Genomic DNA, 230,686 nt, shown 5'->3' with positions numbered 1-230,686 from the left:
CGGCCAAGATGGCCGCATCGAGATCGTCGATCGCCTCAAGCTCGCTCAGCTCGATCCCATAGGCCCGAAAAGTCGCCTCTTTTTCGGCGAGAGGATCGTGGACGAAGGGCGTGATGCCATAGTCCCGCAGCTCCTCGACGATATCGGGCACGCGGCTGTTGCGGAGATCGGAAACGTTTTCCTTGAAGGTGAGCCCAAAGATGCCGACGCGGCTGCCCTTCACAAGCAGTCCCTGCCCGATCATCAGCTTGACGGTCTTGCGCGCAATGAAGGCGCCCATCCCGTCATTGGTGCGGCGCCCGGCCAGGATGACCTCCGGATGGTGGCCCGTCTCCTCGGCCTTGGCCGTCAGATAATAGGGATCGACGCCGATGCAGTGACCGCCGACGAGGCCCGGCGTGAAATCGACGAAATTCCACTTGGTGCGCGCGGCCGCCAGCACGTCGGCGGTGCGCAGACCGAGACGGTCGAAGATGAGGGCAAGCTCGTTCATCAGCGCGATGTTAAGGTCGCGCTGCGTGTTCTCGATCACTTTCGCGGCCTCCGCCACGCGGATCGAGGGCGCGCGATGCACTTCCGCCTTAAGCACCGAGCCATAGAGCTCGGCGAGACGATCGAGCGTCTTTTCATCGGAGCCTGAAACCACCTTCGCGATGGTCTCGAAACGATGGCGGTCGTCTCCGGGATTGATGCGCTCCGGCGAATAGCCGACGGCAAAGTCCTGCCCGAACCTCAAGCCGCTCTCGGCTTCGAGGATCGGCACGCAGACCTCCTCCGTCGCGCCTGGATAGACCGTCGATTCGTACACGACGATATCGCCCGCCTTCAGCACGCGCCCCACAGTCACCGAAGCGCTCTGAAGCGGCCGGAGGTCCGGCCTTCGGGCGGGCGTGATCGGCGTCGGCACCGTGACGATGTGAATATCGGCCCGCGACAGCTCTTGCGTGTCGGAGGTGATGTGAAGCCTCGGACAGGCGAGATCCTGCGGCGTCACCTCGGCGTTGCGATCGCGCCCGGCGCGCAATTCATGCACGCGGGCCGTATCGATGTCGAAGGCGACCACCTCATAGCCCCCGCGCGCAAAAGCTGCGGCGACCGGGAGCCCGACATATCCGAGCCCCAGGACGGAGAGACGATGTGGGTCCAAAGATCCCCTCATGCGATGGTCACGATCAGGCAGGGGGGCGATGTCTCGGCAACCGTCCTCCAAATGCTATGCGACACGCCTACAAGCGGCGGGTTTTCCGGTCAACGGCAGGGCATGCTCCCGGTTGTGGCCTCCCCAGTTCCGGATAACGTTTCCGGCTGGCGCAGAGGACAAAATCGAGCGCCGCGAAGGCTTCCTCAAAAACTCAGAACGCGGGTGTTCTCCGCCAGGAGACGTTCCGCCATCTGCGGCGGCTCGGCCACGCCGACCCCGTCGATGAGCGCATCCTCGCTCAGCCCCTTGTTGGGCAGATAGAGGGCGCAGACATCGACGGAGGTGTCGGTCTTCTTCAGGATCGTCTGCATCAGCCCCTTCGGGCTCATGCCTTTCGGCTTCTGCAACGCCATTGCGCTCGCCGGCGCATTCTTGAGGGCGATATCGGCCGCCGGTCCGCATAGAAGCACATGCGCCTTCGCCCCCTGCTGCACCGATTGCATGGTGAGCACCATCGCCATCAGCTGCGTCTGCGGTTCGGGCGATGTCACGACGGTCACGAGCGCGGGCTTTTCCTGCGCCATGGCAGGCGTGGCCAAAACCAAAACGAGGCTCGCGAGGGCAAGGATCTTGCGCATCAGGGTTCTCCGCAAATCATCACATTCACCTTCAAGAATATGATTGTGATGAGGTCTGTAAAGCCCGAATGCCGCGCCCCTTCGCCGCGCCCACAACGAGACCGGCCGCCACGCTGTCGCGCGGCGGCCGGCATCGTCAAAGATCATTTGGCAGAGATCGTGCGGTCAGTCCTGCCGGGTCAGCGTCCGGCGCACGGCATCGCGCCAGCCGGCGAGCTTTTCGGTCCGCACGTCTTCGGAGATCTGCGGCGTGAAGCGGCGCTCGGGGCGCCAGGCCTTGGCGAATTCCTCTTCATGCGGCCACACGCCCGCCTGCCGGCCGGCGAGCCACGCCGCGCCAAGAGCGGTCGTTTCCAGAACCACCGGCCGATCAACCGGCGCATCGAGAAGATCGGCAAGACGCTGCATCGTCCAATCGCTCGCCACCATGCCGCCGTCGACGCGCAGAACCGGATCGTCGGCCCCCTGCCAGTCGCGCTGCATGGCGGAGATGAGGTCGGCCGTCTGGAAGCACACCGATTCAAGGGCCGCCCGGGCCAGCTCGGCCGGACCCGTCGCCCGCGTCAGACCGAACAACGCGCCGCGCGCATCGGAATCCCACCAGGGCGCGCCGAGCCCGGTGAAGGCCGGAACGAGGTAGACGTCCTGACCGGCATCGGCGCGGCCCGCGAGTTCACCCGATTCTTCGGCGCGGTCGATCATTTTGAGCCCGTCGCGCAGCCATTGCACGGCGGCGCCGGCCACGAAAATCGAGCCCTCGATCGCGTAGGTGGTGCGCCCGTCGAGACGATAGGCGATCGTGGTCAGAAGCTTGTTCTTGGAGCGGACGAATTCGTCACCCGTATTGAGGACGGCGAAACAGCCGGTTCCGTAGGTCGATTTCACCATGCCAGGCGTGAAACAGGCCTGGCCGAGGGTTGCCGCGTGCTGATCGCCGGCGACGCCGCGGATCGGGATCGCCGTGCCGAAGATCGCCGGATCCGTCTCGCCGAATTCCGCGGCGCTGTCCTTCACCTCCGGCAGCATGGACCGGGGCACGCCGAGCATGGCGAGAAGATCGTCGTCCCATTCGTTGCGGCGAATGTCGAACATCAGCGTCCGCGCCGCATTGGTCGCGTCGGTCGCGTGCACGCGACCGCCCGTCAGCTTCCAGATGAGCCAGGTGTCGACCGTGCCGAAGAGAAGGTCACCCGCTTCCGCGCGCGCTCTCGCCCCTTCGACATTGTCGAGAAGCCAGTTCACCTTGGTGCCGGAGAAATAGCTGTCGATCAGAAGACCGGTCTTCTCGGCAACCGGCTCGGCATTGCCCTCCTTGATGAGACGCTCGCAAAGCCGCGCCGTCCGGCGATCCTGCCAGACGATGGCGTTGTGGATCGGCTCGCCCGTGTGGCGGTCCCAGACGAGTGCCGTCTCGCGCTGATTGGTGATGCCGATGCCGGCGAGATCCGTCGCGGAGAGCCGGGCTTCGGCCAAGGCGCGGCGCACGGTTTCCACCGTGGTGCGCCACAGATCTTCCGGATTGTGCTCTACCCAGCCTGAACGCGGGAAATGCTGCTGGAATTCCAGCTGCCCGACGCCCATGACGTGGGCGCGATCGTCAAAGACGATCGCGCGTGACGATGTCGTGCCCTGATCGATGGCGAGGACGTAACCGCCCATATCCTACCCTTCCCTATTTTTTTCGTCTCGCCCCTTATTGGACGAGCGCCAGCCATGCTCAAGGGCGAAGGCAGGATACGGGGAAGGAAATCGACACGCGGCCCGGGTGCTGCGGACAAACACCCAAAAATCCGCATCTTCTGAATGCAACACGCCGGCCCGACAACCCGGGTCCGGCGTATTGCGAGGCCAGTCAGTGACGAAAAGCGGTCAGTGGCGCGCGGCCGTTTTCTTGTTGCCGCACAGGCGGTCGAACGCGTCGGCCGGGGCGTGCCCGGTCGCTTCCGCTTCGGCCGCAAGATCGCAGGCGGTGGCAAAGGTCGACATCATCTGAGCGAACGAACGGCCCTGACGTGCCAGCGCGTCGTGCCAGTGCGCTCCAGCGAGATGGGGTTGGGGGGTTGAGGGGGATGTGCGCATGGGATCACTCCTGCTTTGACCCTTCTATTCTTGCCGCTGCCCTACGCCCGCCTGCCGCACTGCACAACGCACCTTAGTCGATAGCTGCCATCGCGAATTCGGGAGGCTGAGACGCGAGATAGCGGAAATTCCGTTAATCCCTTTGAAGTCCGCCAGAGCCGGCCTACGCGGGCCGCGGGGGAAGGCCGCACAGTCAGGCACGGCGTGGAACCCACCTCCCCCTCCGCCGTTCGGCGATCATGGAATCGCATCCTCGCAACACGACCGAAGTCGTCGATCGCCTCGCCGAAACGGCCCGCCGGCATAAGCGCGTTTCGATCGGGCAGATGATGGATACGTTCGGCCATCGCAGCTATGGCCCCTTCCTCCTGGTCCCCGCCTTGATCGAGCTTTCACCGATCGGCGGGATCCCGGGGGTTCCAACCTTCCTCGCCGCCATCATCGCGCTCTTCGCAGGTCAGATGCTGTTCGGCCGCGACCATTTCTGGATCCCCGAATTCGTGTCGCGCCAGAGCGTCTCCGCCAGGAAACTCGGTGCGGCGACGCAATCCATGCGCTCCTTCGCGCGCCGCCTCGACCGCTGGTTCCACGGCCGCCTCACCCGCTACGCCAGGGGCCCCTTCGTGCGGATTGCGGCCTTCATCTGCATCCTGATGACGCTGACGGTGCCACCTTTGGAGCTTATCCCGTTTGCAAGCAGCGCGCCGATGGGCGCCGTCGCGCTCTTCGGGCTCGCGCTCCTCGTCTGCGACGGCGCCTTGATGATCGCCGCCACTGGCCTTGCAGCCGTCGCTTTGGTGGTGACGGCAAGCATCTTCGCGCCGGCCCTGTAGCAGGCAAGGTCACGCACGAGCGCCTGCCGGCGACCCGTTCTTCTGATCCCGCTGTTCAATTAGCAACCACACATCCACGCGACCGAAACCGACGCCAATCAACATCTCCGGCCCGGCGCCCGCTTTGTATAAAAATGTAAATATTGAATTATTGTACGTTCATTTCCAATAAGAGCGGAGATCTATTCTTTGCAGGTATTTATTATTGAGTATTTCAACTTGACTCTGCTTCTAATTTAGAACGTTATTCTCGTGTTGCGTCACGCACACGAGGAGGAAGTCATTATGGCAACTGAAGCCGGACATCTGCATCAGCCTGACTATTTGCGTGGCCTCGCCAAGCAGTTGCGCGAGGAAGCGGACCGGGCGGAGGCCCGCGCCAAGAACCTGGAGACTGGAAAGGAAGCCGTCGGCTGCGATCCCGGCTGCTGGAACGTCCTTTCCACCTGCATTCAGGTGCAACCGCTTTGACATGAAGCGTCCGGCGTCCGTTCCCCGGGCGCCGGATCTTTCTCCGCCTAACGCCGCCTTTCGAGCGGCGAAGACGGGCCCAATTCACACGCCGGGAGGAGGCCACAATGGGCGTTGAAGCGAAGCACTCCGTTCCTGTCCTGAAGGACAATGTGCGGCTGAAACCTATGCAAGGCTACGCGCTGGCACATGGCTATCATCCTTCGCTCATTCGGATGATCCATCCCTCACACGCGTTCTTTCTGTCGCTCTGCCACGGCCAGATGACTTCCGCCGAGATCGCCTTTCTGTACGGAGAGACATTCGGGCTTTCCCCTGCGAACGCGCGATCGCAGGTGCTCCGGCTCATCGAGCAGAACCGGATGTTCCTGACGGAGGACGACCTGCCTGTCAGAGGGGCGCGGCCTGATCTGCATGTCAAACCGCGCTTCGAACCGAAGAGCTTTCTCTATCCAGGAAACGACGCGGTCATCGCGAGCGCCATGCATGGGCAATGGCCGGTGCCCGCAGGCATCAACATCACGCTGACCTTCAAATGCAATTTCGACTGCACCTATTGCTATCAGGATCTCCGGCAAAAGGGAGACCCGCGCTGGGACCTGACGAAGTGTATGGAGGTGGTCGACGAGGCGGCGGATTGGGGTGTCGTATTCCTCGGCCTCACCGGCGGCGAACCCACTCTCTTCAAGGGCTGGCTGGAGGTCATCGAGCACGGCCTCAGCCGCGGCATGATCCCGACGATCACCAGCAATGGCACGGTGATCGGCTCGGATCAGAGGATCGCGCAACGCCTCGCCCAAGCGGGGATGGAGGAGATCACGATTTCCTTCGACGCGCCGACGGCAGAGCTCCACGACGCGGTGACGCGCTCGCGCGGGCAGTTCCAGCGCGTGCTCAACGCCATCCACTATCTGACCGACGCCGGCATCAAGGTCATCGTGAAGAGCGTGCTGACCCCCAAGACACAACACGGCGTCGAGACGATGATCGACCTTCTCGTCACGCTCGGCGTTGCGGAGATCGGCATCTCCTACATGGAAACCGGCGCCATCCATTCCGGCGCCAATTCAGAAACGAACGTCACGGACGAAGAGCTCGCGCAAGTGCGCCAGAAGGTGGCGAAGAAACGCGACGATTACGCCGCTCTCTGCCGCATTCATCCCCCCAAGGACACGAGCCGCAAATGGAGCGAGGACGACTGGTATCCTTGCGGCGGCATCAATATGGGTATGTCGATCTTTCCGACCGGCGATGTGTCCGTCTGCGACAAGATGCATGGCGTGAAGGACTTCACCTACGGCAACGTCTTCGAGGCCGGGCTGAAAGCGATCTGGAACGGGGACGCGTTCGCGGCGCTGCGTGAGCGCACGGTGGCACCCGCGCTGATCGATCCGGAATGCGCGCGCTGCTCCAAGCTCTATGCCTGCCGCACCTCTTGCTTCGTGGATTCGTTCAACGCCACCGGCAGCTACTACGCCAAGGACCCACATTGCGGCGGGCCTTTTTTCGCCTGAGCACGCTCCAGGACCACCGCCCGCGGAAAGGCCAAACCCATGACCGTGAAATTCGACATCAACTATCATGCTCAACTGACCGAAGAGGCCAATGACGGCGTCCTCGATCAACAGCAACTCGGCTATGTGGTTCTCGCCAATATGGCGCAAGATCTGCTGCAGACGAAAAGCTACGTGCATTTCGACAATTGCGATTTTCCCGGCGGCATCCAGCATATCGGCGAGGAATGGAACCTCATCGACACGATCGGTGACAAGTACGGAGATCCCGCACTCGCCGCGTTCGGCGCCCTCCTCCATACGACGCAGGACTTCTACGCGCATTCGAACTGGATCGAATTGCATGTGGATGAGGCGCCGATCCCCGTCTGGGACCAGACGCTTGCGACCTTGCCCGCAGATATCGTCAGCGGCACCTGGGCGCTCGGCTCGCCAAAACTGTGCGGACCGAACGCACCGAGCCACAGCGAGCTTAACAAGGACAGCCCGAGCTCGAAGGAAGGAAGCAAGGTCGTCGACAGCGGCCCCAACAAGGGCAAGAGCCTGTTCGAGCTTGCCTATGCGACCGCGCTGTCGGCCACCAAAGTGCAGTACGCCCGCTTCAAGACGGTCGACCTGGCAGCCGGCCATCTGCGTGCCGTGCGCACGGAAGGCGAGACCTTGATGTACATGATAAAGGCGAACGCCGAATTGCGCCGCGTCTTCTGACGTTCGCCCAACTCCCCCGATTTCTTACTCTCGAAGCGCTTCGATATCCCGGAAGAGATCGAGCGCTTCGGGATTGGCGAGCGCCTCGAGATTCTTCACGTCGCGGCCGTGGACGATGTCGCGCACGGCAAGCTCGGTGATCTTTCCCGACTTCGTGCGCGGAATATCGGCGACCTGGACGATCTTCTGCGGCACGTGGCGGGGCGAGGCCCCCTCGCGGATCTGCTGCTTGATGCGCTTCGTCATCTCCGCATCGAGCTCGACACCCTCCGCGAGCCTGACGAAGAGAACGATGCGCACATCGTCGTCATAGGTCTGGCCGATGGCGAGCGCCTCCAGGATCTCCGGCAGCTTTTCGACCTGGTTGTAGATTTCCGCTGTCCCGATCCTGACCCCGCCCGGATTGAGCGTCGCATCGGAGCGGCCATGGATGATGATGCCGCCATGTTCGGTCCATTCGGCAAAGTCGCCATGGCACCACACGCCCGGAAAGCGATCGAAATAGGCAGACTGGTATTTGATCCCGTCGGGATCGTTCCAGAACATCACCGGCATCGACGGAAAGGGCTTCGTGCAGACGAGTTCGCCCTTGGCTCCCTTCACGGGCTGGCCGTCCTCGTCCCACACATCGACCGCCATGCCGAGACCCGGCCCCTGGATCTCGCCACGCCAGACGGGCTCGGTCGGAATGCCGAGGACGAAGCAGGAGACGATGTCGGTGCCGCCAGAAATCGAGGCGAGATGCATATCCTTCTTGATCGCCTCGTAGACGAAGTCGAAATTCTCCGGCGCGAGCGGCGAGCCGGTCGAGGTCATCATGCGCAGAGCCGAAAGGTCGTGCGACGTCGCCGGCTTAAGCCCCGCCTTGCGCACCGCATCGATGAACTTCGCCGAGGTGCCGAAGATCGCCATCTTCTCTTCGGCGGCATAATCGAACAGAACGTTGCCGTCGGGATAGAAGGGCGAGCCGTCGTAAAGCAGGAGCGTCGCATCGCAGGCGAGCCCCGAGACGAGCCAGTTCCACATCATCCAGCCGCAGGTGGTGAAGTAGAAAAGCTTCTCGCCCGGCCTAATCGAGCAATGCAGCCGGTGCTCCTTCAGATGCTGCAGCAGCGTGCCGCCCGCCCCATGCACGATGCATTTCGGAATGCCCGTCGTGCCGGAGGAAAAGAGCACATAGAGCGGATGGTTGAAGGGCAGGCGCTCGAAGGTCGGCTCCTTCGCCTCGAAAGCGGCGATGAAATCATCGAGGGCGACGCCCCGTTTCACGCGCTTCGCCACCTCCTCGGCCTGGTCGAGATAGGGCACGATGACGACCTTTGCGGCCGTCGGAAGCTTCTCGGCGATCTTGCCGAGCTTGTCGGCCACCTCGATCTTCTTGCCGTTGTACCAATAGCCGTCGCAGGCGATGAGGAGCTTCGGCTCGATCTGGCCGAACCGGTCGAGAACGCCGCCCTCGCCGAAATCCGGCGAGCAGGACGACCAGATCGCGCCGAGCGAGCTTGCCGCCAGCATCGCGGCGATCGTTTCCGGCATGTTCGGCATCATCGCCGCCACCGGGTCGCCCTTGCCGATGCCGGCGTCGCGCATTGCCTGCTGCAGGCGCGAGACGAGACCGCGGAGATCGTCCCAGGAGAGCCGCCGCCTCACCTTGTCTTCGCCGCGGAAGACGAGGGCATCCTCGGCGCCTTTGCGCTTCAAGAGGTTCTCGGCGAAATTCAGCCGCGCATCCGGAAAGAAGGCCGCCCCCGGCATCGCCTCGGCGCTTTCCAGGATCCGCTCGCCCTTTTCGCCGACGACGCCGCAATGATCCCAGATCGCGTTCCAGAAAGCGGCAGGATCACGCACCGACCACGCGTGCAAAGCGTGATAGTCGGAGAGCTCTTCACCCGCCGCCGCCTCGGCTGCGGTTTTGCGGAAGCGCGCCATGGGCGTCGCCTCGGCCTTGGCCGGATCGGGTTTCCACAAAGGCGTATCGTTCATCAGCGTTTCCTCGGCTCGTGTTCTGTAAGGGCGGTCTTGCCTCACGCAGGAAGGCGTGCAGAAAGCCCCAAGCGCCTTGCCTTCGGGCGGCAAAGCCCCTATCGCGATGACAACGGAGATAGGTTCCCATGATGCGGCGGCTGCTTATCGCCCTCGGCCTCCTGGTCATAATCGTGGGCGGGCTGGCATTCCTCGCTAGCCAACTCGTCTCGCCCGAAGACGTCAAGCGTCGGGTCGCCGAGCAGATATCGGCCTGGACCGGGCGGGAAGTCTCGCTCGAAGGCGAAGCCGTCATCACGCTCCTGCCGCGCCTCAGCGTCAAGCTCAAGGACGTGGAAATCGCCGGACCTCCTGGCGACGACACGCCTTTCGTCCAGATGGCCTTCCTCAAAGCCTCGGTGCGCCTCCTGCCGCTTCTCATCGGCGAGGTCGAAATCGAGGATTTCACCATCGTCTCTCCCGTGATTTCGCTGCGACGCGCCGCCGATGGGGCGGAGAGCTGGGATTTCGACACGAGTGCCGCCGCACTGCAACTGGCCTTTGCCGGCGATGTGCGCCTCGGCTCCTTCGTCATCCAGAACGGTCGCATCGTCTACAGCGACGAGCAGACCGGACGCCGCGAGGTCTTCTCCAAGGTCAACCTCAATCTGCAATGGGACAGCGTCAGAAAACCCATCGAGGTTTCCGGCCGCTTCGTGCGGCACGGCGAAGAGATGCGTATCACCGCCTCCGCCCAGCAGCCCTACCGCTTCATTCGGGCCGGCGAAACGACGCTCAATCTCGATGTGCAGGCAAAAAGCCTCAACGCCTCCTTCAGCGGGACCGTGCGCGACCCGCGCGATCCGCATCTCCTCGGCCGGCTCGCCCTCAACCTCGAAGACGCGCCCAACGTCCTCTCCTGGTTCAGCAGCCATTATGCCGAAGCCTCGCCCTTCCAGACCATTCGCCTCGACAGCGACGCCGACATCGCCGGCAATATGGCGACGTTTTCCGACGCCACCCTCAATCTGAACGGCGTTTCGGGAAAGGGCGCCTTGCGGCTCGATTTCACCGGCACGCCGTCCGTGTCCGGAACGCTCGCCTTCCCCTCCTTCGATACGACGCCGGTCCTGCATCATCTCTTCCGCGTCGACGACGGCGCGGCGCCGGAGATCCTCAAAACCCGCCTCACCACCGGCTGGCTCGACGATTTCAAGGCCGATCTTCGCGTCTCGGCCGGCGAGGTTCGGGTCGATGCGGCCCGCCTGCAGCGGGTCGGGGCCTCCCTTCTCGTCCAGAACGGCCATGCCCTTCTGACGATCGGCGAGGCGGAGCTTTATGGCGGGCATCTCAGCGGCAACATCACCCTCGATGTGGATGAAGGCCTGCCGCGTCTGCAGACCGCCTTGCGCGCGCACGAGCTCAAGACCGCCGGCCTCACCTCCATGCTCGGCACCGCGCCGATCGAGGGGACGGCGGATATCATGGTCGAACTGGCCGGCTCCGGCGAAGATGTCGGCGCCATGCTGCAGGCCGCGACCGGGCGTCTCACCGTCGACGCCAAGAACGGCCGCCTGCCCTATGTCGATCTGGACGCGGCCGCCAAGGCGCCTGAAGGCGGGGCGCAGCCGCTTCTCAACGCGACCGCAAGCACGCCTTTCACGCTGCTCAAAGCGGGCCTCACCTTCGCCGACGGGCAGGGTGAACTCACCGATGGCCTCGTCGAGACATCCCGCTACACCGCAGCGCTTACCGGTGAGATCGGCCTTCATGACCGCCGCCTCGATCTGTCCGGGACGCTCACGCCGAAGACGGATCAGCCGGCGATGCCGATCGAAATCATCGGCACTTTGGCAAGCCCCGAACTGACATCGCGTGCGCCCGCCTCGAATTGAGGAGCGTCACTGACCGTGGCTTAAGGTGTCCGCGCCGGTGAGCGGGCCTTGCCGAGGATCGAAGCCGTCAGCACCCCCAGCGTCACCAGCGCCACGAGGATGGTGCAGACCGCGTTGATTTCGGGCGTCACGCCGCGCCGAACCTGGCTGTAGATCTTCATCGGCAAGGTGGTTGCGCCCGGGCCCGTCGTGAAACTCGCAATGACGAGATCGTCGAGCGAGAGCGAGAAGGCGAGCATCCAGCCGGCAATGACGGCCGGCGCGATCAAAGGCAGCGTGACGGCAAAGAAGGTCTTCACCGGCGTCGCCCCGAGATCGAGCGCCGCCTCTTCCAGGGAGCGGTCGAAGGAGAGGAGCCGCGACTGCACGACGACGGCGACGAAGCACATCGAAAAGGTGATGTGCGCGATCGTCACCGTCCAGAAGCCGCGATCGAAATTGATCGCCACGAAGAGCAGCAGGAGCGACAGACCGGTGATCACCTCCGGCATGACGAGGGGCGCGAAGACCATGCCGGAAAAGAGCGTGCGCCCCCAAAACCGCCCACCGCGCACGAGCGCGAGGGCTGCAAGCGTGCCGAGAACGGTCGCCACTGAGGCCGACAGGAGCCCGACACGCAACGTCACCCAGGCCGCATCGAGAATGCTCTCATTGTGCATGAGCTCGACATACCAGCGCGTGGAAAAACCGCCCCAGACGGTGACGATGCGCGAGGCGTTGAAGGAATAGATGATCAGAATGAGGATCGGCAGATAGAGGAAGGCGAGGCCGAAGACGAGCGCGACCAGATTGAAGGAGGTGAAGCGGCGCATCAGCTCGACGCCCTCTGCTGCATCTTCTGGAAAATGACGATCGGCACGACGAGGAGGAGCAGGAGCACGATCGCGACCGCGCTCGCGACCGGCCAGTCGCGGTTGTAGAAGAACTCGACCCAGAGGGTGCGCCCGATCATCAAGGTGTCGGAGCCACCGAGAAGATCCGGGATGACGAATTCCCCCACGGCCGGAATGAAGACGAGCAGCGATCCCGCCAGAATGCCGGGCACCGACAAAGGCACGGTGATCTTCCAAAAAGCCCCGAGCGGCGTCGCACCGAGATCGTTCGCGGCCTCGATCAGCCGGTAATCCATCTTCTCCAGGGTGGCGTAGAGCGGCAGCACCATGAAGGGCAGGTAGGAATAGACGATGCCGATATAGACCGCCCAATTGGTGTTGATGATGGTGAGGGGCTGGTCGATGACGCCGAGCGACAGAAGCAGCTGGTTCAATAGCCCCTCGGGCTTCAGGATGCCGATCCAGGCATAGACGCGGATCAGAAACGACGTCCAAAACGGCAGGATGATCGCCATCAAGAGGAGCGGACGAATGCGGTCCGGCGCGCGCGCCATCGCAAGCGCCAGAGGATAGCCGATGAGGAGCGTGATCACGGTCGAAATGAGCGCGATCTTGACCGAGGAAAGATAGGCTTTGATGTAAAGCGCATCCTCCGTCAGCCAGACGTAATTGTCGAAGGAGAGGTCCTGCACCCTCTCCCACAGGTTCGCCAGCCCGTCGAAGACCGGTGCGTAGGGCGGCATGGCGATCGCGGTCGCTGAAAACGAGATCTTCAGGACGATCAGAAACGGCGCCAGAAAGAAGACGGCGAGCCACAGATAGGGAATGGCGATGACGACGCGGCGGGCGAAAAAGCTGCGCAAAGCGTGCACGCCGACCCCCTATCGTACCAGAACGGTGCCGGCGTCCGGCCGCCAGGAGAGGAAGACGCGATCCTCCCAGGTGAGCGGACGCTCCACTTCGCGCGAGGCGTTGAGCCGCGTCGCACGCACCACGTCGCCGGAATCGAGCTTGATGTTGTAGATCGAGACATCGCCGAGATAACCGATATCCCAGACTTCGCCTTCGATGACATTGGTGGTGGCGTTTGGCGGCCGCTCATGGCTGATCACCATCTTTTCGGGGCGGATGGCGAACCAGATCGTCTCGCCGGCCTGCGGGCGGGCCACGCCTTGCGGCATCTCCGCCACCTCGACGGTGAAACCGGCGGCCGTCGTCATGGTCAGGCCGCCATTTTCCAGATGCGCGATGCGGCCTTCGAAAATGTTCACGTCGCCGACGAAATCGGCGATGTAGCGGGAGGCCGGCGCCTCATAGATGACGGCGGGCGTCGCCACCTGGATGACGCGGCCATGGTCCATGACGGCGATGCGGTCGGCCATGGTCATCGCCTCCTCCTGATCGTGCGTGACGATGAGGAAGGTGAGACCCAGGCTCTCCTGCAAATCGGTCAGCTCGAACTGCGTCTCCTCGCGCAGCTTCTTGTCGAGCGCGCCGAGCGGCTCGTCGAGAAGCAGCACCTTCGGGCGCTTGGCGAGCGCACGGGCAAGCGCCACACGCTGCTGCTGGCCGCCGGACAATTGCGCCGGCTTGCGGCGGGCGAAATCCTGCAATTTGACGAGGCGCAGCATCTCTTCGACGCGCACCGCGATATCGGCCTTCGCCATCCCCTCCTGCTTCAAGCCGAAGGCGATGTTGTCGGCGACGTTCATATGCGGGAAGAGCGCGTAGGACTGGAACATCATGTTGACGGGGCGCTTGTGCGGCGGCACCCCGGTCAAAGGCCGGCCATCCAGAAAAATCTCGCCCTCGCTCGGTTCTTCGAAGCCGGCCAGCATCCGCAACAAGGTGGTCTTGCCGCAACCGGACGGCCCGAGCAGGGCGTAGAATTCGCGCTCGTAGACGGTGATCGACTGATTGTCGACGGCGGTGAAATCGCCGAAGCGTTTGGTGACGTTCCTGAATTCGATGAAGGGTGGCTGACTCGGATCGTTCCACGGCTGAAAAGCGCGCCTCACGGGCCCGAGCATTTTGGCCATACGTAACCCTTCCCTCGTTAAAGGCCGGGCAGAATGCCTGCCCGGCCAATTTGCGGCCTCTTACTGCCCGGTCTTGACGCTCGTCCAGGCCCGCGTGATGAGCCGCTGCGCCTTCGGATTGTACGGGTCGACCGTGTAGAGCTTGTCCATCACGTCCTTCGGCGGATAGATCGCCGGATCGCCGATGATCTCTTCATCGAGATATTGCTGCGAATCCTTGTTGCCGTTGGCATAGAAGACATAGTTCGACGCCTTGGCGATGACATCGGGACGCAGGATGTAATTGATGAAGGCATGGGCGTTGTCGGGATGCGGCGCGTCGGCCGGGATCGACATCTGATCGAACCACATCTGCGCGCCCTCCTTCGGGATCACGTATTTGACGTTGATCCCTTCGGCCTCCGCATCGATCGCCTGGAAGACATCGCCCGACCAGCCGACGGCCATGCAGATGTCGCCGTTGGCGAGAGAATCGATATAGGCGGAGGAGTGGAACTTCTGAATGTAGGGGCGCACGGACTTCAACAACTCTTCCGCCTTGTCGATGTCGTCCGGCTTCGTCGAATTCGGGTCGAGACCGAGATAGTTGAGGGCGGCCGGGATCATCTCCGTCGGCGCGTCGAGCATATAGACGCCGCAATCCTGAAACTTCGAGATGACGTCGGGATCGAAGATCATATCCCAGGAGTTGACCGGCGCGTCGGGCATGCGCTCGTTGATCATATCGACATTGTAGCCGATGCCGGTCGTGCCCCACATGTAATTGACCGAATATTCGTTGTCGGGATCGTATTTCGATACCCGCTCGGCGATCGTGTCCCAGACATGGCTGAGATTGGGGAGCTTCGACTTGTCGAGCTTCTGCATGGCGCCGGCCTGGATCTCGCGGGCGAGAAACGGCGAGGCGGACGGCAGGACGACATCATAGCCGGTGCCGCCGGAGAGAAGCTTGGTTTCCAGGATCTCGTTGGAATCGTAGACGTCGTAGACGACCTTGATGCCGGTTTCCTTGGTGAAGTCTTCGAGGATGGATTCGTCGATATAGTCCGACCAATTGTAGACGTTGACGACCTTCTCCTCGTCCTGCGCGAAGGCCGGACTGCCGGAGGCAGCGACGATCGCCAGGGTGGAGACGAGACAAAGAGCTCTGAACAAGAGCACCTCCCCTGTTGGTGGGCTTTCACTGCACGCATAGCGGCCATTCGCAGGCAACATAGGGGCAAGCCGCGGCAGGCTTCAATCGCCGCGGGGCCAAAAACGCCCCGTTTCGGCATAACGAAAGTCGCAGGCGCGCGCGGATTTTCCTCTCACGGGATTTCCCGGTCGGATTTGCCGATGCGGTAATCGTGCAGGCTCGCCGGCCGCGTCGCTGGCGGCTGGGCGCGATGGGCGCAGCCTTCCCGCTCGCACAGCCGGCACGTTACGCCGACAGGGCGCGCCGGTGCCGAGCGCACGAAATCATAGACGGTCGCCTCGGCAAAACGCTCGGGGAAGACGAGAAGCGTCGCCCGCAAAGGCGGCGGCAGCGTCTTGTCGGCAAGCGCTTCGGATTCCCGCATGGCGAGCGCGAAGAAGGTCGCCCCGTCGGGAAAAGACAGGCGCGCCGCGAGCACGCCGCTTTCCGTCCGCCGGTCGAAAATCGGCAGGCGCCCGCAGGCGGCTCCGAAACGGGCAAACGGAAAACCCGCGCCTCGGATGCGGGTGATCACGGTGCCGGCGCCGTCAAGCACGACGAGGGCGGCCTCGTCGACATCGCTCTCTGGATCGCCGGCAAGGGCTGCAAGGCGCGCCATGATGCGGGCATTGCGGGTCTGGAAGCGCTGGCTGAGCCCGGCGAGATCGAAGCGGAATTCGCGCGCCGCCGCGGCAAGGCGCGGGGCCGGGATCAGAATCGCGTCGGCGAGACGACGCGCGAAGCCCGCCCGCAGGAGACGCTGCGATTCCGTATCCTTGGGCGCGGCCTGGGCGGCGAGCTTGTTCAAAAGCGGCGTATGGCCGGAATAGGCGACCTGCAGCGCGACGAGCCAGGCGCGATCGACGAGCGGCACGGATTCGGCGATGAAGAAGCGCATCGAATGGCGATCGAAGCGGGCGCGCTCGTCCGGCAGGGCATGGGCGGGCAGGATCCTGAGATCGATGCCGTGGCGCTCGCGCAGATGCGCCTTCAACGCGGCGAAGGGATCGTCGCGCGGGGTGAGCTCTTCGGCGAGCGCCGCAGCGGTCTCTTCAAGTTCGGGAAACCACGGCCCCGCCTCTTCGAACCAGGTCGCGACCCGGTCGAAGGGCAGCCGCGCGCCCATTTCGGTGCGGATCTCGCCGCCTTCGGCCAGAAGCTGCGATAATTCGGAGAGGCGGTCCGCGCCTTCCATATAGGCCTCATAGAGACGCGAGATGCCGCGCACCACATTGGGGGCCGCCTCCGCCACCTCTTCGAGCTCCGAGGGGCTCGGCACTTCCGCGGCCAGAAGCGGATCGGCGAACACCGCCTTGATGGCGTCGAGATCCGCCCCCTCCTCGTCGAGCTTGAGCTCGGCGGCGTTGATCTTGAACGCCGCCTGCAACTTCAACAGCACCTGCACGGTCAGGGGGCGCTGGTTGCGTTCGATGAGGTTCAGGTAGCTTGAAGAGATGCCGAGCGCTTCGGCCATGTCGGCCTGGGTCAGGCCGAGACCGTTTCTGACGCGCCTGATGCGCGGACCTGCGAATATCTTGCGTTCCGCCACGATCGCCTCCCCCCATCGCGCCGCTGCAGCGACGGCAAACTTAGCGCGCGCCGTTTCCGTTGTAAATATTTTACAAACTCAACAAAATCTCGAGTGCAGTCCTTACAATTTCACCCGTTTGGCGCGACTTTCCGGCTTTTTGCCCTGGCATTTTGTGCGCCGCATTGTAAATGAGGCTCACAAAGACGGGAACAGACACAAGAAGTCTAGTAAGGAGATTGACATGACCGATTTTCAGAGCCTTCTTCCGAACGCTCCGGCCGATCGCTACGAGGGGATCGAGCGGCCCTATACCGCAGAGGATGTGAAGCGGCTGCGCGGATCTCTGAAGATTGAGTATTCGGTGGCCGAGCACGGCGCCAACCGGTTGTGGAAGCTTCTCCATGAAGACGACTTCGTCAACGCTCTCGGCGCGCTCTCCGGCAACCAGGCCATGCAGATGGTGCGTGCAGGCCTGAAAGCCATCTACCTCTCCGGCTGGCAGGTCGCGGCCGACGCCAACGTCGCCGGCGCCATGTATCCCGACCAGTCGCTCTACCCCGCCAATTCAGGCCCGGAGCTCGCCCGCAAGATCAACCGCACCTTCCAGCGCGCCGACCAGATCGAGACGTCGGAAGGCAAGCATTCGGTCGACACCTGGTACGCCCCGATCGTCGCCGACGCGGAAGCCGGTTTCGGCGGCCCGCTCAACGCCTTCGAGATCATGAAGGCCTATATCGAGGCCGGCGCGGCTGGCGTGCATTTCGAAGATCAGCTCGCCTCTGAAAAGAAGTGCGGCCATCTCGGCGGCAAGGTCTTGATCCCGACGGCGGCCCATATCCGCAACCTGACGGCGGCGCGTCTTGCGGCCGATGTCTGCGGCGTGCCGAGCCTCGTCATCGCCCGCACAGATGCGGAAGCGGCGAAGCTTCTCACCTCCGACATCGACGAGCGCGACCGGCCCTTCGTCGATTACGACGCCGGACGCACGGCGGAAGGCTTCTACCGGGTGCAGAACGGGCTCGAGCCCTGCATCGCCCGCGCCATCGCCTACGCGCCTTACTGCGACCTCATCTGGTGCGAGACGTCGAAGCCCGACCTCGAACAGGCGAAGCGCTTCGCCGAGGGCGTGCGCAAGGCGCATCCGGATAAGATGCTGGCCTACAATTGCTCGCCCTCGTTCAACTGGGAGAAGAATCTCGACAAAGAGACCATCGCCAAGTTCCAGCGCGAGCTCGGTGCGATGGGCTACAAATTCCAGTTCATCACGCTCGCCGGCTTCCACCAGCTGAACTTCGGCATGTTCGAGCTCGCCCGCGGCTACAAGGATCGCCAGATGGCGGCCTATTCGGAGCTGCAGCAGGCCGAATTTGCGGCGGAATCCGTCGGCTACACGGCGACCCGCCACCAGCGCGAAGTCGGCACCGGCTATTTCGACGCCGTGTCGATGGCGATCACGGGCGGCCTGTCGTCAACCACGGCCATGGGCGAATCAACGGAATCCGCTCAGTTCCACTCCGGGGAGGAGAAGGCCCAAACGCGCGCGGCGTGACCGGGTTGATTTTCCGGTCAGAAGACGCGCAACCTAAGGGCCGCGGGAGAGTTCTGCTCTCCCGCGGTCGCAATTGAGCCCGGCGACCGAACTGGGCGCGCAAAGAAAGTGGAGACGATGTTGACCAAACCGCCGGTGAAGGAGCGCGCCGAAGCGCTTTCGTCCGAAATGACTGACGCGCAGCAGGCAGCGATCCGCGTGCTCGCCAACGAATTGCACCGGCTGAACCAGGCCGTCATCGGCTGCGTCGATGCCGGCCTTTCGGTCGAATTGCAGCGCACCGCCCGCCACCATTCCGAAGACGGTTTCTGGGGCGACCTCCTGGTACCGATCGTGGTGAAGCAGCGCTAGGCAGCCTCTTCGGGCAACGCCCATCGCGCGCGGGCTGAAGCTTGTGGAGATGCGCTTCCGGGCTCCTCGCGGGACGGACGCACAATGCCTCTCCTGGCCCTCTGCCTCACCCATCTCTTTTCGACGGCCGTCGCGGCAGACCGCGGCGGCCGTTTCATTTGGTGAGCTCGGCTCCCAGCCGCCGCATTCTTCCTCCCAAAAACCGCCAGGAACACGATACCCAAGCACCACGAGGGCACGTCATCAGCGTTTCTTATTAGAGCGATTATAAAAAGAAGGCTTCACCTATCGCTCGGCGGCGGATAATTTCAGCCCAGAATAGAAACGTCCAAGGAGGCACTCATGGATGCGAAAGTAGACGACGGTTCCGGCGGATGCCCGTTCAGTGGCGGAAAACGCGGTGCCCGCAATAGCGAGTGGTGGCCCGAGCAGCTCGACATCTCGACGCTGCACCGCAACTCCGACTTGTCCGACCCGATGGACAAGGATTTCGACTACGCCAAGGAATTCCAGAGCCTCGACCTCAACGCCGTCATTGCGGACCTCAAGCAGGTCATGACGGATTCGCAGGATTGGTGGCCGGCCGATTTCGGCCATTACGGCGGCCTGATGATCCGCATGGCCTGGCACTCGGCCGGTACCTACCGCATCACCGACGGGCGCGGCGGCGCCGGGGCCGGCCAGCAGCGCTTCGCGCCTTTGAATTCCTGGCCCGACAACGCCAATCTCGACAAGGCGCGCCGGCTCCTGTGGCCGGTGAAGCAGAAATACGGCCGCAAGATCTCCTGGGCCGATCTGATGGTTCTCGCCGGCAACGTCGCGCTTGAGACCATGGGCTTCAAAACCTTCGGCTTTGCGGGCGGCCGCGTCGATGTGTGGGAACCGGAAGAGCTCTATTGGGGTCCTGAAGGCACCTGGCTCGGTGATGAGCGCTATTCCGGCGAGCGCCAGCTCGAAGAGCCGCTCGCGGCCGTGCAGATGGGCCTCATCTACGTCAATCCGGAAGGTCCGAACGGCAAGCCCGACCCCGTCGCGGCGGCGAAGGACATCCGCGAAACCTTCTACCGGATGGCGATGAACGACGAAGAGACCGTGGCGCTCATCGCCGGCGGCCATTCCTTCGGCAAGACGCACGGCGCCGGCGATCCCTCGCTTCTCGGCCCGGACCCGGAAGGCTCGGCGGTCGAGGATCAGGGCCTCGGCTGGAAGAGCGGCCACGGCACGGGCTTCGGCGACGATGCCATCACCGGCGGCCCGGAGGTCACCTGGACACAGACGCCGACCAAGTGGAGCAACTACTTCTTCGACAATCTCTTCGGCTTCGAATGGGAGCTCGAAAAGAGCCCGGCCGGTGCTTATCAGTGGGTGGCGAAGGATGCGCCGGCGGAAATCCCGTATGCGCATGACCCGAGCCGCTTCCGCAAGCCGACGATGCTGACGACCGATCTCGCGCTCCGCTTCGACCCGGACTACGAGAAGATCTCGCGGCGCTTCCACGAGGATTTCGACGCATTCGCCGATGCTTTCGCGCGCGCCTGGTTCAAGCTCACCCACCGCGATATGGGCCCGAAAGTCCGCTATCTCGGCCCGCTCGTGCCGCAGGAAACGCTGCTCTGGCAGGACCCGATCCCGGCGGTCGACCACGAGCTGGTGAATGCTGCGGACATCACCGATCTCAAGGCCAGAATCCTCGCCTCCGGCCTGTCGGTGTCCGAGCTCGTCTCGACGGCCTGGGCCTCGGCGTCGACCTTCCGCGGCTCCGACAAGCGCGGCGGTGCCAATGGCGCACGCGTGCGTCTCGCCCCGCAGAAGGATTGGGAGGCGAACGAGCCCGAAAAACTCGCCAAGGCGCTGCAGGCACTCGAAAAGATCCAGGCGGACTTCAACGCCGCCCAGACCGGCGGCAAGAAGGTGTCGCTCGCCGATCTCATCGTGCTCGGCGGCACCGCAGCCGTGGAAAAGGCGGCGAAGGATGCGGGCGTCGATGTCGCCGTGCCGTTCACGCCGGGTCGCATGGATGCGAGCCAGGAGGAGACGGACGTCGATTCCTTCCGCGCCCTCGAGCCGCGCGCCGATGCCTTCCGCAATTACCTGAGCGGTCGGCAGTTCATGCGGCCGGAGGAAGCGATGGTCGACCGGGCGGAGCTCTTGACGCTCACCGCCCCGGAGATGACGGCGCTTCTCGGCGGCATGCGTGTCCTCGGCGCGAACTATCAGAACGCGCCGCACGGCGTCTTCACCCACCGGCCGGGCACGTTGACGAACGATTTCTTCGTCAACCTCCTCACCATGTCGACGCAATGGCAGCCCGTTGCCGACGGCACCTATGAGGGGCGCGACCGCAAGACCGGCGAGGTCAAATGGCAGGCGACGCGCGTCGACCTCATGTTCGGCTCGCACTCGCAGCTGCGTGCGCTTGCCGAGGTCTACGCCTGCGCCGACAGCCAGGAGAAGTTCATCAAGGACTTCGTCGCCGCCTGGACGAAGGTGATGGAGGCCGACCGCTTCGAGGTGGCCGGCAATGTCGAGGGGCCACGGAACTAACGCCAGGTCCGATTTTCGGCTTCGCAGCCTTGCGAGCGGAGCCGCAAAGTTCTCGAGGAGGGCACGATCGGCAGCGATCGTGCCCTTTTCTCTCGGTGCCTTCAGCGAGGCCCGGCCTTCAGACGGGCCGCAAACGTCACGTGTCCTCCTGGTCGAGGCCCAGTTCCTTTTGCTTTTTCTTCGAAAGTGCCTTCGCCGCCAGGCGGTGCGAGGCGCGGAGATAGGCGCGCGGGTCTTCGTCGGAGAGGCCTTGCGCAAAATCCTGGATCCAGGTGAGGCCGCGCGAGGCAAGATAGGGCGCCGGGCGCAGCCCCGGCTCGTCCTTCAACATCTCAAACGAGATCTCGGTCGTCTTGAAGGTGAAGGCCGGCCTGTCCTCGTGCCAGCCGCCGATCGCAAACACCTTGCCGCCGACCTTCCAGACATCTGCCCCGCCCCATTGCACGACATGCGTCGTCGCCGGCAGCGCGCAGCAGAAGGCGTTGAATTCCTCGTAGGTCACATCCGGCCTCCTCTGATGGCGGCAACCGACGTCTCTGCTCCCGGGCGCCACTGCCGTCCGGCTCCCCGGTGAGAGCGACCGCCCTTCCGCGTCCCGGCTAGCATGTTCCGGGGGCCGGCGCAGCCACGCCATTACGCAATCAAACGAACGTTTGCCTTAAACGATCGTTTGAGCCATGATCGTATCCAGATCAAAGGCCGGAAAGTCCTATCCATGAGCAGAAACCCCGTGTCGCAGCCCCCCATGCTGCAGCCCCCCATGCTGCAGCCCCCCATGCTGCAGCCCAAGGAAGGGGCTCGCCGGCCGAAATCCTCGGAGGATGCCACCGGCGCGTCCAGGGCGCCGGCGCAGGGACCCGCAACGTCCCGCCGTTCTCCGGCTAGCCCGGCCAATGTCCCGGGCGATACGACGCGCGAGCGCATTCTCGATGCCGCTTTGGAGCTTTTCGGCGAGCGCGGCCTGCACGCCGCCTCCGTGCGCGATGTCGCCAAGCTCGCCAAGGCCAATGTGGCCGCGATCTCCTATCATTTCGGCGGCAAGGAGGAGCTCTATCTCGCCGTCGCCGGCCATGTCGCCGAGATCATGGGAAGCCGGATCGCGGAACGCGCCCCGCAGATCGTCGACGCCGCCCCGCCCGCGAACCCGCAGGAGGCGCTTGCTCATCTGGAGCTCGCCTTCGACACGATCGTCGACGTCATCGTCGGCCATGAGGACATGCGCCGCGTCGCCCGTTTCATTCTGCGCGAACAGATGAGCCCGACGGCGGCCTTCGACATCATCTACGCGCAGGTGATGGAGCGCATGCACCGCACGGTGTGCCTCAACTTCGCCGTCGCGACCGGCCTCGATCCCGACAGCGAGACCGTGCGCCTCAGAACCTTTCTCCTCATCGGCCAGGGTATCTTTCTGCGCGTCGCCGAGGCCGTGGTTCTGCGCCGGCTGGAGGCCGACCGGTATACCCCGGCGCTGCTCGCCGAGATCAAAGCGATGCTCAAGACACATCTCAACCTCGTCGTGACGGAGCTGCGCGGCCGGAAGGCGGAGGCATGAGATGCGTGTCGCCAGTGCCCTTTTCGTCGTCCTTGCGGCCGTCGCGACCCTGTCCGCCTGCGGGCGTGCCGGCGAAGCCGATGCACCATCCCTGCAAGGCTATGTCGAAGGCGACTTCGTCTATGCGGCGCCGGAAATTGCCGGGCGTCTTGCCGAGATAAAGGTTCAGGAAGGGGCGCAGATTGAGGCTGGCGCCCTCCTCTTCACACTCGACCGCCAGACGATCGAAGCCGAGTTGCGCCAGTCGGAGGCGGAACTGGCCGCTGCCGAGGCCGAGCTCGCCGACCGGCGCGAGGGACAGAGGCCCGTCGAACTCTCCGTCATCGAGGCGCAGATCGACAAGGCGCGCGCCTCCCGCGATCAGGCGGAAAAGGAGTTTCAGCGCCAGCAGGATCTCTTCGAGCGCGGCGTCATCGCCAAGGCGCGCCTCGATCAGGCGAGCGAGGCGCTGTCCGTCGCCGAGGCGCAACTTGCCGAGGCGCGACGCCAGAAGGATGTCGCCACGCTGCCGGCCCGCAAAGACCAGATCGAGGCGGCGGAGCGCCAGGTCGAGGCGGCGCGCGCCGGTGTGGCACAGGCGAAGACGAAGCTTGCGAAGACCCATGTGCGCGCGCCGGAAGCGGGCCTCATCGACGATGTCTATTATCGCCCGGGCGAAGTCGTCGCAGCCGGCGAGCCCGTGCTCTCGCTTCTGCCGGAGAGCGAACGCAAGATCGTCTTCTTCGTGCCGGAACCGAAGCTCGCACAGTTGCCGCACAATGCCGAAATCGCCATCTCCTGCGACAGTTGCCCGGCCGGTCTCACCGCAAAAGTGACCCGCGTTTCGGCGGAAGCGGAATTCACCCCGCCGGTGATTTTTTCCGAAAAACGCCGCGACAAGCTTCTCTTCCGCGCCGAGGCGCGTCCCGTCGGCGACACGGCGCGTCTGCGCGTCGGGCAGCCGGTCGATGTGCGCCTCCTCGCTTCGGAGCCGGCCTCATGAACGAGCGCTTGAACGGCACCGGGGTCGGAGACGGGGTCGAGGGCGGAAACGAGCCCACACAGGCGCGCGCTCCCGTCATCGAGGTCGAAAATCTCACCAAGCGCTTCGGCGGCAAGGCGGTCGTCAAGGACATCGACCTTGAGATCGCGCGCGGCGAGATCGTCGGCTTCCTGGGTCCGAACGGCTCCGGCAAGACCACGACCATCCGCATGATCTGCGGGCTTCTCAAGCCCGACGGCGGCTGCGGCACCTGCCTTGGCTACGACATCCTGACCCAAGCCGAAGAGATCAAGCGGCGCGTCGGCTATATGACGCAGCGCTTCTCGCTCTACGAGGACCTGACGATCGAGGAAAATCTCGTCTTCGTCGCCCGCCTCTACGGCATGAAGAATGTGCGCAAGGCAGCCAAAGACACGCTCGACCGTCTCGGCCTCGCCTCGAGGCGCTGCCAGCTCGCAGGCAATTTGTCCGGCGGCTGGAAGCAGCGCCTGGCGCTCGCCGCCTGCACCATGCACACGCCCGAGCTCCTTCTCCTCGACGAGCCGACGGCGGGCGTCGACCCGAAAGCGCGGCGCGAATTCTGGGACGAGATCCACGAACTCGCCGAAGCGGGCCTCACCGTCCTCGTCTCCACCCATTACATGGACGAGGCGGAGCGCTGCCACCGCATCGTCTATATCGCCTACGGCACGATCGTGGCGCGCGGCACGGTCTCAGAGATCATCGACCAGTCGCAGCTCACGACCTTCATCTTGAGCGGCAAAGGCGCACCGGCGGCGGCCAAGGCGCTTGCGGGCGCAAAAGGCGTCGAACAGGTGGCGCCCTTCGGCAGCGAGGTGCATGTCGTCGGCTCCGATGCACAAGCGCTCAAAACCGCGATCGATTCCGTCAAAAACGACCACGACATCACCGTGCGCCAGGGCGAGACGACGCTCGAAGACGTCTTCATCCGCCTGATGAGCCAGGCGCAGGCTCTGGAGGGTTGAGATGGGCCTGATCTCGCTCTCCCGCATCAAGGCGGTGCTCCTCAAAGAGGTCATCCAGATGCGCCGCGACCGGCTCACCTTCGCGATGATCATCGGCATCCCGATCCTGCAGCTCATCCTTTTCGGCTACGCCATCAACACCGATCCGAAGATGCTGCCGACGGGCGTCCTCGTCCTCGACGGCGGGCCGGTGTCGCGTGCCATCGTCGCCGGCATGGAAACCTCGGGCTATTTCGATATCGCCGCGCCGCTCGCCCGCGAGGCGGAGGCCCGCGAAGCGCTCGAAGACGGCTCGCTTTCCTTCGTCCTCACCATTCCGCAGAACTTCGAGCGCGATCTCGTGCGCGGCCTTGACCCCAAGGTCGTCGTGGAGGCCGATGCGACGGACCCCGCCGCCTCCGCCAATGCGCTCGCCGCCATGCCGGAGATCGTCAGCCGCGCCATCGCCCATGTCTTAAGCGGCCCGCTCGGCGCCAAGGCCGCACAGGCGCGCAGCGCCGACGTCATCATCCACCGGCTCTACAATCCGGAAGGCATCAGCCAGTACAACATCGTGCCGGGCCTTCTCGGCACCATCCTCACCATGACCACGACCTTGATGACGGCGCTCGCCCTCACCCGCGAGATCGAACGCGGCACGATGGAAAACCTCCTCTCCATGCCGGTCAAACCGGTGGAGATCATGATCGGCAAGATCGTGCCCTATATCGGCCTCGGCCTCATCCAGGTCGTCGTCATCCTCGCCGCCGCGCTCATGCTCTTCAACGTGCCGATGCTCGGCAATTATCTCGCCCTTCTCGTCGCCGTCACCATCTTCCTGGCCGCCAATGTGACGCTCGGCTACACCTTCTCCACGCTCGCCCGCACGCAACTCCAGGCGATGCAGATGACCTTCTTCTTCTTTCTGCCGTCGATCCTTCTCTCGGGGTTCATGTTCCCCTTCCGCGGCATGCCGGAATGGGCGCAGATTCTGGGCAATGCCCTGCCACTCACGCATTTCCTGCGCGTCGTGCGCGGCATCATGCTGAAGGGCAGCGACCTCTCCTTCGTCTGGCCGGAAATCTGGCCGATCCTCGTCTTTCTCGGCGTCATCGCCGCGCTTGCCCTCATCCGCTTCCGCAACACGCTCGACTGACCTTGGGCGCGACCAGCCTCTGCGGCACGAGGCGTGGCCACACCGCCACGGTTTCCGAAAAAGCTCCTGGTCGGACGATTCGTTTCTTTGCTGTGCATCGTGGAGCCGGTAGCGATTGTTCCATGCAAGAGCTTGGCACCACCTACGAGACATCGGCCGACAGATCGGCCACCGCCAGAGGGACGAAGACGCGGCGGGTTCACCCGCGCGCCGTCATCCGCGCATGCGCAGGCGGTGTCCTGGCGGCGTTCATCGCCGTCTCGTCCGCCGTCTCGCCCGTTGCCGCGCAGGACACACCGGCTCCCGCAGGCAAAAGCAGCCACGATCTCATTCTGGAGCTCGGCGCCGGCGCCTCGGTTCAGCCGGCCTATGAGGGCGCGGACGATTACACCGTTCAGCCGCAGCCCTTCGTTGCCCTGCATTATCTCAGCCTGCCGGTGTTCGGCGAGTTCGGCGGCAAGCCGGAACAGGGGCTTTCGATCAGCCCCTCCTTCCGCGTCGTGCGCGAGCGCGATGACAACGATTATTCCAAGCTGCGCGGCATCGGCGACGTCGACACGGCGGTCGAACTCGGTGGCGCCGTCAAATATCGCTGGAACAACCTTGAGGCCTATCTCGCGCTGCGCCGCGGCGTGACCGGCCATGACGGCTTCGTCGGCGAAACGGGCGTCAACCTCGTCACCTATCCGACCAACAAGCTCGAAATCACGGCCGGCCCCAGGCTCTCCTTCGCCGATGCGGAATATCTGCAGACCTATCTCGGCATCACGCCGGCGCAGGCGGCAGCCTCGGGCCTTGCGATCTTCGATCCCGACGGCGGCATCAAGGGTGTCGGCGCCTCGCTCGAAGCGCGCTACGCCTTCACCGAGAACTGGTCGGTCGTCGGCCAGGCCGGCTACGAACATCTCGTGGGCGATGCCGCGGATTCGCCAATCACTGATGCCGGCAGCGAGAACCAGTTCACGGCGGCTCTCGGCCTCACCTACAAATTCGGTCTCGACCTCTTCGACTGAACCGCTCCCGCGGTTCGTTTGACTGCCCATTCGTCGAGCTTCGCCTTCGCCTCATCATCGGTTATGAAGAGGGCGAGGTGATCATGACCGAATCGCACAAAGTAACGGCCACGCCGATGGACCCGGAGACATCTCTCCGGCGCGGCGTCGCCAACAGTGAAGAAGCCCGGCGCTGGTGCCGGGAACGGGCCATCGAAGACATCGAATGCATCGTGCCGGACCAGGCCGGTGTCGCCCGCGGCAAGCTGATGCCGACCGGAAAGTTCTTCGACGACAAGCCGATGACGCTGCCGGCGGCAATCTTCACCCAGACCATCACCGGCGATTATCCGGACCGCGACGAAGAGGAATACGCCGAGTCGATCACGGACGGCGATCTCATCTTCCGCCCGGATTTCTCCACCCTCGCCGTCGTACCCTGGGCATCCGACCCGACCGCGCATGTCATCCACAACGCCTATCATCGCGACGGGCGGCCGGTGGAGGTTTCCCCGCGCCGCGTGCTGCAGCAGGTCATCCAGCTCTACAACGACGCCGGCATCCAGCCGGTGGTCGCGCCCGAGCTCGAATTCTATCTCGTCAAACCCAATCTCGATCCGGATTATCCGCTCGAGCCGCCGGTCGGACGATCCGGCCGCACGGAACGCGCCCGCCAGGCCTATTCGATCTCCGCGGTCAACGAGTTCGAAGCCCTCTTCGACGACATCTACGAGTTCTCCGAAGCGCAGGGGCTCGAGATCGACACGCTCGCCCATGAGGCGGGGACGGCGCAGATGGAGATCAATCTGCGCCACGGCGATCCGGTCGAACTCGCCGACCAGGTGTTTCTGTTCAAGCGCACGATCCGCGAGGCGGCGCTGCGCCACCAGATGTATGCGACCTTCATGGCGAAGCCGATTGCCGCCGAACCGGGCTCGGCCATGCACATCCACCATTCGGTGGTGAGCCTTGAGACGGGCGACAACATCTTCTCCACACCGGACGGCGGCGCCAGCAAGGAATTCCTCTACTATATCGCCGGCCTGCAGACCTACATTCCGCGCGCCATGGCGATGATGGCACCGTTCGTGAATTCCTATCGCCGCATCACGCCGCACACCTCGGCGCCGATCAACATGCGCTGGGGCTATGACAACCGCACCGTCGGGCTGCGCGTGCCTCTCTCCGATCCTGCGGCACGGCGCGTGGAAAACCGCGTTCCCTCCTCCGACGCCAATCCCTATCTCGCGATCGCGGCGTCGCTGGCCTGCGGCTATCTCGGCCTCTTCAACAAGCTCGAGCCGGACGAACCGGCCGCCGGCACCGGCTATGACGCGCCCTTCACCCTGCCGCGCTCCATCCTCGATGCCGTCCAGCTTCTGGAGAACACGCCGGAACTGGTGGAAATCTTCGGCAGCCCCTTCGTCAGCATCTATCGCGGCATCAAGGAAACCGAATACGAAACCTTCATGGGGGTGATCAGCCCCTGGGAGCGTGAATACCTCCTTCTCAGCGTCTGACCTCTCCAACCTTCGAGCGAGCCGTGCCGCGGCCTTTCCCGCCCTCCTGGTACCATCTGACAGCCGGTGAACGCCGCGAAAGGCCGCCCCTCGCCGGCAAGGCCGAGGCGGATATCTGCGTCATCGGCGGCGGCCTCGCCGGCCTCTCCGCAGCCCTGCATCTTGCCGAGGCGGGCACGCGGGTCGTGCTGTTGGAGGCGGACCGGCTCGGCTACGGCGCATCGGGGCGCAATGGCGGCCAGATCCATTCCGGCCAGCGCCGCGACATTCTCTGGCTCGAAAAACATTACGGCTTTGAGCGAGCCAAGGCGCTCTGGCAGGTCGGCGAAGAGGCGAAGACGCTCGTGCGCGGCCTTGCCGCCCGCTTCGGCTGCGAGATCACCAACGGTCTCATCGACGTCTTCCACCGGCCGGCCGACGAAAAGGAAAACGCCCATTTCGTCGAGACGCTGCGGGAGCGCTACGATTATCCCGACATCGAGGTCTTGAGCCGTGAGGCGGCAGCCGAGGCCGTCGGCTCGCCCTCCTATTACGGCGGCTGCCGCGACAAAGGCGCCGGGCATCTCGACCCCTACGCCTTCCTCCTCGGCCTCGCCGATGCGACCGAGGCCGCAGGCGCCAGTCTCTTCGAACAAAGTCCCGCCCTCTCCTACAGGAAAGAGAACGGGCGGTTTCACGTCCAAACGCCCTCCGGCGAGGTGACGGCGGAGCGCCTCATCGTCACCACCAACGGCCGTTCGGGCCCGTTCGAGGCCGTCACCCGCGGGCGCACCGTCGGCGTCAACAGCTTCATGGTGGCGACGGAACCGCTCGGCGATCTCGCCGAAACCGTGCTGCCCGGCGGCGAATGCGCCTCCGACAGCTATTTCGTCATCTGCTACTGGCGCAAATCGGCGGATGGCCGCCTTCTCTTCGGCGGTGGCGAAAGCAGCGCCGGGCGCATCCCCTCCGACATCGGCAGCTTCGTGCGGCCGCATTTTTTGCGCGTCTATCCGCAGCTGAAGGACGTCAAAATCGCCCATGGCTGGGGCGGCGTCGTCTCGATCACGCCGGCGCGCATGCCCTTCATCCGCGAGATCGCGCCGGGCGTCATGGTGGCCGCCGGCTTTTCCGGCCAGGGCGTGGCCCTTGCTCCCTATGTCGGCAAGCTCCTCGCCGAAGAGGCGCTCGGGCGCGCGCCACAAGATCTCGCCCTCTACACCGACCTCAAGGTCGGCCGCGTGCCCGGCATCACCGCGCTCCGCCGCGCCATGGTGAGCCTCGCCATCTGGCACGGCCAGCTCGTCGACCGGTTCTGAGCACGACGCAAAGCGAACACGCTTGCGGGAACACGCAGAACGCGAGCGCGTTACGGCTTCATGGACCGCACAGCTTCATCTCGTTTCGCCACCGGCTTCGACCACGCCTCCTCACGCAACCGGAGCGCGGTTGAGATGGAGCGCGAGCTCAACCGGCTTGAATCGCTGGCGAAGATGATGGATGCGCGCTTCGGCGTGCCGGGTTTCCGCTTCGGCTTCGATTCCGTGATCGGCCTCATCCCCGGCATCGGCGATGCGGCGGGCGGCATCATCTCCGCCTATCTCATCTACCGCGCCCACCAGCTCGGCGCCGACACCGACATCAAGGCGAAGATGGTACGCAATGCCGGCTTCGACTTCGCGCTCGGCCTCGTGCCCCTCGTCGGCGATCTCGGCGACGTCTATTTCAAGGCCAATATGCGCAATGTCCGGCTTCTCACCGAGCATCTTCGGGAAAAGCACGGCATCGGCATGGTCGACGTCACCGGCGATGCACGCATGCGCGACGTGACCCCGAAGAATGCGACGGCGAAGAAGCGCCGCTAAGCGTTGTCGGAACGGTAAGCCGGCGCGCCCATCAGATAGGTCGCCGCAACCGCGCGATCATCGCCCAGCATCATCAGCACGAAGAGCTCTTCAAAGAGCGTCTCCACCGTCTTAATGCGCCAGTGCATGGCGGGCGTCGCCGCGCTGTCGAGGACGACACAATCGGCCTCCATACCCGGCCGGAACGTGCCGATGCGATCATCGAGGCAGAGCGCTTCGGCATTGCCGAGCGTCAGCATGTGAAACGCCTCGAACGGCGTCAGCCGCTGCCCTTTGAGCGCCAGCACCTTGTAGAATTCCGAGACCGTCTGGAGCATCGAATAGGAGGTGCCGCCGCCGATATCGGTCGCGACCCCGACCTTCACCGCCGGTTCGGCCGCGCGCATGGCCGCAAGATCGAAAAGGCCGGAGCCCAGAAAGAGGTTCGAGGTCGGACACGAGATCGCGGAGGCGCCCGCCTGCGAAAGCGCCTTGCGTTCGCGCTCGGAGAGATGGATGCAATGGCCGAAGAGCGCCTTCGGCCGCACCAGCCCGTAGCGCTCGTAGACGGCGGTATAATCCTCAGACCACGGAAAATCGCGGGCGACGGTCTCGATCTCCAGCGTGTTCTCCGAGAGATGCGTCTGGATATGCATCTGAGGATATTCCGCGGCGAGTGCGCCCGCGGCCTGAAGCTGCGCCTCCGAAGAGGTGACGGCAAAGCGCGGCGTGATCGCGTAGGAAAGCCGGCCGCGCCCGTGCCAGCGTTCGATCAGTGCCTTGGACTCCTCATATCCCGTCTCCGGCGTGTCGAGCAGCGCGGCAGGTGCGGCCCGGTCCATCATCACCTTGCCGGCGATGATCCGCATGTTCCGCGACAGCGCTTCCGCAAAGAGCGCCTCGATGGAGCCCGGATGCACCGAGCCGTAAACCGCGCCGGTCGTCGTGCCGGAGCGCAGGAGCTCGTTCAGGAGGAAAGTCGAGGCCGCCGCAGAGATCGCCGGATCGGCGTATTTCTGTTCCTCGACAAACGTGTATTTCTCCAGCCATTCCAGAAGATGCGCGCCGTAGGAGGCGATCACCTGCGTCTGCGGCATATGGAGATGCGGGTCGATGAAGCCCGGCATGACGAGATGCGGGCGATGATCGGCGATGACGGCATTTGCCGGCAGCGTCGTCGCGAGCGCGCCCGCCTCGCCGACGGCCGCAATCCGCCCGTCTTTCAGAACGAGAAGCCCGTCCTCGACATAGCGCACGGCCTCGCCCTCGCCGGCGAGATAGGGATCGGCCTCAAACCACAAAAGCCGGCCGCGGATCGCGTCCACCCGGCCCGGCGCGGGAGATTTCGTACTCACCATGTCGTCCGGCTTCCGATCCAGGCGGCCAATGTCTGCCGCTCCTCGGGGCTGATCACGGCGACCCCCGGCGGCGGCATGGCTTTGGAGCGCACCGCCTGCATCTCGATCCTGTGCCAGTTGCGGGCCACCTCTTCGGGCGTGTCGAGAAGCACGCCCTTCGGCGCCGTGTGCACCCCCTCAAACAGAGGCTCGGCGGCGTGGCACATGGAGCAATGCCCCATGACGATTGCCTGCGCCTCGTCGAAATGCATCGAGGCTATCAGAGCGAGTTCGGGATCCTTGTCGATCCTGACGGCCGCCGCCTCCTGCGGCCCGTAGCCCGGAAAGCGCGACAGCGCCACGATCGCGGCGACGAGCACGGCCACCACGGCCCAGGGCCACCAGATCTTCCGGCCCGTCCGATGCATCGTGTTGAAGAAATGCCGGATGAGCGCGCCCGCCGGCAGCACCAGCACACCGATCAGCCAGTTCCATTCCGTCGCGAAGGCGAGCGGATAATGGTTCGACAGCATGAAGAAGAGGACGGGCAGCGTCAGATAATTGTTGTGCAGCGAGCGCTGCTTCGCCGCCTTGCCGAGATGCGCCGCCGGCTCCCGCCCGGCCTTCAGATCGGCGACCACGATCTTCTGGTTCGGAATGATCACGAAGAAGACGTTTGCCGTCATGATCGTGGCGATGAGCGCGCCGCAATGGATGAAGGCGCCGCGCCCGGAAAAGACGTGGCAGAAGAGAAAGAAGGCCGCGACCAGAAAGACGAAGAGCACAACGAAAAGAAGCGTGTCGTGCCGCCCGAGCGGCGAGCGGCAGAGCCGGTCATAGGCGAGCCAGCCGGAACCGAGACCGGCAAGGCCGATCAGAACCGCACCCCATTCGGGAATGTCGGCGACCGACGGATCGATCAGGAAGAGCTCGGCACCGAAATAATAGACGATGCAGAGGAGCACGAAGCCGGAGAGGAAGGTGAAATAGCTCTCCCATTTGAACCAGGTGAGCTCATCCGGCATGAAATGCGGCGCCACGGCATATTTCTGCATGTGGTAGAAGCCGCCGCCATGCACCTGCCAGGCCTCGCCGGTGACACCGTCCGGCAGGCCGTCACGGCGCCTCAGTCCGAGGTCGAGGGCGATGAAATAGAACGACGAGCCGATCCAGGCGATACCGGTGATCACGTGCACGAAACGCACGGCAAGGCTCAGCCATTCCCAGACAATCGCGCCCATTCGTTCTCCTGATCATGCACGGATGGCGCGATGCAAACATCATCCCCATCCGTCACCGCCTCCCCGCGGGGAGACGCAACGGAGCGCAGGGCAGCGCTCCGTCGTCATGCAAAATATGCAGGCGTCGCCTGCTGGCGAAGGCGGCCGGAAACCGCCTCCGCCCAGGCGATCCCGCTTAGCTCTGAACGCCCTTCACGTACCAGTCGAGCCCCAGAAGCTGCTCGTCCGGGATCGTGTCGCCTTCCGGCACCTTCACTTCGCCCGACTGGTCGGTGATCGGGCCGGCGAAGGGATGGATCTCGCCCGAGGCGATGCCGTTCTTCACCTTGTCGGCGGCTTCCTTCACGTCGGCCGGCATGATGTCGTTGTACGGCGCGATGCCGACGAGACCCTTCTCGATGCCCCACCAGATGTTGCCCGGAGCCCATTCGCCGTCGAGCTGTTTCTGGATCTGGTCGATGTAATAGGGACCCCAATTGTCGGTGATCGCCGTCAGATGCGCCTTCGGCGCGAAGTCGATCATGTTGGAGGCCTGGCCGAAGGCGTAGACGCCGCGCTGCTCGGCGGCCTGCAGCGGCGCCGGGGAATCGGTGTGCTGGGAAATGATATCGCAGCCCTGGTCGATCAGCGCCTTGGCCGCATCGGCTTCCTTGGCCGGGTCGTACCAGGAATTCACCCATACGACCTGCGTGGTGAAGTCCGGATTGACCTTCTGCGCCGCGAGCGTGAAGGCGTTGATGCCGCGCACCACCTCCGGGATCGGCACGGAGCCGACATAGCCCGCCTTGCCGGATTTCGACATCATGCCGGCGATCGTGCCGATGACGGCGCGGCCTTCATAGAAGCGGGCATTGTAGATGCCGACATTGTCGGCCGTCTTGTAGCCGGTGGCGTGCTCGAAATGCACGTCCGGGAACTGCTTTGCGACCTTGATCGTCGGGTTCATGAAGCCGAAGGAGGTCGTGAAGATGAGCTTGTTGCCCTGCTGCGCGAGCTGGCGGATGACGCGCTCCGCATCCGGGCCCTCGGCGACGTTCTCGACGTAGTTCGTCTTGATCTTGTCGCCGAAATGCTCCTGCGCCTTCTTGCGCGCCTCGTCATGGGCGTGGCTCCAGCCGTAATCGCCGATCGGCCCGACATAGACGAAACCGACATTGAGCGGCCCGTCCTGGGCCGCAGCCCGGCCGATCAGAGCGGGAAGCGCAAGGGTCGCGGCGCTGCCGACCAAGATCTGGCGCCTGTTCATTCTACTCATTGACAAAACTCCCTGGTGTTCACGAGGTGCGGGATCAGAAAACCGCGCTCAACCGGTGGCGCGGAAGGGTTTGCCGAGACAGGCCGGAGCTGCGTTGCGGCGGCCGGACGGCGCGATCGAAATCAAGGTCAGGACCACGATGGTCGCAAGATAGGGCAGCATCGCCAGAAATTCCGGCGGCACGATATTGATGCCGGCGGCCTTGGCGTGAAGCTCGAGCGTCATCACAGCGCCGAAGAGATAGGCGCCGCCCAAAAGCCTGAGCGGCCGCCAGGAGGCGAAGACGACGAGTGCGAGCGCGATCCATCCGCGCCCCGCCGTCAGCCGGTCGGCCCACATCGGCGTCATCACCAGCGAGTAATAGGCGCCGCCGAGGCCGGCCATGGCCCCGCCGAAGGCGACCGCGAGATAGCGCACGCGGATGACCGAATAGCCGATCGAATGCGCCGCCTCGTCGCTTTCGCCGATCGCCCGCAGGATGAGGCCGGCGCGCGAGCGCGTGAGGAACCAGGCGACGAACGCCGTCATGACGAGCGAAAGATAGACGAGCGGCGAATAGCCGAAGACGACGCGCCCGATCGGATCGTCGGCGAGCGCGGCGGGAAAGATATGCTCGAGCCCGCTCACCGTGCGGCCGACGAAATTCTGCCCGATGAGGGAAGAAAGGCCGATGCCGAAAATCGTCAGCGCGAGCCCGGTCGCCACCTGATTGGCGGTCAAAGTCAGCGTCAGGAACGCAAAAATCATCGAGGCTGCAGCTCCCGCTGCCATCGCGGCGACGAGCCCGAGCGAGGCGCTGCCGGTCGTAAAGGTCACGCCGAAGGCGGTGACGGCACCGATCAGCATCATGCCTTCGAGGCCGAGATTGAGCACGCCGCTCTTTTCCACGACGAGCTCGCCGAGCGCCGCCAGAAGAATCGGCGTCGCCGCGCCGACGAGCGTCATGATGATCGAAATGAGGATCGCCGTCGTCACGCGCTGAGGCTTTCTCTTTGCTTGTCGATGGGGGTGGATGACACATGGGCGCCTGTCTCCGCCTGCCGGGCGGGCGGATGGCGCGCCTCCACGGGCCGGCTGAGATCGGCGGGCACCACCACGCGCAGGCGGTAGCGCACGAGAATGTCGACCGCGAGCAGGAAGAACAGCATCATCGCCTGAAACATGCCGGTCGCCGCATAGGGAAGGCCGAGCGCCGTCTGGGCGTTCTCGCCGCCGACATAGGACACGGCGAGGACCATGCCGGCAAGCACGATGCCGAGCGGATGCAGGCGTCCGAGAAAGGCGACGATGATCGCCGTGAAGCCGTAATTGACGGAAAATTGCGGCGTCATCTGCTGGAACGGTCCCGCAGCTTCGAAAATGCCGGCAAGACCGGCAAAGGCGCCGGAGGTAAGAAGCGTCAGCCAGACCGTGCCGCGGGCGGAAAAACCGCCATAGCGCGCCGCCTGCGGCGCAAGGCCCACGACCCGCACCTGAAAGCCCGTCACCGTACGCGACAGGACGATCCAGACGGCGATCGCCAGGAAGAAGGCGACGGGGACGCCGAGATGCACGAGCGTGCCCTGCACGACGGTCGGCAGCGTCTGCCATTCGGAGAACAGGCGCGTCTGCGGAAAACCGTAGCCTTCCGGGTCGCGCCAGGGACCGCGCATCAGATAATAGAGAAGCTGCACCGCCACATAGGTCAGCATCAGGCTGGTCAGGATCTCGTTGACGTTGAAGCGCGTCTTCAGAAACGCCGGGATCGCGGCCCAGAGAAGACCGCCCAGAATGCCCGCCGCGACCATCGCCGGCAGGATCCAGTAGCCTTGCATATCCCAGGTGGCAAGGGCGACACCCGTGCCGGCGAGCGCGCCGACGATATACTGGCCCTCCGCGCCGATATTCCAGACATTGGCCCGAAAGCCGATGGCAAGTCCGAGCGCGATGGTGATGAGCGGCGCGGCCTTCACGAAGAGGTCCTGCCAGCGATAGGGATCGGCGATCGGCGCGACGAAGATCTGATAGATCGCCGCCAGCCCGTCATACCCCATGAGCGAAAAGATCAGGATGCCCGCAAGAACGGTCAGCGCGACGGCCAGAACCGGCGTCCCGTAGAGCATCGCCCGGCTCGCCTCGCGGCGCGGCTCCAGCCTAAGCCGCATGAACTTGCTCCTCGAGGGGATCATGGCGCGGCTCGCCGCGGTCGCCGCCATTCCCGGCGGCATCTTCGCCGTGCATGCCGCCCATCAACAGGCCCACTCTTTCGATCGAAATCCCTTCCACATCAAGCATGTCCGACAAGACGCCGCCATTGATGACGGCGATGCGATCGCACAATGCCAGAAGCTCGTCGAGATCCTGACTGATCAGGAGTATTGCCGAACCGGCGGCGGCAAGGTCGACGAGCGCCTGGTGGATCGCGGCCGCCGCGCCCGCATCGACGCCCCAGGTCGGCTGCGAGACGATGAGGACGTCCGGCTTTTGTAGGATCTCGCGGCCCATGATGAATTTCTGCAGATTGCCGCCGGACAGGCTCGCCGCCGGTGCGCGCGGCCCCGTCGCCTTCACGTCGAAGGCCGAAATCACCTGTTCGGCGTATTTCTCGGCCGCCCCGTAGCGGATGAAGCCGTGGCTCGCCAGTTCCATGCGGTGGCGCGCCGTCAACACGGCATTGTCGGTGAGTGAGCAGGCCGGAACGGCGCCGTGGCCGTTGCGCTCTTCCGGCACAGAGCACATGCCGTCGCGCCGCCTGTCGCCGACATGGGCGGCGATGGAGGGCACGCCGTCGAGGAAGATGTTGCCGCTTTCCGCGCCCTCGATTTCGCCGACGAGAGCCGCCAGCAATTCGTTCTGGCCGTTGCCGGCGACGCCCGCGATGCCCACGACCTCGCCGGCACGCACCGAGAGATTGATGTCTTTCAGGGGCACGCCGAAGGGCCCCTCGCCCGGCGCCGAGAGATGCGTGACGCGCAGCCTTTCCGGGCCGAAGTCGGTGCCGGGCTTGCGGCTCACGTCGCGCAGCGAGGCGCCGATCATCATCTCGGCCATGGAGCGCGCCGATTCCTCGCGCGGGTCGCAGGTGGCGACGACCTGCCCGCCCCGCAGGATCGTGGCGGTGTCGCAGAGCGCCTGAATCTCGTTGAGCTTGTGGGAGATATAGAGGATCGAGCAGCCTTCCGCGGCCAGCCGGCGCAAGGTCTCGAAAAGCCGGTCCACCTCCTGCGGCGTCAACACGGAGGTCGGCTCGTCCATGATCAGAAGTTTCGGCGATTGCAGGAGCGAGCGCACGATCTCGATGCGCTGGCGCTCGCCCACCGACAGAGTGTGCACCTCGCGGTTCGGATCGAGCGGCAGATCGTAGGTCTTGAGGATGTCGCCGACGCGCTGCTGCAACTCGCGCCAGCTGAAGGAATGGTCGAGGCCGAGCGCGATGTTTTCCAGAACCGTCATCGCCTCGAACAGCGAGAAATGCTGAAAGACCATGCCGATGCCGAGGCGCCGCGCGGCCTTCGGATTGGCGATCGAAACCGGCTCGCCGTCCCACAGCACCCGGCCTTCGTCGGCCTGCAGGACACCGTAGATGATCTTGACGAGCGTCGATTTGCCCGCCCCGTTCTCGCCGAGAAGCGCGTGGATCTCGCCCGGCGCGACGGAGAAGCTCACATCATCATTGGCGAGAACGCCCGGAAAACGCTTGGTAATACCTTCAAGCGCGAGCCGTGGCGGTTTGCCTTCCGTCGCCATGTCTTTCCCTGCATGTCCGTGTGGCCATCTCATCCGCCTGCACGGAGGGCCGTTTTTCCAACAAGCAAACCGTCACCTCCGCCGCGACGAGCGCGGCAATCACAGGCGGCCTCTTGTCCTTCAAGGTTGCGCTTCCGATCGGCAGGATCAGCCGGTCCACATTGGCGCGCGCGAGCCCTTCCCCGCAAGCCCAGCGCTCGAACTGTGCCCGCTTCGTTTTCGATCCGATCATCCCGGTATAGGCAAAATCGCCCCGTTTCAGTGCGGCATAGGCGACGGCGAAATCAAGCGCATGGCTGTGCGTGGCGATGATCGCAGCCGATCCCGCCGGCGCGTCGGCGATGACGGCCTCCAAAAGTGCCGTCCAGACCGTCTCCACGTCTTCCGGCAAGTCACTGAGCATCTCCTCGCGCGGATCGACGATGGTCGTGCGAAAGGGAAGCAGCGCCAGCGCCGCGGCGAGCGCCCGGCCGACATGGCCCGCACCGAAGACGAAGACGCTCGGGCAGGCCGCGCGTTCGGCCGCCTCACGCGCCTCGATATCTGCAGCAAGCTGCCGGTCGACACGTCGAAAGCTCAGACCGACACGACCGCCGCAGCATTGGCCGAGATCGGGGCCGAGCGGAACGTCGCGCTCTTCGGAGCCTCGCTCGCCCGCCAGCATCCGGCGGGCTTCGGCAAGCGCCTCATATTCCAGAACGCCGCCGCCGATCGTGCCGGCGAAATCCGTCTCCGTCACCAGCATCGCCGCCCCCGCCTCGCGCGGCGTAGAGCCTCTCGCCTCGTCGACTTCGACGAGGATCGCCGGCCGGCCTTCGTCGAGCGCGGCGCGCATCTTGGCGGCGAGCCCGCTCATGCGGCCGTCTTTCCCGCCGCCTGCCGGCGCACGTCTTCCACGGCAAAGAGAATGCGCTCCGGCGTCGCCGGCGCGTCGAGATCGGGGAAGACCTTATAATCCGATGCCGCCGAAACCGCGTCCGCGAGCGCGGAGAAGACGGAAATCGCCAGCATCAAGGGCGGCTCGCCGACGGCCTTGGAGCGATAGATCGTCTCCGCCTGGCTCTCGCCCTTCTCCCAGATCTTGATGCGCATATCGTCCGGGCGATCGTTCGCCGTCGGGATCTTATAGGTCGAGGGCGCATGCGTGGTGAGCTCGCCTTTGCCGTTCCAGCAAAGCTCCTCCGTCGTCAGCCAGCCCATACCCTGGATAAAGCCGCCTTCGATCTGGCCCATATCGACGGCCGGATTGAGCGAGCGGCCGACCTCGTGGAGGATATCGACGCGCAAGACCTTGTTCTCGCCGGTCAACGTGTCGATCGCGACCTCCGAACAGGCGGCGCCATAGGCGAAATAGAGGAAGGGGTGGCCCGTCGCCGTCTCTCGGTCATAGGTGATGCCGGGCGTCGCATAGAAGCCCGTCGCCGAGAGCGAGATGCGGGCGAGATAGGCCTCTTCCACGAGCTCGGCGAAGCTCATCTCCTCGTCACCGATCTGAACCCGGTTCGGCCGAAAGACGATTTTTTCGCGCGACACCCCGTAAGCTTCGGCCGCAAAAGCGATCAGCCGCTCCTTGATTGTGCGGGCGGCCGCCTGCGCCGCCATGCCGTTGATGTCGGAGCCGGAGGAGGCCGCGGTCGCCGAGGTGTTCGGCACCTTGTCGGTGCGCGTTGAAGTGATCTTCACCCTGGCGAGATCGATCTGGAACTCCTCCGCCACCACCTGCGCGACCTTGACGAAGAGCCCCTGCCCCATCTCCGTGCCGCCGTGATTGAGCATGACGGAGCCGTCCTTGTAGACATGGACGAGGGCGCCAGCCTGATTGAGATGCCGGGTCGTGAAGGAAATGCCGAATTTCACCGGCGTCAGAGCGAGCCCCTTCTTCACCACCGGGCTCGCTTGATTGAAGGCGCGAACCGCCTCGCGCCGCGTGCGGTAGTCGGAGCTTTTTTCGAGCTCCTCCACCATCTCGGCGATGACGCTGTCCGTCACCTCCATATGATAGGGCGTCAGCGCACCACCCGCCGCGGGGTAGAAATTCGCCTTGCGGATATCGAGCGGATCCTTGCCGAGCGCGAAGGCGACCTTCTCGATCATACGCTCCGTCGCCACCATGCCCTGCGGCCCGCCGAAGCCGCGAAAGGCAGTGTTCGACACCGTATGCGTCTTCATGCGCCGCGAGCGGATGCGCGCCGCGTTCAACGCATAGGCGTTGTCGGCGTGAAACATCGCCCGATCGGCAATCGCGCCTGAAAGATCCGCGGAATAGCCGCAGCGCATCGCCTGGTCGAAGGCCGCGCCTGCGATGCGCCCCTCGCCGTCGAACCCTACCTCGTAATCGATGAGAAAATCATGCCTTTTGCCGGTCATGACCATGTCATCGTCGCGGTCGAGGCGGCATTTTGCGGGCCTTCCCGTCTTCGCCGCGACAAGGGCTGCAATCGCGGCAAAGAGTGCGGGCTGGCTTTCCTTGCCGCCGAAGCCGCCGCCCATGCGCCGGACCTCGATCGTCACGGCATGGTCGGAGAGGCCCAGCACCTTCGCCACGTTGTGCTGCACTTCGCTCGGATGCTGGGTGGAGGAATGCACAACGATATCGCCGTCTTCACCCGGCAGCGCATAGGCGATTTGGCCTTCCAGATAAAAATGGTCCTGGCCACCGATACGCACCCGGCCTGAAACTTTGTGCGGGGCTTTTGCAAGCGCCCCCTCGCAATCGCCGAGACGCATTTCGTGCGGCGGCAGAAGATCGGAGCCGGCCTTGAGCGCCTCGTCCAGCGTGATCACCGCATCGCAATCCTCGTAGACGATCTCTGCTCTGTCGGCCGCCTGGCGCGCCAGCGCCAGCGTCTCGGCCGCGACCGCAAAAATCGACTGGCCGTGATACTCGACGTTTCTGTCGGCAAACACCGGATCGTCGCCGAAGACCGGGCTTGCATCGTTCTCGCCCGGAATGTCGGAGGCCGTCAGCACGCAGGCGACGCCATGGGCGGCACGGACCTTCTCAAGATCCATCGCCTTGATCTCGGCATGGGCGCGGTCGCTCATCGCCACATAGATGTGCAACGTGCCCGGCAATTCGGCCATGTCGTCGATGTAGCGCGCCTCGCCGGCGACATGCCTTGCGCCGCTGTCATGGGGTTCCGGCCGCGCGACGCCGCCTACAATCGTCTCACGGCTCTCGTGCCGTGCCGCGGAATGCGGCCTTGCCTGCCGCGCCGTGCCGGCAACGCCGCGGTCCTGGATGAGGTTCTCATCCATCAGGCAAGCTCCAGGACGCTGGGCACGCGCTCTCCGTCACCATCTCGATCCATGGAAAACCGGAGCAGCAAATTCTGCGCCACTTTCAACCGGTAGGCGGCGGAAGCGCGCATATCGTCGAGCGGGGTGAAATCTTCCGCAAGCGCTGCGGCTGCCTTCTGAAACGCCGCCTCGCCGAAAATCTCGCCGATGAGAGCCGCCTCGGCCCTCGCCGCGCGTTTGGGCGTTGCCGCCATGCCGCCGAAAGCGAGCCTTGCCGCCACGATCCTGTCGCCGTCGAGGTCGACGCGGAAGGCGCCCATCACGGCGGAAATATCCTGGTCGAAGCGTTTGGAGATCTTGTAGCAGCCGAAGCGTGCATTCTCCGGCAGCTTGTCGATCACCACCTTTTCCACGAATTCACCGCGCCTGCGGTCCTGGCGGCCATAGGCGAGGAAGAAATCTTCAAGCGGCAAGTCGCGCTCTTCGTCACGCCGGCGCAAATGAAGACGGCTCCCGAGCGCCATCAACGCCGGCGGCAGATCGCCGATCGGCGAGCCATTGGCGATGTTGCCGCCGACCGTGCCGGTGTTGCGGATCTGCACGGAGGCGAAGCGGCGCATCAATTCGCCAAGATCCTCGTGGATCGCACCGAGCCGTTCCGACGCCCGGCGATGCGAGACGGCCGCGCCGAACGAGAGCGCATCCTCCGTCTCGGAAATCTCCCGGAGCTCTTCGACGCGAGTGACGTCGATCACCGTCTGCAGAAACCGCCGCTTCTTCGTCACCCAGAGCCCGACATCGGTGGCGCCGGCGACCAGTACGGCATCGGGATAGCCGGAATAGGTGACGGCGAGCTCTTCCAGCGAGCGCGGCGTGAACCAGCGCTGCTCGCGGCCCGTCTCATCGCGATGTGAAATGCGCAGCATGGCGCCATTGTCGAGGCTCTTGAGCTTCGCCGCCGTTTCCGCCACGTCGGGCCGGCCCGCGCCACGGCCATGCCCGCCATCTTTCAGCGCGGCGACGCCCGCATCGATGATCGGGCCATAGCCGGTACAGCGGCAGAGATTACCGGCGATCCAGTCCTTCACCTCCTGGCGGCTCGTCGCCTCGCCCGTGAGCCAGCCCGCATAAAGCTGCATGACGAAACCCGGCGTGCAGAAGCCGCATTGCGAGCCGTGATGCGCGACCATCGCCTGCTGCACGGGATGGAGGCTGCCGTCGTCACCCTTCAGATGTTCCACGGTGAGAAGCTGGCGGCCGTGCAGGGAGGGCAGAAACTGGATGCAGGAATTGACGCTGCGATAGGTGATGCCGCCGTTCTCGTCCGGCTCGCCCAGAACCACGGTGCAGGCGCCGCAATCGCCCTCCGCGCAGCCTTCCTTGGTGCCGGGCAGACGTTCCTCGCGCCGCAGATATTCGAGAATCGTCTCCGTCGGCGGGCGATCCGTGACGCGGCGCGGCTCGTCGCCGAGGAGGAAGCAAATCGCCTTGCCCATCAGCTCCCCCGATAGGTGGAATAGCCATAGGGCGAGACGAGAAGCGGCACATGGTAATGCGCCTCTTCATCGGCGAGGCCGAAGCGCACGGGCACCACGTCGAAAAAGGCCGGATCGGGCAGATCCACGCCGCTCCCGCGAAAATAATCGCCCACATGAAAGAGAAGCTCGTAGTGCCCCGCCTTGAAATCGGAGCCTTCGAGAAGCGGCGCGCCGCAGCGCCCGTCATCGTTCGTGTGCACCTCGCGGAGCTTTTCGCCCGCCGCATCGAACAGCTCGATCCTGAGGCCCGATGCGGGACGGCCGGCGGCCGTATCCAGGACATGCGTGGTCAAACGGCCTTGGCTCATGCACACTCCGCGCGATCTTGTCTGCCCCTCTGCCCAAAGGTGCGCCACAGCCATTCTTTGCACAACCCCTTCGCGCGACAGCCCATGGCTTTGCGGCCGCCAGGCGGAACCAAGCGACCGTCATCAAGCGACCGCGTGGCGGGAAAAACGGACTGAAATCCCCGCGACCGGTCGGCGATCTGACCGCGCCGGCACGCGCCAGCGGATTGACGGGCCAGCGCCCCGGGGTGCAAACGCAAAGGCCGCGCGGCAAGCCTTCCCCCGGCTGCGAGGCACATCAGGCAGAAGCCTACGGATTTGACATCATGACCAGTTCCAACCGTTACCCACGCGATCTCCTCGGTTACGGGCGCACGCCGCCCAAAGCGAACTGGCCCGACAACGCCGCGATCGCCGTTCAATTCGTCGTCAATTACGAAGAGGGCGGCGAGAACGCGCTCCTTCACGGCGACGACGCCTCGGAGGCCTTTCTGTCCGATATCGTCGGGGCGCAGCCCTGGCCCGGCCAGCGCCACATGAACATGGAATCGCATTACGAATACGGCTCGCGCGCCGGCTTCTGGCGGCTGTGGCGGTTGTTCAGCCAGCGCCAGGTGCCCGTCACCGTCTTCGGCGTCGCGACCGCCCTCGCCCGCAATCCGGAGGCCGTCGCCGCCATGCAGGAGGCCGATTGGGAGATCGCCTCGCACGGCTACAAATGGATCGACTACAAGGATTTCTCCGCCGCCGACGAGCGCGCGCATATGGAAAAGGCGATCGCGCTGCATCAAGCGGCGACCGGCGAACGCCCGCTCGGCTGGTATACGGGCCGCTCCTCGGAGCATTCGGCAAACCTCGCGATGGAGGAAGGCGGCTTCGTCTATTCCTCCGATTCTTATGCCGACGACCTGCCCTATTGGGTGGAGGGAGAGAAGGGCCCGCATCTCATCGTTCCCTACACGCTCGAAGCCAACGACATGCGCTTCGTCGCCGTCCAGGGTTTCGGCTCGGGGACCGATTTCTTCACCTATCTCAAGGACGCCTTCGACACCTTGCGTGCGGAGGGGCTCGCGGGACAGCCGAAGATGCTGTCGATCGGGCTTCATTGCCGGCTTGCCGGACGGCCCGGCCGCTTCGCCGCGCTCATGCGCTTCCTCGGCTATATCCAGAGCCTTGAGGATGTGTGGATCGCGCGGCGCATCGACATCGCCCGCCACTGGCATGCCCACCACCCGCCGCATGGTTTCGTGCGGCCGAGCCAGATGGGCCGCGAGGCCTTCATGATGCGCTTCGGCAGCGTCTTCGAATGCTCGCCCTGGGTGGCCAAGCGCACCTATAAGAGCGAGCTCGGACCGGCGCATGACACGGCACGCGGCCTCTTCGGCGCGATGGCGGCCACCTTCCGCGCAGCAAGCGAAGAAAAACGCCTCTCGGTGCTCGAAGCCCATCCCGATCTCGCCGGCAAACTCGCCGAGGCGCATGCCCTCACCGATGCCTCGACCGCCGAACAGGCCTCCGCCGGGCTCGACCAGCTCGATGCGGGAGAACGCGAATATTTCCGCGACCTCAACCGGCGCTACCGGGAAAAATTCGGCTTCCCCTTCATCATGGCCGTCAAGGGGCGCAACAAGGACGAGATCCGCACCGCCTTCGAAAGCCGTCTCGCCCATGACCGGGAGACGGAGTTTGCGACCGCCTGCGGGGAAGTCGAAAAGATCGCTCTCCTGCGCCTTCAGGACATGCTGCCGGAGCGGCAGGCGTGAGCACGGGCGAGGGCCCGGTTGCAAACAAGCGCGAGGGCCCGGGCGCGACCGTCTCATCCACCTTTGTCCACAGCGCCATCAGGCGGCGCGTTTCGTGGAGCCTTTCAAGAATCCGGCCGTTACATCTCTGCCTGGCGGGCGCCCCCGCCATCGCCACGATCTCCCCAGTAATCTCCTCTGCAATCTCCTAAGGACCGATGACGATGTGGGCCAAGGCAGAAGACATGTTGCGGCTTACCGCGCACGAAGGAGCCGACCTCGTCTTCGTGTCGGAATTCGTTTTGCCGGTGCGCATCGGCGCCTATCAGCGCGAGAGGCACGGGCCCCAGAAGGTGCGCTTCGACATGACGGTCGCGACAAGCCCGCGTGCGGCACCTCCTGCCGGTGAACCGGTGAAGCTCGAAGACGTTCTCTCTTATGATGCCCTGACGGATGCGATCGAAACCATCGTCGCCGAAGGGCATTTCGACCTGGTAGAGACCCTGGCGGAGAAAATCGCCGCCCGGATCCTTGAAGAGCCGCTTGCCGAGATCGTCGCGCTTCGGGTGGAAAAGCTCGAACTGGAAAAGGCGCGCGCCGGCACCACGATCATCCGCCGCAAGGGGACGCCTGGCGCATAGGACGCTGAGGGCACCCGCGGCCAGCCGAGGGAGCCTTTTATGGCCGAAACCCGCCACTTCTCAGATCACGACGCCACCGCGGAAGCCAAAACCCGACTGCCGCAATGGCACGTCGAAGACGGCTATCTTTGCCGCAGCTACAAAACCAAGAACTTCGCCAAAAGCCTGCTGGCCGCCAACGCCATCGGCCATTTCGCCGAAGCCGCCGACCACCACCCGGATCTCACCGTCAAATACGGCAAACTCGACGTGGCCCTGCGCACCCACGACGTCGATTCCCTGACGGAGAAAGATTTCGCGCTCGCAGAGAAGATTGAGGGACTGATGGGGTAGTCTGCCTCGACGCCGACATCTTGGCGGACGCGTGTCGGCGGCCCATCGGCCGCTGGCACGAGGCCAAACCGTCATCTCTTTTCGGAAACCCGAAAAATGGTGCCGCAGGGGAGGATTGAACTCCACCCCAACATCTTCAACCACCTGATTTATCAGGCATTTTTGGAGCCGCCGTCTTTGCCTGTGTACCAAGGCTGTGGCCGAGGTCAAGCCAGGCCTTGAACTCATAAATTCGAACAGCGGTATCGGCTAAGGCACTGGCTTGAGATGGTCGCCGTGTCTTCCATATGCCTCGTTCAAATCAAGCAAATGATGGCCCAGCACAGTTCTAAGATGTCGATCCACAACGATGATCAATAGAGTGTTGAAACGTCCGGTGCTGATCAGAACTTGATCGAAGCGTTCGTGAGCATCTCTGTAGACGTAATGCACGTCATTAAGGCTGGGTAAGCCCAGTGCGTTAAGATCAAGGCTATCGACATAGGGCCAGATGTCTAGAACTGGCTCAGCATTCTCCGTCACGTTGCGCATGGGCTGCGCAAAGCAAGCCTCAAATTCTTCGGCGGACAGGAGGCGGCTGGTTTGCATCACTTAAGCATATCAACGTTGAAGGAGGTCCGTAAGCGCGAGCGGTGGCATTCAGCCTTTCATATTCCGCTCGCGTGTGATGCACACTCCACATGAGCCGATATGATCTGACCGACTTCGAATGGCGGGTGATCAAGCCGCTTCTGCCCAACAAACCCGAGGCGTGCCGCGTGTCGATGACCGGCGTGTGCTTAACGGCATCTTCTGGATTTTGCGGTCTGGTGCACTGTGGCGCGACCTACCGGAACGCTACGGCCCGCGCACTACCTATTACAAACGCTTCGTGCGATGGCGGAAGGTGGGCGTGTGGGACCGAATGATGGACGCTATCACCGCCGCCCATGACGGCGATATCAGATGATCGACAGCACGTCCGTTCGCGCCCACCAACAGGCCGCAAAGGCAAAAAGGGGGATCGAGATCATTGTCTCGGTCGTTCCCGAGGCGGGCTCACGACCAAAATCCACGCGGTCGTCGATGCGCAAGGCTTCCCGATCCGGCTTGGCCTGACCGCAGGACAAGCCCATGACGGACAGGCCGCAGATGCACTGCTCAACCATCTCGGTCCGCGCACGATCGTGTTGGCTGACAAGACCTATGACGCCGATCGCATCCGAGAGCTTATCCAGAACCAAGGCGCCACGCAGAACATCCCGTCCAAGAGCAACCGGCGCCGGAAGGCCTGCTTCAGCACGCGGCTCTACCGTGAGCGCAACCTCATCGAGAGCTTCTTCTCCAAGTCGAGGCACTACCGCCGCGTCGCCACCCGCTAGGCTCAGGACTCATTGATTAGAGCCAGAAGGTGACGGCGGCTGCGATGCAGATGGCGGAGAAGAAGGTGTGAGCGCATCGGTCGTAGCGAGTGGCAACGCGGCGCCAGTCTTTCAATCGGCCGAACATGTTCTCGATTTTGTGCCGCTGCTTATAGAGGGTGGTGTCGTCGCTCCATGGCTGCTCACCTCGCCAATAACTGCAACGCCGAAGTGCACCCTGGGGCCTCTCGCCTGCAAACTCGCATACACTGCGTTTCGTTCGTGTCCCCAGATGGGTCGGAATATTTTGGCCCAAAAATCTGAGGCGCCCAATCGACGGGGGGGGTGACGCGAAGCCCCCCTCCCCCCGAGGGTGTTCAGACGATGATGACGAGACCCAAAAACACGAAGGAAGAAAGCCCTAAGGCGCCCCTACCGACGCTTCCCGGGCACAGCTTTTGGCACACATATCGCCGAACTCCAGGAAAGCCGGCGGGTCACAGAGGATACTGGATCTCATGGGGCCGTTGATGCCACCGCGAGGCAGTATCAAAAACATCGACGCATCCACCTTCAACAAACGCCGCAGAGATCCGCGTCGTGGAGCTTGATGGCGCCCCGTGGTTCGTTGCGCGGTAGGTTTGCGACGGGCGTGGGATAGGCGTCTCGCCGGCCGGCCGCGTGGATACGACTAAGACTTTGTGGCTTGCCTACGGACGGACGTTAGCGTGTCTTCCGGTCCACCACCCATCAGATGGGGCGTAGTCTCCCGCACTACCCATCACCGGATGATCGCTAGTCTCGCCGGCCTGTTCAGGTGCAGGCAGCCTTTCTTGACGCTCATCTCGGAAAACGGTCCCTACAAGCTCATCATGCGCTCCGACAAACCAGAGGCTCGTGAGTTTCAGGATTGGATGACCCGCGTGGTGCTGCCAGCGATCCGGAAGGAGGCTGCTTACGTGCGCAGGGAGGAGCAAAGCCAGATGCTGCGGGCTCTCTCCTTGCCTCCTCGCCGCTTCGGCCGGTTTCCACGCCTCCAATACCCGCGCTGTCCCAGCAGGATCACCCTTGATGCGATAGATCGTCTGCCTCGATAGGCCGGTGGCCCTTGCAATCTCGGAGACACCCAGCTGCTTGCCGAGAAGGGCTTGTACGGTACGCATCTGGTCGGCCGTGAAGCTCGGCTTGCGGCCCCTGTAGGCACTGTCTTTCTTGGTAGCCCTTGCATGGGCAATACCTGCCCGCTGAGCCTCTTTTGAGGCTTCTGCCTGGGCTTGTGTGCCATCGCAGCCATAAAGGCCACCAGTGAGTCTCTAATCGCCTCCTGCATGGGGTCTGTTGTCGCACCGTCGAAGGTCATGTTGTTGATGATAGTTCGGATGACGACGCTGCGGTGCATGAAGTCCCGCGTCGTATCGGTTCATGTCCTGGTAGCTGCGGCCTAACGGGTCCACCCAGCGGACGACAAGGATGTCCATTGGACTACGCCCTAGGAGACACGCGGCGAAATATCACCCGCATGAGGCACACTGCGCACCTTCCAACCAATTGAACCTGTCTTCCAGATTGGGGATTCTGCTGCGCTGAACACATGAGCAAGGAGGCGGCAGAGAATGGACGGGGGTCTCACGGACACCGAACAAAAATTGCGGACGCAAGCCAATTCATTCGAGGAGATAATTTCTCACGCTGCGACTGCGCCAATAGACACGATCGAGATTGCAGGCATCAAAGGCGCCGTGAAGCAGTGGCTGGGCGACGGCTATCGAATTGGCGTAACGACAGCAGCTTGGCGTCTAGACGTAGAATACGGGTCAGAAGGATCCCCGCTCGCATCCGCGATAGAAGCTGGCTGGATACCGTTCTTAGCCGCGGATATCGAGGGCAACCTCTTCGAGTGCCGCCTTGTTAAATTCCAGGCCGGACGTTCTCTCTTTGGGTCTCGCAAATACCGATATCGGCTGTACCGCAGCACTGATGCAGGGCATTTCATCTTCCTCAGCGAGCATCGCTCCTCCATGAAAGCCCTGTGGGGCCTAAACAAGATGTTGGCCGGCATCTGATCGAAATAGAGATCACTCCAGCGCGGATGCGACAATCTGTCGAGACAGTCCCCACAAAGGGATAAAAATTGACGTGAATCCGTCCGAAGCGTTAATTCCCAACAGCACAATGTCACTCCGTGGTGACGAAGTCATCCCCATCTAGAGACTATGCAACTCGCGGGTGATAACCGGCCGATTATTCTTCTTTTCATTTGGTCTCTGCGGGCTTCTAGGTGACGTTATGAACTGAACCGAAGGGGTGACCTATGGCACAGAAGAAATCGACAGCGTCTTACTCGACAGTCAAAGGACGCGCTACTGTTCCCGCTCAGTCGAGGGCCGATGCCATCGACACCATGGCGGATGGGATCGGCGGCTTCTCCTGCGCGATCCGCGCGATCGCATACGGCTGGAACTATACGTCGAATATGGTGGCTGAGCCGCTGACTTGGGCGGAAAGCTCAGTGAGCAGCTCGACCGCACAGACAAAGCGATCGAAGAGGCGAAATCCCGAGCCACAGATCAATGATGATTTGCGTAGAACGCCCGGAACGGAAGAGGCCATCGGCGTCCTCACCGACGCAATTGAGACAGCAATCTCGGCGATTCAAGCTTTGACGGCGGGAAACCGGCTCAGCTCAGATGAGGTCATCAAGTGGGCCCTAATGGCCGACAGCAAGATGACAGAGTTTGCTCGCTTGGTGCCAGAAGAAGACTTCAAGGCCGCCATTAAGCGACTTTGGGGGCGGGATGCCGCGCCCGTACGCTTGCGGTGAGAGCCGCACGACGCCGCGGTCATTCGAACGGGCGTCCGTCAGCTCCCTGTGAGGATTACCCGCTCATTTAGGAAATTTCGCACCCGTTTCGGATGTGTCGAGCCTTGCGTCTCGGAACATCTGTTTACAGCGGTGTAGTCCTACAGCTCACCGTCAGCCCTAACAGCAGCCCTCGGAAGCCAGCCTTCCGGGGGCTTTTTCGTATCAACGACCTAGGAGAATCGATGCAACACAAGCCGGCTGCTCCTGACGCAGCCACGACCAGGAAGAACCCGAGGGTTCGCCTTCGTCAGCCCCAGCGGCTCACCGATGAGCATGGGGACGAGATCGTTCGCGTCCCTCTCGATGACCGCGGCAGTACTTTCGCCATAGCTGACGCCTCTGCATACGACCGCCTGCCGGCATTGGTGCACAGATCTTCGAAGAGATGCCGCCAGCCATGATTGGGCGGCACATCTCGGGTGAGAAGCTCCCTGCCAACCCATTTGCGCAGCGCCTCATCCGCGCGGTTGTCGAACAACCGCACGCCCTTTTTCTGCTCCTTGAGAAAGGCGAGGAAGCCTTCCTCGACGATTGCAGGATGAAGGGGCACACGCCGCTCGCTGGTCCTCGTCTTGATGCGGCGCACAGCGTTCGAGCGGATATGGTAGAACGAGTCGCCGTCCCTCTCGAAGAAATCGTCTCGCGTGAGCCCGGCCACCTCGTTGATCCGTGCTCCCGAGTAAGCCATGAGCCAAGGCAGCCAGCGGCGCTCCGGTTCAGTTTCGGCCCGGCATGCCTGCAAGATCGCTCTCGCCTCAACGAGCGTGAACGTTCGCGACCCCTGCGGAATGCTCCTCGCCGTGGGTGGACGAATACCGCTGACGGGATTGCCCTCCGGGAAGAACCCGAAGTCATGCTGTCGACCCCAGCCTAGGACCGCCTTGAGGCTCGCCAGCTTATCGCCCATGGTCTTGTTGCTGAGCTTCTTGCCCTTGTCGGCTTCCTCCCGCATGTGGTCGAGCCAGGCTGCAGCTTTCTGACGGGTGGTGTCAGAGGCCCTCTCGCTGCCGATAAACTTGGCGAATTCCCGTGTATGCCGGGTGAACTTATCGATCGTGTTCTTCGGCAGAGGCTCGCTGTCTTTGCCGCGGCTTCGAATTTCCGCCTCTTTCTTGATGATCTCGGCGAACATAACGCCCGAAGGCGGAACAGCCGCAGGTTTAGGCGCCTCGAATTCCGGATAGCGATTGGTCTCGCCGGTATCAGAGTAATCACCGGTCGCCTTCTGACGGTTCACCCGCGCCACATCATCCATTGACCTCGCGACATGCTCAAGCACACGCCACCGCGAGACCGAGTCGATTTCCAAGCCGCGAAGCGACAGCCATATGTCTGTGATCTTCCCGAATCGCTTCTCGATAGCGAGGTCGCGTTCATGCTCGGTAGGAATGGACAAAGGCGTCCGGCGACCCTCCTGAGCAAGAGCATTTGCACGAATGACGTTCTGCCAGATTGCTTCCGTCGCGGGCTCCTCGTCAAACGCAGCGATCCACTCGGCGCGAACCTCACCGGCCAATGCCAGAGCCTGCTTATGGCTGAGCTTCTGAGGACCGTTGCGGAGCGCCTCCCAGAAACCCTCCAGAGCCACCTCGGCCTCTCTGAACCGCTTCTTCGCCTCCGTCGCTTCCCGCGTGGACAGCGAAACCTTCACCTCCGCGCCAGCTCGGACCCGACGAGGTTCTCCAGCGACGGGAAGTGTGATCATTCGGCCACGCGCTTTTTCGCGCAGATCAGCCGGAACGCGCTTGCGCAGCTCGTAGATGCCGGTCGTAGGATTTCGTCTCGGGGAAGCCATTCGCAGAACCATGTGTACCGCTCCTGTGTACCAAGAGCAGCTCCCCAAGGCCTAGCAAAACCAGATAGTTGAGGATACCCAATGGGTTGGCAATGGTGCCGCAGGGGAGGATTGAACTCCCGACCTCACCCTTACCAAGGGTGCGCTCTACCACTGAGCTACTGCGGCTTTCCGTGATCGTGCCGTCCAAAAGGCGCCCGCAGGGCGTCCCGGACCGGCGCAACCGTTCCTCAGGCGCCCGGTCCATGCCACAAGCGCCCGCGCCATGCAACTGCGAAGGCGCGCAATCTCACGCCTGAGGCAAGCTCGACACAGGCCAGCGCCCCTCCCCCGCGCGATTTTGGCCGGCGCCGGCCTCCTCTGGCCCGGCCTGCGCCGCTGTCTGCAAGCCGTTTCGATGCTTTTTCTCCACAGGTTCGGCGACGCTTTTCGTCTCCCTTCCCATCTCCCGTTCCGTTCTCTCGGCGCGGCGCCTTTTTGCCGCTGCCCGCGGCGTCCTCCTGTTGCTGACATCATTGCGGACTGTGTTGCCCTCAGAACACGCAAGGGCGCGGCCTGCCGTTTCCCCTGCCCGAGCCTCGTTTTCGCCCGATTGCAACTGGACTTCCTTGCTTGCGGCAGCTCGGCTATGAAGGATCGATGCGGGGCGCAAAACCGGACAAGAACGAAGCGCGAGACGCGGCGCGCAAGGCGCGCGAGCAAAGGCTCGCCGAGGCGCTGAGGGCGAATCTGAAACGACGCAAGGAGAAGGCCCGCGCGGCAAGCGACGGGTCTGCGGCGGATCGATCTGCGGACGCGGTTTCCGACAAGACGTAAGCGGCGACACGGGACGAACCCGGGCGAGATGCCGCAAGAGGAGCATTGATGGATTGTATTCGCATTCGTGGCGGCAATCGCCTGAACGGGACGATCCCGATTTCAGGCGCCAAGAACGCCACCCTGCCCTTGATGATCGCGAGCCTCCTCTCCCGGGAGACGCTGACGCTCAAGAACGTGCCGAATCTTGCCGACGTGTCCCTGCTGAAGCGCATTCTCGGCAATCACGGCGTCGATCACACGGTGCGCGGCAAACGCTCCGCGCAAGAGGTCGTGGCCGGTGAGACGGTGGAGCTTTCCGCCCGCGAGATCGTCGACACGACGGCGCCTTATGAACTCGTGTCGCGCATGCGCGCCTCGTTCTGGGTGATCGGCCCGCTCCTGGCCCGCATGGGCGAAGCGCGCGTGTCGCTGCCCGGCGGCTGCGCCATCGGCACGCGCCCGGTCGATTTCTATCTGCATGGGCTTCAGGCGCTCGGCGCGGAGCTGTCCGTCGAAGGCGGCTATGTGGAGGCGCGCGCGCCGAAGGGCCTCGTCGGCGGGCGCGTGATCTTTCCGCGCGTCTCGGTCGGCGCAACGCATACGGTGATGATGGCGGCAGCCCTCGCCAAGGGCGAAACCGTCATCGAAAACGCCGCACGCGAGCCGGAAGTCGTCGATGTCGCCGAATGCCTCATGAAGATGGGCGCCCAGATCGAAGGCGCCGGCAGCCGCGAAATCCACATCGAGGGCGTGCCGTCGCTCTCCGCGGCGGAGCATTCCGTGCTTCCCGACCGTATCGAGACCGGCACCTACGCGATGGCGGTGGCGGCAACCGGCGGCGAGGTGACGTTGACCGGCGCACGGCCCGATCTCCTGCGCGCCGCCCTCGACACGCTCGTCGAGGCCGGCATCGACATCGCGGAGACCAACGAAGGCGTGCGCGTGGCGCGCAACGGCGGGCCGCTCAAGGCCGTCGAAGTCACCACCCAGCCCTTCCCGGGCTTCCCGACCGATCTGCAGGCGCAGCTGATGGCCTTGATGGCGCGGGCGGAAGGCACCTCCCACATCACCGAGACGATCTTCGAAAACCGCTTCATGCATGTGCAGGAATTGTCGCGGCTCGGCGCCGATATCCGCCTCGACGGCCAGACGGCAACCATCCGCGGCGTGGAAAAGCTCACCGGCGCCCAGGTCATGGCAACCGATCTTCGTGCCTCCGTGTCGCTCGTCATCGGCGGCCTTGCGGCGGAAGGCGAGACGACGGTCAACCGCGTCTATCATCTCGACCGCGGCTTTGAGCGTCTCGAAGAGAAGCTCTCCGCCTGCGGCGCCGAGATCGAGCGCGTGCGCGCCTGAGGCATCCTGAGCCGGTTCGCGCCTTGCCCTCATCGCGGTGAGGCCCTAGAGCCTAAGAGGGAGATTTGGGCCGGCATCCCTGTGACGGAACGGCAGGCGCGCGCCTGCGGCTATCAAGGATCGGCGCGGTCACAACTGAAGCGGCCAATAAGGTCAGATCGGGAAGGGGTTCATGGCTTCGAGCGGTCGTCTGCGTCTCATGGCAATGGACGAGGAAGATCTGCAGATCATCTCCGCGCATGTGCAGGATGCGGTGGTGAAGGTCGGCGACATCAAATGGCTGCCGCATGAAAAGCGCATCATCCTCCCGATGAACCGTTTCGCCTGGGAGGCGGCGCCAGAGCGGCGGGCCTTGTCGCGGCTTTTCGAGCGGCGGCGCGCCGTGCTGCATTTCGAACGCGTCGAGGAAGCGAAGAGCTTCGGCATCGACCGCAACGAAGGCGAGCGCGTTCTTTCGCTGCTTGCCGTGCAATTCGCTCCGACCGCGGCTCCGGCCGGCGAGGTGACCCTCGTCTTCGCGGGCGATGCGGCCATCAAGCTCAAGGTCGAATGCTGCGAAGCGCGGCTTGCAGATCTCGGCCCCGCCTGGTCGACGCCGCGCCAGCCGCGCCATATGACATCTTAAAGATTGCGGGCTCGCTCCATGGCGCTCAGACTTTCCACGACGGATGAAGATTTCGAGGCGCGCTTTGCCGCCTTTCTCGCCACCAAGCGCGAGATGGCCGCAGAGGTCGACGAGGCCGTGCGCGACATCATCGCCGATGTGCGTACACGAGGCGACGCGGCCCTCGCCGAGCTGACGGCGCGCTTCGACAAGGTCGATCTCAAGGCCCGCGGCATCGCTATCACCCGCGCGGAGATCGAGCGCGCGGTCGATGATTGCCCGAAAGACGTGCTCGAGGCGCTGACGCTCGCCCGCGACCGGCTCAAGGCCGGCCAGGAGCGGCTGATGCCGAAAGATACGCGCCACGAAGATGCGCTCGGCGTCACGCTCGGCACGCGCTGGACCGCCGTCGATTCCGCCGGCCTTTACGTGCCCGGCGGCACCGCCGCTTATCCGAGCTCGGTGATCATGAATGCGGTGCCGGCGAAGGTCGCCGGCGTCGAACGGCTCGCCATGACGGTGCCGACGCCCGACGGCGTCTTCAACCCGCTCGTTCTCGTCGCGGCCGAACTTGCCGGCGTCGATGAGATCTACCGCGTCGGCGGGGCGCAGGCGATCGCCGCGCTCGCCTACGGCACGGAGACGATCAAACCCGTCTCCATCATCGTCGGCCCCGGCAATGCCTATGTCGCCGCCGCCAAGAGGCGCGTCTTCGGCACGGTCGGCATCGACATGATCGCCGGGCCTTCGGAAATCCTCGTCATCGCCGATGCCGAAAACGATCCGGCCTGGCTCGCCGCCGACCTTTTGTCGCAGGCCGAGCACGACAAGGTGGCGCAGTCGATCCTCGTCACGGACGATCCGGCATTCGGCGAAGCCGTCGCCAGGGAAGTCGATCGTCAGGCGGCGCTCCTGCCGCGACGTGAAATCGCCGAGGCGAGCTGGCGCGATTTCGGCGCCGTCATCACGGTCAAACATTTCGACGAAGCGGCGGAGCTCGCCGACCGCATCGCGGCCGAACATCTGGAAATCGCCATCGACGATCCGGAGCGGCTCCTGCCGAAGATCCGCCATGCCGGCGCGATCTTCCTCGGGCGCTTCACGCCGGAAGTGATCGGCGATTATGTCGGCGGCTCCAACCACGTCCTGCCGACGGGGCGCTCGGCGCGCTTCTCCTCGGGCCTGTCGGTGCTCGATTTCATGAAGCGCAGCTCCATCCTCTCCTGCCCGCCTTCGGCGCTTTCCGATCTCGGCCCGGCCGCGATCGCACTGGCGCGTGCGGAGGGTCTGGAGGCGCATGCGCGCGCCCTCACCATCCGCATGAATCGGTGAGGCGGCCGAGTGATGGCGAATGCGGGGCAGAAGAACCGGCTCGTCGCTGTCCATCTGGATGAATCGATCGGGCGTGGCCCGCCCGATATCGAGCACGAGCGCGCCGTCGCCATCTTCGACCTGATCGACGAGAATTCGTTCGCCCCCGTCGGCAAGGAGGAGGGTCCCTACAAGCTCAATCTTGCGATCGCGGAACGGCGCCTCATCTTCGACATCCGCAAGGAAGACGACACGGAGGTGATGACGCACATCCTGTCGCTGTCGCCGTTCCGCAAGATCGTCAAAGATTATTTCGTCATCTGCGAAAGCTATTACGACGCCATCAAGAGCGGCTCGCCGCGGCGCATTGAGGCGATCGATATGGGCCGTCGCGGGGTGCATGACGAAGGCTCGCGGCTCCTTCAGGAGCGCCTGCAAGGCAAGATCGAGGTCGATTTCGACACGGCACGCCGCCTGTTCACGCTGGTCTGCGTGCTGCACTGGCGGGGCTGACCCCGGTGGCGGCGCAGGCGTCGACACAGCCGGCTTCGATCCTTTTTCTGTGCGGACGCAATGCGGTGCGCTCGCCGATCGCGGAGACCCTGGCACGCGAAGCCCTTGGACCCCATATCTATGTGGCGTCTGCCGGGGTCATGCCCGGGCGGCGCGATCCTTTCGTGGATGCCGTCCTCGCCGAAAAGGGGCTGGCGCTCAGCCAGTCGCGGCCGAAAAGCCTGGCGGAGCTGGAAGATCTCAATTTCGATCTCGCCATCACGCTGTCGCCGGAAGCGCATCACCAGGCCCTGGAGCTGACGCGCACGCTCGCGATCGACGTCCAATATTGGCCGACGCCCGATCCGACACAGGCGACAGGCAGCCGCGAACAGATCCTCACCGCCTACCGCGAACTGCGGGACAGGCTTGCCCGAAACATCGAGCAGAGGCTGGTTCAGCCCCGCAAGGGCTGACGAAAGCGGCCTCGACCCCTTAAGAACCGGTTCACACGCTGAAACGTTTGGGGTACGTATCCTCGCCAATCTAACCCAAGGTGATTGATGGCCAAAGAAGAGGTTTTGGAATTTCCCGGTGTCGTCACTGAGCTTTTGCCCAACGCCACCTTCCGAGTGAAGCTGGAAAACGACCACGAGATTATTGCCCACACCGCCGGGCGTATGCGCAAAAACCGCATTCGCGTGCTCGCCGGTGACAAGGTGCTTGTCGAGATGACGCCCTACGATTTGACGAAGGGGCGCATCACATACCGCTACAAATAGCCCGCTGCGGACGGCCTCAGGGCCTCCGCGCGCAGGATTTAAGCCGCCACGGCCAATGAACCGCCACAAGCAACCCCCCGCCCCCCTTGTGCTCGCATCCGGCTCGCCGCGACGCCTGGCGCTGTTGGACCAGATCGGCATTATCCCCGATCGCCTTCTGCCCGCCGGCATCGAAGAAACGCCGGAGCGCAAGGAATTGCCGCGCTCCATGGCGCGGCGGCTTGCCCGCACCAAGGCGGAGGTGGCAGCCCGGGCCGCCGGACGCGACCCGGCGCTTGAAGGTGCCTATGTGCTTGCCGCCGACACGGTCGTGGCGGTCGGTCGGCGCATTCTGCCGAAGCCGGAAGTGACGGACGAAGCCGCAGCCTGCCTCAGGCTCCTGTCGGGGCGGGCGCATCGCGTCTATACGGCGATCTGTCTTTTGACGCCGAAGGGCGCGACGCGACAGAAGCTCGTGGAAAGCCGCGTGCGCTTCAAACGTCTGTCGCGCAGCGAGATCGAAATCTATCTCGCTTCGGGCGAATGGCAGGGGAAAGCCGGCGGCTACGCCATTCAGGGCCGGGCCGGAGCTTTCGTCGTGAAACTCATCGGCTCTTATTCCAACGTTGTCGGGCTGCCGCTGTTTGAGACCATGAACCTTCTCGCCGGCGAGCATTTCGACGTCTACGAACGCTGGACGGAGCCTGCGGCATGAGCGCGCGCCCGATGCGGCCTCGCGGCCCCACCGTCGAACGCTGCCCGATCTGCGGCAAGCCGGCGAGCGCCGAGGAGGCGCCCTTCTGCTCGAGCCGCTGTCGCGAGGTCGATCTCAACCGCTGGCTCGGTGGCGCCTATCGCATTCCGGGCGAGGCCGTGCGGGAACCGGGCGGCAGCGACGACGAGGATTGAGGCCGAGGCCTCGCCTCAGCGCAGATATGAAGTCTCTCTGATCCACCGGCCGAGCACGCCGCTCAAGCGGCGGCAAAGCCCACATGCGCGTCCATCTTGCTGGCACGCGGCTCGACCGCGAACGAGCGGACCCTGCAGCCGTGCCGTTTCGCGAGGCGGTCGCTGGCGCGTTTGGCAAGCTCGCTCGCCCGCTCCAGCTTGTAGCCGAAACGCCCGTCTTCCATGCCGCAGGGCACGAGATCGCGAAAAATCAGCCCCTTCAGCTCCTCGGCGCGCAATTCGCTGAGCGCATAGTCGAGCGCGAGGATCAAATCCTCTTCCGGCCGCGATCCACCCACGAAGTCGGAGACCACCACCTCGCCGCGGTCAGTTTTTTCGAGGCGGACGAAGAAAAACGCGTCGCCGTCGGCCGTGACCTTCACGGAAAATGCGTCGGCCGTGACGCTGAAGACAGATCGCCCTGTATCTTCAACTTCTTTTCGTACAGCGAATAGATGCGCCGCCATCGCCCCGTCTTCCGCTCAAGGATTTGTTAATGTTATGCGGGGCTTCGGCGACAATTTCAACGTCACCCGCAGGGCAAGGGTCCTGCGACTTCCCGCGAGAGGCGATCGGGGCCACCCGCCGCAAATCTTAGAAGCGATCTGAAACAAAGGGCAGTTCGTTGAAAAGGCGCACGGTCTCGTTTCGCCCTTGCGCCCGCCTGTGCCCCGTCGACATCAACCGGCGGAAGATTGGTCGGTGCGACGAATTTTCCTGTGAGCCCGATTTTTCTGTGGGAAGCGCCGCGATTTTCGTTGCGCCCATGTCCGAACGGCCCAAAGGCGCCGCGTCCTGCGGCTCAGCTCAGAGCCCGCTCCGGCCGGCGATTGAAGGGATCAAGGCCCGGCTGGCCGTCGAGCGAGCGCAAAAGCGCGATGGTTTCGATGACCGTCTGGAGATCGACACCCGGCAGAGCGACGACGAGGCTTTGCGGTCTCCGCGCCTCGGCCTCTGGCCCTTTCCGCCCGGGCCCGGCCCGATCGGCGCCCTCAGCCTCCCCGGCTCCCAAGTCTTTCGGCTTTGCGAGATCGCCCATCGCTTCGCTGTCCCCCTCCTCTCCTTGGAGGCGGCGGCGTAAAATTAGCTTTAAGGGCGGCCCCCGCGGCGCGGCCAAAAGCGCGGCGATGGCCTGGCGACAACGATCCACGCCTTAACGTGTCAGACGGCTGGACAGCGGCGGCGACGTCTCCTATAAGGCCGATCGCTTCGGGCTGATCGCCCAAGCCGCCGGAGGCTCTTCGCTTCGCCGGCCATGCCCAGGTAGCTCAGTTGGTAGAGCAGCGGACTGAAAATCCGCGTGTCGGTGGTTCGAATCCGCCCCTGGGCACCATTCTCCCCATACCCCTCTACTGTTTTAGGCGATTCCTACACGGCTCAACGCGGCCTCGGCTGCCGCGATCGAATCCTGCCGAGCGCGGAAAACTCAGGATGGCTTCTCGCCGGAGGTCATGCACCGCCCCAGCGGGGCGAAGGAATTCTTGTGTGCGAGCGCCATATTTATTAATATTTTTCTAATTTATTATTCAAATGCACATTGAAACTTGCCGGAGGTCGCCTTGCAGAACGACACGGGAAGCATCCTGACGTACCAATATGAGCTTTTGACCATATTGGATGGGAAGGCATCCTGCCTCCTATCATTCAATGCCATCCTGCTTGCGGCACTCTCCATCTGGCTCGGCTATATCCCGCTCAATTTTCTTCACCTGTCTCTCGATTTCGTCTTCATTTTGCTGTTGCTGTCTTCCCTCTGCCTGCTCAGGGTCATCCACCTAAAATGGTCAGACGACGACCGCACGGCCCCTGAGCTCGACGAGGCCAGGCATATTCGCAGCAATTATTACTTGTTCGCCTGGCGTGTGACGGCGGCCGGCACTCTGATCGTCATCCTGGTCTCTTCCATCCACACAATCGGCACCGCACTAACAGCGATTGATCGTTGCGATGGCGCCTGCGCCCGTCTCTTTGATCAGAGTATCTTCGGCAACCTGGACTACGCCGACAGATGAGCTGACCACCTGGAGCGAATTTCAGGATTGGCGGGTATCGTGATGCCCCCGCCGGCACCACCTCGGTCACCCGAGCGCTTTTTCATATTCCTCGGGCTTGAAGCCGACGAGGAGTCCGTCGGACGCCTCCAGAACCGGGCGTTTGATCATCGAGGGCTGCTCCAGCATCAGCGCGATCGCCTTGTCGCGGTCGAGATCCGCCTTCTTCTCGTCCGGCAGCTTGCGAAACGTCGTGCCGGCGCGGTTCAGGAGCTTCTCCCAGCCGGCCGCATCCGCCCATCCCCGAAGCCGCGTCTCGTCGATGCCTGCCGTCTTGTAATCGTGGAAGGCGTAATCGACCTGATGCTCGTCGAGCCAGGCACGCGCCTTCTTCATCGTCGTGCAGTTCTTGATGCCGTAGATCGTGGTCAAAATCGTCTCTCCACTTGCCTGCGCCTTTGATAGCGCATCGCTCCTGTCACGGCAGCCTCCGTCCCTTTCAGAAGGGCCGCGCGCTCACACCGAGCGCCTTCGCCGGCCTCGCTCGGGCGCCGCGTTCAAACGATCCTCGGAGAAAAGATCACCCGCAAAGAGATCCTTGGCCGGAGGCGCCGGTTTCCTGGCGCGCACGGGCTTGGCCGCCTGAGCGCCGTCACTCTTCGCCTTCTTGGGCTTCTCTCGCGGCCGTGCCGCCGCCTGCACCTCGCTCTCCCAGCCGAAGACGCTGCGCCCGCCATAGGCCGCCGAATGGCGCATCTCTTCGCCGGTATATTCGGCAAGCGTCGGGCCGTCCGCCACGGTTTCCAGCCGCCTTGCCTCGCGGTCGAGGCGCTTGATCGCCTCGAGCTTGTCGTCCTGGCCGAGCTTTGCCCGATCGACGGCCCGCCGCATGACGCGAATCGTCTCGTCATAGACTTTTGTGGGCACCGGAAAGGGATGCCGGTCCTTGCCGCCATGGGCGAGCGAGAAGCGGGCGGGATCGGTGAAGCGGCAGGGCGCGCCATGGACCACCTCCGCCACCATGGCGAGCGAGCGCACCGTGCGCGCGCCGACGCCCGGCGTCAGAAGCAACTCGGAAAAATCCTCCGGCCCGCATTCGGCCGCCGCCGCCAGCGCACCATGCAGGCGCCGGCTCACCACGTCTTTCGGGCGCACATCGTGGTGCGCGGGCATCATGAGATGCGGCAGAAGCGGCGCCTCTTCCTCCGGTGCAGGCTCGGGCCTGCCGTCGAGGGCGGCAAATTCGCGGACGATGCCGGTGACGCCGACATTGCGCAGAAGATCGATCTGGCGCTCGCGCGAGGCGGCCGCGCGGTGGTCGGCGAGATTGACGATTCTGCCCTGATTGCGGCCTTCGATCGCCGCATGCGGGGCATCGACAAAACTTGTCAGATCTTCCGACAGCCAGTGATAGCGGCGGGCAAGCCGCGTCTCACCGTTCATCCCCTGCTGGATCACCACCCATCTGCCGTCGTCGGTGACGATAAAACCGTGCAGATAGAGGTCGAACCCGTCCTGGAGCGCGGCGCTGTCGACCTTGGCGACAAGGCGGCTCGCGCGCGACAGCGCCGCCCCGTCGAAGCCAACACGCCCGCCGATCGCCACGAGTTCGTCGGGCGTCTTGCGCGAATGCCGGCCGCGCCCGCCGCAGACATGCAGGCCAAGCTCGCCCGAGAGCGGCGCGAGCCCGCGCTTCAAGGCGCCGATGACGGAAGTGGTAATGCCGGAAGAATGCCAGTCCATCCCCATGACGGCGCCGAAGGACTGAAACCAGAAGGGATGGGAAAGACGGCGCAGAAATTCGTCGCGGCCGTAATGGTGGACGATCGCCTCCGTCATCACCGTGCCGAGCGCCGTCATCCTCTGCCCGAGCCAGGCCGGGACACGGCCATTGTGAAGCGGCAGATCGGCACTGCCGGCGCGTCGGACCATCAACGGCTCCGCCAGGAACGAAAGAGGAACTCATCTAGCATGCGAGGCGCGCTTTGCCTACCGCCTCGTCCACCGCTTCACCCAAAGAGCGCGCGCTCACGCAATCAGCGACACCGCCTTGGCGTCGAGCGCTTTGAGCGCATCGGCGGGGGCAAGCTCCACCATCACACCGCGCTGGCCGCCATTGATGATGACCTGTTCATGCGCCATCGCCGCCTCTTCGATCGCCGCCGGCACTTTGCGCTTCTGGCCGAAGGGGCTGATGCCGCCGACGTGAAACCCGGTCAGCCGCTCCGCCGCTTCCGGCTTCATCATCTCGGCATGCTTGCCGCCGAAGGCGGCCGCAACCTTCTTCATGCTGAGCTCGCGGTCGGAGGGAATGACGGTGCAGACGGGCCGGCCGTCGACCTCCACCATCAGCGTCTTCAGGACGCGCTCAGGCGCGGCACCGATCGCCTCGGCCGCCTGCAGGCCGATGCGGGCCGCATCGGGATGATACTCGTAAAGATGCACGGCGAAAGCGACGCCCGCCCGCTTCAGAGCCAGCGTCGCCTGGGTGGTCTTGGACATGCGCCTTCTCTACCTCCTTCGTGCGGCCCGGCCAGCGCCGCAAAGGCCCTACGAAGGGACGTGCCGGCAAGGCTTGCGGGAGGCGGCTGGCTGGTGGATAGGGCGTGGTCCGCGGCATCGTCAATCGTCCCGCGGGCACACAGGTGACGCGTTCAGGTTCGTGCGGCGGGTGATCCCCGCCACGGCGCAGATAACACAGAGGAAACCGGTATGGGCGGCAGGCTCACTTTGGAAGAATTGAGGGCCCTTGCTGAGGCCGGCGAGATCGACACGGTCTTGTCCGCGCAGATCGACATGCAGGGTCGCCTCATGGGCAAGCGCTTTCATGTCGATTTCTTCCTCGACAACGCCTGGAAGGAGAGCCGCTCCTGCAGCTACCTGCAGGCGACCGATCTCGAAATGACCACCGTGGAGGGCTACCAATCGGTGAACTGGGTGACCGGCTACGGCGATTACGTCATGAGGCCGGATCTTGCGACGCTCAGACGTGTGCCCTGGCTCGAAGCGACGGCGCTCGTCATCTGCGACGTCCTCGACCCGAAAACCTTGGAAGAAGTGCCGCATTCCCCGCGCGCGCTTTTGAAGAAGCAGCTCAAGCGCCTGGAGGCGATGGGCCTTCGCGCCATGACCGCCTCGGAGCTCGAATTCTTCATGTTCCGGGAAAGCTATGAAGAGGCGGAAGCGTCCGCCTTCCAGAAGCTCAACACCTTCAGCGCCTATAATGGCGACTACAACATCTTCCAGAGCTCCAAAGAGGAAGATGTCATGCGCGCCATCCGCAACGGCCTCGCCGGCACCGACGTGCCGGTGGAAGCGACCAAGGGCGAGGCGGATGCCGGCCAGGGCGAAATCAACGTCCGCTATTCAGACGCGCTGACGATGGCCGACCGCCACGCCATCATCAAGAACGCGGTCAAGGAGATCGCCTGGCAGAAGGGCCGCGCCATCACCTTCATGGCGAAGTGGGACACCGACCATGCCGGCAATTCGTCGCATATCCATCAATCGCTGACGACTTTGTCGGGCGAGCCGGTCTTCTTCGACCCGGATGCCGAACACGGCATGTCGAAGACGATGCGCGCCTATGTGGCCGGCCTCCTCGCCCATAGCCGCGAGATCACCTATTTCCTGGCGCCCTACGTCAATTCCTACAAGCGCTTCACCGCCGGCACGTTTGCGCCGACGCGGGTCTTGTGGTCGCTCGACAATCGCACGGCCGGCTACCGTCTGTGCGGCGAAAACGGCAAGGCGATCCGCATCGAATGCCGGATCGGCGGGGCCGATCTCAACCCGCATCTCGCCTTCGCGGCCCTGATCGCCGCCGGCATCGACGGCATCGAAAAGGACCTGCCGCTCGAAGAGGTGTTTCTGGGCGACGCCTATAGCGCCGACGACCGCGCGGACCGCGCGGACCGCGACGTCCCGAAGACGCTGCGCGAGGCGATCGCCGCGCTCGAAGGCTCCGCAATGCTGCGCGAGGCTTTCGGCGAGGAGGTGATCGAGCATTACCTCCATAGCGCACGCTGGGAGCAGCACGAGGCCGACCGCATCGTCACGGATTTCGATCGCCGCCGCGGCTTTGAACGCGCGTGAGCTCGTGCCGGCCTGTCTTTGGCCGGCGCTTTATGCCCGCGCCGTCTCGGCCTCGCACAATTGCGCCTGAAGCCATTCCAACAGGTTCTGCGTCAGCGTCACCTGCCAGAAGCGGCCGGCCAGCGTCAGGCGGAGCCGGCTCTTGTCCGCCTCGACCAGCCCCGCCCGCTGCCATTGCGCAAAAAGCGGCGCCAGCACGACATCGCCTTGAAGCCCGGCGCGGCGTTCGAGCTGCGCCGACAGCCAGGCGACGTTGAGCCGCCCGAGCTCCATCTCGCTCTTGATCAGGCTGAAGAGGTCGTGGTTTTCCGGCTGCCGCGTCAGCCGCCCAACGACGCAATGGCCCGCGGAGATCGCTTCCTGATAGGCGCGCAGGTCATCGCCGATACCATAGGAATAGCCGCAGAGAGAGCCGCCGGCCCCCGCCCCGAACGCGAGGCATTCCGCCCCCGATTTGACGGCGTGGTTGTAGATGTTGCGCTCGCGGTCGCCCTGCCGCCAATGCGTCGTGGAGATCGAATGCCAGCCTGCCCGCTCGAAGACCTCGCTCGCTTCGGCGTAAAACAGGCCGAACTCGGCGCGGTCCATCGGCGGAAACTTGCCCTTGTCGATCGCGGCCCGCAGCGGCGCATGCGGGATGAGCTTCAAGGAATAGACATCCGCCCCGTCGAGACCGATCGCGATTGCCGTCTCCACGTCGTTGCGAAAGGCCTCGAGCGTCTGGCCGGGCAGGCCGTAAATGAGATCGACGACGATCGCGCCGCCATCGGCCTTCACCAGCCGGTCGAGAAACGCAATCAGCTCTTCGCGCGAGGCGCGGCGGCCGAGCGAGCGGCGAAGGCGCGTGTCGAAGGTCTGGACGCCCAAAGAAACGCGGTTGGCGCCCGCCTCGAAGATCGCCGCAATCTTGTCGTCATCGAAGCTGCGCGGCCGGCCCTCCACCGTGATTTCGCAATCGGGTGCGAGCGGCAGATATTGGCGCACCGCGGTGATGAGCCGGGAAAGATCGGGCGCTGACAGCACCGTCGGCGTGCCGCCGCCGAAATAGACGGCGTCGAGCTCCCCTTCCGCCTGATAGGGCAGATCGGCGTCGCGCTTCAGATGCGCGATCAGCGCGTCGACATAGGCGGGGCCGGCCTCCGGCCTCCAGGCGTTCTGGTAGAAGCCGCAGAACAGGCAGTGGTTTTCGCAAAACGGCACGTGCAGATAGGCGACGCCGTTGCGGGTGCGCGACCGGCGGGTGAGCTCCCGCCACGTGGCCTCACGGGTCTCCTCCGGCACCATCTGCGCGCCGAAGGAAGGATGCACCACGCGTTTCGCGCCAAAGGCGTTGCGCAGCGGCGTGCCGTCTTCCGCGGCGTAGAATTCCTGCATTTGCCGTCCGGCTTGCGCCGTGATCTGAGCGCTCTCCATCTCTGCCCCCAATTCTCATCCTTGCGACCGCTAAAAGCGGCCGCGGAAGCCCACGGGGATGAGCCTCACCGTCCCCGTGGGCTTCCTCTGGCCGGCGGACTGGCCGTCCGAGTCAGCCGCCGAAACGCAATGTGGCGCCAACCTTCACGCTCAAGCCGGGCTCGTAGACGACCGACGTCGTGGTCGCGTTGAGCGGATTGGCGTAGCGCACATCGAAAAGGTTCTCCGCGCGCAGACTGGCGCGGAAATTCTCGTTCACGTCGTAGCGCGCGAAGGCGTTCACGAGCGTGTAATCCTTGGCGTATTCCGCCCCGTCCGGGGCGATGTTGTGCTCCACCTCGCCACCGAAGCTGAGGCGCTGTTCGAGCAGGCGGAAACCGAGAGAGCCGCCAAGCTGCGAGGCCGGAATGGAGACGATATCCTCCTTGACCCCGTCCGCCTTGCGCCAGCCGTCGATGATGGAGGCGGTCAGGCCGCCGAAAATCCAGCCGGCATCGTAGGCGGCTTCAAGCTCGAAGCCGTGCAGCCGCGCCTCGGCGAAGTTCTGGTACTGGAAGCAGATCGGCGCATAGGTCGGGCTGCCCAGGAGGTCCGGCCGCAGCGGACAGCCGCTCGTCGGATCGAAGGCCGACAGCGTCTGCCCGTCGATGAAATCGTCGACGTCGTTGTTGAAATAGGCCGCCTTCAAGCGCAGCCGATCGTCGGCGACGAAGAGCGAATCGCGCTCGTAATTGACGCCGAATTCCCAGGTCTTGCCGGTCTCCGGACGCAGATCGGCATTGGGCAGGAAGGGAAAGGCGACGCCTGAGGGATGCAGGCCGCTGATCAAGGTCTCGGTCGTCGTCGGCGAGCGGTAGCCTTCCGCATAGGTGCCGTAGACCTGAAGTCCGCCGAGAACCGGCCCCTCGAAGGGCGAGACGCCGACGGTCAGGCGCGGCGACAGCCGGTCGCCGTCGCTGTCCACATCCGTGCCGTCGAGCTCGTAGCTATCGTAACGCAAAGCGCCGATGACCTCGAACCAGTGCCAGGTGAGCTTGTCCTGGACATAGGCGCCCCACACATTGCGATCACCGGAGGGCGTATAGACGTCGCTGCCGCCGAGCGGGCTCGATGTCGTCACCTCGTCTTTCAGCCAGTCGCCGCCATAGGTGAGCTCGTGCGCGAGCGCGCCGGTGTCGAAGCGCGACGTGTTCCACAGATCGATGCCGTAGGTGTCGAGATCGTAGGAGGTCTTTGCGCCCGCTGGGACGGTGATCACCTCCCCCGTCACGGAATCGAACTGGCGCACATCCGTCAGGTATTCCTGGTCGAGCTTCGCCTGGTTCCAGGAGCCGTTGATATGAAGGTCGATCCAGGGATTGTCGGGATCGTCGAGCGCGTAGCGCGCCGTCAGCGTGTTCTGCGTCAGATCGAGATCGGAGGCGCCGGAATTTTCCTCCCAGCCGTCGTCGGTGCCGATCCAGCCGAGGCGCAGCTCGCTGTAATCGTTCGGGCGGATGCTCGTCTTCAGCATGCCGCTCAAGACGTCGAAGCCGGTGCCCGGCACCTCGTCGCCATGGCCGTCGTCATATTCGGAATAATCGCGCCAGACGAGATTGCCGAGAACGTCGATGTTGTCGTTGATGCGGGCGGCGCCCGTGCCGCTCATCGTCCAGCCATTGCCGTTGGTCTCGTACTGGCCGGTGAAGGAAATGGCGTAGCGCTCCCATTCCTTCAGAAAATCGCGCGCATCCTTGGTCTCGAACATGACGACGCCGCCGATCGCGCCGGAACCATAGGTGTTGGCGACGGGCCCGCGGATGACGTCGACCTGCTTCACCAGCATCGGGTCGATCCAAAAGGTGCTCTGCGTGCCGTGCCCGGAGCGCTGGAAATCCTGGCGCGCCCCATCGACGATGACGGCGACGCGGCCGAAATCCTGAAGACCGCGAATGTTGACCGAGGAGCTCAGGCGGCTCGAATCGGCCTGGACGGCAACGCCCGGCACGCCTTGCAGCATTTCGAGAGGCGTCGTCGCCATCTTGCGATCGAGCTCTTCCTGGCCGACGCGGCTCACCGACGCCATGGTTTCGATGGCGCTTTCGCCGGTGCGGCTGATGACGGTGATCTCGTCGAGCGTCGTCACCTTCGGCTGCGCCTCCTGCGCCGTCTCAGACGCATCTGCCTCCGCGACAACCGCCTCCTGCGCAAAGGCCGGGGCGGCCAGCGCCAGCGACGCGGCACTGGCCAGCAATGCGCCATGCCATCTCGGCCGATACCCCCCGCCGCGTCTTCTGTGCTCGTCCTCACGCATACCCCAGCCCATGCCCTGCCGCTCCTCTTGCGGACGATCACGTCCGCGCTAAAACCTGACTTTTCACGTCATATATGAGCTGCGTAGAAAGTCTGATTTTTTTTGTCAACATTCTTTGGCAAGGAAGTTAGGATGCTCCCAACATCGAACGGGTTGAGGATGGCCATGACGGACAGGACACGGACCGGAGCGGCACAGCGCGGACAGGAAGAGCGCGGAGCGGCAAGTCGCGGATCACCAAGGCGTGAATGGGCAGCACGGAGCGAGCGCGGATCAGCGAGAGGGCGCAAGAAAGCCCGTACGCTCACCATGGCGCTTCTCGGTCTCAGCCTCTTCGCCGCCGCCCCGGCTGCGGCACAGGAGACGACAAGCGCCCAAAAGAAGGTGATTTTCGCTCCCGACGTCTCGCTCGTCGCCATCGGCGGATCGATCACCGAGATCGTCTATGCGCTCGGCGAAGAAGATCGGCTCGTCGCCCGCGACACCACCAGCACCTATCCTGAGGCCGCGAAAGCCCTTCCCGATGTCGGCTATATGCGCCAGCTCTCCCCGGAAGGCGTTCTCTCCGTCAATCCGGGCGGCATTCTCTCGCTTGAGGGCAGCGGCCCGCCGGACGCCGTCCAGGTGCTGAAGCAATCGGAGGTGCCGTACGTCACGATCGAAGAGGGTTACGACCGCGACGGCGTGCTCACCAAGATCCGCGAGGTGGGTGAAGCCCTCGGTGCGGAGGAAAAAGCTCAGACACTGGCCGATCAGGTGGCCGGCGAGTTCGACGCTCTCGAAAAGGACACCGCCGCCGTTGCGGCGCCCAAGCGCGTTCTCTTCCTCATGTCGATGCAGGGCGGCAAGCTCCTGGCGGCAGGCCGCCACACGGCCGCCGACGCGATGATCCGGCTTTCCGGCGGCGAAAACGCCATCTCCGGCTATGAGGGCTACAAGGCGCTTTCCGAGGAAGCCGTCATCGACGCGGCGCCGGATGCGATCTTGATGATGGCGCAGGGCGCAAGCCACGGCATCGGCACCGATCAGGTCTTCGCCAATCCGGCTCTTGCGGCGACACCGGCGGGCGAAACGAAAAACCTCATCCGCATGGACGGGCTTTATCTTCTCGGCTTCGGCCCCCGTGCGGCCTCTGCCGCCCGCGAGCTGCACCAGGCGCTCTATGGCGCGCCGGCCTCCAACTGAGGGCGCCTTCCATGACCCTCGACATTCTCCTGCCGGCTGCCGCAAAGCGCCGATCCCTGCCGCTTGGCGATCGCTCGTTCGTCGCAAAGGCGACGATCGTGCTGCTGGCGCTTCTTCTCCTCGCCACCTTCCTCTTCAGCCTGACGGCCGGGGCCTCCGACGTCTCGCCCCTGCCGCTTCTGCGCGATCTCGTCTTCGGCGGCGGCGAGGTGTCGGCGCGCGACCGGCTCATCATCGGCGATATCCGCCTGCCCCGCGCCGTTCTCGGCAGCCTCGTCGGCGCGTCGCTCGCCGTCTCGGGCGCCGTCATGCAGGGGCTTTTCCGCAATCCTCTCGCCGATCCTGGCCTCGTCGGCGTCTCCGCAGGGGCCGGTCTCGGGGCGATCATCATCATCGTTCTCGGCTCGGGCGTGCTCGCACCGGTGATTGCGCCGCTCGGCATCTACGCGCTGCCCTTTGCAGCCTTCTTCGGCGGGCTCCTCACCACCTGGATCCTCTATCAGGTGGCGACGCGCCGCGGGCAAACGTCGATCGCCACCATGCTCCTTGCCGGGATCGCGCTCGGGGCGCTTGCGGGCGCCGTCTCCGGCATCCTCGTCTTTCTCGCCAACGACGCGCAGCTGCGCGACCTCACCTTCTGGGGGCTCGGCTCGCTTGCCGGCGCCACTTGGGTCAAGATCGCAGCCGCCGGGCCGATCATCGTCGCGGCCCTCCTTGCGGCACCGTTCCTCGCCCGCTCGCTCAACGCCATGGCGCTCGGCGAGGCGGCCGCCCATCATCTCGGCATTCCCGTGCAGCGCATGAAGCTCATCGCCATCGTCACGGTTTCGGCCGCAACCGGCGCCTCCGTCGCCGTTTCCGGCGGCATCGGCTTCGTCGGCATCGTCGTGCCGCATCTCCTGCGGCTTCTGATCGGGCCGGACAATCGCTATCTCCTGCCGGCTTCGGCGCTTCTCGGCGCCGTCATGCTGCTTCTCGCCGACGCGATCAGCCGCACCATCGTCGCCCCCGCCGAATTCCCGATCGGCATCGTCACCGCCGCCGTGGGCGCACCCTTCTTCCTGTGGATTCTTCTCCGCCGGCGCGGCGTGCTCGACCTGTGAGGGGCGCAATGATCGAAGTGGAGGAGCTCTGCGTGACTTTGGGGCGGCGCGAGATCCTGAGCAATGTCGGCTTCACCGCATCGGCCGGCACCATGACCGTCATTGTCGGGCCGAACGGCTCGGGCAAGACGACGCTCTTGCGTGCCATTTCCGGGGAACTCGCCTCGACGGGGACGATCCGCATCAACGGCCGCGACAGCCGCACGATGAAAGCCTTCGAGCTCGCCGCCCTGCGGGCCGTGCTGCCGCAGGCGACGGCGCTCTCCTTCCCGTTCACGGTGCGCGAGGTGGTGGGTCTCGGCCTCAATGGCGCCTCGGCCAAACTGCCGCCCGAAGAGGTCGAGCGCCTGCCGGAGGAAGCCTTGCGGCGCGTTGATCTCGCGGGCTTTGCCGGGCGCTTCTATCAGGAGCTCTCGGGCGGCGAGCAGCAGCGCGTCCAGCTTGCCCGCGTTCTCTGTCAGGTGTGGTCGCCCGTCACACAGGAGGGGCCGCGCTGGCTCTTCCTGGACGAGCCCGTCTCCTCCCTCGATATCCGCCACCAGCTCGTGATCATGCGCCTTGCGGCCCGGTTCGCAGCCGCGGGCGGCGGCGTCCTCGCCGTCCTCCACGACCTCAACCTCACCGCCATGTTCGCCGACAAGGTTGTGATGATGCATGACGGGCGGGCGCGCGCCATCGGCTCACCTTCCGAGGTCCTGACCGACGACCTTCTGGAAGACGTTTTCGAATGCCGGCTCGGCGTCGGCGTCGTCCCGCCCGGCCCCTTCGTGCTGCCGCAATCTGCGACGCGCTAGCGCAGGCGACAAGGCTCCCGCAAGCCACTCCTGGCTAGACTTCCCGTTCAGCCGTTTCGAAGACACGTGGTGCGCGTGCCTTTTAGAACCCGTTCATCGATTGTCCGTATGGATCGAAAAAGAACATTGCGGGTTGAAACCTTCATGTCCGGACCATCCTTGAAGAGGACAATCGCCTTCGTGCTCCGCCATAAATTCCGCTTCGTCGATTTCTCGATCGCCCTGATCGCGACGCTCGCGACGCTCTATGTCGGCATCGTCATCGATATCTTCGCGAATGCGGCAGGCGACACCCCTGCGGAGATGAGCCTTGAGCGCGACGAATTGATCGCCGTCTCGGTCGTCTTCCTGCTCGGCCTCGTCTGGGCCGTCCGCCGCATGATCCGCGAGCGCGAGGAAGCCGCCCGAAAAGCCAGGACGGCGTGGGAGATCCAGCGTCTCGCCTTTCATGACGCGCTGACCGGACTGCCCAATCGCCGCCAGTTCGACGCCGCGCTGGAAGAGGCCGCGGCCTCGCCACCCGCAAGCGATGCGAGCCATGCCGTCATGATGCTCGATCTCAACAGCTTCAAGCGCGTGAACGACGTCTTCGGGCACGCAGCCGGCGACGAAGTCTTGATGCAGGTGGCCGCCCGCCTGCGCCGGGCGGTGCGCGGCAACGATCTCGTGGCGCGTCTCGGCGGCGACGAATTCGCCGTCCTCGCCACACATATTTCGGGCGCGGAAGCGGCAACCGGTCTCGCTCTGCGCATCATCGACGCCCTCACCCCGCCGATCCGGGCGGGGGGTGGCGAACACGCGGTCGGCACCGCGATCGGCATCTCTCTCACACCCCAGGACGGCGACGTGCCGGCAGAGCTCTTGCGGAAAGCCGACATCGCGCTCTACCGCGCGAAAGGCCAGGGCCATTCGGCCATGCGCTTCTTCGAAGAGGAGATGGATCAGCATGTGCGCGAGCGCAGCCGCATCGAGGGCGCGTTGCGGCGGGCCATCCAGACGCGGACGATCGCGCCGAGCTATCAGCCGCTCGTCGACATGAAGACGGGAATGGTCAAAGGCTTCGAAGCCCTGGCGCGATGGGACGACCCGGAGCTTGGCAAAATCGGGCCGGATCGCTTCATTCCCGTTGCCGAAGACAGCGGCCTCATCACCGCTTTGACCGACCTCCTTCTCGGCCAGGCCTGCCGCGACGCCGCCACCTGGCCCGGCAAGACCATGCTCTCCTTCAACGTCTCGCCGCTTCTCCTGCGCGATCCGAATTTCGGCATGAAGGTCATCGCGCTTCTCGGCCGCACCGGCTTTCCGGCCGAAAGGCTCGAGCTGGAGATCACCGAAAGCGCCCTCGTGCGCGACCTCGCCGCGGCGCAGGCGACACTCGGAACGCTCCGCCAGGCCGGCGTGCGCATCGCGCTTGACGATTTCGGCACCGGCTATTCGAGCCTCTATCACCTGCGCAACTTCAAGCTCGACAGCATCAAGATCGACCGCAGCTTCATCCATTCGATGGCGACGGATCCGGAAAGTGCCGCCATCGTCAAAGCTCTCGTCGGCCTCGGCGCAGGCCTCGGCCTCGAGGTGACGGCAGAAGGGGTGGAGACCGAAGAACAGCGCCTTCTGCTTGCCGAGCACGGCTGCAACCAGGCCCAGGGCTTCTTCTATTCCAAGGCGCTCGGCGCCCAGGAGGCGCTCGACCTCTTCGCCTCGATCGAGGCAGCCCGTCGCAGCGCCTGACGCCCCGCAGCGACTGAGGCCCGGAGCGCAACAGCCGTCCGCTCGGCTCGAGAACAGCATTTCGTCGCCCAGGCGGCGATGCCATAACCGGCTGGACGAATCTCGAGGAGGCCGACATGGCAGACGGAAAAGTCGCGATCATCACCGCCGGCGGCAGCGGCATGGGCGCCGCCGCGGCACGCAAGCTCGCCGAAGACGGTTTTTCCGTCGCGATCCTCTCCTCCTCCGGCAAGGGCGAAAAGCTCGCAGAGGAGCTTGGCGGCTTCGGCGTCACAGGCTCCAACCAATCGCCCGAAGACCTTGAGCGCCTCGTCGCCGGCACGATGGAGCGCTTCGGGCGCATCGACGTCCTCGTCAACAGCGCCGGGCACGGGCCGAAGGGGCCGGTCCTCGAAATCTCGGACGAAGACTGGCACGCCGGTCTCGACGTCTATCTCATGAACGTCATCCGTCCGACCCGTCTCGTCACACCGCATATGTTGAAATCTGGTGGCGGCACGATCATCAACATCTCGACCTATGCCGCCTTCGAGCCGGACCCTCTGTTTCCGACCTCCGGCGTCTTCCGGGCGGGGCTCGCCGCCTTCACCAAGCTCTTCTCCGACAAATACGCGGCCGACAATCTGCGCATGAACAACGTCCTGCCGGGCTTCATCGACAGCCTGCCGGAGAAGGAGGATCGCCGCGCGCGCATCCCGATGGGACGCTACGGCCATGCGGAGGAAGTCGCCGCGACGATCGCCTTCCTCGCCTCCGACGGGGCCGGCTACATCACCGGCCAGAACATCCGGATCGACGGCGGCATCACCCGCTCGGTGTGAGGCCCCACCGGCGCCGCATCATCCCGCCCGTTCGTGCGCTGACTTCTCGTCACCGTTGCGGCCGGCATCCGCCTCCGGCATGGCAAGCGGGGCGAAACAGGCCTCCTTGCAGCTGCCGCGACCGACACAATCGACACAGGCCGGCCGGCGTCGGAAGAGCTTTTTCTTCAGGAAGACGAGCGCCAGAAGCACGATCGCTGCAACGGCGAGCCATTCGAAGCCCCCTGTTGCCGCCTCGCGGCTCAGATCGATCGCCGGCTGCGTTTCGGCGTTCATCGTCTCTCTCCCCTCATGATACGGCGCCTCGTGGCGAATAACCCGGCGGCGGCAGAACCCGGCCGAAGGGGCGCTTGAAGAGGCCGACGACGAGGACCGCAGCGAAAGCCGTGAAATAAGTGATCGTCAGCGTCTGAAGGCCCGACAGGGCGAAATAGCCGCCGAGCGTGAAGATGGCGCTCGCCACGCTCAGGCCGAGGAAGGTCGGGAAGACGATGGAGAAGATCATCCAGCGATAGGATTGCGTCTGCACGCGCACCATGATTGTCGTCGCAAGACACGGCGGATAGAGCGCGAAGAAGAGCATCAGCGCGACGGCACCGAGCGCCGAATAGCCGGCGGCGCGCTGCTCTGAGCCCATACGCTCTTCGAGCGTGTCGGTCTCGCCGTCCGATGGCTGGAAAAGAACGCCGAGCGTCGCCACCGAGCTCTCGCGCGCCGCGAAAGACGAGAGCAGCGCCACGTTGATCTTCCAATCGAAGCCGGCAAATTGCGTCACCGGTTCGAGGCTGCGCCCGACCTGGCCGAGAAGCGAATTGACGATCCGCTCCTCCTTCATCTCGCGCCTCAGCGTCTTGCGCGTCGTCGCAAGCGTCTTCAGCGCCCGCTCCGCGGCGCGCGCCTCTTTGTCGGAGGAGCGTTTCAGGAACGGATAGAACGCGGGATAGCTCGTCTCGTAGCGCGCATCGACGGCCTTTGAGGCGTCCGCCCCCTGCGCCATCAGCTTCTCGGTGCGGTAATCGGTGTAGACGTTGACGAGGCCCGTAAGCGCCGCCTGATCGGGCACCGCGGCGAGATAGGAATTGCCCGCCATCTCGTCGTAGAATTCGGCGATCGCAGCCTCGGCCCGCCCTTCATAGACCGCTTCCTGGTCTGGGCTGAGGCCCGGAAACTGCAACAGCACATAGACGACGACGGAAACGGCGACGACGACGGTGCCGACCTTCTTGATATAGAGCCAGGTGCGATCGAGCGAACGGCGCACCACCCCCGTCAGCGTCGGCAGATGGTAATGCGGCAGCTCCATCACGAAGGGCGCCGTCTCCTTGTGGCGCAGCACGGAGACGGAAAGAAGCTTGGCGACAAGGAGCGCGGCAAAGATCGTGATCGTCGACAGATAGAAGAGAACGAGCCCCTTCGCCTCGACGAAGTAGATGTTGATGAGGAGCGTATAGAGCGGGATCTTCGCCAGGCAGTTCATGAACGGCACGGTGAGGATCGTCGCAAGCCGCGCCCGCTCGTCCGGAATGCCCTTCGTCGCCATCACGCCCGGCACCGCGCAGCCGCCGGCAAAGACGCCCGCCAGGATGAAGGGCAGCGTCGATTGCCCGTGCAGGCCGAAGCGGTGCAGGATCCGGTCGAGAATGAAGGCGATCCGCGCCATATAGCCGGAATCCTCCAAAATCGCGATCAGCGCGAAGAGGATCAGGAAGATCGGCACGTAGTTCAAAAGCGTGTTGGCGGAATCGACCATCCACAGGCCGAGAGAGCGGATCTGCGGGTCGTAGAGAAACCCCGCCTCCGGCAGCCATTGCGCCGCGAAATTGCGCAAGGCGGCGAGAAACGGCCAGGTCACCTTGGTGAGCTCGTAGCCCTGCACGATGGAGATCTCGTAGATCCCCCAGACGACCAGAACGAGGAAGAACGGCGCCAGAATGCGGTGCAGAAGCAGCCGGTCGACGCGCTCCGACGCGGAGACCGCGCCCTTGCGGCTCTCCCTCACTGAGGCGGTGACGATCTCGCCCGCCCAGCGGTCGCGGACGACGGCGACATGGTCGCCGGTCGAAAGATCGCCGGCCTTCTCGAAATTCTTGCGCGCCTCGGCGACATCCTCCAGGAACACGGCCTGACGGGCGTCTTCGCGCACGAGCCGGACCGCCTCGGCATCCCCTTCGACGAGTTTGACGGCAAGCCCGCGCACGGCGGCGCCGGCATCGAGGCCGGAGGAATCGGCGAGCCGTTCCTCGACCCAGCCGATCGTCTCTTCGAGCACCCCGTAATCGAGCCTCGCATCGGAAATCGCCGGGGAAATGTCCGGCTCGTCGGCGATGCGGCGGATCGCGGCGCGCAGCTCCTCGCGGCCGACGCCCTTGCGCCCGATCGAGGCCACGACCGGCACCTTCAGCTTCTGCGCCAGCGCATTCAGATCGATCTTCAGGCCGCGCCGCTCGGCGACATCCATCATGTTGACGACGACGATGAGCGGATGGCCGAGCTCGATGAGCTGCGCCGTCAGATAAAGCCCGCGGCGGAGATTGGAGGCGTCGAGCACGTTGACGACGACGTCGGGCCGCTCCTCGTAGAGAAAGCGGCGCACGACGCGCTCTTCCAAGGAAAACGACGTCAGGCTGTAGGTGCCGGGAAGGTCCACGACCTCCACCCGCCGGCCATGCTCGATGTAAAAGCCGCTCTTCTTGTCGACGGTGACGCCCGGATAATTGGCGATATGCTGGGCCACGCCCGTCAGCGCATTGAAGAGCGTCGATTTGCCGGCATTCTGCTGCCCGGCGAGCGCCACACGCAGGTGCCGCCCCGCCGCACCGGCCGTTTTCTCAGTCACGTTCTACCTCGATCGTCGCCGCTTCCGCGCGGCGCACCGTCAAGACCGCATTGCCGACGCGAATGGCGATCGGATCATTGAGAGGCGCGGCGCGGATCACCGTCACCTCGGCGCCGTTGACGAGGCCGAGATCGAGAAGTCTCTGTCGGATCGCGCCACAGCCTTTCAGCCGGGCGACCCGGCAATGGGTTCCGGGCACGAGATCGTTGAGCGAGCAAAAGCCGTCCCTGGCGCATGGCGCCTCGCCTCGGGCCACGCCTTGGGCCGCCCCTTGGCACATCCCTTGGCCCACCTCCTGGCCCAATCCGGAGCAATGTCGGCGCTGGCGTCGACGCAATCGGCGCATCCCGAAGAATTGCCCTGTCATATCGATCCTCGACCCGTTTTCCCGCAGAACCGTCCTCCCCGCCGGCAAAACGGCGGGGAAGACGTCATTTTCATTTGAGGTCGTAGGCCCGCACCCAGATGACCGCGTCCTGGCTCAATTCCTTGCCCTCATGCTCGGTGGCGGGGCCGGAGCCAAGCGCCGCAAAGCCCCAGAAGCCGGCCTTCGGAATGCCGAAGGTGAACTCGCCATCGGCATCGGTCACCGCGACAAGTGCGCCACCCGGCATCGGCGAGGCGGTCGGCTCACCCGGCCTGTCGGCATCGACATCGGGCTCGGCCGCCATGTACTCGATCTCGACCTCCGCACCCGGCACCGGCTTTCCCTCGGAAAGAAGCACGCCGGAGAAGGTCGAACCCGCCACGATGTTGGTCGGCTTGTTCAAGGGCACGATCTCGGTCGGCAGGCCGACGGGTTCGTTCCAGCCGGTCGGAATGCCGCCCTTGTTGACGAAGGATTTCGTCAGCTGCTGGATGTAGATGTCTTCGCTCTGCTCGTAATAGGGCGCAGGCACCAGGGCGAAGATGTAATCGCCGTTGCGCTTCACCGGCACCGTCGCCTCGTAGGCCTTCGCCTCGTTCTCGGCGCCATGGAAGGTGATCGGCTCAAGCGTCGACGTCAGATCCTGCCTCTCGCCCTTGAACACCACGAAAAACTCTTCCGGCTCGCCCATATCCATCGCGTGGCCGTTTTCCATCGGGTGCCAGAAGATCATCTTGAGCGGCAGATCGGCGGGCTTTTCCAGGTTCACCTCAGGCGTATAGACGAGCTGGAAATGCGCCAGCGCCGGGCTCGCCGCGAAAGCCGCAGACGCGGCAAGAGCAAGTAAGATCGTCTTCATCATCGTTCTCCGCTTCTCTTCGCTATTCGACGATCTCGTCGCCCGGGACTTCGATCTGGTGGCCTTCGCCCCCGTCGAAGAGGACGGAATAGGTGCCGTCCGGCTTGTCGAACTCGAATTCCGAGTTCTCGTCCATCTTGCCTTCGCTGACGGTTTCCCCGTCCGCATTCTTGACCTTGATCGGCACGTTGGAGGCCGACGAGCCATCGGAGAAACCACCCTCGCAGAGGACGGTCCCGTCACCATTGTCGTAGCAGGAGAAGAGCGGCGTATGCGCCAGAGCCGGCGTGACACTGAAACCGATCGCCGCAGCGATAAGGGCTCCGATTTTCATCTCGTGGCGAACCTTCACGATTACGTCCTTTCCGAAAGGGCTTTGTAACGGTGGCGGCTGGTTGAGATTGCGCATGCGCAGGTCAGCTCGGCCGCCCGACCTCATCCTGACTCTCATTCTCATATTATGATCTGAGAGCTCCTCCAATGCGACGGAGGGCTGATGCGCGCTTTCGCCACGCATTTGCAGAAGCGTTCAAAACTGAAGCTGAGGCCGCCCGCTCAAGCGGTTTCGCGAGCCGCCTCGGCGGAGGTCTCGGAAATCGGAAAGAAGCAGGCTGCCGCCTGTGTCGGCGAGGGCTGGTCGACATCGAGCGTCGGCAGCTCTTCCCGGCACTTCGCCTGCGCATGGGGGCAGCGCGGGGCGAAGGCACAGCCCGGCGGCGGGTTCAGAGGATCGGGCAGTTCGGCAAGCTCCACCTCGCGGCGGATGCGCCTTTGCCCCGGCACCGGCGCCGCGTCGAAGAGGAGCTTCGTATAGGGATGGCGCGGGCGCCGGAAGAGCTCGCGGGTTTCGGCGATCTCCACGATGCGGCCGAAATACATGACCGCCACCCGGTCCGACACATTGCCCACGACGGAGAGGTCGTGGCTGATGAAGACATAGGTGAGGCCGAGCCGCCCCTTCAGATCCTCCAGAAGATTGAGGACCTGCGCCTGCACCGAGACATCGAGAGCGGAGACCGGCTCGTCGAGAACGATGATCTCCGCTTCCGCCGCAAGCGCGCGGGCGATGCCGATCCTCTGTGCCTGGCCGCCTGAGAATTCGTGCGGATAGCGGTCGAGGAACTCGGACGAGAGTTTGACGGCCTCCATAAGCTCGTCCATGCGCGCCCGGCGCGTCTCCTTCTTCATGCCGAGAAGATGGATCATCGGCGCCTCCAGAATGGCGCGGATCGTCTTGCGCGGATTGAGGGCGGCCACCGGATCCTGGAAGAGATACTGGATCTTGCGCGCCGTCTCCAAAGAGCCGGTGAGCGGCGTTCCTTTGAGCGTGATCTCGCCTTCCGACGGCCGGTCGAGGCCGACGAGCATGCGCGCGAGCGTCGACTTCCCGCAGCCAGATTCCCCGACGATACCGAGCGTCTCGCCCTCCTTTACGGCGAGATCGACGCCCTGCACCGCATGCACACGCGGACGCGCGGCGCCGAACAAGGTGCGGCCGCCGCCGAAGAAGCGTTTGACGCCTCTCATTTCCAAAAGCGCGCTCATTGCCCCGCCTCCGCATGGGTGTCCGCATGGGTGTCCGCAGGGGCGTCTGCAGGGGCATCCGCATCGTCGACGAGCGGATAGAGGCAGCGCGCCATCCGCCCCGGCGCCACCTCGCCGAGCGGAATGTCGCCCGCCCGGCAATCGGGCTTCGCCCGCGGGCAGCGGGGCGCGAAGGCGCAGCCGTCGGGCAGCCGGTTGAGCGGCGGCGGCAGGCCCTCGATCGCATCGAGCCGCCGGTCGGGATCGTCGAGAAGCGGCACGCAATCGATGAGTTTGCGGGTATAGGGATGCGCCGGCGCGTCGAGCACCTCCTCGGTCCGTCCCATCTCCACGATGCGCCCGGCATACATCACCGCCACCCTTTCGCAGATTTCCGAGACGACGCCGAAATCATGGGTGATGAAGAGCACGGCCGTATGCTTCTCGTGGCGCAGATCGTCGAGCAGCTTCAGAACCTGCGCCTGCACGGTGACGTCGAGCGCCGTCGTCGGCTCGTCGGCAATCAGGACCTCCGGCTCGTTGACGAGGGCGATCGCGATCGCCACGCGCTGGCGCATGCCGCCGGAGAGTTCGTGCGGATAGCTTTTCGCCCGCTCTTTCGGGTTCGGGATCTGCACGGCGCCGAGAAGATCGACCGCCTTCGCCCAGGCCTCGGCCCGGCTCACCGGCTGATGGGCACGCACCGCCTCGGCGATCTGGTCGCCGACGGTGAACAGCGGATGCAGGCTTGAGAGCGGGTCCTGAAAGATCATCGAGATCTCGCCGCCGCGCAGGCGTCGGAGCTCGCCGTCGCGCATTTCGAGCACGTCGCGTCCCTCGCGCATCACGCGCCCGCCGACGATGGCGCCCGGCGGCGAGGGAACGAGGCTCGCGATCGACAGCGCCGTCACCGATTTGCCCGAGCCGGATTCACCCACGAGGCCCAGGCACTCTTCTTTGCCGAGCCTCAGATCGACCCCGCCGACGGCACGAAAGACGTCACGCCCGATCGAAAACTCGGTTTGAAGCCCGACAACATCGAGCGCGCCTTCCTGCTCCGCCGGCATCTCCGGCACCTTGCGCCGCTTCACCTGCGTGCGCGCCGAGGGATGGGCGAGCGCGCCGGAGCGCAGGCGCGGATCGAGCACATCGCGGATGCCGTCGCCCAGAAGATTGATGCTCATCACGATGATGAAGATCATCACGCCCGGAATGATCGACACGTAAGGCGCGGTGAAAAGAAGCTTCCGCCCCTCGCCCAGCATGGAGCCGAGATCGGCCTGCGGCGGCTGCGCCCCGAGCCCCAGAAAGGAGAGCCCCGCGGTCTCCAGGATCATCCAGCCGACGGTGGTCGAGAGCGCGATGACGATCGTCGGCAGCACGTTCGGAAAAATCTCCGTCGCGACCACCCGGATCGGCCCCTTGCCGGAGAGCTTCGCCGCCTCGACGAAATCGCGCCGGGCAAGCCCCAAAGTGATGCCGCGAATGTTGCGGGCGAAGAAGGGGATGTTGACGATGGCAATCGCGTAAAGCGCGTTCAACAGCGCCGGCCCCAGAACCGCGACGATCGCCAGCGCCAGCAGGATGTACGGAAACGCCATCAGCATATCGATGCCGCGCATCATCAGATGGTCGGTGCGCCCGCCTGCATAGCCGGCCACGAGCCCGATGAGAGACCCGAAGAAAGCGGCGATCAGCGAGGCCGAGATGCCGACGGCCAGCGAGATCCGCGTCCCCCAGACGAGGCGGGAGAGAATATCGCGGCCGAGATGGTCGGTGCCGAGAAGATGCCCCGCCGCGAGCGGCCGCTGCAGCCGCTCCGCCGGCGCCGTCGCATCGGGCGGGGCAAGCGGCAGGAGCGGAGCCGCCAGCGCCACCAGAACGACGAGGCTGAGAAGCACGAGGCCCAGAGCCGCCAGCCGATTGTTGGCGAGGAGCCGCCAGGAGGCGGGCCTGGACGAACGCGCGGCGGCTGCCGGCGCGGCCTCTTCGCCGGTCTCTTCCGCCACGCTCATGGCTTCAGCCTCGGATCGAACATCGCCTGCACGACATCGGCGGCGAGGTTGAAGAGCACGTAGCTTGCCGCCACCACGAACACTCCGCCCTGAACGAGGAGCACGTCGCGCGTCGAGATCGCCTTCACCAGCATGTCCCCGATCCCCGGCCACTGGAACACCGTCTCGATATAGACGGCGCCGCCCAGCACGAAGCCCGCCTGGATGCCGATCACCGGGATGACGGAGACGAGCGCCGCCTTGAAGGCGTGACGATAGATCACCCGCCGCTCCGACAAGCCCTTGGCGCGGGCGGTGCGGATATAATCCTGGCGCAGAACCTCCAGCATCGAGGCGCGCGTCATGCGCGCGATGACGCCCGTCGCCACGACCGCGAGCGTCGTCGCCGGCAGGATCAGATGTTTGGCGAGATCGAGCGGTCCGCCGCCACCATAGATCGCCTCCATACCGCTCGCTGGTAGCCAGCGGAGATCGACGGCGAAGACGAGAATGAGAAGAAGCCCGAGCCAGAAGGAGGGAATGGAAATGCCGATCAGCACCAGAAAGGTGATGATGCGATCGGCCCAGCCGAACTGGCGCACGGCGGAGACGATGCCGGCGAGAAGCCCGAAAATCGAGCACAGAACGAGCGAGGTGCCGGCGAGGATGAGCGTGGCACGAAAGCGCTCCAGCACCTCGTCGATCACCGGCCGGTTGAGCGAATAGGAGCGCCCGAAATCGCCCTGCAGCACATTGCCGATCCAAACGAGATACTGCTCCGGCAGCGAACGATCGAGGCCGAGCTGACGGTTCAAGCGCTCGACATTCTCAGGCGTCGCATAGGAGCCGAGGATCGCGGTTGCCGGATCGCCCGGGATTGCCGCGATGATCAAAAAGACGATGATCGACAGGCCGAAGAGGACGGGAATGGCGGCCAGAAGCCGCCGGCCGATATAGGCAATCATCGCCGCCCTCCCCCATTGCCCGAGCGCTCTTCTCGCCTTTGAGCGCAGGGCCGCTCTCGGCGGCTATCGGATAGGGTGAGGACATGGTGCATCGGCGCGGCCCAACGGCACGGCGTCCTTCCTCTCCCTTGCAGGGAGAGGTCGGCAGACCGAGCGAAGCGAGGGCTGGCGGGTGAGGGCGCGGCGTTTCGACGAGATTGAGAGAGGTTGGGACGCTCCGAGCCCGCCCCCTCACCGCCCGCTGCGCGGGCACCTCTCCCCGACGGGGAGAGGAACGGCGCAAGAAGTACGTCCGACGCAACGCACGACCCCATCCAGCCGGCCCTCGGCCGATCCGGCGATGTCGACGCCGAGCCGCGAGCTCCCACGCGCCTCACTGCTTCGTCACGCCCTTCAGATGCAACAGGAAGGAGGGCTGCAGCGAAAAGCCTCCGACCCTTTCCGTCGTCACGGCGTTCTGCTTCCAATTGGCGATGAAGATCCACGGCGCGTCGTCGTGGATGATCACCTGCGCTTCCTTGTAGAGCTTTGCGCGTTCATCCTGATCGGTGGCACGGCGCGCCTTCTCCAGAAGCTCGTCGACCTTCTCGTTGGAATAATAGCCGGAATTGAAGCCGCCCTCGTCCGGCAGCGCATCGGAGCGCAAAGTCAGATAAGGCAGCGTATCGGGATCGTTGGTCATCCAGGCCATCTCGGCCATGTCGGCCTTGCCTTCCAATCCCGGATTCACCTGCGCCAGGAACGTGTTCCACTCATAGCTCTCGATCTTGGCATTGAGCCCCACCTTGGCGAGATCGGCCTGGATGGCGGTGCCCATCGGCACGGGATCGAGCATGCCGGAGCCGCCCTCCGTCACGTAGAAGGTGAGCTCCGCGTTCTCCACGCCGGCCTCCTTCAGGAGCGCCTTCGCCTTTTCCGGATTGTAGGGATAGGGCTTCACGTCGTCATTGTGCGCCCAGGCGAAAGCCGGCGGCACCGGGCCGGCCGCGACCTCGGCTGTGCCCTGCAGCACGTCGTCGACCAGAGAGCGCTTGTTGATGGCGTAATTCACCGCCTGGCGGACGCGCTTGTCGGCGAACGGACCGTCCTTGGTGTTCAAGATGACGTACCAGAGATGCGGCCCCGCCTGCTCGTAGACCTTGAAGGTCGGATCGTCGGCAAACGTCTTGAGATTGTCCGGCGGCACTTCCACCATCACGTCGATGCCCCCCGACAGCATCTCGGCGATGCGCGTATTGGCGTCCGTGATCGGGCGGAAGACGACGGCCTCGAGCGAGGGGGCCCCGTCCCAGTAATCGTCGTTGCGCGTGACAACGACGCGGGTGTTGGAATCCCAGGTCTCGAACTTGAACGGACCCGTCCCGACCGGATGGCGACCGACATCCTTGCCGTATTCCTTCACCGCCTCGGGCGAGACGATGAGCCCCGTCGGATAGGCGAGATTGGAGAGGAAGGGCGCGTAGGGTTCCTTCAGCTTGAAGATCACCGTCATGTCATCGGGCGTCGTGATCTCGTCGACGGAGGAGAAGAAGAAGGCGAGCGGGAACGGTCCCGTGTCGTGATAGGGATGGTCCTCGTCGAGCATCCTCTCGAAATTGAATTTCACCGCCTCGGCGTTGAACGGCGTGCCGTCGTGAAAGGTGACGCCTTGGCGCAGATGGAAGGTGTAGGTGAGCCCGTCCTCGCTCACGTCCCAGGATTTCGCGAGTGCCGGTTCCGGCTCCAGCGTGCCGTCCTTGGTGCGCACCAGCCCGTCATAGAGATTGACGAGAATACGAAAATCGTTCGACGCGGTGACCGCATGCGGATCGAGCGATTTCGGCTCGGCGATCTGCCCGACGATGAGAACATTCGGGGGCGTCTGCGCCTCGGCGCTCGGCACGAAACCGGCGGCAAGAGCAAGCGCGCAAAGCCCGAACAGGGCGGTTCGCCAGAGACCTCTCATCAGCATTTTCCTCCATCGCTGTTCGCCCATTCCATCACGAGCGATAGCGAGAAAGCAAACCCGCCGGCGTGCAGATTTCGCGACGAAACTCCGGGCATCCCGAATTGCCGAAACATTGCAAGCGCTTCACCACCTAATGTGGGTTTCAGTGGTCGGCGGGCTCTGGCCGAAGTTGCGACGATCTTGCCGCGCCCCCTTGTCGTTGCCGCCCTCGCGCCGCAGATGTCGTGCACATCAGCACATCACTCGTCTGTGAGGATGCCCTCTTGCCGTCAAGCTCGACCGATATCGACGCCTCCAATCCGTCCGTAGACGGCAAGGACACCAATCCGGCTGCCTCCCCCGCCGCAGATGCCGGGAAGGAAGGCAGGCCGCGCGACGACGCGGGCGGCAGCGAACCCATCCTGCAGCCCGGGCACAATTGCTGGCGCATCGACAAGGCGCGGCGGGCAAGCCTTCTCATCGACGGAGCCACCTACTTCCGCCGCCTCGACGAAGCGCTCCGCAAGGCAAAGCACTCGATCCTCATCATCGGCTGGGATTTCGACGCGAGCGCGCAATTGCGCCCTGACAAGGAAGGCTCCGAAACGCTAGGCACGCTGCTGCGCTCGCTGGTGGAGGAAAAGGAGACGCTTCAGGTCCAGATCCTGATCTGGAACCTGTCGCCGGTGCACACGCCGAGCGCCGCCCTGCCGCTCATCGTCGGCGCCGATTGGGAGGAGCATCCGCGCATCGCGCTGCATCTCGACAACCATCACCCGGCCTATGGCGTGCAGCACCGCAAGATCGTCGTCATCGACGGCGTGCTCGCTTTCGTCGGCGGCATCGATCTCACCATCAACCGCTGGGATACGAGCCGCCACAAGCCGGAGGAGCCGGCGAGGCAGACGGTGAACGGCAATTCGTACGATCCGATCCACGATATGATGATGATGGTCGACGGACCCGTCTCCCGCTCGATCGCCGAGCTCGCCCGCGGTCATTGGGAGGCGGCAACGGAGGAGAAGGCGGCCATTCCGTCGGCGGAAAACCTGCCGGGAGACGGCAGATCAGGTGCCATCGAAGATCTCTGGCCGGAGGATCTTGAGCCGGATTTCAGCGATATCGACATCGGCATCGCCCGCACCGTGCCCGCCATCGAGAAAGACCGCGAGGTGCGCGAGATCGAGAGCCTCACCTTCGATGCTCTCAGATCCGCGCGCGACACGATCTATATCGAGAACCAGTATCTCTCCGACGACAAGGTCGGCGATATTCTGGAAGAGCGGCTTGCCGAAGAGGACGGGCCGGAGGTCATCGCGGTCATCACGCGCGCCAATCAGGGCATGATCGAAGGCTGGTTCATGGGCGGCAATCTGAACCGCATGATCCGCCGCATGCGCCAGTGCGACCGCCATGGCCGCTTCGGCATCTATCATCCGGTGGCCTCCGTCGATCCGCACCTGGAAATCATGGTGCATGCCAAGGTTCTCATCATCGACGACCGGCTGCTGCGGGTGGGCTCCTCCAACCTCAACCGGCGCTCCACCGGCCTCGACAAGGAATGCGATCTCGCCATCGAAGCCCATGACGAGGATTGCCGGAAAGTCATCCGCAAATTGCGCGACCGGCTGCTTGCCGAGCATCTCGATTGCACACCGGACACGCTCGCCCAGGTGAGTGCGGAAGAAGGCACGCTGGTGAAGGTGATCGACCGCCTCAACACCGGCGACAAGCGCCTCATTGATTTTCCCGAGGTGACGACGCATGGCGCCAAGAAGCTGATGCCCGGCACCCGCCTGTTCGATCCGCGCGGCCCGATCGCTCTCTTCGGGCGCATCCGGCGCAAGGGCAGTCCGCATCGGCGCCGCAAAAGCGACTAGGCCCGGAGCTCGCCCGGAACCACAGCGCCCGGCCCCGCTTATGCCCAGGTGCAGACACGAGAGCCTTCCGAAACGACAGCAAAGCCGGGACGAGAGACGCGCCTGCGCGTCATGACCTGGAACATCCATGGCGGCGCTCCTTGGCTCGGGCGGCGCAACCTTGAGCGCGTCAAGGAAATCGTCGCAGCCCACGATCCGGATATCGTCGCGCTGCAGGAGGTCGATTCACGCCGCAGTGCCGCTGAGGCGATCTCCGCCTTCGACGACCTCGCATCAGGGCTCGGCGACGGGCTCGGCAATGGTCTCGGCGCCCATGCGGCCCATGCGAAGACGATCGTCGCGCCCAACGGCGAATTCGGCCACATGCTGATCAGCCGCTTTCCCTTCGCCGACAGCCGCGCCCACGACATCTCCATCGAAGGCCGCGAGAGGCGCATCGTCATCGACACGCTCATCGACACGCCCGGCGGCCCGCTGCATGTCGTCGCCGCGCATTTCGGCCTCGGCTTTGCCGAAAGGCGCCATCAGGCGCGCCTCGCCGCCGAGCTCACGCGGCCGGAAGCTGCTGCCTCCATCATGCTCGGCGATTTCAACGAATGGCAGTGGCGCGGTGCCGTGCGGCACGTTCTTCTCACGGCGCTGCCGGAGCGCACGCCGGAGCGCACCTTTCCGGCACATCTGCCGCTCCTGGCGCTCGACCGGATCTATGGCCGCCCCGCCGGCCTCATCGTGAAGAGCTTCGTCGATCCCGCCGGACGACGCGCCTCCGATCACCTACCTTTGATCGCCGATCTCGACCTGGCGGCCGCCGCGCACGCCTGACCTCGTTTGCGCTGCGACGCCAGAAAAACCGGCCGCACGCGGCCACCTTACCGGCCTGCGCACGCCCGGATCGGGGCCTCGAAAACGGCACGCTGTGCCATTGCGTCACGTCGGCAACCCCCTTGCCGAGGGCCATTTGATTCCCAACCGGCATTGCGGCCGGAAGGCGGGAGGAAAATATGGCTGATCAGGTTCTCGACGCGAAGGGGCTCAATTGCCCGCTGCCGCTCTTGCGCGCCAGGAAGGTCCTGGAAGAACTGCCCAATGGCGGCACGCTCGAAGTCGTCGCGACAGATCCAGGCACCGTCAGAAACTTCCAGGATTTCTGTCAGACGAGCGGCCACGAACTGATGGAATCGCGCACGGAGGGCGACGTCTTCACCTTCGTCATCAAACGCTGCAACTGATTTGAACTGACTTGAACGGCCTGCGGGGAGGCCAGACAGCGTTCACGCCTCTTCTTTCACCGCAGGCGGGCCCCCAACGAGTGCCTTGAGCTCGCCGAGCGTTGCAATGACATGCTCGGGCGAAAGCGCCAGGCATTCTGAGGCCTCGCCATAGCCGTAGCGGGCGAAACAGGCGGCAATGCCGGCAGCTTTCGCAAAGGCGAGGTCGGCCCGCGTATCGCCGACCATCAGATAATCGCCCAGCGGCCGCGCGCCGAAAAGCGGCGCGACCCGATCATGAAAGACCGCCGGATCGGGCTTCATCGGCGCGCCCGGCTCCGCCGCGATGATGGCGCTCACTTCGATTTCAAAGCGCGCCAGCGTCGCCTCGACGGCCCTCGCGCCCTTGTTGGACAAGACCACAACCGCCATGCCCGCCTCTTCCAAGGCGGCAAGCGTCTCCTGGGCCCCCTTAAAAAGCCGCGTATGTTCGGCGTCGATCGCGGGATACTTGTCGCGATAGGTTTCAACGCACCGTGAGATCTCGTCCGGCGCCAATTGCGGCACCAGAACCGCCACGGCCTGATCGAGCGACAGGCCCGCCGCGATCACCTCCTCGACCTTCTTCTCTTGCGGCATCGCAAAGCCGGACTCGGAGAGCGTCCGGCGCATGCAGGCAACGACCGATCGCCTTGTGTCGGCAAGCGTGCTGTCGAAATCGATGAGGATGACGCGGTAGGACATCGGCCGAAACTAGGACGATTCTCTTGCCAATTCACGCTGTCGTCACGCGCCCATCCGCCCCAAACCTTGCCGGGCGCGCCCTTTGGCGAACGAACCTTGGCGGCATCGCCCGACGGCTCGTTTATGCAGTATCGTCGTTGCGAAGCGCCCCGAAAGCCCGCCAAACGGGAGCAACTATGCAGTTTTTATCATCATTATAGCTTTCTCTAAGCAACCCACGCCGCAGTTAGAAATTACCTTCTTTGCGGACTAAGAAACTTCGCACCAGGCAAGGTTTCTCGGGAGAGAACAGAGGCTCATTCAGCGAGGGGATCGGATGCTGGACGCTGTCATCGATTTCACCAACAACATTTTATGGAGTTACGTTCTCATCTACGGCCTGTTGGCCGTCGGTGTGTTTTTCACGCTCAGGCTCGGTTTCATTCAGTTTCGTCATTTTCCGGAATTTCTGCGCGTCGTGCGCAGCTCGCGCTCCAGCGACAAAGCCGGCATTTCGCCTTTGCAGGCGCTCACCGTGTCGCTCGCCTCGCGCGTCGGCACCGGCAATCTCGCCGGCGTTGCGGTGGCTTTGACCCTCGGCGGGCCGGGCGCCATTTTCTGGATGTGGATGGTGGCCCTCGTCGGCATGGCGACGGCCTATGCGGAATCGACGCTCGCCCAGCTCTACAAGGTGCGCAACGAAGACGGCGATTATCGCGGCGGGCCCGCCTTCTACATCGCCCGCGGCCTGCGCGCGCCCTGGCTCGGCGGGCTTTTCTCCGTCTTCCTGATCCTCTCCTTCGGCCTCGTCTTCAACGCCGTGCAGGCGAATTCGATCGCCGATGCGGTGGAGGCAGCCTTCGGCATTCCGAAACTGTGGATCGGACTTGGCCTCGCCATTTTGTCCGGCATCGTCATCTTCGGCGGCATCCGTCAGATCGCGCGGGTGGCCGAGATCATCGTGCCGTTCATGGCGATCGCCTATCTCATCGTCGCCTTCTATGTGCTCATCGTCCACTATGCCGAATTGCCGGGGGTCTTCGCGCTCATCGTCAAAAGCGCCTTCGGTCTCGAGGAAGTGGCGGGCGGCGTCACCGGCGGCCTTGCCGCGGCCTTGCTCAACGGCGTCAAACGCGGCCTCTTCTCCAACGAGGCGGGCATGGGCTCGGCGCCGAACATCGCCGCCGTCGCCACGCCCGATCCGCACCACCCCTCCAGCCAGGGCATGGTGCAGGCGCTCGGCGTCTTCATCGACACGCTTCTCATCTGTTCGGCGACCGCGTTGATGATCCTCTTGTCCGGCGTCTACACGCCCGGCCAGGAGGTGACGGGAACGGAGCTGACGCAGAACGCACTCTCCGCCCATATCGGCGATTGGGGCGTCTATTTCGTCGCCGTGGCGATCTTCTTCTTCGCCTTCACCTCCATCCTCGGCAATTACTCCTATGCCGAGAACGCCATGACCTTCCTCGGTTTCGGCGGCAAGGGAGGGCTCACCGTCCTGCGCGTCGCCGCGCTCTTGATGGTGATCTGGGGATCGCTGCAATCGGTGCGCACCGTCTTCCACACGGCCGATGCCTCCATGGGATTGATGGCCACCATCAACCTCATCGCCATCGTCGCCTTGTCGGGCACGGTCACCAAGCTCACGCACGATTACTTCAAGCAGAAGAAAGCGGGCAAAGAGCCGACCTTCGACAACGACTTCTATCCCGAGCTCGCCGGCAAGATCGACGGCACGATCTGGACGAAGCATGGCGATCTCGGCAAACCCGACCCAGAGCCGGGTGACGAAGAGACCGCTTCCGGCCGCGCCTGACCCGCGATCATGAAGAAGCGGCTTTAATCAACGGAGGTGTCGGACCGGTGCCGGCACCTTCTTCCGCCCGGCTTCTTTCCGCCCGGGGATGTCTTTTTTCTGCGGGCGGAATTGCCTATCTCGCCTGCCTCATGGCCTTGCGTGATCATCCTGCCGAGACCTGCTGGCTGTGCGGGCGCCCGCTCGGACGGCGTGTCGAATGGCATCATCCGACGCCGAAAAGCCGCGGCGGGAGGGAGACGGTGCCGATCCATCCGATCTGCCACCGCACGCTGCATGCGGTCTTCTCGAATGCGGATCTTGCCCGCATGGAGGCGGAGGGAACGCCCCTCTCCGCCCATCCGAAGATTGAAAAATTTCTCGCCTGGATCGCCAACAAGCCGCCGGATTTTCACGCCCCGACGCATCGTCGGCGCTGATTGCGACAGACAGGCCGGCCCGCCACGCAGCCGCGCGGGCTTCCGCAAAACCTCAGACGAAAACCTCGCGGTCGATGCGGCCCTTGGAGCCGAAGACCTTCAGATAGCGCTCGATCTCCTCTTCCGGCCCGCTCGCCTTTCGCGGATTGTCGGAGAGCTTGACGACCGGATGGCCATTGGCGCTGCTCACCTTGCAGACGAGCGAGATCGGATCGAGCGCCCCGCAGGGCTCCGGCGCACAGCCGCGGAAATCGTTGGTGAGGTTTGTGCCCCAGCCGAAGGACATGCGCGCCCTGCCGGAAAAATGCCGGTAGGTCTCCTCGATCGTATCGACGTCCATGCCGTCGGAGAAGATCAGAAGCTTTTCTGAGGGATCGCGCCCTTTCGAGCGCCACCAGGCGATGATCTCCTCGCCGGCGGGAATGGGCGGGGCGGAATCGGGGCGAAAGCCGGTCCAGTCGGCGACCCAATCGGGCGCATTCTTCAAGAAGGCCGTCGTGCCATAGGCATCCGGCAGGACGATCAGGAGATTGCCGCCATAGAGCGTCTCCCATTCGCGCAGCACCCGGTAAGGCGCGCCGTGAAGCGCCGCGTCGTCGGGCGACAGCGCCGCCTCCACCATCGGCAGCTCGTGCGCATTGGTGCCGATCGCCTCCAGATCGGCATCCATCGCCAGAAGCACGTTCGACGAGCCGATGAAGGCGTCGCCCAGCCCCTCCTTCAACGCCTCCACGCACCAGCGCTGCCACAGAAAGGAATGCCGGCGCCTGGTGCCGAAATCCGACAGCCGCAAATTCGGCAGCTGGCGCAACCGCTCCACCTTGTCCCAGAGCTTCGACTTGGCGCGGGCGTAAAGCACATCGAGCGCAAAGCGTCCCATCGGGCGCATGGCGGAGCGCGATCTGAGCTCGTTGACGATGGCGAGCGCCGGGATCTCCCACATCGTCGTGTGCGTCCAGGGGCCGTGGAAATCGAGCTCGAACTGCCCGTCCACCCGCTTCAGCTCGTATTCCGGCAGGCGAAATTTGGCGAGCCAGGCGAGGAATTCGGGCTCGAAGATCTGCGAGCGGCCATAAAACGAATTGCCGGCGAGCCAGATCATCTCCTTCTTGGTGAAGGTGAGAGAGCGGGCATAATCGAGTTGATCGCGCAGCTCCGCCTCGTCGATCTCCTCGGCAAGCTTCACGCGACTGGTGCGATTGATCAGCGAGAAGGTCACCTTGGTGTCGCGGTGCAGACGCCAGATCATCTGCAACATCAGGAGCTTATAGAAATCCGTGTCGAGCAGGGAGCGGACGATCGGATCGAGCTTCCAGGTGTGATCGTAAACGCGGCTCGCGAGATCGGTCGTCGCCATTCAAGGATTTTCCGTCTTCTTCGACGCCAGGGGGGAGAAGGGTCGTCGCCCCGAGGCAAGCGCCTGGGGGCGGCACAGTCAAGCATTCCTGGTGTGTGGAGAAAACGGCGAAAGCCAAAAAGCCGCGGCGGTGCCGGGGGATGAAACCCGCCGGGAGGGTTTTGCGCACGGCGAACCGGCGCCAGCGGACGACATGACCTCAGAAAACGATCGGACTAACGATCCTTTTCGGGCGGCGCGTTCCCGTCGTCGTCCACATATTCCGGCCCGTAATCTTCCTTGTGCTGCAGGTTTTCCGGCGCCGGCTCCTCGGCCTCCGGGGCAGGCTCGTCGCCATCCGAGGCCGTCTCATCGGTTTCCGGCGTGCCCTCGCCGTTGTCCGATTTGGCCTCGCCGCCTTCCTCCTCGTCGCTCTCCGACGCCGCTTCGGTGTACCATTCATAGGCCGCCTCGACGGCGACGGTCGACGAGTTCGGCAGCACGCTGACATAGGCGGAATCATCGCCGGCCGGGGCCGGACGCTGCGACATGCGCCAGCCGGTATGGATGGCGATGATCGCAAAGAACACGGCGAGGATGACCCAGAAGAATTGCGGGCCGGCGAGATCCATCGCCTGGCCGGTCATCAGCGGGCCTGCGACCGCGCCGACCCCATAGATGAACACCATGCCGCTCGCGGCCGCCGGCATGTCCTCGTGTTCGAGGTGATCGTTCGTATACGCGATCAGGAGCGAGTAGAGCGGGCTCGCCATCCCGCCCATGACGAGACCGGCGGCCAGAAGCGCGATCAGGTTTCCCGACAGCGTGAAGGCGACGCCACAGGTCACCGCGCCGACCGCCGAAAGCGTCAGGATCAAGACGCGCCGGTCCATGAAATCGGACATCCGCCCGACCGGAAACTGAAACAGGAACGAGCCGGTGAAGAGGGCGGCGACGAGCGCCGAGATCTCGCGCACATCGAGCCCGATCTTGGCGCCGTAGACCGGCGACATGCCCATCTGCGCCGCCAGCACGCCCCCGAGCACCAGCGTCCCGACCGCCGCCGTCGGCGAGCGATCGTAGAGCTGGCGCAGCGACATCGCCTTGGTCGATTGCACGGCCGGGATCGGCACGGCCGACAACAGCACCGGCGTGAAGGCGAGCGAGACGAGGATCGACGCCCAGACGAACAGGGAGAAACCGGCCGCATCGCCGAAATTCAAAAGCCCCTGCGCCGCCACCATGCCGAGCATCTGCGCCACCATATAGGACGACAGGAGCATGCCGCGCGTCTCGTTGGTGGCGCGGTCGTTGAGCCAGCTTTCCGACGTCACATAGATCCCCGACAGGCAGAAGCCGAGCATCAGGCGCAGGATCGTCCAGGACCACGGATCGGTCAGAAGCGGAAAGGCGATGAGCCCCGCCGACATCAAGGAGCCGAGGGCTGCGAAGACGCGCACATGGCCGACTTTGCGGATCATCTCCGGCGTCCAGCGCGAGCCGACCAGAAAGCCCAGGAAATAGCCCGACGTGACGAGCGAAAGTTCGAACGTCGAAAACCCCTCGATATCGCCGCGCACACCCATCAGCGTCGACTGCATGCCGTTGCCGACCATGATCAGGAAGACACCGAAGAGAAGCGCCCAGACGCTTGAGACGAGCTGAAACATGTTTCCCCCGATGCCTGCCTGCATTTCGCCAGGCGATGTCGCCGCGACCATCTTCACCGCGATCACTTTCACTGTGATCACTTTCGCCGTGATCACCGTCACCGCAATCACCGTCGCCACGCTCACGTTCAGCGCGATCACGTTGACCACGATCACCGCCCCCCGCCTTCACCCCGCCCGAGGTCTCCGCCCGGCTTTTCAGCCGGACCTTCGCCCCAAGTCGTCGCTCAGCGGCTCGCTCGCACGCCGCGCAGGCGTGTCCACCAGGAACCTAGATTTCGCGGATTTTTGCGATGTCCAGCAAAGCGACGATGACACCGGCCCCAACCGGCCTGCCCTGACGGATCAAGACAGGCTCAACCGGACCGAAACATCACCCGCACGAACATCGCCGCCCCCATGCCCGAGACACCCTCTGCAAGCTTGCCGGAAAGCGACACGCAGATGCCTCGGGGGCGGCACGGGGAGAGATGGGAATCGGTCGGCCGTACTGATCCCACCAGAAGAGGCTCAGCCCCCACAACCCCGGACTATTTTCTTACATCTTGAATCGCTCCCATCAAGGGAGCATATTAAATTGACGCCTTGAGATGCTGCGGTATAAATCTCATGCATGAGGATCATTGCTCGGCCCAAGCTGATCGCATTCGGAGAGCGCTTTCCCGATGCGAAGGCGCAACTCGATGTGTGGTGGGCAGAGGCCAAGCGGGCGGAATGGGCATCACCGGCGGACATCAAGGCTCACTACCGCAATGCGAGTATTCTCAAAGGTGGGCGCGTGGTCTTCAACATCTGCGGCAACAAATATCGGCTGATCGTGAAGTTCGACTACCAAAAGAGGATCGGGTTCGTCCGTTTTCTGGGAACCCATAAAGAGTACGACCAGATCGATGCGGAGGAGGTGTGACGATGAGTGAATCTCATATCCGGCCCATTCATTCAGACCAGGACTATGCCGCAGCCCTCGCCCGCATCGAAGAGCTCATGGAGATGGGCCGCTCTTCGGCAGAAGATGATGAGCTGGACGTGCTCGCGACGCTGGTCGAAGTCTATGAGGATCGGCATTTCCCCATGGATACGCCCGATCCCGTCGAGGCCATCAGGTTTCGCATGCAGCAGCTCGACATGAACCAGAGCGATCTTGCGCCGATCATCGGAAGCCGCGCCAAAGCCTCCGAGGTTCTCAGCGGCAAGCGGGATCTCACGCTGAAGATGATCCGTGCCCTGCACAAACATCTTGGCATTCCCGCCGATATCCTGATCGGCGATGGAGGCTTGCCGAAGGCTCCCTCCGGGATCGACCTCGACCGCTTTCCCCTCGCGGAAATGGCGAGGCGCGGCTGGATCAAGAAGACAGAAAACCTGAAAGACCATGCGGAAGAGATCGTGCAAAGCCTGATCGCCTGTGCGGGCGGCCCGGAAGCTTTGCCGAAAGCGCTCTTCCGCCAGGGTCATGGCACGCGTGCGAACGCCAAAACGGACATCAATGCCTTACAGGCCTGGTGTCTCCACGTTCTGTGCAGAGCTCGCGACGTCGATCTCGAGGGTCGCTACGAGACAGGGATGATCGACCTTGAGTTCCTTCGAGACCTGGCGCGTTTGAGCACGTTCGACGAAGGTCCGAGACTTGCAAGGCAGAAGCTGGCGCAGCACGGCATTGCCTTGGTCGTCGCCGCCCATATGCCGAGAACCTATCTCGACGGAGCGGCACTCTGGACTGTCGAAAACGTGCCGGTGGTGGGCATGACGATCCGATACGACCGCCTCGACAATTTCTGGTTCTGCCTCCTGCACGAACTCGCCCATCTTGCCCGTCACTTTCCAGAGGGCACGGACGAGGTGTTCATCGACGACCTGCAACTTCGAGAACGCAACCATGAGCGCGATGACGTGCGCGAGCGCGAAGCGGACGAATGGGCCCAAGACGCGCTGATCCCATCTGACCTCTGGGAAAAACATCCCGCGCGTTCCAGTCCGAATGTGCGGAACATCCTTTCTCTCGCACACGAAGCCGGCGTCCATCCGGCGATCGTCGCAGGGCGCGTCCGTCACGAGAGAAACAACTACCGCCTCCTGTCGCAGTTCGTCGGCGCAAAGGAAGTCGGGCGGTTTCTGATGGAGAATGGCGGCTAAACTTCTAACCGAAGCGCCCTGCATGGCTGCAACGTATTGCAAGCCATCAAGAGGTGGGTGCCCCTCACCCCCTCCACCGCCGCATCACCCCCTTCTCCACCTCCAAAACCGCAAACAGCACAACCCCGACGCCGAGGATCATCGCGCCTTCACCCACCGAAAGCGCGCGGCTTGCAAAAATGAACTGCGCCGGCGGTGCGTAGGTGAAGAGAAGCTGGGCCACGACCTGGATCGCGACACCGATGAGGACGGCGCGCGTGCCCATCAGGCCGCGCCAGGTGAGCGAGGGGCCGCCGATATAGCGGATGGAAAAGAGATAGGCGATTTCCATCACCACCATGGTGTTGACGACGATGGTGCGCGCCGTCTCCACGCTCTCGCCGCGCCACAGCGCCCAATTGAACATGCCGAAAAGCCCGATGACGAAGAGGCCGGAAACGAAGACGATCCGCCACAACAGGAAGGGCGAGACGAGCGGCTCGTCGGGGCGTCGCGGCGGCCGTCCCATCGTGCCGGGCTCCGTCGGCTCGAAAGCGAGCGTCAGCCCGAGCGTCACGGCCGTCACCATGTTGATCCAGATGATCTGGGCGGGCGTCACCGGCAGCGTCAGGCCAAACAGCATGGCGCCCATGATCGCCGCCGCCTCGCCGCCATTCGTCGGCAGCGTCCAGGCGACGACCTTCTTGAGATTGTCGTAGACGGTGCGCCCCTCGCGCACGGCGGCGACGATCGAGACGAAATTATCATCCGCGAGCACCATGTCGGCCGCCTCCTTGGCGGCCTCGGTGCCCTTTTTCCCCATGGCCACGCCGACATCGGCCCGCTTCAGGGCCGGCGCGTCGTTGACCCCGTCGCCGGTCATGGCGACGACCGCGCCTTGCGCCTGCAGCGCCTCCACGATGCGCAGCTTGTGGGCGGGGCTGGCGCGCGCGAACACGTCGGTCGCGGCGACGCGGGCGGGAAAGTCCGCCTCGCCGATCTTATCAAGCTCGGGTCCGGTCAAAACCGCGACATCGCCGCTCAGACCCAGCCTGCGGCCGATCGCGCCGGCAGTCGCGGCATGGTCGCCGGTGATCATCTTGACGGCGATGCCGGCGCGCTTGCAATCGGCGACGGCATCGCGCGCCTCCTCGCGCGGCGGGTCGATCAGCCCGACGAGGCCGATGAGCGACAGCCCCTCTTCCACATCGGCCGGTGACAGCGCCTCCACGCTCTCGCCAACCACCTTCGCCGCGAAAGCGAGAACCCGGCGTCCATCCGCCGCCAGCATCTCCACATGGCTTTGCCATTTCGCCCGGTCGAGCGGCACCTCGCCGTCCGCGTCGACCTGACGGTCGCACATTCGAAGTACGCATTCGGGCGCGCCCTTCACATAGACGATGCGGGCATCGTCTTCCTGGTGCAGCGTCGCCATGAACTGGGTGGTGGAATCGAAGGGCAGCTCGTCGCGCCGCTCAAAAGCGCCGCGCGTCGTCTCCCAGTGCCAGCCGGCGCGCGCGGCAAAGGTGACGAGCGCGCCCTCCATCGGATCGCCCTCGACGACCCAGCCGTCCTCCGTCTGGCGCAGGCTCGCATCGTTGCAGAGAAGGGCGGCGCGGGCGAGAAGTCCGAGCGCGAAATGCGCCTCTTTGTCGACCGGCTCGCCGTTTCTGATGGGCTCACCCTCCGGGGCATATCCCGACCCCACGATCTCGATTTCGCCATCGGCCAGGATCGCGGAGGAGACGATCATCTCGTTGCGCGTCAGGGTGCCGGTCTTGTCGGAGCAGATGACGGAAACGGAACCCAGCGTCTCGATCGCCGGCAGGCGGCGAATGATGGCGTTGCGACGCGCCATGCGTTCCACACCGATGGCGAGCGTGATGGTCATCACCGCCGGCAGGCCTTCCGGGATCGCGGCAACGGCAAGCCCGATCACCGCCATAAAGGCCTCTTCCCAGGGATAGCCGGTGAGGAAAACGCCCCACAGGAAGACGAGCGCCGCAGCGCCCAGAATGACGAAGGTGAGCTGGCGGGCGAAGACGTCCATCTGGCGCAGAAGCGGCGTCGTCAGCTGTTCCACCGAGGACAGAAGCCGCGTGATATGGCCGAGCTCCGTCGCCTCGCCGGTCGCGACCACCACGCCCGCCCCCTGGCCGTTGACGACGAGCGTGCCGAAAAAAGCCATCGAGATGCGGTCGCCGATCGGCGCATCCGCCGCCACCTCGCCCAGCGCCTTGTCGGCGGGCACGGATTCGCCGGTAAACGCCGCCTCCTCGATCCGGAGCCCGCGGGCGCGGAAGAGCCGGAGATCGGCCGGCACACGGTCGCCCGCCTCCAGAAGCACGACATCGCCGGGCACCAGCTCTTCGACCGGCACGGTGAGGCGCCGCCCGTCGCGGAGGACGGAGGCATGCGGGCTCACCATGCCGCGGATCGCCTCGAGCGCCTTTTCCGCCCGCCCCTCCTGGATGAAGCCGACGACGGCGTTGATGACGACGACGGCGAGGATCAAGGACATGTCGATCCATTCCGCCAGACACGCGGTCACGACCGCCGCGGCCAGAAGAACGAAGATCAGAAGATTGTTGAACTGGGCGAGGAAACGAAGAAGCGGTCCGCGCGGCTTGGCGACGGGCAGGCGGTTTTCCCCGAAGCGGGCAAGCCGGTCGTCCGCCTCCGCCGTGCTCAGCCCGTCGCGGCTTGCGCCAAATGTGTCGAACACCGTCTCGAGCGGCGCGGCATGAACGGCGACATCGGCGCGCGCCTCCGCGGCGCGGCCGCGGCTCAGGGCCGTCTCGTCGCGTCCCTCTCCTCGGATGTCCCGCACCATCCGATCCTCCCGCCCTCGGGCTTCGGGCGCTTGCGTTTCGCGAGGCCTTTCGCCGGCGCGAGAGTCCGCAATCCCGCGCACGCAACGCCTCATCCTTGAAGTGGCGTCGGCCGCCTCGCCGGTCAAAGCCCGGCCGGCGATATGTCGCGCTCGTCCGGAATCCCAGAGTTCGGCCCCCGCGGCCGCAAGCTGTAAGCTTCACCAGCAAACAGTTACAACTTTTGCGAAACCGCCAAAGGACTGTTCAGGAATAGAAGCTAGTTTCCGTGACGGAACGGAAGGTTCGGCACACCCATGCTTTCAGAAGTTTCTCCGCGGGGACGTATGCAAATCCTACGCTGGACGACGCTCGGCACGCTTTTCTGCGTCGTCTTTGCCGTTTCCTTCAATTTCCTGCTATTTCGCGATCTCGGCGATCCGGCGCTTTCGCGCGCGTTGTTCGGCTCCGCCGTGGTGGCGTGCCTCCTCGCCGCCCCGTCTTTCTTCTATCTGTCGCTGAAGCTCCGGCAGCTCGCAAAGACCAACCATCGCCTCAACACGATCGCCTCAATCGACGGGCTCACCGGCTGTCTCACGCGGCGCGCCTTCTCCACCCTCGTCGACGACTGGCTGCACGGCGCCGGCGATCCTGGCAACGCGAAAGGCGACACGAACGATAAGCGGCCCGGCACCCTTCTCGTCATCGACGCCGACCGCTTCAAAAGCATCAACGATCGCTTCGGCCATCAATGCGGAGATGAAGCCTTGTGCGTCATCGCGGCGGCGATCCGCGCCAGCATGCGCATCGACGATCTTGTCGGCCGGCTCGGCGGTGAAGAATTCGGCGTCTTTCTGCCCGGCACAGTCGATGCCGGCGAAATCGCCGAACGCATCCGCCGCAAGGTGGAAACCGCTTCCTTTTCCCCACAGGAATGCCCGCACCAGCTCACCGTCAGCATCGGCGGTGCCAGCGTCTCGGGCGGCGGCACCTTCAACCACATCTACCGTCTTGCCGATGAACGCCTCTACGAGGCCAAGCGCGGCGGGCGCAATCGCATCGCCGTCGGCCCCGCCACGCCCACGGTCCCGCCGCTCAGGCTCGTCAGCCCAAATCTCGCTTCGGCGACCTGATCCCCGTCAGAACGGCAAGAGCCAGGGAACGAGGGTCACTGTGGCAATGAGCGAGATCGCCGCAAAGGGCACGCCGACGCGCACGAAATCCATGAAGGTGTAATCGCCAGGCCCGATGACGAGCGTGTTCACCGGCGACGAGACCGGCGTCATGAAGGCGGAGGACGCGGCGAGTGCCACCGTCATGGCGAAGGGATAGGGCGAGGCGTGGAGCTCGGCCGCGACGGCGACGGCGACCGGCGCCATCAGAACCGCCGTCGCGGTGTTGGAAATGAACAGCGAAAACGCCGCCGTGACGATGAAGATGCCGACGAGAACGGCGCGCGGACCGGCGTCGCCGACGACCGACAACAGCGCATCGGCGGCGAGATCGACGCCGCCCGTCTTCTGCAAGGCGAGCGAAAAGGGCAGCATGCCGACGATGAGAACGAGGCTCTGCCAATGGATCGACCGGTAGGCGCTCGTCATGTCGACGCAGCCGAAAAGCCCCATGACCAGGCAGGCGATCAACGCCGCCTGCACGTTCGGCACCACGCCTGAGACCATCAGCCCGACGAGAAGCGCAAGGGCGCCGAGCGCATAGGGCGCGCGACCCGGCGCCGGCAGAGCATCGTCGAGTTCGGCCGGCAGATTGAGAACGATGGTGTCGCTTCCCTCCGCCTGCAAAGCTCGGATCGCCCGCCACGGCCCGAAGACGAGAAGCGTATCGCCGAGCTTCAAGGGCTCGTCGAGGATCGAGGTCGTCACCGCCTTGCGCCCGCGCTTCAGGCCGACGACGGCGAGATCGGTCTCGGAGCGGAAGCGCGCCTCCACGACGGTGCGGCCGATCAGGCTCGATTCCACCGGCACCATCATCTCCGCCATGCCGATTTCCTGCGAGCGGTCGGTGAAATAGGCGCCGGAGAGGGGCAGGCGGGAGAGGCCGAAACGCTGGCAGACATCGTCGATGTCGATCGTCGGCACGAAGACATCGAGAAAGAGGATGTCACCTTCGTGCAGCTCTGTCTGCGCCAACGGGCGGATGAGATGGCGGGCAAAGCCGCGGCCGCGCTCGATCGCGATGACATTGACGCCCGACGTGGAGCGCAGGTCGAGATCTTTCAGACGGTGGCCGATGAGGGACGAACCCGCCTCGATGCGCAACCGCCCCTCGCGCTCGGCGAGCCCATATTCCTCGACCCAGTCGGAGAGATGTGGACGCACGACCCCGCCCGCCTTCTTCGGCTTGCCGGGCAGGAGACGGCGGGCAAAGAGCATGTAGACGATGGCGAGAACGAGAAGCGGCACGCCGAAGGGCGTGATGGCGAAAAAGCCGAAACCTTCGAACCCCTGCCGCAAAAGCTCGGAATGGACGATGAGGTTCGGCGGCGTCGCCACGAGGGTCATCATGCCGCTGATGAGACCGGCGACGCTCAAGGGCATCATCAGACGTCCGGGCGCGAGATCGGCGGAGCGGGCGACGCGCAGGACCACGGGGATGAAGAGCGCCACCACGCCGGTTGAGCTCATCACCGAACCGACCAGGCCCACCGTCACCATCAACAAGACGATGAGGCGGGCCTCATTGCCGCCGGCGCGTGCCACGATGCGCTCGCCGAGCCTTTGGGCGATGCCGGTGCGCACCAGACCCTCGCCGATGATGAAGAGCGCCGCGATCAACACGACATTGGGGTTGGACAGCCCCGACAGCGCCTCGGAAACGGTGAGCACTCCGGTGAAGGGCAGCGCCACCATCATGATCACGGCCACCGCATCCATGCGCGGGCGGTTGGCGACGAACATCACGATCGCAGCGCCCAGAAGCGCCAGGACGAGGGCAAGGTCGATCGTCATTTCAGGTCAGAAGGGCTGATACGGCAAAAGGACGGGGGTGCATTCCCCCGCCATAGCGCATTCTCAGTCGAACGTCGCCCGCCCCAGGCGACGCGGAGATCAGGCGCCGCAGATGTCAGGCGCCGCGGATGTCAGGCGACGTGGATGTCAGGCGATGCGGACGTCAGGCGTTCAGCGTCGTGTCCGCCGCCGCGGCGCCGGCCTTGCGGCCTGATCGCCGGAACTGCGTGTCGCAAGCCAGATGACATGGCGGGCGCCGGCGCCGTTGGAGCGGGCCCGCACCTTCTGTTCGGCGACGGCAAAGCCCGACTGGCGCAACCTTTCCGCAAAGGCGCGATCGGGAGCGGCCGACCAGATCGCCAGCACGCCGCCGGCCGTCAACGCCCGGCGTGCCGCGCCGAGCCCGCGCCAAGCATAGAGCGTTTCGTTGTCTTCGGCGACGAGACCGTCCGGCCCGTTGTCGACATCGAGCAGGATCGCATCATAGGTGCCGTTCGCATCGGCGATCAGCCGGGCGACATCCTCCTCCACGATGGTGACGCGCGGATCGGTGAGGCTGGTGCCGTAAAGCTCCGCCAGCGGCCCGCCGGCCCAGGTGACCACGGCCGGCACGAGTTCTGCGACGGTGACGCGCGCTTCCGGCGGAAGATCGGCAAGTGCCGCACGCAGGGTGAACCCCATGCCGAGACCGCCGATCAGAATATGCGGGCGCCTGCGGTTTGAAATTCGCGCACAGGCGAGATGCGCCAGAGCCTCTTCGGAGCCGCTCTGGCGGGAATTCATCAATTCGGCGCGGCCGACCATGATGGCAAAATCGCCGCCGCGCTGCATGAGACGCATTTCGCCGCCTGCCGGCAGCGGCGCCGTATCGAGCTTGAGCCAGGGGAGCAAGGGAGACCTCTGGATGGGGGAAGCCCGCCCTTGCACCATTTGACGCAAAGAAGAAAGGCGCGGCAGCCATGCCGCTTCAGCATGGCTGCCGTGCAGGGTCAGCTTTGCTCGATGGCGCGTGCCGCCTCGTCGAGGATCGCCGCGATCGCCTGAGATTCCTCCTTCGACAGCGCGCCCCGCTCGCTGCGGAGCGACAGTGCCATTTTGAGGTTCTCGAAAGCCCGCAGCACCTCCGGCGCGGAGCGCGAAGACTGCATGGCCGCCACTTTTTCCATGCGCGCGAAGATCGCCTTCACGCGCGTGTCGTGCGCTTCAAGATAGGTGCGCCCTTCGTCCGTGATCGCATAGAGCTTGCGGCCGTCGCGCTCCTCGATCGAGGCGTGGCCCATCTCCTCCAGCATGTTGAGGTTCGGATAGACGACGCCCGGGCTCGGCACATAGGCGCCGGCGAGCTTTTCCTCGATCGCCTTGATGAGGTCGTAGCCGTGGCGCGGCTCGTCGCGGATCAGCGTCAGGATGACGAGGCGCAGATCGCCCTGGTCGAAGATGCGGCCGCCGCGACCGCGTCCGCCGCCATGGCTTCCGTGCCCGCCGTCAAAGCCGCCGCCACGGTGACCGCCGGGGTGACCCCCACGATGACTCCCGCGGTGCCCGCCCCGGGGGTCACCGCCAAAGCCGCCCCTCGGGGCGCCATGAGCGCCTCCATAAGGGCCGTCATGGCCGTGGCCATGGCGACCGTGCCGCCCGCCTTCAGCCCCCCAACCGCCGAAATCTTGGCGATCGTCCGGCCTGCGGGCATCGCCGCGGCCAAATCCTCTCGCCCTGCGCTCAGGACCGAAACCGTCGCAGCCTTCGGCCTCGTCCTCGTACATGTCCCGTTCGAAGGTCTCGTCTTCAAAAAACGCGCGGCCGCGACCGCCGCTTGCGTCGTGCCGGTGACGGCAACCGCCGCCGAAACGAGGATGTCCGCGCTCCGCACCCGAATGGTGATGACGATGCATACTTCTATCTCCGATATATGTTCGATATGTCGTTATGTTAGATATATCTAATATGCATCGAACTCAAGAGGGCAGACCCGGAAATCTTCGCCGACCGAAAGAGGATTGGTAACCAATGCGTGGCACAAGAGCGGCAAATGCGTATCAGTTTGTTGCGTTCTGCATTTTCGGGCGTGGGAGTCGGCCTTCTGGCCGCCGGTTTTGGATTCCCCTCGCCGGGCCTTGCCGACGACACCGCCTGGCAGGCGACAGCAAGCGACACCTGGCAGGATCCCCGAAACTGGACTTCCGGCGCTCCGTCCCGCGACGATGCGGCCGTGATCGATGCGGCACCTGCGGTGCGTCTCGAAGGTGAGGACGCGGAGGCTCGGTCGCTTTCCGTCGGCGCCTCGGGAAGCGGCACGATCCGGATTCTGAGCCGTCTTGCGACGCAAACCGCGACGATCGGCGATAAAAGCGGCGCCGAGGGCGATGCCACCGTCATCGGCGACCGCGCCAACTGGCAGAATGCCGGCAGCCTCATCGTGGGGGACGAGGGCCAGGGCAGGCTCGGCGTCGAGGGTGGCGCCTCTCTCGTCACCTCCTCGCTTTCGCTCGGCGAAGCGCCTGCCGGCGACGGCAAACTCATCCTCACCGGCCAGTCTCTCGCCACGGTCGCCACAGCCCTCATCGTCGGCAAAGCCGGCATCGGCGAGCTTCAGCTTGCCTCCGGCTGGCTCGCGGCCGACAGCGCACTTCTCGGCGATGCCGCCGGCGCTGACGGCATCGCCACCATCTCCGGCAATCGCTCGACCTGGAACATCGCTCACGGCCTGACGGTCGGCGACGCCGGATCCGGCCGCCTCGACATCGCCGCAGGCGGCAAGGTCGCAAGCGCTTCGGGCACGATCGGCGACCAGGCAGGCGGAACGGGCGAAGTCACAGTCAACGGGCGTGGCTCGTCCTGGACCGTCATCAATGGAATTGCCATCGGCACGCGCGGCTCGGGGCTTCTCTCCGTCTCGGGCGCCGCATCGGTCGCCTCTGGCTCCGGCGTGATCGGGGCGGAGGCCGGCGCCGACGGCAAAGTCGCGATCAACGGATCGGACAGCCAATGGACGACAGGCGCGCTCACCGTCGGGGGCAAAGGCGCGGGAAACATCGAGGTCGCGGCCGGCGGAACGCTCACGAGCGGCGAAAGCACGCTCGGCGCCGAGGCCGGCTCAGATGGCCGCGTCACGGTTTCCGGCGAAGGCTCTTCGTGGACGACCAAGGCGCTTGCGATCGGCGGCAACGCTGACGCGCGATCGGCAGGCGGCGCGGAATCGACAGGCGGAACCGGCACGCTCCACGTCACGGCGGCAGGAACCGTCACAAGCGACAGTGCGAGCCTCGGAGAAACCTCGGGAGCCACCGGCACCGCCGCTCTCGATGGCGGCGGCTCGTCCTGGACGGTGATCGACGGAATTTCCATCGGCACGCGCGGCTCCGGCCTTCTTTCCATCCATACTGGCGCAACCCTCACCGCGACGGACGTGGCCGCCGGCTCGAAATCCGATGGTGACGGGACGATCCGAATGAGCGGATCAGGCTCCCGCCTCGACGCGCGCGGCGACCTCGTCATCGGCGATGCGGGACGCGGACAGGCGGAGGTCTTCACCGGCGCCGAGGCCCATGGCATCCGCATCGTGCTTGGCCGAAAGGCCGGTTCGTCGGGCATGGTGCGGATCGGGGGCAGCGGCTCATCGCTTGAAAGTGCGGGCGATCTGACCGTCGGTGAGGCGGGATCGGGCACACTGACCGTCTCCGGCGGCGGACATGCCGCGGCGCAAAGAATGGTGCTCGGCGGCGAGGCCGATGGACATGGCACCGCGACCGTCATCGGCGAGGGCTCGGCACTCACCTCGCGCGGCGAGCTCGTCGTCGCCGATGCCGGCACTGGCACGCTTCAAGCCGCCGGCGGGAGCGCCGTCACGGCCACAAATCTCGTCGTCGCCCAGCAGAACGGCTCTGTGGGCACGCTCACCATCGGCTCTGAAAACACCCCCGTCTCTGCCGGCCGCATCGAGGCTGAGACGATCGCCTTCGGGGACGGGACGGGCACCCTCCTCCTCAACCATTCCGACCCAGATTACAGGCTCGACACGGCTCTTACCGGCAACGGCACGGTCAAAGTTCTCTCCGGCACGACGATCCTGACCGGGGATTCCTCCGATTTCACCGGCACGACGGACATCCGCAATGCGCGCCTGCTCGTCGGCGAGGAGGCCGGCAGCGGAGCTTCCCTCGCCGGCACGCTTCAAGTCGGCGACAACGGTCTTCTCGGCGGCACCGGCCGCGTCGGCACGACACGGGTCGGTGCGGGCGGCACGCTCTCGCCAGGAGCCGACGGGATCGGCACCTTGTCGGTCGATGGCGATCTCACCCTCGCCTCCGGTTCGACCTATGCCGCCGAGCTCGCCACCGACGGGTCGAGCGACCGTGTCGATGTCGCCGGCCAGGCCGTCATCGCGGGCGGCAGCCTCGCTTTGTCCGGCGCGCGCGGCCCCGGACATTACACGCTCCTGACGGCACGCGAGGGCGTCACCGGCCGCTTCGACACGCTCCTTGCGACGAGCCGGCTCTTCCTCGATCTCGCGCTCGATTACGAGAGCGGTGCCCTGTCGCTTGCGGTCACGCGCAATGACGTCGCTTTTCAGGATGCCGCCACCCGTGCCGACCAGCGTGCCGTCGCCGCGGCGGCCGAAAGCCTCGGTGCCGGCAACGCGCTTTACGACGCCCTCCTGCTTTCGCCCGATACCGCGGCTGCCGAAGCCGCCTACAGCGACCTGTCCGGACAGGTGCATGGCGCCGCGCGCCGCGCCGTCGTGGAACAGGGCCGCTTCCTGCGCGATGCCGTCGGAGCGCGCCTGCGGACGGCTTTGCGCGATGAGACACCCTCGCGCTTTTCCCCGCTCGCCTATACGGGCGAGGATCTCCTCGAAGCCCCGGCGAGCGCGGCGCTCTCCTATGCCGCCGGTCAGAACACCGGCCGCGAACCACGCGGCGCACGCCGCAACATTTGGGCGAAGGCCTATGGCAGCTGGGGGACTTTCTCGGCTGAAACCGGCAGGTCAGGCTACTCGGTCAAGGAAGGCGGGCTCATCGCCGGTCTCGACAATATGGTCGGCTCGGCCTGGCGTCTCGGCAGCGCCGTCGTCATCGGGCGCGCCTCGCTTAACGGACGCGATGGCGCGAACGCCGTCGTCGACAGCTATGGCGCGGCCCTTTACGGCGGCCGCAACATCGGCGCTTTCGGCCTGACGGGCGGAGCCGCCTATACGTTCAACCATATCGAGACGACGCGCGACGTCGTCATCGGCGAATTCGCCGAACGCGAGCGCGCCGATGACTGGAACCGGACAGGCCAGGTCTTCGGCGAGGTGAGCTACGAGACCTCGCTCGCCGCCCTTGCCATCGAGCCCTTTGCCGGCCTCGCCTTCCTGCATGTCGACGGCGACGAGATTTCGGAGACGGGAGACGTGGCAGGGCTTGCCGGAGATCTGGAAAGCCAGAACCTCCTCTTCTCCACACTCGGCCTGCGCGCCTCGAGCCTCTTCACGCTTCCCGGCGGCCGGCTTGCCGTTGTGGCCGGACATGCCGGCTGGCGCCATGCGGAGGGCGACCTCGCACCCGCCGCGAACCTGCGCTTCGTGGCCGGCGGTCCGGGCTTTGCGACGCAAGCCGCGCCGGTTGCCGCCGACGCGGCGCTTCTCGGGGCCTCGCTCTCCGTCGCGGTCGCCGAAATGGCGATGCTGTCCTTCTCCTACGACGGCGAGTTCGCCGCCGAAGGCCACCGCCACGATTTCAACGGCAGTTTTTCGATGCGGTTTTAGAGAGGGGCGTTTCCGCCGAACGTTCTTGCCGGGCGTTCCTGGGGGAATCGGCCAGGGCGCCAGAGGCGTCAGCGCAGCCCTCAGGCGGCGTATCCCTCCAGCCGCTCCGCCGCATGGCTTTTGAGCCAATCGGCGAAAGCCTCCGGCGGCAGGGGCCGGGAAAACAGATAGCCCTGGCCTTCATGGCAGCCCGCCTCGATCAGAAAATCGGCGACATCCTGCGTCTCCACGCCTTCCGCCACGACCCGGTAGCCAAGCGCACCGGCCATATGAATGAGGCTCTGCACCAGAACGGACCCCCGGCTTCCCGGCTCCAGCTTGCGGATGAACGTCTGGTCGATCTTGATGATGTCGGCCGGGAAATCGTGCAGATAGGAGAAGGTCGAATAGCCGGTGCCGAAATCGTCGATGGCGCAGACGACGCCGAGCTCGCGGATGTCGGTCAGGTTCTTCACCACGCGGCGGCGGTTGGAGATGAAGGTGCTCTCGGTGAACTCGATCTCCAGGCACGACGGCGAGACGCCGTTCTCGGCAAGCACGCTGGCGAGACGGAGACCGAACTCCTCCTCCTCCAGATTGGCGGCTGAGACGTTGATGGAAACGCGCAGATCGTAGCCTTCGTCGCGCCAGGCGCGCAGCTGGGCAATGGCCCGGAGCTTCACCCACGACGTGAGCGGACGCATGAGATCCGTCTGTTCGGCGAGCGGAATGAATTCGGCCGGGGACACGGACCCGTATTCGGGGTGATCCCAGCGCAACAGAGCTTCGGCGCCATAACACCGGCCGGTCTTCAAATCGATGCGCGGCTGGTAGACGAGGGACAGCTCTCCGTCACCGCCCCTCTCCAGAAGCTCGCGCAAGGCGGCGATCAGGGCATAGCGGCGTTTGTGCTCTTCGTCGGTCGCCGCCGAATAAATACCGACGACCCGGTCGCTTTCACGGGCGTCTTGCGCGGCGTGATGCGCGGCGCGCAGAACGTCGCTGGCCTCGGCCTCGCCGAGCACAAAGGGAGCGATACCGCAGGCCATGTGGCTCAGGCTGGCCGCCCTCCTGCCGCGACTGAAATCGGCGAGCATGTTGAGCCGCTTGACGAGTTCGACCTCGACCCTTTCTTCGTCCGCATCGCCGATCACGGCGAGAAGCTGGGCTCCGCCCACCTGATAGACCGTATGGCCCTCGACCTTCAGATTGCGCACGCCCTCGACTGACAGGCGCATCAGATCGTCGAGATAGGTCGGCCCCAGAACCCGTAGCGCCTGGACGATCTGGTTCGGCGGCGCAAGATCGAGAAGGATCGCCAGCCGCCGCTCGCCGGCGAAATCGCGCGCCATATCCTCGAGATTTTCAGTGAATTGCATGCGATTGGGCAGGCCGCTAACGGGATCGATGCGACCGAAGGCATGCTGCATCTCGATCTGCGTCATGACCATGGCCGCAAGGTCGCAGAGCGCCTTCTCGTCGTCCTGCCCAATCTCACGGGGAACGGTGTCGAGGACGCACATGGAGCCGAGCGTGAACCCCTCTTTGGTGACGAGCGGCGCGCCCGCATAAAAGCGCACGCCGTTTTCCACGAGCACGCCCTTGTTGAAGCGCGGATCCTGGGCGAGATCGGAGACGACGAGCACGTCGCCCGCGCGCGTCACCTCGGCGCAAGGGGCATGCTCGCGCGGGATTTGGGGGCCACAGCCCACCCGCGACTTGAACCATTGCCGATCGACGTCTGTGAGAGAAACCGCCGAAATCGGCGTCTCGAAAAATTGCGCCGCAAGGCGGGTGATGCGGTCGAAGCTTTCGCTCGGCGCCGTGTCCAAAAGATTGAGCTCGCGAAGCGCGCGCAGACGCGCTTCTTCTTTTTCATCGGCAGCCATATGGATGCTTCATTTCCGCCTTGTGACCGATCAACGACTTATATTTCAATAAATTGAAAAGCGTTTAGCACTAGCCTGCGCCTTTTCTGTATCTTCGCCTCCAAGAACGTCCGGCGCATGGAATAGTTCATAGACAGCTTCACATTCTCGTCATCTGAGCTTTTGCGAAGCTTTCCAGCGGGCCGCGGCAGATGGGAATTTTACCGCCCCCATTCTCTTCCTCTCTTCACAGCGCCTCGCCACAGACGCGCCTTGACTCTCTTCGCCATCTCGGGAATCCATAGGAACAAAATAGGAACATGATCCCAATCTCTATGGTCGGAGCACAACACGACAAGGAGTCGGGAGCGGGCTGGCGCGCGACCGTTCTCAAAGAGCTGCGCCGCGAAGTGGGCGCGCTGGAGGCCGGGGCGCGCCCGGATGCGCCGGCGCTCGCCTTCGAGGCGGAGGCGATCGATTCGCATCTGCCGGAGGGGGGATTGCGGCTTGGCGCCCTGCACGAGATCTGGGGCGGGCGGGCCGTCCCGATCGACCGCCAAGAGCCTGAGAGAACGAAGAAAACCGGGACAACCAGAACGAGCGGAATGAGCGGGTTCGAAAATCCTGGCGGGAATGGCGGCGCGGAAGATATCGCCGCCGCCACCTTGTTTCTGGCCGGCCTTCTCGCCCGCCTCTCCGGCCCTGTCCTTTGGTGCCTCAAGGCGCGCGATCTCTTCACCCCGAGCCTTGCGGCCGCCGGTCTCGACCCGGACCGGGTGATCTATGCCGAAACCTGGCACGAGCGCGACGTGCTCGCCGCCATGGAAGAGGGGCTGCAGCATCCGGGGCTTGCCGCCGTCGTCGGCGAGGTGGCGCGGCTCGGCCTCACCGCGTCCAGGCGCCTGCAGCTTGCCGCCGAAAGCGAGGGCGTGACGGCCTTCACCCTCCTGCGGCCGCATCGTCAGACGGGGGCGGAGCCCACGGCCGCCGCCACGCGCTGGCGGATCCGTTCCGCTCCCTCGCTGCCGCCGATGCCCTCGTCTTCTGCCGCCAATCCTGTCGCCGGCATCGGGCGCGGGCGCTGGCGTGTCGATCTCATGCGCTGCCGGGGCGCCGATCCGGCGAGCTTCATCACGGAGGCCTGCGATGGCACGGGTCGTCTCGGTGTATCTGCCCTTCTTCGCGACGGAGCGGATGCGCCTCACCTCGACCGATCTGCCGCCTGAGGCGCCTCTCGCTTTGACGACGCGCATCGGCGCCCAGCGCCTTGTCGCCGCCGTCGATGCGAAAGCCTTCGCGCATGGGCTGAAACCCGGCATGGCGGCGACGCAGGCGCAGCTGCTCCTGCCCGGTCTCATCCTGCGCGACCATGCGCCAAGGGCCGACGCCCATGGCCTTGCAAAACTCGCCGCCTGGTGCCTTGCCCGCTACAGCCCCGTCGTTGCGCCCGCCCCGCCGGATGGGCTTCTTCTCGATGTCACCGGCTGCACGCATCTTTTTGCGGCAAGGACAGAAGGGCAGAGCCGCAATCCGGACGAAGGCGAGGAAAACCTTCTTGCCGATCTCGCCAGCTGTCTTGCCCGCCGGGGTCTGACGGCAAGGCTGGCGCTTGCCGGAAGCGTCGGCGCCGCACATGCGCTCGCCCGCTTTGCCGCGCCCGACTGCTCCCGCATCGCCGAAACGGAAAGCCTCAAGCGCGCGCTCGCCCCCTTGCCGGTGGAGGCTTTGCGCCTGCCGCCGGAGACGCCGCAGGCTTTGCGCCGGCTCGGCTTTGAGCGGATCGGCGACCTCATCGGCGCCAAGCGCGCGCCGATCACCCGCCGCTTCGGCCATGACGTGTTCCTGCGCCTCGACCAGGCACTCGGCCTGTCGCGCGAGCCGCTCGTCCCCCTCATCCCGCCCGAGCTCGTCTCCGCGAAACTCTCCTTCGTGGAACCGGTCATCACGGCGGAGGGGCTCGCCCAGGCGGTGGAACGGCTCTGCTCAGATCTCGCGGCCGCCCTGGAAGCGCGCCAGCACGGGGCGAGACGGCTCGATTTTCACGTGACGCGGCTCGACCGCAGCACCAGCATCGTCTCGGTGCGCATGGCAAAGCCCAATCGCGCACCAGAGCATATGGCGCGCCTCATCTGCGAAAAGCTTGCCGGCCTCGATTGCGGGCTCGGCGTGGAGAAAGTCCTTCTCGCCGCCCCCCTCACGCGCCCGCTCCTGCCCGAGCAGATCGCGTCCGAGCTTTACGGCCGGCCGCAGGAGCCCGATCTTTCCACCCTCGTCGACCGTCTCGCCAACCGGCTCGGCGCGGGCCGCATCTACCGCACGGCGCCCGTCGAAAGCGACTGGCCGGAACGCTCTGTGCGCCGGGTCGCGGCCCTTGCCCCGAAACCCAGGACGGAGACGCCGCGGCCGGAAAATTGGCTGCGCGACTGGCCGCGTCCGGCGCGGCTTCTGCCCGATCCGATGCCCGTCGAGGTGATCGCGCTTTTACCCGATTATCCGCCCGCCCTCTTCATCTGGCAGGGGCGGCGCCACCGCATCTGCCGCGCCGACGGGCCGGAGCGGATTTTCGGCGAATGGTGGCGCGCCCCCGGCGAGATCGCGCTCGCCCGCGATTATTTCCAGGTCGAGGACGAGGCCGGCCAGCGCTTCTGGCTGTTTCGCGAGGAGGTGGGCGGCCGCCCTCAGCGCTGGTATCTGCACGGCTTCTTCGCATGAGCACCCCCCCTTATGCCGAGCTGCAGGCGACCTCGAATTTCTCCTTCCTGCGCGGCGCCTCGCATCCGGAGGAATTGTTCGCCGAGGCGGCGCGTCTCGGCCTTCCGGCGCTGGCGCTCACCGATCGCGGCTCGCTCGCCGGCATGGTGCGCGCCCATCAGGCCGCGAAGACGACGGGCGTGCGCCTCATCGTCGGCTGCCGGCTCGATCTCGCCTGCGGCATGCCGCTTCTTCTCTATCCGCGCGACCGGGCCGCCTATGCGCGGCTCTGCCAGCTCCTCAGCCTCGGCAAGAAACGCGCCGGCAAGGGCGGCTGCGTGGTCACGGCGGAGGAGGTGGCGGCCTTCGGCGAAGGCCAGATGGCGACGCTCATTCCGGATATGGCGGATGCGGAACTCGCCGCCCGTCTTGCCTGGCTCAAGGAAACCTTCGGCGCCGATGCCTCGCTCGCCCTCACTTTGCGCCGCCGGCCGAACGATGCGGCGCGTCTTGCCGCGCTCGTCGCCATGGCGGAGCGGGCCAAAGTGGCGCCGGTCGCCACCAACGACGTCCTCTATCACGCGCCGGAACGGCGCATCCTGCAGGATGTCGTCACCTCGATCCGCGAAGGCGTCACCATCGATGAGCTCGGCTTTCGCCGCGAGCCCTTCGCGGAGCGCCATCTGAAGCCGCCGGAAGAGATGGCGCGGCTTTTCTCCGCCTACCCGCAGGCGCTCGCAAGAAGCCTCGAAATCGCCGCCGCCTGCCGCTTCTCGCTCGACGAACTCAAATATCAATATCCGGCGGAGGTCTCGATCCCCGGCCTCACGCCGCAGGAAGCGCTCACCAAACTCACCTGGGAGGGGGCGCAATGGCGCTTTCCGGGCGGCGTGCCGGAAAAGGTCGAAGCCCAGCTCACCCATGAGCTTAATCTCGTCGCGGAGCTCAATTACGCGCCTTATTTCCTCACCGTCCATTCCATCGTGCGCTTCGCCCGCTCCAAGGGCATCCTCTGCCAGGGTCGCGGCAGTGCCGCCAATTCCGCCGTCTGCTTCGCGCTCGGCATCACCTCCATCGATCCGGAGCGCAACGACCTTCTCTTCGAGCGCTTCGTGTCGCGCGACCGCGGCGAGCCCCCCGACATCGACGTCGATTTCGAGCATGAGCGGCGCGAGGAGGTGATCCAGTGGATCTACGAAACCTATGGGCGGCACCGCTCCGCCCTCTGCGCCACCGTCATCCGCTACCGCTCCAAGGGTGCCGTGCGCGAGGTCGGCAAGGCGCTCGGCCTCACCGAGGACGTGACCGCCGCCCTTTCCTCGCAGATCTGGGGCTGGAGCAAGGAAGGCGTCGAAGAGCGCCATGTCGCCGATCTCAATCTCAATGGCAGCGATTACCGGCTCCAGCTCACCTTGAAGCTCGCCAAGGCGCTGATCGGTTTTCCCCGGCATCTGTCGCAGCATCCGGGCGGCTTCGTCTTGACCGAAGACCGGCTCGACACGCTCGTTCCGATCGAGCCCGCCGCGATGGCCGACCGTCAGATCGTCGAATGGGACAAGGACGACATCGACATTCTAGGCTTCATGAAGGTCGATGTTCTGGGGCTCGGCATGCTCGGCTGCCTGCGCCGCGCCTTCGATCTTCTGAAGGACCATTGCGGGCGCGATCTCGACATCGCCACCGTCCCTGCAGAGGAGGAGGCCGTCTACGAAATGATCGGCCATGCCGACACGATGGGCGTCTTTCAGATCGAAAGCCGCGCCCAGATGGCGATGTCGCCGCGCCTCAAGGCGAAAAACCTCTACGATCTCACCATCCAGATCGCCATCGTGCGTCCGGGCCCGATCCAGGGCGAGATGGTGCATCCTTATCTGCGCCGTCGCGAGGGCAAGGAGACGCCCTCCTATCCGACGCCAGAATTTCAACGCGTTCTCGGCAAGACCCTCGGCGTGCCGCTCTTTCAGGAACAGGCGATGTCGCTTGCCGTCCATTGCGCCGGCTTCACCCCGTCTGAGGCCGATCAGCTCCGCCGCTCCATGGCCACCTTCAAATTCACCGGCGGGGTCAGCGCTTTTCGCGACAAATTCATTACCGGCATGTGCGAACGCGGCTACGACCCGGATTTCACCGAGCGCGCCTTCAAGATGATCGAAGGCTTCGGCTCTTATGGCTTTCCCGAGAGCCACGCGGCGTCCTTCGCGCTTCTCGCTTATGCGAGCTCCTGGGTGAAATGCCATCATCCCGACGTCTTTCTTGCGGCGATCCTCAACAGCCAGCCGATGGGCTTTTATGCCCCCGCTCAGCTCGTGCGCGATGCCCGCGCGCATGGCGTCGAGGTGCGCCCCATCTCCGTCAACGACAGCCGCTGGGATTCCACGCTTGAGCCGCTCGAAGGCGTGGAGGGCCGCTTTGCCGTGCGCCTCGGGCTGCGGCTTGCCAAGGGATTGGCCAACAAGGACGGCGCAGCGCTTCTCGCCGCCCGCCATCGCCCCTATCAGAGCCTGGAGGAAATCTGGCGGCGGGCCGGGCTGCCGGTGGCGGCGCTGGAGCGGCTTGCCGAAGCCGACGCCTTTTCATCCATCGGCCTCTCCCGGCGCCAGGCGCTGTGGGAGATCCGCGCTTTGGCCGACAGTCCGCTGCCGCTCTTTGCCGCCGCCGATGCGCGCGAGGAGAAGATCCGGCCGGAGGGCAACGAGCCCGCCATCGCCCTGCAGGCGATGAAGCCCGGGCGCGAAGTGGTGGAAGATTATGCCGCGACGGGATTGAGCCTGCGCCGGCACCCGGTCGCCTTCCTCCGGGAGGATCTCGCACGCCGGCGCATCGTCCCGACAGCCGCTCTCGGCACGCTCCGGGAGGGACGCTTCGTGACCATCGCCGGCCTCGTCCTGGTGCGCCAGCGCCCGGGCAGCGCCAAGGGCGTCATGTTCATCACCATCGAAGACGAGACGGGCCATGCCAATCTCATCGTCTGGCCGAAGCTCTTCGAGCGGCAGCGGCGCATCGTCCTGTCGGCCGGCATGATCGCCTGCCGCGGCCGCCTGCAACGCGAGGGCGAGGTCACCCATATCGTCGCCGATCAGCTCATCGATCTCTCCGACCTCTTGAAAAAGGTCGGCGAGCGCGAGGCGCCCTTCCCCTTCCAGCGCAGCCGCGCCGATCAGGCGAAGTCCGGCGGCGGGCCGGATTCCCGCGACGTGAAGGCCATGGGCATGCGCGGCCGCGACATCTTCATTCCCGACCTCAGATTCGACGGCGGCATTAAAGTGAAAACGCGCGATTTCCATTAACCAAGATCACCAGCCTTCTCGCCCCGCCCGCAGCCGCGGATTTCCGGGCTTTGCGCCGGCTCCCGTCGCCGCCTTCCCTGTCCCGGGGAAACGATTTCCGCCCCGCCTCGGCCCGAGTGTCATTCAAGTGTCATACTAATTTCACAAACCTGTTTCGCCCGACGCCTAGGAAGGCCCCGGTCATCGCTGCATGGCCATGCTTTCTCACGAAGCAAAACAGGGAGATATCTCAGTGACTTACAAGCTTCTCGCTGGTGTCGCGGCGCTGGCCGTAGGCGCCGCCTTCTCGGCCGGCGCTGCCAACGCCCAGTCCCGTGACACGATCCAGATCGCCGGTTCGTCCACCGTGCTGCCTTTCGCCTCCATCGTGGCGGAAGAATTCGGCAACGCCTATCCGGACTTCAACACCCCGGTCGTCGGCTCCGGCGGCTCCTCGGGCGGCCTGCGCCAGTTCTGCCAGGGCGTCGGTGAAAACACCATCGACATCGCCAACGCTTCGCGCCGCATCAAGCCGTCCGAAATCGAGGCGTGCAACGAAGCCGGCGTCAAGAAGATCATCGAAGTCCGCATCGGCTATGACGGCATCGTCTTCGCCACCAATGCCGACAAGGACAACTTCGCCCTGAAGCCGATCGACGTCTACAAGGCGCTCGCCGCCAAGGTGCCGCAGGACGGCAAGATGGTCGACAATCCCTACACCAGCTGGAGCGACATCGATTCCTCCCTGCCGGATCAGGAAATCCAGCTCGCCATCCCGGCCGGCAATCACGGCACGCGCGAAGTCTTCGAGGAGAAGGTCGTTCTCCCGGGCTGCGAGGAAGCCGGTCTTCCGGAGATGAGCGAAGACGAGATGAAGGCGACCTGCCTCAACTTCCGTCAGGACCGCGTCACGGAGATCTCGGGCGACTACACCGAGACGCTGGCGCGCCTTGAAGCCAACGACAACACGATGGGCGTCTTCGGCCTCTCCTTCTACGACCAGAACCGCGACAAGCTGAAGGTCGCCACGATGTCGGGCGTCGAGCCGAGCATCGACACGATCGCCTCCGGCGACTACCCGGTCTCCCGCCCGCTGTTCTTCTACATCAAGGGCGAGCACATCGGCGTCATCCCGGGCATCAAGGACTATGCCGAGTTCTTCCTCTCCGACGACATGGCCGGCTCCGGCGGTCGCCTCGAAGAGGCCGGCATGATCCCGGCTCCGGAAAAGGAGCTCGAGACTCAGCGTCAGAATGTCGAGGACGAAAAGACGCTCTCGGCTTCCGACCTGCAGGGCTAATCTGATAGGGGCGGAGCGTGACAACACGCTCCGCCCTTCTTTTGTCGGCTATCTTCGTTCCCTCTCCCCGCGACATGGCCATGACGGCAAGAGACAAAAGGCATCGCGCTTCCGGTTCGCTCAGCGCGAGCGCGCAACGAGAGGTCTGTTCGTGAGTGATCTCATAATCGTCGGTATCCTGCTTGCCCTGATGGCGCTCGGCTATCAGGTGGCGCTCGGCCGCTACCGCAAAGTGACGGGCCGTTCGGAGGTCCGCCCCCATTCCCGTCCCGCCTATCACGGGCTCCTCGTCGCCATCTGGTGCGCCATTCCCGCTCTCGCGGTGATCATCGTTTTCGGGCTCTTTGAACCCGTCATCACCCGCTACGTGATTTTGTCGGCCCTGCCGCCGGAAGTGCGCGACCTGCCGACCCACGAATTGCGCGGCGTCATGCAGCGCATCCACCAGATCGCCACCGGCTTCGGCATCGTCGGCGAAGCCAGACCCTACGAGAACGTCGCGGCGACGCGGCTCGGCACCTATCACGCGATCTGGAATTTCGCCCTCGTCGCGCTCGTGGCGTCCTCGGCCGTCGCAGGCCTCGTCTATACGCTGCGCCGCATCACGCCGCGGCTGCGCGCCCGCAACGAGGTGGAGCGCGTCATCCGCGTTCTCCTGCTTCTGTGCTCCGCCGTCGCCATCATGACGACCGTCGGCATCGTCGCCTCGCTTCTCGGCGAAGCGGTGCGCTTCTTCGGCTTCGTCAATCCGCTCGACTTCTTCTTCGGAACGGTCTGGAACCCGCGCTTTTCTTCCGTCGGCGCCGGCCAGGGCGATTTCGGCCTCCTGCCGCTTCTCGTCGGCACCTTGATGATCAGCGCCATCGCCATCCTCGTGGCGCTGCCGATCGGGCTGATGACGGCCATCTACATGGCCGAATACGCCTCCTCGCATCTGCGCAACATCGCCAAGCCGATCATCGAAATCCTCGCCGGCATTCCGACGATCGTCTACGGCGTCTTCGCGCTCACCGTCGCGGGTCCCTTCTTCGCCGATCTCGGCGCCGCCGTCGGCCTCGACATCAGCGCCACCAGCGCCTTCACGGCCGGCGCCGTCATGGGCGTGATGATCATCCCGTTCATCTCCTCGCTCTCCGACGACATCATCACGCAGGTGCCCGCCTCGATGCGCGACGGCTCGCTCGGATTGGGCGCCACGCGCTCTGAGACGATCAAGCGCGTCATCCTGCCGGCGGCGCTGCCCGGCATCGTCGGCGCCTTTCTTCTCGCCGTCAGCCGCGCCATCGGCGAAACCATGATCGTGGTGCTCGCCGCCGGCAATTCGCCGGTTCTGCGCTTCAACCCGTTCGAGCCGAGCACCAGTGTCACCGTCTCGATCGTCAATCAGCTGACGGGCGACACCGATTTCGCCAGCCCGCAATCGCTCGTCGCCTTCGCCCTCGGCCTCACGCTTTTCATCATGACGCTCGGCCTCAACGTCGTGGCGCTCTACATCGTCCGCAAATATCGGGAGCAGTACGAATGAGCGCGACCGACACCGCCTCCGCTTCGGCACCCGTCGACAATCAGCTCGGCGCCGTGCGCGCGGGCCTCAAGAGACGTCACGCGCAAGAACGCCGGTTTCAGATGATCGGCCTTGCCGCGGTCTTTGCCGCCCTCGCCATGGTGGCGGTGCTCTTCGGCTCCGTCCTCTTCAAGGGCATGCCGGCCTTCTGGCAATCGACGCTGCATCTTCAAATCTCGCTCAATGCCGACGTCATCGACGTCGGGCCGCCGCCCGTCCAAAAGGCCGGCCAGAACCCGGCCGAGTTCGAGGCCGAGCTGACCGATTGGCGGCGCGCTCTTGCCCGCGTCAGCTGGAACAAGATCCTGGAAAAGGCCGTGCGCGGCGTCCTGCCGGCCGATCTCGCCGACGCGAAGACCCGCGATATCGTCGGCATCGTCGCGAGCGGCGAACGCTATGCCCTGCGCGACATGGTGCTCGAAGATCCGAGCCTCATCGGCCAGACGATCGACGTCGATCTTCTCGCCGACGCCAATGTCGACAATTGGCTCAAAGGCAACATCGACCGTTCGCTCGGGCAAAGCCGTCAGCAGCTCTCGCCCGGCGAGCAGGAGATTGCCGATGCGCTCGCGGAAAAGGGCGTCATCACCCAAAGCTTCAATACCGGCATCTTCTTCAACGTCGATTCGCGCTCCTCGCCGGCCTCGGCCGGTCTCGCCGGCGCCTTCATGGGCTCGCTCTACATGATGCTCGTCGTCATCATGCTGGCGGTCCCGATCGGCGTCGCCAGCGCTATCTATCTGGAAGAATTCGCGCCGACGAACCGCTTCACCGATTTCATCGAGGTCAACATCAACAACCTCGCCGCCGTGCCGTCGATCGTCTTCGGCCTCCTCGGCGCCTCGATCTTCATCAACTGGATGCATCTGCCCCTGTCGGCGCCGCTCGTCGGCGGTCTCGTCCTCACCTTGATGACGCTGCCGACGATCATCATCGCCACCCGCGGTACCTTGCGCGCGATTCCGCCGTCGATCCGCGAAGCGGCGCTCGGGCTCGGTGCCTCACGCACGCAGATGGTCTTCCACCACGTCCTGCCGCTCGCCATTCCGGGCATTTTGACGGCGACCATCATCGGCGTCGCCCAGGCGCTCGGCGAGACCGCGCCGCTGCTTCTCATCGGCATGAACGCCTTCGTGGCGAGCGTGCCGTCGAGCCCGATGGATCAGGCGACGGCGCTGCCCGTGCAGATCTACCTCTGGCAGGGCAACGAGAACTTCAACTTTTTCGAAGCCCGCACAAATGCCGCTATCATCGTCTTGCTTGGTCTGATGATCAGCCTCAACGCGATCGCGATCCTGCTGCGCCAGCGCATCGAGCGGCGCTGGTAACTGGGAGAATTCGCCATGAACGATATCAGCCATAGCCCGAGCGCGGCCAAAGCCACGGCGACGAAAGCACCGCCCGAAGTGCCGCAGGAGAGTGCAGCCGTGCCGAAAATGCGCGCCGAGAAAGTGTCCGTCCATTACGCCGACAAGCAGGCCCTGTTCGACGTCGATCTCGACGTGCCGGAAAATCAGGTCATCTCGCTGATCGGCCCGTCCGGCTGCGGAAAATCGACCTTCCTTCGATGCCTCAACCGGATGAACGACACGATCGACATCGCCCGCGTCTCCGGCCACATCACGCTCGACGGCGAAAACATCTACGACAAGGCACTCGATGTCGTGGAGCTCAGGGCCCGCGTCGGCATGGTCTTCCAGAAGCCCAACCCGTTCCCGAAATCGATCTTCGAGAACGTCGCCTACGGGCCGCGCATTCATGGCCTTGCCTCCGCCAAGCGCGACCTCGAAGAGATCGTCGCAACGAGCCTGCAGCGCGCCGGCCTCTTCAACGAGGTCAAGGACCGGCTCGACGAACCCGGCACCGGCCTCTCCGGCGGCCAACAGCAGCGCCTTTGCATCGCCCGCGCGATCGCCGTGAACCCGGAAGTCATCTTGATGGACGAGCCGTGCTCCGCGCTCGACCCGATCGCCACCGCCAAGGTGGAAGAGCTGATCGACGAATTGCGCGAAAACTATACGATCGTCATCGTCACCCATTCGATGCAGCAGGCGGCCCGCGTGTCGCAGCGTACCGCGATGTTCCATCTTGGTTATCTCGTCGAGGAGGGGCCGACGGACATGATGTTCACCAACCCGACCGACAAACGCACCCAGGACTACATCACCGGCCGCTTCGGCTAACCGGGAGAGGAACGAGCCCCGTGTCTGAACATATCGTCACTTCCTATGACGAGGAATTGCGGGAACTCGCCCGCTCCATCGCCGAAATGGGCGGCCTCGTCGAACAGCAACTCGACGATGCTGTGAATGCGCTGTTGAGCACCAATTCGCAGCTCGCCCAGGACGTCATCCTCGGCGACCGCCAGATCAACCAGATGCACTACCAGATCGAAGAGCGGGCGATCCTCGTCATCGCCAAGCGCCAGCCGATGGCCCAGGATCTCCGCGAAACCGTCGCCGCGATCCGCATCTCGCACGATCTGGAACGCGTCGGCGATCTCGGCAAGAACATCGCCAAGCGCGCGCTCGCCATCGAAGACCAGCGGATGAACCACCAGCTTCGCCGCGGTGTGGAGCATCTCGCAAGCCTCGGCCTGCGCCAGCTCAAGGACGTGCTCGACGCCTATGGCTCGCGCGACGTGCAGAAGGCGATCTCGGTGTGGCGCTCCGACGACGAGATCGACGCCATGTATGTGTCGCTGTTTCGCGAGATGCTCACCTACATGATGGAAGATCCGCGCAATATCGGCATGTGCACGCATCTTCTCTTCTGTGCCAAGAACATCGAGCGGATCGGCGACCACGCCACCAACATCGCCGAGACGATCACCTATCTCGTCACCGGCAAACAGATGGAACGCGCGGCGACTGCGCCGTCCGCGGGTTGACGGAGTGAGCCATGCAGGTGCCCCGGATTCTCGTCGTCGAGGATGAAGAACCGCTGACGCTGCTTCTGCGCTACAACCTGGAGGCGGAAGGATATTCCGTCGACACGGTGGGGCGCGGTGACGATGCGGAATTGCGCCTTCTGGAAGAGGCGCCGGACCTCCTCGTTCTCGATTGGATGCTGCCGGGCCTCTCCGGCATCGAACTCTGCCGCCGCATCAGAATGCGCGAGGCGACCGCAAAACTCCCCGTCATCATGCTGACGGCGCGCGGCGAGGAAGACGAGCGCATCCGCGGCCTTGCCACCGGTGCCGACGATTATGTCGTCAAACCCTTCTCGGTGCCCGAGCTGATGGCCCGCGTGAAAGCGCTCCTGCGCCGCACGCGCCCGGAAATGGTCGCCGACAAGCTCGCCGCCGGCGATCTCGAACTCGACCGCGGCACCTTCCGCGTCTTCCGCGGGGGCCGCGAGATCCATCTCGGGCCGACGGAATTCCGGCTTCTGGAATTCCTGATGCGCAGCCCGGGCCGCGTCTTCACCCGCGAGCAGCTCTTGAACGGCGTCTGGGGCCGCGACGTCTATGTCGACGAACGCACCGTCGATGTGCATGTCGGCCGCCTCAGAAAGGCGATCAACCGCGGCCGCATGCGCGACCCGATCCGCACGGTGCGCGGCGCCGGCTACGCCCTCAACGAGCAGTTCGTCACGACCTGATTTTTTCGGGACAATCCGCGCAGCAGGCTCCATTCCTCTCCCCTTCTGGGGAGAGGTGCCCGCGAAGCGGGCGGTGAGGGGTGGACGAAGAACGGATCTCGGCGCGGGATGGAAGACCACCCCTCATCCGGCGGGCTTCGCCCGCCAACTTCTCCCCAAAAGGGGAGAAGAACTGGAGCCCGCTGCAACGCCCTTGCGTCAGATGCGGTCGTCATCCTCAAGGCGAGATGAAGAGCGGCCAGCAGGCAACTCGCAGAAAACCCCTATTTCGTCCCGTACATGCGGTCGCCGGCATCGCCGAGGCCGGGCAGGATATAGCCGTGATCGTTCAAATGGCTGTCGATCGCGGCCGTCACCACAGGCACGTCGGGATGGGCGGCGCGGAAGCGCTCCACACCTTCGGGCGCAGCCAGCAGGCAGACGAAGCGGATGTCCTTCGCCCCGCGCTCCTTGAGCCCCCGGATCGCGGCGATCGCGGAATTCGCCGTCGCCAGCATCGGATCGACGGCGATGACGACACGCTCGTGCAGATCTTCCGGCGCCTTGAAGTAATATTCCACCGGCTGCAGCGTTTCAGGATCGCGGTAGAGACCGACATGGGCGACGCGGGCGGCCGGCACCAGATCGAGCATGCCTTCCAGAAGGCCGTTGCCGGCGCGCAGGATGGAGGCGAAGACGAGCTTCTTGCCGGCCAAGGTCGGCGCTTCCATGGTGGCGAGCGGCGTCTCGATGGTCGTCGTCGTCAATTCCAGGTCGCGCGTCGCCTCATAGGTCAAAAGTGCTGCAATCTCGCGCAACAGACGGCGGAAACTCGCCGTGGACGTGGCCTTGTCGCGCATGATCGTCAGCTTGTGCTGGACCATCGGATGATCGACGACCGTCACATCCCGTCTCGTTGAAGCGTCCACGCCCCTCTCCTTCTCGTCTGTCGTTCGTCGGCGGCTTCTGTCTCACCTTGGGTGAAATGGGTCACGGCACCAAGGTCAACCCGCAGCCTGGAACCGGACGACGATATTCACCGGCGAAATCGCCTCAGATCAGGCTCGCGCCCGCGGCAAGAGGCGGCAGGGCAAGATGCGCCGACAGCGTCTGGCCGACATCAGCATAGGTCGAAAGCTCGCCCGCCCGGCGCCCTTCGATCCCCGGCCCGAAGGCCAGAACCGGCACTGTTTCACGTGTGTGATCGGTGCCTGTCCAGGTCGGATCGTTGCCGTGATCGGCCGTCAGGATGACGAGATCGCCCGGCTTCAGAAGCGCAAAGAGCTCCGGCAGGCGCCGGTCAAAGGCTTCGAGTGCCGCCGCATAGCCGGCCGTATCGCGCCGGTGGCCGTAAATCTGGTCGAAATCGATGAAGTTGGTGACGATGAGATCGCCGTCCTTGGCCGCACGCGCCGCCTCCAGCGTCTTGTCGAACTGGCTCTCGTTCTCCGGCGCCTTCAGCGTCTGCGTCACGCCGTGACCTGCAAAAATGTCGGAGATTTTTCCGATCGCCCAGACGTCGCGGCCCGCCTCCTTCGCCTCGTCGAGGAGCGTGCGCGCCGGCGGCGGCACGGAAAAATCCCGCCGGTTGCCGGTGCGCGCGAAACTTTCCGCGCCGTCGCCCTTAAAGGGGCGCGCGATCACCCGCCCAATGCGGTACGGGTCGCAAAGCTTTCTCGCGATCCGGCAGGTCTCATAAAGGCGTTCGAGCCCGAAAGCCTCCTCATGCGCGGCGATCTGAAAGACGCTGTCGGCCGAGGTGTAGCAGATCGGCTTGCCGGTCTTCACATGCTCCTCGCCGAGTTCGGCGATGATCGCCGTGCCGGAGGCATGGGTGTTGCCGAGAATGCCGGGCAGCCCCGCTTGCGCGATCAGCGCCTCGGTCAACTCGGCCGGAAAGGCCGGCTCTTCGGCCGGAAAATAACCCCAGGCCTCGCGCAACGGGCAGCCGGCGAGTTCCCAATGGCCCGTCGTCGTGTCCTTGCCGCGCGAGCGTTCGCGGGCGAAACCCCAGATCGCCTCAGGTTCTGCGACATGCTCAAGCCCCGCCGGATAGGCGCCCGACGCCGCCTCCGCGGCCCGGCCGAGACCCAGCCGGTTCATGTTCGGGATGGTGAGCGGCCCCTGCCGCAGGCCGGCGCGGTCGGCTTCGCCGTTGGCGCAACATTCGGCGATATGGCCGAGCGTGTTCGCACCTTCATCACCAAATTCGGCTGCGTCCTTCGCCCCGCCGATGCCGACGGAATCCATCACCAGAAAGAAACCGCGGGCCATCATTGCAGCCTTTCGACAATCAGGGGATTGGCCGAAACCGGTGTCTCGGCGATGCGGTAGGCGCGCCTGATCGCATGCGCGGCATCGGCGAACGCCTCTTCGTCGCGGGCATGGACGAGCGCCAGCGGATGATCCGGCCCCACCTCGTCGCCGATCGCGGCAAGCTGCGTCACGCCGACGGCATGGTCGATCGCATCTTCAGCCCGTCGCCTGCCGCCGCCGAGCGTCACCACGGCGACGCCGATGGCGCGTGTGTCGATCGCCTCGACATAGCCGGTGCTGGCGGAGCCGACCATGCGCGCAAAAGGCGCTTTCGGCAGATGGCGTTCCGGATTTTCGACGAAATCCGCCGGCCCGCCGAGCGTGCTCACCATCTTCTGGAAGCGCTCCGCCGCCGCCCCGTTCGCAAGCGCCGCCCACGCCATCTCCTCGCCCGCCTCGGCGGTGGGCGAAAGGCCGCCCAGCCTCAGCATCTCGCCGGAAAGCGCGATGGTGACCTTTTCGAGCCGCCGGTCGCGATGCCGGCAGGTCAGGAAATCGACGGCATTCTGCACCTCGACCGCATTGCCGGCGGCCGAAGCGAGCGGCTCGTTCATGTCGGTGATGAGCGCGGCTGCGGGAAGCCCCGCCCCCTTTGCGACCGTCACCAGGCTTTCGGCGAGACGATGCGCATCGGCCGGATCGGCCATGAAGGCGCCGGTGCCCGTCTTCACGTCGAGGACGAGGCCGGAAAGCCCGGCGGCGAGCTTCTTCGACAGGATCGAGGCGGTGATCAGCGGCACCGATTCCACCGTCGCCGTCACGTCGCGGATGCCGTAAAAACGCTTGTCGGCCGGGGCGAGATCGCCGGTCTGACCGATGATGGCGCAGCCCGCCTCCGCCACCACCTTGCGGAAGGTCGCAAGATCCGGCTGCGTCTTATAACCCGGAATGGAATCGAGCTTGTCGAGCGTGCCGCCGGTATGGCCGAGCCCGCGCCCGGAAATCATCGGCACCAGCCCGCCGCAGGCCGCCACGATCGGGGCCAGCATCAAGGAGACATTGTCGCCGATGCCGCCGGTCGAATGCTTGTCGAGGATGGGCGCGTCCGCCTCCGGCCAGGTCAGAACGTCGCCGGAGCGGGTCATCGCCTGCGTCAGCGCCACGATCTCGGCCTCGTCCATGCCGCGGAAGAAAACGGCCATGGCGAGCGCCGCCACCTGTCCTTCGGTGACGATGCCGTCCGTCAGCCCCTGCACGAAAAACGTGATCTCGTCGGCGCTCAGCGCGGCGCCGTCGCGCTTGTTGCGGATGATTTCCTGCGGCAGAAAACTCATCTCGCCCCCTCCCCGGAGAAATGCCGCATCAAGATCGCCTCAAGCTTCTCTCCCCCGAGCGGTGCCACGGTCTTCGTCTCCTCATGCGAAAGCTCGCGCCCGGTCATGCCGGCCGCATAATTGGTGATGACGGAAAAGGCCGCGACGCGAAGCCCGAGAAAGCGCGCCAGGATGACCTCCGGCACGGTCGACATGCCGATCGCATCGGCACCCAGAATGCGGGCGGCACGGATTTCCGCCGGCGTCTCGAAGGACGGCCCGCTCACCCACATATAGACGCCTTCGGCGATCTCACGGCGCGCCTCTTCGGCCGCGATCCGGAAATCGCCGATCAGCACCCGGTCATAGGCCTCCGTCATGCCGACGAAGCGCTGGTCGGAGGCCTCGCCGATCAAGGGATTGGCGCCGAGAAGGCTGATATGGTCGGTGATCTGCATCAGCGAGCCCGGCGGCATGTCTTCCCGCAGGCTGCCGGCCGCATTGGTCAAAATCAGCGTTTCGACGCCGAGAGCTTTGAGCGTCCCGAGCGCCGGGCGCATCACGTCGGCGCGGCCATGCTCATAAAAATGCGACCGCCCGGCCATCAGCGCCACCGGCGTGCGCCCCAAAATTCCGATCACGAGCTCTCCGGCATGGCCGGAGACGGAGGGCCGCGGAAAGCCGTCGAGCTCCGCATAGGGGATCGCCACGGCATCCTGGAGCTTGCCCGTCAGGCCCGACAGGCCGGAGCCCAGAACGATCGCCGCCTTCGGCGCCATGCCGGCGCGATCGGCAATGGTCTTTGCAATCGTCTCGGCTCTCATCATTCCTCGTCCAGATCGAAAGCGAGCGGCAGGAGCGTGCCGAGCGACGCATAGGCGACGGGGCCCGTCGCATCGCAGAGATGCACGAGCGTCTCTTCGGTGCCGAATTCGCGCAGCCGCTGGCGGCAACCGCCGCAGGGCGTGATGCGTGGCATCTTGGCGGCGAGAATGGCGATTTCGGCGATCTCGCGTTCGCCGGCCGCGACCATCGCCGCGATCGCGGAGGTCTCCGCGCACCAGCCTTCCGGAAAACTCGCATTCTCCACATTGGCGCCGACGAAAATCTTGCCGCTTGCGGTGCGCAGCGCCGCTCCGACGGGAAAATCCGAATAGGGGGCATGCGCGTTCAGCATCGCCTTCCGCGCCGCCTCGAAAAGATCGCGCGCCATTCTAGCGCTCCTTCACATAAGGGATGCCGCCGGCCTTCGGCGGCACTGCGCGGCCGATGAAGCCTGCGAGCAGGATGACGGTCAAGATATACGGGAGCGCCTGCATGAACTGCACCGGCACCTCGCCGATCACCGGCACGTTGGCGCCCTGCAGGCGGATCGACACGGCATCGAGAAACCCGAAGAGGAAACAGGCGCCCATCGCCGGCCAGGGGCGCCATTTGGCGAAGATCAGGGCGGCGAGCGCGATATAGCCCTTGCCGGCCGACATGTTGACGATGAAGCCCGCCGATTGCGCGATCGCGAGATAGGCACCGGCGATCCCCGTCAGAATGCCGCAGATGACGACGGCCCGGTAGCGCAGGAAGGGGACGGAAACACCCGCCGTATCGACCGCCGCCGGGTTCTGCCCGACGGCGCGCAGCCTCAGTCCGAAGCGCGTACGGAAGAGCACCCACCAGGTGAGCGGCACCATCAGGAACGCGACATAAACGATGAGATTGTGCCCGGAAATGAGCTCGTAATAGATCTCGCCCACGACCGGCACGTCGCGCAGCGCCTCAGCCCCCGGCAGAGTGATCGCTCCGAAGCGCGCGTCGGCCCCGAGCTGCGGCGTGCGCCCGCCTTGCGAAAACCAGGCCTGGCCCAAGAGCGCCGTCATGCCGGCGGCGAGAAAGTTGATTGCGACGCCCGAGACGATCTGATTGCCGCGCTGGGTGATGGAGGCAAAGCCATGCACCAGCGCCAGCACGATCGAAGCCGCGATCGCAGCCAGAAGCCCGAGCCAGGCGGAGCCCGTCCAATAGGCGGCGGCCGCCGCAAAGAACGCACCGGCCAGCATCTTGCCTTCCAGGCCGATATCGAAAATGCCGGAGCGTTCCGAATAAAGCCCGGCAAGACAGGCGAGAAGCAGCGGCGTTGCGAGCCGTACCGAGGAATCCAGGATGAGGACGATCGTGGTCAGATCCATCTCGGCCTCCCTCCGGCTCGCACTCTCCCCCGCCTCACGACCTCTCCTCCTCGGCCACGACGCGCTCGCGCTGGCTCGTCGACATCAACGCAAACGCCCGCCCGATCCCCGGCCGGAACATGTGTTCGAGCGCGCCGGCAAAGAGAATGACGAGCGCCTGGATGACGACGATCATGTCGCGCGAGATCGTCGGCATGTCGAAGGCGAGCTCCGCGCCCCCCTGATAAAGCATGCCGAAGAGAAACGCCGCGAGCACCACGCCGACGGGATGCGCACGCCCCATCAGCGCGACCGCGATGCCGACGAAGCCCGCGCCCTGGACGAAATCGATCTGCAGCCGCTGCTGGTCGCCCATCACCGGGTTCAAAGCCATCAGCCCGGCAAGCCCGCCGGAGACGAGCATGGTGACGATGGTGATCTTGACCGTCGAAATGCCGGCATAGACGGCAGCCGTCGGATTGAGGCCCGTGGCGCGGATCTCGTAGCCGATCTTCGTGCGCCAGATGAAATAATAGACGAAGACGCAGGCCGCGAGCGCGACGAAAATCGAGATATTGGCGGGCGCCGCCCCCATATCCGCGCCGAAGAGATGGAAGAGCCCACCGAGTTCCGGCAGCGTGCCGCCCGCCTCGAAGGTGCGGGTTTCCGGCTGCATGGAGCCGACCGGCGACAGATGGTCGACGAGGAGCCAGACCATCAGCGAAGAGGCGATGAAGTTGAACATGATCGTCGTGATGACGATGTGGCTGCCGCGCTTTGCCTGCAGATAGGCCGGAATGAGCGCCCAGGCGGCGCCGAAGAGCGCGGCCAGGACCGTCGCGACCGGCAGTGTCACCCACCAAGGCACATAGCGGTCGAGCGCCAAGGCCGCGACCGCGACGCCGAGGCCGCCGAGATAGGCCTGGCCCTCGCCGCCGATATTGAAAAGCCCGGCATGGAAGGCGACGGCGACTGCGAGGCCGGTGAAGATGAAGTTCGTCGTATAAAAGAGCGTGAAGCCGACGCCCTCGCCGAAGCCGAGCGCCCCCCAGATCAGGATTTTTACCGCTTCGAGCGGGTTCTCGCCGATGAAGAGCACGACGAGGCCCGCGACCAGGAAGGCCACGACGACATTGACGAGCGGGATGACGCCGACCTCGACCCATGTCGGCAGCTTTTGGAACGGCGCGCTCATGCTTTTGGCTCCGCTGCGCTCGCGCGGCCCATTTCGCCCTCCGCTTGAGCTTCCTCAGCGCTCTCCCCTTCACCCTCCTCCGGCGTCACGCCCGCCATCATCAGGCCGAGTTCGCCTTCGGAGGCCTGGGGCCCGCGCTCGCCGACGATCTTGCCGGAGAACATCACAAGGATGCGGTCCGACAGCGCGCGGATCTCGTCGAGTTCGACGGAGACGAGGAGGATCGCCTTGCCCGCGTCGCGCATCGCCACGAGCTGGTGGTGGATGAACTCGATGGCGCCGATATCGACGCCTCTGGTCGGCTGGCCGACGAGAAGCACGTCGGGATCGCGCTCCATCTCGCGGGCGAGCACGATCTTCTGCTGGTTGCCGCCGGAGAAATTCGCCGTTTTCAGCCGCGGGTCGGGCGGGCGGATGTCGTATTGCTGCATCTTCTCGCGCGCTTCCGCCTCTATCGCGCTCCGGTCGAGAAAGACACCGCGCCCATAGGCCTTGTCGCGGTGATAGCCCAAAATGGCGTTCTCGTTTTCCTCAAAGCCCATGACGAGGCCCATGCGGTGGCGATCCTCCGGCACATGCGCGAGCTTGGAACGCCGCCGCATCGCCGGATCGGCGCGGCGGGCGAGATCCTCGCCGTCTGCGAGCCGGATTTCGCCCGAGGTCGCGGGACGGATGCCCGACAGGGCCTCCAGAAGCTCCGACTGGCCGTTGCCGGAGACGCCGGCAATGCCGACGATCTCGCCGGCGCGCACCTCAAACGACACGTCCGACACCCGCGCCACGCCGTTGCCGTCGACGACGGAGAGGTTTGTCACCGTCAACAGCGGCGCCCCCGGCGCCGCCTCGCCCTTTTCGACGCGCAAGAGCACATGCCGGCCGACCATCAGCTCGGCGAGCTGTTCCGGCGTCGTCTCGGCAGTCTCGAGCGTCGCCACGATCTCGCCGCGGCGCATGATCGAGACATTGTCCGTGATCGCCATGATCTCGCGGAGCTTGTGGGTGATCAAAATCACCGTCTTTCCCTGGCTCTTCAGCTGGCGAAGGATGCGGAAGAGGTGATCGGCCTCCGACGGCGTCAGAACGCCCGTCGGCTCGTCGAGAATGAGCGTGTCGGCGCCGCGAAACAGCGCCTTCAGGATCTCCACGCGCTGCTGCAGCCCGACCGGCAGATCGCCGACGACGGCGTCGGGATCGACCTGCAGCTCGTATTCGCGTTCGAGCCGTTTCAATTCCGCACGCGCCCGGCTCACGCCCGCCTTCAACAGCGTGCCGCCCTCCGCCCCGAGGATGACGTTTTCCAGAACCGTAAAATTGTCGACCAGCATGAAATGCTGATGCACCATGCCGATGCCGGCCTTGATGGCATCGTCCGGCGAGGTGATTTTCCGCTTCTCGCCGCGCACGAAAATGTCGCCGGAATCGGCCTCGTAAAACCCGTAGAGGATCGACATCAGCGTCGATTTGCCGGCCCCGTTCTCACCGACGATGCCGTGGATCGTGCCTTCCTCGACGAGAAGATCGATGTCGCGGTTGGCCTGGACCGCGCCGAAACTCTTGCTGATGCCGGACAGCGCGATCGCCGCGGGCGCCTGCATGTCGAGCTCGCCCGGCATCCGGCCCGGCACCTCATCACCAGACATCATCGGCCCCACCCCCAGATGCGTTGTGGGCCGTCTCATGGGCCGCCGGCTTTCTGCCCTCGGGACCTCCGCCCGGGCAAGCCCTGGCTGCGCGGGTTCTTGCCACCAGGGTCGCCGCCGCGCGAACTCTCGTTGCCCGAATCTTGCCCGCCCGAACGCCCGTTGCACGGACCCTGCCGGCCCGACCCCCCGTTGCATGAACCCTGCCGGCCCGCACCTTGCCGGCTCGAACCTTGCTCATCCGAACCGATGCGGCTTCGCCGCCGCCTTTCGGCCGGGCGGCCTTTGCTTGCGGATCGTCTGTGTCGGGTCGGTCCGTTCTGAAATTCATGCAGGACAAAACGCGTGGCAGGCCGGAACATGGCCGGATGGGACGGCTTTCGGCCATCCTGGCACGCCCGGCCGCCGCTTGCACGCCGAAATCACCCGTCACGAGCGCCTGAAACCCGGCTTTTTCCCCTGCCGCAGCGTCAGGTTTTTCGGCTGCCGCTACGTCAGGTTTTCGCGCGCCACGGCCGATCTCCAAGCACGGGCACCAGCGATCGGGTGTTCTTCCCCCCACCCCTTTGTTCCTTGGCGGAGAAGGTGGCGCCGAAGGCGCCGGACGAGGGGTGACCTCTCAATTCGCCTCAGAGCCCGCAGCAGCACCCCCCTCACCGCCCGCTGCGCCGGCATAACCCGACGCGTTTCGAGTGAGAGTGATCTCTTATTTCGCGCGGGAGCAGGCGATTGGGGTTCTTCTCCCCTGTGGGGAGAAGGTGGCGCCGAAGGCGCCGGAAGAGGGGTGATCTCGCAATTCGCCTCAGAGCCCGCGGCAGCGCCACCCCTCACCGCCCGCTGCGCGGGCACCTCTCCCCAGAGGGGCGAGGAAAGGCGTCTGCCGCTTGCGGGATGGCATGTGCCGTTGCCTCCGAACGAGCTGGACACAAAAACGGCTCAAGCCGAAAGGCGGGCATCATCTCTGATGGAAGGCCGACGCGTTGAAAACCCAACAAGATCGGTTTATCCTGCAGCATGGTCACCGTGCTGCGCTCCGGCGCGTTCCGCGTTGTCATCTATACCGACGACCATGAACCGGCGCATGTGCATGTGTTCGGCCACGGCATGGCGAAGATCGATATTTCCGGCGCCACCCCACGCCTCATCGAAACGACGATGACGAAGGGCGAGCTGCGCAAGGTCGCGACGCTCATCGTCCGTCACCAGGCCGCCCTCAGGGAAAGATGGAGAGACATCCATGGCTGAGTTCGAATTCTCCGACGCCGAACGCGAGGCGGCCACACGCCGCGCCAAAGCCGAGGCGGCCGGCCGGCCGACGCCCAAAAGCGTGCGCTACGATCGCCCGTCCGGCCGCATCCTCGTCGAGTTCGAAAACGGCTCCGCCTTCATGGTGCCGGCGCGCTCTTTGCAGGGTCTGGAAGAGGCCTCCGACGACGACCTCGCCGAGGTCGAACTTTTGGGCACCACCGGCTTGCATTGGGAGAAGCTCGACGTCGATTTCACCATTCCCGGCCTGATGGCCGGCATCTTCGGCACGGCGCGATACATGCAGCAGAAGGGTGGCCGGTCCCGCTCGCCAGCAAAAGCCGCCGCAGCACGCGAAAACGGCAAGAAAGGCGGCCGCCCGCGGAAAGTTTCCGACAAGGCCCGATGAGACCCGAAGAGGCTGCAAATTTCAGCGCCAGCGATCGGAGTTCTTGTCCCCGCCCCCTGTGTTCCTCGGGGGGAGATCCTTGACCAAACGAGATCGGCGAAACCCCTACCGCATCGCCTGCCGCGGCTCGCGCTCGGTTCCCAAAATCAGCGCATAGAACCCGCCGGAGCGCGCCGAAGGCGCCACCGCGCCGGCGAAGCCGATCTCCGTCACATAGGCGTTGCGCAAATTCTTCTCATGCCCCGGCGAGGCGACCCAGCCCTGGAACGCTGCGGCCTCGCTTTTGTAGCCGCCGCCGAGGTTTTCCGCGATCGCGCCCCAATCATAGCCGACGGCCGCCACCCGCTTCGGCAATTTCCCGGCCACCGTATGGCTGATGTCGTTTTTCCGCGCCATCGCCAGCGCCTGGCGTTCGGCGACCACGTTCAAGCGCGGCGACACGCTCACCGGCCCGAGCCCGTGGCGCGCCCGATACTCCGTCACCATCGCCCGCATCGCCGCCACATCGACCGGCACATTGCGCGCCTGAAACGTTTCGGACGGCCCGGCACAGGCGGCAAGAAGAAGCGTGACAACGAGAATGAAGCTGCGCATCGAATATCTCACCGTTCCTTGATCTGCCGCAGACGCGTGCTCTTCATCGGAAGCTCGAACATCGCCCCTCCTTCCACGATGGCCGCCTGCGTTTCAATCGTCTCCCAAAGCGCCAGCAATCTTTCCATTTGTTTTATGGTCTTCGCCTTGGTGAGGGCGCGGGAGAGAAAAAAGCCGACGAGCCTCGAATTGCGAAAGGCGTAACGCTCGGCCTGCGTTCGGGTTATCCGCCGGTCACCCGAAATCACCACCCAACGCCCCTGTGCACTCAGCTCCTCGATCCAGTGCCGATCGCTCGTGGCTGGTGGGAAAAGCTGCCGAAGATGCTGCACCTCGTGATCGGGAGAGAGAATTTCGTTGAGGGCGCGAGCGAGCGCCGGAGGAAGGTTCTCGTCGATCAGAACCTTCACGCCGCCTTCAGGTCTTGCTCGAAGCGGACGGCATCGCGGACGACCTCGGGCGCCACCTCGAAAAGATGCGCCACCCGCTTCACCGAGCCCTCGGCCTCGACCGCATCGGCAAGGGCCGCGGTCGGCACGCCGGAAGCGGCAGTGATCGGCTTGCCGAAAGAGCGCTCCGGATCGATGACGATGGAGCCCTTGCCGCGAAACGGCCGCCACCGCACGACGGTCTCGTCTTTGAGATCGAGGTCCTTGAAGGTGCGCTCCACGATCCGGCCGAAGGCATATTGCCCCTTCTTCAGGTCGAGAAGCTCCGCCCCCCCGCTCTCGCGAAGCGATTGCAGAAAAATGGTCTCACCATCCGTCCGGAAACGCCGCGTCGAAAAGGCGTGCGTGTCGCCGACGATCTCCTGCGCCCGTCCGAGGCACGTGCGGATAGTCTTCAAGCCGAGACCGGCATCCAGAAACGCTTTGACGAAGCGCAACTCGACGAGATCACGGAAACCGAGCTCCAGAGCTTCGTCGAACTCCGCCAATTCCGGTTCCCACAAAGGCGGTACGTCGCGGCGAAGGCCGTCGCGACGATAGCTGTAGCCGGAAAGCCAGCGGCGGATCTTGGCCGGCGAGGTCTTCAAAAGACGCGCGGCTTCAGGCGCCGAATAGGCCCCGATCCCGAACGGAAAGCCGCTCACCTTTTCAGATACACGCGCGTCCATGGGCTGATCTTAGCCGGTTTGAAGCAAGTGGGAAGTCGCCAATCCTAAGATCCGCGCACCCCGCGTTTACTTCATCGCAGGGCACGAATTGTCCGACATGTAATCGTGCACCTTGATCTCACCCGAGGTGATCTCTTTCGACGCTTCTTCCACCTTGGTCTTCATCTCGTCGGTGATGAGGTCTTTGTTGGACTCATCGAGCGCCCAGGCGACGCCGTCTTCGGCGAGGCCGAGGTTCTGCACGCCGCCCCATTCTTCCATCGAGACGCCGTTCTGAACGTCCTCGAACGCCTTATAGACGGCGTTGTCGACGCGCTTCACCATCGAGGTCAGAACCGAGCCCGGATGCAGCATGTTCTGGTTGGAATCGACGCCGATGCCGAGCTTGCCGGCATCCGCTGCCGCCTGCAGCACGCCGATGCCGGTGCCGCCGGCGGCGTGATAGACGACGTCGGCGCCGCGGTCGAACTGGCTCTTGGCAAGCTCGCCGCCCTTCACCGGATCGTTCCAGGCCGCGCCCGTCGTGCCGGTCATGTTGGCGTAGATCTCGATATCGGGGTTCACGGCCTTGGCGCCTTCGACATAGCCGCATTCGAACTTGCGGATGAGCGGAATGTCCATGCCACCGATGAAGCCGATCTTGCCGGTTTTTGAGGCCATCGCCGCCAGCATGCCGACGAGATAGGAGCCCTCATGCTCCTTGAAGACGATGGAGCGCACATTCGGCTCGTCGACGACGGCATCGATGATGGCGAATTTCGTGTCGGGATATTCCTCCGCCACCTTTTCGATCGCCTGGGCCTGCGAGAAGCCGATGCCGATGACCGGGTCGAAACCGCGCTGGGCGAAACGGCGGAGCGCCTGCTCACGCTGCGAATCGTTCTGCAATTCGAAGTCGCGGTAATCGGTGCCGGTCTCTTCCTTGAAGCGTTCCGCGCCGATATGCGCCGCCTCGTTGAAGCTCTTGTCGAATTTGCCGCCGAGATCATAGACGATCGCCGGCTTCACCTCCTGCGCCAGCGCATGGCCGGCTGATATCGCCATGGCGCATGCTGCAAAAGCGCCGGTCGCGAACCGCATGAGACCCATTCCGTTCTCCCTTGAAGTCTTCGCTGGCGGCTTTGCCGCCCAGGTTGCCATGGGCCTCAGATTGACATGGGCTCATGTGCGTTGCACCTCCTTTATCAGGCACATCCAGGTTCGATATGGCGTCTTCCCACAAGATCGAAACACTCGCCTTTCCCGTCCTTCTCGGCGATATCGGCGGCACCAATGCCCGCTTTGCGCTTCTCCCCGGCAGGGACGAGGAGGTGCTCCATTTCGCACCGGTCCGCACCGGCGACTTTCCCAACATCGAAAGCGCCGTCCGTGCGGCGGTCCTCGCCAAGACCGACATCCGGCCGCGTTCGGCACTCTTTGCGCTCGCCGGGCCGATCGACGGCGACGAGGTCGATCTCACCAATGCCGAATGGATCATCCGCCCGCGCGACGTGATGGTGGCAACCGACATCGAGGACGTCGCGCTTCTCAACGATTTCGAGGCGCAGGCGCTGGCGATCTCCGCCCTCGACGATCCCGGCATGACGACGGAGGCGATCGGGCCGGAGCTCGCGCCGGAAGAGAATTGCCGCGTCGTTCTCGGCCCCGGCACCGGGCTCGGTGTCGCCGGCCTCGTCTACGCTTCGAGCCTGTGGACGCCGGTGCCGGGCGAAGGCGGGCATGTGGCACTCGGGCCGGATGCCGACGACGAATTTCCGATCTGGCCGCATATCGAAAAGGAGGGCGGGCGCATCTCCGCCGAGGCGCTTTTGGCCGGGCGCGGCATTCCGAGGCTTTACCGGGCTGTGGCCGCCGCGCGCGGGCTTGCCGCATCCTTGTCGACACCGGCGGAAGTGACGAATGCGGCACTTGGCGGCGAGGATCCGCTCGCGCTCGCCACGATGACGCTCTATTGCCGCCTGCTCGGGCGCGTCGCGGGCGACCTTGCCCTCGTCTTCATGGCGACGGGCGGCGTCTTCATCGCCGGCGGCATCGCGCCGCGCATCGCGCTTCTCCTCAAAGAGGGCGAATTCCGCCGCGCCTTCGAGGCGAAATATCCGCATGAAAACCTGATGCGGCAGATCCCGACGCGCCTCGTCACGGCCGAGCAGCCGGCACTCACCGGCCTTGCCGCCTTCGCACGGGCGCCCGAAAGATTCTCCGTGCCGCTCGACCGCCGCCGCTGGCGTTAGAGCGCATCGCGCGGGCTCAGCTCTTGCGCCGTTTGGCGCCGGTCGAAGGCGCAGCTGTCGCCGGGTCTTCCGGCCAGTCGTGTTTCAGATAGCGGCCGCGCATCTCCGCGCGCACATCGCGCCACGAGCCGCGCCAGAAGCCGGGGAGATCCTGGGTCACCTGCATCGGCCGCCCGGCCGGGGATAAAAGCTCGAAAGTGAGCGGCAGGCGGCCGTCCAAAATCCTCGGATGTACATCGAGCGAAAAAAGGTTCTGCGGCGTGATCGCGACCGTCGGCGTGTCTCCGGAATAATCGATCGCGACCTCGCGGCCGGATGGCGCCACAAACGTCGCCGGCGCCTTGCGATCGAGCTCTTGGAGCTTGGACCACGGAATCAGCGGTTGAGTCGCCTCTTTGACCGAGTCTCGGCTGATTCCGCCGAGCGAGAGACTTGTCCCCGCCAAAGGCAGGAGCCATTCCTCGGCGCGTTCGGCGAGCGCTTTATCGGAAAGATCGGGCCAGGCGTCGCCCTCATGCCGGCGCAAAAAGGCAATGCGATCAAATATTTGTCGGGTTTCTTCGGGCCAGGGCAGAGCCTCCAGTCCCCGCTTCAGCGCGGCCTCGGCGAGAAGCGCCGCCGCTTTTTCCGGATCGAATGATTTCAATGGCTTAGCGGAAATGACCAGCGCGCCAAGCCGACGCACGCGGCGGGCATTGATGCGATCCGCCGCCGAATCATAAGAAAACTCATCGTCTTCTGAAATCTCGAAAGCCGCCTCAATTTCGCCGCGCGTCAGCGGTGCGGCGAGCAGAATGCGTGCATCGGCGCCGCCGCCCTGGACTTCGGCGATCGCCAAAAACTCTTCTGCAGCAAGGGGATCGCCCTCATCGAGATAGGCGCCGCGACCGTTCGCCATCAAAAAGCGGCCGCCCGGTCCTCGCGATTTCGCGATCCTTTCCGGCCATGCGGCGGCAAGATGCAGCCCGGCCGAGGTCGCCCCCTCTCGCGGTTTTCGCCCCACTGTCTCCTCCGCCAGCCGCGCCCAGCGCTTCGCCGCCTCGCGCGCCTTCGCCCCCCGCCCGCCGCGCGCGCCGCGCACGACGGAAAGGCGATGGTGAAGGTCGCTGGAACGCCCGCCAAGTCCTTGTTCAGACACAAGAACTGCGATCTCGGCGGCTTCCCACGCCGCGCCGTTTTCGGCCGCCAGGAGGATCATATGGGCCAGGCGCGGGGCGAGCGGGAACGTCGCCAGCGCCTTGCCGTGCTCGGACAATAGGCCCGAGCGGTCGATCGCGCCGAGACGGCCAAGAAGCTCCATCGCCTCCGAAAACGCCGCCTGCGGCGGCGGATCGAGCCAGGCGAGCGCTTCGGGCTCACGCACGCCCCAGGAGAGAAGCGACAGCACAAAGGCGGAGAGCTCCGCCTCCAGGATTTCCGGCCTGTCGAAGGGCATGAGCCCGGCATTCTGCGGCTCGTCCCACAGCCGAAAGCAGAGGCCCGGCTCGGTGCGACCCGCCCGGCCGCGGCGCTGATCGGCGGCCGCGCGCGACACCCGCACCGTCTCAAGCCGCGTGAGGCCCGAGCCCGGATCATAGCGCGGACGCCGCGACAGGCCGCTGTCGACGACAATGCGCACGCCCTCGATCGTCAGCGACGTCTCGGCAATGGACGTCGCCAACACCACCTTGCGGCGGCCGGCAGCTGCGGGACGCACCGCTCTGTCCTGGTCTTTCAAGTCGAGGGCGCCGTAAAGCGGCGCGAGATCGACATGCGCCCCAACCTTGCCGGCAAGCCGGTCGGCAAGGCGCAGGATCTCCGCCTGGCCAGGCAGAAAGGCGAGCACGCTCCCCTCCTCCTCGCGCAAGGCCTGCAGGATCGCGGCTTCCACGCCGTCTTCGGCCCGTCTGTTGGGAGACTGCCCGAGATAGCGGGTGTCGACAGGAAAGAGGCGGCCGGCGCCCTCCACCACCGGCGCATCACCGAAAAGCGCGGAAAAGCGCGCCCCGTCGACAGTCGCCGACATGGCGCAGAGCTTCACATCGGGACGCAGCGCGGAGCGGGCATCCAGCGCCAGCGCCACACCGAGATCGGCATCGATCGAGCGCTCATGCACCTCATCGAAGAGAATGGCACCGATCCCCTCAAGGCCCGGATCGTCGAGGATCATGCGCACGAAAACGCCGCCCGTGACGAGTTCGATGCGGGTCGTGCGGGAGATGCGGCTTTCCATGCGCACGCGGTAGCCGACGGTCTGGCCCACCTCTTCGCCGAGCATTTTTGCCATGCGGGAGGCGGCGGCACGCGCGGCAAGCCGGCGCGGCTCAACAACGATGATCTTGCCCGTGCCCGCCAGCCCCTCCTCAAGAACCGCGAGCGGCACACGCGTCGTCTTGCCGGCGCCGGTTGGAGCAATGAGGACGGCCGCACCCGGCACGCGCAGCGCGTCAAACAGCGCGGGAAGCGCTTCCTCGACCGGCAGACGCAAGGCATTCATTCGTCGCTCGTCCCACCCAGCTCGATGACCGGCCCCCCAGCGGCCTCGGCATCCTGGCGATCATGCGTCACCAGAAGGACCGGGAGATTGCGTTTGCCGGCCTCATCGAAGACGAGCCGACGCATCTGATCGCGCAGGGCCACATCGAGCTTCGAAAACGGCTCGTCGAGGAGGAGCGCGCGTGGGCGCGACAGGAGCGTGCGAAGAAGCGCGATGCGTGCTCTCTGGCCACCGGAGAGTGTTGCCGGGTCGCGGCCTTCCATGCCCTCGAGCCCCACCTCCGCAAGGGCGGCCGACACGGTGTCCTGACGCGCCTCACGGGAGGAGCCCGGCCGCAGGCCGAAGAGAAGGTTGCCGGCAACGGACAAGTGCGGAAAAAGCAAAGGATCTTGAAAGAGAAGGCCCATCTGGCGGGCTTCTGCAGGCCGGCGGGTCACGTCTTCGCCGGCCAAAAGCACCCGCCCTTCAACCGCAAAAATCGGATCGAGAAAACCGGCAGCAAACGCAAGAAGCGTCGATTTCCCGGAGCCCGAGGGCCCCATCACGGTCAGGACCTCGCCTGGGCGGATCGTCTTGTCGACAGACAGAAGGAGCCGGCCCGCGAGGCTGATCCTCACCTGCGAAAGGGTCAGGGCATCGGTTGCTTCGGGAGCTGAGGTCATCCGCCCGCACGCATGGCCGCGCGGCGGCGAAAAAGCAAGGCGGGAAGCATGGCAGCAAGTCCGAAGCCCAGGAACGGGAGAAAGGCCTGAACGAGCGCGGTCGCAGCCGTGATGCGCCGATCGCCACCCGACGACAGGGCCACGGCCTCAGTCGTCACGGTCGGCCAGCGCCCGGCACCGATCAGGAGCGTCGGCAGATAAAGCGAAATCGAAACGGCGAAGCCGAGCGCCGTCGCGGTCGCGATCGCACGAGACAGCATCGGCAGGCGGATCCTCCAGAAGACGGCATCGGCACTGCGTCCGAGACTTCGCGCGATCAAAGCGTAGCGCGGATCAAGCGCATGCCAGGGCTGCGACAGCGAAAGAAGCACATACGGGAAAACAAAGACGAGATGGGCGAGGACGACGGCCAAAAGCCAGCCGTCGAGGCGCAGCGAGACGAGGAGCATGTCGAGGCCGAAGAGAAATGCGATCTGCGGCACGAGAAGCGGTAGATAAAGCGCGACCAGCGCTCGCGTCGTCGTCGTTCCGCCGGTGCGAGTCTCATATTCCAGCGCACCGAGAGCAAGAACGACGGCCAGGACGGAGGAGAGCCCGGCGATCAAAAGGGCGTTGTCGAGAGGCCCGCCCAGCGTCGCGATCACGCTGCGCCAGGTGTCAAAGGTCAGCGCATTCGGCCAGATATCCGGGAAAGCCCAAAAGCCGGCGATTGACCAAAGCGCCAGCGTGGCGAGACCGGCGAGGACGAGACCGGCGGCAAGGCTCATCGTTGCCCCGGCCAGATGGCGGACAAGCCCGTCACGGCGAAAGCGATGACCCGACGCCATCAGCTTCGCTCCAATTCGGGCGACGAGCCATTCGAGAGCAAGCCATAGGCAAATAGCGAAAGAGGCGAGCGCAAACTGCGCCAACGCGCCGGCAGCCGCGAGGCTACGCAGGGACAGGTCAGGATCCGCCTGCCATTCCAGGATGCGCACAGCGAGGGGGGCCGGTGTCGTCGGCCCGAGAATCAAAGCGACATCGACGACGGAACAGGCATAGGCGATGATGGCGAAGATCGGCAGACGGAGCTGGGCGTAGAGCGGCGGCAGAACGGAGAAAAGAAAGGCCGCGACGCGGCCGTAGCCGAGCGCCCGGGCCATGTTGAGACGCGGCTCCGCCTCGACCTGCGGAAGGGCCGCGAGGGCCATCAGGAAGAGGAAAGGGATCTCTTTCACGACAAGGCCCGCCGTCATCGCAAGCCCAGCCGGATCATGCACGATCAGCCAGTCCGGCGGCCGCGCGAAACCGCTCGGCCAGGGGGACAAAGCCCGCATCAGAAGGCCGGAGGGCGCAATCAGAAAGGCGAGCCCGAAAGCCGCCGCCGCATGCGGGACAGACAGGAGCGGCGCAATCAGGCGCCGAAAGACGCGAAAGACCCGCGTCCCATGCCAGGCGGCGACAAAGCCCATCACCACCAGGAAGGCAAGAGTCGTCGTGCACAGACCCGCGCACAGGCTGAGGGCGAGGGAGACACCAATGCCGGGCGCGCCAACAAGTGCGACGAAGGGCTCGAGAGAGAAATCCTCAAGCCCGAGAACGGGGAGATAGCCGAACGCCGGCAGCGCCGCACCGAGGAGGCCGGCGACCACCGGCAGCACCAGAAGCGCGAGAACCGCAATCGGAAAAGCGATCAGCCGCGATCGCGGCCGCTCCAGCTTCTGTTGAGTCGGTATTATTGGCCAGCTCTGTAGCGCCGCGCCCATTCTGTCTCCAGCCGCTCCATCCAGCTTGCATGCGGTTCGGGAAGCGCCTTGCCGAGGTCTTCCGGTGGCAGGGTGGCAACGCCGAGGTCGAGCGCATCAAAGCGGGCACGATCCTCCTGCGGCAGGGCATCGACATCGAGGACCGTCGGATCCCCCCAGACATTCGGGTCCTGCTTGCGGGCCTGCGCCTCCGGCGACATCAGGAAATTCGCAACGACCATGGCACCCGCCTTGGCATTGGCGTTGAACGGGATCGCCAGGAAATGCGAATTGGCGATCGATCCCGCCTCCGGAACATAGCTTCTCACCGTGTCCGGCAATTCGTGGGCCGCAATGGCGCTTGAGGCATCTGCCGGATTGAAGGCAAAGGTGATATCGACCTCGCTATCGGCGAGAAGTCGGCGCAACGTCCCGTAATTCTGAGGGAAAGCGCGCCCCTGCCGCCAGAGAAGCGGATGGAGTTCGTCGAGGAACGCAAAGAGCGGCTTCGTCTGGCGGGCGAAGGTCTCGTCATCGGCCGCCTGCATCAGCACTTCGGGATCGGGAGCAAGCTCGTAGAGCGCCTGTTTCAGAAAAGTGGAACCGAGAAAGTCGGGCGGCTGCGGATAGGTGAAACGACCGGGATTGGCCTTCGCCCATTCCAGGAGAGCCGGCATGGATTTCGGCGGATTTTCCAGGCGCGCCGTATCGTAGAAGAAGACAAGCTTCGCCATGCCCCATGGCGCTTCGAGCCCGTCGGTCGGCACGGTGAAATCAGTCTTGACCGTGGGTTTTCCCTCCTCATCCACGAAGCGGTAGTTCGGCAGCTTCGTCGCCCAGGGGCGGTCGAGCAGGAGACCCGCCTCTTTCAGAGAGACAAAATTCTCACCATTGATCCAGACGAGATCCACGGTGCCATTCTCATCGCGCCCGGCCGCCTTTTCCGCAACGATCTTGGAGACGACATTGGCGGTGTCGGCGACCTTCACCTGCTTCAGCGTCACGCCAAAGCGCTCTTTGACCTCGCCGGCAGCCCAGGCGATGTAGGCATTGATGCGGGTCTCGCCGCCCCAGGCATGGAAATAGACGGTCTCGCCCTTCGCTTCGGCAAGCACGGCCTCCCAGTTCTCAGGATCGGGCGACTCTGCATGGGCGGTCGCTGCAAAGATCAGCGCGAAGACAGCGGCGAATATCCTGGACATGGCGTTCTATCTTTCTCCCGTGCCATTCCTTGCGGGCCGGGCTGAGCCTTTTGCGTCGCCTCTCCCTTATGGGAGGTGGGAGAGCCTGTGCCCGGGCCGTGCATGATGGCTTTCGGGAGCGAACTCCCTCATTGCACCTTGAGAGCGCGACAGGAGCGTTCGAGGCAAAGCAAAAAACGGTGAGGCCAGTTCACTCCCCGATCGCGACCCCTTCGCGGCGCGGATCGGCACCGCCGGAGAGCCCGTCTTCCCCGATGGCGATCGCATGCAGGCCGGAATTGAGGTCGCGCGTCTCGACCGCGTAGCCGAGTGCTTCAAGCCCCTCCTGCAGATCCTCCGCAGAAGTGCCGGCCTCCAGATCGAAGGTGCCGAAGCGATTGACGGCATGCGGCAGGGCGGTTGCCTCTTGCACGTCCATGCCCCAATCGAGAATGCCGATCAGCGCCTCGGCGACATAGCCGATGATGCGGCTACCGCCCGGCGAGCCGATCGCCAATACCGGCGCGCCGTCGCGGAAAACGATGGTGGGCGCCATGGAAGATCGCGGCCGCTTGCCCGGCTCCACGCGGTTCGCCACCGGACGCCCGTCCTCATGGCTCTTGAAGGAAAAATCCGTGAGCTCGTTGTTCAGGAGAAAGCCGCGCACCATCAAGCGCGAGCCGAAGCCATTCTCGATCGTCGTCGTCATGGAGACGACATTGCCGTCACGATCGACGATGACGAAATGGCTGGTCGAAGGAAACTCGATCGCCTGATCGTCGACATAATTGAAGGCATGGTCCCATTGCGGCTCGCCGGGCTCGGCCGTCTTGAGACGCGCCTCGCCTTCCAGCAGCTTCGCCCGTTCCTTCATATAGGCCGGATCGAGAAGACCCTTGACCGGCGCAGGCACGAAATCCGTATCGGCGAGATAGCGGCCGCGATCGGCGAAGGCGAGACGGGAGGCGTCGCCGATCAGGCGCCAGGCGGCAACGCTTTCGGGCCCGAGCGCGACAAGATCGTAAGGCGCCAGCAGGCCCAGGATCTGGCCGACTGTCACACCACCGGAAGATGGCGGGCCCATGCCGCAGACCTGATAGACGCGGTAGGCGACACAGACCGGATCGCGCGCCTTCACCTCGTAATTTTCGAGATCCTGTAGTCGCATGACGCCCGGATTGGCATCGAAGCGGCGAATGGCGGCGATGATGTCTTCCGCGACCGGGCCTTCATAAAAGGCATCCGCCCCCTTCTCCGCGAGGAGCTTGAGCGTTGCGCCATAGGCCTCGTTCTTGAGGCGACCGTCGCCGGAAAGGGCGGACGAGAGATCGTCGAGAAAATAGGTTTTCGCCGCCTCCTGACGGGCAAGGCTGTCGGCTTCTTCAGCAACGAGGCCGGCAAGGCGCGGCGAAACCGGAAACCCGTCTTCGGCAAGCCGGATCGCGGGCTGAAACAGGTCCGGCCAGGAAAGCTTCCCCCAGCGCTTGTGCGCATCTTCCAGAAGCCTCGGTGTGCCAGGGACGCCGACGGAACGCCCGCCGATGACCGCATCGAAGAACTCAAGCGGCTCTCCGTCGTCGCCCAGAAAGAGTTCGGGCGTTGCGGCCGAGGGCGCCGTTTCGCGGCCGTCGAGCGTTGAGAGTTTCTTCGCGCCGGCATCCCAGTAAAGCAGGAAAGCGCCGCCGCCGAGACCGGAGGATTGCGGCTCGACAAGGCCGAGAACGAGCTGCACCGCCACCATCGCGTCGATGGCACTGCCGCCCTGCTTGAGGATCTCGGCGCCGGCTTCGGCGGCGAGCGGATTGGCTGCCGCCACCATCCAGTCCTTCGCGTCAACCGGGGCCGTCGCGGGCTCCGCCACCGGCGTGGCAAGCTCCGGCTGGATGCGATCCGAGACGTCCTGCGCCGCAGCGACAGACAGCAGCGCAAGACAGACGCAAGCGACAAGCCCTGCGCGGACAAGACCGTGCAGGGTCGAGACCGGAGCGATCATGGCCGGCCTAAAGATGCTGACCGCCGTCGATGTTGATCTCCGCCCCGATGACGTAGGAGGCGGCCTGCGAGCACAGGAAATGCACGACTTCCGCTACTTCCTTCGGATCGCCGATGCGGCGCATCGGCACGTCTCGCTCCACCACCTCGTCGGTGCCAGGCGACAGGATAGAGGTCATGATCTCGCCCGGTGCGACGGCATTGACGCGGATACCGGAGGCGGCGAGCTCATGGGCAAGTTCGCGGGTCAGCGCTGAAAGCGCGGCCTTCGAGGTCGCATAGGCGGCACCAGCGAAAGGATGGATGCGGAAGCCGGCGATCGAGGTGATGTTGACGACAGCGCCATTGGCACGCCTCAGCGGCTCGCGCAGCCCCTGCACCAGCACGGCCGGAGCGATGAAATTGACCATATGGACATCGCGCCAGATTTCGAGCGGCGTCTCCGCAGCTCCGAGCCGGCCGCCTTCGGTGTTCTTGGGCGAGATGCCGGCATTGTTGACGAGCGCCGTCAGGCCCTTCTCGCCGACGCGTTCGCGCAGCTGATCGATCGCGTACTGGATCGACTTCGGATCGGAGAGATCGACCTCAATGTGGCGGACATAGCCTTCCGCCCACGGACAGACGCGCGAGAACGGCGTGCGGGAGAGGGTGTAGACCTCCCAGTTCTCATCATAGAACTTGCGCACGATGGCGTGTCCGATGCCACGACTTGCACCGGTGACGGCCACGATCGGGCGCAAGCCCTGATCGGCGGCAAGCGCGGTATGGTCCACCGGGCACACGGCAGGTGCGTCCGCCGTAGGTTCGGCTGGCGCATCGTGAGCATGGGCAGGACAGCCTTCCGGAGGGCGTGTCTCCGTGGGCGCGGCGTGTGCCGGGCACTCACCCGGCTTGTCGATCGTCCTGTCGTCCATCACGGCCTCTCCTTCAGGGGGCCGTATGGCCCCCTCAGGCGAGCGTCGTTTCCACCGCCCGCCGGAATTTCTCAGCAAATTCGCCGACATGATCTTGCTCGATCACGAGCGGCGGCGAAACAGCAATAATGTCGCCCAAGGCACGGACCATCAAGCCTTCGTTCCAGCAAGCCTTGAAGATCGCCTGCCCCCGCTTGCCGGGTTTTTCGCCCGGACGGAACTCGACGGCGCCGATAAAGCCGTAATGACGGATATCAACGACTTCCGGCAGGTCGCGCAGGCTGAAGAGCGCATCGCCCAGAGCATCGCCCGCCGGACCCGAGGCGCGGGTCAGAAGGTTTTCGCGCTCATAAACGTCGAGGCAAGCGATCGAGGCCGCGCAGGCGAGCGGATGCGCCGAATACGTATAGCCGTGCAGGAGCTCGACACCGCCTTCGGGGCCGCGCGCCATGATCTCGTCATGGACGAAGTCTGCGACGGCGACCGCACCCATCGGGACCGTCGCGGCAGTCAGACCTTTTGCCATCGTCGTGATGTCGGGCTTTACGTCGAATTCCTGCGAAGCGAAGGGAGAGCCGAGGCGGCCGAACCCGGTGATGACCTCGTCGAGGATGAGAAGGACGCCGGTCTGATCGCAGATCTCACGCAGCCGCTTCAGATACCCTTTCGGCGGCAGATAGACACCGCCAGCACCGATCACCGGCTCGACGACGACGGCCGCGACCGTGGAAGCGTCGTGGAAAGCGATGAGTTCGGCCAGTTCTTCGGCAAGCTCTACACCGTGCTCGGGCAGGCCGCGGGTGAAGGCATTCTTCTGCGGCAGATGCGTGTGGCGCAGATGATCGGCCGGCAGCCAGGAGCCGAAGGCCGTGCGGTTGGCGGTGATGCCGCCGGCGGAAAGACCGCCGAAGCCCACACCATGATAGCCTTTCTGGCGGCCAATGATCTTCTTGCGGCCGCTCTGCCCGCGCGCATGGTGATAAGCATAAGCGACTTTTATCGCCGTATCGCAGGATTCAGAGCCGGAATTGGTGAAGAGGATATGGCCGAGACCCTCTGGCAGGATGGCGGAGAGGCGATCGGCGAGTTCAAAGGAAATCGTGTGGCCGAAGCCGAAACTCGGCGCGTAATCAAGGACCGGGAATTGCTCGGCGATGGCCTGGCCGATTTCTTTGCGTCCGTGTCCGAGATGCGAACACCACAAGGCGCCGCTCATGTCGAGGACGGGGCGATCATCGGGCGTGTAGTAATACATGCCCTCGGCGCGCGCGATCAAACGCGGATCGGTCCGGAAATCGCGGTTAGGGGTGAAGGGAAGCCAATGGTGCTCGAGGCTGATTGGCCGGTTGCGGGAGAAGTAGGTCGGTTGCTCGTTCATATACTATGGGTGCACCCGGCCTCACCTGGCGTCAACTCATCTTGTGAGCATGGACCGCGACAGAATTTTGCAGAGCCCCGCCCCCGGGAAAGCCGAACGCGCCGGCACTTCGGCAGCGATCTTTGCCCCCTGTCGTGCCTTCGTCTCCATGCCTATGATCATGTCCAGATGACACAACCAAGATCCGTCGTCCCGCGGGAAGGAATATGAACAACGGTCTCATCGCCGTCCTGGCCGCGATTGTCTATATCGGCGCGCTGTTCGCCATCGCATCTTACGGCGATCGGCGCGTGCAGCGGACTGGAGCGAGCGCGCGTCCGAACCTCTTTGCCCTCGCTTTGTCCGTCTATTGCACATCGTGGACGTTCTTCGGTTCGGTTGGCCTCGCCTCGCATTCGGGCCTCGGCTTTCTGCCGATCTATATCGGCCCCATCCTGATGTTCACCTTCGGCTTTCCGATCCTGCGGCGGATCGTGGCTCTGTCGAAGGAAGAGCGCATCACTTCCGTCGCCGACTTTCTGGGGGCCCGCTACGGCAAGAGCCAGGCCGTCGCAGTCGTCGCGACGCTCATTTCCGTCATCGGCGTCATTCCCTATGTGGCCCTGCAGCTGAAGGCGATCTCGTCTTCCATCTCCACCATGGTTCCGGAGCTCGGCGAGGATGCGGCCGAAGCGCTTCCCCTTCTCGGCGATACGGCCTTCATCATCGCCGTGGTACTGGCAATCTTCGCCATCCTCTTCGGCACCCGCCATGCCGACGCGACGGAGCACCAGCATGGGATGATGCTGGCCGTTGCCTGGGAGGCGGTAGTCAAGCTCATCGCCTTCCTAATTGCCGGCATCTTCGTCGTCTTCTTCCTGTTTGGGGGACCCTCGGAGCTTTACGCACTCGCCGTGGAAAGCCGGGAAGTCCAAACAATGGTCTCAAACGGCCTCGTCGGGGGCGAATGGGTGGCGATGACGGCGATCGCCTTCACCGCTGCGATCCTGTTGCCGCGGCAATTCCACATCACAGTCGTGGAAAACAACTCCCTCGCCGAGCTCGAACGCGCACGCTGGCTGTTTCCAGCCTATCTCGTCGCCATCAATATCTTCGTGGTTCCCATTGCGATCGCAGGCCTGATCGCCTTCGGTTCCTCCGTCGATGCCGACCTTTTCGTCCTGGAACTCCCACACCGCGCGGATTTCCCGATCGTCGCCTTGGTCGTTTTTCTGGGCGGGCTCTCCGCGGCAACCGCCATGGTCATCGTCGGCTGCGTGGCGCTTGCCATCATGATCTCCAACGAGATCGTGCTTCCGGCCTATCTGAAACGGAAGCAAACGCGCCAGCGCGATGACATGTCTCGCTTTATCCTGGCTGTCCGCCGCATCGCGATCACCGTCATCTTGTTGTGCAGCTACGCGTATTACCGGGCGGCCGGCACGGCAGCGCTTGCCTCGATCGGCCTTCTCGCCTTCGCAGCCGTCGCACAGCTCGCACCCGCCTTCTTCGGGGGACTTCTATCGCGGCGGATTACCTCCCGCGGCGCCATCGCCGGCATGACCTCGGGGCTCGTGATCTGGACCTATACGCTGCTCCTGCCGACATTCGTTCAAGCGGGCCTCATCGGCGAGGGATTTCTCAATCCGGGCCCATTCGGAATCGCATGGCTCCGGCCGCAGGCGATGTTCGGTCTCCACCTCGATCCACTTTCGCACGGCGTCTTCTGGAGCATCAGCGTCAATTGCGCCTTGATGATCCTCGTTTCTCTGGCGCGCGCGCCAGAGGCGATCGAGCGCCTGCAGGCGAAAATCTTCGTCCCCTCCGAGATGGGGCCGACACCGGCACTCAAGCCTTTGCGCACACATGTCACCTACGGAGACCTGAAGGAGACGGTGGCGCGATATCTCGGCCAGGAGCGTACATCACGCTCGTTCGCCAATATGGAGCAGGCGACGGGTCGCTCGACCGATCTCAGCGAGCCAGTCGACCACCAAGCGGTCCGCTTCGCCGAACAGCTTCTCGGGTCGGCCATCGGTGCGGCCTCCTCCCGTCTCGTCATGTCGCTCCTTCTCAAGCGCAGCGATCCCTCGACGCGCGAAGCGCACCAGCTGCTCGACGATGCCACGGAAGCGCTGCATTACAATCGCGACCTCCTGCAAAGCGTGCTCGACCATATGCGTCAGGGCATCGCTGTCTTTGACCGGGATTTGGCTCTCATCGCATGGAACCGGCCTTTCCGTCAGATCATGCATCTGCCAATCGAGTTCGGTCAGGTCGGCGTCTCGCTCCGCGATGTTCTGCGCCATACGGCACGCATCGGCTTCCTCGGCGAAGGCGATCCGGACCGGCTCGCCGATCAGCGCATGCATGCGCTCGTCTCAAGGCTGCAACCCTTCGTATCGCGTCACCCGGCGACCGATAGCGTCATCCGCATCGAAACCCGCCGCATGTCCGATGGCGGCATTGCGCTTACCTTCTCCGACGTGACCGAAGAGGTGGAGAGCAAACGGGCGCTCGAAATGGCGAAATCCAATCTCGAGCGGCGGGTGGAAGAACGCACCGCCGAGCTCACCCGCATCAACGAGGCCTTAAAGAAAGCGAGTGCGGCCGCGCAGGAAGCCAATATCTCCAAGACGCGCTTTATTGCAGCGGCCGGACACGACATTTTGCAGCCGCTCAATGCGGCACGGCTTTACGCGACCGCGCTTTCGGACCGCACGAAAGATCTCCCGGCAGCCCCTCTTGTGCGCGACCTCGAAGCCTCGCTCGATTCCGTGGAGGAGATTTTCCGCGCCGTCCTCGACCTCTCGCGTCTCGATACAGGCGCGATTACACCCGAGCTCAGGCCCTTTAATCTGCGTAAATTGTTCGATCAGATCCGCGTCGAGTTCGAGCCCATGGCGCGGGAGAAAGGTCTCGAATTTCGGATTTTACCGACATCCCTTTCGGTGACGAGCGATCCGTCGCTGCTTGGACGTCTCCTGCGCAACCTCGTCTCCAACGCGATCAAATACTGCGCTTCCGGCCGGGTGGTCGTCGGCTGCCGGCGCAAGAACGCCATGGTCTCCATCGAGATCCTCGATACGGGCATCGGGATTCCCTTCTCAGATCAAGAGGTGATCTACCATGAGTTCCGGCGTCTCGATGCCGGAGCCAAGGTCGCTCACGGTCTCGGTCTCGGTCTTTCGATCGTGCAGCGGCTCGGGCGGGTTCTCGGAGCCGAAGTGCGTCTGCAATCGGTCGTTGGAAAGGGGACGCATTTTTCCGTAACGGTGCCGCTGGCAATCGCCGTTCCTAAGGAAACGAACGAAGGCGCTCCTCCCGCGCCACCGCCGGGATCGGTCTCCGGGCTCACCGTGCTTTGCATCGACAATGACGACAAAATTCTATCCGGCATGGCGGCGCTTCTCGCCGGCTGGGGCTCGACCCCACTGACAGCCAGCAATATGCGGGAGGGGATGGCATTGTTGCAGCAAGAGCGCACGCTGCCCGACCTCATCCTCATCGACTATCATCTCGATGAGAGCGACGGGCTCAGCGTCGTTACCGACATGCGCTGGAAGTTGAGCCGAACCATACCGGCGATCCTGATCACCGCAGACCGCTCCGAAGAGGTGCGCCAGGCCGCGATGAAGGCCGGCGTCAGGATACTCAACAAGCCGCTGAAGCCTGCCGCGCTACGCGCCTTGATGGCGCAATGCAAACCCGCGCCCGTGGCGGCAGAATAAGCTCTCGGCGGAACAAGTTCGGCCCTGCTGCGAGCCCCCACTATTCTTCGATCGCGCCGCGCCATTCGCCGGCTTCGATGCGGCCGGCCGCGAGCACTGCCTTGGTGCGGTTCTCCACGCCGAGCTTTTGCAGAATCGCGGAGACATGCGCCTTGACGGTCGCCTCTGAGACACCAAGCTCGTATGCGATCTGTTTGTTGAGAAGCCCCTCGCCCAGCATCATCAGAACGCGGACCTGTTGCGGGGTCAGGCTGCGCAGACGCTCCAGAAGCTCGGCCGTTTCACGATCGCTTTCGGCCCCGATGAGATCGTCCGGAATCCAATGCTCGCCGCGCAGAACCGTGCGAATGGCTTCGGAAATCGTTTCAAGAGAAGCCGACTTGGAGATGAAGCCAGAGGCGCCAAGGCCGATCGCATTGCGCACAGTCGCCGGATCATCCATCGCGGAAATGATGCAAATCGGCGCCGCCGGATATTGACCGCGCAGATACATAAGCCCCGAGAAGCCGCGTGCGCCGGGCATCTTCAGATCGAAGAGCACGATGTCGGCCTCACCTATGCGATCGAGAGCTGCGGCGACTTCATCGAGAGTACCCGCCTCAATAATCTCAACATCGGCAAAAGCGGATTGGATCGCGCTCCGCAAAGCATTGCGGAACAACGGGTGATCGTCTGCAATCACAAAAACAGGACTATCGCTCAAACCGTCACCTAATTGGGGGACAGGGGCGCAGGGCGCCATTTGGCCGGGATGAATGCCGTAAAAGCATTGCACAGAACCTTTTCATACCCTGTTATCGCACATGGTGAAGGACAAAAAGGGACATGGGAGATGCGCCGAATCCGGCTATCCTTCTCATTCCGCAGACGGATCGGGTTCGTGCTGCAACGTTTCCAGCGAACGATAAACGATCTCAGACATGTCTGGAACGTCAGAAAACCCGCGGGTTCGGCGGGCATCGGAGCCTCGTGAAGTGTCGAGAAAGGCGCGTATCGAAGCATGAGTCACCTTCCTTATTCGATCGATACTGACTTCTTCACGGCTTATGCACGCACCATCTGGGGCTTCTTTGTCGCAGTTCTGGTGGGATCGATCCTCCTGCTTATGGCGCTCGATGCGCTCGGCCTGCCGCAAGCGGTGATCGGGATGGTTTGTTTGGCCGGATCGCTCATCGCCTTTGTCGGCATCGGGCTTGCGTCCGGCAGCACGCAGGCCAAGGGCTTTTTTCTCGCCGGCGGTAGCGTGCCGGCAGGCTACAACGGCATGGCAGCCGCTGCGGCCTATCTTTCGACCGCATGGTTCCTGCTTCTCGGCGCGGCTTTCAGTTCCTGGGGGGCAGCCGCGTGGGCGATCGTCGCCGGAGCGCTCATCGGCCTTGCAGCGGGCGGCTATTACCTTGCCACGCCCATGCGCCAGAGCGGCGCGACCAGCACAGCGGATTTTCTGGCGCGACGGCTTGCCAGCCCGTCGGTACGCCTTGCGGCCTCGCTCATCGTCATAGCCACGGGCTTCATGCTGCTTGCAGTCATCTTCAACACGGGCGGCCGCGTCACAGAAAACCTTCTCGGCCTACCCTTCGGATGGGGTGTCGGCACAATCGCAGCGATCGTCGCGCTGATGCTCATTCTCGGCGGCATGCGCAGCACGACATGGACGCAGACGGCACAGTTCATCGTGATGTTCGCCGCCTTCCTCCTGCCGGTGACGATCGCGGCCGCCGAGCGCTACGGCTGGCCGTTGCCACAGCTCGCCTTGAGAGATGCGGCCTCCGCCGTGCGCACGATCGCAAGTGCCGATCCGCGCGCCGCACCGGAAGCGGCAGGCCTCTCCCTCTTCGGATATTTCCGGCCAGCCGATCTTGCCGGATTGCTGGCGTTCACAGCCCTGTGCAGCGTGGCTCTACCACATGTTCTTGAACGCTATCTGACGGCGCCGTCCCCCGCCAGCGCGAGACGCAGCTCACGCTGGCTTCTCCTTTTTGCCGGCCTGTTTCTGGTCACAGCCCCGACCTATGCCGCGTTCAGCCTGCTCGAGCTGCTGCGCGACGTGGTCGGCATGCCGCTGCAATCATTGCCGGACTGGGTGTTTTCGCATGGTCAGGCGGGCAGCCTTGCACTGTGCGGAGCGCCGGCCGTCTCACCCGAAGCGATCAGAGCGGCGTGCGGCGCGCGCGTGGACACGATCGGTCTTTCCCTCTCCGACATTCGCCTCGCCAGCGAGACGATGATCATCAGCTTTGCGGAGCGTGAAGGGCTCTCCTTCGCCTTTTCGAGCCTTATCTTCGCGGGCACCGTCGCCGCCGCGTTGTCGAGCGCAAGCGGGCTGTTGATGGCAATCGTCGGGACCGCCAGCCATGATATCCAGCACCAGCTTTTGATGCCCGATATGCCGGTCGGTAAGCGGCTTTTGTCGGCACGTTTGACAATGCTCGGTGCGATCGGGCTTGCCGCGACGTGGGCGCTGGAGCCGAACCGCGCGGTGATCGATCTCGGTTTTCTGGCGCTCGGCCTTCTCGCGGCGGGGCTCATGCCGGTCCTCATCGCAACGGCGCGCGCGCCCCATGTGCGGCCGCTGCCGGCGCTGCTCTCCATGCTCGCCGGAACGGCCACGCTTCTGACCTTGTTCATGCTGCAGCGGTTCGGCTTCGACCTGCGCGCGGCAAGCGGTGACGAATGGCAGCCTCAGGCTTTCGCGGCGTTGAGCGAGGCCGGCACTCCTCTCGTTGGCTCGACCTTCATCGCCATCGCGGCATCGACGGCAACCCTCATTCTGGCCTCCGTTCTCGTTCCGACGACAACGTTGGCGGCTCGGCGGGGACGGCGTCTCAAAGCACAGATCGCCCAACCGGAGGAGCTGTTGCGGTTAGCCTCTGAGCGAATATCTCAGCTGCCGAAATAAACGAGCTTGAGACTGCGCCTGTGCGGGCGAGTGCGATGCTCGACGAGATAGACGCCTTGCCAGGTGCCGAGAGCGAGGCGGCCGTCCTCGACCGGGACGGTCAAGGAGACATCGGTCAGCATGGTCCGGATATGGGCGGGCATATCGTCCGCTCCCTCCGTGTCGTGCACCCAGCCGGCATTTTGCGGGGCCAGGCGGTCGAGTGCGGTCAGAAGATCCGTCTGCACGGAAGGGTCGGCGTTTTCCTGGATGGTGAGCGACGCCGAGGTATGCCGCACGAAGACACAGAGAAGTCCGCTCCGGGCTCCCGCCTCGCGCAGCCATTCCTGCAGTTCGGCCGTGATGTCGATGAAGCCTTGACCGCGCGTCGGTAGGGAGAGGCCGCTTTGGACGAGGCGCGCAGCCATCGTCTCGGTCGTCTCGTCGAAGCTCACATCGCGTGTGCGTGATCCCGCCATTGCGCTCGTCCTTGTTCCTTTCGGGATGTCGTCACAGGCGGTCGTCGTTGAAATCGCGCTTCAGCTCTTTCACCATTCCGAAGAAGCGGCGCATGACCTGATCGCTGAGATCGAAAAAGTGATCGACCTTCTCCCGCTCCTCAGACGTCATCCTCTCGTTGTCGCGCTCGGAGGCAGGCGGAGACGACGGCGTCGCGGTGAGGCTCTCAAGCTTCCTCTCGAGCCCATCGAGGCGTTGCGACAAAGCCTTGATCTCCTCCCGATAGGCGAGCCGCTCATCAGCGACGAGGCGGCAGACGGCGCCCTCGCCCATGCCTTCGCAGCGCGAGACCTCGCCCGTTTTGGTGTCGAGACGCAAGGCGCCCTTCTCAATCGGCACGAAAACATAACGCTCGGCGGTCGAGCGATCGGTAACGCCATTGGCCGTGCGCGGCGGCTCGGCCGCAATCGCCGGCGCCAAGGCCGACAAGGAGATGCCGACGCCCATCAAGAAGACGACGGCAAGCGAAAGAGAACGCATGGCTCTGTCCTTTTTGATGTGCACAAAGGCGCAGCGGCGACGGCACCGCTTTCGGCGCGGCGCAGCTTCGTTATCATGGCGGCTGCAATGCAGCATCTCATCTACAAGATAGCGCCAAAGCCCCTGTGGTGCGAGGCCGAGGCGGCCGGCGTCTTCGACGGGGCTCCGGTCGACCAGGCCGACGGCTTCATCCATTTCTCAAGCGCCGAGCAGGTCGGCGAAACGGCGGCGCAGCATTTTGCCGGTCAGGCCGATCTGCTGATCGTCGCCGTCGATGCGGAACGGCTCGGCCCTTCGCTCAAATGGGAGCCGTCGCGCGGCGGCGCGCTCTTCCCGCACCTTTACGTTCCCCTCCCACTGTCATCGGTCTTGTGGGTGAAAGACCTGCCGCTTGGCGAGGATGGGCGGCACCGTCTGCCGGAGGAAATCCGGGCGGAGGGCAGCACGTGAATCTGGATCAAATGGCCGCCGGGCTTATGCGCATTCTGCCGCCGGAGCGCGCCCATGCGCTCGCCTTCGCGATGCTCAAACGCTTCGGGCGGACCAGACGCCAGCGCGACGCGCACGGCAAGCTCGCCGTCAACCTCTTCGGTCTCTCCTTCGCCAATCCTGTTGGTCTTGCCGCGGGTTTTGACAAAAACGCGGAGGCCATCGACGGTCTTCTCAATCTCGGCTTCGGGTCGATCGAGGTCGGAACCGTGACGCCGCGCCCGCAAAGCGGCAATCCGCGCCCACGGCTGTTCCGGCTGACATCGGATCGCGCCATCATCAATCGCATGGGCTTCAACAATGATGGCCACGAGGCCATCGCCCAGCGCCTCGAAGAACGGCGCGGCCGAGGCGGGCTCGTCGGCGTCAATATTGGCGCCAACCGCGATCAAGAAGATCCCGCCGCCGACTATGTCGCCGGCATTCGCCGCTTCGCCCAGCATGCGAGCTGGCTCACCATCAACATTTCCTCCCCCAATACACCGGGGCTGCGCGGCCTACAGGAGGCGGGTACCTTCGACCGGCTGCTCGGCCGCTGCCTGGAGGCGCGCGAGGCGGTGCCGTCGCCGCGGCGCGTCCCGCTTCTCGTCAAGATCGCGCCGGATCTCACCGAGAAGCAGCTCGCCTCGCTCATCGAAACCAGCGTCGATATGGGCGTGAGCGGGCTCATCATCTCCAACACCACGATTGCGCGCCCGCCCCTCAAGGCGAGGCGACTGGCGCAAGAAAAAGGCGGGCTTTCCGGCCTTCCACTTTTCAATCCGTCGACAGCCATGCTGGCGCGCGCACGCCAACTCGCTGGGCCCAAGCTGCCGCTGATCGGCGTCGGCGGCATCCATGACGCGCATTCCGCTTGGGCCAAACTCGTGGCAGGCGCCGACCTCGTTCAGGTCTATACAGGCTTCGTCTTCGAAGGGCCGCGCTTCGCACAGCGCATCAAGGCGGGGCTTTCGGAAGAGCTCGACAAACGCAATTTCAGTGCAATCAGCGATGCCCGCGGCATCGAGACAGCCCGTTGGGCCGCTGCCTGGCCGCCGCAGGACTAGCTTTCAAAAACGCAGCCACTGCAACGCTTCAAATTGTAGCCGTCTCCATCCCCTGCCGTTTCACGGGGAGCCGCCAGGCGAGCGTCAAACCACGCAGTCCGAGGAAGACGAGCAGCGCGGCCCACAAACCGTGATTGCCGAAAGGCGGCATGAGGACGAAACACAGGACGAAAAAGCTGGCGAGGGAGGCGAGCATCATATTGCGCATCTCCTTCGACCAGGTGGCGCCGATGAAGACGCCATCCATCTGGAAGGCGAGTGCGCCGGCAAGCGGCGTGAGGCAGGCCCAGGGAAGATAAAGCCGGGCCGTTTCCCGCACATCCTGCGACGTCGTCATCATGTCGACCAGCGTTCCTCCGGCGAGAAAGTAAAGGCCGACGAGCGACAGCGCGAGGGCGAAGCCCCAGACGACCGTGAGGCGGACAGCGCGGTCGAAGGCCGGTGGAAAACGCGCGCCGACGGCACGTCCGACGAGCTGTTCGGCTGCGTTGGCAAAACCATCGAGAAAATATCCGGCGACCAGGAAGAAGTGCATCAGCACAGAATTGGCCGCAAGCGTGACCGCGCCGAGCGCCGCGCCCTGGCGGGTAAAGAAGGCGAAAGCGAAGAGCACCGAGAAGGAGCGGATCATGATGTCGCGATTGACGACGATGAGCCGCGCGAAGCCCGCCTTTTCGAAAACCCGCTTGAGGGATGGCCGCTGTGCGCCGCTCACATGCGGGATGAGGAAGGGCAGGAAAGCGAAAAAAGCCACCATTTCGGCGATGACCGACGCCGCCGCGACGCCGGTGACCCCCCAGCCAAAATCAAGCACGAAGAGAAGCGACAGGACGATATTGGTGAGCGTCAGTACGGTCTGCAGCGCCAGCACCAGAAAGGAACGGCCGACGCCGAGCGCCCAGCCGACCAAGGCGTAGTTCGCCAACATGAAGGGTGCGGCCCAAATGCGCACTAGGAGATAGTTGGAGGTCGCATCGGCGACATTCGGTCCGACATCCATGGCGACGATGCCAAGACGCGTGACCGGCACCTGAAAAAGGATGATGAGGAGGCCGGCAACAAGCGCGATCAGAAGCGCGCGCACCAGGATCGCCTGCTCCTCCTTGCGATCGTTGGCGCCAAACGCCTGGGCGACGAGGCCCGTCGTGCCCGAGCGCAGAAAATTGAGGGTCGTGAAGATCACGTCGAGGATGATCGCGCCGACCGCGATGCCGCCAATGAACGCCGCATCTCCGAGCTGGCCGATCACGGCCGTATCCACCAGCCCCGCGAGCGGCACCGAAAGATAGGCGAGCGTCATTGGCACGGCGATGCCGAGAACCAGCCGATTGTTGACCACAAAAGGCTTTGGGGCGGGCTCCATCGCGGGCTTTGTCGGGGCGCCTGCTTGTTCAGGCGATGGGACGGGGCTCGTTTCGCTCATCATCTAAGCCATACAACAAACGGTCGACCGCGAAACCACTAAAAAGTTCACAATATGTTCCGCGGATCGTTTGACGTGAGCGAACGCGTCCGCGAGGTTTCAGTCTCGGCGCCCGCCCATCAAAGAGAACAGGCGCATGACGAGGAAAATCGGGACGACAATGAGCGCGCCAAAGAGGAAGTAGCCGAAGGCGTCGGAAAAGACGGCGAAACCCATGTGGTAGACGCGCATGACGAAGCGCTCCGCCCAATAATAGATATCGAACGGATGCACGTTGAGCACCGACAGCACCAGGCCGACGATCACCGACAGGACGATGAGACGAAGAAGGACCCGAAATGGGGAATCGCCCAGGAAGCGTGTCATCCGGCCCGCCATGCTCGCGTCTCCTCTTGTGCGATCGGCTGAGAGCTAGGGTTTCGAAACCCGAATGGCAAGCCGATACGTCGAGACACCAATCATTGATTATACCTGCTGCGGCAGCAGTTTTTCCAGGTCGTCGAGACGATCGGCCTCCGCAGCGGGCTTGTCCCATCTGATACGGCTGATGCGCGGAAAGCGCATGGCGACGCCGGATTTGTGGCGGCTGGAACGGGCGAGGCCTTCGAAGGCCACCTCGAGGACGAGACCGGCGTCAGGCCCGGCCCGCACCGCCCGCACAGGGCCGAAGCGATCGACCGTGTTGTTGCGCACGAACCGGTCGAGCTCCTTCAGCTCCTCATCCGTGAAACCGAAATAAGCCTTGCCGACGGGGACAAGTTCTCCATCCTCGGCTTTCTCCGCTGTCCAGACGCCAAATGTGTAATCGGAATAAAACGAGGAGCGGCGGCCGTGGCCGCGCTGGGCATACATGAGCACGGCATCGACCAGGAAGGGATCACGCTTCCATTTGAACCAGGGGCCTTTCGGTCGCCCGGCCACATAGGCGGTGTCCCAGCGCTTCAGCATCAGGCCTTCGGCGATTTCATCGAGGCGGCCCTCCGCGGGCGGGTTGGCCCGAAGATGCGCAAGCTCGTCCCAATCGCTGAAGTCGACGAGGGGAGAAATATCGATGCGCGGCGAGGACAAACGAGCGATGAAATCCTCAAGCCGGCGCCGCCGTTCTGCGAAGGCAAGCGGTCGGAGATCTTCGTCGCCTTCCTGCAAGAGATCGTAGGCCCGGATGAAGGCCGGATAATCCTTTAGTGCCTTCGACGTCACGCGCTTGCGGTTGAGGCGTTGCTGCAAATCCGAAAAGGGCGCGATCGCCATCCCCTCTTCGCCTTGCCGCGCCACCAGGAGCTCGCCGTCGATCGCGCCATCGAAGTCCATCTGCTCCAAAACGTCGGGAAAGGCACCGGAGATGTCATCGCCGGTGCGGGAATAAAGCCGGCATTCTCCTCCTGAAGCCGCTGCCTGGATCCGAATCCCGTCCCACTTCCACTCGGCCGCATAATCTCTCGGCTCGAGCTTCGCGAAATCCTCGTCCTGAATGGCGCTTGCCAGCATCACCGGCCGGAAGGGCACCTTCTGTTTGGATTGCGGCCTTTCTCCCCGCCCTTCCAGAAAGGCGAACAGATCGGCGTAAGGCGGCTTCAGGCCATGCCACATCTCCTCGATCTCGGTTGCCGGGCAACCACCGAATTCCGCCAAGGCCTGGCGCGCGAGGCGGGCCGTCACGCCGATCCTAAGCCCGCCGGTGATGAGCTTCAAAAGCGCGTAACGCCCGCTCGGATCGAGTTCGTCGAGCCAGCCGGCGACGAGCTTCGGCCCTTCGAGGCGCGATGCGACCCTGAGCCGTTCTACCACCTCGGCGAGATGCAGCGATGCGCCGGGATCGCTCTCGCCCGGCCAGATCAGGGAGACGGTCTCAGCGAGGTCGCCCACATAATCATAGGAAAGCGCGAAGAGGACGGGATCGACCCGCTCCTCCACCAAGACGCGGACCATCGCTGGCTTGACCGAGACGATGTCGAGATCGCCGGTGATCGCCGCAACGGCGTAACCGCGATCGGGATCATTCACCTGACGCAGATAATCGACGAGAAGCCTGATCTTGCCGTTGCGCTGCGGCGTCAGGGTGAGACGGTCGAGGAGGGCGGCAAAGGCCTGCATGCCGCGAATATAGGCATCCAGGTGACGGTGACGAGCGACGCGTTGCGTCTTCAGGCCCCTAAAAGCCGTTGCTGCAGCGCAATATCACCGAGTCTTCGCAAGCCCTGCGACAGCTCGCCTCAGTAGCACAAGTGTGCCGACGCATCAGGCACTTGATGGACAATTGTGCTATGCAAAAACAATCCTGCTGCATTGCAAGAGACCGGGTTGGCAGACGCCCGCAGCCACCGCATCTTAGGGTCGTCCATCAGCCGCCGTTGCCGTCCCGATATGGCTCGGCTTCGTCTCCGGAAGGATCGCATCATGGCCCATGCCGCACACGGCTCTTTCAGTTTCGCCGGCCGGCTCCACGTGCCCGCTCGGTTTCGCCGCGCATTGAATTGGATCATTTGGGCGCGCGAGGCGGAAGCCATCCGTCGCATCGAGCAGGAATCCGGCTTTCTCATCGGACCGTCGCAGCTTCGCGAGATGAAGCGCCATCACCTCGCGCACCGGCCGCTTTGACGGCCTGCCTGGCAGAGGTCGCATGACGGCTTACATCCGCAAGCTCTGGCCGTATGAGGCCGCGCTCTTCACGGAGCATCTGTGTCGTCTCGGCCCCGAGGCGCGGCGTATGCGCTTTGCTGGCCCCGTCAACGACGCGCGCATCCAGAATTATGTTCGCGAAGCCTGGGATCTGGACACCACGATCCTCGGCTACTTCGTCAACGGCGTTATCCGCGGCTCGGCGGAACTGCACCCGCTCACCAAAGAATGGACGGGCAAAGCCGAGGCCGCGTTCGCCATCGAAGAGGCCTGGCAGGGGCGAGGCGTCGGCCGGGCGCTTCTTGCGCGCACCTTCACGCTCGCCCGCAATCGCGGCTTTCGCCAGCTGCATCTCTTCTGTCTGCAAGAGAACCGGCGCATGCTGAAGCTCGCGCGCGAGCTCGGCGCCCGTCTCACTTATGACGAAGGTGAAGTCGACGCTCTGCTCGAACCGCCACTTGCCAATCCGTTCTCCTGGTACGGTGAAGCGCTCGACGACGCAGAAAGCGCGTTCCAGGCGACATTGAGCCTGCTGCAGCCGAAGCCTGCCGGCGTGGCCGCCTGAGCCTCAATCGGGCTCGTCCTCGTACCCCGCAAGATGCAGCGGGCGGGCAGCAACGCCGTTGAGCTCGCACCAGCGCAACAGCGCGTCGTCGCGGCCATGCGTGATCCACACTTCGCCGGGCGCAATTTCTTCGATCGTCTGCAACAGCTCCCCCCAATCGCAATGATCGGAGATGACGAGCGGCAGTTCCACGCCGCGCTGTCGGGCCCGCTGGCGGATCATCATCCAGCCTGACGCGAAACACGCGAGGGGATCGGGAAAACGGCGTGCCCAGCGATCGGAAAACGCCGAGGGCGGGCAGACCACGAAGGCACCGGCAAACTCGCCTTTGCGCGCAGTATCCACGGTCGCGGGAGCGAGCGGCCCGAGATCGACGCCCTCCTCGCGATAGAGATCGCACAAACTCTTTAGGGCGCCATGGATATAGATCGTTCGGTCGTATCCGGCCTCACGAAGCAGGCCGATGACGCGCTGCGCCTTGCCGAGGGCATAGGCGCCGACGAGATGGGTGCGCTCGGGGAAGACTTCGGTGGAGTGAATGAGCTTGGCGATCTCACCGCGATCATCCGGATGGCAGAAAACCGGCAGAGCAAAGGTCGCCTCGGTGATGAAGACATCGCAGGCGACCGGCTCGAAGGCGGCACAGGTCGGATCCTTGCGACGTTTGTAATCGCCCGAAGCGACGACGCGGAAGCCGTCCTTTTCAACCGCGATCTGGGCCGAGCCCAGGACGTGACCCGCTGGATGGAAGCTGACGGAGGCGCCGTTGATGGCAACCACTTCGCCGAGCTTCGCCTCCTGCGTCGCGGCGGCGAAATCGGCCCCATATCGGGCGGCCATGATCTTCAAGGTCTGCGACGTCGCCATCACGGCGCCATGGCCGGCACGCGCATGGTCGGCATGGCCGTGGGTGATGAGCGCGCGCGGCACCGGACGCGTCGGATCGATGTAGAAATCGCCCGGCGGGCAATAAAGGCCTTTCGGCGTGGTGCACAAAAGTTCGGTCGGGCGCATCTGCCCGAGATAGGGGTGCGGGCGAGGTTTTCCATGTCTCCGGCACACCGTGGCGGAGCATTCACGCCTTGCCCCTAAATCTCGCCGAGCCGCAGCCAGCGGTCATCGTCGGGCCGCCGCACCTCCCAGATGCGCCAGCCGTTGAGATTGACCTTCTTGCCGTCGCGGGTGCGCACATGCGCGATGAGCGCGGCGGAGGGAGAATTGTAGCTCGTGCCGTTCACGACCCAGTGGCCATCGACGATGACACCTTCCACCGTCTGGCCCGCATAAGCGGCTCTGAGGGTCGTCCCGTTCGGCAGAAACACCTCGTGACCGTGACGGCCGATCTTCGACCAGCCGCCCTCCTTGGCGCCGCCGCCCTTGGCGCGGCGTGCACGTTCGCCGAGGCTTTCTTCCACAGGCGCACCCCCTCCTCTGCGGCCGTCAAGGCCGAGCAGGCGACGGAGGATGGCGTTCTGCGTCTCCTCGAAATCCTCGCGTGCACCTTCGATCCGTTTGTGCACGTCCATGTCGACAGCAATCGTGGCGAGGCTCTCCTCGTCCTTCTTCTTGCTGCCCTTCTTCTTCTTGGCCATGCCTCCCCCCGGCAGCCGCATCTTGGCATTGTGGAACTTTTCGACGCCGCGGGGGACGCGACGCAACGTCAGGTCCGCTCGACTTGGCCGTCACCAAGCCTAAACTCATCCTCATGACGGCACCCGCTGCGATCCCCACTGGCGAAGACGGGCTCCTGCCGGAGCGTTTCCAGCAATGGTTCGCCGACCGGGGTTGGGCGCCGCGCCCCCATCAGCTCGAGCTCATCGCGCAAGCACGGGCGGGATCCTCGTCGCTTTTGATCGCTCCGACCGGCGCTGGCAAGACGCTCGCGGGCTTTCTGCCCTCACTCATCGAGCTTTCGCAAGCGCACGAGAGGCGCAATTCATCACATTTCATCGGTCCGCACACCCTTTATGTCTCGCCGTTGAAGGCACTCGCCGTCGATATCGAGCGCAATCTCGGCATGCCGGTCGCCGAGATGGGACTGCCCCTGACGGTGGAAACGCGCACCGGCGATACACCCACCCATAAGCGACAGCGGCAGAAACTCAGCCCTCCCGACATCCTTCTGACGACACCGGAGCAGGTCGCACTTTTGATCGCCTCACGCGATGCGGAGCGCTTCTTCGCGCGCCTGTCGACGGTCGTCTTCGACGAATTACACTCTTTGACCCCTTCAAAGCGCGGCGACCTTTTGGCGCTCGGGCTTGCGAGGCTTCGCAGGCTTGCGCCGGGCCTCAGGACGATCGGCCTCTCAGCGACCGTCGCCTTCCCCGACGATCTGCGTGCCTGGCTCGTGGAGCAGCAACCTGACGCGCCCCGCAATCTCGCCGAGATGGTGGTGGTTGGCGAAGGCGCGCCTCCGGAGATTTCGATCCGGCATTCGGAGGCACGCATCCCGTGGTCCGGGCATACGGCGCGCTACGCCCTGCCGGAAGTGCTTGAGGCCATACAGAGCCACCGCATGACGCTCGTCTTCGTCAATACGCGCTGGCAAGCGGAGATGCTGTTCTCCGAGCTCTGGCGCATCAACGAGGAGGCCCTTCCGATTGCGCTGCATCACGGCTCGCTCGACCGCGGTCAGCGGCGCAAGGTGGAGGCCGCGATGGCAGCCGGCTCGCTGCGTGCGGTCGTCGCCACCTCGACGCTCGATCTCGGCATCGACTGGGGCGATGTCGATCTCGTCATTCATGTCGGTGCGCCGAAAGGTGCAAGCCGTCTCGCCCAGAGGATCGGGCGCGCCAACCATCGCATGGACGAGCCGTCGCGCGGGCTGCTGGTCCCCTCGAACCGCTTCGAGGTGATGGAATGCCAGGCCGCGCTCGAAGCCAATGAAGCCGGCATCCAGGATACGCCGCCGCTCAGGCCGGGCGCACTCGACGTCTTGTGCCAGCATATTCTCGGCATGGCCGTCGCCGCGCCGTTCGACCTTGAGGCCCTCTATGACGAGGTGCGTTCGGCAGAAAGCTATCGTGGCCTCAGCTATGAGGATTTCGAGCAGGCGGTGGATTTCGTAGCAACCGGTGGGTATGCGCTCAGAAGTTACGAGCGCTACGCCAAGATCCGGCGTCGCAAGGACGGGCTGTGGGCGCTTTCACATCCGAAGCTCGCCCAGCAATACCGCCTCAATCTCGGCACCATCGTCGAGGCGCCGATGCTCAATGTGCGGCTTGCCTCCAGACGCGGCAGCAAGGACGGTCGCCCCGGAACGATTCTGCGCGGAGGGCGCGTTCTCGGCAAGATCGAGGAGTATTTTCTCGAGCAGCTCGTTCCAGGCGACACGTTTCAGTTCGCCGGCCAGGTCCTCGCCTTCGTCGGCATTCACGAAAACGAGGCGCTGGTCACACGCGCCGAGGCCAACGACCCGGCGATCCCTTCCTATGCCGGGGGCAAGTTTCCCCTGAGCACCTATCTTGCCGCCGGCGTGCGGGCGATGCTCGCCGATCCCGCCCATTGGGAGAAGCTGCCCGCCCAGGTGCGCGACTGGCTATCCATCCAGCGGGAAGTCTCGGTGCTGCCGTCGAAAGACGCGCTTCTCGTCGAGACTTTTCCGCGCGAGACGAAATTCTACATGGTCGCCTATCCCTTCGAAGGGCGGCTCGCACATCAGACGCTCGGTATGCTGTTGACGCGACGGCTGGAGCGGGCTCGCGCCCGGCCGCTCGGCTTCGTCGCCAACGATTATGCGCTCGCGGTGTGGGGGCTGCGCGACATGGGCGCGCTGTTTGCGGCGGGCACGCCCACCCTTACCGAACTCTTCGATGAAGACATGCTGGGCGACGATCTGGAGGAGTGGCTGGCGGAGAGCTATCTCCTCAAACGCAGCTTTCGCAATTGCGCCATCATCGCTGGGCTGATCGAGCGTCGGCATCCCGGCGAAGAGAAGAGCGGGCGACAGGTGACGATCTCCACCGACCTCATTTATGACGTGCTGCGAAGCCACGAGCCCGACCATATTCTGCTCAAGGCAACCCGCGCGGACGCCGCGACCGGCCTTCTCGACATCCGTCGGCTCGGCGAAATGCTGTCGCGCATCCAGGGGCGAATCGTGCATCAAAGGCTTGCGCATGTCTCACCGCTTGCCATCCCGGCCATGCTGGAAATCGGCCGGGAGCCGGTCTTCGGCGAGGCGCAGGAGGATCTTCTGGTCGAAGCCTCCGAGGAGCTAATGCGCGAGGCTATGGGCAGCGAGGCAGATTTTGGCGCTGGCGGAGACTTCTCACAGAGACGAGATCTTGCCTGAGACGCGTATCGCGCTTTCCGGGCGAGAGCTGGTACTCGATGTTTCCGGGGCGCTCTGGGACCCGGCCTCACGCATGCTGGTCGTGGCGGACCTCCATCTGGAAAAGGCGTCGTCCTTCGGCCGCAGGCGCACGTTTTTGCCGCCCTATGACAGCGCCGCGACCCTTGCCGCCCTTCACAACCTGATCCTGCGACGCAAACCGAAGACCGTCATCTGCCTCGGCGACAGCTTTCACGATGGCGGCGGGCCCGAGCGTCTCGCCGAGATCGACCGCGGCAAGATCGCCGCGCTGCAGGCGGGACGCGAGTGGATCTGGATCGCCGGCAATCATGACCCCGCTCCGCCGCCGGGCCTCGGGGGAGATTGTCTCGCAGAGCTTTCGCACAGCGGTCTCACCTTCCGACACGAACCCACAGAAGCGATCGCCCAAGGGGAGATCGCCGGACATCTCCACCCTTGCGGGAAAATTGCCCGGCGCGGACGCAGCGTGCGCAGGCGCGCCTTCGTTACAGACGGCACACGGCTCATCCTGCCATCTTTCGGCGTCCTGACCGGCGGGCTCAACGTCCTCGACCGCGCCTTCGTCGGCCTTTTCGCCAGGCGCGGCTTCATCGCCTTCCTGGTTGGCGCCGACCGGCTCTACCCCGTCGCGCCGGCGTCTCTCAGGCCAGATTGAGCGGGCTTTCTCGCTAGCCTCGGCAATCTTCAGCACCAAGCACCGAGCCCCCAGGGAAGGCTGCGACGATGCGTGCCGGGTCCGCCGGACCTGCGATAATGAACTTCATTCACATTCGCGTGTTCAGCACCCCGATTCATGACCACAAGAGGATCAGGGGACAACTTATGAGACGCTTTTTCCCGCACGGCATACTCGGCTGGTTCGGTCCGATCGTGTCGACTGGCATCGCACTCGTCGTCGTTGCGGGCATCGTCGTCGTCACCGGAATGTACAATATCGCGGCGTCGATCCCCCATCCGTCCGGCTGGGCGCAGCTTCTGCACTTCAGCTTCGAACGCTCGGTCGCCCAGCATGCGAGCGAGCTTTCCCGGCCTGACGATTTCGAGGCCGAATGGCGCGTCGTTCAGGGCGCCGGCCATTACGGTCACGCTTGCGCCGGCTGTCATGGAGCGCCAGGGCTCGGGCAAAACGTCATGGCGCTGCAGGAGCGGCCGCAACCGCAATATCTGCCTGAGGTGGTTGGCGAATTCTCCGACAAGGAGCTCGCCTGGATCGTCCTCCACGGCGCAAAATACACCGGCATGCCCTCTTGGACCGATACGGATCGGGAGGATGAGGCGTGGTCCGTCGCCGCGTTCCTGCGGCGGCTGCCGGAGATGGATTACAAAACCTACCGCAAGCTCGCCTACGGCACGGAAGGCGAGATCACCGACCTGAGCCTCCCGGCGAAGTTCACCCAGTTTGAACCGACGGAGGAGAGCTCGAAGACGAAAACGCCCGACCCCCACACGCATCGCACGAGCGTGCCCGCGACCGGCTTCACAGAATTCGCCATGAACGACACCTTGATGTCGATGTGCGGCCGCTGTCATGGCGCGGACGGGCTCGGGCGGGGAATTGGTGCTTTCCCCAATCTGACGCTGCAGGATCCGGAATATCTGCGCCGCACACTCGAAGCCTTCGCGCACGGCGACCGCCACAGCGGCTTCATGCGCACGGTCGCCACCCAGCTCAGCGACAATCAGATCATGGCGCTGTCGGCCTATTATTCCATGCTGCCGGAAACCCGCTCGCCAGGCGCCGAGGCGCTCGATGCGACACTTATCGACGAAGGCCGGTCGATCGCAGAGAACGGCGTGCCAAAACGCAACGTGCCCGCCTGTCTGTCGTGCCACGAGCAGACGAAGTTCACCTCGCGCCTGTTCCCGCACCTCAATGGGCAATACGCCAATTACATCGAAAGCCAGCTGAAACTCTTCGCGAAAGGTGCACGCGGCTATGCCGGCGATTACGGACCGATGGACGAGCTCGCTCATCAGCTGGAACCTGAGGAGATGAAGGCCGTCGCCGCCTTCTTCAACGCTCAGGAACCGACCAGGCTGACGAACGCACCAGCCTCCTCGCAGAATGCCGCCCGCGAGCAAAGCGGGATCAATAGGGCCGCCGACGGGTCGCAAACGCCGACAGCGGACACAGGTGAGGCGTACCAGGAAGAGGCACCTGCCGCCGCCACACGGGCTGAATAAAGCCGGATAACACGAAGGCGGCGGGAGCGGCGCAGACGGCCCTTACTCTCGCCGCTGCCTGCCCTCGCCGGCTCATCTCATATGCCGGCGCGATTCAGCAGGCCCAGTAGCGAGCCTTCTGGGGGACGATCAGTTGGGGGGAAGATCAGTTGCGGCGGAAGATGATGCCGGCCATCCAGCCGGTGAAGACGGCCACCATTACGGCGAAAAGGCCGTAAAGCAGCGGCTGCTCCGTGGAAAAGCGGGCGATACGATCGGAAAAGCCGCTCTTTTCGACAAGCAGGCTTTGCACTTCCGCCGCCACCAGCTCTTCGTGGCGAAAGAGGAAGACGGAGACGTGATACGTGCCGACCGGGATCGCCGACGGCAGATGGAAGGTGGTGCGAAAGACATTCGGGGCGAGGAAGGTGACCGCATCGCCGCGCTTCACGAAGAGCTCCTTCTGTTTCTTCAGCTCCACCAGCGCTTTTGCGAAGGCCTCGTCCTGCGGCGTGTAACTTGCGTCACGCGAGAAACCGAGATCGGCGAAATCCAACTTGTAGCGCGCGAGCAGCTGCTGGCTCGCCGCATCGTTCAAGTTCTCGCTCATATGGATGACGTAGAAACTCGGGACATTGTAGAATTCCCGAGAAGCCGTGTTGATCCAGATCCCGGCGACCTGGCCCTTGCGGCGCACGACAAGCGGCATCTGCGGACCCGCCACGACGATCGCCACCTCATAATCGCGCTCGCCGGAGGCCGACTTCGCGCCATCGACCGCGCCAAAAACCGTGATGTTGGAGCCGGTGAAATTGGAGGTGATCTCGACGGCATCATCGGACAGGGTGGAGACGAGCTTCTCCGCCGAAGCCGGGCCGCAGACGAGGAGACCGGAAAAAAGGGCGAGAGCGAGCAGGAACCGCATCATCCGATCCCCTGCAAAAGGGCGATCGAATAAAGGCTCGCAGGTGGCAGGAACAGGTTCAATAGGAAGCGGAGCGCCACTGCGAGCACCAGAAGCGCCAGGAAAAGACGCAGCTGATCGCCGCGCATAGCCTGACCGATCTGAGCCCCGAACTGTGCTCCGACGACGCCACCGACGATCAAAAGACAGGCCAGCATCAAATCGACGGCGCCGTTCTCCAGCGAATGCAGCACCGTGGCGAGCGCCATCGTGAAGAGGATGTAGCCGAGAGAGGTGCCAATGACGACGTTACTCGGCACGCGCAGAAGGTAAATCAGTGCCGGCACCATGATGAAGCCGCCACCTATGCCGAGGACGGTGCCGAGGAAGCCGATCGACAGGCCAAGAAGAATGACCGGGATGACGCTCACATAGAGTTTGGAGCGGCGGAAGCGAACCTTGAACGGCAGACCAAGCAGCCAATTGTGGTGACGGCCTCGGCGCAGATTGGGAGGACGGCCACGCCGCGCGCGCAGGAAAGAGCGCAGCGCCTCGCGCAGCATCAGGCCGCCGATCAATCCCAGAAAGGTGACGTAAGACAGCGAGATGATGACATCGAGCTGGCCCAGCGAGCGCAGCATGGTGAAGACCCGCACCCCGAGCCATGAGCCCGTGACACCGCCGACGATGAGAAACATCGTCAACTGCGGGTCGATCATCCTCCGACGCCAATAGGAGATCGCAGCCGACGTGGACGAGGCGACGATCTGCGGCGTTACGGTCGCCACGGCGACGGCGGGACTGATGCCGGAAAAGATCAAAAGCGGCGTCAGGAGAAAGCCGCCACCCACGCCGAACATGCCCGAAATGAAGCCGACCGCCGCTCCCATCCCGAGATAGACGAAGATGTTGACCGTCAGTTCAGCGATCGGGAGATAGAGCTGCACGCAGGACGGTCCTGTCGCTATCGGCGAAATTCGCTCGGTCTAGGGCGATCTCTTCAACACCGCCGCTTCACGAAGCGCAAGACGGTGGTTCAGATATCTTTTTCATCAAGCGCCTTAATGATGCCCGTATCGATTTCACCGGTCACGGAAAGGCCGTTATCCTTTTGAAACGAAGCAATTGCCTGGCGCGTCTTCTTGCCGAAGATGCCGTCTGCCGGGCCCGGATCGTAACCCTTTCGGGAGAGAAGATCCTGGGTATGCTTCACCAGGTCGGGGCCACTGAGGCTCACACTCTCGCCGACATGCTCGCCCCAGCCGCTTTCAGGCGCGAAGACCATGTTGGCCTGCGGATCGATCGGCAGGGCCTTGAAGGTCTCGGCGGCCTTCTTCGCCTCCGGCAGGAGATCCTGCGGCAGCGCATCGGCGATTTCCTGCTGGCGTTTTTTCGCCTGCTGATCGCCCGAGCGTGCGGCCACGGCAAACCATTTGTAGGCTGCGACAAGGTCCTGTTTGACACCCAGGCCGCGGGCGAAAAGAACCGCGATGTTGAACTGGCTGTCGCGTACACCCCGTTCGGCGGCGCGTTCAAAAAGATCAGCCGCTTTTTCCAGGTCCGGGGCACCGTCCGCCCCCTCCGCGTAAAGAACGGCGAGATTGTGCATGGCTTTCACGTTTCCGGCATCCGCCGCCTTGCCATACCAGCTGAGAGCCTTGTCGATGTCCTTGGGAACGCCGCGTCCCTTCTCGTAGATCGAGCCGAGCCTGTATTGTGCCGGTGCGAGGCCGCCGCGGGCGGCGCGCTCGTACCAGGCGACCGCCGTTGCCTGATCGCTCGCCACACCACGCCCTTCGGCATAGCGCACGGCGACTTCGAACTGAGCCTCCGTGACTCCGGTTTCGGCGGCACGCCTGAGCTTTTCGGAGCCGATTGACGCCGGCAGAGGGGTAGACAGATGCGAGGCGGCCGGACCTTGTGCCATCGGTGCGGACGTCTGCGCCTGTGCAGATGGCGGCGGAGTGATCGAGGCCGTCTGTGACAGCGCTTCGGCGTCGGCAAAAATTTCGTTGTCTTCAGGTTCCGCCGACGCCAAGGGCGGCGAGGATTCCGGCGTCCGGTCGAGCGCCATCTCTTGCTCGGCTTCAGGCTTCGGCGCGCTGGCGCGTACGGGGGGCGTCAGTTCTTGAGCGCTCAGTCCCGGCAGAGCGGAGAGCCGCGTCGAAAAGGCCGTCTCCCGGTCGGGCCGAGGCAAAGGCGCGGCGTTGCCGGCTTCCATCATCGCTTCGCCGGACGCGGGGCTCGGCTGAACGATCGAACTCCCGTCACCTGGAACTTCGGTCTCCTTCGGAGCGGGCGCCGGTGTCTCGATCGCCGGATGCGAATTCGCAGTCCGAGCCTCCTCGCCTCGCACCTTGACGAATTGCACCGCAGCGAAGGCGACGGCGAGCGCGACGGCCCCCGCCACGAGAAGACGGCGCCGTGCCTTGAAGAAATCGAGGATCTGCGAGCCGCCGTGCCCTTTGGCACGACCGGCATCGCGCTCAGCCGCGGCGGCTTCGGCAGCGGCGGCACGGGCGGCGCGACGTGCAGCGCTCAGGAAATCGCTCGACGAGCTCTCTCGGTTGCGGCTTTGAGCCCGGAAATCTTCATACGCAGCTGCCAGCGCCTCCTCCGAACCGCTGGTCTGAGACGACGCATTCTTACGGGCCGCCGAAATGTAATGGCTTGCCGAACTCGGCGCATCCGCAAGGTCGGAATGCAAGGGGCCACCGCCCGGTTCCAGGAGGGAGTCGAGCGACATCTCCTCTTCCTGGCGAGGCACGAAGGACTCCGCCCGCCCACCTGTCGCCCGCTTCAGCAATTGCGTGGCGGACAGACGGCTGAGGAGCCCCTGGGCGGTGTTCTCTTCCACCCGCTTTTCCGGCTCCGGCGCAGGAGGCCGCGGCGACCATTGGACGGGGCCCGCGCGACCCGCAGGGCCAGGCTTCGGACCGGACGGCGCGGTGGATGAGGGAGAGATCCCCGACGGCCTGTCGTCGTCGCCCGAAGGGGCGGCACGCGGCGCAGGTGGCTTCGAGCCGCCATTGTCGTCGCCGGAGAACGGCAGGTCGCGCTCAAGGAAAGCCATGCGCTTGACGACGGCTTCCAGCGTTTCATGCACCGCATCGAGCGAGCTTCGCGTGCGTTCCTCGCCCGCCTCAGCAACGGATTTCAGTTCGCTGAGATCGTGCTGGAGTGCGCTCGCAAGACGCGCCAGCGCTTCCGACCCTTCGGCGGTATCGACCCCGGCGGCGTGCCAGGTTTCCGCGTCATGGTGCAGCTCCTGCCGATCGAGGCGTTCGCGAATATCAGCGAGCGCGTCCTCGAGGCGCGTCAGCGCCTTCGATTCCGCTGCGGGGCGATCGAGCATCGCAGAGATGCGGCCGATCTGGGCTTCCAGCTCGCGGTTGAAGCGCGCCGGCTCCTCAGGCAGTCGGTCGAGGCGCTCTTTGATCTCGCGGATCGCCGGCTGCAGCACGCGGATGCCAGCATCCGCAGTCGGAGGGCTGTTGCGGATATCGGCGCGCAGTTCGGCGATTTCAGAGCGCAGATCGACGATATCGTTCAAAAGATTGCTGTCGCTATCCGGCAGCTTTCGATCGAGGCCTTGTATGCGTGCCTCAAGCGCCGCAAAGCGCTCACCGATCGGGGCGTTGGTGACGGCGTCTTCCATACGGGCGACAAGACCGGAAAGCTGATCTGTGTCGACCCGCTCATCGGCGAAACGCGCATCGATTTCCGACAAGCGATCAAGGACGGGTTTCAGCGAGAAACGTTCTTCGCTCTCGGTGAGAAAACCTGAAATTTCAGCCGCGAGACGATCGAGGCGCTGGGTGATTTCTTCGATATCGGACGAGCCGACACTGCGTTCATCGAGGCTCGTGGCGATGCGGGTCAGCTTGTCGTCGAGCGCCGTCAGCATCGGGCGCGTATCCGGCACGGCCTGAATGCGCGCGGAAAGCTCAGAGAGAGGTTCCTCTAATGGTCCGAGGTCGGAGCGGCTTTCGCCGAGACTTTCAACGCGCTCAGCCAGACGGTCGAGCTGCGCAGCAAGATCGTCGATAGCGCCGATTCGGCTGTCGCGGATCTCATCCATCGCGGCTGCGAGCATGTCGAGCCGGCTTTCGATACGCGCGAAGCTCTCGTGTTCGTCGCTGCGATCGTGGGGTTGAGACATCGCATCGATGCGGCCGGCGAGTTCGCCAAGCCGGGCTTCGATCGCATCAAAGGCTTTGCCCTGCGGAAGCGCTGCAAGTCCGATGCGGATGGCGGCGATTTCCTCAGAGAGCGCCTGCGGCTGGGCAACCGAGGCGACGCTGCGGTGCAGCGCCTGAAGGCGCAGATCGACATCGCCCATGCGCTCTTGCAGAGAGGCAAGCGCGCCGCGCGAGGGACGCACCTCGTCTTCCAGCGCGTGCTGCAACTTCTCAATCTGGCGCAAGACTTCAGCGTTCTTGTCGACGGAGGTCTTGTCGGCGGCGTTCTTGTCGGCCTGCGCCGGCTTTTTGTCACGCGCATCGGTGGGTGCGGCACGAGACATCTCCCCAGGCGCCTCGTTCTTCGGCCGGCGATTGGCGAGATCGCGGGCGAAATCTGCAAGCCCGCCAGCAAATGCGCGGCGCGGTTCGGCGGGCTTTTCGGTGGGGGTGGACTTGCGAGCCGAAGGAGCCTGGACGCTCGGCTCGGCAGGTGTCGCCCTCAGGTCCGGCGTGGGCCCCTCGTCGAAGCCAGGGGTGCGTTTGCCAGCAGCGCCGCCACGAGAGAGCTCCTCCAGATGCCTTTCGAAAGCGTCGAGACGCTTCAAGAGGTCATCGGCGGCATCAGACGTTTTGTCTGAGGAAGGCGGGGTCGCCGTTGCCGGCTCGTCAAACGTTCCCGGGGCCGGAGGCGCGACTGGCGCACGCCGGCTGCGGGCCTGCGACGTGCGGTCAGCCTCGCCGCGTTCCGCCTCTTCGATACGTTTGGCAAGCGCTTCGACAGCCGCCTGCAAGTGTTCGGTGCTGATGTCGCCCTCGCCGGCATCTCCGGCAAGGCGCTCGGCTTGAGAATCCGCGTAGGCCGGCTCGTGAATGATACGCCCTTCCGCATCGAAGCGCGCATTCAACAGAGCCCGCAGATCGGTGCCCCCCTGACCCGGGGCGGGCGGCGGCGATCCTGCTCTGCCTCTCCATGATGTGCGGGCTTTCATTGCGTCTCCTCGGACCAGAAGAGAAAAGCTCGACCGTTCGCACGTCGACAGGTCGAAGCACTCTGATGGTTGGAAAAAGGTTAACGGTGCGCATGGTAAACATGACGTTAACTCTGCCATGTTTTGGACGATTTCTCATGTTGAGCCGCCGGGAAAGCAGCCTGACAAGGAACCGGGGCAGCAGACGCCCCGTTCACGTTTCATCGAAGCCCGTAGGCTAGACCTATAGGCTCATGATTGACGTGCGCTAATGTTCGGTCGAGAGACTGCGACCTCAATTAACGTGAACGTACTCACGCCCGACCGGCGGAAAGCTGGCGCTTACGGCGGGTGCAGAAAGTGGACGTGAATGACTTACAGCATCGGTGAATTGTCGCGCGAATTCGGCGTGACGCTTCGAACCCTACGATTTTACGAAGACAAGGGTCTTCTCAATCCGCGTCGTGAGGGATTGAATCGCATCTATTCCCGGCGCGACCGGGCCCGGCTGAAGCTCGTCCTGATGGGCAAGAAGGTCGGCTTCTCGCTGGTGGAGATCAAAGAAATCCTCGATCTCTACGATATGAAGGACGGCGAAGTTCTGCAGATGCAGGTCGCGCTCGACAAGTTCGAGGGACAGGTCGCCGTCCTCAAGCGGCAGAGAGAAGAGATCGAGCACGCGATCGACGAATTGTCTCAGACAATGGATGCGGTGCGCCAGATCCTGACGCAGAAGCAGGACGAGCAGAAGCAGGCCGGAGAGGCCGCCTAAGTCTTAGAAGACGTTGCGTCATGCAAAGAAACCCGCGCATTTCCGCGGGGTCAGGGGCGTGTGCACGCTTGTCAGTGACGAATTCAGACGATAATGGAAGGTCGACCTGGCTGACGTTTACGTAAGGGTAAGCTCGCTCATGCCGACCTATTCCGCTCCTATTCGCGATACGCTTTTCGTCCTCAACGACGTGCTTGGCATCGGCCGTCTTTCGAACCTCCCTGGATTCGCCGATGCCAGCGGCGAAGTCATGGAAGCAGTTCTGGAAGAAGGCGGCAAATTCTGCCGCGAAGTCCTCGCACCCCTCAATCAGGTGGGCGACCGTGAAGGCTGCACCCGTCACGACGATGGCCGTGTGACGACGCCGTCAGGCTTCAAGGATGCCTACCGTCTCTACGCCGACGGCGGCTGGGTGGGACTGGCGGCAGATCCCGATTATGGCGGCCAGGGCCTGCCTTTCGTCATCGCCACGGCCGTCGGCGAGTTCCAGGCCTCGGCCAATATGGCGTGGTCGATGTATCCCGGCCTTGCCCAGGGCGCCATCGCCGCCCTTTCCGCGCATGGCAGCAACAGCCAGAAGAGCGAATATCTGCCGCGCCTGATCGCTGGCGAATGGCTTGCCACGATGAACCTGACGGAGCCACATTGCGGCACCGATCTCGGCCTCATCCGCACCAAGGCCGTGCCGCAGGACGACGGCAGCTACCGCTTGAGCGGCCAGAAGATCTTCATCTCCGGCGGCGAGCATGATCTCACGCCCAACATCATACACCTCGTGCTGGCACGCACCGAAGGCGCCCCCGCCGGCGTCAAAGGCCTCTCCCTCTTCCTGGTGCCGAAGCGCCTGCCGGATGCGGACGGCGCGCCCGGCGAGGCGAACGGCGTCACCTGCGGTGCGATCGAAGAAAAGATGGGCATTCACGGCAATGCCACCTGCGTCATGAATTATGACGAGGCCAAGGGTTGGCTTGTCGGCGAAGCCCATAAGGGCCTCAAAGCGATGTTCACGATGATGAACGAGGCGCGGCTCGGCGTCGGCCTGCAGGGGCTGGCGCAGTCGGAAATCGCCTATCAGAACGCCGTCACCTATGCGCGCGAACGGCGCCAGGGGCGTGCCTTGTCGAAAAAGAATGGGGCCGCCGGCGAGCCTGCATCTGCCGCAGACCCGATCATTGTGCACCCCGACATCCGCCGAATCTTGATGTCCGTGCGTGCCTTCAACGAGGCGGCACGTGCCCTCATGCTCGACACCTCGCTCAAATCCGATATCGCGACCCGCAGCCCGGATCCCGCGGCACGACAGGCGGCGGAAGACTGGCTCGCGCTCGTCACGCCGGTCATCAAGGGCGTCTTCACGGATCGCGGCTTTGAAAACGCCGTGGCCGCGCAGCAGGTCTATGGCGGCCACGGCTATATCGCGGAATGGGGCATGGAGCAGTTCGTGCGCGATGCGCGCATCGCCATGATCTACGAAGGTGCCAACGGCATCCAGGCGCTCGATCTCGTCGGCCGCAAGCTTCCCGCCGACAATGGGCGCGCCATCACAGCATTCCTGACCGAGATTTCGACTTTCCTCGCCGAGAACGCAGAGGACGCCACGCTTGCGACGCTCGTCCCTGCCCTGAAAGAGGGGCTCGACCATCTGCAAAAGGCGACGATGTGGCTCGCCAAGAACGGCATGCAGGATCCGGACAATGCGGGCGCCGGTTCCACCGATTACATGCACCTCTTCGGTCTTGTCGCGCTCGGCTATATGTGGGCGAAAATGGCGCAAGCGGCCGGCAGAGCGCTCGCCGCAGGCCCGACGGGAGACCAGAGCTTCTATGAAAACAAGCTTCTCTTCGCCCGCTATTACATGGAACGGGCGATGCCGGAGACCGGGACGCGCCTCAGACGGATCGCCACGGGCGCTGAGACGACGATGGCGCTGCCGGCTGAAGCTTTTTGAGGCCTCCTAGACGTCAAAATCAAACAGAACATTTGTATCTGCGGAGCCCTCACCGCGGATCGCAGGGCAGGAGAGAACATGTCTGAAGCCTATATCTTTGACCATGTGCGCACGCCGCGCGGCCGCGGCAAGAAGGACGGAGCGCTGCACACCGTGCCGACGGTGCGCCTTGCGGCAACCGCACTTGAGGCCGTGCGCGAACGCAATGGTCTCGACACGAGCCTCGTCGACGATGTGATCCTCGGCTGCGTCGATCCGGTCGGCGAAGCGGGCGGCAATATCGGCCGCGCGGCCGTCTTCGCCGCCGATTACCACCAGTCGGTTCCAGGCATGCAGATCAACCGCTTCTGTGCCTCGGGCCTCGATGCCATCAACATGGCCGCCGGCCAGGTCATCACCAGTCACCATGATCTCGCCGTCGCCGGCGGCGTGGAATCGATGTCGCGGGTCGGGCTCGGCGCCTCTGGCGGCGCCTGGGCCGTCGATCCGCACGTCGCCGTTCCCGCCTATTTCATGCCGCAGGGCGTTTCCGCCGACCTCATTGCCACCAAGTACGGCTTCACCCGCGACGATTGCGATGCCTATGCGGTGGAAAGCCAGAAGCGCGCCCATGCCGCCTGGGAAGAGGGCCGCTTCAAGCACTCGATCGCGCCGGTGAAAGATCCGAACGGTCTGCCGCTGCTCGAACGCGACGAGCATCCAAGGCCCGAAACCGACATGCAGTCTCTCGGTTCCCTCAAGCCGTCCTTCGCGGGCGTCGGCGAAATGGGCGGCTTCGACGCGGTCGCCATCCAGGCCCATCCGGAAGTCGAGAAGCTCCGCCACGTCCACCACGCCGGCAATTCCTCCGGCATCGTCGATGGCGCAGCCGCTGTCCTTATTGGCAATGAACAGGGCGGTAAGGCCGCTGGTCTCAAACCGCGCGCAAAAATCCGCGCCTTCGCCAATATCGGTTCGGAACCCGCTTTGATGCTGACCGGACCGGTCGACGTGACGGAGAAGCTCCTGAAGCGCTCCGGCATGACGTTTTCCGATATCGATCTCGTCGAGATCAACGAGGCCTTCGCCTCCGTCGTGCTGCGCTACATGCAGGCCTTCGATCTCGATCCGGCAACGGTCAACGTGAATGGCGGGGCGATCGCCATGGGCCACCCGCTCGGCGCGACGGGTGCGATGATCCTCGGGACGGTGCTCGACGAACTGGAGCGACGCGATCTCAACACCGCCCTCGTCACCTTGTGCATCGGGGCCGGTATGGGCACGGCGACGATCATCGAACGGGTCTGAGCCATGCCGAAAATCGACATCGATCAGATCCCCGAGGTGAACTCCACCGGCTATCCAGCACCCTACGACGCGCTGGTGGCGGGGCGCTTCCGCAAGCGCCTCGGCAATGCCGGCGGTCTCGACCAGTTCGGCGTCAATCTCTGCCGTCTGCAGCCCGGCGCCGCCTCGTCTCAGCGCCACTGGCACGAGACGGAAGATGAATTCGTCTTCATCGTCGAAGGCGAAGTGGTGCTTGTTGAAGATGGCGGCGAGGCGATCCTGAAGGCGGGAGACGCCGCCACTTTCAAGGCGGGTGTCGCGAACGGCCATCAGCTCATCAACCGCAGCGACAGAGATGCGCTCGTCCTGGAGGTCGGAACACGCTCCGGGGCCGACACAGTGACCTATCCCGACATCGATTTGCGCTCCGTCACCGGCGAGGGCGCACCCGGCTACACGCATAAGGACGGCACGCCTTACGAGCGCGGCTGAGCCTGGGGAGAAACAACCAATGACCTACGAGAATTTCACCTGCGAAACGGGTGGCGACGGAATTGCGCTCGTCACCTGGGACATGCCGAACCGCTCCATGAATGTCTTCACCGAAACGGTGATGGAAGAGCTTTCTGCAATCGTGGAATGGGCGGTGGCCGAAGACGCCGTAAAGGGCGTCGTCATCACCTCGGCGAAGAAGGATTTCACCGGCGGCGCCGACATCAACATGCTCTCCGACCTGCTCGGCGCGTTCGAAGCCAAGAAGGCGGAGAACCCGCAGGCGGCGACGGCCGAGCTGCTTGAGCGCGCCTCGCGCATGTCGCGCCTCTACCGGCGGATCGAGACCTGCGGCAAGCCCTTCATCGCAGCCGTTGCCGGCACCTGCATGGGCGGCGGAACGGAGCTGGCACTCGCCTGCCATGGTCGCGTCGTTGCCGAAAACGCCAAGATCGGGCTACCGGAAGTCAAGATCGGCATCTTTCCGGGCGCCGGCGGCACGCAGCGCGTGATGCGCATGGCCGATGCCGTTGCCGGCCTGCAATTCCTCTTGCGCGGCAACACGCTCAAGGCCGAGGCCGCCAAATCGATGGGCCTCGTCGAAAAGGTCGCCCCTGAAAGCGAGCTCGTCGAGGCTGCCAAGGCCATGCTGAGTGCGGGCGTATCACCCGTCAAACCTTGGGATCAGGAAGGTTACAAGCCGCGCGGAGCAACCGCAGTCTGGACGCCGGGCGGCTTCCAATTCTGGCCTGCCGCGAACGGCCTCTACCGCAAAGAGACACAGAACAACTACCCCGGTGCGCGGGCGATCATGCAGGCCGTCTTCGAGGGCGTGCAGCTGCCGATGGACCTCGCGCTTCAGGTGGAAAGCCGCTACTTCGCCAAGACGCTGCAGACCAAGGAAGCGCAGGCGATGATGCGCTCGCTCTTCGTCTCGTTGCAGGCGCTCAACAAGGGTGCCCGGCGCCCGGCCGGCGTTCCGGCAAGCGACCTGAAGCGCGTCGGCGTGCTCGGCGCCGGTTTCATGGGGGCCGGCATCGCCTATGTCACGGCGCGCGCCGGCATGGGCGTCGTCCTCATCGACCGCGACCAGGAGACGGCGGAGAAGGGCAAGCTGCATTGCGCCGGTCTTCTCGAAAAGGAAGTGGCACGCGGGCGCATGAGCGAAGAGGCCGCCGTCGGCATTCTTGAACGCATCGTGGCGACGCCAGATTACGGAGCACTCGCCGAGGCCGATCTCGTCATTGAGGCCGTCTTTGAAGACCGCAAGGTCAAGGCCGAGGTGACGGAGAAGGTGAAGGCACATCTGCCGGAGGGCGCGATCTTCGCTTCCAACACCTCAACGCTGCCGATCACCTCGCTTGCCAAAAACTGGCGCTCGGAGGCGGACTTCGTCGGCATCCACTTCTTCTCCCCTGTCGACAAGATGCAGCTCGTCGAGGTGATCCTCGGCGAGAAGACCGAGGACAAGGCACTCGCCGTCGCCCTCGATTATGTGCGGGCGATCCGCAAGACGCCAATCGTGGTCAACGATTCACGCGGTTTCTACGCCAATCGCTGCGTCACCGCTTATCTCCTCGAAGGCCATCTCATGCTTCTGGAGGGCGTGCCGCCGGCGATGGTGGAAAATGCGGGCAAGATGGCCGGCATGCCCGTCGGACCTTTGTCGCTCACCGACGAGGTCGGCGTCGATCTCGCCTGGAAGATCGTCAAGGCGACGGAGGCCGATCTCGGCGAAGGCGCCGTCTCGGCCGAGCAGAAGCGCCTCTTGTCGGAGATGGTGGAAAGCCGCGAACGCTTCGGCCGCAAGAACGGCAAGGGCTTCTATGATTACGCCGGCAAGGAAAAACACCTGTGGTCGGGGCTTTCCGAGATCGTGACGCCGAAATCGGCAGACGACTTCGATTTCGCCGAATTGAAGGACCGCCTTCTGGTGACCCAAGCGCTGGAAGCGGCACGCACCGTCGAAGAAGGTGTGATCGAGGATCCGCGCGAGGCCGATCTCGGCTCGATCCTCGGCTTCGGCTTTGCACCCTTCACCGGCGGAACGCTCTCTTATATCGACTTCATGGGTCTTCAGGAGTTCGTTGCGAAAGCGGAGAGGCTCGCCGCGACATACGGTCCGCGCTTCAAACCGAATGCGCTCCTGAAAGAGATGGCCGAAAAAGGCGAGACGTTTTACGGGCGCTTCGGCACGGCGGACACGAGCGAAAAGGCGGCCTGAGGCCGGTGTAATTTCTGATGTATGTCTGGGGCAGACTGCTGAAATTGGGGCTTTCGGGATCGAAAGCCCCTCTTCCCGTTCCGTTCGGCCAATCGGAGCTATCGTTCCTCACCTGGCCTTGGGATTGCGACACCAACCTGCACATCACCAACGGTCGCTATCTGATGCTGGCCGATATCGGGCGCTTCGACCTCTTTCGCCGCTTCGGTCTCTGGGATGAAGCAATGAAACGCGGCTGGGCACCGATGCTCGGCGGCGTCAACATCGTCTTCCGACGCGAGATCCGCATGTGGCAGCGCTTTCAGCTCACGTCGCGCATCGTCACCTGGGAGGGAACGAGCGTTATCGGCGAACATCGTTTTGTGCTCGGTGAAACGGGCGAGGGACAGGTCGCCGCCCAGGCTCTGACCTGGGGCGGCGTCTATGATCGCAAGGGCAAACGCTTCGTGCCCCCGGAGGAAATGTTTCAAATCCTGGGCGTCACCGCCGAGCCACCGGAGCCCGACGAGAACGTCGCCGCCTTCCTGGCCGCGCAGCGCACCCTGCGGGAGCGCGTCAAGGCAGGCTGAAGAGGCGACCGAGACGGCCGCCCGAAATCTCCTAAGCTGCCGAAGAAAAACAACCGCCCCGAGACCCTGGGCGGTTGTGCTTGCACTCCATTCAGGACTATATTCCTTAATCACGCGCAGGGCGGGAGCGCCCCACGATCATGGTCTGGACACACGCCACTGTTTGGGGCGCCATTGATGCGCTCGCCAGCCGCCACGGCCTCACCGTGTCCGGGCTCGCGCGCAAGGCCGGCCTCGACCCGACCGCCTTCAACCGATCCAAGAGATGCAGCGCCGATGGCCGGCCTCGCTGGCCCTCGACCGAATCCATTGCCAAAATTCTGACGGCGACCGGCGCCTCGCTTGAGGAATTCGTCGGCCTCGTAGAGACGCGCACGCGTTATGGCGGCCGGGCGGCCGATACGCGCCTGCCGGCCCCGGCGCAGGTGCCGCTTCTCGGCCTCGCACAAGCCGGTGCGGGCGGCTTCTTCGATGATGGCGGTTTTCCCGTCGGCCAGGGATGGGACGAGATCGACCTGCCGGTAGCCGACCGCGAAGGCTCTTATGCGCTCGAAGTCAGCGGTGATTCCATGCTGCCGCTCTACCGTAACGGCGATGTCATCATCGTCTCCCCGACCTCGCCATTGCGGCCGGGGGACCGGGTCGTTGTGAAGACGACGGAGGGCGAGGTGATGGCCAAGACCCTGCAGCGGCAGACGACGGACGCGGTCGAATTGCATTCGCTCAATCCGGAACATCCCGACCGCGTGCTGCCGCTTACCGAGATCGAGTGGATCGCACGCATCATCTGGGCGAGCCAATAAATCCGGCCGCCCCAGATGCGCGCCCTGACCCTCGTCAGCCTCCTTCTCGTCATCGGGCTCGTTTTTGGCCTTTTTGCGCTTCCCTCGCCTGCCCCCGACGACAGCGGCAGAGCAACCCCGGCCACACCGCAAGCAGCAACACCGCAGGCGCGCCCGCAAGAGGTCGAGCCGGCGACGCGCGACGTCACCCCGCGCGGCATGACGCTTGGCCCAAAGGTGCGCGGACCGCTCTTGCGCGTGGAGCCGCCTAAGCCTGAACGCGCCCGAGAAGACGAACCGCAAGAGCAAGAGGAGCAGGAGGCGGCGCCGACGGAAAGAACCGAGCGTCTCTTCCGCCCGGTCGTCATCGGCCTCGGCAAGATCGAAAGCGGCAAGCACAGCGTCCGGCTCGCGGGGATAGAACCGCTGGCGCCCGATGCGCGCTGCGGCGAGCCGGCCTGGCCCTGCGGCATGATGGGACGCTCGGCGCTGCGGCGGCTCGTCCGGGCACGCGCCATCGACTGCACGATCCCGGCGGGCGCGGAGGCGCTGCCGGAGACGACCTCATGCCGTCTCGGAGATGCCGATCTCGGCGAATGGCTGGTGAGCCAAGGCTGGGCGAAAGCCGCCTCTTCTCGCTACCAGGATGCGGAAGAGGCAGCGAAACGCTACAAGCGTGGCCAGTGGAGCACACAAAGGCTAGGCTTCACGCCCGACGCGGAGGAGAACGCGCCATTCTCCAGCGACCTCCCCCCGCCCGCACCTCTTTGACGCGGCGCATGCGGGACCGGGGCCGAACTCAGACGCGAAAATGCTTGGAGAGCTTGAGCGCCTGGCCCTGGTAATTGGAGCCGAGCCCCGCGCCATAAAGCGCCTTGGGCAGCGCCGCCATGCGCTCATAGACGAGGCGGCCGACCGTCTGCCCGTGCTCCAGGATGAACGGCACTTCCCGGCTCCGAACCTCGAGCACCGCCCGGCTGCCACGGCCACCCGCCGTATCGTCGCCGAAGCCCGGATCGAAAAAGCCCGCATAATGCACACGAAACTCGCCGACGAGCGGATCGAAAGGCACCATCTCCGCCGCCGTCTCCGCGGGCACATGCACGGCTTCGCGCGAGGCCAGGATATAGAACTGATCGGGATCGAGGATGAGGCCCGCCTTGTCGCTCGGCCGCAGAGGCTCCCAGAACTCAGCGACGTCATAGGTGCCCGGACGGTCGACATCGATGACGCCGGTGTGGCGCTTGCCGCGATAGCCGATGAGGCCGTCATCGCCGCCGGCAAGATCGACGGACAGAACGAGACCTTCGAAAAAGCGCGGATCGCTCGACAGAAACGACTTGTCCTGCAGCTCGCCAAGCTCATCGTCACCAAGGCGCGCATGACCGCGGCGGAAGCGGATCTGAGCGAGCCGCGAGCCGGTGCGGACGAGAACCGGGAAGGTGCGCGGCGAGATCTCCAGATAAAGCGGTCCGCGGTAGCCCGCCGGGATCTGGTCGAATGCATCGCCATTGTCGGCGATCACCCGCGTGAAGACGTCGAGGCGGCCGGTCGAGCTTTTCGGATTGGCGCTCGCAGCAACCGCTTGCGGCAACGCCAGGGATTCCAACAGCGGCACAATATAAACACAGCCGGTTTCGAGGACGGCACCGCCGGTGATGTCGAAAGCATGCAGCTTGAAGCGGTCGAGTTTTTTCTCCACCGCGCAATCGCGTCCAGGCAGGAAGCTGGCGCGCACACGGTAGGCCGTCTCGCCGAGGCGGAGATCAAGGCTCGCCGGCTGTACCTGGCGCGCATCGGGAGGCGTGGCGAGATCGATCTCGCCGGCTACAATCATCGCCTCGATCGCGCTGTCCGGCAAAATGCCGTCGCTGTTTTCTTTTGCGTTCATGCCCCCCGGTTAGCCGAAGCCAGGGGCGACGCCAAGTCGGCAGTTTCCCGCCCCCTCTCCGCAACGGCTGCGCCTCTTGCTGCCGCATGACGCATTCCCGCCTCACGGTCTTTCCTCGAGTGCAGCATTGACGCCGACCAAGTCGAAGAGTAATCGCCCCGAGTACTTCGTGGTGATTTGGCCGGCCGGCTTGCAGCCACGTAAAACAACTCGCTAAAAGGTCGGGGCGCATTCGACCCGGTCTGGCGGCGGCCCGGCCGGGTTTTCGTTTGTTTGAAGGCAGGAATGCGCCGTGACCGATAAAAAGTCTCTTCGCCCCGCCACCCAGCTCGTGCATGGCGGCACCACAAGATCGCAATTCTCCGAAACCTCTGAGGCCATCTTCCTCACGCAGGGTTTCGTCTATCCGAGCGCGGAAGCCGCCGAGGCGCGCTTCAACGGCGACGATCCGGGTTACGTCTATTCGCGCTATGCGAACCCGACGGTTGCGATGTTCGAGGAGCGCATGGCGCTTCTGGAGGGCGCGGAAGCGGCGAAGGCGACCGCCTCCGGCATGGCCGCGGTGACGGCGGCACTTCTCGCCGACATCGAAGCCGGCGACCATGTCGTCGCCTCGCGGGCGCTCTTCGGCTCCTGTCTTTACATCGTGTCGCAGCTGCTGCCGCGTTTCGGCGTCACCTCCACGCTCGTCGACGGGTCCAACCTCGATGAATGGCGGGCCGCAGTCACTCCGAAGACCAAGACGCTCTTCCTCGAAAGCCCGGCCAATCCGACGATGGAGCTCGTCGATATCGCGGCCGTCGCGGAAATCGGCCGCAGCGTCGGCGCACGCCTCGTCGTCGACAACGTCTTCGCGACGCCGGTCTTCCAGAAGCCGCTCGAACTCGGCGCTCATACCGTCGTCTATTCCGCCACCAAGCATATCGACGGGCAAGGCCGCTGCCTCGGCGGCGTGGTTCTGTCCAATGCCGAATGGGTGGAGGAGAAGCTCCTGCCCTTCGTCAAGCATACCGGCCCGGCGCTCAGCCCGTTCAACGCCTGGGTGCTTCTGAAATCGCTCGAAACGCTGGAACTGCGTGTGCGGCGCCAGGCGGAAACTGCGGCAAAGCTCGCCGAGATCATCGGCGCGCATGCAGCCGTCGCCCGCGTTCTCTATCCCGGCCATCCGGACCATCCGCAGGCCGAACTCGCCCGTCGGCAGATGAGCGGCGGCGGCACGATGATCGCCATCGATATGAAGGGCGGCAAGGACGCGGCCTTCCGGCTCGCCAACGCACTGCAGATCGTCAGCCTCTCCAACAATCTCGGCGACGCCAAGAGCCTCATCACGCATCCGGCGACGACGACGCATCAGAACGTTGCCGAAGACGTGCGGCGCGAGCTCGGCATCACCGAGGGCATGCTGCGCTTTTCCGTCGGGCTCGAAGATCCCGAAGACCTCGCCGAAGACGTGGCCCAGGCGCTCGACGCGGCTCTCTGAACGGAGCTCGGCTCAGAAGGTGCGCCAGCCGAGCAGAATGCGCGAGGTCGTGGTCACGGCGCAAAGCGCTGCGAAGAGGTAGGCGAGAGGCGGAAAAGCCGCGGGAAACAGGCAGAAGGCGAGGAAGAAGATCACCGTCTCCGCGCCTTCCATGAGCCCGGTCGTGAAATAAAGCGACTTCACGCCACGCTGGTCCGTCGTGATTTTCTTCTTTTCCGCCATCACAGCGAAGGCGAGAAAGCTCGCGCCGTTGACGTAGAAGGCGAGAAGTAGGATCGCGGCCGCAAGCGCATTGGCTGAAGGATCGGCAAGCGCGAAGGCGGCGGGGACGAGGCCGTAAAAGGCAAAATCGAGGGTGATGTCGAGAAAGCCGCCGCGATCGCTTAACCTCGTTGCACGCGCCACTGCGCCGTCGAGCCCGTCGGCGAGACGTCCAAGGAGGATGAGCACGAAGGCCAGCCCATAGGCCTCGACGACGATTGCACCGGCGGAGAGCAGGGCAAGACCGAAGCCGGCCAACGTCACCTGATCGGCGGTAATGCCGCGGCCGGCTAGCGCACGCCCGAGAGAGTTCAATCCCGGTTCGATCCGTTTCCGGATAAGCCCGTCGAGCATTTCCCGCCTCCCCGCTATCTCGTTCGCTCACCCCGCTCCTCTAGCGGTCCTCTCAGCAAGACACTATGAACGAATACAAACGACCTCGTGATTGGCGCGCCATCTTGCCGAGACTTTTCCTCTTTCTCGCGATCCTTTTCGTCGCCGCCGCCGGAGCGGCAAAGGCCGAGGAGCCGGTGATCCCCAATTTCTGGGATCCGCGCTCGCGCATCGAGCGCCCCAATATGGATGCGGTCGGTGCGATCCGCTTTCTGGTGACGGACGATTTCGCACCATTTTCGTTTCGCGACCGGCGCGGCGATCTCGTCGGCTTCGACATCGATCTGATCCGGGCGATGTGCGCGGCGCTCGAGGTCCAATGCGCGGTGCAGTCGCGCCCTTATGAGACGCTGGAGACGGCGCTTCGCGACAAGGAAGGCGACGCCATCATGGCGGGGCTCTCGCCCAATCCGGAAGGCGATGACCCGCTTCTCGCCACGCGCCCCTACCTCAAGATTCCGGCGCGTTTCGTCACCCTGAAAGAAACCGATTTTGAGCCCGACGGCGATATCGACGGCTTCGTCGGCGTCGTCTGCCACAGCGCGCATCAGGCCTTTTTGGGGGATTATTTCCCGAAGGCGCAGGTCGCCTGCTACCAGAACCCGGCCGCAGCATTGCAATCCTTGCAGGAGAAGCGTCTCACCGCCGTCTTTGGAGACGCGCTCAGCCTCGCCTTCTGGCTGCATGGCGCGGAATCGAAGGATTGCTGCCGCTTCGCCGGCGGGCCCTATCTCAGCGATGCGTATTTCGGCGACGGGCTGCAGATCGCCGTGCGGCCGCAAGAGCACGAGCTCAAGAGCGCGCTCGATTACGCGCTGCGCGAGACCTATCGCAACGGCACTTATGCCGAGCTTTATCTGCGCTATTTCCCCGTCGGCCTGTTCTGAGCCGTTGCCTCAGGCCCCACGCCGGAAGGGATAGAGAAGCGACCAGAGGAAACGGGCCGGCGCGCCGTCCTGGTGCGGCTTGAGGCCGAGACGCATGCTCACCTGCCCCGCTTCGGGCTCTTGCGTGTAGACGCGGAAGAGCCGGTCCCAGACGGAAAAGTTGAAGCCGTAATTGCTGTCGGTCTCGCGCCGCTCCACGGAATGGTGGATCCGGTGCATGTCCGGCGTCACGATGAGGACGCGCAGCATCCGGTCGACGCGATCGGGCAGACGGACATTCGAATGATTGAACATCGCCGCGCCGTTCAAAACGATCTCGAAGAGAAGAACCGACAGGACCGGCGCACCAATGAGGACGACGAAGGCCGCCTTCAGGCACATGGAGACGAGGATCTCGATCGGATGAAAGCGCAGCGCCGTCGTCACGTCGACGTCGACATCGGCGTGGTGCACGCGGTGAACGCGCCACAGGATCGGGATCTTGTGAAAGGCGACATGCTCCGCCCAGACGGTGAAGTCGAGCAGAATGAACGCAACCAGGCCCGCGAGAAGCGGATCGAGGCCGAGGATGCGGAAGAGGCCAAAGCCCTGCGCTTCGGCAAAAATGGCAGCGCCCACCGCCGCCATCGGAAAGATCACCCGCAGCACCGCGACATCGACGAGGAGGACCGCAAGGTTCGTCACCCAGCGCCGACCCTTAAGCGGATGTGCTTCGCGGCGCGGATAGGCGAGTTCAAACCCCGCCATCGCGCCGAAAATACCGAAGAAGGCGAGAAGCCGAATGCCGGCTTCGGAAAAGAGAAATCCGAAACTCATCACACCTCTTCAGATTGCCGCGGCTGCCTTGCGCGGCCTTAAACGCGACGGTAACGGGCCGTCGCCGAACGCTCCAGGGCCGCCGCCGTCAATTTGTCGATCGCGAGCCGGTCGCGCAGCAGGCTGAGAAAGCGCAACTCCTCCTGCGGCAGGTCGAGATCGGCGACCGCCACTTCGACCACCATGGCGTAAAGCGTGTCGTAGAGCTTCTCAGGCACCGCGTCTTCAAGCAGCGACAGCATGTTTTCTAGCCCGTCCGAACCGGCGAGGATTTCGGCAGCGGTGCGAGACACATCCGGCAGGCGGTCGCTATCGAAGCCTGAAAAGACCGGCAGAACGCGCGTCAGATTGCCGATCGTCATGAGTTCGGGATCGGCCATATGGCCGTCCACGGCCGAAACCGTGACCATGGCGTAGACGAGGGCATCCTGGGTGGAAACCGTTTGCGGCATTCTGGGCTCCTTGGCCGGCTGACATTGTCGGGTAGCTATGTTCGCGGAGGCTCCAGCGCAAGCTGGCCTGCGCCTCGACGCAACGCTTTCCTTGCGCTAGAGCTGCGCTCCCAGATTGCGGCACCGGCTCTTGACGACCCGGCCTCGGCCCCGATCGCGCAACCACCAGGATGAAAAATGTCTGCCCAAGCTCTGCCCGAAGAATGGCTCGCCGCCGCACAAGTCTCGAAGGCCTGGCCTTTCGAGGAAGCGCGCAAGCTGATCGACCGGCTGGAGAAACGTGGCGGAGAAAAGCGCGAGATCCTGTTTGAAACGGGCTATGGCCCTTCCGGCCTGCCGCATATCGGCACCTTCGGCGAGGTGGCGCGCACGACGATGGTGCGCCACGCCTTCCGCATCCTGACCAAGGACAGCGTGCCGACCCGCCTCCTCTGCTTTTCCGACGACATGGACGGGCTCCGGAAGGTGCCGGAGAACGTGCCTAACCGGGAGATGATGGAGGCGCATCTCGGCAAGCCGCTGACGGAGGTGCCCGACCCGTTCTCCAACGAGTACGACAGCTTCGGACGGGCGAACAATGCGCGGCTTCGCGCCTTTCTCGACAAGTTCGGCTTCGACTACGAATTCGCCTCGGCGACGGATTACTACAAGAGCGGCCGCTTCGACGAGACGCTCCTCAAGATGCTCTCCGTCTATGAGAAAGTGCGGGCGATCATTCTGCCGACGCTGGGTGAGGAACGGCGCGCCACCTATTCGCCCTTTCTGCCGATCTGCCCGCGGACCGGCATCGTCCTGCAGGTGCCGACGATCGCGCGCGATCCTGAAGCCGGCACCATCACCTATCTCGATCCGCAGACGAAAGAGGAAGTGACGGTCGGCGTCACAGGCGGACAGGTGAAGTGCCAGTGGAAGGCCGATTGGGCGCTGCGCTGGACGGCACTTGGCGTCGATTACGAAATGGCTGGCAAGGATCTCATCGATTCCGTCCGCCTCTCCTCGCAGATCTGCCGGGCTCTCGGCGGCAACCCGCCGGAGGGCTTCAATTACGAGCTCTTCCTCGACGAGAACGGCGAAAAAATCTCAAAGTCGCGCGGCAACGGGCTCACCATCGACGAATGGCTCGCCTATGCCTCGCCGGAGAGCCTGGCGCTCTACATGTTCCAGAAGCCGCGCTCGGCGAAGCGGCTTTATTTCGACGTCATCCCGCGGGCGGTCGATGAGTATTTCTCGCACCTTGCCGCCTATGAGGCGCAGGCGCCGGAGCAGAAGATCGTTAATCCGGTCTGGCACATCCATTCGGGTCAGCCGCCCGAAGTGGAGATGCCGGTCTCCTTCGCCATGCTCCTCAACCTCGTCTCGGCGTCGAATTCCGAAGACGCCCGGGTTCTCTGGGGCTTCATCTCCCGCTATGCGCCGGGGGCGAGTGCGGAAAGCCATCCGGCGCTCAATGAGCTCGTCGGCTACGCGATCCGCTACTACAACGATTTCGTCAAACCGACGAAGAGCTTCCGCGCGCCGACGGACACCGAGAAGGCCGCTCTGGCCGATCTCGACCAGCGCCTTTCGGCCCTGCCGGACAATGCCAGCGGCGAGGAGATCCAGAACGAGGTCTATGCCGTCGGCAAAGCGCACGACTTCGGCAATCTCCGCGACTGGTTCCAGGCGCTCTATCAGGTGCTTCTCGGCCAGGATCAGGGGCCGCGCTTCGGCTCCTTCGTGGCGCTTTACGGCATCGGCGAGACGCGGGCGCTGATCGCAAAGGCGCTCGAAGGCAAGCTCGCCGCGTAACCGCCGATCGGCTCGCCAGAGAAACGCACCCGAGAAAATTGAGCGGCCCTTCCGATCCTGCTTGACGGGAGGGCCGCCCGCAGCCAATTTGCGACCCGGCCGCGGGCGTAGTTCAGTGGTAGAACGTCAGCTTCCCAAGCTGAATGTCGTCGGTTCGATCCCGATCGCCCGCTCCAATCCTCCTCTCGCTTCCCGAGATCTCCGGACGCCTCACGGCTTGTTGAGGCCCGCTCCTTTGCGGGCTTGCGTTGTGACGCCAGATAGAGGCGATGGACGATCTCAACACGCCCTCTTTGAGCCGGCGCGCGCTTCTTTCCGGCAGCGCGGCACTCGCCCTTGCCTCCACCCTGCCGAACCGCCCTTCACAGGCGCAGGCGGTTGAGGCCGGCATGCGGAAGATCCCCTCCAGCGGCGAGATGATCCCCGCTGTCGGCCTCGGCACCTGGATCACCTTCAATGTCGGCAAAGATCCGGTGCTCCTCAAGCGCAGCGCGCAGGTGATGCAGGCCTTCTTCGACAGCGGAGGACGGGTCATCGATTCCTCGCCGATGTATGGCTCCTCGCAGGACACGCTCGGTTACGGCTTGTCGCAGCTCGGCCGCCCGGACGAGCTGTTTGCGGCCGACAAGGTTGTCGCCATCATCGGCGCCTTTTTGTCGGAGTGACGCCGCAGGCGCTGACTTTTTCGCAAAGGCCGCTTGCAGACAAAAAAGGCGCGACTGGGACGCCGCGCCTTCCTGTTGTCATTCTCGCGCTGTGCTCAGCCTGCGCTCACTTTCGGCTCGCGGTCCCAGACGCGCAGCTTGCCGAGGCTCTTCACGAAGTTCTTCGCCTCGCCGGCGCCCGAGAGGGCAACGCAGCCCGCATCCATGTCGGAGGCAATTCCCGCCTTCTCGAAGAGCATCTTCGCCGCCTGCGAATAGCCGATGAACTTGCAATGCACGAAGGCGTCGGAGACGAAATCCTTTGCCGGCGGCATATTGGCAAGCGCGGCAACCGCATCCTCGGAGGCAAGGATCGCCACCGCATCGTAGAGGACGGAAGGCCCGCCATCGATCTTCTCGTCGGCCTCGATCCAGGTGCCGTCGGAGGCTTCGACACCGCCCACCATCGGTGCCACGAATTCGATCATCGCGTCTTCCGCCTCAACTGCCGATTTCAGTGCTTTCACGAGATCGATATCGACACCATCCGTGACGAGCACACCGAGCTTGCGGCCGGCAAAACTCTCCGGGCCGTTCAAAATGATGGAGAGCTTGGGCGAGGTCTTGAGTTCCGTCTTCGTCGGCATGGCCGCTTCGATCGGCTCCGGCATCTCCTTGAGGCGCAGCCCGTCCGCCACCTTTTTCGCCAGATCCTCATCGACGTTCCTCAGATGGGCGACGATGCGGGCACGGATTTCAAGCGTCTCCACCTTGGAGAGTTCGAACGTGAACGCGGAAGCGATATGCCCCTGCTCAACCTCCGTCTGTGAGATGTAGAACTGCCGGGCCTGGCTGTAATGGTCGGCGAAGGTTTCGGAGCGGACGCGGCTCTTCTCGCCTTCGAGGGCTTCCGGATGCGAGGCAAAGCCCCTTTTCGGATCCTCGCGCGGCCCGCCTTCCTCGCCGCTCCAGGAATTCGGCTCGTAATTGGCGCGCCCCACCGGATTGTGGAACGCCATATGACCGTCCTGCTGGAAATGGTGGAAGGGGCAGCGCGGGGCATTCACCGGCAGATGTGTGAAATTGGTGGAGCCGAGACGCGACAGCTGCGTGTCGAGGTAGGAGAAATTGCGCCCCTGCAGGAGCGGATCGTTGGTGAAGTCGATGCCCGGCACGAGATTGCCCGTATGGAAGGCGACCTGCTCGGTTTCGGCGAAGAAATTGTCGACGCAGCGGTTTAAGACCATGCGCCCGACCGGCTTCACCGGCACCTCTTCTTCGGGAATGATCTTCGTCGCATCGAGCACGTCGAAATCGAACTTCTCGGCAAAATCCTCGTCGAAGAGCTGCAGGCCGAGCTCCCATTCGGGATAATCGCCCATCTTGATCGCGTCCCACAGGTCGCGGCGATGGAAATCCGGGTCGGCGCCGTTCAGTTTCAACGCCTCGTTCCAGATGACCGATTGCATGCCCTGCTTCGGCTTCCAGTGGAACTTGACGAAGGTCGATTTGCCCTCGGCATTGACGAAGCGGAAGGTGTGGACGCCGAAACCCTCCATGAAACGGAACGAGCGCGGGATCGTGCGGTCGGACATGATCCACAGCGCCATGTTGATCGATTCCGGCGTCAGCGAGATGAAATCCCAGAAATTGTCGTGCGCCGTCTGCGCTTGCGGAAATCCGCGATCGGGCTCCTGCTTGGCGGAATGGATGAGGTCGGGGAACTTGATCGCATCCTGGATGAAGAAGACCGGGATGTTGTTGCCGACGATGTCCCAGTTGCCTTCTTTCGTGTAGAATTTCACAGCGAAACCGCGCACGTCGCGGGCGAGATCGGCCGAGCCTTTGTTGCCGGCCACCGTCGAGAAGCGCACGAAGACATCCGTCTTCTCGCCCGGCCGCTGAAAGAGATCGGCTGCCGTGATGTCGGACAGGCTCTCGTAGGTCTCGAAATAGCCATGCGCGCCGAAGCCTCTCGCATGCACGACGCGCTCCGGGATCCGCTCGTGGTCGAAATGGAAGATCTTCTCGCGGAAATGCTGGTCTTCCAGAAGCGTCGGGCCGCGGCGGCCGGCTTTCAGTGAGTTCTGATCGTCGGAGACGGGGACACCCTGCGCCGTCGTCAGCGGCTTGCTCTTGCCAGTCGCAACCTGATGCACTTCGCCGCCCGTGCCGCGCAGCACCTTCTGATCGGCGAAGTCGACGGGTTTCATATCCTGATCAGATCTTGCCATGAGACTGTCTCCTCGATGCGGGCTGTCGATTGTCTGTCTCAGGCGCAACACGGGCCCCGATGGGCCCGTTCCCTCACATCGTGGAGACTTTCTTTAGCTGCGCAACGGAAGTGGCCGATCGGTGGATGATGCATCCGTGTCGGCCGCGATCTTGTCGCTCTGGTGGACGAACCATCTCCCTGGCCAGCCTCTCGAGAGGCCGGGCGGTGTTAAAATCACCGCCCGGCTTATGCACCCCGAGCAGGAACTGCCCGATCAGGAGATCCACGTTGAGGTGTTTGACGATCAGGCAGCGGCGCGACCGTCGAGCGTCTCGGTGAGGACGCGCAGCCAGTTGCGCACATGGGCGAAAACCAGGAACTCGTTGTGGACGCGCTGCTGCGCGCTCAGGCCAAAGGCGTCCCGGTGCTCCTGGTCAAGCAAAAGCTCGGTCAGCGTGCGGGCGATGTCGTCCGTGTCGTGGGCATCCTTGACGAGGCGGCCATCGAGATCCGGCCGGATCTGCTGGCGAAGACCCGCCGCCTGCGAGCCGACAATCGCCGCGCGTTTCCACATCGCCTCCGTGACCGTCAGGCCGAAACCTTCGCGGACCGAATTCTGCACGACGATATCCGAGCAGCGCTGCAGCGCGTTGACAAGGAGGGCGTTGTTGACGGGCGAGGTCATCGGCAGGGAGATGACGGCGATCGCGTCCTGCAGGTCGGGGTCGAGCGAGAGGTAGGTGTCCATCACCTCTTGCAGCGCCTCTAGACCTTCCGGATCGTCGGTCACCGATTCCGGGTCGGGACCGGCGAGCACCAGCCGCGCCAGGTCGAGCGGGAGGCGCTCCTCCTCGCTCAGCGTGTTCGTCTTCAAGGCTTCTTTCATCTTCACGAAGCCCTGCATCAAAGGCACCCAGCCCTTGAGACGGTCCCAGCGGGACACCTGCGTGACGATGGGTCGGAAGAGAAGGCCGAGGTCTTCAGGCTCGGTCGCCGGCGCCCATTCTCCGCTCCTCTGCAGCCGTTGCGCACGCTCTTCGAAAGGCGGCGTCAATGTCGGGCCGGTCGCCGTGATCAGACCGCCATTGGCTAGGATGCCGGCGAGCTTGTGCACCGGCAGATCCCGGTTCTTGTGGCTCAAGGGATCGATGGAGGGATGGATGATGCTGGCCCGTCCGGCGAGGCAGCGCGGGATATATTCCGGCGCCGTGAAGACCGTGTGGTCGTATTTCACCGCCCATTGCTCCAGGAAATCCCAGGCGGCGATGGTTTCCGGCGTCTCCTCGTCGAGGCCGATATGGCAGCGCCAAATGGCGGTCAGATCCATGCGCTCGCGCAGAAGCGCGCCGGCTCCGAGCGGCTGCGGATCGTGGATGACGAGAACGTCGTTCGGCTTCACGAACTCGGCGAGACGGGCCGCCACCGAATGGCTCACCTTCTCGTAAAGCGCATGGGCGCCGTTACTGAGATCGGGGTCCCCCGCCCCATGGATGAGATTGTGGATCTGTTTGGTGAGGCGGAAAAACTCGTCCTCGTCGCTTTCCATGACGAGCCAGTTGGCGTCGACGCCGAGTTCGCGCAGCAGGGTGATCAACGGCGGCAAAAGCTCCGCAACGCCGCCGCCATGAGCCGTCGAGTTGACCATCCAGACACGCCGCCCCTGCAATTTCGGCAGGAGCATTTCAGCCTCGTCGCGGAGATCGCGCACATCGTTGCTCAGATGCGCGATGCGCTCGTAATCCTTCAGCGAGGCGTGGTGGTCGGAATCGATGAGTCGTGCCATGCCTGTTCTCAAATCCTCATGGGTTCAACGCCGCAGATGCAAAACCTATGCCGGGGGTTCGCTCGGGGAAGGTCACAATGTGGCCGAGCTTGCGAATAAAAGCGCCAACGAGGAGCCTGTGAACGCGAATCTTGTCGGCAAAAATCACAGTTGAACGACAGAAAGTGTCAAAGAAGCGCGGCCAGAGACAGAGGCGGCCATCTGCGGGAAAGGAAGCTCAGCTTCCAGGGTGGACGGCTTTTCTAACCATAAGCCGTCTTAGGCTCAACCGGAGCCGCCGAAATTGGCCCGCAGGACTTGCACCCCAAGGTCCGGAACGTTTCGCATCAGAGCCGCGCGGGCGAAGGATGGTTGGAGGTGGCACAACCTGTCGTCTCGCAAATCGCAGACCCAGGCAGCGGCTTGCGAGCCATGTCCATTTGCGCAACGGCGCACTCAACCATGAACCGCTGAGCAATGTCCCCGTGGCGCTTGGAGTATCGGGCCTCATCCCGCGCGCCCTCGACAGCCCGTGGGCCGTCTTCTCCCACAGAAACGGGCGGCGCAGGAGCTGGAAGAACGCCTGCCAGGAGGCGAGCGACATCGCCAGCCAATAAAAGGGCAGGAGCGCAATCATGGGCACGAGGTCCGGCCGTCCCACCGATCGCAGCCCGCGGAAGGCCATAATCGCCGAGGACAGGACGAGCACCGTCACGTTGAGGAAATTCGTGGCGAAAAGGCTCCAGGAGAGGAGGCCGTCCGGCTCCGGCATGCCGCCGAAGGACAACGCCGCCAGGAGGCCGACAAGGCAGGCAGGTGCGTAGGCAAGCAGTCCGGCAACGCCCATCCCCAGAATGGCCAGAACCGCCAGGCGGTCCTTAGCAGTCAGAGCTGGTGCAGAGCCCTGCGCCGGCCACATGGCGACAAGGAGAGACTGCATCCAGCCCTTCACCCAACGACGGCGCTGTCCCATCCATTGCGAAAGCGAAACCGGCGCTTCCTCGAAGGTGCGCGAGGCGATCGTGATGCTGCGATACTTGTAGCGCGCGAGCCTGATTCCGAGATCGGCATCCTCGGTGACGTTGAAGGGATCCCAGGCCCCGATCCTCTTCAGGACAGCGAGCGGAAAATGGTTGGATGTGCCACCGAGCGGGAGCGGCATCCGCCACTCGGCGAGGGCCGGCAGGAACACGTCGAAATTGGCCGCATATTCGAGGGCAAACAGCTTCGAGATGACGTTCTCGGTGTTGTCGATGGTGAGCCGCGCCTGCACGCACCCAAGTGCCGGGTCATTCGCAAAGGCGGCCGCCGCCTTGCGCAGTTGATCGGGTTCGGGGCGATCTTCCGCGTCATAGACGACCACGAGGCGCCCTGTGGCGAAGGGCAGGCCATAGACGAGAGCCTTCGGTTTCGTACGCGGCTCCTGCGGCGGAACGGCGACGATCTGGTACCGCGGATGGCACGCATGAAGCCTTGCGGCGGCAAGCGTTGCCTCGTCCTCGGCCTCGATCAAGAGGAGGCATTGCAGCTTCGAGGAGGGATAATCGATGCGATCGAGATGGGAAATGAGATCAGGCACGATCCCGGCCTCGCGGTAGAGCGGCACGAGGACCGTGTAGCTCGGCAGATCCGCATCTCTCAAAGGCGAGGCAGGCCGTTCGGTCGTCTGCAGGAAGGCAATGGCCGATTTGAGCAGCATGGAAAGAAAGAAGAAGACACTCAAAAGCACCGCGACGATGCGCCCGGAGGGCAGGGGCGAGACGAGGATCAGAGCGATCAAGGCCATCGGCGCCGCAGCGATCGCGAGCCGTCCTTTTGGCGAGCTGCAGAGAAGCGCCGAGAGCTGCGGCTTTGCGCGTGCCAGCCGATGCGCGGCGCAATAGGCAAGGCCGGCGTCGTTGCGCGCCAGAAGGCAGGCCTGGATCGTCGCCGGATCGGCGATCGCAAAGCGCTCTTTGAGCTCGGGCCGCCCCGCCAAAAGGCGCTGCAATTCCTCGACCCGGGCGGGCCCCTCAGGTGCGAGCACGAGGACGCGCGCAGCGTCCTTCTCAACGAGCATTTGCCTGGATCTGGCGATGGTTTCCACAGTCGGCGGCAGGGCCTCCGGCAGGAGCGTCACCGGCTCGCCTTCGCCGATGAAAGGCAGTTCAAGATGCTCGGCAAGAAGCCGCCAGTAGAGGGTGCGTGAAAAGCCCGGCAGAGCCATCAATTCCTGGCTGGCTGCGGTTCCGCGCTGTCTCGCGAGCTGGGCCGCGAGAGCGAGGGTTCTCGGCGTGAGGCCGCGCCCGGCGAGGAAAGCGATATCGGCCGGCAGCGCCGCTCTGCCTGGGCGGTGCAAATCGGCAGGAGATGGAGCGGACGGCGAAGTACGTGCGGTGCGGGAAACCGCCGGAAAGGCCCGTCTCGGCGGCACGGACACAGGTTGACGCGACCCGCCGCCGATGCGGCGGATACCCGGACTTTCCCCTTGCAAGCTCGCCCCCCTTCAAGCCCGCCAGAGATACAACTTTAGCACGAGGCGCGTGGTAAACAAATCCTTAGCGGAGCGCTCCGCCGAGACGCAAAGAGCTTGCGCTGTGTGACCACGTCACGCAAAAAGCGCCGCAAAGAATCGGATCGACCATGTACCGCGCCACCACCCGCAACATCACCGTCTCCGTCGCGCCTGAGTTTCTGGAAAAAGAATCCAATCGCGAGGCGGGCCGGTTCTTCTGGGCCTACACGATCGAAATCACCAATGAAGGCCAGGAGCGGGTGCAGCTGTTGCGGCGCCATTGGCAGATCACCGATGCACTCGGGCGCACGGAAGAGGTTCACGGACCGGGCGTCGTGGGCGAGCAGCCCGAAATCCCGCCGGGCGAGACTTTTCGCTACACGAGCGGTTGTCCGCTCAGCACACCCTCAGGGATCATGGTGGGCAGCTACGACATGGTGAGCGAGACGGGCTCCGGCTTCACCGTCGAGATTCCGGCTTTCTCGCTCGACCTTCCGGGACAAAAAGCGCTCCTTCACTAAGAACGAGCGCGCAGTCTCAAGACCGTGCAAAAGCCGAGACGCGCCGTCCCGCGGCGATGCGGAAGAGACGCGAAATATCCCCGCCGATGCCGATCAGCGCCGGCACGAGGAAGAGCACGAGCCCGGTCGCAAAGCCCAGACCGAAGACCATGGTGATCGCCATGGGCAAGAGGAACTGCGCCTGCAGGCTCGTCTCCGTCAAAAGCGGAGCAAGCCCGGCAATCGTCGTCAGCGAGGTCAGGAGCACCGCGCGCAGACGGTCCGTGCTCGCCCCGATCGCGGCTTCGGCGAGATCATCCCCATCCTTCAAACGCTCCTCGAGCCGGTCCACGAGAATGATGGAATCGTTAACCAGAATGCCGGCCAGTCCCAGCAAACCGAAGAGCGACAGGATCGTCAGGTCGAAGCCCATGAACAAATGGCCGAGCGTCGCGCCCACGAAGCCGAAGGGAATGATGAGCATCACCGCGATCGGCCGCAGATAGGAGGCGAAGACCCAGGCGAGCAGGATGTAGATGACGGCGAGAGCGATCACCGCGCCAAGCTTCAGGTCGGCGAAGGCGTCCTCGCGCTCCTCCGCACGCCCGGAAAAGCCCGTATCGAGCCCATAACGCGCGGCGATCCGGTCGACCGCACCGCTCTCGCGCAAAGAGGCGAGAACCGCTCCCGGATTGGTCACGGCGAGATCGACATCGGCGGTAACGGCAACGCTCGATTTGCCGTCGACGCGCTGGATAGAGGCAAAGCCCTGGCGCTCGCTCAAGGTCGCGACTTCCTCAAGAGGCACGTAGAAACCTGCGGGCGTTCGCAATTGCAGAGCACGCAGGGCGGCTGTGCCCTCCCCGTCCAGCTTGCGCTTAACCCGGATCGTCACCTCTTCGTCGCCATCGGCGAAGCGGCGCGGAATGGCGCCTTCCAGCGCATTGCGCACCTGGCGGCCGACATCTTCGTTGGTGAGGCCGAGAGCGGCACCCCGCGGGGTCAGGCGGATGACGAGCTCGGGCTTGCCGTAAGGCAGGTCGTCAGCCACGCCGGAAACACCCGGAAAGCCGGAGAGAACCTCCGCCGCCTCTTCGGCGGCCTTCTTGAGATCGGCCGCGTTGCCGCCGCGGAAGCGGATATCGACGTCACGCCCCGGCGGCCCACCGCGCATCTCGTAAACGGCAAAGCGCTTGATACCGGCAAGGTCCGGCGCCTTTTCCTGCCAGGCGCGCACGATCGTCGGCGTGCGCACATCGCGCGCTTCGGAGGTGACGAGCTGCACCCTGAATTCTGCGAGATTGTCGCCTTCCGAGCGCCCCGCCGAACCAATCGTGGTGAACGCAGCCACGATCAGCGGCTTGTCCGGAGAGAGCTCGTCGCTTGCCTGCCAGAGAGCGGATTCGAGCCTTCGGACCGTCTCCTCGACCTCCTCACGCGGCGTGCCCGGATTGAATTCCACGCGGCCGCGGATCGTCTCCGCCTCCGGGGACGGAAAGAACACGAAGGCGACACGGCCGCCCTGGAGAAGACCGATCGTGAGAATGAAACTCGCGACCGCGAGCGCCACCGTGAGGTAGCGCCAATGATAGGTGAAGCGGACGAGCCGCAAGAACGGTCCGCTGCGCACCCATTCGAAGCCGTTGTCGAGACCACGACGCAAGGCCGTGCGACGGTGAGTGCTGCGTTCGCGGCGATGCGAGAGCGCAGCCAACACAGCCTCGATGAGGGCCCCGACGGTCATGGCGAAAGCGACCGTGAGAAGAAGCTGCAAGGACGACGGGCGCTCCGAAAACCAGTCGCCGAGCGCGGAAAGCCAGGAAAGCCCCAGAAGCTCGCCCGTGCCTGGCCGCAGCGTCAGGATGACGGCGGCCGCAACGGACAGTGAGACGAATACCCAGCGCCACATCGACCAGCCGAAATGGCGCACCCGCGTCAGCGAATGGGCGAGATGGCCGGGCAGGACCAGAAAACATTCGACGAGACTTGCAAGGATCACCGCGATGACGACGAGTGGCAAGGTCTGGATGAACTGGCCGATGCCGCCACGCACAAGGAAGAGCGGCGCAAAGGCTGCAACCGTCGTCAGGCTCGCAGCGAAGACCGGCGTCATCATATGGCCCGCTCCGCGGATGGCCGCCGTCAGCCCGTCATCGCCCCTGGAAGAACGTGTGGCTGTGTGCTCTCCTACGACGATGGCATCATCGACGATGACGCCCAGCATCATGATAAGCCCGAAGAGCGACATCATGTTGAGCGTTTGCCCGCTCACATACATCACGCCGAGCGTCGTCATCATGGCAATGGGAATGCCAGCGGCGACCCAAAAGGCGATGCTGCCGTTCAAAAAGACGAACAGGATGATGACGACGAGGATGAGGCCCTGGAGGCCGTTGCGGACCAGAAGCATGATCCGGTCGGCTACCTGATCGGCATTGACGTCGTATTTCAGAATCTCGACATCCGGCGGCAATGTCGGGCGCACGCGCTCCAGATAATCGTTCATCAGCCGGGCGCTGGCGAGAGTGTCGGCGCTGGCGGAACGCTCGACGTAGAGCTCGATCGCACGCTGGCCGCGTGCCAAACCTTCTTTGTCGTCCGGGTCGAAGCGCTCGTTGACGTCGGCGAAATCTCCGACGCGGATCCTCTCGCCGGAAGCGAAGCCCTTGACCTCGATCTCCTTGATCGCCGCCGGATCTTTGGCATCGGAGAGTGCACGCACCTGACGCGACATGGACGCATCAAGCTCGCCCGACGGCAGGTCGCGGCTGTTGCCGGCGATTGCGGTGGAGACGTCGCCGACCGTCAGGCCGAGCCGACGCAATTCCGCCTCTTCGGCCGTCACCACCAATTCACGGTCGCGAAAGCCGGTATAGGTGACGGAATCGATGCCGGCATCGATCAGCCCATCATGGATCTTCTTGGCGATGGCGCGCAGCGCCGTCTCCGAATAGGGGCCGGTGACCGCCAGCCTCGCCACGGCTTCACGCCATTGTCTGAAGGAGACTTCCGGCTCTTCCGCATCCTCCGGCAGATTGGTGATCGCCGCCACCGCCGCCTCGACATCCGACAGGGCCTTCTGCATGTCGGCGCCGTCTTCGAATTCGAGCGAGATCGTGGCGCTCCCCTCGCGGGCATAGGAGCGCATCTCGTCGACACCGTCGAGGAAGCGCACATCCGGCTCGATCACCTCCAGAATATTGGATTCCACGTCCTCCGCGCTCGCCCCCGGCCAGGAGACGGAAATGGAGATCGTGTCGGTTTCGAGCGAGGGAAAGAACTGGGTGTTGATCTTGAGAAGGGCGAAGATCCCGAACAGGACCATCAGCACCATCAAGAGGTTCGCGGCATTGGCGTGACGCGCAAAAAGCTCCACAATCGGGATGGCATCACGCCGCGGGCTCGACGGGGGAGCGGGCGGCACCGCACTCACGAGCCATGCCCCATCGACATGGCCGGAGAGATGCGCTTGTTCTCGCCAGGTTTCGCAACCTTGATGCCTTCGCGCGCGTCGGCGATCTGCGTCGTCATCACCGTCTCGCCTTCCGACAAACCGGAGGTGACGATGACGTCGGCGCCGTCATAGGCCGCGACATCGACGGGGCGTCGTTGAAGGCGCCCGTCCTCGACGACGAAGACGGCATTGCCGCCGTAAAGCGCGGTCTCCGGCAGCCGCACGGCGTTCTGCCACGTCTTGTCGGGAACGGAGACTTCCACGAAGGCCCCCGGCCTGAGGTCGACCTCCGGCCGGTCTTTAACGCTGGCGAAAAGTTCCACGCCGCCACGGTCGGCCACGACCTCCGCACCGATGCGATCGATCTTGCCCTCATAGACGAGGGGCTCGCCGCCGACCGTCCAGGTGATGTCGACCTTGCGGCCGATGACACCTTCGGGATCCGAGATAAGACGACCGAACTGGCGATCGCTCACCACAAAACGGGCTTCCACCGAGCCTTCACGATAGAGCTCCACGAGGAGATCGCTGGCACTCACCTTGCGCCCAAGTCCCGCGGTCTCGTTCATGACGACGCCGTCGAAGGGAGCTTTCAGAACCGTGTCGGCGAGATTTCGCTCCGCCTCTTCGACGCGCCAGCGCAGCCGATCGTTCACCGCTTGCTGTTGCTCCAGCCGCGCACGGGCAACTTCGAGATTGCTCTGCCGCTCTTCGAGTGCCTGGGCCCGCTGGCTCAATATCAGCTGCCGCTCGTCGAGGGATTGCTGGGTGCCGGTGCCGCGGGCGCGCAGCTGTTCGGCGCGTTCGAGATCCGTGCGGGCGAGCTCCAGCTGTTCTTGCGCACGCGAAACGGCGATCTCTTCGGCCCGCACGCTCGCCTGGCGTTCGGTGAGCGTCGCTTCCGCCTCGCGCAGATTGGCGCGCGCTTCGGTGAGTGCGCCGCGATAGGGAAAGTCGTCGAGCGTGACGAGCGTGTCGCCCGCCTCGACACGACGCCCGACTTCGACATCGTCCGAAATGGACACGATCTCGCCGGCGACGAGAGCACGTAGCTCAACCGTCTTTCCTGCGATCGTCGTGCCAAAAACAGAAAAATCCGGCTGATGACTGCCGAACGCAACCGTCTGCGTCTGGACCGTATAGACCTGCTCGCTCGGCGGCCGCTTCGGCCCCTCCGGCGCCGTGGCAGCCATATAGCGCATGCCGGCGACCGCGGCGGCAAGCACCACGAAAACGAGCACGGTCTGGAGGAGACCTCGCCAGAAAGGATGCGCGGTCCTGTCCCGCCGCTCGGAAGAGCGCGACGCCTCCTCCTCAGCCGGCTGTTGGGCAGGCTGCAGCTCGTCTTTCTCCATACCGCGCTTCGGCGCGGCGGACTCAACCAGCAGGAATGGCGTCTTGGCCTTGTCGGTCAGAGCAATATCCTTTGCGATTCAACGGCATCAGATCGCCCGAAACTTTAGAGGTTCCAGGTGAACACCAGCTGAATGGTAAGGCATGCGGCAACGTGGCCGACAACTTAACGATCGGTCAGACTTTGCCGGAATTCAGCTCTTCGGGCGTGAACCGATACTCTTTGCCGCAGAACTCGCAACGGACCTCTACTGCACCCTCGACTGCCGCCTCTTCCAGCTCATCGGCGGGAAGCTGCTCCAACACCTGCTCGATGCGCTCGCGCGAACAGGTGCAATGATCGCGCAGAACGGTCGGCTCGAAGACGCGCACGCCACGTTCATGGAAGAGGCGCACGAGAAGGCGTTCGGCCGGAACGGCCGGGTCGATCAGCTCAAGATCCTCCACCGTGTCGACGAGCGCAACGGCTTCCCGCCAGGCATCGTCCTCAAGCGGCAGATCGGCCACGTCGGCATCGTCCGGCGTATCGCCCGGATGGAGATCGCGGACTTTGATGCGCTCGCTCGATTCCGGCAAGAACTGCGCGATCAGCCCGCCTGCGCGCCAGGCCTGCTGGGCTTCGCCTTCACTACCACGATCGACGATTTCGGCGACGGCCAGGCGCACGCGCGTCGGGATCTGCTCGGACTGGCGAAAGTAGGAATGCGCCGCGTCTTCCAAGCTCTCGTTTTCCAGCGGCACATATCCCTGGTAGCGGCGCCCGGTCTTGCCCTGCTCGATGGTCATGGCGAGCGTGCCGCGGCCAAGAAGGTCGCCGCTCGCAGCACGGCCGGAAACCGTCACGGCTTCCACGCGCTCGCGGTTGCAGGTGGCCGTGGCGCGGATCTCGCCCGGGGTGCGGATATCGACGACGAGCATCGAGACCGGACCATCCGTCTCCGTTTGCAGGATGAAACGGCCCGTATCCTTCAAAGAGGTGGCGAGCAGCGAGGCGAGCGCCACGGCCTCGCCGAGAAGAACTTTGACGGGTCTCGGCAGATCGTGGCGCGCGAGAATGGCATCGATCGCCGGTCCGAGCGTGACGACGCGGCCACGCACGTCCAGCGGATCGACTTGAAAGGGCAGAGCGCGGTCGTCCGCGCGTGAGTCAGTCTGTGTGACAGTCGTATCGTTCACGAGGGCTCCGAAAGACACCAGGAAAGGATCGCCTTTTGCGCATGTAAGCGGTTTTCCGCTTCATCGAAGACGACCGATTGGGGGCCGTCGATCACGCTGGCGGTCACCTCCTCGCCGCGATGTGCGGGCAGGCAATGCATAAATATGGCGTCTTTCTTCGCATATTCCATCATGCGGTCGTTCACCTGGTACGGCTTCAAGAGATTGTGACGCCGCCCCCCTTCGTCGTCGCCCATCGAAACCCAGGTGTCGGTGATCAGGCAGTCGGCCTCAGACGCGGCCTCTTCCGGCGCATCGAGAAAACGCACCTTCGCCCCATGCTCCTGCGCCCAGTCGCGGATCGCCTGGTCGGCGCCCAGCTCAGACGGGCTTGCGACATCCAGGCTGAAGCCGAAGCGCTCGGCCGCATGGACCCACGAATTCATGACGTTGTTCGCGTCACCCAGCCAAGCGAATTTGCGGCCTTCGAGGCCGCCCCTGTGCTCTTCGAAGGTCATCAGGTCGGCCATCAGCTGGCAGGGATGCGAGCGGCGCGTCAGCCCGTTGATGACGGGGACGGTGGCGTGCTCGGCGAGGGCTGCGACCATGTCATGGTCGAGCGTGCGGATCATGATCGCATCGACATAACGCGACAGAACCTTCGCCGTGTCGCTCACGCTCTCGCCGCGGCCGAGTTGCATTTCCTTGCCGCTCAGAAGGATCGCGTCGCCGCCGAGCTGGCGCATGGCGACGTCGAAAGAAATGCGGGTGCGCGTCGAGGGCTGCTCGAAGATCATCGCAAGGATGCGGCCTTCGAGCGGCCGCTCGGACACGGGACCCGCACGGCGGGCAGCCTTCAGCTGCTTGCCGTCGTCAAGGATCAGCCGCAGCGTGTCAGACGGAATGTCGGCGAGGTCGAGGAAGTGACGCAGGCTCATTTTCTATTCTCCCTACGCGGCAGCGGATTTACCGGCGGCGCGCAGCGCAGCTTCAATACGGTTCACGCCTTCATCCATCTCCGTCTCAGAGATGATCAGCGCCGGCAGGACACGCACCACGTTGTGGCCCGCGCCGACCGTGAGGACGCCGTGCTTGCGCAGGCGGGCAACCATTTCCGCCGGAGCGCCTGCACAGACGAGGCCAAGCATCAGCCCCTCGCCGCGCACATCTTTCAGCTGATCGGGATAGGCATCGACGAGGCGGGCAAGTTTCTGTTTGAGGAGGAGCCCCTTGCGGGAGACCTCCGTCAGGAATCCATCTTCGAAAACGAGATCGAGAACGGCATTGCCGACGGCCATGGCGAGAGGATTGCCGCCATAGGTGGAGCCATGCGAACCGACCGCCATCGCCTCCGACGCCTCACGGGTCGCCAGGCAGGCGCCGAGCGGGAAGCCGCCGCCGATCGCCTTGGCGATCGCCATCACGTCCGGCGTGACGCCGGCCCATTCATGGGCGAAGAGGCGACCCGTCCGGCCCATGCCGCATTGGATCTCGTCGAGCACCATCAAGAGGCCATGCTCGTCGCAGAGCTCACGGATGAAGCGCAGGAATTCGTGCGGCACCGGGCGGATGCCGCCCTCGCCCTGGATCGGCTCGATGAGAATGCCGGCCGTTTCCGGGCCGATCGCCGCTTTCAGCGCGTCACGGTCGGCAAAGGCGACCTGGTCGAAGCCTTCGACGTTGGGCGCGAAACCTTCCAGATATTTCGCCTGACCGCCGGCGGCGATCGTCGCGAGCGTACGGCCATGGAAGGCGCCCTCGAAGGTGATGATGCGGTTCTTCTGCGGCTGTCCCTTGGCGTGGTGGTAGCGCCTCACCGTCTTGATGGCGCATTCCATCGCCTCGCCGCCGGAATTCGTGAAGAAGACGCGGTCGGCAAAGCTCGCCGCGCAAAGACGGCGACCGAGTTCCACCTGACCCGGAATCTCGAAGATGTTGGAGACGTGCCAGAGCTTTTCCGCCTGCCGCTTCAGCGCCTCGACCAGATAGGGATGCGCATGGCCGAAAGCGTTGACGGCGATGCCGCCCATCAGGTCGAGATATCGCTCTCCCGACGTCGTCTCCAGCCAGACACCCTCGCCGCGCTCGAAGGCGAGCTCAGCACGGGCATAGGTCGCATAAAGAGGAGAAGACAGAGGAGAGGCGGCCGACATGGGCGTGGTCCGATCCGATAGGGTAAGATTTTGCTGTTGAAATGCGAAAAGCCGCCCAACGGCGGCTGCGCTTCGTTTATCATGAGGCCGGCAAACTGCGCAATGCGCGGCTTTTGAGCATGCCTGTGTGGCATTCCGGACTCACTTTTGCCGTATCCAGGGGAAAAACATCAAATCGCCGGCGGGACTCTTGTCGAAGAGTCGACCGATCGGGTAGTTTCGAAATCGTTAAACACGACATCTCGTGTGGCGGACCGGATCCCCTACCAGTTATTGCGTTGGCGCAGGTTTTTCGCCCCCTGCGACGCAGACGGATTCCGCCAATGACACAAACGCGGCAGCAAGGAGCCAAGACGCCCATGTCCTGGACCGATGAACGAGTCGATCTTCTCAAAAAGCTCTGGCAGGAAGGCCTCAGCGCCAGTCAGATTGCCGGAGAGCTCGGCGGCGTCACGCGCAATGCCGTCATCGGCAAGATTCACAGGCTCGGGCTTTCCGGACGCGGTCAGCCAACCTCAACGATCAAGCGGGCGCGTCGACCGCGCAATTCCGCTCCCGTCCGGCAACAGCGCCAAACCGTGACCGTCGGCGCCACAGCGCTACAGGCCGAGGTAGAGGTAGAAATGGAAGTTGAGCAGGAAACCGAACTGCAGCCCGTGCACGCTCTCGTCATGCCGATCTCACGGCGCCTGACGATCGAGAAATTGACCGAGCGCACCTGCAAATGGCCGATCGGCGATCCGGGCGACGAGGATTTCCATTTCTGCGGCTGCGATTCCCTGGAGAGCTCGCCCTATTGCGAATACCATGCGGGCGTCGCCTATCAGACATCCGATCCGCGCCGGCGCATGAAGCGGGCCGCGAACGGCTGAGTTCAGCTTTACTCCCGAAGACTGGCGTAACAGACTGCGGAGCTTCGGCTCCGCTTTCTTTTTTGTGAAACTCCGACTTCTTCGCCGCGCGGGATCAGCCGGCCAAGGCAGGCGTCGGCGCCTCGTCCGCCGTGATCCGATCCGCCGGCGCTTCGGCAGCCGGCAGGCGCACCGTGAAGGTCGCACCGGCGCCCAATTCGCTCTCGATATCGAGACGGCCACGATGGCGCGTCAGGATATGCTTGACGATGGCGAGGCCGAGGCCCGTTCCCTGCTTCTCGCGACTTGAGGCGACATCGACCCGGTAGAACCTCTCGGTGAGCCGCGGCAGGTGCTCCGACGGAATCCCCGGCCCCCAGTCGCGCACGCTTGCCAGGACGACAGTTTCACCGTCCAGGCGCTGCTGCGTCAATCTCACGTCGAGACGTTTGCCGGCGCTTCCGTATTTGAGACCATTCTCCGCCAGGTTCTCCAACACCTGATGGAGCTCGTCGCCGTCGCCCAGGACGAAGACGGGCTCGGCCGGAACGTCGAGCGTCACCTCCACCTCCAGATGCTCGGCAAGCGGACGCAGGCCGTCGACGACGCGGCGCGCGATCTGTGCGAGATCGATATGCTCGCGCGGCTGCTGATGCACCCGCATCTCAAGCCGCGACAGAGAGAGAAGATCGTCGAGAAGCCGGCGCATGCGCTCCGCCTGTTCGCGCATGATGGCCAGAAAGCGGTCCTGAGCTTTGGGATCGCTGCGGGCCGGCCCCTGGAGCGTGTCGATGAAGCCCGAGAGGGATGCAAGGGGCGTGCGGAGCTCGTGGCTGGCATTGGCGACGAAATCGGCACGCATTCTGGCCGTCGCCAGGCGCTCGGTCACATCCTCGAAAAGCAGGAGAATGAAAGGCGCCGCGGCAGCGGCATGCAGCACCGGCTGAACAGTTACCACATAGACGGTCTCCGCTCCGCTGCGCTCGCGATACTCGAACCGGCTCGTCACCATACCCTGGGCCGCAGCCAGCGCATCCCGAAGACGCGGCGTCCGGATGCTCATGGAAAGCGGGTCGCCGGGGCGGGCCTGCGGGAACGCAGCGGTCGCTGCCTCGTTGGAGAAGCGCATGATACCGCGCTGATCGAGCAGGAACGCAGGGTGCGGCAGCGATGAGACGACCGCCTTCATCCCGGTGTCGGGCCACAGGATACGACTGTGCGCGGCCGCGGATGACAACCGCTCAGAGCGTATGCGAGCAGGAGCTGCTGCCGTGACGATAATGACGAAAACAAATCCCAGAACGGACCACAGAACCGGCACGGAGAAATTGACGGTCACAAACGCCAGCACAAGCGCCGTCGCCAAAAGCGGCAAACGCGCCGCGGCGAGGCGTGCAAGCGGGCGGGCAGAATTCACCGAAAGGTTGTTTTCCGTGTTCGTCTCCTCAATCACTTTTGCCGCTCTCGTAAAGCCATTCAGCGTTCTGTAGACTCGCTGCGTGACAAGTCTGAGTCAGAGAATCAACCTGCACATGAACAATCAGGACTTTTCCACCTTCGATCTCGATGCACCCGAACTGCCGGCATGGGTGCATGAGAACGCGCTGACCTCTGGTAACTTTCCTTATTCCAAGAAGCTCAAGCGCACAAAGTACGAAAACGAACTGCGCGATCTGCAGCGCGAGCTCGTGCAGGTTCTCGCCTGGGCTCAAAACACCAATCAGCGCATCGTGCTGTTGTTCGAAGGTCGCGACGCGGCCGGCAAAGGCGGCTCGATCAAGGTCCTGCGGGAAAATCTCAATCCCCGCCACGCCCGCATCGTGGCGCTCGCCAAACCGACGGAGCGCGAGAGCGGGCAATGGTATTTCCAGCGCTATGTGGAAGAGCTGCCGAGCAATGGCGAAATGGTGCTCTTCGACCGCTCCTGGTACAATCGTGGCGTCGTGGAACCCGTGATGGGTTTTTGCAGCGAGACCGAGGCCGCAGTTTTCCTGCGCGAGGCGCCGGATTTCGAGCGCATGCTGGTGCGCGACGGCGTCCACCTCTTCAAGTTCTGGCTCAATATCGGTCGCGAGATGCAACTGAAGCGGTTCCACGACCGTCGACACGACCCTCTCAAATCCTGGAAGATCTCGCCGGTCGACAAGGAAGCGATCAAGCGCTGGCCGGCCTTCTCCGCCGCCCGCGACCGGATGCTTGCCGCAACGCATTCGCATGAAGCTCCCTGGTACGTGGTGCGCGCCAACGACAAGAGACGGGCACGGCTCAATCTCATACGCACCGTCCTTCTCACGCTGCCCTATGACGGAAAGAATCGCGAGCGCATCGGTGAGTTGGATGAGGCGATCGTCTCCCAGGGACCGGAGTTTTTGAGCGAAGTCGAAGCGTCGCCAACCGGCTGAGCCCAAAAGCCGCGGGCTGCGCCGAAAAGCGACGGCTCAACTGGCGCTCAGGGTGGCATCCATGGCGCGTCCGCCGCGGCGTCGTGAAAGTGCCTCATGGTAGAGGGCCTCATTCTCCTCGGCCATGCCGGAGAGAGAAAAGCGCTCACGCACGAAGACGCGCCTTGCGGCCGCCTCCTCGACAAGGCGCTGAGGGTTTTCAAGCGCAGCTGTGAGCGCGGAGGCGAGCGCTCTCTCGTTGCCAGGCTCGATCAGACGATCCTCCTCGCCTGAAAAAATCTCAGGAATGCCGCCGACGCGCGTGGCAATCATCGGCGTCCCGGCCGCCGCCGCCTCCAGCACCACATAAGGCAGCGATTCCGCCAAAGACGGCACGACGATCATGCGCGCCTGCGCCAAGGCCTGGCGGGCCGGGATCGGGGCGTGGAAGCGCACGTCGAGGTCCTTTTCTGCGGCAAAGGCCCGATAGGTCTCGATCTGCTCACGAACACCGCCACCGACGATCGCAAGGCTCCGTTTGTTGCCTTCTGCGTTGAGGATCTCCAGCGCCCGCAACAGTACACCGACGCCTTTTAGCGGGCGCAATTCGCCGAGAAACAGAAAGTCCGCAGGATTGTCGATCTTCGTGACCGGCTCAAATTCGCCCGGCCGCAGGCCGTTGTAGATGACATGGGCGGGGCAACGCGGCTCACCCACTTTCTCGCGGTAGGTTTCCGCCTCGAATGCGGAAACGTGAATGAGCGAATCCGTCACCCGCTCCAAAGAGCGCTCCACGCCGAAATAGAGACGCCCCGCCAAGGTGTGGCGGTCGAAGTTCAAGCTGCCGCCATGGAGCGTATAGAATGTCGCGACGACACGGCCGGAGCGGCGCTCGCTTGCCGCGGTCAGGCGGCTGAAAACGCCCCCCTTGGCGCCATGACCATGGATGACGTCGGGGGCGACCGAATCCGCATGGGCGCGCACGCGCAGAAATGCGCCGAGATCGACCGGCCGGATCGGGCGAGACATCGGCGTGCGCTTCAGGCCGAGGGCGAGGCGGGCTTCAAGTTCGGCCAAAAGCCCGGCTTCGAACGCCCCTCCCGTGGTGGAATCGCAGATCATGCCCACCTTGTGGCCGCGGTCGGCCTGCATTTCGATCAGATCGCAGACATGGCGAAAAACGCCGCCGACAGGCGCACGCAGCACATGCAAGATCCTGAGGGGTTCGCCTGCATTCTGCATTTTGTCCTCCCGGCCCAAACAAACATTATCGGCCAGCATGGATAAGAGGTCGTTAATATCTTGGACGCGGGGCTTGCCTCGATCCGGCAGGCATCTCTACCTGTGCTGATGGAACGATTCGCGTACGTATCACCTCGACCACGAGGTTTTCGCATGATTCACCGCAGCCTCGCCTGCGGCGCCGTCAAGGCCGTGCTTGGGCTCGGAGCCAATCTCGGCGATCCGGCGGACACTTTTCGCAAGGCCGCGAAGGCCATCGCGAATGTGGACGGTGTCACCGTAACCGCCGCCGCTCCGCTTTATGTGAGCCGGCCATGGGGAAAGACCGACCAGCCCGATTTCACCAATTCGGCGCTTCTGATCGAGACGCAGCTGAGCCCGCGGCGGCTGCTTGCGGCCCTTCTCGACGTTGAGAAGGAGCTCGGCCGCATCCGTGCCGAACATTGGGGGCCGCGGGTCATCGATATCGACATTCTCGTCTACGGCGAAGAGCTCCTCGCCGAGCCGGAGCTGTCGATCCCGCACCCGCATCTGACGGAACGAAGCTTTGCCCTAAAGCCGCTCGTCGATCTTTGGCCGACGGCGAAGATCGGCGAACGTCCGGCGAGCGAGATTTTGACGCGGCTCGATCTTTCCGATCTCACCCCGGCAGGCCCCGGCAACTGGCATCGCGAGCCCGTGCGACGGAATTGATGCGACGCGACTGATGTGGCGCACCTGACTGACTAGCAACCTCGTCTGCCGCCTATCAGCCGCGAAACAGTTGTTGCACGAAAAAGGCCTCCCCCTCGGATGAGGGAGAGGCCGATCAAACCCAGCGGCGTCTCGGCGATTAAAGCCCGAGACCGCCGATGCAGACGTATTTGATCTCCAGATAATCGTCGATGCCGTATTTGGAGCCTTCGCGACCAAGGCCTGATTCCTTGACCCCGCCGAAGGGAGCGACCTCCGTCGTGATAACGCCTTCGTTGACGCCGACGAGGCCATAATCGAGCCCTTCTGAGACGCGGAAGGCGCGGCCGAGATCCTGCGTATAGAAATAGCAGGCGAGACCGTATTCCGTGTCATTGGCCAGCGCGACCGCCTCTTCCTCCGTCTCGAATTTGAAGAGCGGCGAGACAGGGCCAAAGATCTCTTCCTTGGAGAAGCGCATCTCAGGCTTCGCATCGGCGATCACGGTCGGCTCGAAGAACGTGCCGCCGAGTTCGTGCCGCTTGCCGCCCGCGATAACCTTGCCGCCCTTGTCGACGGCATCGCCGATAAGCTCTTCGACCTTGGCCACCGCATTGTCGTCGATGAGCGGGCCCTGCTGCGTCCCCTCTTCGAGACCGGAGCCGACTTTCAGGCCCTTGGCGGCTTCGGCGAACTTCTCGGCGAAACGGTCGTAGATGCCGGCCTGGACGTAGAAGCGGTTGGTGCAGACGCAGGTCTGGCCGGAATTCCTGAACTTAGCGGCAATGCCGCCGGCGACCGCGCGGTCGATATCGGCATCATCGAAGACCAGGAACGGCGCGTTGCCGCCGAGCTCCATCGAAACCTTCTTCACCGTGTCGGCCGACTGGCGGATCAGAACCTTGCCGACATCGGTGGAGCCGGTGAAGGTGACTTTTCGGACCTTCGGGCTTTCCATGAGCGCTGCACCGATATCCTTGGCGGAGCCGGTGACGACGTTGACCACGCCTTTCGGAATGCCGACCTCTTCGCAGAGCGCACCCCAGGCAAGGCCCGAATAAGGCGTCTGCGTCGCCGGCTTGACGACGGCCGTGCAGCCTGCAGCGATCGCCGGGCCGATCTTGCGCGACAGCATGGAGGAAGGGAAGTTCCACGGCGTGATGGCGCCGATGACGCCGACCGGCTGCTTCGTCACCATGATGCGGCGGTCTTTCCACGGAGACGGAATGAGATCGCCATAGATGCGGCGCGCCTCTTCCGCGAACCACAGGACATAGGCGGCGCTCATGCCGACCTCGCCCTTCGATTCCGTCAAAGGCTTGCCCTGCTCCAGAGTGAGGAGCTCGGCGAGCGCATCCTGATTGTCCATGATCGCGTCGTGCAGGGCGCGCAAAAGCTTGGCGCGCTCGTCGGCGCTCGTCTTCTTGAAGCTCTCGAAGGCCTCAGCAGCCGCCTCGATGGCGCGCTCGGTCTCTGCCTTGCCGCATTTCGGGATGGTGCCGATCGTCTCGCCGGTCGCCGGGTTGGTGACGTCGATCGTCTCGCCGGAATCGGCTCCGACCCATTCCTCGCCGATCAGATTGGCTTCGCGTTTCCAATAATGCGTCTTCTGCAGCATGCCTCACTCCCGTTCATTTCATTCGATGCTGGCGATCGCCCGAACCGTGGCAATCACCGCGTCATCCATTTCAATTCCCTTCTCTTCCGCCTCCGCCCGAAGCGCCTGGCGCCTCGCGCCCGGCACACGGGCGGGAGGATCGGCCTCGATCATCGCCGCCAGATCGCCGAAACGGCCAATGGCGTCGGCGCCGAAGGCCGCAGGATCGATGGCGATGATCAGCTGACCGGTGTTCGGAGGGCCGCCCTCGGCGTCGAAGAAGGAACTCGCCTCGCTCGCATAATTGGCGCCGTTGAGCCCGGCGGCAAGCATCTCCACCATAAGAGCGAGCGCCGTCCCCTTGGCTCCGCCGAGCGGCGCCATCGTGCCGGCAAGCGCCTCGACCGGATCGGTCGTCGGCTTGCCCGCCGCATCGAAGGCCCAGCCCGCAGGGATCTCCTCGCCCCTTTGCTTGGCCGCCATCACCTTGCCGCGCGCCACCTGCGACAGCGACAAATCGACGACAACCGGGCCGGCATCCTTGCGGGGGGCCGCAAAGGCGATCGGATTGGTGCCGTAAAGACGGCTGCGCCCACCCCAGGGGGCCATGGCGCCCGGCGCGTTGGCGAACATGAGAGCCACGAGCCCGGCTTCGGCGAAGGCTTCGACCGTCACGCCCATGGCGCCACAATGGCTGGAGCGCTTAATCCCCGCCATCGCCAGCCCTTGGCTGCGCGCAAGCGGCGGCAGTTCGGCGAGCGCCAGATCGAGCGCGGGATAGGCGAAGCCGTGCGCCGCATCGACGGAGAGCGTGGCCGGGCGGACGATTTCGGCCTTCGGCACCGCAAAGCCGTCGATTTTGCCGGCGCGCGCCTGCGCCGAATAGGCCTCGACGCGACGCAGGCCGTGGCTCGTCTGGCCGCAGGCTTCGGCCGCCACGAGCGCGCCGGCGACGGATGCGGCGTTTTCGGGGCTCACACGCGAGACGGTCAAGGCGGCCTCTACAAGATGCCGCAGTTCGCCGAGGCGCATCTGTGTCACTTGCGGCCCTCGAGATGATTGATGACCGCATCAGCGATGACACGACCGACGCGCAGGTTCGATTCCGTGGTGAGGCCCGCAATATGGGGCGTCAAAACCACGTTCGGCAGATCCGCAAAGACGGCCCCCGCTTCGGCCGTCAGGGGCTCGGTCTCAAAGACATCGAGTGCGGCACCGCCCAATCTGCCCTCCCGCAAGGCCGCAACCAGCGCCGTCTCATCGACGATGCCGCCGCGTGCGGCGTTGATCAGGATCGCGCCAGGCTTCATGCGGGCAAGCGCGGCCGCATCGATGAGATAGCGCGTCTCGTCCGTCAGCGGCACATGCAGGCTGACGACGTCGGCCTCCGCGAGAAGCGTTGCAAGGTCGGTGCGCGGCGCCTCGTTCCAGGCAGCGTCAGAGGCCGGGATATGCGGGTCGGTGGCGATGACGTCGAGGCCGAGGGCCTCGGCGCGACGCGCCGTTTCGCGGCCACTCGCGCCGAAACCAATAAGCCCGATCACCTTGCCGCTCGCTTCGCGGCCGCGCATCAGATCTCCGCGCGGCCATTGCCCGGCGGCGACGGCAGACGTGGAGAGATAGGCGCCGCGCAGAAGCAGAAGCGCGGTCGAGATCACGTATTCGGCAACGGAAAGCGCATTCGCCGCGGCGGCCGGATAAACCGCGATCCCGCGCCTGGCGCAGCATTGCGTATCGATGTTGTCGACGCCGACGCCGAGCCGGCCGACGCATTCGAGCGCATCGGCCCCTTCGATCAGATCCGCCCGCACCTCGGTGCGGTTTCGGACGATCAAAGCTCGCGCTTCCGCAAGCGCCGCCTTCAGCGCATCGGGCTTTTCGGCAAGATCGGGGGCGTAAAGGGTGGAGAAGCGAGCGGACAGGCGCGCAACGGCCGCCTCATCCATAAACTCGGAAATGACGATGTCGGACATTTTTCCTGAAACGACCGGGCCTTCGGGAGGAAACGGCAAGCCCATGGCAGAGGCGAGCAGCGGTGATAGCCACCACCGCCGCAGGGATAGATGACGAAGCGGCACCTTGTCCACGAATCTTGTTGAGAGGGCCGCGTCGCCCGGCATACGCAGATCTCGCCGCGCACCGAGAAAGGGGAGGCGCGAGGCGGCGTTCGCTGGGCTTCTCGGATCGCCAAGCCATTCAGATTGCAGAAGGACATGCCTGCTTGCGCGTCAAACCTTGCAGCGGCCGATTTCCTCTTTGACATTGATCAAGGACGCCTTCGACGAAAGCATTAGAAATACCCAAATGGTTCCTGATCTCGTCCGCAAATACGCGGCGCCTGTGCCGCGTTACACCAGTTATCCGACGGCGCCCCACTTCAACGAAGAAGTGGACGGCAAGGTCGCGAAATCCTGGTTGAAAGAGCTCAAGCCCAATACCAGGGCTTCGCTCTACTTCCACATCCCGTTCTGCGACACGCTGTGCTGGTTCTGCGGCTGCACGACCCGGCACGTGCTGCGCTACGATCCGGTGCTGCCGTATCTCAAGACGCTGAAGGACGAATTGAAGCTCGTTGCCGAGCTTGCGCCGGACATCAACGTCGAGGGCGTGCATTGGGGCGGCGGCTCGCCGACTTTGCTGAAGCCGGACGACATCATCGAGCTCGCCTCGGCGATCCGTGAGGCCTTCCCGTCCGCGGCGGATGCCGAGTTCGCGATCGAGATCGATCCACGCGAATTCGACGACGCGCGTGTGGAAGCGCTCGCAAAGGCCGGGTTTACCCGCGCCTCGATCGGCGTGCAGGACTTCGACACCAAGGTGCAGGCCTCCATCAACCGCATGCAGAGCTTCGAGGAGACGGAATCGGCCGTCAATCGGCTGCGTGCTGCTGGCATCCGTTCCATCAACGTCGATCTTGTCTACGGCCTGCCCTATCAAAGCCGTGACAAGCTCGTGCGCACGGTCGAGCAGATCCTGACCCTCAGGCCGGACCGCGTGGCTCTCTTTGGCTATGCGCATGTGCCCTCGGTCATCCCGCGGCAGAAGATGATCCCGACGGACGAGCTGCCTGACGTTCTGGAGCGCTTCGCGCAGGCCAATCGTGCTGCGACGCTCTTCACCGGCGCCGGGTATCAGCGCATCGGCTTCGACCATTTCGCCGTGCCGGAAGATTCCCTTGCCGTGGCCGCGTGGGAGGGTCGCCTCCACCGCAACTTCCAGGGATATACGACGGACGAGGCCGAGGCCCTTATCGGTTTCGGAGCTTCCTCCATCAGCAAGCTCCCGCAGGGCTATCTGCAGAACGAAAAAACGACCCGTCGCTACGCGGCCGAGATCGAAAAGGGTGAGCTGGCAACCGTTCGCGGTTTCGAGCTTTCTCAGGCCGACCGGGTTCGGGCCTTCGTGATCGAGCGTCTGTTGTGCGACTTTGCCTTCTCGGCCGGGACCTTGAAAGCGCATTTCGGTGCGCTTGCCGATCCCGTCATCAATGACGCGCGCTATTTCGCGGAATCGGACCCCGATGGGCTCTTCTCACGGGTCGGCGATCGCTTCGTCGTCACCGATCGGGGCAGGCCCTTCGTGCGTAGCGTTGCAGCTTCTTTCGACGCTTATCTCGGGACGCGTGCGGCCACGCATTCGACTGCCGTTTAGAGCCGACCTGGCACGGGCAGAGCCGCCAATGGCGGCTTCTGTGCCGGTGCCGTCGCCGGCAGTCGCGGCCGCTCGGGGGCGTGTTTCGGGGTGAGCGTCGAAAGAGCCTCATCGATCAGCCATAGATGCGATGCGAGATGCGATTCGAGCCGGCCGAATGATGGATGGTCCGAGTGGGCCGGACCAGATTTTAAAAGCTCGGGCATCGCAAAGCGATCACGCGCCTGCGTGAGACAAGCTCAGCGCGAGCGGCGTATCCCCGTGAAAGCAGCGATCAGTGTGACCTCGATATGATCGTCGGTGGGATTTCGGCCACGGTCAGCTAAAGCTCTGCGACCTCATCGGCCTCGTCAGGCTCCTCGACGTCGTCGTCCATATCGGCGACAGGCGCCGGCACAGCCTTTTTCGCCTTCGACTTCTTCTTTGGCGCCTTGACCTCATCGACCTCAGGGGGCGTGCCGGCGGCCTTGAGAGCGGCACTCTTCGTCACACGCTTCTTCGCGGTCTTTCGGGCACCCTTTTTGGGCGCGTTTTCCGCCGCCTCCTTCGCCAATCCGGCGTCGTCGGCCTCTTTGGCGAGGCGCTGCGCCCGCAACCGCTCGGTCTTCTGGCGCGCCGCGTTCAGTTCGGCGTCGATCACAGCCTTCGCTGCGGCAGTGGTCGCATCGGCCTTGTCGCGGCGCAGCTTGACGCTGTCACCTTTGCCTTGTGTTTTTGTAGACATCGGCATCACCCTTGATTTGTGGGCGGCGTGGACTCGGCATCGTCGGCGTCAGATGGATTCGCGCCAGACGAGGAGAGTTCCGCCCCGGCCTCGTCGATGATGCGTTCGATGCGCGCGAGTTGGTCGTCGGTAAGCATGGTATGGGTTCCACGCTGATCGAGCCGCGCCTTCTGGCTTTCGAGAAATTCTCGCTGCGGGACGCTGACGTTATCGCTTGAAAGCGCATGCGCCATCCGAGCCTTGAGCTCGGCCACGTCCTTCACGCTCCTCGCCATAGCGTTCCCCTTTGCGGACTTCCCATGCGTCGACGGCTTCGTCGGCGTTCCCATTTTAGATTATCGCTTGGGCCGGAAAGAGCTGCCCTGTGTCGCACCCTCGGCGAGCGGGCGGAGCAGCATCATATGGCGGGTCGACAAGACGACATCCGGCAGAGTACCGGGTGCACCGAGTCTGACTTCTTTGGTGGCGAGAAAATCGGTCTTCTCGAGCACCAGCCGCATCTCCTCGACAGATGCGATATCGTGCTCGATGAGGAGCTTGTCGCCGCTCGACATCGTAACTTCGAAGCGCGCCACAGATTATTTCTTCTGACCGAGCTTGAGAGGCGATCCGCTCGAACCCAGGGAGCCGAGCTCTGACGTCTCCATATATTTCGGGGTGTGCTTGGCGCCCTTTTCTTTGTTCTTCGGCTTTTTAGTTTCCTTAGAACCGCGCACCTGCCCTTTTGCCATGAAATTTATCCTCTCCGAACCGGGTTGCACATCGTGCGCCGTTCAGGCTTTGAGCGGGAGCGGCAGACGCGGAAAGCCGGCCTTGGTTCGAAAGGACCGTCTCCGGGCCTGAGACATGCGCCATTAAAGGCGCGACAACTGACTTTCCTGGACGACGCGCTGCTGCGAACTCACCGTGCTTTGTACGCGGTACTGGCAATCGCCATGTTCCTCGGGCAGCAAAGCCAGGATTTTGTACACGCCGGCAACACCTGGGCCGACGGTCTTTTGCGACAGGCGGACCGTCTGGCCCACCTTGAATGAATGGCTGGTCATATTCCCTCCGCCGTACGGCATGGGAACAGGAGGCGCAGGCGAGCCTGCGCCTCCTGAAAAATCAGGCGTGCTGCAGATTCGTTGCAGCTTCCTTGCCGGAGCGGCGATCCGCCTCAACGTCGAAGGAAACGCGCTGACCTTCGACGAGGCCGCGCATGCCGGCACGCTCGAGAGCCGTGGCATGGACGAACACGTCCTTGCCGCCGTCCTCCGGCTGGATGAAGCCATAACCCTTTTGGGAATTGTAGAATTTTACGGTACCAACCGCCATGGAATGTTCCTTTCGCAGAACGCGTATGGGTACACGCGACGCGATATGCGCACGTGTGTGGAAGTCGAGTTTTGGAGGAAGTCTGAACCCGCGCCCGGCGAAACGGGACTTAACGGCCAAAATGTCCGGCCAAAGATCGATGGTTGTTCTTGTAGACTGCAATTGCGGCATTAACAAGAAAAACTGCGCCCCAACGCGTCCAAACCCCGGAACTCTCCAAAATGCCGGTTGTTGGTAGGTGAGACTGCATGGTCGCGGCGCTGTCGCTCGCAGGCCGTGCAGCGCAACAGCATGTTTCAAGAGGAGGCCCCATGATGGCCCGTCTCATCGCCGCCGGCGCAGCCACCGCTCTTATCGCCTTCACCGTTGTGGCCCCCGCCGCGGCCCAGGAGAGCTTTCCCGCCTGCCAGTCGCAGCAGAGCCTGCAACAGGTCATCGACAGCAACGGCGATTTGATGCCATCCGACTGCCGCAATCTCAGCATCACGCGCCTCAAGAGCGACAGCGGCTCGCTCTGTCTCATCGATTTTTCCAATGCCGGAGGCGGCGTTGTGCAGGCGTTACGCGATGCGGCCATGCCGGAGAAATGGTGGGTGCGTTGCGATCAGCTCAGCGATATGGGAGGCTGATCGATGTTCTTCGACAGCTGGGGCGACCTCTTCCGCATCCTTATCATCGGCATCCTGGCCTATGGCGGGCTCGTCCTCCTGCTGCGGGCGACCGGCAAGCGCACGCTGTCGAAGATGAACGCCTTCGATTTCATCGTTACGGTGGCTCTCGGCTCGATACTGGCCACCACGCTGTTGTCGAGCGAGGTCTCGTTGAGCGAAGGATTATTCGCCTTCGCTCTCCTGTGCCTTCTGCAATATGCCGTCGCTTACGCGTCGGTCCGCTCGGCGGGTTTTCAATCGCTCGTCAAGGCGGACCCGGCGCTCCTGTTTTTTCGCGGCCGCTTCGTCCAGCCCATACTCAAGAAAGAGCGGGTCACCGAGGAAGAGGTCTACGCGGCCATGCGGGCTGCAGGGATGGCCGACATCGACGCCGTAGCAGCCGTGGTTCTGGAGACCGATGGTTCGATCAGCGTCGTTCCGGCGGCAAACGAGCCGAAAGCGGAAACCGCCACGGCGTCCACGCTGCAACATGTCCAGGGCCGGCAGGAAGCGCGCGCCGAGGCAGGTCTTTCAGCCTGAGCCGCCGGTCCGTTCCGGGCATGCATCGTCGAAGCGGCGACGGGCCTCTTCGACATGCGTCTGGTTTTGCCGCGCCCATGCCGCCAACGCCGTCACCGGCACGAGGAGGTCGCGTCCGAGCTCGGTGAGCTCATATTCCACCTTCGGCGGCACGGTCCCGTAATCGCGGCGCAGCACGAAACCATCGCGTTCCAAAGCGCGCAAAGTGGCCGTCAGCATTTTCTGGGAGATGCCGCCGATCTCGCGCTTCAACTCCCCGAAGCGCAAGGGAGCGTCGCCCAGCAAGGTGATGACGAGCACAGACCATTTGTCGCCAATGCGCGACAGGATCTCACTCACAGGCCGGCAATCAGAGGGGAGGTGACAGATCTGCGGTTTCAAAAAAGTGCCTTCTTGTGGCCCCCGGCGGGCCTGTCCTATCTGACGGTCACCAATGGTAACCAGGAAAGGCCTTATGCGAAAGATAGCAGTGCTCGTAGGCAGCCTAAGGCGCGCCTCCATCAACCGGACCCTCGCTCATGCGCTCGAAAAGCTCGGCAAGGATGAATTCACCTTCATTTATCCGGACCTCAACCTGCCGCTCTACAACGACGACCTGTGGGAGAATCCGCCCGCTTCCGTGCTTGCACTGAAGCGCGATCTCGCCGAGGTGGACGGCATCATCTTCGCCACGCCGGAATTCAACCGCTCGATCCCCGCCGTTCTCAAGAACGCCATCGACTGGGGTTCGCGTCCCTACGGTGAAAGCTCCTGGACCGGCAAACCAATCTCCGTCATCGGCGCATCTCCCGGCCGGATCGGCACCGCCGCCGCACAGGTCGGTCTGCGCAGTGTCCTCGTCACCCAGAACGCCTTCGTCATGGGCCAGCCGGAGGTTTATCTCGCCTTTCCAGAGGGGTTGATCGACGGGGATCTGGCCGTCACCGACGACACCACCCGCGACTTCCTCAAGGAGTACCTTGCCCGTTTCGGCGAGTGGATCGACAAAATGCCGAAGCTCGGCAAGTAGCTCCCGGCTCGAGCTTCAGACTTCGCCTCATACCTCGGTCTGAGGCGCATCGATTTTTCTCCTTCAAGGACGGGACACCCGTCCTTGCCTCTCCTGGCCACACGCCCCCGATAGGCCCTGAGCGAGCCTAACCGGCGCGCTCCGAACGCGGGCACGAACGCGCTGAACGGAGGCGGATGGTGGAAACGGCATCCAGGCCTTATATCGTCACGCGGCCGGCGGCATCTGACCGATCCACCGGCAGGCGCGTGGGCAGGGGCTTTTTATATGTCGGTCGGCAAAGCATCAGAAGCGGTGTTGGTGCTCGACCGGGCCGCAATCGCTGCGGTGATCCTCGGCGTGACCGCCTTTTCGGTCTCCCAGGGCCTCACCTATCCCCTTATTTCGCTGATCATGGCCCATCGAGGTGTCACCGATAGCGTGATCGGGCTCAATGCCGGCGTCTTCAGCCTCGGCCTTGCCGTCTCCACCCTCGCCATCGGACCTTTGACGGCAAGGCTGGCCGGCGACAAGATCATCATCGTGGGCCTTGCCGGCTGCTCCCTCTGCCTCCTCGTCTTCGGCATCACGGACTCGCTTGTCGTCTGGTTTCTCGCCCGCTTCGTGCTCGGGATCTGCGTCAATCTCGTCTTCATGCTGAGCGAAGCCTGGCTCAATGCCGCCTGCCCGGATCATCTGAGAGGACGTATCTCGGGACTTTACGGCGCCGGCATGTGTGCGGGATTTGCCGCCGGCCCCCTCGCCATTCCGTTCTTCGGCAGCGACAGCAGCTTTCCTTTCGCCATCCTTGCCGTCTATCTCGCCATCGTCGCGTTCGCGACGGCCATTCTGAGCCGCCGCGCTCGCACAAGGCCCCAGCCTTCGCCGCCCGGCGCGCTGGTCAAATTCGTACGGTCCGCGCCGGCGCTCGTCGTCATGGTGTTTGCTTTCGGCTTCGCCGATATCGCCGCGATCTCCGTGATGCCGGTCTATTTCGTCAAGACGGGGCATTCGGAAGCCTTTGCCGCAATCGCCGTGACCATGGTCGCGCTGCCCACCGCACTCGCACAGCCGCTCGTCGGCCTGCTTCTCGACCGCCTGCCCCGCCACGGGGTCGCGATCGCCTGTGGCCTCGTTGCCGGCGCCACCTTCCTCATCATCCCGTTTCTGCAATCGGAAGCCGCGATCCTCGCCGTCTTCGCCCTGATGGGTGCCGCAGAATTCGCCCTTTACACCTGCGCGCTCACGCTTCTCGGGGCGCATTATACGGGCGGCCTTCTCGTCGCTGGCAGTGCCGTCTTCGGCCTTTCCTACGCGATCGGGAGCGCGGGAGGGTCGACTGCCACGGCCTCGGCAATGGACATTTTCTCGTCGGCCGGGGCACCGATCACCGCAGGGCTCGTTCTGTTCGTTCTCGTTGCCCTGATGTTGCGCTTGCAGGCCATCCGATGAACCGTTCGCCTCCTGGTGCATTCACGCAGGAGACGCCGGATCGACCGGCCGCAACCAAGGCAACCCGCGTTTCATGCACCCGCTTCGCATCCATGTCGTCTTCAACGCCCATTCCGGCACCGCAGCCGGGTTGACGCCGGCCTCCCTTCGCGAGCGTTTCGCAGCCGCGGGTTTCGACGCCACCATCGACAGCGATACGGCCCGCCCGCTCTCGGAACGCGCCCAGGAGGCCGCATCGTCTCCGGCCGATATCATCGCCGCCGCAGGGGGTGACGGCACCGTCACGGCCGTCGCCTCGGCCCTTCGAGGGCGCGACAAGGTGCTCGCCGTCCTGCCGCTTGGCACAGCCAATCTTCTTGCCCGCGATCTTGCCGTACCGCTCGACATCGAGGAGGCGATCTCGACACTTCGCGACATGCAACCGCGGACGATCGATATCGGCGAGGTGAACGGGCGTCTCTTCCTGCACAAAGTCGTCATCGGCTTCGCACCCGCCGTGGCGGCTGGCCGCGAGCATCTGCGGGACAATCCAGATTTCGGAACACGACTCAGCTTCCTGCGCTTTTTCTGGCGCCGCCTCACCCACCCCCACGATCTGCGCGTCACGCTGCAAAGGGACGGCGCCGACAACACGGAAACGTTGCGCGTCCGCTCCATCGCGGTCGCGAACAATGCCTATGACGAAGAGGTCGGCCGCTTCTTCTCGCGCCGCAGGCTCGATCGCGGGCTTCTGACGATCTATGCCCTGCGCCATCTCGGCCTCTTCGATCTTCTGCGGCTCGTCGTCGGCATGGCGGTAGGGCGCTGGCGCGATGACGAGGCGCTCATCATCCATGAGGCGCGCGACGTGCGGCTGTCGACGCAGCGTCGTCTGGTGCAGGCAATGGTCGACGGCGAAGTCGAGAAAATCCGCCCGCCTCTCGATTTTCGCATTCACCCGCACGCCCTCACGGTGCTCGCCCCGGTCGCTCAACCGGGAGAGACGGCGGACGAGGGCGAGATCGCCTCAGCGCCTCATCATGAGAGGGCGTCCGCATGAGGATCGCACATCTTTCCGATCTCCATTTCGGGCATCATGACCCTCGGCTTGCCGCCTCGCTCCACGAAGATCTCCTCGCCTCGCGGCCCGATCTCGTCGTCGTCAGCGGCGACTTCACCCAGCGCGGCGAGGCCGACGAGTTTGCCGAAGCCGGCGCCTTTCTCGACGCCTTGCCGATGCCGACCTTCTGCGTTCCGGGAAATCACGACGTGCCGGCCGTCAATCTCATCGACCGCTTCCTGACGCCCTACCGGCTCTACAAGAAACACATATCCCGGGATCTGGAGCCGTTCGTGGAGATGGACGGCGTTGCCATTGCGGGCCTCAAGACTTCGCGGCGCATGCGCCTCGGCCTCAATTGGGCGCATGGCTCTTTGAGCCACGAGCAGCTCGATGCGCTCGGCGCCCGCTTCGATGCGGCCGACCCCTCGGCCCTACGCATCGTCGTCGCCCATCATCCGCTGCTTCTGCCCGATCCGCCGATCGACATGCGGCGGGTAAAGCGAGCCGACCTTGCGCTTGAGACCTTCGCAGAACTCGGCGTGCGGCTCGTGCTCTCAGGACATTTCCATATGGCCTATGTCCGCAAGCATGGCGGCCCCGCGGAGGAAACCGAGGGCGAGCCGATCGGCGGGCGCGAGGCCGCGCACGCGCCCATCCTGGTGGCACAGGCCGCAACTTCGATCTCGACACGGTTGCGCGGGGAGCCGAACGCCTACAATTCCATCACCATCGAAGACGGGTCGATCGATATCGCGGTTAGAGCTTGGGACGGTGAAAACTGGCACCAAAGGCCCGCCGATATCTTGCAGAAAGACGATCTTGGGGGCGATCTTGGGGACGCTCCTCGGTCAGAGCTGGAGATGCCGGAAACCAGGCGGCTTCAGGCCGCGACGATCCGCTGAAGGATCGCAGCGACGAGTTTTGCGCGTCCCTCGTCATGGTCGTCGACGGCGAGGACCTCATCGCCGGCCTGGGCGCGCACCAGATCTTCGACGCGTGCATCGATCCTCAGCGCCTCGTCACCGCTCTCGAGCCGGCCGAAGGTCTCATACTCTGCCTGAGGGCGGGCGATCAGAACGTCGAGGCGACGAACGCTTTTGTGGCACCAGAGGCAGAGTTCGTGAAAGGCGGCGGGGTAATGGGGCGCAGCATAAATGCTGGCCAAAAGCACGCATCCATCGACCACGATTACGTCGACCTTGCCGAGAAGCTCTTCGACGGGAGCCCATTGCTCGCCGAGAATGGTGATCTTGTTGGCGATCGCATGCGGTCGACCTTCCCAGATCCGCCTCTTGGTCACCTCGGTCACGAGCTCGCAGGCGATATGACGCCGCTTCAGGTCGGCAAAGAGCCCGGCGGCAAAAGTCGATTTGCCGACGCCCGGACCTCCCAAGATATTGACCACGAGGGTTTCGCGCGAAGCGGAGGCATTCATAGATCGACCTTTCGCGACGAAGCGCTTCGTTCATCTGCCAGCAGACGCAAAGCCATATCTGCCCTCCTCACGGCTTGCAGCACGCAGGCAGGATGCGAGGCTCGGATGCTCAGCTGGACGACTTGCAAAACTCTATCGCTTTGACCCGTTTTCATCGCATCCGATAACCGATGGATCGTCCGCGCGCATCCCCCGGCGGCTGAGATCGGTCTGGTGACACGTGCCGACGCCGGTCGCCTCCCGGATCACGGATGAAAGACGCGACTTTCGAGCGCGGCCCCCCGGGATGGCATAAAGGTGCATATGCCCGAGCCCCTAAAGATTGTAGGACCGTCATGCGATCATTACGAATGCTAGACACGTCTGCGTTGCTGAACAATAATCCTGACGTCTGCGGGATCCGAGCGGGTCGGTGAGCGGGCGGCGGAAGCGACCAGTCCGGCAAGGGGAAAAGCAGTGCCCGGAATGAATGAAACGAAGGTGGGGGACGACGAATTCCGCGTTCCGCGCCCGGCGGCGACTTTGCGCCACAGCGTCACGGAAAGCATCCGTCAGGCCATTGCGGCCGGGCGGTTCCGACCGGGTGAGCGCATGCCGGAGCGCGATTTGTGCGAGATGACGGGCGTCAGCCGAACGCTCGTGCGCGAGGCCCTTCGCCAGCTCGAATCGGAAGGCCTCATCGAGGTCATCGCCCATAAGGGACCGGTGGTCTCTCGGATCACCGCGGCCCAGGCGATCGGCGTTTATCAGGTGCGCGAAGTGCTCGAAGGCCTGGCCGCCGAGCTCTTTGCCGAGCATGCGACGGATAACGACCGCGAGGCGCTGAAAGCCGCATTCGAGGAGGTCAAGAAGGCCGATATCGCGGCGACACGTATCGCGCTGAAGAACAAGTTCTACGATTGCCTGGTCGTCGGAACCGGCAACGAAGCTTTGGGCAAGACCCTCTATATGCTCAATGCGCGCACCATGCTGTTGCGGGCGCAATCGCTGCAGGCCCCCAATCGCTGGCAGCAAAGTTTGAGCGAGCTGCAGAACCTCCTCGACGCGCTCGATCGCCGCGATGCTGCTGGAGCGAAGGCGATCGCCACGGACCATGTGCGGCGCGCCGCGGCGGCGGCCATGCATACGTTTTCCATGGATACGCGCGATAAGAAGCGTCGCGCCTGAAGGCTTGGTTTTCACGCCAGACGCACCCCGCCCGACAGAGCTCGCCGGCATCGCCTGCGACCGAGACTACATGTTCTGCGTGCTCCAATCAGGACACGCAGGAGGCGCGACCAATCACTAATAATATTGTATTACGGTATTAAGACCGATAAAGTGGCTCCGCTTGCGGGTTCCCGCGACGGCGTCGGACGAGGCCGCTGCCGGCAAAATCCCGCCATCGCAACGAATAATCGGCAGGCTGTCGAGCCGCCAATCGTGGAGGAATATCTTGAGCGACAAAATCGGCTTCATCGGTCTTGGAAATATGGGCGTCCCGATGGCTGGGCGCCTCTTGGACGCCGGCAACCCGCTCGTCGTTTATGATGCACGCGAAAGTGCAATCTCACCCTTTGTGGAGCGCGGAGCGAAGGCGGCAAACTCGGCGGCCGATCTCGCCTCTCAGGTCGACACTGTCTTCCTGTCGCTTCCGACACCGCCGATCGTGGAGGCCGTGGCCTTTGGCGACAAAGGGCTCGCGGAAGGAAGCCAGGTGAAGCGGATCGTGGATCTGTCCACGACGGGTCCGCAAATGGCGGAAACGCTGGCCAAGAAGATGCAGGACAAAGGCGTAACCTGGCTCGATTCCCCGGTGAGCGGCGGCGTCGGCGGCGCCAAGGCCGGCACCCTCGCCGTCATGTTCTCCGGGCCGAGAGCCGACTACGACAACCTTCTGCCGCAGCTCAAGGCGATCGGAAAGCCGTTCTATGTGAGCGACAAGCCGGGCCTCGCCCAGACGATGAAGCTCGTCAACAATTTGTTATCGGCCGCCGCCATGGCTCTGAGCTCCGAAGCGGTGGCGATGGGTGCGAAGGCCGGGCTGTCGCCGGATGTGATGATCGACGTCATCAATGCCGGCAGCGGCCGCAACACCGCGACCATGCAGAAATTCCCGCAGTCGATCCTGCCGGGCACCTTCGATTACGGCTTTTCCTCCGGGCTCATGTTCAAGGACGTCAAGCTCTTCAACGAGGTCGCCAAGTCGATGGGCCTCAGCCTGCCCGGCTGCGAGACGGTCTTCAATATCTGGCAGGATGCCGTCGACAAGCTCGGCGCGGATTCCGATTTCACCAAGGTGGTGACGCTGACGGAGAAAGCCGCCGGCGTCAGCATGCGCAGCGACGGCGCCACCGGCTGAATTCCGGGAAGGCGCGACGGCTGCACTGGGCGGCGTAGCGCTTTTCTATCTGCATAAAGTACACTTCTGCGAAGACAGCGCGCGCGGAAAGCGCACGCTGTCGCTTGCAAAATTGGTCTGAAATATTCTGATCATACAATCATATTGACTTGGGCTGGGGCCTATGATCAGCTCACTTCAGGTTCCGCCGCTGAACGAGCGGAAAAAGTGATCACCAGGGAGGACACCATGAAAACCACCATTCTCACAGCTCTCGCGATGAGCCTCTTGGCCAGCACGGCCATGGCGCAATCGGAGTGCCAGTCCGGCGAAACTCTGATCAAATACAGCCATGTGAGCGCTCCGACCGGCAATCCGAAGGGCGAGATGGCCACCGCGCTGGCCAAGCGGGTCAACGAAGAGATGGACGGGCAGCTTTGCATCCAGGTCTATCCGAGCTCGCAGCTCTACAATGACGACGAAGTGATGGAAGCGCTGGCGATCGGCGACGTCCAGCTCGCCTCGCCCGACATCGGCAAGCTCGGCGCCTACACGGCCAAGCTCGACGTCTTCAATCTGCCGTTCCTGTTTGAGGATACCGATGCGGTGTCGCGCTTCACCCATAGCGAGACGGGCGACGAACTCCTGAAGTCCATGAGCGACAACGGCTTCGTCGGCCTCGCCTATGTCTATAACGGCCTGCGCGCCTTTTCGGCGAACCGGCCCCTGATCGAGCCGTCCGACCTCAACGGCCTCAAGATCCGTGCGACCACCTCCGACGTCTCGATCGCCATGATCAAGGCCCTCGGCGCCAATCCGCAGCCGCTCGCCTGGAGTGAGGCCTTCGGTGCCTTGCAGACCGGCGTCGTCGACGGGCAGGAAAACACCTGGTCGAACATCTACACCGGCAAGCTCTACGAGGTGCAGGACGGGGTGACGGAGACCAACCACCAGTTCCTCACCTACATTCTCGTCACCTCAGCGGACTTCCTCGACAGCCTGGATGACGATGTGCGCGAGAAGTTCCTCGGTATCGTCGGCGAGATCAGCGACGAGTACAACGAGAAGGCCACGGCCATCAACGAAGAGAGCAAAAAGCGCATCGAGGAAGCCGGCGTCACCGTGCGCACGCTCACTCCGGAACAGCGGCAGAAATGGGTCGATGCCGTGAAACCCGTCTGGGAAGAGTTCGAAGACGGGATCGGCAAGGATGTGATCGAGGCCGCAGTCGCGTCCAACAAATCCTGAACGCAGGCTCTGCCGGGCCCGCGAGCGCGGTGACGGCTGACACGCCGTCGCCGCCCACGCCCTCCGTGCGTCCGGCCGGACCGCTCGCCATTGAAACTCCCTTCGTCGCTTTTGGCGAAGGGCCGCGAGGATCCAACCCCTGAAGGATGGAAGATGAGCAGTTTCGGCCGACGCGTCGACCGCTTCGAGCGCAGCGTCATTGCAATCTTGATGGCAGCGATGACAGTCACCTCCTTTACGCAGGTCATCGCCCGCTACGTTTTCAATACGGGCTGGCTCGGTGCGCTCGATTTCGCGCGCATCCTGTTCGCCTGGCTCATTCTCTTCGGCATGGCCTACGGCGCGAAGATCGGCTCGCATCTGGCAGTCGACACGCTGGTCCGCGCCCTGCCCGCGCGTCTCTTCAAAGCGTTTGCGATCTTCGGGGCACTCTGCGGCGTCGTCTATGCCGCAATCTTCTTCTGGGCCGATTGGCTCCAATTCGTCGGTATCGACGCAAAGGGCGGCGCCTTCCCTTATTGGCTGCGCACCTTTGAAACGGGCATCGGCCTCACCGAGATCCGCTATCCGGACTGGGCGCAGGAGATGTTCGACCTGCCTGCCCGTGTGCATCGCTGGATCGCCTATCTCATCCTACCCCTCGGCCTCTTCCTGTTCGGCTTCCGCTGCCTGCAGGCGCTGATCGAGATCGTCCAGGGCAAGCGCGAGATGATCACCACGGCCATCGAGACGACCGAGCTCATGGATCAGCGTTCCGATCCCGATCACGAGAGCTACGCCGCCGCGCAGGAGCACGCCTCAGAGGCGCCGCACTGGTACGACGACAACAACTCCAAAGACCGGAGGTAAATGATGGTCTCCGGCTTCCTTTTCATTACGGTTCTCGCCCTTCTCTTTGCCGGAGTGCCGGTCGCGCTCGCGCTTGGGCTTTCGAGTGTTTTGACGATCGTCCTCTTCTCCGGCGATTCCATGTCGTCGGTGGCGCTGAAGCTCTTTACGGCCTCGCAGAGCTATACGCTGCTCGCCATCCCCTTCTTCATTCTCGCCTCGTCCTTCATGTCGACGGGTGGCGTGGCGCGCCGCATCATCCGCTTCGCGGTGTCCGCCGTCGGCCATCTCCGCGGCGGCCTCGCGATCGCCTCGGTGATGTCGTGCATGCTGTTTGCCGCGCTCTCCGGCTCTTCGCCCGCAACCGTGGTTGCGATCGGCTCGATCGCCATCGCGAGCATGCGCGAGGTCGGCTACACGAAGGAATTCGCCGCAGGCATCATCTGCAATGCCGGCACGCTCGGCATTCTCATTCCGCCGTCGATCGTCATGGTGGTCTATTGCGCCGCCACCGACGTCTCCGTCAGCCGCATGTTCCTCGCCGGCATTCTACCAGGCACCGTCGCCGGGCTGATGCTCATGGTCGGGGTCTATCTCAACGCGCGCTTCCGCGGCATGCCGAAACTGCCATTCGCCGGCTTGGTGGCCGTGCGCGATGCCTTCCTCGACGCGTCCTGGGGGCTTTTCCTCGTCATCGTCATCCTCGGCGGCATCTATGGCGGCATCTTCACCCCGACCGAGGCGGCAGCTGTCGCGGCGGTCTATTCGTTCCTCGTCGCGATCTTCATCTATCGCGACATGGGTCCGCTTCGGGGCGTGCCGTGGCGCCAGGATGGGGAATCGATCATCGGCGCCGTGCAGCGCAACGCCCTCCTGACGATCACGCGCTTCGTACCGGCCTGTTTCCATCGCGACACCGAGCATGTGCTGGTGGAAGCCGGCAAGGCGACGATCATGCTCATGTTCATCGTCGTCAACGCGATGCTCTTCGCGCACGTGCTGACGGTGGAACGCGTGCCGCAGACGATCACCGAATGGATGATCGGAGCCGGGTTCAACTGGTTCACCTTCCTTCTGGCGCTCAACATCCTGCTGCTCATCGGCGGCCAGTTCATGGAGCCGTCGGGCCTCCTCTTGATCGTCGTGCCGGTTGTGTTCCCGGTGGCGATGGAGCTCGGCGTCGACCCGATCCATCTCGGCATCATGATTGTCGTCAACATGGAGATCGGGCTGATCAGCCCGCCGATCGGCCTCAATCTCTTCGTCACGGCGAGCGTCGCCAGGATGAGCGTCGTGCAGGTGACCAAGGCTGCGGCCCCCTTCATCGGCATCATGCTCATCTTCCTCATGATCGCGACCTACGTGCCGGGGCTGTCGACGATTCTGCCGTACTCGCTGATGGGCCCGGAGCCGAAGAGCTTCACGCATGGCCTCAAATGAGGCGTGCGGCCCCACCGCTCAACGAACGACCCGCCCAGGCGGGAGACCAGGCCGGACGAAACGGCCGACATCAAGGAGAGGAGAAATATGGAGATCAGACGTCTTGGAACTCTGCCGACCCGCAAGGCACCGGCAAAATCCTTCACGGGGAATGTCTGGCAGGACCCGATCATCGAGGCGCCTGAGCCGGCGCTGTTGAAGTCGAACGTGGTCATGTTCGAGCCGGGGTCCCGCACCGCCTGGCACACGCATCCGATGGGGCAGACGCTTTACGTCACCGCCGGCACCGGCCGCATCCAGAAATGGGACGGGCCGATCCAGGAGATCCGGGCCGGCGACGTCATCTGGATCCCACCCGGCGAGAAGCATTGGCATGGTGCGGGTCCCAACACGATGATGACCCACATCTCCATGCAGGAAGGCCATGACGGCGTCGTCGTCGAATGGCTGGAGCACGTCACCGACGAGCAATACGGCGCGTAAAGGCAAGCGGCGCGGCTCAGAAGAGTTCGCGCCGCCTTCTTATGCGCGAGGCTCCGACCAGGCGAGCCGGAGGCCCTGCCCCCCAGCCCGTCTTCGACGACAAGGATACCGAAATGGCTGAATTTCCTGACACGGATTGGATGGCCGCCTTCGCCGACAGGGTCGCCTCAGATCGAGAACTCGCCATCATCGGCGGCAAGTTCGACGTCGATATGGGGATCACCTTCGGCGAGCGCCGCTATGTCTTGCGGGTGCGCCAGGGCAAGATCGAAAAAATCCTGCCGGCCCCCGGCTTCGACGTCCCCACACAGTTTGAGATCCGGGCTCCGATGGAGCTGTGGCAACGCTTTTTGAGCGAGACGCCGCCTCCCCTCTACCACGACATCTTCGCCATGATCATGCGCGTGCCGGAATTCGTTCTCGAAGGCGATACGCTCGTGGCGATGCAGAACGCGCGTGCCCTGCACCGCATGATGGGCCTGATGCAGAAGGTGGGGAAAGAGCATGCCTGAATTCGAACCGATCGTCGGCCGCTATCTCAATGTGGAGATCCAAGGCCGCAACCACCGCATCTACGTGGAAGAGGCCGGCGAGGGCATCCCCCTCCTCTGCCTGCACACGGCCGGGGCGGACAGCCGCCAGTTCCGCCATCTCCTCAACGATGAAGAGGTGACGCGCCGTTTCCGCGTCGTCTCATTCGACATGCCCCGGCACGGCCGTTCCGACCCGCCGGACGAATGGTGGCTGGAATCCTACGAGCTCAAGACGGAAGAGTATCTCGCGACCATCGAAGCCGTATGGAAGGGTCTCAAGCTCGACCGTCCCGTGGTCATGGGCTGCTCGATGGGCGGAGCCATCGTGCTCAGGGTCGCCAGCGACTTCCAGGACGAGATCCGCGGCATCATCGGGCTCGAAAGCGCCGCGCACGCGCCCGGCCGCTATAACGAATTCCTCTTGCATCCGGCCGTGCATGGCGGCGAACTCGTCGCCACCTACACGTTCGGCCTCAACGCGCCGCAAAGCCCCGAAGAGGGCAAGCGCGACAATTGGTGGTACTACGCGCAGTCCGGCCCCGGCGTCTATCGCGGCGACGTCATGTTCTACAGCTTCGATTTCGACGCCCGCGAGCATGTGAAGACGATCGACACCGCCAAGTGCAAGGTGAGCCTTCTCACCGGCAGCTACGATTATTCGTGCACGCCGGCGATGACGGAGAAAGTGGCCGCCGCCATTCCCGGCTGCCGCTACACCGAGATGGAAGGCATGGGCCATTTCCCGATGATCGAGAACTACGCCCTCTTCCGTCAGTATCTTCTGCCGGAACTCGAGGTGATGGAGGCCGACTGACCGCCCTCACCCCGCCCAATGCGGTCAACACGCACAAGAACCGGCCCGCGCCCGACCGAACAACAAGAGCGCGGCCGGTCGGAAGGGAGGAAAGATGACACCTGAACCTTATGAGGTCTACGCGGTCCGCTACGCGCACAATCCGGCCGCGACCGCCGCGCACAATTTCGTCGGCGGCGATCCGCATGACGTGCCAATGCCGCTCGACTACTTCGTCTGGGCAATCAAGGGCAACGGTCGCACCTTCATCGTCGATACCGGCTTCGATCAGGCGATGGCCGAAAAGCGCAAGCGGCAGTTCCTGCGTTCGCCCGGCGAAGGCTTGAAGACGATCGGCATCGATCCCGACGGGATCGAAGACGTCATCATCTCGCATATGCATTACGACCATTGCGGCAATTACGATCTCTTCCCGAATGCGCGCTACCATCTGCAGGATGCGGAGATGGCCTATTCGACAGGCCGCTGCATGTGCCACGGCGCGCTGAAGCTCCCCTTCGAGGAAGAGGACGTGGTGGCGATGGTGCGCAAGGTGTTTGCCGGCCGCGTCAAGTTTCACGACGGCGCCTCGGAGATCGCGCCCGGCATCAGCGTCCACCATGTCGGCGGCCACTCGAAAGGCCTACAGGTGGTGCGCGTGTGGACGCGGCGCGGCTGGCTCGTCGTCGCCTCCGACGCCAGCCATTTCTACGCCAACATGAACGAAGGCCGCGCCTTTCCGGTGCTGCACAGCCTTGCTGAGACGCTTGAGGGCTACGACCGGCTCTGGGAGCTCGCGAGCGATCGCTCGAACGTCATTCCGGGACACGATCCTATCATTCTCGACCGCTATCCGGCGCCGAGTTCTGGCCTTGAGGGCGTCGTCGTGCGCCTCGACGCCGATCCGAAAGAGCCGGCAGGGTAAGAGATCCTCCCCTCTTCCCGAACGGCAAACGGCCTCCCGGAGGAGGCCTCAGACTGCTGACAAAGCCCTGGCGTGAGCCGGGGCTTTTTGATTCAGTGGGCCATGTTGAAGAGCCCGGCCCCTGAGCAGACTGCGATCGAGATGGTGACACTCGATCAATTGGTTCCCAAGGATCACCTGCTTCGCAAGATCGACGCGGTGATCGACTTCTCGTTCATCCATGACCGGGTTGCGGGGCTCTACTGTCCGGATAATGGCCGCCCGGCGCTCGATCCGACCTTGATGTTCAAGGCGCTGTTCCTGGGCTATCTCTTCGGCATCCGCTCTGAGCGCCAGTTGGTGCGCGAGATCGAGGTGAATGTCGCCTATCG

204 protein-coding genes, 3 tRNA genes, 2 pseudogenes and 1 riboswitch (1 of these 210 cut by a window edge) are annotated in these 230,686 nt (G+C 64.2%); of the genes and pseudogenes, 104 read left to right on the top strand and 105 right to left on the bottom strand.

Annotated elements, in window-relative coordinates:
• From BLP76_RS01035 to BLP76_RS18520, 4 genes are all read right to left on the bottom strand, one after another.
• A protein-coding gene (locus BLP76_RS01035; RefSeq protein ID WP_244514344.1) for a nucleotide sugar dehydrogenase crosses the window boundary here: on the bottom strand, positions 1–1,147 show its 5' portion. Its footprint begins 131 nt before the window's first position; 1,147 of the gene's 1,278 nt are visible here — the first part of the coding sequence; it begins with the start codon at positions 1,145–1,147; the stop codon falls past the left edge of the window.
• A gap of 197 nt (positions 1,148–1,344) precedes the next feature.
• On the bottom strand, positions 1,345–1,779 hold the full coding sequence (locus BLP76_RS01030; protein WP_092809038.1) for a DsrE family protein: 435 nt from the start codon (positions 1,777–1,779) through the stop codon (positions 1,345–1,347).
• A gap of 165 nt (positions 1,780–1,944) precedes the next feature.
• Positions 1,945–3,438 (bottom strand): glycerol kinase GlpK, encoded by a 1,494-nt coding sequence (gene glpK / locus BLP76_RS01025; RefSeq protein WP_092809037.1) that lies wholly within the window; start codon positions 3,436–3,438, stop codon positions 1,945–1,947.
• Between the two features lie 210 nt (positions 3,439–3,648).
• Entirely contained in the window at positions 3,649–3,858 is a 210-nt protein-coding gene (locus tag BLP76_RS18520) for a hypothetical protein (protein WP_139163650.1), read from the bottom strand.
• Positions 3,859–4,097: 239 nt separating this feature from the next.
• Between BLP76_RS18520 and BLP76_RS01020 the strand changes: the two genes are divergently transcribed.
• The 4 genes from BLP76_RS01020 (at position 4,098) to BLP76_RS01005 (ending at position 7,384) form a co-directional block, all read left to right on the top strand.
• Entirely contained in the window at positions 4,098–4,691 is a 594-nt protein-coding gene (locus tag BLP76_RS01020; protein ID WP_092809036.1) for an exopolysaccharide biosynthesis protein, read from the top strand.
• Positions 4,692–4,976: 285 nt separating this feature from the next.
• Positions 4,977–5,162 (top strand): hypothetical protein, encoded by a 186-nt coding sequence (locus tag BLP76_RS01015; protein WP_092809035.1) that lies wholly within the window; start codon positions 4,977–4,979, stop codon positions 5,160–5,162.
• Positions 5,163–5,269: 107 nt separating this feature from the next.
• On the top strand, positions 5,270–6,676 hold the full coding sequence (locus BLP76_RS01010) for a radical SAM/SPASM domain-containing protein (protein ID WP_092809034.1): 1,407 nt from the start codon (positions 5,270–5,272) through the stop codon (positions 6,674–6,676).
• Positions 6,677–6,715: 39 nt separating this feature from the next.
• Positions 6,716–7,384 (top strand): hypothetical protein, encoded by a 669-nt coding sequence (locus BLP76_RS01005; RefSeq protein WP_092809033.1) that lies wholly within the window; start codon positions 6,716–6,718, stop codon positions 7,382–7,384.
• Positions 7,385–7,408: 24 nt separating this feature from the next.
• On the opposite strand, the gene BLP76_RS01000 is transcribed toward BLP76_RS01005, so the two are convergent.
• Entirely contained in the window at positions 7,409–9,367 is a 1,959-nt protein-coding gene (locus BLP76_RS01000; RefSeq protein ID WP_092809032.1) for an acetoacetate--CoA ligase, read from the bottom strand.
• A 128-nt stretch (positions 9,368–9,495) separates the two neighbouring features.
• Here BLP76_RS01000 and BLP76_RS00995 point away from each other — a divergent pair, with 128 nt between their 5' ends.
• Positions 9,496–11,241 carry an AsmA family protein gene (locus tag BLP76_RS00995; protein ID WP_092809031.1) on the top strand — a complete coding sequence of 582 codons (1,746 nt, stop codon included), beginning with the start codon at positions 9,496–9,498 and terminating at the stop codon, positions 11,239–11,241.
• A 20-nt stretch (positions 11,242–11,261) separates the two neighbouring features.
• On the opposite strand, the gene BLP76_RS00990 is transcribed toward BLP76_RS00995, so the two are convergent.
• The 5 genes from BLP76_RS00990 to BLP76_RS00970 form a co-directional block, all read right to left on the bottom strand.
• Positions 11,262–12,053 (bottom strand): ABC transporter permease, encoded by a 792-nt coding sequence (locus BLP76_RS00990; RefSeq protein WP_092809030.1) that lies wholly within the window; start codon positions 12,051–12,053, stop codon positions 11,262–11,264.
• The gene (locus tag BLP76_RS00985; protein ID WP_092809029.1) at positions 12,053–12,937 is read right to left on the bottom strand and encodes an ABC transporter permease subunit; all 885 of its coding nucleotides are present in this window, start codon (positions 12,935–12,937) and stop codon (positions 12,053–12,055) included. The genes BLP76_RS00990 and BLP76_RS00985 overlap by 1 nt, the downstream gene beginning before the upstream one ends.
• An 18-nt stretch (positions 12,938–12,955) precedes the next feature.
• Entirely contained in the window at positions 12,956–14,113 is a 1,158-nt protein-coding gene (locus BLP76_RS00980) for an ABC transporter ATP-binding protein (protein ID WP_092809028.1), read from the bottom strand.
• Positions 14,114–14,173: 60 nt separating this feature from the next.
• The gene (locus BLP76_RS00975; RefSeq protein WP_274605670.1) at positions 14,174–15,268 is read right to left on the bottom strand and encodes a polyamine ABC transporter substrate-binding protein; all 1,095 of its coding nucleotides are present in this window, start codon (positions 15,266–15,268) and stop codon (positions 14,174–14,176) included.
• A 152-nt stretch (positions 15,269–15,420) separates the two neighbouring features.
• Complete coding sequence (locus tag BLP76_RS00970; RefSeq protein ID WP_092809026.1) at positions 15,421–16,836, bottom strand: short-chain fatty acyl-CoA regulator family protein; 1,416 nt, start codon at positions 16,834–16,836, stop codon at positions 15,421–15,423.
• Between the two features lie 223 nt (positions 16,837–17,059).
• Between BLP76_RS00970 and aceA the strand changes: the two genes are divergently transcribed.
• The 3 genes from aceA (at position 17,060) to katG (ending at position 21,262) form a co-directional block, all read left to right on the top strand.
• Positions 17,060–18,367, top strand: a complete 1,308-nt coding sequence (gene aceA / locus BLP76_RS00965) for an isocitrate lyase (protein ID WP_092809025.1) — start codon at positions 17,060–17,062, stop codon at positions 18,365–18,367.
• Between the two features lie 117 nt (positions 18,368–18,484).
• Positions 18,485–18,718, top strand: a complete 234-nt coding sequence (locus tag BLP76_RS00960) for an SMc00767 family acetate metabolism repressor (protein ID WP_092809024.1) — start codon at positions 18,485–18,487, stop codon at positions 18,716–18,718.
• Between the two features lie 342 nt (positions 18,719–19,060).
• A complete protein-coding gene (gene katG / locus BLP76_RS00955) occupies positions 19,061–21,262 on the top strand; it encodes a catalase/peroxidase HPI (protein WP_092809023.1) in 2,202 nt (733 codons plus the stop codon).
• A 136-nt stretch (positions 21,263–21,398) separates the two neighbouring features.
• On the opposite strand, the gene BLP76_RS00950 is transcribed toward katG, so the two are convergent.
• Complete coding sequence (locus BLP76_RS00950; RefSeq protein ID WP_092809022.1) at positions 21,399–21,764, bottom strand: MmcQ/YjbR family DNA-binding protein; 366 nt, start codon at positions 21,762–21,764, stop codon at positions 21,399–21,401.
• Positions 21,765–22,022: 258 nt separating this feature from the next.
• Between BLP76_RS00950 and BLP76_RS00945 the strand changes: the two genes are divergently transcribed.
• From BLP76_RS00945 to BLP76_RS00910, 8 genes are all read left to right on the top strand, one after another.
• Positions 22,023–22,814 (top strand): CerR family C-terminal domain-containing protein, encoded by a 792-nt coding sequence (locus BLP76_RS00945; RefSeq protein ID WP_170130368.1) that lies wholly within the window; start codon positions 22,023–22,025, stop codon positions 22,812–22,814.
• Position 22,815: 1 nt separating this feature from the next.
• Positions 22,816–23,796, top strand: a complete 981-nt coding sequence (locus tag BLP76_RS00940) for an HlyD family secretion protein (protein WP_092809020.1) — start codon at positions 22,816–22,818, stop codon at positions 23,794–23,796.
• A complete protein-coding gene (locus tag BLP76_RS00935; protein WP_092809019.1) occupies positions 23,793–24,782 on the top strand; it encodes an ABC transporter ATP-binding protein in 990 nt (329 codons plus the stop codon). The genes BLP76_RS00940 and BLP76_RS00935 overlap by 4 nt, the downstream gene beginning before the upstream one ends.
• 1 nt (position 24,783) lies before the next feature.
• Complete coding sequence (locus BLP76_RS00930; RefSeq protein ID WP_092809018.1) at positions 24,784–25,917, top strand: ABC transporter permease; 1,134 nt, start codon at positions 24,784–24,786, stop codon at positions 25,915–25,917.
• Positions 25,918–26,039: 122 nt separating this feature from the next.
• On the top strand, positions 26,040–26,930 hold the full coding sequence (locus BLP76_RS00925; protein WP_092809017.1) for a MipA/OmpV family protein: 891 nt from the start codon (positions 26,040–26,042) through the stop codon (positions 26,928–26,930).
• Between the two features lie 83 nt (positions 26,931–27,013).
• Positions 27,014–28,429: a glutamine synthetase family protein gene (locus BLP76_RS00920; protein ID WP_092810006.1), complete on the top strand. Its 1,416-nt coding sequence runs from the start codon at positions 27,014–27,016 to the stop codon at positions 28,427–28,429.
• 23 nt (positions 28,430–28,452) lie between these two features.
• The gene (locus BLP76_RS00915) at positions 28,453–29,727 is read left to right on the top strand and encodes an NAD(P)/FAD-dependent oxidoreductase (RefSeq protein WP_170130369.1); all 1,275 of its coding nucleotides are present in this window, start codon (positions 28,453–28,455) and stop codon (positions 29,725–29,727) included.
• Positions 29,728–29,787: 60 nt separating this feature from the next.
• Entirely contained in the window at positions 29,788–30,273 is a 486-nt protein-coding gene (locus BLP76_RS00910; protein ID WP_092809015.1) for a DUF4112 domain-containing protein, read from the top strand.
• On the opposite strand, the gene guaD is transcribed toward BLP76_RS00910, so the two are convergent.
• The 10 genes from guaD to uraH all read right to left on the bottom strand — a co-directional run bounded on the left by guaD (position 30,270) and on the right by uraH (position 42,897).
• Positions 30,270–31,610: a guanine deaminase gene (guaD, locus tag BLP76_RS00905; RefSeq protein WP_092809014.1), complete on the bottom strand. Its 1,341-nt coding sequence runs from the start codon at positions 31,608–31,610 to the stop codon at positions 30,270–30,272. The genes BLP76_RS00910 and guaD overlap by 4 nt on opposite strands.
• Positions 31,604–32,830 (bottom strand): urate hydroxylase PuuD, encoded by a 1,227-nt coding sequence (locus BLP76_RS00900; protein ID WP_092809013.1) that lies wholly within the window; start codon positions 32,828–32,830, stop codon positions 31,604–31,606. Before BLP76_RS00900 ends, guaD begins: the two co-directional genes overlap by 7 nt.
• Positions 32,831–33,005: 175 nt before the next feature.
• A complete protein-coding gene (locus tag BLP76_RS00895; protein WP_244514417.1) occupies positions 33,006–34,076 on the bottom strand; it encodes a BMP family ABC transporter substrate-binding protein in 1,071 nt (356 codons plus the stop codon).
• A gap of 57 nt (positions 34,077–34,133) precedes the next feature.
• Positions 34,134–35,030, bottom strand: a complete 897-nt coding sequence (locus BLP76_RS00890; RefSeq protein ID WP_092810003.1) for an ABC transporter permease — start codon at positions 35,028–35,030, stop codon at positions 34,134–34,136.
• Positions 35,031–35,056: 26 nt separating this feature from the next.
• Positions 35,057–36,229, bottom strand: coding sequence for an ABC transporter permease (locus BLP76_RS00885; RefSeq protein WP_092810001.1), 1,173 nt, complete (start codon positions 36,227–36,229; stop codon positions 35,057–35,059).
• Entirely contained in the window at positions 36,219–37,811 is a 1,593-nt protein-coding gene (locus BLP76_RS00880; RefSeq protein WP_092809011.1) for an ABC transporter ATP-binding protein, read from the bottom strand. The genes BLP76_RS00885 and BLP76_RS00880 overlap by 11 nt, the downstream gene beginning before the upstream one ends.
• Entirely contained in the window at positions 37,774–38,667 is an 894-nt protein-coding gene (gene xdhC, locus BLP76_RS00875; protein WP_244514342.1) for a xanthine dehydrogenase accessory protein XdhC, read from the bottom strand. The genes BLP76_RS00880 and xdhC overlap by 38 nt, the downstream gene beginning before the upstream one ends.
• Entirely contained in the window at positions 38,664–41,069 is a 2,406-nt protein-coding gene (xdhB, locus tag BLP76_RS00870; RefSeq protein WP_092809010.1) for a xanthine dehydrogenase molybdopterin binding subunit, read from the bottom strand. Before xdhB ends, xdhC begins: the two co-directional genes overlap by 4 nt.
• Positions 41,069–42,547 (bottom strand): xanthine dehydrogenase small subunit, encoded by a 1,479-nt coding sequence (xdhA, locus tag BLP76_RS00865; RefSeq protein WP_092809009.1) that lies wholly within the window; start codon positions 42,545–42,547, stop codon positions 41,069–41,071. Before xdhA ends, xdhB begins: the two co-directional genes overlap by 1 nt.
• Positions 42,547–42,897 (bottom strand): hydroxyisourate hydrolase, encoded by a 351-nt coding sequence (uraH, locus tag BLP76_RS00860; RefSeq protein WP_092809008.1) that lies wholly within the window; start codon positions 42,895–42,897, stop codon positions 42,547–42,549. The genes xdhA and uraH overlap by 1 nt, the downstream gene beginning before the upstream one ends.
• 305 nt (positions 42,898–43,202) lie before the next feature.
• Here uraH and puuE point away from each other — a divergent pair, with 305 nt between their 5' ends.
• The 3 genes from puuE to BLP76_RS00845 all read left to right on the top strand — a co-directional run bounded on the left by puuE (position 43,203) and on the right by BLP76_RS00845 (position 45,592).
• Complete coding sequence (gene puuE, locus BLP76_RS00855; RefSeq protein ID WP_092809007.1) at positions 43,203–44,639, top strand: allantoinase PuuE; 1,437 nt, start codon at positions 43,203–43,205, stop codon at positions 44,637–44,639.
• A gap of 203 nt (positions 44,640–44,842) precedes the next feature.
• Complete coding sequence (locus BLP76_RS00850) at positions 44,843–45,259, top strand: dihydroneopterin aldolase (protein WP_170130370.1); 417 nt, start codon at positions 44,843–44,845, stop codon at positions 45,257–45,259.
• Between the two features lie 39 nt (positions 45,260–45,298).
• Complete coding sequence (locus BLP76_RS00845; protein WP_092809005.1) at positions 45,299–45,592, top strand: 4a-hydroxytetrahydrobiopterin dehydratase; 294 nt, start codon at positions 45,299–45,301, stop codon at positions 45,590–45,592.
• Positions 45,593–45,841: 249 nt separating this feature from the next.
• Here BLP76_RS00845 and BLP76_RS00840 read toward each other — a convergent pair whose 3' ends face one another.
• Positions 45,842–46,183, bottom strand: a complete 342-nt coding sequence (locus tag BLP76_RS00840; protein WP_170130371.1) for a hypothetical protein — start codon at positions 46,181–46,183, stop codon at positions 45,842–45,844.
• A gap of 118 nt (positions 46,184–46,301) precedes the next feature.
• On the opposite strand from BLP76_RS00840, the gene BLP76_RS19140 reads away from it, so the two are divergent.
• Both BLP76_RS19140 and BLP76_RS19135 read left to right on the top strand, forming a co-directional pair.
• A complete protein-coding gene (locus BLP76_RS19140) occupies positions 46,302–46,541 on the top strand; it encodes a transposase (RefSeq protein ID WP_274605671.1) in 240 nt (79 codons plus the stop codon).
• Positions 46,522–46,953: an IS5 family transposase gene (locus BLP76_RS19135; RefSeq protein ID WP_274605672.1), complete on the top strand. Its 432-nt coding sequence runs from the start codon at positions 46,522–46,524 to the stop codon at positions 46,951–46,953. Before BLP76_RS19140 ends, BLP76_RS19135 begins: the two co-directional genes overlap by 20 nt.
• Before the next feature lie 16 nt (positions 46,954–46,969).
• Here BLP76_RS19135 and BLP76_RS19215 read toward each other — a convergent pair.
• Positions 46,970–47,113 (bottom strand): annotated as a pseudogene (locus tag BLP76_RS19215) (transposase); the annotation flags it as partial.
• 607 nt (positions 47,114–47,720) lie between these two features.
• Here BLP76_RS19215 and BLP76_RS00825 point away from each other — a divergent pair.
• Complete coding sequence (locus BLP76_RS00825; RefSeq protein ID WP_092809997.1) at positions 47,721–48,029, top strand: BRO-N domain-containing protein; 309 nt, start codon at positions 47,721–47,723, stop codon at positions 48,027–48,029.
• On the opposite strand, the pseudogene BLP76_RS00820 reads toward BLP76_RS00825, so the two are convergent.
• Positions 47,955–48,407 (bottom strand): annotated as a pseudogene (locus BLP76_RS00820) (helix-turn-helix domain-containing protein); the annotation flags it as partial. The gene BLP76_RS00825 and the pseudogene BLP76_RS00820 sit on opposite strands and share 75 nt — an antisense overlap.
• Positions 48,408–48,545: 138 nt before the next feature.
• On the opposite strand from BLP76_RS00820, the gene BLP76_RS00815 reads away from it, so the two are divergent.
• Both BLP76_RS00815 and BLP76_RS00810 read left to right on the top strand, forming a co-directional pair.
• Positions 48,546–48,995 (top strand): hypothetical protein, encoded by a 450-nt coding sequence (locus tag BLP76_RS00815; RefSeq protein ID WP_092809002.1) that lies wholly within the window; start codon positions 48,546–48,548, stop codon positions 48,993–48,995.
• Between the two features lie 248 nt (positions 48,996–49,243).
• Positions 49,244–49,753 carry a hypothetical protein gene (locus BLP76_RS00810; protein ID WP_092809001.1) on the top strand — a complete coding sequence of 170 codons (510 nt, stop codon included), beginning with the start codon at positions 49,244–49,246 and terminating at the stop codon, positions 49,751–49,753.
• Positions 49,754–50,042: 289 nt separating this feature from the next.
• Here BLP76_RS00810 and BLP76_RS00805 read toward each other — a convergent pair whose 3' ends face one another.
• Together BLP76_RS00805 and BLP76_RS00800 are read right to left on the bottom strand one after the other, a co-directional pair.
• Positions 50,043–51,590 carry a DUF6538 domain-containing protein gene (locus tag BLP76_RS00805; RefSeq protein ID WP_342028053.1) on the bottom strand — a complete coding sequence of 516 codons (1,548 nt, stop codon included), beginning with the start codon at positions 51,588–51,590 and terminating at the stop codon, positions 50,043–50,045.
• A gap of 93 nt (positions 51,591–51,683) precedes the next feature.
• A tRNA-Thr gene (locus BLP76_RS00800) sits at positions 51,684–51,758 on the bottom strand.
• Between the two features lie 696 nt (positions 51,759–52,454).
• Between BLP76_RS00800 and murA the strand changes: the two genes are divergently transcribed.
• From murA to yacG, 8 genes are all read left to right on the top strand, one after another.
• Positions 52,455–53,744 (top strand): UDP-N-acetylglucosamine 1-carboxyvinyltransferase, encoded by a 1,290-nt coding sequence (gene murA, locus BLP76_RS00790; protein WP_092808998.1) that lies wholly within the window; start codon positions 52,455–52,457, stop codon positions 53,742–53,744.
• A 172-nt stretch (positions 53,745–53,916) separates the two neighbouring features.
• Positions 53,917–54,369, top strand: coding sequence for a DUF2948 family protein (locus BLP76_RS00785; protein WP_092808997.1), 453 nt, complete (start codon positions 53,917–53,919; stop codon positions 54,367–54,369).
• An 18-nt stretch (positions 54,370–54,387) separates the two neighbouring features.
• The gene (gene hisD / locus BLP76_RS00780) at positions 54,388–55,680 is read left to right on the top strand and encodes a histidinol dehydrogenase (RefSeq protein WP_092808996.1); all 1,293 of its coding nucleotides are present in this window, start codon (positions 54,388–54,390) and stop codon (positions 55,678–55,680) included.
• 12 nt (positions 55,681–55,692) lie between these two features.
• Positions 55,693–56,172, top strand: coding sequence for a UPF0262 family protein (locus BLP76_RS00775; RefSeq protein ID WP_092808995.1), 480 nt, complete (start codon positions 55,693–55,695; stop codon positions 56,170–56,172).
• Positions 56,169–56,627: an arsenate-mycothiol transferase ArsC gene (locus tag BLP76_RS00770; RefSeq protein WP_244665256.1), complete on the top strand. Its 459-nt coding sequence runs from the start codon at positions 56,169–56,171 to the stop codon at positions 56,625–56,627. The genes BLP76_RS00775 and BLP76_RS00770 overlap by 4 nt, the downstream gene beginning before the upstream one ends.
• An 87-nt stretch (positions 56,628–56,714) precedes the next feature.
• Positions 56,715–56,933 carry a translation initiation factor IF-1 gene (infA, locus tag BLP76_RS00765; protein WP_028482718.1) on the top strand — a complete coding sequence of 73 codons (219 nt, stop codon included), beginning with the start codon at positions 56,715–56,717 and terminating at the stop codon, positions 56,931–56,933.
• A gap of 55 nt (positions 56,934–56,988) precedes the next feature.
• Positions 56,989–57,627: a Maf-like protein gene (locus BLP76_RS00760; RefSeq protein WP_092808993.1), complete on the top strand. Its 639-nt coding sequence runs from the start codon at positions 56,989–56,991 to the stop codon at positions 57,625–57,627.
• Positions 57,624–57,821, top strand: a complete 198-nt coding sequence (gene yacG, locus BLP76_RS00755; RefSeq protein WP_092808992.1) for a DNA gyrase inhibitor YacG — start codon at positions 57,624–57,626, stop codon at positions 57,819–57,821. Before BLP76_RS00760 ends, yacG begins: the two co-directional genes overlap by 4 nt.
• A gap of 62 nt (positions 57,822–57,883) precedes the next feature.
• Here the strand turns inward: yacG and BLP76_RS00750 are convergent, their stop codons facing one another.
• Positions 57,884–58,243: a hypothetical protein gene (locus BLP76_RS00750; protein ID WP_139163648.1), complete on the bottom strand. Its 360-nt coding sequence runs from the start codon at positions 58,241–58,243 to the stop codon at positions 57,884–57,886.
• A 419-nt stretch (positions 58,244–58,662) separates the two neighbouring features.
• Complete coding sequence (locus BLP76_RS18515) at positions 58,663–58,899, bottom strand: hypothetical protein (RefSeq protein ID WP_139163647.1); 237 nt, start codon at positions 58,897–58,899, stop codon at positions 58,663–58,665.
• Positions 58,900–59,117: 218 nt separating this feature from the next.
• Between BLP76_RS18515 and BLP76_RS00740 the strand changes: the two genes are divergently transcribed.
• Both BLP76_RS00740 and BLP76_RS00735 read left to right on the top strand, forming a co-directional pair.
• A tRNA-Phe gene (locus BLP76_RS00740) sits at positions 59,118–59,193 on the top strand.
• 226 nt (positions 59,194–59,419) lie between these two features.
• Positions 59,420–59,872, top strand: coding sequence for a hypothetical protein (locus BLP76_RS00735; RefSeq protein ID WP_139163646.1), 453 nt, complete (start codon positions 59,420–59,422; stop codon positions 59,870–59,872).
• Between the two features lie 66 nt (positions 59,873–59,938).
• Here BLP76_RS00735 and BLP76_RS00730 read toward each other — a convergent pair whose 3' ends face one another.
• The 3 genes from BLP76_RS00730 to ybaK form a co-directional block, all read right to left on the bottom strand.
• Entirely contained in the window at positions 59,939–60,286 is a 348-nt protein-coding gene (locus BLP76_RS00730; protein ID WP_092808988.1) for an ArsC family reductase, read from the bottom strand.
• A gap of 81 nt (positions 60,287–60,367) precedes the next feature.
• Positions 60,368–61,783 carry a DUF763 domain-containing protein gene (locus tag BLP76_RS00725; protein ID WP_092808987.1) on the bottom strand — a complete coding sequence of 472 codons (1,416 nt, stop codon included), beginning with the start codon at positions 61,781–61,783 and terminating at the stop codon, positions 60,368–60,370.
• A 96-nt stretch (positions 61,784–61,879) separates the two neighbouring features.
• The gene (ybaK, locus tag BLP76_RS00720; protein WP_092808986.1) at positions 61,880–62,353 is read right to left on the bottom strand and encodes a Cys-tRNA(Pro) deacylase; all 474 of its coding nucleotides are present in this window, start codon (positions 62,351–62,353) and stop codon (positions 61,880–61,882) included.
• Positions 62,354–62,563: 210 nt separating this feature from the next.
• Here ybaK and BLP76_RS00715 point away from each other — a divergent pair, with 210 nt between their 5' ends.
• Complete coding sequence (locus tag BLP76_RS00715) at positions 62,564–63,946, top strand: glutamine synthetase family protein (RefSeq protein ID WP_092808985.1); 1,383 nt, start codon at positions 62,564–62,566, stop codon at positions 63,944–63,946.
• A gap of 30 nt (positions 63,947–63,976) precedes the next feature.
• Here BLP76_RS00715 and hutW read toward each other — a convergent pair whose 3' ends face one another.
• Complete coding sequence (gene hutW, locus BLP76_RS00710; protein WP_170130373.1) at positions 63,977–65,320, bottom strand: heme anaerobic degradation radical SAM methyltransferase ChuW/HutW; 1,344 nt, start codon at positions 65,318–65,320, stop codon at positions 63,977–63,979.
• Between the two features lie 151 nt (positions 65,321–65,471).
• Positions 65,472–67,592 carry a TonB-dependent hemoglobin/transferrin/lactoferrin family receptor gene (locus BLP76_RS00705; protein ID WP_338081410.1) on the bottom strand — a complete coding sequence of 707 codons (2,121 nt, stop codon included), beginning with the start codon at positions 67,590–67,592 and terminating at the stop codon, positions 65,472–65,474.
• A 369-nt stretch (positions 67,593–67,961) separates the two neighbouring features.
• Between BLP76_RS00705 and BLP76_RS00700 the strand changes: the two genes are divergently transcribed.
• From BLP76_RS00700 to BLP76_RS00680, 5 genes are all read left to right on the top strand, one after another.
• Complete coding sequence (locus BLP76_RS00700) at positions 67,962–68,837, top strand: heme/hemin ABC transporter substrate-binding protein (RefSeq protein WP_092808982.1); 876 nt, start codon at positions 67,962–67,964, stop codon at positions 68,835–68,837.
• An 11-nt stretch (positions 68,838–68,848) separates the two neighbouring features.
• Positions 68,849–69,940, top strand: coding sequence for a FecCD family ABC transporter permease (locus BLP76_RS00695; RefSeq protein WP_092808981.1), 1,092 nt, complete (start codon positions 68,849–68,851; stop codon positions 69,938–69,940).
• Positions 69,941–69,948: 8 nt separating this feature from the next.
• Positions 69,949–70,734 carry a heme ABC transporter ATP-binding protein gene (locus tag BLP76_RS00690; protein ID WP_092808980.1) on the top strand — a complete coding sequence of 262 codons (786 nt, stop codon included), beginning with the start codon at positions 69,949–69,951 and terminating at the stop codon, positions 70,732–70,734.
• Between the two features lie 159 nt (positions 70,735–70,893).
• Entirely contained in the window at positions 70,894–72,465 is a 1,572-nt protein-coding gene (locus BLP76_RS00685; protein ID WP_170130374.1) for a putative bifunctional diguanylate cyclase/phosphodiesterase, read from the top strand.
• 116 nt (positions 72,466–72,581) lie between these two features.
• On the top strand, positions 72,582–73,286 hold the full coding sequence (locus BLP76_RS00680; protein WP_092808978.1) for an SDR family oxidoreductase: 705 nt from the start codon (positions 72,582–72,584) through the stop codon (positions 73,284–73,286).
• An 18-nt stretch (positions 73,287–73,304) separates the two neighbouring features.
• Here the strand turns inward: BLP76_RS00680 and BLP76_RS00675 are convergent, their stop codons facing one another.
• The 9 genes from BLP76_RS00675 to BLP76_RS00635 form a co-directional block, all read right to left on the bottom strand.
• Positions 73,305–73,562: a hypothetical protein gene (locus BLP76_RS00675; protein WP_092808977.1), complete on the bottom strand. Its 258-nt coding sequence runs from the start codon at positions 73,560–73,562 to the stop codon at positions 73,305–73,307.
• Positions 73,563–73,575: 13 nt separating this feature from the next.
• The gene (gene feoB / locus BLP76_RS00670) at positions 73,576–76,122 is read right to left on the bottom strand and encodes a ferrous iron transport protein B (RefSeq protein ID WP_092808976.1); all 2,547 of its coding nucleotides are present in this window, start codon (positions 76,120–76,122) and stop codon (positions 73,576–73,578) included.
• On the bottom strand, positions 76,115–76,378 hold the full coding sequence (locus BLP76_RS00665) for a FeoA family protein (protein ID WP_244514336.1): 264 nt from the start codon (positions 76,376–76,378) through the stop codon (positions 76,115–76,117). The genes feoB and BLP76_RS00665 overlap by 8 nt, the downstream gene beginning before the upstream one ends.
• Before the next feature lie 181 nt (positions 76,379–76,559).
• Positions 76,560–77,351, bottom strand: a complete 792-nt coding sequence (locus BLP76_RS00660) for a DUF4198 domain-containing protein (protein ID WP_244514333.1) — start codon at positions 77,349–77,351, stop codon at positions 76,560–76,562.
• 19 nt (positions 77,352–77,370) lie between these two features.
• A complete protein-coding gene (locus BLP76_RS00655) occupies positions 77,371–77,682 on the bottom strand; it encodes a hypothetical protein (protein WP_092809995.1) in 312 nt (103 codons plus the stop codon).
• A 221-nt stretch (positions 77,683–77,903) separates the two neighbouring features.
• A complete protein-coding gene (locus BLP76_RS00650) occupies positions 77,904–78,893 on the bottom strand; it encodes an ABC transporter ATP-binding protein (protein ID WP_092808974.1) in 990 nt (329 codons plus the stop codon).
• Complete coding sequence (locus BLP76_RS00645; protein WP_092808973.1) at positions 78,890–80,887, bottom strand: dipeptide/oligopeptide/nickel ABC transporter permease/ATP-binding protein; 1,998 nt, start codon at positions 80,885–80,887, stop codon at positions 78,890–78,892. The genes BLP76_RS00650 and BLP76_RS00645 overlap by 4 nt, the downstream gene beginning before the upstream one ends.
• Complete coding sequence (locus tag BLP76_RS00640) at positions 80,884–81,831, bottom strand: ABC transporter permease (RefSeq protein WP_092808972.1); 948 nt, start codon at positions 81,829–81,831, stop codon at positions 80,884–80,886. Before BLP76_RS00640 ends, BLP76_RS00645 begins: the two co-directional genes overlap by 4 nt.
• A 373-nt stretch (positions 81,832–82,204) precedes the next feature.
• Positions 82,205–83,776, bottom strand: a complete 1,572-nt coding sequence (locus tag BLP76_RS00635) for an ABC transporter substrate-binding protein (RefSeq protein ID WP_092808971.1) — start codon at positions 83,774–83,776, stop codon at positions 82,205–82,207.
• A 266-nt stretch (positions 83,777–84,042) separates the two neighbouring features.
• Between BLP76_RS00635 and BLP76_RS00630 the strand changes: the two genes are divergently transcribed.
• The 3 genes from BLP76_RS00630 (at position 84,043) to BLP76_RS00620 (ending at position 86,867) form a co-directional block, all read left to right on the top strand.
• The gene (locus BLP76_RS00630; protein WP_170130375.1) at positions 84,043–85,638 is read left to right on the top strand and encodes a phospholipase D-like domain-containing protein; all 1,596 of its coding nucleotides are present in this window, start codon (positions 84,043–84,045) and stop codon (positions 85,636–85,638) included.
• Between the two features lie 111 nt (positions 85,639–85,749).
• Positions 85,750–86,460 (top strand): endonuclease/exonuclease/phosphatase family protein, encoded by a 711-nt coding sequence (locus tag BLP76_RS00625; protein ID WP_092808969.1) that lies wholly within the window; start codon positions 85,750–85,752, stop codon positions 86,458–86,460.
• A 179-nt stretch (positions 86,461–86,639) separates the two neighbouring features.
• Entirely contained in the window at positions 86,640–86,867 is a 228-nt protein-coding gene (locus BLP76_RS00620; protein WP_092808968.1) for a sulfurtransferase TusA family protein, read from the top strand.
• Positions 86,868–86,909: 42 nt separating this feature from the next.
• Here the strand turns inward: BLP76_RS00620 and BLP76_RS00615 are convergent, their stop codons facing one another.
• Complete coding sequence (locus BLP76_RS00615) at positions 86,910–87,590, bottom strand: HAD family hydrolase (protein WP_092808967.1); 681 nt, start codon at positions 87,588–87,590, stop codon at positions 86,910–86,912.
• A 319-nt stretch (positions 87,591–87,909) separates the two neighbouring features.
• Here BLP76_RS00615 and BLP76_RS00610 point away from each other — a divergent pair, with 319 nt between their 5' ends.
• Positions 87,910–89,388, top strand: a complete 1,479-nt coding sequence (locus tag BLP76_RS00610) for an alanine/glycine:cation symporter family protein (RefSeq protein WP_092809994.1) — start codon at positions 87,910–87,912, stop codon at positions 89,386–89,388.
• A 47-nt stretch (positions 89,389–89,435) separates the two neighbouring features.
• The gene (locus tag BLP76_RS00605) at positions 89,436–89,807 is read left to right on the top strand and encodes an HNH endonuclease (RefSeq protein WP_244514331.1); all 372 of its coding nucleotides are present in this window, start codon (positions 89,436–89,438) and stop codon (positions 89,805–89,807) included.
• Positions 89,808–89,859: 52 nt separating this feature from the next.
• On the opposite strand, the gene pncB is transcribed toward BLP76_RS00605, so the two are convergent.
• A complete protein-coding gene (gene pncB / locus BLP76_RS00600; protein WP_092808965.1) occupies positions 89,860–91,164 on the bottom strand; it encodes a nicotinate phosphoribosyltransferase in 1,305 nt (434 codons plus the stop codon).
• 215 nt (positions 91,165–91,379) lie between these two features.
• A complete protein-coding gene (locus BLP76_RS00595; RefSeq protein WP_244514329.1) occupies positions 91,380–92,969 on the bottom strand; it encodes an MFS transporter in 1,590 nt (529 codons plus the stop codon).
• A 457-nt stretch (positions 92,970–93,426) separates the two neighbouring features.
• Here BLP76_RS00595 and BLP76_RS00590 point away from each other — a divergent pair, with 457 nt between their 5' ends.
• A complete protein-coding gene (locus tag BLP76_RS00590; RefSeq protein ID WP_092808964.1) occupies positions 93,427–93,720 on the top strand; it encodes a type II toxin-antitoxin system HigB family toxin in 294 nt (97 codons plus the stop codon).
• 2 nt (positions 93,721–93,722) lie between these two features.
• Positions 93,723–94,946, top strand: a complete 1,224-nt coding sequence (locus tag BLP76_RS18985; protein WP_092808963.1) for a hypothetical protein — start codon at positions 93,723–93,725, stop codon at positions 94,944–94,946.
• Between the two features lie 64 nt (positions 94,947–95,010).
• On the opposite strand, the gene BLP76_RS00580 is transcribed toward BLP76_RS18985, so the two are convergent.
• Positions 95,011–97,758: a cation-transporting P-type ATPase gene (locus BLP76_RS00580; RefSeq protein WP_092808962.1), complete on the bottom strand. Its 2,748-nt coding sequence runs from the start codon at positions 97,756–97,758 to the stop codon at positions 95,011–95,013.
• Between the two features lie 324 nt (positions 97,759–98,082).
• Between BLP76_RS00580 and BLP76_RS00575 the strand changes: the two genes are divergently transcribed.
• Positions 98,083–98,868, top strand: a complete 786-nt coding sequence (locus BLP76_RS00575) for a GGDEF domain-containing protein (RefSeq protein WP_170130376.1) — start codon at positions 98,083–98,085, stop codon at positions 98,866–98,868.
• 6 nt (positions 98,869–98,874) lie between these two features.
• Here the strand turns inward: BLP76_RS00575 and BLP76_RS00570 are convergent, their stop codons facing one another.
• From BLP76_RS00570 to BLP76_RS00560, 3 genes are all read right to left on the bottom strand, one after another.
• Positions 98,875–100,701 (bottom strand): SLC13 family permease, encoded by a 1,827-nt coding sequence (locus BLP76_RS00570; RefSeq protein ID WP_092808960.1) that lies wholly within the window; start codon positions 100,699–100,701, stop codon positions 98,875–98,877.
• Positions 100,702–100,872: 171 nt separating this feature from the next.
• Entirely contained in the window at positions 100,873–101,592 is a 720-nt protein-coding gene (locus tag BLP76_RS00565; RefSeq protein ID WP_092808959.1) for a spermidine synthase, read from the bottom strand.
• A 98-nt stretch (positions 101,593–101,690) separates the two neighbouring features.
• Positions 101,691–102,593, bottom strand: coding sequence for a PadR family transcriptional regulator (locus BLP76_RS00560; RefSeq protein ID WP_244514327.1), 903 nt, complete (start codon positions 102,591–102,593; stop codon positions 101,691–101,693).
• Between the two features lie 137 nt (positions 102,594–102,730).
• Here BLP76_RS00560 and BLP76_RS00555 point away from each other — a divergent pair, with 137 nt between their 5' ends.
• Positions 102,731–106,447, top strand: a complete 3,717-nt coding sequence (locus BLP76_RS00555; protein ID WP_092808957.1) for an autotransporter domain-containing protein — start codon at positions 102,731–102,733, stop codon at positions 106,445–106,447.
• Between the two features lie 80 nt (positions 106,448–106,527).
• On the opposite strand, the gene BLP76_RS00550 is transcribed toward BLP76_RS00555, so the two are convergent.
• Positions 106,528–108,315, bottom strand: coding sequence for a putative bifunctional diguanylate cyclase/phosphodiesterase (locus BLP76_RS00550; protein WP_092808955.1), 1,788 nt, complete (start codon positions 108,313–108,315; stop codon positions 106,528–106,530).
• Between the two features lie 299 nt (positions 108,316–108,614).
• On the opposite strand from BLP76_RS00550, the gene BLP76_RS00545 reads away from it, so the two are divergent.
• From BLP76_RS00545 to phoB, 9 genes are all read left to right on the top strand, one after another.
• Positions 108,615–109,520, top strand: a complete 906-nt coding sequence (locus tag BLP76_RS00545) for an ImuA family protein (protein WP_244514325.1) — start codon at positions 108,615–108,617, stop codon at positions 109,518–109,520.
• Positions 109,441–111,006, top strand: a complete 1,566-nt coding sequence (locus BLP76_RS00540) for a Y-family DNA polymerase (RefSeq protein ID WP_092808954.1) — start codon at positions 109,441–109,443, stop codon at positions 111,004–111,006. Before BLP76_RS00545 ends, BLP76_RS00540 begins: the two co-directional genes overlap by 80 nt.
• Positions 111,003–114,272: an error-prone DNA polymerase gene (locus BLP76_RS00535; protein WP_092808953.1), complete on the top strand. Its 3,270-nt coding sequence runs from the start codon at positions 111,003–111,005 to the stop codon at positions 114,270–114,272. The genes BLP76_RS00540 and BLP76_RS00535 overlap by 4 nt, the downstream gene beginning before the upstream one ends.
• Positions 114,273–114,504: 232 nt before the next feature.
• Complete coding sequence (locus BLP76_RS00530; protein ID WP_244514323.1) at positions 114,505–115,551, top strand: substrate-binding domain-containing protein; 1,047 nt, start codon at positions 114,505–114,507, stop codon at positions 115,549–115,551.
• 151 nt (positions 115,552–115,702) lie between these two features.
• Positions 115,703–117,076: a phosphate ABC transporter permease subunit PstC gene (pstC, locus tag BLP76_RS00525; protein WP_200170487.1), complete on the top strand. Its 1,374-nt coding sequence runs from the start codon at positions 115,703–115,705 to the stop codon at positions 117,074–117,076.
• Complete coding sequence (gene pstA, locus BLP76_RS00520) at positions 117,073–118,443, top strand: phosphate ABC transporter permease PstA (RefSeq protein WP_092808952.1); 1,371 nt, start codon at positions 117,073–117,075, stop codon at positions 118,441–118,443. Before pstC ends, pstA begins: the two co-directional genes overlap by 4 nt.
• Before the next feature lie 108 nt (positions 118,444–118,551).
• Entirely contained in the window at positions 118,552–119,298 is a 747-nt protein-coding gene (gene pstB, locus BLP76_RS00515) for a phosphate ABC transporter ATP-binding protein PstB (protein ID WP_244514415.1), read from the top strand.
• Positions 119,299–119,318: 20 nt separating this feature from the next.
• Positions 119,319–120,005 carry a phosphate signaling complex protein PhoU gene (gene phoU / locus BLP76_RS00510; RefSeq protein ID WP_092808950.1) on the top strand — a complete coding sequence of 229 codons (687 nt, stop codon included), beginning with the start codon at positions 119,319–119,321 and terminating at the stop codon, positions 120,003–120,005.
• A gap of 17 nt (positions 120,006–120,022) precedes the next feature.
• Positions 120,023–120,718 (top strand): phosphate regulon transcriptional regulator PhoB, encoded by a 696-nt coding sequence (gene phoB, locus BLP76_RS00505; RefSeq protein ID WP_092809987.1) that lies wholly within the window; start codon positions 120,023–120,025, stop codon positions 120,716–120,718.
• A gap of 263 nt (positions 120,719–120,981) precedes the next feature.
• On the opposite strand, the gene upp is transcribed toward phoB, so the two are convergent.
• The 8 genes from upp to BLP76_RS00465 form a co-directional block, all read right to left on the bottom strand.
• Positions 120,982–121,626 (bottom strand): uracil phosphoribosyltransferase, encoded by a 645-nt coding sequence (upp, locus tag BLP76_RS00500; protein ID WP_280139898.1) that lies wholly within the window; start codon positions 121,624–121,626, stop codon positions 120,982–120,984.
• A 124-nt stretch (positions 121,627–121,750) separates the two neighbouring features.
• Entirely contained in the window at positions 121,751–122,971 is a 1,221-nt protein-coding gene (locus BLP76_RS00495) for a phosphopentomutase (protein WP_092808949.1), read from the bottom strand.
• Positions 122,971–124,287, bottom strand: a complete 1,317-nt coding sequence (gene deoA, locus BLP76_RS00490; RefSeq protein WP_092808948.1) for a thymidine phosphorylase — start codon at positions 124,285–124,287, stop codon at positions 122,971–122,973. The genes BLP76_RS00495 and deoA overlap by 1 nt, the downstream gene beginning before the upstream one ends.
• Positions 124,284–125,093, bottom strand: coding sequence for a purine-nucleoside phosphorylase (locus tag BLP76_RS00485; RefSeq protein WP_420867606.1), 810 nt, complete (start codon positions 125,091–125,093; stop codon positions 124,284–124,286). Before BLP76_RS00485 ends, deoA begins: the two co-directional genes overlap by 4 nt.
• Complete coding sequence (gene cdd / locus BLP76_RS00480; RefSeq protein WP_092808945.1) at positions 125,090–125,479, bottom strand: cytidine deaminase; 390 nt, start codon at positions 125,477–125,479, stop codon at positions 125,090–125,092. Before cdd ends, BLP76_RS00485 begins: the two co-directional genes overlap by 4 nt.
• 1 nt (position 125,480) lies before the next feature.
• Positions 125,481–126,449, bottom strand: coding sequence for an ABC transporter permease (locus BLP76_RS00475; protein WP_092808944.1), 969 nt, complete (start codon positions 126,447–126,449; stop codon positions 125,481–125,483).
• Between the two features lie 34 nt (positions 126,450–126,483).
• On the bottom strand, positions 126,484–127,623 hold the full coding sequence (locus tag BLP76_RS00470; protein WP_092808943.1) for an ABC transporter permease: 1,140 nt from the start codon (positions 127,621–127,623) through the stop codon (positions 126,484–126,486).
• The gene (locus BLP76_RS00465; protein ID WP_092809985.1) at positions 127,620–129,218 is read right to left on the bottom strand and encodes an ABC transporter ATP-binding protein; all 1,599 of its coding nucleotides are present in this window, start codon (positions 129,216–129,218) and stop codon (positions 127,620–127,622) included. Before BLP76_RS00465 ends, BLP76_RS00470 begins: the two co-directional genes overlap by 4 nt.
• A gap of 1,059 nt (positions 129,219–130,277) precedes the next feature.
• On the opposite strand from BLP76_RS00465, the gene BLP76_RS00460 reads away from it, so the two are divergent.
• Together BLP76_RS00460 and BLP76_RS00455 are read left to right on the top strand one after the other, a co-directional pair.
• Positions 130,278–130,508 carry a DUF4160 domain-containing protein gene (locus BLP76_RS00460; RefSeq protein ID WP_092808942.1) on the top strand — a complete coding sequence of 77 codons (231 nt, stop codon included), beginning with the start codon at positions 130,278–130,280 and terminating at the stop codon, positions 130,506–130,508.
• Entirely contained in the window at positions 130,501–130,917 is a 417-nt protein-coding gene (locus BLP76_RS00455; protein WP_092808941.1) for a DUF2442 domain-containing protein, read from the top strand. Before BLP76_RS00460 ends, BLP76_RS00455 begins: the two co-directional genes overlap by 8 nt.
• Before the next feature lie 105 nt (positions 130,918–131,022).
• On the opposite strand, the gene BLP76_RS00450 is transcribed toward BLP76_RS00455, so the two are convergent.
• The 4 genes from BLP76_RS00450 to BLP76_RS00435 all read right to left on the bottom strand — a co-directional run bounded on the left by BLP76_RS00450 (position 131,023) and on the right by BLP76_RS00435 (position 133,708).
• Positions 131,023–131,511 carry a CAP domain-containing protein gene (locus BLP76_RS00450; protein WP_111328850.1) on the bottom strand — a complete coding sequence of 163 codons (489 nt, stop codon included), beginning with the start codon at positions 131,509–131,511 and terminating at the stop codon, positions 131,023–131,025.
• An 8-nt stretch (positions 131,512–131,519) separates the two neighbouring features.
• A complete protein-coding gene (locus tag BLP76_RS00445; protein WP_092808939.1) occupies positions 131,520–131,921 on the bottom strand; it encodes a PIN-like domain-containing protein in 402 nt (133 codons plus the stop codon).
• Positions 131,918–132,628: a hypothetical protein gene (locus BLP76_RS00440; RefSeq protein WP_092808938.1), complete on the bottom strand. Its 711-nt coding sequence runs from the start codon at positions 132,626–132,628 to the stop codon at positions 131,918–131,920. The genes BLP76_RS00445 and BLP76_RS00440 overlap by 4 nt, the downstream gene beginning before the upstream one ends.
• A 66-nt stretch (positions 132,629–132,694) precedes the next feature.
• A complete protein-coding gene (locus tag BLP76_RS00435) occupies positions 132,695–133,708 on the bottom strand; it encodes a BMP family lipoprotein (RefSeq protein WP_171904367.1) in 1,014 nt (337 codons plus the stop codon).
• A 125-nt stretch (positions 133,709–133,833) separates the two neighbouring features.
• On the opposite strand from BLP76_RS00435, the gene BLP76_RS00430 reads away from it, so the two are divergent.
• Complete coding sequence (locus BLP76_RS00430) at positions 133,834–134,859, top strand: glucokinase (RefSeq protein ID WP_092808937.1); 1,026 nt, start codon at positions 133,834–133,836, stop codon at positions 134,857–134,859.
• 16 nt (positions 134,860–134,875) lie between these two features.
• Here the strand turns inward: BLP76_RS00430 and hrpB are convergent, their stop codons facing one another.
• The 7 genes from hrpB to aptA all read right to left on the bottom strand — a co-directional run bounded on the left by hrpB (position 134,876) and on the right by aptA (position 145,186).
• A complete protein-coding gene (hrpB, locus tag BLP76_RS00425) occupies positions 134,876–137,335 on the bottom strand; it encodes an ATP-dependent helicase HrpB (RefSeq protein WP_092808936.1) in 2,460 nt (819 codons plus the stop codon).
• Complete coding sequence (locus BLP76_RS00420; RefSeq protein WP_092808935.1) at positions 137,332–137,997, bottom strand: ATP-binding cassette domain-containing protein; 666 nt, start codon at positions 137,995–137,997, stop codon at positions 137,332–137,334. Before BLP76_RS00420 ends, hrpB begins: the two co-directional genes overlap by 4 nt.
• Complete coding sequence (locus tag BLP76_RS00415) at positions 137,994–139,742, bottom strand: ABC transporter permease (RefSeq protein ID WP_111328849.1); 1,749 nt, start codon at positions 139,740–139,742, stop codon at positions 137,994–137,996. The genes BLP76_RS00420 and BLP76_RS00415 overlap by 4 nt, the downstream gene beginning before the upstream one ends.
• Positions 139,712–140,923: an ABC transporter substrate-binding protein gene (locus BLP76_RS00410; protein WP_092808934.1), complete on the bottom strand. Its 1,212-nt coding sequence runs from the start codon at positions 140,921–140,923 to the stop codon at positions 139,712–139,714. Before BLP76_RS00410 ends, BLP76_RS00415 begins: the two co-directional genes overlap by 31 nt.
• 190 nt (positions 140,924–141,113) lie before the next feature.
• On the bottom strand, positions 141,114–142,895 hold the full coding sequence (gene ggt / locus BLP76_RS00405; protein ID WP_092808933.1) for a gamma-glutamyltransferase: 1,782 nt from the start codon (positions 142,893–142,895) through the stop codon (positions 141,114–141,116).
• 7 nt (positions 142,896–142,902) lie between these two features.
• Positions 142,903–143,808: an SDR family NAD(P)-dependent oxidoreductase gene (locus tag BLP76_RS00400; RefSeq protein WP_092808932.1), complete on the bottom strand. Its 906-nt coding sequence runs from the start codon at positions 143,806–143,808 to the stop codon at positions 142,903–142,905.
• 34 nt (positions 143,809–143,842) lie between these two features.
• Positions 143,843–145,186, bottom strand: coding sequence for an omega-aminotransferase AptA (gene aptA, locus BLP76_RS00395; RefSeq protein ID WP_092808931.1), 1,344 nt, complete (start codon positions 145,184–145,186; stop codon positions 143,843–143,845).
• Between the two features lie 206 nt (positions 145,187–145,392).
• On the opposite strand from aptA, the gene BLP76_RS00390 reads away from it, so the two are divergent.
• On the top strand, positions 145,393–148,896 hold the full coding sequence (locus BLP76_RS00390) for a hybrid sensor histidine kinase/response regulator (RefSeq protein WP_092808930.1): 3,504 nt from the start codon (positions 145,393–145,395) through the stop codon (positions 148,894–148,896).
• 40 nt (positions 148,897–148,936) lie between these two features.
• On the opposite strand, the gene BLP76_RS00385 is transcribed toward BLP76_RS00390, so the two are convergent.
• Positions 148,937–149,638: a response regulator gene (locus BLP76_RS00385; RefSeq protein ID WP_092809979.1), complete on the bottom strand. Its 702-nt coding sequence runs from the start codon at positions 149,636–149,638 to the stop codon at positions 148,937–148,939.
• Positions 149,639–149,896: 258 nt separating this feature from the next.
• Here BLP76_RS00385 and BLP76_RS00380 point away from each other — a divergent pair, with 258 nt between their 5' ends.
• Positions 149,897–151,795, top strand: a complete 1,899-nt coding sequence (locus BLP76_RS00380; RefSeq protein WP_092808929.1) for a sodium:solute symporter family transporter — start codon at positions 149,897–149,899, stop codon at positions 151,793–151,795.
• On the opposite strand, the gene BLP76_RS00375 is transcribed toward BLP76_RS00380, so the two are convergent.
• Positions 151,780–152,253, bottom strand: a complete 474-nt coding sequence (locus BLP76_RS00375) for a secondary thiamine-phosphate synthase enzyme YjbQ (RefSeq protein ID WP_420867607.1) — start codon at positions 152,251–152,253, stop codon at positions 151,780–151,782. The two genes, BLP76_RS00380 and BLP76_RS00375, sit on opposite strands and share 16 nt — an antisense overlap.
• A gap of 31 nt (positions 152,254–152,284) precedes the next feature.
• Positions 152,285–152,773, bottom strand: coding sequence for a hypothetical protein (locus BLP76_RS00370; RefSeq protein WP_092808928.1), 489 nt, complete (start codon positions 152,771–152,773; stop codon positions 152,285–152,287).
• 87 nt (positions 152,774–152,860) lie between these two features.
• Here BLP76_RS00370 and BLP76_RS00365 point away from each other — a divergent pair, with 87 nt between their 5' ends.
• Together BLP76_RS00365 and BLP76_RS00360 are read left to right on the top strand one after the other, a co-directional pair.
• A complete protein-coding gene (locus tag BLP76_RS00365) occupies positions 152,861–153,223 on the top strand; it encodes a DUF952 domain-containing protein (protein WP_092809975.1) in 363 nt (120 codons plus the stop codon).
• Positions 153,220–154,308, top strand: coding sequence for a quinone-dependent dihydroorotate dehydrogenase (locus BLP76_RS00360; protein WP_244514321.1), 1,089 nt, complete (start codon positions 153,220–153,222; stop codon positions 154,306–154,308). Before BLP76_RS00365 ends, BLP76_RS00360 begins: the two co-directional genes overlap by 4 nt.
• A gap of 28 nt (positions 154,309–154,336) precedes the next feature.
• Here the strand turns inward: BLP76_RS00360 and BLP76_RS00355 are convergent, their stop codons facing one another.
• From BLP76_RS00355 to BLP76_RS00345, 3 genes are all read right to left on the bottom strand, one after another.
• Positions 154,337–155,671, bottom strand: a complete 1,335-nt coding sequence (locus BLP76_RS00355) for an MATE family efflux transporter (protein WP_092808927.1) — start codon at positions 155,669–155,671, stop codon at positions 154,337–154,339.
• A gap of 159 nt (positions 155,672–155,830) precedes the next feature.
• The gene (locus tag BLP76_RS00350) at positions 155,831–156,109 is read right to left on the bottom strand and encodes a DUF6460 domain-containing protein (protein ID WP_092808926.1); all 279 of its coding nucleotides are present in this window, start codon (positions 156,107–156,109) and stop codon (positions 155,831–155,833) included.
• A gap of 87 nt (positions 156,110–156,196) precedes the next feature.
• Positions 156,197–157,825: a cisplatin damage response ATP-dependent DNA ligase gene (locus BLP76_RS00345; protein ID WP_092808925.1), complete on the bottom strand. Its 1,629-nt coding sequence runs from the start codon at positions 157,823–157,825 to the stop codon at positions 156,197–156,199.
• Positions 157,826–158,128: 303 nt separating this feature from the next.
• Here BLP76_RS00345 and BLP76_RS00340 point away from each other — a divergent pair, with 303 nt between their 5' ends.
• Positions 158,129–158,329 carry a hypothetical protein gene (locus BLP76_RS00340; protein WP_092808924.1) on the top strand — a complete coding sequence of 67 codons (201 nt, stop codon included), beginning with the start codon at positions 158,129–158,131 and terminating at the stop codon, positions 158,327–158,329.
• Between the two features lie 22 nt (positions 158,330–158,351).
• Positions 158,352–158,915, top strand: a complete 564-nt coding sequence (locus BLP76_RS00335; RefSeq protein ID WP_092808923.1) for a GNAT family N-acetyltransferase — start codon at positions 158,352–158,354, stop codon at positions 158,913–158,915.
• Between the two features lie 3 nt (positions 158,916–158,918).
• Here BLP76_RS00335 and BLP76_RS00330 read toward each other — a convergent pair whose 3' ends face one another.
• Complete coding sequence (locus tag BLP76_RS00330; protein ID WP_092808922.1) at positions 158,919–159,929, bottom strand: ligase-associated DNA damage response exonuclease; 1,011 nt, start codon at positions 159,927–159,929, stop codon at positions 158,919–158,921.
• 74 nt (positions 159,930–160,003) lie between these two features.
• A complete protein-coding gene (locus BLP76_RS00325; protein WP_170130552.1) occupies positions 160,004–160,573 on the bottom strand; it encodes a hypothetical protein in 570 nt (189 codons plus the stop codon).
• A 47-nt stretch (positions 160,574–160,620) separates the two neighbouring features.
• On the opposite strand from BLP76_RS00325, the gene BLP76_RS00320 reads away from it, so the two are divergent.
• The 3 genes from BLP76_RS00320 to BLP76_RS00310 all read left to right on the top strand — a co-directional run bounded on the left by BLP76_RS00320 (position 160,621) and on the right by BLP76_RS00310 (position 165,417).
• Positions 160,621–163,212, top strand: coding sequence for a ligase-associated DNA damage response DEXH box helicase (locus BLP76_RS00320; protein WP_092808920.1), 2,592 nt, complete (start codon positions 160,621–160,623; stop codon positions 163,210–163,212).
• Complete coding sequence (pdeM, locus tag BLP76_RS00315; RefSeq protein ID WP_092809971.1) at positions 163,175–163,888, top strand: ligase-associated DNA damage response endonuclease PdeM; 714 nt, start codon at positions 163,175–163,177, stop codon at positions 163,886–163,888. The genes BLP76_RS00320 and pdeM overlap by 38 nt, the downstream gene beginning before the upstream one ends.
• A gap of 167 nt (positions 163,889–164,055) precedes the next feature.
• Positions 164,056–165,417: a c-type cytochrome gene (locus tag BLP76_RS00310; RefSeq protein WP_170130551.1), complete on the top strand. Its 1,362-nt coding sequence runs from the start codon at positions 164,056–164,058 to the stop codon at positions 165,415–165,417.
• A 145-nt stretch (positions 165,418–165,562) separates the two neighbouring features.
• Here BLP76_RS00310 and BLP76_RS00305 read toward each other — a convergent pair whose 3' ends face one another.
• The 3 genes from BLP76_RS00305 to BLP76_RS00295 all read right to left on the bottom strand — a co-directional run bounded on the left by BLP76_RS00305 (position 165,563) and on the right by BLP76_RS00295 (position 171,473).
• Positions 165,563–166,321 carry a TIGR02186 family protein gene (locus tag BLP76_RS00305; protein WP_171904361.1) on the bottom strand — a complete coding sequence of 253 codons (759 nt, stop codon included), beginning with the start codon at positions 166,319–166,321 and terminating at the stop codon, positions 165,563–165,565.
• Positions 166,321–167,247 carry a sulfite exporter TauE/SafE family protein gene (locus BLP76_RS00300; protein ID WP_092808916.1) on the bottom strand — a complete coding sequence of 309 codons (927 nt, stop codon included), beginning with the start codon at positions 167,245–167,247 and terminating at the stop codon, positions 166,321–166,323. The genes BLP76_RS00305 and BLP76_RS00300 overlap by 1 nt, the downstream gene beginning before the upstream one ends.
• 89 nt (positions 167,248–167,336) lie before the next feature.
• Positions 167,337–171,473 carry a peptidoglycan-binding protein gene (locus BLP76_RS00295; RefSeq protein WP_170130550.1) on the bottom strand — a complete coding sequence of 1,379 codons (4,137 nt, stop codon included), beginning with the start codon at positions 171,471–171,473 and terminating at the stop codon, positions 167,337–167,339.
• A gap of 349 nt (positions 171,474–171,822) precedes the next feature.
• On the opposite strand from BLP76_RS00295, the gene BLP76_RS00290 reads away from it, so the two are divergent.
• From BLP76_RS00290 to BLP76_RS00255, 8 genes are all read left to right on the top strand, one after another.
• Positions 171,823–172,224 carry a MerR family transcriptional regulator gene (locus tag BLP76_RS00290; RefSeq protein WP_092808913.1) on the top strand — a complete coding sequence of 134 codons (402 nt, stop codon included), beginning with the start codon at positions 171,823–171,825 and terminating at the stop codon, positions 172,222–172,224.
• Positions 172,225–172,363: 139 nt separating this feature from the next.
• Positions 172,364–174,172 carry an acyl-CoA dehydrogenase C-terminal domain-containing protein gene (locus BLP76_RS00285; RefSeq protein ID WP_092808912.1) on the top strand — a complete coding sequence of 603 codons (1,809 nt, stop codon included), beginning with the start codon at positions 172,364–172,366 and terminating at the stop codon, positions 174,170–174,172.
• 78 nt (positions 174,173–174,250) lie between these two features.
• Positions 174,251–175,459 (top strand): acetyl-CoA C-acetyltransferase, encoded by a 1,209-nt coding sequence (locus tag BLP76_RS00280; RefSeq protein WP_092808911.1) that lies wholly within the window; start codon positions 174,251–174,253, stop codon positions 175,457–175,459.
• 3 nt (positions 175,460–175,462) lie between these two features.
• Entirely contained in the window at positions 175,463–175,930 is a 468-nt protein-coding gene (locus tag BLP76_RS00275) for a cupin domain-containing protein (RefSeq protein ID WP_092808908.1), read from the top strand.
• Between the two features lie 19 nt (positions 175,931–175,949).
• On the top strand, positions 175,950–178,154 hold the full coding sequence (locus tag BLP76_RS00270; RefSeq protein ID WP_092808907.1) for a 3-hydroxyacyl-CoA dehydrogenase NAD-binding domain-containing protein: 2,205 nt from the start codon (positions 175,950–175,952) through the stop codon (positions 178,152–178,154).
• Positions 178,155–178,171: 17 nt separating this feature from the next.
• Positions 178,172–178,723, top strand: a complete 552-nt coding sequence (locus BLP76_RS00265) for a thioesterase family protein (protein ID WP_092808906.1) — start codon at positions 178,172–178,174, stop codon at positions 178,721–178,723.
• Between the two features lie 140 nt (positions 178,724–178,863).
• Positions 178,864–179,526, top strand: a complete 663-nt coding sequence (locus tag BLP76_RS00260; RefSeq protein ID WP_092808905.1) for a S24 family peptidase — start codon at positions 178,864–178,866, stop codon at positions 179,524–179,526.
• Between the two features lie 15 nt (positions 179,527–179,541).
• Positions 179,542–180,276 carry a thermonuclease family protein gene (locus BLP76_RS00255; RefSeq protein ID WP_092808904.1) on the top strand — a complete coding sequence of 245 codons (735 nt, stop codon included), beginning with the start codon at positions 179,542–179,544 and terminating at the stop codon, positions 180,274–180,276.
• Positions 180,277–180,304: 28 nt separating this feature from the next.
• On the opposite strand, the gene BLP76_RS00250 is transcribed toward BLP76_RS00255, so the two are convergent.
• The gene (locus BLP76_RS00250; protein WP_092808903.1) at positions 180,305–181,396 is read right to left on the bottom strand and encodes a 2'-deoxycytidine 5'-triphosphate deaminase; all 1,092 of its coding nucleotides are present in this window, start codon (positions 181,394–181,396) and stop codon (positions 180,305–180,307) included.
• Positions 181,397–181,555: 159 nt separating this feature from the next.
• Positions 181,556–181,633, top strand: a riboswitch (SAM riboswitch).
• A gap of 55 nt (positions 181,634–181,688) precedes the next feature.
• On the opposite strand from BLP76_RS00250, the gene BLP76_RS00245 reads away from it, so the two are divergent.
• The gene (locus BLP76_RS00245) at positions 181,689–182,876 is read left to right on the top strand and encodes an O-succinylhomoserine sulfhydrylase (protein WP_092808902.1); all 1,188 of its coding nucleotides are present in this window, start codon (positions 181,689–181,691) and stop codon (positions 182,874–182,876) included.
• 12 nt (positions 182,877–182,888) lie between these two features.
• On the opposite strand, the gene BLP76_RS00240 is transcribed toward BLP76_RS00245, so the two are convergent.
• Positions 182,889–183,491, bottom strand: coding sequence for a CDP-alcohol phosphatidyltransferase family protein (locus tag BLP76_RS00240; protein WP_092808901.1), 603 nt, complete (start codon positions 183,489–183,491; stop codon positions 182,889–182,891).
• Between the two features lie 104 nt (positions 183,492–183,595).
• On the opposite strand from BLP76_RS00240, the gene BLP76_RS00235 reads away from it, so the two are divergent.
• The gene (locus BLP76_RS00235) at positions 183,596–184,417 is read left to right on the top strand and encodes a transporter substrate-binding domain-containing protein (protein ID WP_170130549.1); all 822 of its coding nucleotides are present in this window, start codon (positions 183,596–183,598) and stop codon (positions 184,415–184,417) included.
• A 9-nt stretch (positions 184,418–184,426) separates the two neighbouring features.
• Here the strand turns inward: BLP76_RS00235 and BLP76_RS00230 are convergent, their stop codons facing one another.
• Together BLP76_RS00230 and BLP76_RS00225 are read right to left on the bottom strand one after the other, a co-directional pair.
• Positions 184,427–185,236, bottom strand: coding sequence for a sterol desaturase family protein (locus BLP76_RS00230; protein WP_420867608.1), 810 nt, complete (start codon positions 185,234–185,236; stop codon positions 184,427–184,429).
• A 35-nt stretch (positions 185,237–185,271) separates the two neighbouring features.
• Entirely contained in the window at positions 185,272–185,685 is a 414-nt protein-coding gene (locus tag BLP76_RS00225; protein WP_092808898.1) for a tellurite resistance TerB family protein, read from the bottom strand.
• A gap of 177 nt (positions 185,686–185,862) precedes the next feature.
• Between BLP76_RS00225 and BLP76_RS00220 the strand changes: the two genes are divergently transcribed.
• The 3 genes from BLP76_RS00220 to BLP76_RS18510 all read left to right on the top strand — a co-directional run bounded on the left by BLP76_RS00220 (position 185,863) and on the right by BLP76_RS18510 (position 188,138).
• Positions 185,863–187,473: a lysine--tRNA ligase gene (locus tag BLP76_RS00220; RefSeq protein ID WP_092808897.1), complete on the top strand. Its 1,611-nt coding sequence runs from the start codon at positions 185,863–185,865 to the stop codon at positions 187,471–187,473.
• Between the two features lie 101 nt (positions 187,474–187,574).
• A tRNA-Gly gene (locus BLP76_RS00215) sits at positions 187,575–187,649 on the top strand.
• A 93-nt stretch (positions 187,650–187,742) separates the two neighbouring features.
• Entirely contained in the window at positions 187,743–188,138 is a 396-nt protein-coding gene (locus BLP76_RS18510) for an aldo/keto reductase (RefSeq protein WP_111328847.1), read from the top strand.
• 95 nt (positions 188,139–188,233) lie between these two features.
• Here BLP76_RS18510 and BLP76_RS00205 read toward each other — a convergent pair whose 3' ends face one another.
• The 3 genes from BLP76_RS00205 to BLP76_RS00195 all read right to left on the bottom strand — a co-directional run bounded on the left by BLP76_RS00205 (position 188,234) and on the right by BLP76_RS00195 (position 194,300).
• Positions 188,234–190,351, bottom strand: a complete 2,118-nt coding sequence (locus BLP76_RS00205; RefSeq protein WP_092808896.1) for a catalase — start codon at positions 190,349–190,351, stop codon at positions 188,234–188,236.
• A gap of 285 nt (positions 190,352–190,636) precedes the next feature.
• A complete protein-coding gene (locus BLP76_RS00200) occupies positions 190,637–192,115 on the bottom strand; it encodes a glycosyltransferase (RefSeq protein WP_092808895.1) in 1,479 nt (492 codons plus the stop codon).
• Positions 192,116–192,332: 217 nt separating this feature from the next.
• Positions 192,333–194,300, bottom strand: coding sequence for a glycosyltransferase (locus tag BLP76_RS00195; RefSeq protein ID WP_139163644.1), 1,968 nt, complete (start codon positions 194,298–194,300; stop codon positions 192,333–192,335).
• A gap of 416 nt (positions 194,301–194,716) precedes the next feature.
• On the opposite strand from BLP76_RS00195, the gene apaG reads away from it, so the two are divergent.
• The gene (apaG, locus tag BLP76_RS00190; RefSeq protein WP_092808893.1) at positions 194,717–195,109 is read left to right on the top strand and encodes a Co2+/Mg2+ efflux protein ApaG; all 393 of its coding nucleotides are present in this window, start codon (positions 194,717–194,719) and stop codon (positions 195,107–195,109) included.
• A gap of 16 nt (positions 195,110–195,125) precedes the next feature.
• Here apaG and BLP76_RS00185 read toward each other — a convergent pair whose 3' ends face one another.
• The 5 genes from BLP76_RS00185 to BLP76_RS00165 form a co-directional block, all read right to left on the bottom strand.
• Complete coding sequence (locus tag BLP76_RS00185; RefSeq protein WP_244514317.1) at positions 195,126–198,521, bottom strand: efflux RND transporter permease subunit; 3,396 nt, start codon at positions 198,519–198,521, stop codon at positions 195,126–195,128.
• A complete protein-coding gene (locus BLP76_RS00180; RefSeq protein WP_092808892.1) occupies positions 198,518–199,897 on the bottom strand; it encodes an efflux RND transporter periplasmic adaptor subunit in 1,380 nt (459 codons plus the stop codon). Before BLP76_RS00180 ends, BLP76_RS00185 begins: the two co-directional genes overlap by 4 nt.
• Before the next feature lie 175 nt (positions 199,898–200,072).
• Complete coding sequence (locus tag BLP76_RS00175; protein ID WP_092809966.1) at positions 200,073–201,071, bottom strand: Hsp33 family molecular chaperone; 999 nt, start codon at positions 201,069–201,071, stop codon at positions 200,073–200,075.
• Positions 201,068–201,988 (bottom strand): ornithine carbamoyltransferase, encoded by a 921-nt coding sequence (gene argF / locus BLP76_RS00170; protein WP_092808891.1) that lies wholly within the window; start codon positions 201,986–201,988, stop codon positions 201,068–201,070. Before argF ends, BLP76_RS00175 begins: the two co-directional genes overlap by 4 nt.
• Before the next feature lie 12 nt (positions 201,989–202,000).
• Positions 202,001–203,203 carry an aspartate aminotransferase family protein gene (locus tag BLP76_RS00165; protein ID WP_092808890.1) on the bottom strand — a complete coding sequence of 401 codons (1,203 nt, stop codon included), beginning with the start codon at positions 203,201–203,203 and terminating at the stop codon, positions 202,001–202,003.
• A gap of 359 nt (positions 203,204–203,562) precedes the next feature.
• Between BLP76_RS00165 and BLP76_RS00160 the strand changes: the two genes are divergently transcribed.
• Positions 203,563–204,075, top strand: a complete 513-nt coding sequence (locus BLP76_RS00160) for a GcrA family cell cycle regulator (RefSeq protein WP_092808889.1) — start codon at positions 203,563–203,565, stop codon at positions 204,073–204,075.
• A gap of 94 nt (positions 204,076–204,169) precedes the next feature.
• Here BLP76_RS00160 and BLP76_RS19190 read toward each other — a convergent pair whose 3' ends face one another.
• Positions 204,170–205,507 (bottom strand): ATP-binding protein, encoded by a 1,338-nt coding sequence (locus BLP76_RS19190; RefSeq protein WP_338081411.1) that lies wholly within the window; start codon positions 205,505–205,507, stop codon positions 204,170–204,172.
• A gap of 79 nt (positions 205,508–205,586) precedes the next feature.
• Here BLP76_RS19190 and ppk2 point away from each other — a divergent pair, with 79 nt between their 5' ends.
• Positions 205,587–206,456, top strand: coding sequence for a polyphosphate kinase 2 (gene ppk2, locus BLP76_RS00150; RefSeq protein WP_092808888.1), 870 nt, complete (start codon positions 205,587–205,589; stop codon positions 206,454–206,456).
• Positions 206,457–206,492: 36 nt separating this feature from the next.
• On the opposite strand, the gene BLP76_RS00145 is transcribed toward ppk2, so the two are convergent.
• Positions 206,493–207,677: a glycosyltransferase family 4 protein gene (locus tag BLP76_RS00145; protein ID WP_092808887.1), complete on the bottom strand. Its 1,185-nt coding sequence runs from the start codon at positions 207,675–207,677 to the stop codon at positions 206,493–206,495.
• A gap of 153 nt (positions 207,678–207,830) precedes the next feature.
• Here BLP76_RS00145 and folK point away from each other — a divergent pair, with 153 nt between their 5' ends.
• Positions 207,831–208,370, top strand: a complete 540-nt coding sequence (gene folK, locus BLP76_RS00140; RefSeq protein ID WP_092808886.1) for a 2-amino-4-hydroxy-6-hydroxymethyldihydropteridine diphosphokinase — start codon at positions 207,831–207,833, stop codon at positions 208,368–208,370.
• Between the two features lie 139 nt (positions 208,371–208,509).
• Here the strand turns inward: folK and BLP76_RS00135 are convergent, their stop codons facing one another.
• From BLP76_RS00135 to BLP76_RS00125, 3 genes are read right to left on the bottom strand one after another with little or no spacing between them, the layout of a single operon-like run.
• A complete protein-coding gene (locus BLP76_RS00135; protein ID WP_092808885.1) occupies positions 208,510–209,967 on the bottom strand; it encodes an NAD-dependent succinate-semialdehyde dehydrogenase in 1,458 nt (485 codons plus the stop codon).
• A gap of 18 nt (positions 209,968–209,985) precedes the next feature.
• The gene (locus tag BLP76_RS00130) at positions 209,986–210,978 is read right to left on the bottom strand and encodes an Ldh family oxidoreductase (protein WP_092808884.1); all 993 of its coding nucleotides are present in this window, start codon (positions 210,976–210,978) and stop codon (positions 209,986–209,988) included.
• A 5-nt stretch (positions 210,979–210,983) separates the two neighbouring features.
• Positions 210,984–211,919: a hydroxyacid dehydrogenase gene (locus BLP76_RS00125; RefSeq protein ID WP_092808883.1), complete on the bottom strand. Its 936-nt coding sequence runs from the start codon at positions 211,917–211,919 to the stop codon at positions 210,984–210,986.
• Between the two features lie 331 nt (positions 211,920–212,250).
• Here BLP76_RS00125 and hemN point away from each other — a divergent pair, with 331 nt between their 5' ends.
• Entirely contained in the window at positions 212,251–213,597 is a 1,347-nt protein-coding gene (gene hemN, locus BLP76_RS00120; RefSeq protein WP_092808882.1) for an oxygen-independent coproporphyrinogen III oxidase, read from the top strand.
• 322 nt (positions 213,598–213,919) lie between these two features.
• Here the strand turns inward: hemN and BLP76_RS00115 are convergent, their stop codons facing one another.
• From BLP76_RS00115 to BLP76_RS00095, 6 genes are all read right to left on the bottom strand, one after another.
• The gene (locus tag BLP76_RS00115) at positions 213,920–214,321 is read right to left on the bottom strand and encodes a hypothetical protein (RefSeq protein ID WP_139163643.1); all 402 of its coding nucleotides are present in this window, start codon (positions 214,319–214,321) and stop codon (positions 213,920–213,922) included.
• A gap of 5 nt (positions 214,322–214,326) precedes the next feature.
• Positions 214,327–214,575: a hypothetical protein gene (locus BLP76_RS00110; protein WP_128292083.1), complete on the bottom strand. Its 249-nt coding sequence runs from the start codon at positions 214,573–214,575 to the stop codon at positions 214,327–214,329.
• 81 nt (positions 214,576–214,656) lie between these two features.
• Positions 214,657–214,896: a hypothetical protein gene (locus BLP76_RS00105; protein WP_092808879.1), complete on the bottom strand. Its 240-nt coding sequence runs from the start codon at positions 214,894–214,896 to the stop codon at positions 214,657–214,659.
• Between the two features lie 3 nt (positions 214,897–214,899).
• Entirely contained in the window at positions 214,900–215,052 is a 153-nt protein-coding gene (locus BLP76_RS18685) for a hypothetical protein (RefSeq protein ID WP_170130548.1), read from the bottom strand.
• 123 nt (positions 215,053–215,175) lie between these two features.
• Positions 215,176–215,367: a hypothetical protein gene (locus BLP76_RS00100; RefSeq protein WP_128292082.1), complete on the bottom strand. Its 192-nt coding sequence runs from the start codon at positions 215,365–215,367 to the stop codon at positions 215,176–215,178.
• 61 nt (positions 215,368–215,428) lie between these two features.
• The gene (locus tag BLP76_RS00095; RefSeq protein ID WP_092808877.1) at positions 215,429–215,638 is read right to left on the bottom strand and encodes a cold-shock protein; all 210 of its coding nucleotides are present in this window, start codon (positions 215,636–215,638) and stop codon (positions 215,429–215,431) included.
• A 311-nt stretch (positions 215,639–215,949) separates the two neighbouring features.
• Between BLP76_RS00095 and BLP76_RS00090 the strand changes: the two genes are divergently transcribed.
• Together BLP76_RS00090 and BLP76_RS00085 are read left to right on the top strand one after the other, a co-directional pair.
• Positions 215,950–216,267: a hypothetical protein gene (locus tag BLP76_RS00090; RefSeq protein WP_092808876.1), complete on the top strand. Its 318-nt coding sequence runs from the start codon at positions 215,950–215,952 to the stop codon at positions 216,265–216,267.
• A 3-nt stretch (positions 216,268–216,270) separates the two neighbouring features.
• Positions 216,271–216,828, top strand: coding sequence for a DUF421 domain-containing protein (locus tag BLP76_RS00085; RefSeq protein ID WP_092808875.1), 558 nt, complete (start codon positions 216,271–216,273; stop codon positions 216,826–216,828).
• On the opposite strand, the gene BLP76_RS00080 is transcribed toward BLP76_RS00085, so the two are convergent.
• Positions 216,820–217,167: a winged helix-turn-helix transcriptional regulator gene (locus BLP76_RS00080; protein WP_420867609.1), complete on the bottom strand. Its 348-nt coding sequence runs from the start codon at positions 217,165–217,167 to the stop codon at positions 216,820–216,822. The genes BLP76_RS00085 and BLP76_RS00080 overlap by 9 nt on opposite strands.
• A 115-nt stretch (positions 217,168–217,282) precedes the next feature.
• Between BLP76_RS00080 and BLP76_RS00075 the strand changes: the two genes are divergently transcribed.
• From BLP76_RS00075 to BLP76_RS00060, 4 genes are all read left to right on the top strand, one after another.
• Positions 217,283–217,837 (top strand): NADPH-dependent FMN reductase, encoded by a 555-nt coding sequence (locus tag BLP76_RS00075; RefSeq protein WP_092808873.1) that lies wholly within the window; start codon positions 217,283–217,285, stop codon positions 217,835–217,837.
• A gap of 267 nt (positions 217,838–218,104) precedes the next feature.
• Complete coding sequence (locus tag BLP76_RS00070) at positions 218,105–219,268, top strand: MFS transporter (protein WP_092808872.1); 1,164 nt, start codon at positions 218,105–218,107, stop codon at positions 219,266–219,268.
• A 73-nt stretch (positions 219,269–219,341) separates the two neighbouring features.
• Positions 219,342–220,307 carry a diacylglycerol/lipid kinase family protein gene (locus tag BLP76_RS00065; protein ID WP_092808871.1) on the top strand — a complete coding sequence of 322 codons (966 nt, stop codon included), beginning with the start codon at positions 219,342–219,344 and terminating at the stop codon, positions 220,305–220,307.
• A complete protein-coding gene (locus BLP76_RS00060; protein ID WP_092808870.1) occupies positions 220,304–221,212 on the top strand; it encodes a metallophosphoesterase family protein in 909 nt (302 codons plus the stop codon). The genes BLP76_RS00065 and BLP76_RS00060 overlap by 4 nt, the downstream gene beginning before the upstream one ends.
• On the opposite strand, the gene BLP76_RS00055 is transcribed toward BLP76_RS00060, so the two are convergent.
• On the bottom strand, positions 221,191–221,745 hold the full coding sequence (locus tag BLP76_RS00055; RefSeq protein WP_092808869.1) for an AAA family ATPase: 555 nt from the start codon (positions 221,743–221,745) through the stop codon (positions 221,191–221,193). The genes BLP76_RS00060 and BLP76_RS00055 overlap by 22 nt on opposite strands.
• Positions 221,746–222,210: 465 nt before the next feature.
• On the opposite strand from BLP76_RS00055, the gene BLP76_RS00050 reads away from it, so the two are divergent.
• The 10 genes from BLP76_RS00050 to BLP76_RS00005 all read left to right on the top strand — a co-directional run.
• Positions 222,211–222,912, top strand: coding sequence for a GntR family transcriptional regulator (locus BLP76_RS00050; RefSeq protein WP_092808868.1), 702 nt, complete (start codon positions 222,211–222,213; stop codon positions 222,910–222,912).
• A 265-nt stretch (positions 222,913–223,177) separates the two neighbouring features.
• A complete protein-coding gene (locus BLP76_RS00045; protein WP_092809962.1) occupies positions 223,178–224,086 on the top strand; it encodes an NAD(P)-dependent oxidoreductase in 909 nt (302 codons plus the stop codon).
• Positions 224,087–224,314: 228 nt separating this feature from the next.
• The gene (locus BLP76_RS00040) at positions 224,315–225,313 is read left to right on the top strand and encodes a DctP family TRAP transporter solute-binding subunit (RefSeq protein WP_092808867.1); all 999 of its coding nucleotides are present in this window, start codon (positions 224,315–224,317) and stop codon (positions 225,311–225,313) included.
• A 153-nt stretch (positions 225,314–225,466) separates the two neighbouring features.
• Positions 225,467–226,162 carry a TRAP transporter small permease gene (locus BLP76_RS00035; protein WP_092808866.1) on the top strand — a complete coding sequence of 232 codons (696 nt, stop codon included), beginning with the start codon at positions 225,467–225,469 and terminating at the stop codon, positions 226,160–226,162.
• A 3-nt stretch (positions 226,163–226,165) separates the two neighbouring features.
• Complete coding sequence (locus BLP76_RS00030) at positions 226,166–227,581, top strand: TRAP transporter large permease (protein ID WP_092809960.1); 1,416 nt, start codon at positions 226,166–226,168, stop codon at positions 227,579–227,581.
• 87 nt (positions 227,582–227,668) lie between these two features.
• Positions 227,669–228,064 (top strand): (R)-mandelonitrile lyase, encoded by a 396-nt coding sequence (locus BLP76_RS00025; protein ID WP_092808865.1) that lies wholly within the window; start codon positions 227,669–227,671, stop codon positions 228,062–228,064.
• A 113-nt stretch (positions 228,065–228,177) separates the two neighbouring features.
• Complete coding sequence (locus tag BLP76_RS00020) at positions 228,178–228,576, top strand: hypothetical protein (protein ID WP_139163642.1); 399 nt, start codon at positions 228,178–228,180, stop codon at positions 228,574–228,576.
• The gene (locus BLP76_RS00015; protein ID WP_092808863.1) at positions 228,569–229,411 is read left to right on the top strand and encodes an alpha/beta fold hydrolase; all 843 of its coding nucleotides are present in this window, start codon (positions 228,569–228,571) and stop codon (positions 229,409–229,411) included. Before BLP76_RS00020 ends, BLP76_RS00015 begins: the two co-directional genes overlap by 8 nt.
• 94 nt (positions 229,412–229,505) lie before the next feature.
• On the top strand, positions 229,506–230,315 hold the full coding sequence (locus BLP76_RS00010) for an N-acyl homoserine lactonase family protein (protein ID WP_092808862.1): 810 nt from the start codon (positions 229,506–229,508) through the stop codon (positions 230,313–230,315).
• A gap of 102 nt (positions 230,316–230,417) precedes the next feature.
• Positions 230,418–230,686: transposase (locus BLP76_RS00005; protein ID WP_139163641.1), on the top strand; the 269-nt coding region annotated here is incomplete at its 3' end.

Origin of the sequence: Afifella marina DSM 2698 (assembly GCF_900102695.1) — a bacterium.
Taxonomy (GTDB): domain Bacteria; phylum Pseudomonadota; class Alphaproteobacteria; order Rhizobiales; family Afifellaceae; genus Afifella; species Afifella marina.
This window is presented reverse-complemented; position numbering and strand designations above follow the sequence as displayed.

Coding starts and splice junctions, on each gene's coding strand:
- BLP76_RS01030 (WP_092809038.1), bottom strand. CDS start 1,779: ATGCGCAAGATCCTTGCCCTCGCGAGCCTCGTTTTGGTTTTGGCCACG.
- glpK (WP_092809037.1), bottom strand. CDS start 3,438: ATGGGCGGTTACGTCCTCGCCATCGATCAGGGCACGACATCGTCACGC.
- BLP76_RS18520 (WP_139163650.1), bottom strand. CDS start 3,858: ATGCGCACATCCCCCTCAACCCCCCAACCCCATCTCGCTGGAGCGCAC.
- BLP76_RS01020 (WP_092809036.1), top strand. CDS start 4,098: ATGGAATCGCATCCTCGCAACACGACCGAAGTCGTCGATCGCCTCGCC.
- BLP76_RS01015 (WP_092809035.1), top strand. CDS start 4,977: ATGGCAACTGAAGCCGGACATCTGCATCAGCCTGACTATTTGCGTGGC.
- BLP76_RS01010 (WP_092809034.1), top strand. CDS start 5,270: ATGGGCGTTGAAGCGAAGCACTCCGTTCCTGTCCTGAAGGACAATGTG.
- BLP76_RS01005 (WP_092809033.1), top strand. CDS start 6,716: ATGACCGTGAAATTCGACATCAACTATCATGCTCAACTGACCGAAGAG.
- BLP76_RS01000 (WP_092809032.1), bottom strand. CDS start 9,367: ATGAACGATACGCCTTTGTGGAAACCCGATCCGGCCAAGGCCGAGGCG.
- BLP76_RS00995 (WP_092809031.1), top strand. CDS start 9,496: ATGATGCGGCGGCTGCTTATCGCCCTCGGCCTCCTGGTCATAATCGTG.
- BLP76_RS00990 (WP_092809030.1), bottom strand. CDS start 12,053: ATGCGCCGCTTCACCTCCTTCAATCTGGTCGCGCTCGTCTTCGGCCTC.
- BLP76_RS00980 (WP_092809028.1), bottom strand. CDS start 14,113: ATGGCCAAAATGCTCGGGCCCGTGAGGCGCGCTTTTCAGCCGTGGAAC.
- aceA (WP_092809025.1), top strand. CDS start 17,060: ATGACCGATTTTCAGAGCCTTCTTCCGAACGCTCCGGCCGATCGCTAC.
- BLP76_RS00960 (WP_092809024.1), top strand. CDS start 18,485: ATGTTGACCAAACCGCCGGTGAAGGAGCGCGCCGAAGCGCTTTCGTCC.
- katG (WP_092809023.1), top strand. CDS start 19,061: ATGGATGCGAAAGTAGACGACGGTTCCGGCGGATGCCCGTTCAGTGGC.
- BLP76_RS00945 (WP_170130368.1), top strand. CDS start 22,023: ATGCTGCAGCCCCCCATGCTGCAGCCCAAGGAAGGGGCTCGCCGGCCG.
- BLP76_RS00940 (WP_092809020.1), top strand. CDS start 22,816: ATGCGTGTCGCCAGTGCCCTTTTCGTCGTCCTTGCGGCCGTCGCGACC.
- BLP76_RS00935 (WP_092809019.1), top strand. CDS start 23,793: ATGAACGAGCGCTTGAACGGCACCGGGGTCGGAGACGGGGTCGAGGGC.
- BLP76_RS00930 (WP_092809018.1), top strand. CDS start 24,784: ATGGGCCTGATCTCGCTCTCCCGCATCAAGGCGGTGCTCCTCAAAGAG.
- BLP76_RS00925 (WP_092809017.1), top strand. CDS start 26,040: ATGCAAGAGCTTGGCACCACCTACGAGACATCGGCCGACAGATCGGCC.
- BLP76_RS00920 (WP_092810006.1), top strand. CDS start 27,014: ATGACCGAATCGCACAAAGTAACGGCCACGCCGATGGACCCGGAGACA.
- BLP76_RS00910 (WP_092809015.1), top strand. CDS start 29,788: ATGGACCGCACAGCTTCATCTCGTTTCGCCACCGGCTTCGACCACGCC.
- guaD (WP_092809014.1), bottom strand. CDS start 31,610: ATGGTGAGTACGAAATCTCCCGCGCCGGGCCGGGTGGACGCGATCCGC.
- BLP76_RS00900 (WP_092809013.1), bottom strand. CDS start 32,830: ATGGGCGCGATTGTCTGGGAATGGCTGAGCCTTGCCGTGCGTTTCGTG.
- BLP76_RS00895 (WP_244514417.1), bottom strand. CDS start 34,076: ATGAACAGGCGCCAGATCTTGGTCGGCAGCGCCGCGACCCTTGCGCTT.
- BLP76_RS00890 (WP_092810003.1), bottom strand. CDS start 35,030: ATGACGCTCGTCGGCGCGGCGACGCCGATTCTTCTGGCGGCGCTCGGC.
- BLP76_RS00885 (WP_092810001.1), bottom strand. CDS start 36,229: ATGCGGCTTAGGCTGGAGCCGCGCCGCGAGGCGAGCCGGGCGATGCTC.
- BLP76_RS00880 (WP_092809011.1), bottom strand. CDS start 37,811: ATGGCGACGGAAGGCAAACCGCCACGGCTCGCGCTTGAAGGTATTACC.
- xdhC (WP_244514342.1), bottom strand. CDS start 38,667: ATGAGCGGGCTCGCCGCCAAGATGCGCGCCGCGCTCGACGAAGGCCGG.
- xdhB (WP_092809010.1), bottom strand. CDS start 41,069: ATGGATGAGAACCTCATCCAGGACCGCGGCGTTGCCGGCACGGCGCGG.
- xdhA (WP_092809009.1), bottom strand. CDS start 42,547: ATGGGCAAGGCGATTTGCTTCCTCCTCGGCGACGAGCCGCGCCGCGTC.
- uraH (WP_092809008.1), bottom strand. CDS start 42,897: ATGAGCCAAGGCCGTTTGACCACGCATGTCCTGGATACGGCCGCCGGC.
- puuE (WP_092809007.1), top strand. CDS start 43,203: ATGACCAGTTCCAACCGTTACCCACGCGATCTCCTCGGTTACGGGCGC.
- BLP76_RS00850 (WP_170130370.1), top strand. CDS start 44,843: ATGTGGGCCAAGGCAGAAGACATGTTGCGGCTTACCGCGCACGAAGGA.
- BLP76_RS00845 (WP_092809005.1), top strand. CDS start 45,299: ATGGCCGAAACCCGCCACTTCTCAGATCACGACGCCACCGCGGAAGCC.
- BLP76_RS19140 (WP_274605671.1), top strand. CDS start 46,302: ATGGCGGGTGATCAAGCCGCTTCTGCCCAACAAACCCGAGGCGTGCCG.
- BLP76_RS19135 (WP_274605672.1), top strand. CDS start 46,522: ATGACGGCGATATCAGATGATCGACAGCACGTCCGTTCGCGCCCACCA.
- BLP76_RS00825 (WP_092809997.1), top strand. CDS start 47,721: ATGATCGCTAGTCTCGCCGGCCTGTTCAGGTGCAGGCAGCCTTTCTTG.
- BLP76_RS00815 (WP_092809002.1), top strand. CDS start 48,546: ATGGACGGGGGTCTCACGGACACCGAACAAAAATTGCGGACGCAAGCC.
- BLP76_RS00810 (WP_092809001.1), top strand. CDS start 49,244: ATGGCACAGAAGAAATCGACAGCGTCTTACTCGACAGTCAAAGGACGC.
- BLP76_RS00805 (WP_342028053.1), bottom strand. CDS start 51,590: ATGGCTTCCCCGAGACGAAATCCTACGACCGGCATCTACGAGCTGCGC.
- murA (WP_092808998.1), top strand. CDS start 52,455: ATGGATTGTATTCGCATTCGTGGCGGCAATCGCCTGAACGGGACGATC.
- BLP76_RS00785 (WP_092808997.1), top strand. CDS start 53,917: ATGGCTTCGAGCGGTCGTCTGCGTCTCATGGCAATGGACGAGGAAGAT.
- hisD (WP_092808996.1), top strand. CDS start 54,388: ATGGCGCTCAGACTTTCCACGACGGATGAAGATTTCGAGGCGCGCTTT.
- BLP76_RS00775 (WP_092808995.1), top strand. CDS start 55,693: ATGGCGAATGCGGGGCAGAAGAACCGGCTCGTCGCTGTCCATCTGGAT.
- infA (WP_028482718.1), top strand. CDS start 56,715: ATGGCCAAAGAAGAGGTTTTGGAATTTCCCGGTGTCGTCACTGAGCTT.
- BLP76_RS00760 (WP_092808993.1), top strand. CDS start 56,989: ATGAACCGCCACAAGCAACCCCCCGCCCCCCTTGTGCTCGCATCCGGC.
- yacG (WP_092808992.1), top strand. CDS start 57,624: ATGAGCGCGCGCCCGATGCGGCCTCGCGGCCCCACCGTCGAACGCTGC.
- BLP76_RS18515 (WP_139163647.1), bottom strand. CDS start 58,899: ATGGGCGATCTCGCAAAGCCGAAAGACTTGGGAGCCGGGGAGGCTGAG.
- BLP76_RS00725 (WP_092808987.1), bottom strand. CDS start 61,783: ATGGTCCGACGCGCCGGCAGTGCCGATCTGCCGCTTCACAATGGCCGT.
- ybaK (WP_092808986.1), bottom strand. CDS start 62,353: ATGTCCAAGACCACCCAGGCGACGCTGGCTCTGAAGCGGGCGGGCGTC.
- BLP76_RS00715 (WP_092808985.1), top strand. CDS start 62,564: ATGGGCGGCAGGCTCACTTTGGAAGAATTGAGGGCCCTTGCTGAGGCC.
- hutW (WP_170130373.1), bottom strand. CDS start 65,320: ATGCAGGAATTCTACGCCGCGGAAGACGGCACGCCGCTGCGCAACGCC.
- BLP76_RS00700 (WP_092808982.1), top strand. CDS start 67,962: ATGGCGCTTCTCGGTCTCAGCCTCTTCGCCGCCGCCCCGGCTGCGGCA.
- BLP76_RS00695 (WP_092808981.1), top strand. CDS start 68,849: ATGACCCTCGACATTCTCCTGCCGGCTGCCGCAAAGCGCCGATCCCTG.
- BLP76_RS00690 (WP_092808980.1), top strand. CDS start 69,949: ATGATCGAAGTGGAGGAGCTCTGCGTGACTTTGGGGCGGCGCGAGATC.
- BLP76_RS00680 (WP_092808978.1), top strand. CDS start 72,582: ATGGCAGACGGAAAAGTCGCGATCATCACCGCCGGCGGCAGCGGCATG.
- BLP76_RS00675 (WP_092808977.1), bottom strand. CDS start 73,562: ATGAACGCCGAAACGCAGCCGGCGATCGATCTGAGCCGCGAGGCGGCA.
- BLP76_RS00660 (WP_244514333.1), bottom strand. CDS start 77,351: ATGATGAAGACGATCTTACTTGCTCTTGCCGCGTCTGCGGCTTTCGCG.
- BLP76_RS00655 (WP_092809995.1), bottom strand. CDS start 77,682: ATGAAAATCGGAGCCCTTATCGCTGCGGCGATCGGTTTCAGTGTCACG.
- BLP76_RS00650 (WP_092808974.1), bottom strand. CDS start 78,893: ATGAGCGCGCTTTTGGAAATGAGAGGCGTCAAACGCTTCTTCGGCGGC.
- BLP76_RS00645 (WP_092808973.1), bottom strand. CDS start 80,887: ATGAGCGTGGCGGAAGAGACCGGCGAAGAGGCCGCGCCGGCAGCCGCC.
- BLP76_RS00640 (WP_092808972.1), bottom strand. CDS start 81,831: ATGATTGCCTATATCGGCCGGCGGCTTCTGGCCGCCATTCCCGTCCTC.
- BLP76_RS00635 (WP_092808971.1), bottom strand. CDS start 83,776: ATGAGAGGTCTCTGGCGAACCGCCCTGTTCGGGCTTTGCGCGCTTGCT.
- BLP76_RS00625 (WP_092808969.1), top strand. CDS start 85,750: ATGACCTGGAACATCCATGGCGGCGCTCCTTGGCTCGGGCGGCGCAAC.
- BLP76_RS00620 (WP_092808968.1), top strand. CDS start 86,640: ATGGCTGATCAGGTTCTCGACGCGAAGGGGCTCAATTGCCCGCTGCCG.
- BLP76_RS00615 (WP_092808967.1), bottom strand. CDS start 87,590: ATGTCCTACCGCGTCATCCTCATCGATTTCGACAGCACGCTTGCCGAC.
- pncB (WP_092808965.1), bottom strand. CDS start 91,164: ATGGCGACGACCGATCTCGCGAGCCGCGTTTACGATCACACCTGGAAG.
- BLP76_RS00590 (WP_092808964.1), top strand. CDS start 93,427: ATGAGGATCATTGCTCGGCCCAAGCTGATCGCATTCGGAGAGCGCTTT.
- BLP76_RS18985 (WP_092808963.1), top strand. CDS start 93,723: ATGAGTGAATCTCATATCCGGCCCATTCATTCAGACCAGGACTATGCC.
- BLP76_RS00580 (WP_092808962.1), bottom strand. CDS start 97,758: ATGGTGCGGGACATCCGAGGAGAGGGACGCGACGAGACGGCCCTGAGC.
- BLP76_RS00575 (WP_170130376.1), top strand. CDS start 98,083: ATGCAAATCCTACGCTGGACGACGCTCGGCACGCTTTTCTGCGTCGTC.
- BLP76_RS00570 (WP_092808960.1), bottom strand. CDS start 100,701: ATGACGATCGACCTTGCCCTCGTCCTGGCGCTTCTGGGCGCTGCGATC.
- BLP76_RS00560 (WP_244514327.1), bottom strand. CDS start 102,593: ATGCATCGTCATCACCATTCGGGTGCGGAGCGCGGACATCCTCGTTTC.
- BLP76_RS00555 (WP_092808957.1), top strand. CDS start 102,731: ATGCGTATCAGTTTGTTGCGTTCTGCATTTTCGGGCGTGGGAGTCGGC.
- BLP76_RS00550 (WP_092808955.1), bottom strand. CDS start 108,315: ATGGCTGCCGATGAAAAAGAAGAAGCGCGTCTGCGCGCGCTTCGCGAG.
- BLP76_RS00545 (WP_244514325.1), top strand. CDS start 108,615: ATGATCCCAATCTCTATGGTCGGAGCACAACACGACAAGGAGTCGGGA.
- BLP76_RS00540 (WP_092808954.1), top strand. CDS start 109,441: ATGGCACGGGTCGTCTCGGTGTATCTGCCCTTCTTCGCGACGGAGCGG.
- BLP76_RS00535 (WP_092808953.1), top strand. CDS start 111,003: ATGAGCACCCCCCCTTATGCCGAGCTGCAGGCGACCTCGAATTTCTCC.
- pstA (WP_092808952.1), top strand. CDS start 117,073: ATGAGCGCGACCGACACCGCCTCCGCTTCGGCACCCGTCGACAATCAG.
- pstB (WP_244514415.1), top strand. CDS start 118,552: ATGCGCGCCGAGAAAGTGTCCGTCCATTACGCCGACAAGCAGGCCCTG.
- BLP76_RS00495 (WP_092808949.1), bottom strand. CDS start 122,971: ATGGCCCGCGGTTTCTTTCTGGTGATGGATTCCGTCGGCATCGGCGGG.
- deoA (WP_092808948.1), bottom strand. CDS start 124,287: ATGAGTTTTCTGCCGCAGGAAATCATCCGCAACAAGCGCGACGGCGCC.
- BLP76_RS00485 (WP_420867606.1), bottom strand. CDS start 125,093: ATGATGAGAGCCGAGACGATTGCAAAGACCATTGCCGATCGCGCCGGC.
- cdd (WP_092808945.1), bottom strand. CDS start 125,479: ATGGCGCGCGATCTTTTCGAGGCGGCGCGGAAGGCGATGCTGAACGCG.
- BLP76_RS00475 (WP_092808944.1), bottom strand. CDS start 126,449: ATGGATCTGACCACGATCGTCCTCATCCTGGATTCCTCGGTACGGCTC.
- BLP76_RS00470 (WP_092808943.1), bottom strand. CDS start 127,623: ATGAGCGCGCCGTTCCAAAAGCTGCCGACATGGGTCGAGGTCGGCGTC.
- BLP76_RS00465 (WP_092809985.1), bottom strand. CDS start 129,218: ATGCAGGCGCCCGCGGCGATCGCGCTGTCCGGCATCAGCAAGAGTTTC.
- BLP76_RS00460 (WP_092808942.1), top strand. CDS start 130,278: ATGGTCACCGTGCTGCGCTCCGGCGCGTTCCGCGTTGTCATCTATACC.
- BLP76_RS00455 (WP_092808941.1), top strand. CDS start 130,501: ATGGCTGAGTTCGAATTCTCCGACGCCGAACGCGAGGCGGCCACACGC.
- BLP76_RS00450 (WP_111328850.1), bottom strand. CDS start 131,511: ATGCGCAGCTTCATTCTCGTTGTCACGCTTCTTCTTGCCGCCTGTGCC.
- BLP76_RS00440 (WP_092808938.1), bottom strand. CDS start 132,628: ATGGACGCGCGTGTATCTGAAAAGGTGAGCGGCTTTCCGTTCGGGATC.
- BLP76_RS00435 (WP_171904367.1), bottom strand. CDS start 133,708: ATGCGGTTCGCGACCGGCGCTTTTGCAGCATGCGCCATGGCGATATCA.
- BLP76_RS00430 (WP_092808937.1), top strand. CDS start 133,834: ATGGCGTCTTCCCACAAGATCGAAACACTCGCCTTTCCCGTCCTTCTC.
- hrpB (WP_092808936.1), bottom strand. CDS start 137,335: ATGAATGCCTTGCGTCTGCCGGTCGAGGAAGCGCTTCCCGCGCTGTTT.
- BLP76_RS00420 (WP_092808935.1), bottom strand. CDS start 137,997: ATGACCTCAGCTCCCGAAGCAACCGATGCCCTGACCCTTTCGCAGGTG.
- BLP76_RS00415 (WP_111328849.1), bottom strand. CDS start 139,742: ATGGGCGCGGCGCTACAGAGCTGGCCAATAATACCGACTCAACAGAAG.
- BLP76_RS00410 (WP_092808934.1), bottom strand. CDS start 140,923: ATGTCCAGGATATTCGCCGCTGTCTTCGCGCTGATCTTTGCAGCGACC.
- ggt (WP_092808933.1), bottom strand. CDS start 142,895: ATGATCGCTCCGGTCTCGACCCTGCACGGTCTTGTCCGCGCAGGGCTT.
- BLP76_RS00400 (WP_092808932.1), bottom strand. CDS start 143,808: ATGGACGACAGGACGATCGACAAGCCGGGTGAGTGCCCGGCACACGCC.
- aptA (WP_092808931.1), bottom strand. CDS start 145,186: ATGAACGAGCAACCGACCTACTTCTCCCGCAACCGGCCAATCAGCCTC.
- BLP76_RS00390 (WP_092808930.1), top strand. CDS start 145,393: ATGAACAACGGTCTCATCGCCGTCCTGGCCGCGATTGTCTATATCGGC.
- BLP76_RS00385 (WP_092809979.1), bottom strand. CDS start 149,638: ATGGCGCCCTGCGCCCCTGTCCCCCAATTAGGTGACGGTTTGAGCGAT.
- BLP76_RS00380 (WP_092808929.1), top strand. CDS start 149,897: ATGAGTCACCTTCCTTATTCGATCGATACTGACTTCTTCACGGCTTAT.
- BLP76_RS00375 (WP_420867607.1), bottom strand. CDS start 152,253: ATGGCGGGATCACGCACACGCGATGTGAGCTTCGACGAGACGACCGAG.
- BLP76_RS00370 (WP_092808928.1), bottom strand. CDS start 152,773: ATGCGTTCTCTTTCGCTTGCCGTCGTCTTCTTGATGGGCGTCGGCATC.
- BLP76_RS00365 (WP_092809975.1), top strand. CDS start 152,861: ATGCAGCATCTCATCTACAAGATAGCGCCAAAGCCCCTGTGGTGCGAG.
- BLP76_RS00355 (WP_092808927.1), bottom strand. CDS start 155,671: ATGGAGCCCGCCCCAAAGCCTTTTGTGGTCAACAATCGGCTGGTTCTC.
- BLP76_RS00350 (WP_092808926.1), bottom strand. CDS start 156,109: ATGGCGGGCCGGATGACACGCTTCCTGGGCGATTCCCCATTTCGGGTC.
- BLP76_RS00345 (WP_092808925.1), bottom strand. CDS start 157,825: ATGCAGGCCTTTGCCGCCCTCCTCGACCGTCTCACCCTGACGCCGCAG.
- BLP76_RS00340 (WP_092808924.1), top strand. CDS start 158,129: ATGGCCCATGCCGCACACGGCTCTTTCAGTTTCGCCGGCCGGCTCCAC.
- BLP76_RS00335 (WP_092808923.1), top strand. CDS start 158,352: ATGACGGCTTACATCCGCAAGCTCTGGCCGTATGAGGCCGCGCTCTTC.
- BLP76_RS00330 (WP_092808922.1), bottom strand. CDS start 159,929: ATGCGCCCGACCGAACTTTTGTGCACCACGCCGAAAGGCCTTTATTGC.
- BLP76_RS00320 (WP_092808920.1), top strand. CDS start 160,621: ATGACGGCACCCGCTGCGATCCCCACTGGCGAAGACGGGCTCCTGCCG.
- BLP76_RS00310 (WP_170130551.1), top strand. CDS start 164,056: ATGAGACGCTTTTTCCCGCACGGCATACTCGGCTGGTTCGGTCCGATC.
- BLP76_RS00305 (WP_171904361.1), bottom strand. CDS start 166,321: ATGCGGTTCCTGCTCGCTCTCGCCCTTTTTTCCGGTCTCCTCGTCTGC.
- BLP76_RS00295 (WP_170130550.1), bottom strand. CDS start 171,473: ATGAAAGCCCGCACATCATGGAGAGGCAGAGCAGGATCGCCGCCGCCC.
- BLP76_RS00290 (WP_092808913.1), top strand. CDS start 171,823: ATGACTTACAGCATCGGTGAATTGTCGCGCGAATTCGGCGTGACGCTT.
- BLP76_RS00285 (WP_092808912.1), top strand. CDS start 172,364: ATGCCGACCTATTCCGCTCCTATTCGCGATACGCTTTTCGTCCTCAAC.
- BLP76_RS00280 (WP_092808911.1), top strand. CDS start 174,251: ATGTCTGAAGCCTATATCTTTGACCATGTGCGCACGCCGCGCGGCCGC.
- BLP76_RS00275 (WP_092808908.1), top strand. CDS start 175,463: ATGCCGAAAATCGACATCGATCAGATCCCCGAGGTGAACTCCACCGGC.
- BLP76_RS00270 (WP_092808907.1), top strand. CDS start 175,950: ATGACCTACGAGAATTTCACCTGCGAAACGGGTGGCGACGGAATTGCG.
- BLP76_RS00265 (WP_092808906.1), top strand. CDS start 178,172: ATGTATGTCTGGGGCAGACTGCTGAAATTGGGGCTTTCGGGATCGAAA.
- BLP76_RS00260 (WP_092808905.1), top strand. CDS start 178,864: ATGGTCTGGACACACGCCACTGTTTGGGGCGCCATTGATGCGCTCGCC.
- BLP76_RS00255 (WP_092808904.1), top strand. CDS start 179,542: ATGCGCGCCCTGACCCTCGTCAGCCTCCTTCTCGTCATCGGGCTCGTT.
- BLP76_RS00250 (WP_092808903.1), bottom strand. CDS start 181,396: ATGAACGCAAAAGAAAACAGCGACGGCATTTTGCCGGACAGCGCGATC.
- BLP76_RS00240 (WP_092808901.1), bottom strand. CDS start 183,491: ATGCTCGACGGGCTTATCCGGAAACGGATCGAACCGGGATTGAACTCT.
- BLP76_RS00225 (WP_092808898.1), bottom strand. CDS start 185,685: ATGCCGCAAACGGTTTCCACCCAGGATGCCCTCGTCTACGCCATGGTC.
- BLP76_RS00220 (WP_092808897.1), top strand. CDS start 185,863: ATGTCTGCCCAAGCTCTGCCCGAAGAATGGCTCGCCGCCGCACAAGTC.
- BLP76_RS18510 (WP_111328847.1), top strand. CDS start 187,743: ATGGACGATCTCAACACGCCCTCTTTGAGCCGGCGCGCGCTTCTTTCC.
- BLP76_RS00205 (WP_092808896.1), bottom strand. CDS start 190,351: ATGGCAAGATCTGATCAGGATATGAAACCCGTCGACTTCGCCGATCAG.
- BLP76_RS00200 (WP_092808895.1), bottom strand. CDS start 192,115: ATGGCACGACTCATCGATTCCGACCACCACGCCTCGCTGAAGGATTAC.
- BLP76_RS00195 (WP_139163644.1), bottom strand. CDS start 194,300: ATGGCTCTGCCGGGCTTTTCACGCACCCTCTACTGGCGGCTTCTTGCC.
- apaG (WP_092808893.1), top strand. CDS start 194,717: ATGTACCGCGCCACCACCCGCAACATCACCGTCTCCGTCGCGCCTGAG.
- BLP76_RS00180 (WP_092808892.1), bottom strand. CDS start 199,897: ATGGAGAAAGACGAGCTGCAGCCTGCCCAACAGCCGGCTGAGGAGGAG.
- argF (WP_092808891.1), bottom strand. CDS start 201,988: ATGAGCCTGCGTCACTTCCTCGACCTCGCCGACATTCCGTCTGACACG.
- BLP76_RS00165 (WP_092808890.1), bottom strand. CDS start 203,203: ATGTCGGCCGCCTCTCCTCTGTCTTCTCCTCTTTATGCGACCTATGCC.
- BLP76_RS00160 (WP_092808889.1), top strand. CDS start 203,563: ATGTCCTGGACCGATGAACGAGTCGATCTTCTCAAAAAGCTCTGGCAG.
- ppk2 (WP_092808888.1), top strand. CDS start 205,587: ATGAACAATCAGGACTTTTCCACCTTCGATCTCGATGCACCCGAACTG.
- BLP76_RS00145 (WP_092808887.1), bottom strand. CDS start 207,677: ATGCAGAATGCAGGCGAACCCCTCAGGATCTTGCATGTGCTGCGTGCG.
- folK (WP_092808886.1), top strand. CDS start 207,831: ATGATTCACCGCAGCCTCGCCTGCGGCGCCGTCAAGGCCGTGCTTGGG.
- BLP76_RS00135 (WP_092808885.1), bottom strand. CDS start 209,967: ATGCTGCAGAAGACGCATTATTGGAAACGCGAAGCCAATCTGATCGGC.
- BLP76_RS00130 (WP_092808884.1), bottom strand. CDS start 210,978: ATGCGCCTCGGCGAACTGCGGCATCTTGTAGAGGCCGCCTTGACCGTC.
- BLP76_RS00125 (WP_092808883.1), bottom strand. CDS start 211,919: ATGTCCGACATCGTCATTTCCGAGTTTATGGATGAGGCGGCCGTTGCG.
- hemN (WP_092808882.1), top strand. CDS start 212,251: ATGGTTCCTGATCTCGTCCGCAAATACGCGGCGCCTGTGCCGCGTTAC.
- BLP76_RS00115 (WP_139163643.1), bottom strand. CDS start 214,321: ATGTCTACAAAAACACAAGGCAAAGGTGACAGCGTCAAGCTGCGCCGC.
- BLP76_RS18685 (WP_170130548.1), bottom strand. CDS start 215,052: ATGGCAAAAGGGCAGGTGCGCGGTTCTAAGGAAACTAAAAAGCCGAAG.
- BLP76_RS00100 (WP_128292082.1), bottom strand. CDS start 215,367: ATGACCAGCCATTCATTCAAGGTGGGCCAGACGGTCCGCCTGTCGCAA.
- BLP76_RS00095 (WP_092808877.1), bottom strand. CDS start 215,638: ATGGCGGTTGGTACCGTAAAATTCTACAATTCCCAAAAGGGTTATGGC.
- BLP76_RS00090 (WP_092808876.1), top strand. CDS start 215,950: ATGATGGCCCGTCTCATCGCCGCCGGCGCAGCCACCGCTCTTATCGCC.
- BLP76_RS00085 (WP_092808875.1), top strand. CDS start 216,271: ATGTTCTTCGACAGCTGGGGCGACCTCTTCCGCATCCTTATCATCGGC.
- BLP76_RS00075 (WP_092808873.1), top strand. CDS start 217,283: ATGCGAAAGATAGCAGTGCTCGTAGGCAGCCTAAGGCGCGCCTCCATC.
- BLP76_RS00070 (WP_092808872.1), top strand. CDS start 218,105: ATGTCGGTCGGCAAAGCATCAGAAGCGGTGTTGGTGCTCGACCGGGCC.
- BLP76_RS00065 (WP_092808871.1), top strand. CDS start 219,342: ATGCACCCGCTTCGCATCCATGTCGTCTTCAACGCCCATTCCGGCACC.
- BLP76_RS00060 (WP_092808870.1), top strand. CDS start 220,304: ATGAGGATCGCACATCTTTCCGATCTCCATTTCGGGCATCATGACCCT.
- BLP76_RS00055 (WP_092808869.1), bottom strand. CDS start 221,745: ATGAATGCCTCCGCTTCGCGCGAAACCCTCGTGGTCAATATCTTGGGA.
- BLP76_RS00050 (WP_092808868.1), top strand. CDS start 222,211: ATGAATGAAACGAAGGTGGGGGACGACGAATTCCGCGTTCCGCGCCCG.
- BLP76_RS00040 (WP_092808867.1), top strand. CDS start 224,315: ATGAAAACCACCATTCTCACAGCTCTCGCGATGAGCCTCTTGGCCAGC.
- BLP76_RS00035 (WP_092808866.1), top strand. CDS start 225,467: ATGAGCAGTTTCGGCCGACGCGTCGACCGCTTCGAGCGCAGCGTCATT.
- BLP76_RS00030 (WP_092809960.1), top strand. CDS start 226,166: ATGGTCTCCGGCTTCCTTTTCATTACGGTTCTCGCCCTTCTCTTTGCC.
- BLP76_RS00025 (WP_092808865.1), top strand. CDS start 227,669: ATGGAGATCAGACGTCTTGGAACTCTGCCGACCCGCAAGGCACCGGCA.
- BLP76_RS00020 (WP_139163642.1), top strand. CDS start 228,178: ATGGCTGAATTTCCTGACACGGATTGGATGGCCGCCTTCGCCGACAGG.
- BLP76_RS00015 (WP_092808863.1), top strand. CDS start 228,569: ATGCCTGAATTCGAACCGATCGTCGGCCGCTATCTCAATGTGGAGATC.
- BLP76_RS00010 (WP_092808862.1), top strand. CDS start 229,506: ATGACACCTGAACCTTATGAGGTCTACGCGGTCCGCTACGCGCACAAT.